At 73.2% G+C, this 223,070-nt stretch carries 219 protein-coding genes and 1 tRNA gene (2 of these 220 running past the window's edge); 109 read left to right on the top strand and 111 right to left on the bottom strand.

Annotated elements, in window-relative coordinates; genetic code table 11:
* Both ACZ43H_RS21505 and ACZ43H_RS21500 read right to left on the bottom strand, forming a co-directional pair.
* Positions 1 to 698, bottom strand: the 5' portion of a protein-coding gene (locus ACZ43H_RS21505; RefSeq protein WP_464586360.1) for an MFS transporter. The gene continues 550 nt to the left of window position 1, outside the view; the window shows 698 of its 1,248 coding nt (coding positions 1–698); it begins with the start codon at positions 696 to 698; the stop codon falls past the left edge of the window.
* On the bottom strand, positions 695 to 1,339 hold the full coding sequence (locus ACZ43H_RS21500; RefSeq protein WP_464586359.1) for an ArsR/SmtB family transcription factor: 645 nt from the start codon (positions 1,337 to 1,339) through the stop codon (positions 695 to 697). The genes ACZ43H_RS21505 and ACZ43H_RS21500 overlap by 4 nt, the downstream gene beginning before the upstream one ends.
* 144 nt (positions 1,340 to 1,483) lie before the next feature.
* Between ACZ43H_RS21500 and ACZ43H_RS21495 the strand changes: the two genes are divergently transcribed.
* The 3 genes from ACZ43H_RS21495 to ACZ43H_RS21485 are packed head-to-tail and all read left to right on the top strand — an operon-like array spanning position 1,484 to position 3,079.
* The gene (locus ACZ43H_RS21495) at positions 1,484 to 1,768 is read left to right on the top strand and encodes a hypothetical protein (protein ID WP_464586358.1); all 285 of its coding nucleotides are present in this window, start codon (positions 1,484 to 1,486) and stop codon (positions 1,766 to 1,768) included.
* Positions 1,765 to 2,646, top strand: coding sequence for a hypothetical protein (locus tag ACZ43H_RS21490; RefSeq protein ID WP_464586357.1), 882 nt, complete (start codon positions 1,765 to 1,767; stop codon positions 2,644 to 2,646). Before ACZ43H_RS21495 ends, ACZ43H_RS21490 begins: the two co-directional genes overlap by 4 nt.
* Positions 2,633 to 3,079, top strand: coding sequence for a hypothetical protein (locus ACZ43H_RS21485; protein WP_464586356.1), 447 nt, complete (start codon positions 2,633 to 2,635; stop codon positions 3,077 to 3,079). Before ACZ43H_RS21490 ends, ACZ43H_RS21485 begins: the two co-directional genes overlap by 14 nt.
* 12 nt (positions 3,080 to 3,091) lie before the next feature.
* Here ACZ43H_RS21485 and ACZ43H_RS21480 read toward each other — a convergent pair whose 3' ends face one another.
* On the bottom strand, positions 3,092 to 4,399 hold the full coding sequence (locus ACZ43H_RS21480; RefSeq protein ID WP_464586354.1) for an MFS transporter: 1,308 nt from the start codon (positions 4,397 to 4,399) through the stop codon (positions 3,092 to 3,094).
* Positions 4,400 to 4,458: 59 nt separating this feature from the next.
* Positions 4,459 to 5,844: a cytochrome P450 gene (locus ACZ43H_RS21475; RefSeq protein WP_464586352.1), complete on the bottom strand. Its 1,386-nt coding sequence runs from the start codon at positions 5,842 to 5,844 to the stop codon at positions 4,459 to 4,461.
* 73 nt (positions 5,845 to 5,917) lie between these two features.
* Here ACZ43H_RS21475 and ACZ43H_RS21470 point away from each other — a divergent pair, with 73 nt between their 5' ends.
* From ACZ43H_RS21470 to ACZ43H_RS21455, 4 genes are all read left to right on the top strand, one after another.
* Positions 5,918 to 8,080, top strand: coding sequence for a sensor histidine kinase (locus tag ACZ43H_RS21470; protein WP_464586350.1), 2,163 nt, complete (start codon positions 5,918 to 5,920; stop codon positions 8,078 to 8,080).
* The gene (locus tag ACZ43H_RS21465; protein ID WP_464586348.1) at positions 8,073 to 8,567 is read left to right on the top strand and encodes a pyruvoyl-dependent arginine decarboxylase; all 495 of its coding nucleotides are present in this window, start codon (positions 8,073 to 8,075) and stop codon (positions 8,565 to 8,567) included. The genes ACZ43H_RS21470 and ACZ43H_RS21465 overlap by 8 nt, the downstream gene beginning before the upstream one ends.
* On the top strand, positions 8,560 to 9,144 hold the full coding sequence (locus ACZ43H_RS21460) for a GNAT family N-acetyltransferase (RefSeq protein ID WP_464586346.1): 585 nt from the start codon (positions 8,560 to 8,562) through the stop codon (positions 9,142 to 9,144). The genes ACZ43H_RS21465 and ACZ43H_RS21460 overlap by 8 nt, the downstream gene beginning before the upstream one ends.
* A 73-nt stretch (positions 9,145 to 9,217) precedes the next feature.
* Positions 9,218 to 9,598, top strand: coding sequence for a response regulator (locus ACZ43H_RS21455; protein ID WP_464586344.1), 381 nt, complete (start codon positions 9,218 to 9,220; stop codon positions 9,596 to 9,598).
* Between the two features lie 52 nt (positions 9,599 to 9,650).
* Here the strand turns inward: ACZ43H_RS21455 and ACZ43H_RS21450 are convergent, their stop codons facing one another.
* Both ACZ43H_RS21450 and ACZ43H_RS21445 read right to left on the bottom strand, forming a co-directional pair.
* Complete coding sequence (locus ACZ43H_RS21450) at positions 9,651 to 12,197, bottom strand: ABC transporter permease (RefSeq protein ID WP_464586342.1); 2,547 nt, start codon at positions 12,195 to 12,197, stop codon at positions 9,651 to 9,653.
* Position 12,198: 1 nt separating this feature from the next.
* Positions 12,199 to 12,957 carry an ABC transporter ATP-binding protein gene (locus ACZ43H_RS21445; RefSeq protein ID WP_464586341.1) on the bottom strand — a complete coding sequence of 253 codons (759 nt, stop codon included), beginning with the start codon at positions 12,955 to 12,957 and terminating at the stop codon, positions 12,199 to 12,201.
* 205 nt (positions 12,958 to 13,162) lie between these two features.
* Between ACZ43H_RS21445 and ACZ43H_RS21440 the strand changes: the two genes are divergently transcribed.
* Both ACZ43H_RS21440 and ACZ43H_RS21435 read left to right on the top strand, forming a co-directional pair.
* Positions 13,163 to 14,491 carry a sensor histidine kinase gene (locus tag ACZ43H_RS21440; RefSeq protein ID WP_464586340.1) on the top strand — a complete coding sequence of 443 codons (1,329 nt, stop codon included), beginning with the start codon at positions 13,163 to 13,165 and terminating at the stop codon, positions 14,489 to 14,491.
* Complete coding sequence (locus ACZ43H_RS21435; RefSeq protein ID WP_464586339.1) at positions 14,484 to 16,532, top strand: hypothetical protein; 2,049 nt, start codon at positions 14,484 to 14,486, stop codon at positions 16,530 to 16,532. The genes ACZ43H_RS21440 and ACZ43H_RS21435 overlap by 8 nt, the downstream gene beginning before the upstream one ends.
* On the opposite strand, the gene ACZ43H_RS21430 is transcribed toward ACZ43H_RS21435, so the two are convergent.
* Together ACZ43H_RS21430 and ACZ43H_RS21425 are read right to left on the bottom strand one after the other, a co-directional pair.
* Positions 16,470 to 16,865 (bottom strand): response regulator, encoded by a 396-nt coding sequence (locus tag ACZ43H_RS21430; RefSeq protein WP_464586337.1) that lies wholly within the window; start codon positions 16,863 to 16,865, stop codon positions 16,470 to 16,472. The two genes, ACZ43H_RS21435 and ACZ43H_RS21430, sit on opposite strands and share 63 nt — an antisense overlap.
* 108 nt (positions 16,866 to 16,973) lie before the next feature.
* A complete protein-coding gene (locus tag ACZ43H_RS21425; protein WP_464586335.1) occupies positions 16,974 to 17,654 on the bottom strand; it encodes a response regulator in 681 nt (226 codons plus the stop codon).
* A 70-nt stretch (positions 17,655 to 17,724) separates the two neighbouring features.
* On the opposite strand from ACZ43H_RS21425, the gene ACZ43H_RS21420 reads away from it, so the two are divergent.
* Together ACZ43H_RS21420 and ACZ43H_RS21415 are read left to right on the top strand one after the other, a co-directional pair.
* Positions 17,725 to 18,603 carry a DMT family transporter gene (locus ACZ43H_RS21420; protein WP_464586333.1) on the top strand — a complete coding sequence of 293 codons (879 nt, stop codon included), beginning with the start codon at positions 17,725 to 17,727 and terminating at the stop codon, positions 18,601 to 18,603.
* 40 nt (positions 18,604 to 18,643) lie between these two features.
* Positions 18,644 to 19,939 (top strand): cytochrome P450, encoded by a 1,296-nt coding sequence (locus ACZ43H_RS21415; protein WP_464586331.1) that lies wholly within the window; start codon positions 18,644 to 18,646, stop codon positions 19,937 to 19,939.
* Here the strand turns inward: ACZ43H_RS21415 and ACZ43H_RS21410 are convergent.
* The 10 genes from ACZ43H_RS21410 to ACZ43H_RS21365 all read right to left on the bottom strand — a co-directional run bounded on the left by ACZ43H_RS21410 (position 19,905) and on the right by ACZ43H_RS21365 (position 31,426).
* A complete protein-coding gene (locus ACZ43H_RS21410) occupies positions 19,905 to 20,777 on the bottom strand; it encodes a hypothetical protein (protein ID WP_464586329.1) in 873 nt (290 codons plus the stop codon). The genes ACZ43H_RS21415 and ACZ43H_RS21410 overlap by 35 nt on opposite strands.
* Before the next feature lie 54 nt (positions 20,778 to 20,831).
* Positions 20,832 to 21,752 (bottom strand): sucrase ferredoxin, encoded by a 921-nt coding sequence (locus ACZ43H_RS21405; RefSeq protein WP_464586328.1) that lies wholly within the window; start codon positions 21,750 to 21,752, stop codon positions 20,832 to 20,834.
* Positions 21,749 to 22,906: a cupin domain-containing protein gene (locus tag ACZ43H_RS21400; protein ID WP_464586327.1), complete on the bottom strand. Its 1,158-nt coding sequence runs from the start codon at positions 22,904 to 22,906 to the stop codon at positions 21,749 to 21,751. Before ACZ43H_RS21400 ends, ACZ43H_RS21405 begins: the two co-directional genes overlap by 4 nt.
* 2 nt (positions 22,907 to 22,908) lie before the next feature.
* A complete protein-coding gene (locus ACZ43H_RS21395; protein ID WP_464586325.1) occupies positions 22,909 to 23,199 on the bottom strand; it encodes a hypothetical protein in 291 nt (96 codons plus the stop codon).
* 204 nt (positions 23,200 to 23,403) lie between these two features.
* Complete coding sequence (locus ACZ43H_RS21390; protein WP_464586323.1) at positions 23,404 to 24,282, bottom strand: sucrase ferredoxin; 879 nt, start codon at positions 24,280 to 24,282, stop codon at positions 23,404 to 23,406.
* A 57-nt stretch (positions 24,283 to 24,339) separates the two neighbouring features.
* The gene (locus tag ACZ43H_RS21385; protein ID WP_464586322.1) at positions 24,340 to 27,276 is read right to left on the bottom strand and encodes a helix-turn-helix transcriptional regulator; all 2,937 of its coding nucleotides are present in this window, start codon (positions 27,274 to 27,276) and stop codon (positions 24,340 to 24,342) included.
* Between the two features lie 60 nt (positions 27,277 to 27,336).
* Entirely contained in the window at positions 27,337 to 27,480 is a 144-nt protein-coding gene (locus ACZ43H_RS21380) for a hypothetical protein (protein ID WP_464586320.1), read from the bottom strand.
* Positions 27,481 to 27,666: 186 nt separating this feature from the next.
* Positions 27,667 to 28,836 (bottom strand): imidazolonepropionase, encoded by a 1,170-nt coding sequence (gene hutI / locus ACZ43H_RS21375; protein ID WP_464586318.1) that lies wholly within the window; start codon positions 28,834 to 28,836, stop codon positions 27,667 to 27,669.
* Entirely contained in the window at positions 28,833 to 30,215 is a 1,383-nt protein-coding gene (locus ACZ43H_RS21370) for a formimidoylglutamate deiminase (protein ID WP_464586317.1), read from the bottom strand. Before ACZ43H_RS21370 ends, hutI begins: the two co-directional genes overlap by 4 nt.
* Positions 30,212 to 31,426, bottom strand: coding sequence for an allantoate amidohydrolase (locus tag ACZ43H_RS21365; RefSeq protein ID WP_464586316.1), 1,215 nt, complete (start codon positions 31,424 to 31,426; stop codon positions 30,212 to 30,214). Before ACZ43H_RS21365 ends, ACZ43H_RS21370 begins: the two co-directional genes overlap by 4 nt.
* A gap of 10 nt (positions 31,427 to 31,436) precedes the next feature.
* Between ACZ43H_RS21365 and ACZ43H_RS21360 the strand changes: the two genes are divergently transcribed.
* The 4 genes from ACZ43H_RS21360 to ACZ43H_RS21345 all read left to right on the top strand — a co-directional run bounded on the left by ACZ43H_RS21360 (position 31,437) and on the right by ACZ43H_RS21345 (position 35,436).
* Complete coding sequence (locus ACZ43H_RS21360) at positions 31,437 to 32,078, top strand: nitroreductase family protein (RefSeq protein WP_464586314.1); 642 nt, start codon at positions 31,437 to 31,439, stop codon at positions 32,076 to 32,078.
* Between the two features lie 88 nt (positions 32,079 to 32,166).
* A complete protein-coding gene (locus tag ACZ43H_RS21355; protein ID WP_464586312.1) occupies positions 32,167 to 33,501 on the top strand; it encodes a M20 family peptidase in 1,335 nt (444 codons plus the stop codon).
* A 52-nt stretch (positions 33,502 to 33,553) separates the two neighbouring features.
* Positions 33,554 to 35,077 (top strand): MFS transporter, encoded by a 1,524-nt coding sequence (locus tag ACZ43H_RS21350; protein WP_464586310.1) that lies wholly within the window; start codon positions 33,554 to 33,556, stop codon positions 35,075 to 35,077.
* Between the two features lie 8 nt (positions 35,078 to 35,085).
* On the top strand, positions 35,086 to 35,436 hold the full coding sequence (locus ACZ43H_RS21345) for a hypothetical protein (RefSeq protein WP_464586308.1): 351 nt from the start codon (positions 35,086 to 35,088) through the stop codon (positions 35,434 to 35,436).
* A gap of 8 nt (positions 35,437 to 35,444) precedes the next feature.
* On the opposite strand, the gene ACZ43H_RS21340 is transcribed toward ACZ43H_RS21345, so the two are convergent.
* From ACZ43H_RS21340 to ACZ43H_RS21330, 3 genes are read right to left on the bottom strand one after another with little or no spacing between them, the layout of a single operon-like run.
* Complete coding sequence (locus tag ACZ43H_RS21340; RefSeq protein ID WP_464586306.1) at positions 35,445 to 35,831, bottom strand: hypothetical protein; 387 nt, start codon at positions 35,829 to 35,831, stop codon at positions 35,445 to 35,447.
* Positions 35,828 to 36,547, bottom strand: coding sequence for a hypothetical protein (locus tag ACZ43H_RS21335; protein ID WP_464586304.1), 720 nt, complete (start codon positions 36,545 to 36,547; stop codon positions 35,828 to 35,830). Before ACZ43H_RS21335 ends, ACZ43H_RS21340 begins: the two co-directional genes overlap by 4 nt.
* Positions 36,541 to 37,014 (bottom strand): type VII secretion target, encoded by a 474-nt coding sequence (locus ACZ43H_RS21330; protein ID WP_464586303.1) that lies wholly within the window; start codon positions 37,012 to 37,014, stop codon positions 36,541 to 36,543. Before ACZ43H_RS21330 ends, ACZ43H_RS21335 begins: the two co-directional genes overlap by 7 nt.
* An 89-nt stretch (positions 37,015 to 37,103) precedes the next feature.
* Between ACZ43H_RS21330 and ACZ43H_RS21325 the strand changes: the two genes are divergently transcribed.
* The 3 genes from ACZ43H_RS21325 to ACZ43H_RS21315 all read left to right on the top strand — a co-directional run bounded on the left by ACZ43H_RS21325 (position 37,104) and on the right by ACZ43H_RS21315 (position 39,686).
* Entirely contained in the window at positions 37,104 to 37,661 is a 558-nt protein-coding gene (locus ACZ43H_RS21325) for a DnaJ family domain-containing protein (RefSeq protein ID WP_464586301.1), read from the top strand.
* A 64-nt stretch (positions 37,662 to 37,725) separates the two neighbouring features.
* Complete coding sequence (locus ACZ43H_RS21320; RefSeq protein WP_464586299.1) at positions 37,726 to 38,817, top strand: HpcH/HpaI aldolase/citrate lyase family protein; 1,092 nt, start codon at positions 37,726 to 37,728, stop codon at positions 38,815 to 38,817.
* Positions 38,818 to 38,855: 38 nt separating this feature from the next.
* Positions 38,856 to 39,686 (top strand): HpcH/HpaI aldolase/citrate lyase family protein, encoded by an 831-nt coding sequence (locus ACZ43H_RS21315; protein WP_464590895.1) that lies wholly within the window; start codon positions 38,856 to 38,858, stop codon positions 39,684 to 39,686.
* A gap of 59 nt (positions 39,687 to 39,745) precedes the next feature.
* Here ACZ43H_RS21315 and ACZ43H_RS21310 read toward each other — a convergent pair whose 3' ends face one another.
* From ACZ43H_RS21310 to hutH, 4 genes are all read right to left on the bottom strand, one after another.
* On the bottom strand, positions 39,746 to 40,045 hold the full coding sequence (locus ACZ43H_RS21310; RefSeq protein ID WP_464586297.1) for a hypothetical protein: 300 nt from the start codon (positions 40,043 to 40,045) through the stop codon (positions 39,746 to 39,748).
* Positions 40,046 to 40,091: 46 nt separating this feature from the next.
* Positions 40,092 to 41,351, bottom strand: coding sequence for an MFS transporter (locus ACZ43H_RS21305; protein WP_464586296.1), 1,260 nt, complete (start codon positions 41,349 to 41,351; stop codon positions 40,092 to 40,094).
* A gap of 103 nt (positions 41,352 to 41,454) precedes the next feature.
* Positions 41,455 to 43,236 (bottom strand): urocanate hydratase, encoded by a 1,782-nt coding sequence (gene hutU, locus ACZ43H_RS21300; protein WP_464586294.1) that lies wholly within the window; start codon positions 43,234 to 43,236, stop codon positions 41,455 to 41,457.
* Positions 43,233 to 44,798, bottom strand: coding sequence for a histidine ammonia-lyase (gene hutH, locus ACZ43H_RS21295; protein ID WP_464586292.1), 1,566 nt, complete (start codon positions 44,796 to 44,798; stop codon positions 43,233 to 43,235). Before hutH ends, hutU begins: the two co-directional genes overlap by 4 nt.
* 253 nt (positions 44,799 to 45,051) lie before the next feature.
* On the opposite strand from hutH, the gene ACZ43H_RS21290 reads away from it, so the two are divergent.
* The 9 genes from ACZ43H_RS21290 (at position 45,052) to ACZ43H_RS21250 (ending at position 58,819) form a co-directional block, all read left to right on the top strand.
* Positions 45,052 to 46,326, top strand: a complete 1,275-nt coding sequence (locus ACZ43H_RS21290; RefSeq protein WP_464586290.1) for a choice-of-anchor P family protein — start codon at positions 45,052 to 45,054, stop codon at positions 46,324 to 46,326.
* Positions 46,327 to 46,486: 160 nt separating this feature from the next.
* Positions 46,487 to 47,674 carry an MFS transporter gene (locus ACZ43H_RS21285; RefSeq protein ID WP_464586288.1) on the top strand — a complete coding sequence of 396 codons (1,188 nt, stop codon included), beginning with the start codon at positions 46,487 to 46,489 and terminating at the stop codon, positions 47,672 to 47,674.
* 107 nt (positions 47,675 to 47,781) lie between these two features.
* Complete coding sequence (locus ACZ43H_RS21280; protein WP_464586286.1) at positions 47,782 to 48,120, top strand: hypothetical protein; 339 nt, start codon at positions 47,782 to 47,784, stop codon at positions 48,118 to 48,120.
* A 30-nt stretch (positions 48,121 to 48,150) separates the two neighbouring features.
* Positions 48,151 to 48,924, top strand: a complete 774-nt coding sequence (locus ACZ43H_RS21275) for an IclR family transcriptional regulator (protein ID WP_464586284.1) — start codon at positions 48,151 to 48,153, stop codon at positions 48,922 to 48,924.
* Between the two features lie 52 nt (positions 48,925 to 48,976).
* Positions 48,977 to 51,454 (top strand): hypothetical protein, encoded by a 2,478-nt coding sequence (locus ACZ43H_RS21270; protein WP_464586282.1) that lies wholly within the window; start codon positions 48,977 to 48,979, stop codon positions 51,452 to 51,454.
* Positions 51,455 to 51,617: 163 nt separating this feature from the next.
* On the top strand, positions 51,618 to 53,174 hold the full coding sequence (locus tag ACZ43H_RS21265; RefSeq protein WP_464586280.1) for a M4 family metallopeptidase: 1,557 nt from the start codon (positions 51,618 to 51,620) through the stop codon (positions 53,172 to 53,174).
* Between the two features lie 216 nt (positions 53,175 to 53,390).
* Positions 53,391 to 54,533, top strand: a complete 1,143-nt coding sequence (locus ACZ43H_RS21260; protein WP_464586278.1) for a hypothetical protein — start codon at positions 53,391 to 53,393, stop codon at positions 54,531 to 54,533.
* A gap of 6 nt (positions 54,534 to 54,539) precedes the next feature.
* Positions 54,540 to 57,041: a (Fe-S)-binding protein gene (locus tag ACZ43H_RS21255; RefSeq protein ID WP_464586276.1), complete on the top strand. Its 2,502-nt coding sequence runs from the start codon at positions 54,540 to 54,542 to the stop codon at positions 57,039 to 57,041.
* Between the two features lie 392 nt (positions 57,042 to 57,433).
* Positions 57,434 to 58,819, top strand: a complete 1,386-nt coding sequence (locus tag ACZ43H_RS21250; RefSeq protein WP_464586274.1) for an HNH endonuclease — start codon at positions 57,434 to 57,436, stop codon at positions 58,817 to 58,819.
* A gap of 343 nt (positions 58,820 to 59,162) precedes the next feature.
* Here the strand turns inward: ACZ43H_RS21250 and ACZ43H_RS21245 are convergent, their stop codons facing one another.
* Positions 59,163 to 59,447 carry a hypothetical protein gene (locus ACZ43H_RS21245; RefSeq protein WP_464586272.1) on the bottom strand — a complete coding sequence of 95 codons (285 nt, stop codon included), beginning with the start codon at positions 59,445 to 59,447 and terminating at the stop codon, positions 59,163 to 59,165.
* A gap of 10 nt (positions 59,448 to 59,457) precedes the next feature.
* Complete coding sequence (locus tag ACZ43H_RS21240; RefSeq protein ID WP_464586271.1) at positions 59,458 to 61,206, bottom strand: sodium:solute symporter family protein; 1,749 nt, start codon at positions 61,204 to 61,206, stop codon at positions 59,458 to 59,460.
* Positions 61,207 to 61,398: 192 nt separating this feature from the next.
* On the opposite strand from ACZ43H_RS21240, the gene ACZ43H_RS21235 reads away from it, so the two are divergent.
* From ACZ43H_RS21235 to ACZ43H_RS21225, 3 genes are all read left to right on the top strand, one after another.
* On the top strand, positions 61,399 to 61,944 hold the full coding sequence (locus ACZ43H_RS21235; RefSeq protein ID WP_464586269.1) for a toxin-antitoxin system HicB family antitoxin: 546 nt from the start codon (positions 61,399 to 61,401) through the stop codon (positions 61,942 to 61,944).
* Positions 61,945 to 62,112: 168 nt separating this feature from the next.
* Positions 62,113 to 62,937, top strand: coding sequence for a DUF4097 family beta strand repeat-containing protein (locus ACZ43H_RS21230; protein WP_464586267.1), 825 nt, complete (start codon positions 62,113 to 62,115; stop codon positions 62,935 to 62,937).
* A gap of 45 nt (positions 62,938 to 62,982) precedes the next feature.
* Positions 62,983 to 63,132 carry a hypothetical protein gene (locus tag ACZ43H_RS21225; RefSeq protein WP_464586266.1) on the top strand — a complete coding sequence of 50 codons (150 nt, stop codon included), beginning with the start codon at positions 62,983 to 62,985 and terminating at the stop codon, positions 63,130 to 63,132.
* A 74-nt stretch (positions 63,133 to 63,206) separates the two neighbouring features.
* Here the strand turns inward: ACZ43H_RS21225 and dcd are convergent, their stop codons facing one another.
* Positions 63,207 to 63,782 (bottom strand): dCTP deaminase, encoded by a 576-nt coding sequence (gene dcd, locus ACZ43H_RS21220; RefSeq protein ID WP_379179802.1) that lies wholly within the window; start codon positions 63,780 to 63,782, stop codon positions 63,207 to 63,209.
* Between the two features lie 110 nt (positions 63,783 to 63,892).
* Here dcd and ACZ43H_RS21215 point away from each other — a divergent pair, with 110 nt between their 5' ends.
* The 5 genes from ACZ43H_RS21215 (at position 63,893) to ACZ43H_RS21195 (ending at position 68,323) form a co-directional block, all read left to right on the top strand.
* Positions 63,893 to 64,699 carry an SGNH/GDSL hydrolase family protein gene (locus ACZ43H_RS21215; protein WP_464586263.1) on the top strand — a complete coding sequence of 269 codons (807 nt, stop codon included), beginning with the start codon at positions 63,893 to 63,895 and terminating at the stop codon, positions 64,697 to 64,699.
* 36 nt (positions 64,700 to 64,735) lie between these two features.
* Positions 64,736 to 64,811 (top strand) — tRNA-Gly (locus ACZ43H_RS21210).
* A gap of 192 nt (positions 64,812 to 65,003) precedes the next feature.
* Positions 65,004 to 66,326 (top strand): C39 family peptidase, encoded by a 1,323-nt coding sequence (locus ACZ43H_RS21205; RefSeq protein WP_464586261.1) that lies wholly within the window; start codon positions 65,004 to 65,006, stop codon positions 66,324 to 66,326.
* The gene (locus ACZ43H_RS21200; protein ID WP_464586259.1) at positions 66,326 to 67,516 is read left to right on the top strand and encodes a hypothetical protein; all 1,191 of its coding nucleotides are present in this window, start codon (positions 66,326 to 66,328) and stop codon (positions 67,514 to 67,516) included. Before ACZ43H_RS21205 ends, ACZ43H_RS21200 begins: the two co-directional genes overlap by 1 nt.
* A gap of 144 nt (positions 67,517 to 67,660) precedes the next feature.
* Positions 67,661 to 68,323, top strand: coding sequence for a DUF2461 domain-containing protein (locus tag ACZ43H_RS21195; RefSeq protein ID WP_464586257.1), 663 nt, complete (start codon positions 67,661 to 67,663; stop codon positions 68,321 to 68,323).
* A gap of 6 nt (positions 68,324 to 68,329) precedes the next feature.
* Here ACZ43H_RS21195 and ACZ43H_RS21190 read toward each other — a convergent pair whose 3' ends face one another.
* Both ACZ43H_RS21190 and ACZ43H_RS21185 read right to left on the bottom strand, forming a co-directional pair.
* Positions 68,330 to 69,160 carry a hypothetical protein gene (locus ACZ43H_RS21190; RefSeq protein ID WP_464586255.1) on the bottom strand — a complete coding sequence of 277 codons (831 nt, stop codon included), beginning with the start codon at positions 69,158 to 69,160 and terminating at the stop codon, positions 68,330 to 68,332.
* A gap of 7 nt (positions 69,161 to 69,167) precedes the next feature.
* The gene (locus tag ACZ43H_RS21185) at positions 69,168 to 69,674 is read right to left on the bottom strand and encodes a SigE family RNA polymerase sigma factor (protein WP_464586253.1); all 507 of its coding nucleotides are present in this window, start codon (positions 69,672 to 69,674) and stop codon (positions 69,168 to 69,170) included.
* A gap of 136 nt (positions 69,675 to 69,810) precedes the next feature.
* On the opposite strand from ACZ43H_RS21185, the gene ACZ43H_RS21180 reads away from it, so the two are divergent.
* Positions 69,811 to 70,905, top strand: coding sequence for a hypothetical protein (locus ACZ43H_RS21180; protein ID WP_464586251.1), 1,095 nt, complete (start codon positions 69,811 to 69,813; stop codon positions 70,903 to 70,905).
* A gap of 4 nt (positions 70,906 to 70,909) precedes the next feature.
* Here the strand turns inward: ACZ43H_RS21180 and ACZ43H_RS21175 are convergent, their stop codons facing one another.
* Together ACZ43H_RS21175 and ACZ43H_RS21170 are read right to left on the bottom strand one after the other, a co-directional pair.
* Complete coding sequence (locus ACZ43H_RS21175; protein WP_379179817.1) at positions 70,910 to 71,368, bottom strand: RrF2 family transcriptional regulator; 459 nt, start codon at positions 71,366 to 71,368, stop codon at positions 70,910 to 70,912.
* 41 nt (positions 71,369 to 71,409) lie between these two features.
* Positions 71,410 to 72,309 carry a sulfite exporter TauE/SafE family protein gene (locus ACZ43H_RS21170; protein WP_464586249.1) on the bottom strand — a complete coding sequence of 300 codons (900 nt, stop codon included), beginning with the start codon at positions 72,307 to 72,309 and terminating at the stop codon, positions 71,410 to 71,412.
* Between the two features lie 208 nt (positions 72,310 to 72,517).
* Here ACZ43H_RS21170 and ACZ43H_RS21165 point away from each other — a divergent pair, with 208 nt between their 5' ends.
* Positions 72,518 to 74,392 carry an acyl-CoA dehydrogenase gene (locus ACZ43H_RS21165; protein ID WP_464586248.1) on the top strand — a complete coding sequence of 625 codons (1,875 nt, stop codon included), beginning with the start codon at positions 72,518 to 72,520 and terminating at the stop codon, positions 74,390 to 74,392.
* A 9-nt stretch (positions 74,393 to 74,401) separates the two neighbouring features.
* Here ACZ43H_RS21165 and ACZ43H_RS21160 read toward each other — a convergent pair whose 3' ends face one another.
* Positions 74,402 to 77,170, bottom strand: a complete 2,769-nt coding sequence (locus ACZ43H_RS21160) for a cation-translocating P-type ATPase (protein ID WP_464586246.1) — start codon at positions 77,168 to 77,170, stop codon at positions 74,402 to 74,404.
* 177 nt (positions 77,171 to 77,347) lie between these two features.
* Between ACZ43H_RS21160 and ACZ43H_RS21155 the strand changes: the two genes are divergently transcribed.
* Positions 77,348 to 77,554, top strand: coding sequence for a DUF6458 family protein (locus tag ACZ43H_RS21155; protein ID WP_464586244.1), 207 nt, complete (start codon positions 77,348 to 77,350; stop codon positions 77,552 to 77,554).
* Between the two features lie 23 nt (positions 77,555 to 77,577).
* A complete protein-coding gene (locus ACZ43H_RS21150; RefSeq protein WP_464586242.1) occupies positions 77,578 to 78,180 on the top strand; it encodes a LysE/ArgO family amino acid transporter in 603 nt (200 codons plus the stop codon).
* A 38-nt stretch (positions 78,181 to 78,218) separates the two neighbouring features.
* Here ACZ43H_RS21150 and ACZ43H_RS21145 read toward each other — a convergent pair whose 3' ends face one another.
* Positions 78,219 to 80,012, bottom strand: coding sequence for an NHL domain-containing thioredoxin family protein (locus tag ACZ43H_RS21145; RefSeq protein ID WP_464586240.1), 1,794 nt, complete (start codon positions 80,010 to 80,012; stop codon positions 78,219 to 78,221).
* A 298-nt stretch (positions 80,013 to 80,310) separates the two neighbouring features.
* Between ACZ43H_RS21145 and ACZ43H_RS21140 the strand changes: the two genes are divergently transcribed.
* Positions 80,311 to 81,126: a maleylpyruvate isomerase family mycothiol-dependent enzyme gene (locus tag ACZ43H_RS21140; RefSeq protein ID WP_464586239.1), complete on the top strand. Its 816-nt coding sequence runs from the start codon at positions 80,311 to 80,313 to the stop codon at positions 81,124 to 81,126.
* Positions 81,123 to 82,067, top strand: coding sequence for an oxidoreductase (locus tag ACZ43H_RS21135; RefSeq protein ID WP_464586237.1), 945 nt, complete (start codon positions 81,123 to 81,125; stop codon positions 82,065 to 82,067). Before ACZ43H_RS21140 ends, ACZ43H_RS21135 begins: the two co-directional genes overlap by 4 nt.
* A 5-nt stretch (positions 82,068 to 82,072) precedes the next feature.
* Here the strand turns inward: ACZ43H_RS21135 and ACZ43H_RS21130 are convergent, their stop codons facing one another.
* The 8 genes from ACZ43H_RS21130 to ACZ43H_RS21095 all read right to left on the bottom strand — a co-directional run bounded on the left by ACZ43H_RS21130 (position 82,073) and on the right by ACZ43H_RS21095 (position 89,500).
* Positions 82,073 to 82,414, bottom strand: a complete 342-nt coding sequence (locus ACZ43H_RS21130; RefSeq protein WP_464586235.1) for a hypothetical protein — start codon at positions 82,412 to 82,414, stop codon at positions 82,073 to 82,075.
* 120 nt (positions 82,415 to 82,534) lie between these two features.
* Positions 82,535 to 84,106, bottom strand: coding sequence for a PQQ-binding-like beta-propeller repeat protein (locus ACZ43H_RS21125; RefSeq protein ID WP_464586233.1), 1,572 nt, complete (start codon positions 84,104 to 84,106; stop codon positions 82,535 to 82,537).
* A complete protein-coding gene (locus tag ACZ43H_RS21120) occupies positions 84,103 to 84,897 on the bottom strand; it encodes a crotonase/enoyl-CoA hydratase family protein (protein WP_464586231.1) in 795 nt (264 codons plus the stop codon). The genes ACZ43H_RS21125 and ACZ43H_RS21120 overlap by 4 nt, the downstream gene beginning before the upstream one ends.
* Before the next feature lie 79 nt (positions 84,898 to 84,976).
* Complete coding sequence (locus ACZ43H_RS21115) at positions 84,977 to 86,083, bottom strand: glycerophosphodiester phosphodiesterase (RefSeq protein WP_464586229.1); 1,107 nt, start codon at positions 86,081 to 86,083, stop codon at positions 84,977 to 84,979.
* Positions 86,084 to 86,216: 133 nt separating this feature from the next.
* Positions 86,217 to 87,818, bottom strand: coding sequence for a phospholipase D family protein (locus ACZ43H_RS21110; protein WP_464586227.1), 1,602 nt, complete (start codon positions 87,816 to 87,818; stop codon positions 86,217 to 86,219).
* 110 nt (positions 87,819 to 87,928) lie between these two features.
* Complete coding sequence (locus tag ACZ43H_RS21105; protein ID WP_464586225.1) at positions 87,929 to 88,675, bottom strand: ABC transporter permease; 747 nt, start codon at positions 88,673 to 88,675, stop codon at positions 87,929 to 87,931.
* 49 nt (positions 88,676 to 88,724) lie between these two features.
* Positions 88,725 to 89,114, bottom strand: coding sequence for a phage holin family protein (locus ACZ43H_RS21100; RefSeq protein ID WP_464586223.1), 390 nt, complete (start codon positions 89,112 to 89,114; stop codon positions 88,725 to 88,727).
* Between the two features lie 101 nt (positions 89,115 to 89,215).
* Positions 89,216 to 89,500, bottom strand: coding sequence for a DUF2218 domain-containing protein (locus ACZ43H_RS21095; protein ID WP_464586221.1), 285 nt, complete (start codon positions 89,498 to 89,500; stop codon positions 89,216 to 89,218).
* A 324-nt stretch (positions 89,501 to 89,824) separates the two neighbouring features.
* Here ACZ43H_RS21095 and ACZ43H_RS21090 point away from each other — a divergent pair, with 324 nt between their 5' ends.
* Positions 89,825 to 90,319, top strand: a complete 495-nt coding sequence (locus ACZ43H_RS21090) for a cupin domain-containing protein (protein ID WP_464586219.1) — start codon at positions 89,825 to 89,827, stop codon at positions 90,317 to 90,319.
* Positions 90,320 to 90,378: 59 nt separating this feature from the next.
* Positions 90,379 to 91,419 (top strand): PP2C family protein-serine/threonine phosphatase, encoded by a 1,041-nt coding sequence (locus tag ACZ43H_RS21085; protein ID WP_464586217.1) that lies wholly within the window; start codon positions 90,379 to 90,381, stop codon positions 91,417 to 91,419.
* 17 nt (positions 91,420 to 91,436) lie between these two features.
* Here ACZ43H_RS21085 and ACZ43H_RS21080 read toward each other — a convergent pair whose 3' ends face one another.
* The 10 genes from ACZ43H_RS21080 to ACZ43H_RS21035 all read right to left on the bottom strand — a co-directional run bounded on the left by ACZ43H_RS21080 (position 91,437) and on the right by ACZ43H_RS21035 (position 97,837).
* The gene (locus ACZ43H_RS21080) at positions 91,437 to 91,595 is read right to left on the bottom strand and encodes a hypothetical protein (protein ID WP_464586215.1); all 159 of its coding nucleotides are present in this window, start codon (positions 91,593 to 91,595) and stop codon (positions 91,437 to 91,439) included.
* A 146-nt stretch (positions 91,596 to 91,741) separates the two neighbouring features.
* Complete coding sequence (locus ACZ43H_RS21075) at positions 91,742 to 92,314, bottom strand: response regulator (RefSeq protein ID WP_464590893.1); 573 nt, start codon at positions 92,312 to 92,314, stop codon at positions 91,742 to 91,744.
* Between the two features lie 29 nt (positions 92,315 to 92,343).
* Positions 92,344 to 93,441 (bottom strand): sensor histidine kinase, encoded by a 1,098-nt coding sequence (locus tag ACZ43H_RS21070; protein ID WP_464586214.1) that lies wholly within the window; start codon positions 93,439 to 93,441, stop codon positions 92,344 to 92,346.
* Between the two features lie 10 nt (positions 93,442 to 93,451).
* Positions 93,452 to 93,886 (bottom strand): DUF6069 family protein, encoded by a 435-nt coding sequence (locus ACZ43H_RS21065; protein WP_464586212.1) that lies wholly within the window; start codon positions 93,884 to 93,886, stop codon positions 93,452 to 93,454.
* A 140-nt stretch (positions 93,887 to 94,026) separates the two neighbouring features.
* Positions 94,027 to 94,524, bottom strand: a complete 498-nt coding sequence (locus ACZ43H_RS21060; RefSeq protein WP_464586211.1) for a hypothetical protein — start codon at positions 94,522 to 94,524, stop codon at positions 94,027 to 94,029.
* Positions 94,525 to 94,569: 45 nt separating this feature from the next.
* Positions 94,570 to 95,559 carry a fumarylacetoacetate hydrolase family protein gene (locus tag ACZ43H_RS21055; RefSeq protein ID WP_464586209.1) on the bottom strand — a complete coding sequence of 330 codons (990 nt, stop codon included), beginning with the start codon at positions 95,557 to 95,559 and terminating at the stop codon, positions 94,570 to 94,572.
* Between the two features lie 162 nt (positions 95,560 to 95,721).
* Positions 95,722 to 96,162 (bottom strand): VOC family protein, encoded by a 441-nt coding sequence (locus tag ACZ43H_RS21050; protein ID WP_464586208.1) that lies wholly within the window; start codon positions 96,160 to 96,162, stop codon positions 95,722 to 95,724.
* A gap of 91 nt (positions 96,163 to 96,253) precedes the next feature.
* Positions 96,254 to 96,817, bottom strand: a complete 564-nt coding sequence (locus ACZ43H_RS21045; protein ID WP_464586206.1) for a hypothetical protein — start codon at positions 96,815 to 96,817, stop codon at positions 96,254 to 96,256.
* Positions 96,814 to 97,230, bottom strand: coding sequence for an SRPBCC domain-containing protein (locus ACZ43H_RS21040; RefSeq protein WP_464586204.1), 417 nt, complete (start codon positions 97,228 to 97,230; stop codon positions 96,814 to 96,816). Before ACZ43H_RS21040 ends, ACZ43H_RS21045 begins: the two co-directional genes overlap by 4 nt.
* Positions 97,199 to 97,837 (bottom strand): GNAT family N-acetyltransferase, encoded by a 639-nt coding sequence (locus ACZ43H_RS21035; RefSeq protein WP_464586202.1) that lies wholly within the window; start codon positions 97,835 to 97,837, stop codon positions 97,199 to 97,201. The genes ACZ43H_RS21040 and ACZ43H_RS21035 overlap by 32 nt, the downstream gene beginning before the upstream one ends.
* 80 nt (positions 97,838 to 97,917) lie before the next feature.
* On the opposite strand from ACZ43H_RS21035, the gene pgm reads away from it, so the two are divergent.
* A complete protein-coding gene (pgm, locus tag ACZ43H_RS21030; protein ID WP_464586200.1) occupies positions 97,918 to 99,570 on the top strand; it encodes a phosphoglucomutase (alpha-D-glucose-1,6-bisphosphate-dependent) in 1,653 nt (550 codons plus the stop codon).
* Here pgm and ACZ43H_RS21025 read toward each other — a convergent pair.
* Positions 99,551 to 100,120, bottom strand: a complete 570-nt coding sequence (locus ACZ43H_RS21025) for an SRPBCC family protein (RefSeq protein ID WP_464586198.1) — start codon at positions 100,118 to 100,120, stop codon at positions 99,551 to 99,553. The two genes, pgm and ACZ43H_RS21025, sit on opposite strands and share 20 nt — an antisense overlap.
* A 235-nt stretch (positions 100,121 to 100,355) precedes the next feature.
* Between ACZ43H_RS21025 and ACZ43H_RS21020 the strand changes: the two genes are divergently transcribed.
* Genes ACZ43H_RS21020 through ACZ43H_RS21005 form a run of 4 tightly spaced genes read left to right on the top strand, consistent with a single transcriptional unit; the run spans position 100,356 to position 103,840 of the window.
* On the top strand, positions 100,356 to 101,288 hold the full coding sequence (locus ACZ43H_RS21020; protein ID WP_464586196.1) for an ABC transporter ATP-binding protein: 933 nt from the start codon (positions 100,356 to 100,358) through the stop codon (positions 101,286 to 101,288).
* Complete coding sequence (locus tag ACZ43H_RS21015; protein WP_464586195.1) at positions 101,272 to 102,207, top strand: ABC transporter permease; 936 nt, start codon at positions 101,272 to 101,274, stop codon at positions 102,205 to 102,207. The genes ACZ43H_RS21020 and ACZ43H_RS21015 overlap by 17 nt, the downstream gene beginning before the upstream one ends.
* Complete coding sequence (locus tag ACZ43H_RS21010; protein ID WP_464586193.1) at positions 102,204 to 103,118, top strand: ABC transporter ATP-binding protein; 915 nt, start codon at positions 102,204 to 102,206, stop codon at positions 103,116 to 103,118. Before ACZ43H_RS21015 ends, ACZ43H_RS21010 begins: the two co-directional genes overlap by 4 nt.
* Complete coding sequence (locus tag ACZ43H_RS21005; RefSeq protein WP_464586191.1) at positions 103,115 to 103,840, top strand: ABC transporter permease subunit; 726 nt, start codon at positions 103,115 to 103,117, stop codon at positions 103,838 to 103,840. The genes ACZ43H_RS21010 and ACZ43H_RS21005 overlap by 4 nt, the downstream gene beginning before the upstream one ends.
* On the opposite strand, the gene nagA is transcribed toward ACZ43H_RS21005, so the two are convergent.
* The 3 genes from nagA to ACZ43H_RS20990 are packed head-to-tail and all read right to left on the bottom strand — an operon-like array spanning position 103,824 to position 107,004.
* Positions 103,824 to 104,960, bottom strand: a complete 1,137-nt coding sequence (nagA, locus tag ACZ43H_RS21000; RefSeq protein WP_464586190.1) for an N-acetylglucosamine-6-phosphate deacetylase — start codon at positions 104,958 to 104,960, stop codon at positions 103,824 to 103,826. The two genes, ACZ43H_RS21005 and nagA, sit on opposite strands and share 17 nt — an antisense overlap.
* 2 nt (positions 104,961 to 104,962) lie before the next feature.
* Positions 104,963 to 106,216, bottom strand: coding sequence for a PTS transporter subunit EIIC (locus ACZ43H_RS20995; RefSeq protein ID WP_464586188.1), 1,254 nt, complete (start codon positions 106,214 to 106,216; stop codon positions 104,963 to 104,965).
* Positions 106,213 to 107,004 carry a GntR family transcriptional regulator gene (locus tag ACZ43H_RS20990; protein ID WP_464586186.1) on the bottom strand — a complete coding sequence of 264 codons (792 nt, stop codon included), beginning with the start codon at positions 107,002 to 107,004 and terminating at the stop codon, positions 106,213 to 106,215. The genes ACZ43H_RS20995 and ACZ43H_RS20990 overlap by 4 nt, the downstream gene beginning before the upstream one ends.
* A gap of 107 nt (positions 107,005 to 107,111) precedes the next feature.
* Between ACZ43H_RS20990 and ACZ43H_RS20985 the strand changes: the two genes are divergently transcribed.
* From ACZ43H_RS20985 to ACZ43H_RS20970, 4 genes are read left to right on the top strand one after another with little or no spacing between them, the layout of a single operon-like run.
* A complete protein-coding gene (locus ACZ43H_RS20985) occupies positions 107,112 to 108,173 on the top strand; it encodes an SIS domain-containing protein (RefSeq protein ID WP_464586184.1) in 1,062 nt (353 codons plus the stop codon).
* Complete coding sequence (locus ACZ43H_RS20980) at positions 108,170 to 108,403, top strand: glucose PTS transporter subunit EIIB (protein ID WP_464586182.1); 234 nt, start codon at positions 108,170 to 108,172, stop codon at positions 108,401 to 108,403. Before ACZ43H_RS20985 ends, ACZ43H_RS20980 begins: the two co-directional genes overlap by 4 nt.
* 47 nt (positions 108,404 to 108,450) lie before the next feature.
* Positions 108,451 to 108,861 carry a PTS sugar transporter subunit IIA gene (locus tag ACZ43H_RS20975; protein WP_464590891.1) on the top strand — a complete coding sequence of 137 codons (411 nt, stop codon included), beginning with the start codon at positions 108,451 to 108,453 and terminating at the stop codon, positions 108,859 to 108,861.
* A complete protein-coding gene (locus ACZ43H_RS20970; protein WP_464586180.1) occupies positions 108,858 to 109,493 on the top strand; it encodes an HAD family hydrolase in 636 nt (211 codons plus the stop codon). The genes ACZ43H_RS20975 and ACZ43H_RS20970 overlap by 4 nt, the downstream gene beginning before the upstream one ends.
* A 10-nt stretch (positions 109,494 to 109,503) precedes the next feature.
* Here ACZ43H_RS20970 and ACZ43H_RS20965 read toward each other — a convergent pair whose 3' ends face one another.
* Positions 109,504 to 110,733 (bottom strand): fatty acid desaturase family protein, encoded by a 1,230-nt coding sequence (locus ACZ43H_RS20965; protein ID WP_464586178.1) that lies wholly within the window; start codon positions 110,731 to 110,733, stop codon positions 109,504 to 109,506.
* A gap of 41 nt (positions 110,734 to 110,774) precedes the next feature.
* Positions 110,775 to 111,938 carry a ferredoxin reductase gene (locus tag ACZ43H_RS20960; protein WP_464586177.1) on the bottom strand — a complete coding sequence of 388 codons (1,164 nt, stop codon included), beginning with the start codon at positions 111,936 to 111,938 and terminating at the stop codon, positions 110,775 to 110,777.
* Between the two features lie 98 nt (positions 111,939 to 112,036).
* Between ACZ43H_RS20960 and ACZ43H_RS20955 the strand changes: the two genes are divergently transcribed.
* The 4 genes from ACZ43H_RS20955 to ACZ43H_RS20940 all read left to right on the top strand — a co-directional run bounded on the left by ACZ43H_RS20955 (position 112,037) and on the right by ACZ43H_RS20940 (position 115,264).
* Entirely contained in the window at positions 112,037 to 113,215 is a 1,179-nt protein-coding gene (locus tag ACZ43H_RS20955; RefSeq protein WP_464586175.1) for a PucR family transcriptional regulator, read from the top strand.
* Between the two features lie 114 nt (positions 113,216 to 113,329).
* Complete coding sequence (locus ACZ43H_RS20950) at positions 113,330 to 113,875, top strand: RNA polymerase sigma factor (protein ID WP_464586173.1); 546 nt, start codon at positions 113,330 to 113,332, stop codon at positions 113,873 to 113,875.
* The gene (locus ACZ43H_RS20945; RefSeq protein WP_464586171.1) at positions 113,872 to 114,552 is read left to right on the top strand and encodes an anti-sigma factor; all 681 of its coding nucleotides are present in this window, start codon (positions 113,872 to 113,874) and stop codon (positions 114,550 to 114,552) included. The genes ACZ43H_RS20950 and ACZ43H_RS20945 overlap by 4 nt, the downstream gene beginning before the upstream one ends.
* A 31-nt stretch (positions 114,553 to 114,583) precedes the next feature.
* On the top strand, positions 114,584 to 115,264 hold the full coding sequence (locus ACZ43H_RS20940; protein ID WP_464586169.1) for a fasciclin domain-containing protein: 681 nt from the start codon (positions 114,584 to 114,586) through the stop codon (positions 115,262 to 115,264).
* A gap of 43 nt (positions 115,265 to 115,307) precedes the next feature.
* Here the strand turns inward: ACZ43H_RS20940 and ACZ43H_RS20935 are convergent, their stop codons facing one another.
* A complete protein-coding gene (locus ACZ43H_RS20935; protein WP_464586168.1) occupies positions 115,308 to 116,303 on the bottom strand; it encodes a cation diffusion facilitator family transporter in 996 nt (331 codons plus the stop codon).
* A gap of 96 nt (positions 116,304 to 116,399) precedes the next feature.
* Here ACZ43H_RS20935 and ACZ43H_RS20930 point away from each other — a divergent pair, with 96 nt between their 5' ends.
* Positions 116,400 to 117,344, top strand: a complete 945-nt coding sequence (locus tag ACZ43H_RS20930; RefSeq protein ID WP_464586166.1) for an SGNH/GDSL hydrolase family protein — start codon at positions 116,400 to 116,402, stop codon at positions 117,342 to 117,344.
* Positions 117,345 to 117,361: 17 nt separating this feature from the next.
* On the opposite strand, the gene ACZ43H_RS20925 is transcribed toward ACZ43H_RS20930, so the two are convergent.
* The gene (locus ACZ43H_RS20925; protein WP_464586165.1) at positions 117,362 to 118,546 is read right to left on the bottom strand and encodes an MFS transporter; all 1,185 of its coding nucleotides are present in this window, start codon (positions 118,544 to 118,546) and stop codon (positions 117,362 to 117,364) included.
* Between the two features lie 137 nt (positions 118,547 to 118,683).
* On the opposite strand from ACZ43H_RS20925, the gene ACZ43H_RS20920 reads away from it, so the two are divergent.
* The 3 genes from ACZ43H_RS20920 (at position 118,684) to ACZ43H_RS20910 (ending at position 120,172) form a co-directional block, all read left to right on the top strand.
* On the top strand, positions 118,684 to 119,118 hold the full coding sequence (locus ACZ43H_RS20920; protein WP_464586163.1) for a MarR family winged helix-turn-helix transcriptional regulator: 435 nt from the start codon (positions 118,684 to 118,686) through the stop codon (positions 119,116 to 119,118).
* 71 nt (positions 119,119 to 119,189) lie between these two features.
* Positions 119,190 to 119,330, top strand: a complete 141-nt coding sequence (locus tag ACZ43H_RS20915) for a hypothetical protein (protein WP_464586161.1) — start codon at positions 119,190 to 119,192, stop codon at positions 119,328 to 119,330.
* A 158-nt stretch (positions 119,331 to 119,488) separates the two neighbouring features.
* Entirely contained in the window at positions 119,489 to 120,172 is a 684-nt protein-coding gene (locus tag ACZ43H_RS20910) for a hypothetical protein (protein ID WP_464586159.1), read from the top strand.
* Between the two features lie 16 nt (positions 120,173 to 120,188).
* On the opposite strand, the gene ACZ43H_RS20905 is transcribed toward ACZ43H_RS20910, so the two are convergent.
* Positions 120,189 to 121,697, bottom strand: coding sequence for an amidohydrolase (locus ACZ43H_RS20905; protein WP_464586158.1), 1,509 nt, complete (start codon positions 121,695 to 121,697; stop codon positions 120,189 to 120,191).
* A gap of 180 nt (positions 121,698 to 121,877) precedes the next feature.
* On the opposite strand from ACZ43H_RS20905, the gene ACZ43H_RS20900 reads away from it, so the two are divergent.
* Positions 121,878 to 122,270 carry a YciI family protein gene (locus ACZ43H_RS20900; RefSeq protein WP_464586156.1) on the top strand — a complete coding sequence of 131 codons (393 nt, stop codon included), beginning with the start codon at positions 121,878 to 121,880 and terminating at the stop codon, positions 122,268 to 122,270.
* A gap of 138 nt (positions 122,271 to 122,408) precedes the next feature.
* Positions 122,409 to 123,050 (top strand): hypothetical protein, encoded by a 642-nt coding sequence (locus ACZ43H_RS20895; protein WP_464586154.1) that lies wholly within the window; start codon positions 122,409 to 122,411, stop codon positions 123,048 to 123,050.
* A 3-nt stretch (positions 123,051 to 123,053) separates the two neighbouring features.
* Here the strand turns inward: ACZ43H_RS20895 and ACZ43H_RS20890 are convergent, their stop codons facing one another.
* A complete protein-coding gene (locus ACZ43H_RS20890; RefSeq protein ID WP_464586152.1) occupies positions 123,054 to 124,538 on the bottom strand; it encodes a serine/threonine-protein kinase in 1,485 nt (494 codons plus the stop codon).
* 124 nt (positions 124,539 to 124,662) lie between these two features.
* Here ACZ43H_RS20890 and ACZ43H_RS20885 point away from each other — a divergent pair, with 124 nt between their 5' ends.
* From ACZ43H_RS20885 to ACZ43H_RS20865, 5 genes are all read left to right on the top strand, one after another.
* On the top strand, positions 124,663 to 125,562 hold the full coding sequence (locus tag ACZ43H_RS20885) for an ABC transporter ATP-binding protein (RefSeq protein ID WP_464586151.1): 900 nt from the start codon (positions 124,663 to 124,665) through the stop codon (positions 125,560 to 125,562).
* On the top strand, positions 125,559 to 126,395 hold the full coding sequence (locus tag ACZ43H_RS20880; RefSeq protein ID WP_464586149.1) for an ABC-2 transporter permease: 837 nt from the start codon (positions 125,559 to 125,561) through the stop codon (positions 126,393 to 126,395). The genes ACZ43H_RS20885 and ACZ43H_RS20880 overlap by 4 nt, the downstream gene beginning before the upstream one ends.
* Positions 126,396 to 126,483: 88 nt before the next feature.
* Positions 126,484 to 127,053, top strand: a complete 570-nt coding sequence (locus tag ACZ43H_RS20875; protein WP_464586147.1) for an RNA polymerase sigma factor — start codon at positions 126,484 to 126,486, stop codon at positions 127,051 to 127,053.
* Positions 127,053 to 128,537 (top strand): M1 family metallopeptidase, encoded by a 1,485-nt coding sequence (locus tag ACZ43H_RS20870; RefSeq protein ID WP_464586145.1) that lies wholly within the window; start codon positions 127,053 to 127,055, stop codon positions 128,535 to 128,537. Before ACZ43H_RS20875 ends, ACZ43H_RS20870 begins: the two co-directional genes overlap by 1 nt.
* 194 nt (positions 128,538 to 128,731) lie before the next feature.
* Entirely contained in the window at positions 128,732 to 129,742 is a 1,011-nt protein-coding gene (locus ACZ43H_RS20865; protein ID WP_464586143.1) for an NAD-dependent epimerase/dehydratase family protein, read from the top strand.
* Positions 129,743 to 129,748: 6 nt separating this feature from the next.
* On the opposite strand, the gene ACZ43H_RS20860 is transcribed toward ACZ43H_RS20865, so the two are convergent.
* Positions 129,749 to 130,354, bottom strand: coding sequence for a nitroreductase family protein (locus ACZ43H_RS20860; RefSeq protein ID WP_464586142.1), 606 nt, complete (start codon positions 130,352 to 130,354; stop codon positions 129,749 to 129,751).
* 148 nt (positions 130,355 to 130,502) lie between these two features.
* Between ACZ43H_RS20860 and ACZ43H_RS20855 the strand changes: the two genes are divergently transcribed.
* The gene (locus ACZ43H_RS20855; RefSeq protein WP_464586140.1) at positions 130,503 to 131,996 is read left to right on the top strand and encodes a carboxyl transferase domain-containing protein; all 1,494 of its coding nucleotides are present in this window, start codon (positions 130,503 to 130,505) and stop codon (positions 131,994 to 131,996) included.
* A gap of 227 nt (positions 131,997 to 132,223) precedes the next feature.
* Here ACZ43H_RS20855 and ACZ43H_RS20850 read toward each other — a convergent pair whose 3' ends face one another.
* The 3 genes from ACZ43H_RS20850 to pdhA (ACZ43H_RS20840) all read right to left on the bottom strand — a co-directional run bounded on the left by ACZ43H_RS20850 (position 132,224) and on the right by pdhA (ACZ43H_RS20840) (position 135,958).
* The gene (locus ACZ43H_RS20850; RefSeq protein WP_464586139.1) at positions 132,224 to 133,723 is read right to left on the bottom strand and encodes a dihydrolipoamide acetyltransferase family protein; all 1,500 of its coding nucleotides are present in this window, start codon (positions 133,721 to 133,723) and stop codon (positions 132,224 to 132,226) included.
* A 73-nt stretch (positions 133,724 to 133,796) separates the two neighbouring features.
* Positions 133,797 to 134,777, bottom strand: coding sequence for an alpha-ketoacid dehydrogenase subunit beta (locus ACZ43H_RS20845; RefSeq protein WP_464586137.1), 981 nt, complete (start codon positions 134,775 to 134,777; stop codon positions 133,797 to 133,799).
* Complete coding sequence (gene pdhA, locus ACZ43H_RS20840) at positions 134,777 to 135,958, bottom strand: pyruvate dehydrogenase (acetyl-transferring) E1 component subunit alpha (protein WP_464586136.1); 1,182 nt, start codon at positions 135,956 to 135,958, stop codon at positions 134,777 to 134,779. The genes ACZ43H_RS20845 and pdhA (ACZ43H_RS20840) overlap by 1 nt, the downstream gene beginning before the upstream one ends.
* Positions 135,959 to 136,158: 200 nt before the next feature.
* On the opposite strand from pdhA (ACZ43H_RS20840), the gene ACZ43H_RS20835 reads away from it, so the two are divergent.
* Both ACZ43H_RS20835 and ACZ43H_RS20830 read left to right on the top strand, forming a co-directional pair.
* The gene (locus tag ACZ43H_RS20835; protein ID WP_464586134.1) at positions 136,159 to 136,626 is read left to right on the top strand and encodes an SRPBCC family protein; all 468 of its coding nucleotides are present in this window, start codon (positions 136,159 to 136,161) and stop codon (positions 136,624 to 136,626) included.
* Positions 136,623 to 136,835 (top strand): hypervirulence associated TUDOR domain-containing protein, encoded by a 213-nt coding sequence (locus ACZ43H_RS20830; protein ID WP_464586133.1) that lies wholly within the window; start codon positions 136,623 to 136,625, stop codon positions 136,833 to 136,835. Before ACZ43H_RS20835 ends, ACZ43H_RS20830 begins: the two co-directional genes overlap by 4 nt.
* A gap of 7 nt (positions 136,836 to 136,842) precedes the next feature.
* Here ACZ43H_RS20830 and ACZ43H_RS20825 read toward each other — a convergent pair whose 3' ends face one another.
* Both ACZ43H_RS20825 and ACZ43H_RS20820 read right to left on the bottom strand, forming a co-directional pair.
* Complete coding sequence (locus ACZ43H_RS20825; RefSeq protein ID WP_464586131.1) at positions 136,843 to 137,277, bottom strand: nuclear transport factor 2 family protein; 435 nt, start codon at positions 137,275 to 137,277, stop codon at positions 136,843 to 136,845.
* A gap of 98 nt (positions 137,278 to 137,375) precedes the next feature.
* Positions 137,376 to 137,942 carry a DinB family protein gene (locus ACZ43H_RS20820; RefSeq protein ID WP_464586129.1) on the bottom strand — a complete coding sequence of 189 codons (567 nt, stop codon included), beginning with the start codon at positions 137,940 to 137,942 and terminating at the stop codon, positions 137,376 to 137,378.
* A 61-nt stretch (positions 137,943 to 138,003) separates the two neighbouring features.
* On the opposite strand from ACZ43H_RS20820, the gene ACZ43H_RS20815 reads away from it, so the two are divergent.
* Entirely contained in the window at positions 138,004 to 138,975 is a 972-nt protein-coding gene (locus ACZ43H_RS20815; RefSeq protein ID WP_464586127.1) for a helix-turn-helix transcriptional regulator, read from the top strand.
* Between the two features lie 74 nt (positions 138,976 to 139,049).
* On the opposite strand, the gene ACZ43H_RS20810 is transcribed toward ACZ43H_RS20815, so the two are convergent.
* A complete protein-coding gene (locus ACZ43H_RS20810; protein ID WP_464586125.1) occupies positions 139,050 to 140,048 on the bottom strand; it encodes a LacI family DNA-binding transcriptional regulator in 999 nt (332 codons plus the stop codon).
* 126 nt (positions 140,049 to 140,174) lie between these two features.
* Between ACZ43H_RS20810 and ACZ43H_RS20805 the strand changes: the two genes are divergently transcribed.
* From ACZ43H_RS20805 to ACZ43H_RS20795, 3 genes are read left to right on the top strand one after another with little or no spacing between them, the layout of a single operon-like run.
* Positions 140,175 to 141,566, top strand: coding sequence for an MFS transporter (locus ACZ43H_RS20805; protein WP_464586123.1), 1,392 nt, complete (start codon positions 140,175 to 140,177; stop codon positions 141,564 to 141,566).
* A complete protein-coding gene (locus tag ACZ43H_RS20800) occupies positions 141,563 to 142,456 on the top strand; it encodes a shikimate dehydrogenase (RefSeq protein WP_464586121.1) in 894 nt (297 codons plus the stop codon). Before ACZ43H_RS20805 ends, ACZ43H_RS20800 begins: the two co-directional genes overlap by 4 nt.
* A complete protein-coding gene (locus ACZ43H_RS20795; RefSeq protein ID WP_464586119.1) occupies positions 142,456 to 144,234 on the top strand; it encodes a TIM barrel protein in 1,779 nt (592 codons plus the stop codon). Before ACZ43H_RS20800 ends, ACZ43H_RS20795 begins: the two co-directional genes overlap by 1 nt.
* 106 nt (positions 144,235 to 144,340) lie before the next feature.
* On the opposite strand, the gene ACZ43H_RS20790 is transcribed toward ACZ43H_RS20795, so the two are convergent.
* Positions 144,341 to 145,255, bottom strand: coding sequence for a cation diffusion facilitator family transporter (locus ACZ43H_RS20790; RefSeq protein ID WP_464586117.1), 915 nt, complete (start codon positions 145,253 to 145,255; stop codon positions 144,341 to 144,343).
* Between the two features lie 117 nt (positions 145,256 to 145,372).
* Between ACZ43H_RS20790 and ACZ43H_RS20785 the strand changes: the two genes are divergently transcribed.
* The gene (locus ACZ43H_RS20785; RefSeq protein ID WP_464586115.1) at positions 145,373 to 145,558 is read left to right on the top strand and encodes a hypothetical protein; all 186 of its coding nucleotides are present in this window, start codon (positions 145,373 to 145,375) and stop codon (positions 145,556 to 145,558) included.
* Here ACZ43H_RS20785 and ACZ43H_RS20780 read toward each other — a convergent pair.
* Entirely contained in the window at positions 145,555 to 146,553 is a 999-nt protein-coding gene (locus ACZ43H_RS20780; protein WP_464586113.1) for a glutathione S-transferase family protein, read from the bottom strand. The two genes, ACZ43H_RS20785 and ACZ43H_RS20780, sit on opposite strands and share 4 nt — an antisense overlap.
* Before the next feature lie 70 nt (positions 146,554 to 146,623).
* On the opposite strand from ACZ43H_RS20780, the gene ACZ43H_RS20775 reads away from it, so the two are divergent.
* The 3 genes from ACZ43H_RS20775 to ACZ43H_RS20765 all read left to right on the top strand — a co-directional run bounded on the left by ACZ43H_RS20775 (position 146,624) and on the right by ACZ43H_RS20765 (position 149,398).
* Positions 146,624 to 147,355, top strand: a complete 732-nt coding sequence (locus tag ACZ43H_RS20775; RefSeq protein WP_464586111.1) for a hypothetical protein — start codon at positions 146,624 to 146,626, stop codon at positions 147,353 to 147,355.
* 115 nt (positions 147,356 to 147,470) lie between these two features.
* Complete coding sequence (locus ACZ43H_RS20770; RefSeq protein ID WP_464586109.1) at positions 147,471 to 148,052, top strand: ArsR/SmtB family transcription factor; 582 nt, start codon at positions 147,471 to 147,473, stop codon at positions 148,050 to 148,052.
* Positions 148,049 to 149,398: an MFS transporter gene (locus tag ACZ43H_RS20765; protein WP_464586108.1), complete on the top strand. Its 1,350-nt coding sequence runs from the start codon at positions 148,049 to 148,051 to the stop codon at positions 149,396 to 149,398. The genes ACZ43H_RS20770 and ACZ43H_RS20765 overlap by 4 nt, the downstream gene beginning before the upstream one ends.
* Before the next feature lie 116 nt (positions 149,399 to 149,514).
* On the opposite strand, the gene hisC is transcribed toward ACZ43H_RS20765, so the two are convergent.
* Positions 149,515 to 150,594 carry a histidinol-phosphate transaminase gene (gene hisC / locus ACZ43H_RS20760; protein ID WP_464586106.1) on the bottom strand — a complete coding sequence of 360 codons (1,080 nt, stop codon included), beginning with the start codon at positions 150,592 to 150,594 and terminating at the stop codon, positions 149,515 to 149,517.
* Positions 150,595 to 150,604: 10 nt separating this feature from the next.
* Positions 150,605 to 151,168, bottom strand: coding sequence for a VanZ family protein (locus ACZ43H_RS20755; protein WP_464586104.1), 564 nt, complete (start codon positions 151,166 to 151,168; stop codon positions 150,605 to 150,607).
* A 124-nt stretch (positions 151,169 to 151,292) separates the two neighbouring features.
* On the opposite strand from ACZ43H_RS20755, the gene ACZ43H_RS20750 reads away from it, so the two are divergent.
* The 14 genes from ACZ43H_RS20750 to ACZ43H_RS20685 all read left to right on the top strand — a co-directional run bounded on the left by ACZ43H_RS20750 (position 151,293) and on the right by ACZ43H_RS20685 (position 164,441).
* The gene (locus ACZ43H_RS20750; protein ID WP_464586102.1) at positions 151,293 to 151,964 is read left to right on the top strand and encodes a GntR family transcriptional regulator; all 672 of its coding nucleotides are present in this window, start codon (positions 151,293 to 151,295) and stop codon (positions 151,962 to 151,964) included.
* Between the two features lie 40 nt (positions 151,965 to 152,004).
* On the top strand, positions 152,005 to 152,391 hold the full coding sequence (locus ACZ43H_RS20745; RefSeq protein ID WP_464586101.1) for a phage holin family protein: 387 nt from the start codon (positions 152,005 to 152,007) through the stop codon (positions 152,389 to 152,391).
* Positions 152,391 to 152,927, top strand: a complete 537-nt coding sequence (locus ACZ43H_RS20740) for a low molecular weight protein-tyrosine-phosphatase (RefSeq protein ID WP_464586099.1) — start codon at positions 152,391 to 152,393, stop codon at positions 152,925 to 152,927. The genes ACZ43H_RS20745 and ACZ43H_RS20740 overlap by 1 nt, the downstream gene beginning before the upstream one ends.
* Positions 152,924 to 153,781: a fructosamine kinase family protein gene (locus ACZ43H_RS20735; RefSeq protein WP_464586097.1), complete on the top strand. Its 858-nt coding sequence runs from the start codon at positions 152,924 to 152,926 to the stop codon at positions 153,779 to 153,781. The genes ACZ43H_RS20740 and ACZ43H_RS20735 overlap by 4 nt, the downstream gene beginning before the upstream one ends.
* 46 nt (positions 153,782 to 153,827) lie before the next feature.
* Entirely contained in the window at positions 153,828 to 154,553 is a 726-nt protein-coding gene (locus ACZ43H_RS20730) for a response regulator transcription factor (RefSeq protein WP_464586095.1), read from the top strand.
* Positions 154,550 to 156,043 carry a sensor histidine kinase gene (locus ACZ43H_RS20725; RefSeq protein WP_464586094.1) on the top strand — a complete coding sequence of 498 codons (1,494 nt, stop codon included), beginning with the start codon at positions 154,550 to 154,552 and terminating at the stop codon, positions 156,041 to 156,043. Before ACZ43H_RS20730 ends, ACZ43H_RS20725 begins: the two co-directional genes overlap by 4 nt.
* 82 nt (positions 156,044 to 156,125) lie before the next feature.
* Positions 156,126 to 157,457, top strand: coding sequence for a phosphoribosyltransferase family protein (locus ACZ43H_RS20720; RefSeq protein ID WP_464586092.1), 1,332 nt, complete (start codon positions 156,126 to 156,128; stop codon positions 157,455 to 157,457).
* 160 nt (positions 157,458 to 157,617) lie between these two features.
* Entirely contained in the window at positions 157,618 to 159,348 is a 1,731-nt protein-coding gene (gene acsA / locus ACZ43H_RS20715) for an acetate--CoA ligase (protein WP_464586090.1), read from the top strand.
* Positions 159,345 to 160,358 (top strand): pyruvate dehydrogenase (acetyl-transferring) E1 component subunit alpha, encoded by a 1,014-nt coding sequence (gene pdhA / locus ACZ43H_RS20710; protein ID WP_464586088.1) that lies wholly within the window; start codon positions 159,345 to 159,347, stop codon positions 160,356 to 160,358. The genes acsA and pdhA (ACZ43H_RS20710) overlap by 4 nt, the downstream gene beginning before the upstream one ends.
* Position 160,359: 1 nt before the next feature.
* On the top strand, positions 160,360 to 161,358 hold the full coding sequence (locus ACZ43H_RS20705) for an alpha-ketoacid dehydrogenase subunit beta (protein ID WP_464586086.1): 999 nt from the start codon (positions 160,360 to 160,362) through the stop codon (positions 161,356 to 161,358).
* Positions 161,355 to 162,761 (top strand): 2-oxo acid dehydrogenase subunit E2, encoded by a 1,407-nt coding sequence (locus ACZ43H_RS20700; RefSeq protein ID WP_464586084.1) that lies wholly within the window; start codon positions 161,355 to 161,357, stop codon positions 162,759 to 162,761. The genes ACZ43H_RS20705 and ACZ43H_RS20700 overlap by 4 nt, the downstream gene beginning before the upstream one ends.
* Positions 162,758 to 163,012, top strand: a complete 255-nt coding sequence (locus ACZ43H_RS20695) for an acyl carrier protein (protein WP_464586082.1) — start codon at positions 162,758 to 162,760, stop codon at positions 163,010 to 163,012. Before ACZ43H_RS20700 ends, ACZ43H_RS20695 begins: the two co-directional genes overlap by 4 nt.
* 99 nt (positions 163,013 to 163,111) lie before the next feature.
* Positions 163,112 to 163,933, top strand: coding sequence for an alpha/beta fold hydrolase (locus tag ACZ43H_RS20690; protein ID WP_464586080.1), 822 nt, complete (start codon positions 163,112 to 163,114; stop codon positions 163,931 to 163,933).
* A gap of 22 nt (positions 163,934 to 163,955) precedes the next feature.
* Positions 163,956 to 164,441, top strand: coding sequence for a DUF2231 domain-containing protein (locus tag ACZ43H_RS20685; protein WP_464586079.1), 486 nt, complete (start codon positions 163,956 to 163,958; stop codon positions 164,439 to 164,441).
* On the opposite strand, the gene ACZ43H_RS20680 is transcribed toward ACZ43H_RS20685, so the two are convergent.
* The 9 genes from ACZ43H_RS20680 to ACZ43H_RS20640 form a co-directional block, all read right to left on the bottom strand.
* The gene (locus ACZ43H_RS20680; RefSeq protein WP_464586077.1) at positions 164,438 to 165,058 is read right to left on the bottom strand and encodes a CG0192-related protein; all 621 of its coding nucleotides are present in this window, start codon (positions 165,056 to 165,058) and stop codon (positions 164,438 to 164,440) included. The two genes, ACZ43H_RS20685 and ACZ43H_RS20680, sit on opposite strands and share 4 nt — an antisense overlap.
* A gap of 10 nt (positions 165,059 to 165,068) precedes the next feature.
* On the bottom strand, positions 165,069 to 165,455 hold the full coding sequence (locus ACZ43H_RS20675) for a spore germination protein GerW family protein (protein WP_464586076.1): 387 nt from the start codon (positions 165,453 to 165,455) through the stop codon (positions 165,069 to 165,071).
* A gap of 305 nt (positions 165,456 to 165,760) precedes the next feature.
* Complete coding sequence (locus tag ACZ43H_RS20670) at positions 165,761 to 167,110, bottom strand: anthranilate synthase component I family protein (RefSeq protein WP_464586074.1); 1,350 nt, start codon at positions 167,108 to 167,110, stop codon at positions 165,761 to 165,763.
* Complete coding sequence (locus ACZ43H_RS20665) at positions 167,107 to 167,688, bottom strand: anthranilate synthase component II (protein ID WP_464586072.1); 582 nt, start codon at positions 167,686 to 167,688, stop codon at positions 167,107 to 167,109. The genes ACZ43H_RS20670 and ACZ43H_RS20665 overlap by 4 nt, the downstream gene beginning before the upstream one ends.
* A gap of 22 nt (positions 167,689 to 167,710) precedes the next feature.
* Positions 167,711 to 169,654, bottom strand: coding sequence for an anthranilate synthase family protein (locus ACZ43H_RS20660; protein WP_464586071.1), 1,944 nt, complete (start codon positions 169,652 to 169,654; stop codon positions 167,711 to 167,713).
* A gap of 253 nt (positions 169,655 to 169,907) precedes the next feature.
* The gene (locus tag ACZ43H_RS20655) at positions 169,908 to 172,100 is read right to left on the bottom strand and encodes a HelD family protein (RefSeq protein WP_464586069.1); all 2,193 of its coding nucleotides are present in this window, start codon (positions 172,098 to 172,100) and stop codon (positions 169,908 to 169,910) included.
* Positions 172,101 to 172,227: 127 nt separating this feature from the next.
* On the bottom strand, positions 172,228 to 173,511 hold the full coding sequence (locus ACZ43H_RS20650; protein WP_464586067.1) for a hypothetical protein: 1,284 nt from the start codon (positions 173,509 to 173,511) through the stop codon (positions 172,228 to 172,230).
* Positions 173,508 to 174,020, bottom strand: coding sequence for a SigE family RNA polymerase sigma factor (locus tag ACZ43H_RS20645; protein ID WP_464586065.1), 513 nt, complete (start codon positions 174,018 to 174,020; stop codon positions 173,508 to 173,510). Before ACZ43H_RS20645 ends, ACZ43H_RS20650 begins: the two co-directional genes overlap by 4 nt.
* A gap of 145 nt (positions 174,021 to 174,165) precedes the next feature.
* On the bottom strand, positions 174,166 to 174,936 hold the full coding sequence (locus tag ACZ43H_RS20640) for an enoyl-CoA hydratase-related protein (RefSeq protein WP_464586063.1): 771 nt from the start codon (positions 174,934 to 174,936) through the stop codon (positions 174,166 to 174,168).
* Between the two features lie 55 nt (positions 174,937 to 174,991).
* Between ACZ43H_RS20640 and ACZ43H_RS20635 the strand changes: the two genes are divergently transcribed.
* Entirely contained in the window at positions 174,992 to 176,512 is a 1,521-nt protein-coding gene (locus ACZ43H_RS20635; RefSeq protein WP_464586061.1) for a molybdopterin-dependent oxidoreductase, read from the top strand.
* A gap of 38 nt (positions 176,513 to 176,550) precedes the next feature.
* Here ACZ43H_RS20635 and ACZ43H_RS20630 read toward each other — a convergent pair whose 3' ends face one another.
* Complete coding sequence (locus ACZ43H_RS20630) at positions 176,551 to 176,958, bottom strand: GYD domain-containing protein (RefSeq protein ID WP_464586059.1); 408 nt, start codon at positions 176,956 to 176,958, stop codon at positions 176,551 to 176,553.
* A gap of 226 nt (positions 176,959 to 177,184) precedes the next feature.
* Between ACZ43H_RS20630 and ACZ43H_RS20625 the strand changes: the two genes are divergently transcribed.
* The 8 genes from ACZ43H_RS20625 to ACZ43H_RS20590 are packed head-to-tail and all read left to right on the top strand — an operon-like array spanning position 177,185 to position 185,274.
* Entirely contained in the window at positions 177,185 to 177,826 is a 642-nt protein-coding gene (locus tag ACZ43H_RS20625; protein WP_464586057.1) for a fasciclin domain-containing protein, read from the top strand.
* 38 nt (positions 177,827 to 177,864) lie between these two features.
* Complete coding sequence (gene sigK / locus ACZ43H_RS20620) at positions 177,865 to 178,467, top strand: ECF RNA polymerase sigma factor SigK (protein ID WP_464586055.1); 603 nt, start codon at positions 177,865 to 177,867, stop codon at positions 178,465 to 178,467.
* Complete coding sequence (locus ACZ43H_RS20615) at positions 178,464 to 179,183, top strand: anti-sigma factor (RefSeq protein WP_464586053.1); 720 nt, start codon at positions 178,464 to 178,466, stop codon at positions 179,181 to 179,183. Before sigK ends, ACZ43H_RS20615 begins: the two co-directional genes overlap by 4 nt.
* Positions 179,183 to 181,228 carry a DUF1365 family protein gene (locus ACZ43H_RS20610; RefSeq protein ID WP_464586052.1) on the top strand — a complete coding sequence of 682 codons (2,046 nt, stop codon included), beginning with the start codon at positions 179,183 to 179,185 and terminating at the stop codon, positions 181,226 to 181,228. The genes ACZ43H_RS20615 and ACZ43H_RS20610 overlap by 1 nt, the downstream gene beginning before the upstream one ends.
* Before the next feature lie 3 nt (positions 181,229 to 181,231).
* Positions 181,232 to 182,563: a class I SAM-dependent methyltransferase gene (locus tag ACZ43H_RS20605; protein ID WP_464586050.1), complete on the top strand. Its 1,332-nt coding sequence runs from the start codon at positions 181,232 to 181,234 to the stop codon at positions 182,561 to 182,563.
* Positions 182,560 to 183,870: a class I SAM-dependent methyltransferase gene (locus ACZ43H_RS20600; protein WP_464586048.1), complete on the top strand. Its 1,311-nt coding sequence runs from the start codon at positions 182,560 to 182,562 to the stop codon at positions 183,868 to 183,870. Before ACZ43H_RS20605 ends, ACZ43H_RS20600 begins: the two co-directional genes overlap by 4 nt.
* A 1-nt stretch (position 183,871) precedes the next feature.
* Positions 183,872 to 184,690 (top strand): DUF1295 domain-containing protein, encoded by an 819-nt coding sequence (locus ACZ43H_RS20595; protein ID WP_464586047.1) that lies wholly within the window; start codon positions 183,872 to 183,874, stop codon positions 184,688 to 184,690.
* 23 nt (positions 184,691 to 184,713) lie between these two features.
* Positions 184,714 to 185,274, top strand: coding sequence for a protein-L-isoaspartate O-methyltransferase family protein (locus ACZ43H_RS20590; protein ID WP_464586045.1), 561 nt, complete (start codon positions 184,714 to 184,716; stop codon positions 185,272 to 185,274).
* A 7-nt stretch (positions 185,275 to 185,281) separates the two neighbouring features.
* Here the strand turns inward: ACZ43H_RS20590 and ACZ43H_RS20585 are convergent, their stop codons facing one another.
* Positions 185,282 to 186,379, bottom strand: coding sequence for a YihY/virulence factor BrkB family protein (locus ACZ43H_RS20585; RefSeq protein WP_464586043.1), 1,098 nt, complete (start codon positions 186,377 to 186,379; stop codon positions 185,282 to 185,284).
* Positions 186,380 to 186,404: 25 nt separating this feature from the next.
* Positions 186,405 to 186,836 (bottom strand): nuclear transport factor 2 family protein, encoded by a 432-nt coding sequence (locus ACZ43H_RS20580; RefSeq protein ID WP_464586041.1) that lies wholly within the window; start codon positions 186,834 to 186,836, stop codon positions 186,405 to 186,407.
* Positions 186,837 to 186,864: 28 nt separating this feature from the next.
* On the opposite strand from ACZ43H_RS20580, the gene ACZ43H_RS20575 reads away from it, so the two are divergent.
* Entirely contained in the window at positions 186,865 to 187,359 is a 495-nt protein-coding gene (locus ACZ43H_RS20575; protein WP_464586039.1) for a MarR family winged helix-turn-helix transcriptional regulator, read from the top strand.
* Here ACZ43H_RS20575 and ACZ43H_RS20570 read toward each other — a convergent pair.
* The 11 genes from ACZ43H_RS20570 to ACZ43H_RS20520 form a co-directional block, all read right to left on the bottom strand.
* Entirely contained in the window at positions 187,353 to 188,519 is a 1,167-nt protein-coding gene (locus ACZ43H_RS20570; RefSeq protein ID WP_464586037.1) for an acyl-CoA dehydrogenase family protein, read from the bottom strand. The two genes, ACZ43H_RS20575 and ACZ43H_RS20570, sit on opposite strands and share 7 nt — an antisense overlap.
* Positions 188,516 to 190,492 (bottom strand): acetyl/propionyl/methylcrotonyl-CoA carboxylase subunit alpha, encoded by a 1,977-nt coding sequence (locus ACZ43H_RS20565; RefSeq protein ID WP_464586036.1) that lies wholly within the window; start codon positions 190,490 to 190,492, stop codon positions 188,516 to 188,518. Before ACZ43H_RS20565 ends, ACZ43H_RS20570 begins: the two co-directional genes overlap by 4 nt.
* On the bottom strand, positions 190,489 to 192,063 hold the full coding sequence (locus ACZ43H_RS20560) for an acyl-CoA carboxylase subunit beta (RefSeq protein ID WP_464586034.1): 1,575 nt from the start codon (positions 192,061 to 192,063) through the stop codon (positions 190,489 to 190,491). The genes ACZ43H_RS20565 and ACZ43H_RS20560 overlap by 4 nt, the downstream gene beginning before the upstream one ends.
* On the bottom strand, positions 192,060 to 193,178 hold the full coding sequence (locus ACZ43H_RS20555) for an acyl-CoA dehydrogenase family protein (protein WP_464590889.1): 1,119 nt from the start codon (positions 193,176 to 193,178) through the stop codon (positions 192,060 to 192,062). Before ACZ43H_RS20555 ends, ACZ43H_RS20560 begins: the two co-directional genes overlap by 4 nt.
* A 125-nt stretch (positions 193,179 to 193,303) precedes the next feature.
* Positions 193,304 to 195,046: an acyclic terpene utilization AtuA family protein gene (locus tag ACZ43H_RS20550; protein ID WP_464586032.1), complete on the bottom strand. Its 1,743-nt coding sequence runs from the start codon at positions 195,044 to 195,046 to the stop codon at positions 193,304 to 193,306.
* Between the two features lie 60 nt (positions 195,047 to 195,106).
* A complete protein-coding gene (locus ACZ43H_RS20545) occupies positions 195,107 to 195,901 on the bottom strand; it encodes a TIGR03084 family metal-binding protein (protein ID WP_464586030.1) in 795 nt (264 codons plus the stop codon).
* Positions 195,898 to 196,563 (bottom strand): TetR/AcrR family transcriptional regulator, encoded by a 666-nt coding sequence (locus tag ACZ43H_RS20540; protein WP_464586028.1) that lies wholly within the window; start codon positions 196,561 to 196,563, stop codon positions 195,898 to 195,900. The genes ACZ43H_RS20545 and ACZ43H_RS20540 overlap by 4 nt, the downstream gene beginning before the upstream one ends.
* 70 nt (positions 196,564 to 196,633) lie before the next feature.
* Positions 196,634 to 199,291: an ABC transporter permease gene (locus ACZ43H_RS20535; RefSeq protein ID WP_464586026.1), complete on the bottom strand. Its 2,658-nt coding sequence runs from the start codon at positions 199,289 to 199,291 to the stop codon at positions 196,634 to 196,636.
* 20 nt (positions 199,292 to 199,311) lie between these two features.
* Positions 199,312 to 200,031, bottom strand: a complete 720-nt coding sequence (locus ACZ43H_RS20530) for an ABC transporter ATP-binding protein (RefSeq protein ID WP_464586024.1) — start codon at positions 200,029 to 200,031, stop codon at positions 199,312 to 199,314.
* A complete protein-coding gene (locus ACZ43H_RS20525) occupies positions 200,028 to 200,174 on the bottom strand; it encodes a hypothetical protein (protein ID WP_464586022.1) in 147 nt (48 codons plus the stop codon). Before ACZ43H_RS20525 ends, ACZ43H_RS20530 begins: the two co-directional genes overlap by 4 nt.
* The gene (locus ACZ43H_RS20520; protein ID WP_464586021.1) at positions 200,171 to 200,794 is read right to left on the bottom strand and encodes a PadR family transcriptional regulator; all 624 of its coding nucleotides are present in this window, start codon (positions 200,792 to 200,794) and stop codon (positions 200,171 to 200,173) included. Before ACZ43H_RS20520 ends, ACZ43H_RS20525 begins: the two co-directional genes overlap by 4 nt.
* Positions 200,795 to 200,985: 191 nt before the next feature.
* Between ACZ43H_RS20520 and ACZ43H_RS20515 the strand changes: the two genes are divergently transcribed.
* Positions 200,986 to 201,654, top strand: coding sequence for an RDD family protein (locus ACZ43H_RS20515; protein WP_464586019.1), 669 nt, complete (start codon positions 200,986 to 200,988; stop codon positions 201,652 to 201,654).
* A 100-nt stretch (positions 201,655 to 201,754) separates the two neighbouring features.
* Here the strand turns inward: ACZ43H_RS20515 and ACZ43H_RS20510 are convergent, their stop codons facing one another.
* The gene (locus ACZ43H_RS20510; RefSeq protein WP_464586017.1) at positions 201,755 to 203,098 is read right to left on the bottom strand and encodes a flavin-containing monooxygenase; all 1,344 of its coding nucleotides are present in this window, start codon (positions 203,096 to 203,098) and stop codon (positions 201,755 to 201,757) included.
* Positions 203,099 to 203,126: 28 nt separating this feature from the next.
* Between ACZ43H_RS20510 and ACZ43H_RS20505 the strand changes: the two genes are divergently transcribed.
* Complete coding sequence (locus ACZ43H_RS20505; RefSeq protein WP_464586015.1) at positions 203,127 to 203,900, top strand: SDR family oxidoreductase; 774 nt, start codon at positions 203,127 to 203,129, stop codon at positions 203,898 to 203,900.
* Here ACZ43H_RS20505 and ACZ43H_RS20500 read toward each other — a convergent pair.
* The 5 genes from ACZ43H_RS20500 to ACZ43H_RS20480 all read right to left on the bottom strand — a co-directional run bounded on the left by ACZ43H_RS20500 (position 203,884) and on the right by ACZ43H_RS20480 (position 208,514).
* Entirely contained in the window at positions 203,884 to 204,453 is a 570-nt protein-coding gene (locus ACZ43H_RS20500; RefSeq protein WP_464586013.1) for a TetR family transcriptional regulator, read from the bottom strand. The genes ACZ43H_RS20505 and ACZ43H_RS20500 overlap by 17 nt on opposite strands.
* Before the next feature lie 200 nt (positions 204,454 to 204,653).
* Positions 204,654 to 205,367 (bottom strand): histidine phosphatase family protein, encoded by a 714-nt coding sequence (locus ACZ43H_RS20495; protein ID WP_464586011.1) that lies wholly within the window; start codon positions 205,365 to 205,367, stop codon positions 204,654 to 204,656.
* Positions 205,367 to 206,470, bottom strand: a complete 1,104-nt coding sequence (locus tag ACZ43H_RS20490; protein ID WP_464586009.1) for a phosphotransferase family protein — start codon at positions 206,468 to 206,470, stop codon at positions 205,367 to 205,369. Before ACZ43H_RS20490 ends, ACZ43H_RS20495 begins: the two co-directional genes overlap by 1 nt.
* On the bottom strand, positions 206,470 to 207,246 hold the full coding sequence (locus ACZ43H_RS20485) for an SDR family NAD(P)-dependent oxidoreductase (RefSeq protein WP_464586008.1): 777 nt from the start codon (positions 207,244 to 207,246) through the stop codon (positions 206,470 to 206,472). The genes ACZ43H_RS20490 and ACZ43H_RS20485 overlap by 1 nt, the downstream gene beginning before the upstream one ends.
* Complete coding sequence (locus ACZ43H_RS20480) at positions 207,243 to 208,514, bottom strand: acyl-CoA dehydrogenase family protein (RefSeq protein ID WP_464586006.1); 1,272 nt, start codon at positions 208,512 to 208,514, stop codon at positions 207,243 to 207,245. The genes ACZ43H_RS20485 and ACZ43H_RS20480 overlap by 4 nt, the downstream gene beginning before the upstream one ends.
* Before the next feature lie 171 nt (positions 208,515 to 208,685).
* Between ACZ43H_RS20480 and ACZ43H_RS20475 the strand changes: the two genes are divergently transcribed.
* The 3 genes from ACZ43H_RS20475 (at position 208,686) to ACZ43H_RS20465 (ending at position 210,732) form a co-directional block, all read left to right on the top strand.
* Positions 208,686 to 209,279, top strand: a complete 594-nt coding sequence (locus ACZ43H_RS20475; protein ID WP_464586004.1) for a hypothetical protein — start codon at positions 208,686 to 208,688, stop codon at positions 209,277 to 209,279.
* Positions 209,280 to 209,363: 84 nt separating this feature from the next.
* A complete protein-coding gene (locus tag ACZ43H_RS20470) occupies positions 209,364 to 209,912 on the top strand; it encodes a SigE family RNA polymerase sigma factor (RefSeq protein ID WP_464586002.1) in 549 nt (182 codons plus the stop codon).
* Positions 209,905 to 210,732: a hypothetical protein gene (locus tag ACZ43H_RS20465; RefSeq protein WP_464586000.1), complete on the top strand. Its 828-nt coding sequence runs from the start codon at positions 209,905 to 209,907 to the stop codon at positions 210,730 to 210,732. The genes ACZ43H_RS20470 and ACZ43H_RS20465 overlap by 8 nt, the downstream gene beginning before the upstream one ends.
* Before the next feature lie 61 nt (positions 210,733 to 210,793).
* Here ACZ43H_RS20465 and ACZ43H_RS20460 read toward each other — a convergent pair whose 3' ends face one another.
* The gene (locus ACZ43H_RS20460) at positions 210,794 to 213,010 is read right to left on the bottom strand and encodes a 3-hydroxyacyl-CoA dehydrogenase NAD-binding domain-containing protein (protein ID WP_464585999.1); all 2,217 of its coding nucleotides are present in this window, start codon (positions 213,008 to 213,010) and stop codon (positions 210,794 to 210,796) included.
* A gap of 96 nt (positions 213,011 to 213,106) precedes the next feature.
* Positions 213,107 to 214,318, bottom strand: a complete 1,212-nt coding sequence (locus ACZ43H_RS20455; RefSeq protein ID WP_464585997.1) for an acetyl-CoA C-acetyltransferase — start codon at positions 214,316 to 214,318, stop codon at positions 213,107 to 213,109.
* A 99-nt stretch (positions 214,319 to 214,417) separates the two neighbouring features.
* Here ACZ43H_RS20455 and ACZ43H_RS20450 point away from each other — a divergent pair, with 99 nt between their 5' ends.
* Both ACZ43H_RS20450 and ACZ43H_RS20445 read left to right on the top strand, forming a co-directional pair.
* The gene (locus tag ACZ43H_RS20450) at positions 214,418 to 215,185 is read left to right on the top strand and encodes a MerR family transcriptional regulator (protein ID WP_464585995.1); all 768 of its coding nucleotides are present in this window, start codon (positions 214,418 to 214,420) and stop codon (positions 215,183 to 215,185) included.
* 22 nt (positions 215,186 to 215,207) lie between these two features.
* Positions 215,208 to 216,122: an NAD(P)H-binding protein gene (locus ACZ43H_RS20445; protein WP_464585993.1), complete on the top strand. Its 915-nt coding sequence runs from the start codon at positions 215,208 to 215,210 to the stop codon at positions 216,120 to 216,122.
* A 70-nt stretch (positions 216,123 to 216,192) separates the two neighbouring features.
* Here ACZ43H_RS20445 and ACZ43H_RS20440 read toward each other — a convergent pair whose 3' ends face one another.
* The 7 genes from ACZ43H_RS20440 to ACZ43H_RS20410 form a co-directional block, all read right to left on the bottom strand.
* Complete coding sequence (locus tag ACZ43H_RS20440; protein ID WP_464585991.1) at positions 216,193 to 216,879, bottom strand: CPBP family glutamic-type intramembrane protease; 687 nt, start codon at positions 216,877 to 216,879, stop codon at positions 216,193 to 216,195.
* Positions 216,880 to 216,935: 56 nt separating this feature from the next.
* On the bottom strand, positions 216,936 to 218,477 hold the full coding sequence (locus ACZ43H_RS20435; RefSeq protein WP_464585990.1) for a DEAD/DEAH box helicase: 1,542 nt from the start codon (positions 218,475 to 218,477) through the stop codon (positions 216,936 to 216,938).
* 221 nt (positions 218,478 to 218,698) lie between these two features.
* A complete protein-coding gene (locus ACZ43H_RS20430) occupies positions 218,699 to 218,893 on the bottom strand; it encodes a CsbD family protein (RefSeq protein ID WP_464585988.1) in 195 nt (64 codons plus the stop codon).
* Positions 218,894 to 218,960: 67 nt separating this feature from the next.
* Entirely contained in the window at positions 218,961 to 220,418 is a 1,458-nt protein-coding gene (locus tag ACZ43H_RS20425; RefSeq protein WP_464585986.1) for a flavin-containing monooxygenase, read from the bottom strand.
* 68 nt (positions 220,419 to 220,486) lie between these two features.
* Entirely contained in the window at positions 220,487 to 221,242 is a 756-nt protein-coding gene (locus tag ACZ43H_RS20420; RefSeq protein ID WP_464585984.1) for a hypothetical protein, read from the bottom strand.
* A 56-nt stretch (positions 221,243 to 221,298) separates the two neighbouring features.
* Complete coding sequence (locus ACZ43H_RS20415; protein WP_464585982.1) at positions 221,299 to 222,030, bottom strand: glutamine amidotransferase; 732 nt, start codon at positions 222,028 to 222,030, stop codon at positions 221,299 to 221,301.
* A gap of 22 nt (positions 222,031 to 222,052) precedes the next feature.
* Positions 222,053 to 223,070, bottom strand: the 3' portion of a protein-coding gene (locus ACZ43H_RS20410; RefSeq protein ID WP_464585980.1) for a CaiB/BaiF CoA transferase family protein. Its footprint extends 140 nt past the window's final position; only the last 1,018 of its 1,158 coding nucleotides appear in the window; its start codon lies off the right edge, out of view; the stop codon is at positions 222,053 to 222,055.

Below are 223,070 nucleotides of genomic sequence, written 5' to 3'. Positions count from 1 at the left end.
GCGCGCGGGTCGCGGCGCACGTAGCCGAGGCCCTCGACCAGCCCCTGGCGGACCGACCCGGTCGTCACCCGGGGCAGCTCGAGCCGTGGCCGCGCGACCAGCCAGAGCGTCACCCCGACGACCACGAACGTCAGGGCGTCCACGAGCATCGCGGCCCCGAAGCCGTACGCCGCCGCCAGCCAGCCGCCCACGCCGGCGCCGACGAACACCGAGAGCCTCCTGGCAACCTGCATCATGCCGGCCACCCGGCCGAGGTCCTCGGCGCGGACCAGCTGGCGCGGCAGGGTGGCGTTCGCCGGGTTGTGGATCGCGTCGGCCACCCCGAAGACCAGCGCCACGGCCATGAGCAGCGGGACCCGGGGCGCACCGCCCTGCCAGCCGGCCACCCCGCCGAGCAGCACCACCACGCGCACGGCGTTGCAGGCGACCAGGATCCGGCGGGTGTCCCACCGGTCCGCGAGCGCGCCCCCGAAGAGCAGGAACGCCGCTTGGGGCAGCATCACCGCGCCCACGAGGAAGCCGGCGAGAGCAGGCGGGGCCGCGTGGACCGCGGCCCAGGCGAAGCCGATCGTGAAGACGCTGTCCCCCGTCCAGGAGACCGCGCTGGCCGCCACCAGCGCGTGCACCCGCCGGTCGCGGCGCAGCGGAGGCAGGTCCTCGCCCGGGTGGACGGCCGCCAGCTGCCCGAGGTCGGTCATCGGACCACGGGGACGGCGTAGGCGAAGACGAAGACCGGCTCACGCTCGGCGTCCGGCCGGGCCTCGGCGTCCTCCCGGCAGGCGCGGGTCCACTCCGCCAGCAGGCCGGTGATCCCGGCCCGCAGCTCGTGCAGCTGCTCCCGGGTCGCGCGGGCCAGGCTCTCGGTGACCGTCGCGGCCTCCTCCCAGGCGGGATCGAGCCGGTCCCGGTGGGCGAACCACTCGACCGCGTGCTCGACGTGGTGGCGCAGGTTGGCCCGCTCCGCGGCAGTGGCGATCTCGCGCCCCGCCGGGCTGTCGTAGTCGAGCACCGACCAGCTCAGCCGGCGCGGCAGCGCGCGCCACCAGCTCTGACGGGTGTCGCGGGCGAGCTCCGGCGCCGGCTCGACGAAGCCCTGCGCGTGCAGGGGCTTCAGGTGGTGGCTGACGCTGCCCACGGCCACCCCGAGACGACTGGCCAGCACCCCGACGGGGGCCGGCCCCTCCAGCACCAGCAGCTCGAACAGCCGTCGGCGCAGCGGGTGGTGGAACGCGACGAGGGCGTCCACGGGTGCCGAGGTGTCACCGCGTTCGTGGACCTCGCGCACCTCGGGTGCGGGCGCGCTGTCACGGTGGCGTTCGTCTGCGGTCCTCCGGGGCATGGCCGTGACGCTAGAGCGCCAGCGCGACGACCGACAAGACTCCTTGTATGACTCCCCCTGCGGGGTCGGGAGCCTCCGCGGGTGGCTGTCCACAGATCGCCCGGACCCGGTTTCCGGCGCACCCTGCGCGCGCAGGCTCCGGGCATGACGATCTCGCTCGAGCCCCAGGTCCTGCAGCGCGCGTGCCGCGCGCTGGTCCACCACGGTCTGGCCATCCGCGACGCGGCCACGATCCCCGTCCCCGACACCGGGACCACCAGCGACGCCACCGCCGTGGGGCTCGCACACCTCACGGAGGAATCCCGGGGGCTGGCCGACCGGCTGACCCACCTCGCCGTGGCGGTGGAGCAGCTGCGGAAGGACGCGTTCGGCTTCGACGGCGAGGTCTCCGGGCTGTTCGACCAGCTCGCCGCCGGGAGCCTGCGATGAGCCTCGACCTGCGGGTGCCGGGCGACCCGGACGCCTGCGAGACCGCCTCGCGCGGCCTCCGGGCGCTCGGGGACGCGGTGGCGTCCGCCGCCGGGGCGCTGGGCCGCCAGGCCCACACCAGCGACGACGACTTCGGCGGACTCTCCGGCGACGCGTTCCGCGACCGGACCCGCTCCCTGATGTCGTCGGCCGACGACACCGCGGACCACTGCCACCGGCTGGCCGCGGCCCTCCAGGAGCTGGCCCTCGACCTCCGCGACGTACGCCGCACCATGGCCGTCGCCAGGCACCGGGCGCGACCGTGGTTGGTCGTCACCGAGGACGCGATCCACCCGCCCGGCCCGGAGCCGGGTGCCGGCGCGACGCCGTGGTCCGGGGCGGCGTGGCAGGCGTGGGACGACGCCGCCCGGCTCGTCGGCGACGCCCGGCAGGTCGAGCACCGGGCGCAGCGGGACTGGCGGGCGGCGCTGGCCCTCTTCGCGGACGTCGTCCCCCCGACCATCGACCTGCCCACGGCCCTCCTGCCCGGCGCCGCCGTGCCCCCGGCGCCTCCGGTGTACGACCCGGCACTGGGGTCGCACCTGCCGCCGTTGACCCAGCTCCTGCCCGACGCCCCCACGCCGCACACGGTCGCGGACACCGGCTCGGGGCAGACCCGGGAGGCGCTCCCCTCGACCACCGGCAGTGGAGCCACGGCCGGGCCCCAGCCCGCGGCGCAGAGCGCAGGAGCGGGGCACCTCGCAGCGGCACCGGCCGCGCCGGGCGAGTGGGGCTTCGGCCACGTGCCGTCTCCTGCGGCGGCACCCGAGAGCCCTCCGACCTGCGGGACGTCGCCGGTCGCATCCCCGGTCGGGGAGGTGTCCCGTGCGCCCCGCTGACCTCGGCATCGCGGTGCCACGGGGCTGGCGGCGCTCCGCCGACCCGGCACGCGGCCTGCTGCTCGCGGCCCGGGCGAGCATCCTGCCGGCCAGCGGGTTCCGGCCCACGCTCACCCTCCGGTGCGAGCCCGTCCCGGGCGCGCGGGCCGCGTGGCGCGACGCGGCCCTGCGCGAGGCCGCGGGAACCCTGCCGGCGTTCGAGGTCGAGGACGCGGACGAGTTCGACCTGTCCGGCCGGGACGTGAGCTACCGGCGCTACGCGCACGCCGCCGGCAGCGCCGACGTGGTCTGCGAGGAGTGGGCGTGGTCGCTCGACGGCCTCGGGGTGGTGCTCACCGGCGCCGTGGCGCGCGAGGACTACCCCGACTTCTGCGACCTGTTCGAGGCGGTCGCGGAGGCGTTCGACCCGGGTTCGGGGTCGGAGGTCGCCTGACCCGGGAGGCCTCTAGGCGGTCGTTCCCTCGACGTTCTCGCCGGCACGGCGGCGGGCCTCGCGCTCGGCCAAGGCGTACCGGTCGGTGCGGGAGTCGTAGGACCAGAAGTCGCGCAGCGCGAGGGCGGTCACGCCCACGCCGGCGACGCACGCGAAGCCGCCGCTGACGATCGCACCACGGACGGTCCACAGGTCGGCGGTCACGCCGGCCCGGACCTGGCCGCCCAGCGGGCCCAGGGAGTACGACAGCATCTCGATGCCGGCCAGCCGCCCCCGCATCCCCTCGGGGATCGTCTGGTTCCACACCGTCCCGCGGAACACGGCAGAGACCATGTCGGCGGCCCCCGACAGCATCAGGAAGACGGCCACCAGCCAGATGCTCGGCATCAGACCGGCCATCGCGACGCAGGCGCCGTACGCCGCCGCCGCGATGACGATCGCGCGGCCGTGGTGGTGGATCCGCGAGGTCCAGCCGCTGAGCGCGGTGGCCAGCAGGGCGCCGACCGTCTCCGCGGAGTAGAGCAGGCCGAGCAGCTCCGGACGACCGAAGACCTCCTCGGCCAGCGCCGGGAACAGCACCACCGGGAGCGCGAGCAGCATGGCCGCGATGTCCACGAGGTAGGTGCCGAGGAGGTCGCGCCGCGAGAACGCGTAGCGCAGCCCCTCCCCGATCCCGGCGAGGCTGGGCGGCGTGGTCTCCTCGCGGTGCGGGTAGGGCCGCATGGCCATGAAGAGCACGCTGGCCACCAGCAGGCCGCTGATGTCGACCAGGAAGCACCAGCCGATGCCGACGTACGCGACCAGCAGACCGCCGAGCGCCGGGCCCACGAGCACGCCGAGCTGCATGCCCAGGCTGGTCAGGTTGTTCGCCGCGGTGATCTGGTCGTGCCGGACCGTGCGCGGCATCAGGGCCTCGCGGGAGGGCCGCTGCAGCGAGGAGGACGACGCGAGCAGGCCCGAGACCACGAAGATCACCCAGATGCTCGGGTCGTCCCGGAACGCGTTGACCGCCAGCACCGCCGTGAACGCGGCCTGCGCCAGCCCCGTCCAGATCAGCAGCCGACGCCGGTCCACGTGGTCGGCCAGCGCGCCGCCGTACAGCCCGAAGACCACCAGCGGCACCAGCTCGACGAGGCCGATCGCGCCGACCGCGAAGTTGGAGCCCGTCAGCGTGTAGATCTGGTACGGGATGGCGACGTAGGACACCATCGCGCCGAAGTAGAAGACGGTGCCGGCGAGGAACAGCAGCCGGAAGTCGCGGGAGTCCCGCAGGGGCGTCACGTCCATCCGGACGGCACGCAGTCTCTCTCGCCAGCTCACGAAAGACGATCGTGGCACCGCGCGACCCTCCGCCGCACGGGCTTTTCGCGTGGACCGTCCTACCGGGTCACCCGGATCCGGGCACCCCGACGCGGGACGCTGGTGATGTTGCGGACCCGCGGCCGGTCGTCACCCACCGCGGTGACGTCGTACGCCGTGAGCACCTCGCGCAGCACGGCGACGCCCTCCATGAGGGAGAAGCCCGCCCCGATGCAGCGTCGGACGCCGCCACCGAACGGGATCCACGTGTTGGTGGGCGGGTTCTGGCCCAGGAACCGCTCGGGGCGGAACACCTCGGGGTCGGGGTGGTTGTCCGCGCGCGCGTGGGTCACCAGGATCGACGGCCCGACGGTGGTGCCGGCCGGCAGGTCCCACCCACCGATGGTGACCGGTTGCAGGAGCGTGCGGACCACCATCGGGATCACCGGGTGCAGGCGCATCGACTCCTTGAGCACCGCGTCCAGCCAGGCGTCGTCGCCGCTGCGGGCGGCCTCGCGCGACCGGGCCAGCAGCCCCGGGTCGCGGCCGAGCTCGTAGAGCGCCCAGGCGAGCGCGGTCGCAGTGGTCTCGTGGCCGGCGAGCAGCAGGGTGACCAGCTGGTCGCGCAGCTCGGTGTCGTCCAGCGCGTCCGTCCCGTCCTCGCCGTCGCGGACCAGGATCAGCCGGGACAGCACGTCGGTCCGGTCGGCGAGGTCCGGGGCGGCGCGGCGCTCCCGGATCTCGGCGTGGATGAGCCGGTCCAGCTCGTGCTGGTTCTGCACCGTGCGCCTCCAGGGGCCGAACCGCTGCAACCGGGGGTAGCCCCAGCCGAGCAGCACCACGGGACTGATGTCGACGGTGGCGTTCACCCGCGGGCGGAGCGCGGCGAGCCGGCGCTCGTCGGTGACGCCGAAGACCACGCGCAGGATCACCTCGAGGGTGAGCGCGTTCATCCGGTCCAGTGCCCGGAACTCCGAGCCGGGCGTCCAGCTCGCGACCTCGGCGCGGGCCACCTCGGTGACCAGCGACTCGTAGCCGCGCAGCGCGTGGCCGTTGAACGCCGGCATCAGCAGCTTGCGGGCCCGCTTGTGCTCACCGGAGTCCTGCAGGAGCAGGGAGTGCTCCCCCATGATCGGCCCCAGGATCGCGTTGGCCTTGCCGGCGTGGAAGACCTCCGGGTCGCCGGCGAAGATCTCCTTCGCGTGCTCGGGCCGGGTGAAGACGACCAGCGGTCGGCCGCCCGGGACCAGCCGCACCGTGAACACGTCGCCGTACCTGCGGTGCAGGTAGGGGTGGAACCAGTGCCGGAAGCGCAGCAGCCCCGCGCTCTGCACCAGCACCGGCCAGCGCGGCCCCGGCGGCAGGCCGGAGGGGTCGACGGGCGGCAGCGGGCCGCCCCCGACGAAGCTCATCCTGCGGAATCGTTCCTCGGTCAGCTCGTCGATGTCCCGGTCGATCGTGGCCATGCTCACATACTACGAGTACGTCAAGGGCCGGAAGCCCCTCGCGCAGGCGTGTCTGCTGGTAGCCTCGCGCCCCATGGGCAGCACGCCGTCGCTCGCGTCGCAGCGGCGGCGTTTCGCCGTCGCGGTGCCGATCGCCGCGCTGCTGACGGCGCTCTTCGCGATCCTCCTGCAGCCCGGCTTCAGCGAGGCCGTGCGCGAGTCGGCCAGCGGCCTGGGCCTGCTCACCGCCGGTGTCGTCACCGCGATCAGCTGCGGAGTGCGGGCGCGGCAGACCACGGGCCGCCGTCGCCGCTCCTGGCGGCTGCTCATGTGTGCGGGCACCGTGGCCGTCGCCGGCAACCTCTGGGTCGCCGCCAGCGGCGCCGACCCCGTGGACTCACCGAGCGCGATCAGCAACGGCAGCATCGCCATCGCGCTGCTGCTCTCGATCGCCGGCCTCCTCAGCTTCCCGAGCGTGCGTCGCCGCGGCCTCGACCAGCTGCTCATGTCCCTGGACGGCCTGATCGCCGGCAGCGCGGTCCTGGTGATCGCCTCGGTGCTCGTCTACTCCGAGCTGCTCGACTCCGTCACCGACGACTTCGCCTCCCGGTCCGCGGCACTGCTCTTCCCGGTCCTCGACGTCGTGCTCGCCACCGTCGCCCTGCTCCTGCTGCTGCGCACCAGCGGCCGCGACCGGCCCGCCCTCGCCCTGGTCACCGCCGGCTTCCTGATGTACGCCGTCGCGGACCTCGCGTTCGCGGTGCTCGTGTCGCAGGAGCGGTTCCACTTCGGCACGACCCTCGACCTCGGCTGGATCGTCGGCTACCTGCTCATCGGGCTGGCCGCGTGGTACCCGAGCGACCAGGCCGACGGCGTGCCCGAGCACGCGGAGAGCCACGGGTCCGACGCCCGCGGGACCGTGCTCGTGGTCACGGTCCTGCTGACCGCCGGTGTCGTCCAGGTGGGCTTCGGCAGCGGCGGTCGCCTGCCCGTCGCCCAGTCCGCCCTGTGGCTGGTGCTCATCCTCTCGGCGGGCCTGCGGCAGACGTTGCTCGCCTCCGACAACGCCGCGCTGCGCCGCGGCCTCGAGCGCCGGGTCCGGGAGCAGACCGCCGACCTGACCCGGCTGGCCCGGCAGACCGAGGTGCTGCTCACCTCCGTCGGTGACGGCATCTACGGCGTCGACCCCGACGGCAGGATCACCTTCATCAACCCCTCGGGCGCGGCCGCGCTCGGCTACGACCCCCAGGCACTGCACGGCCGGAGGGCCCACGACCACTTCCACGCGCCGGCCGAGGACGGCACGCCGTACCCCGCGCACGGCTGCTACATCGACGACGCCATCCGCAGGGGCATCGTGGCCAGCTCGGAGGAGGACGTCTACGTCCGCTCCGACGGCGCGACGTTCCCCGTCGAGATCACCGCCTCCCCCCTGATCGACGGCGAGGAGGTCAGGGGCGCGGTGGTGGCCTTCCGCGACGTGACCCAGCGCCGCGAGGTCGACCGGATGAAGAACGAGTTCCTCTCGGTCGTCAGCCACGAGCTGCGCACCCCGCTCACCTCGATCCGGGGGTCCCTGGGGCTGCTGGCCAGCGGCCGCCTGGGCGAGCTCCCGCCACGCGCGGACTCCCTGGTCGACAACGCGCTGCAGAGCAGCGAGCGGCTGACCCGGCTGATCAACGACCTCCTCGACATCGAGCGCATCGAGTCCGACTCGCGGCCGATGGAGATCGAGTCGCTCGAGGCCGCCCACCTGCTGGCGAACGCCGCCCAGGCCATGGAGGGGCTCGCCTCGTCGACGAAGGTCCGGATCGAGGTCGGCTCCTGCTCCGGGCGGGTGCTGGCCGACGAGGACCGGGTCATGCAGACCCTCACCAACCTGATCGGCAACGCGGTCAAGTACTCCGACCCGGGCAGCGTGGTCGTCCTCGAGGCCGACGACCGGGGCGACCTCGTCCAGTTCCGCGTGCGTGACTGCGGCCGTGGGATCCCCGAGGACAAGCTGGAGAGCATCTTCGAGCGCTTCGAGCAGGTCGACTCCTCGGACGCCCGGCTCAAGGGTGGGACCGGGCTCGGCCTCGCCATCAGTCGCGGTATCGTCGAGCGCCACGGCGGACGGATCTGGGCCGAGAGCGAGCTCGGGCTCGGCACCACGATCCACTTCACGCTGCCGGCTGCTCCGGCGCGGGCCACCGACACCACGGGTGCCGTCCAGCACGCCGGTGGCTCGACCACGAGAGGGACCCACGATGCGTGACCACGCCGGTCCGGACATCACGATCCGCACCGGGTCGGGGACGGGCCGCACCCTGCTCTCCGCCTTCGATGACGCGCTCTGGTTGGCCGGGGTCGCGAACTTCAACCTGATCACGCTCTCCTCGGTGATCCCGCCGCGCAGCCGGGTCCGGGTGGTCGCCGACGAGCCGCTGGCCGGCGGCCACGGCGACCGGCTCCACTGCGTGCTGTCCACGGCGTACGCCGACCACCCCGGCGAGATCGTCTGGGCCGGTCTCGGCTGGACCTTCGACGAGCACGCCGGGGGGCTGTTCGTCGAGCACCACGGCGGCAGCGAGGAGTCCCTGCTGGAGCAGATCGAGCTGAGCCTCGCCGACATGGGTGCACGACGTGGGGGTGCCTTCGGGCCGGTGCAGACCGTGACGACCTCGGCACACTGCGTGGACCGACCCGTGTGCGCGCTCGCGGTCGCCGCCTACGAGGTCACCCCGTGGGGGCCCGGTGCTTGACCGGTCACCGTCGAAGATCGACATCTCGGTCGAGACCGAGGTCGACGACGCCACCGCGGAGGCGTACTACCGGCTCTACCGGCAGACCTTCGGAGCGCTGGAGACCCGTGCCGTGGCCCGGCAGCTGCTGCACGAGCACGAGTTCCTCGAGGAGATGCGGGACCCGCGGGTGCACAAGTACGTCGCCTGGAACGACGACGGCGAGGTGATCGGGATGTCCACCCTGACCGCCGACCTCGAGACGGTGCCCTGGATCAGCCCGGCCTACTTCGCGCACCACTTCCCCGAGCACACGGCCCGGCGCGCGGTCTACTACCTCGGCTTCACCCTGGTGGACCGTCGGCTGCGCCAGACCCGGGTCTTCCGGGCGATGGTCGAGCGGATCGTCGAGCTCCTCGTCGCCGAGCGCGCGGTCTGTGCGTGGGACATCTGCGCCTACAACGACGACCTGATCGGGCTCAACGACAACATCGAGCGGATCCTGCGCGGCTGCGCGGAGGTGACCGTCGCGCCGATCGACCGGCAGACCTACTACGCCGGCACCTTCCACGGCCCGCTGCCCACCAGCGAGGCGTGACCTGCGGGTCCCGGGGACGCGGACCCGCCCGCACCCCTAGCATTGGAGTCTTCGGAGGTCGAGGAGGGCCGTGATGGGCGTCCCCACCGTTCTCGTCGTCGACGACGACGACTCGGTCCGCGAGATCACGCAGCTCGCGCTGGAGGTCGTCGCGGGGTGGCGCGTCGTCGCCGCCGACCGCGGGGCGACCGCCCTCGAGCTCGCCCGCTCCGAGCAGCCGGACGCGATCCTGCTCGACGTGATGATGCCGGAGATGGACGGTCCCACGACGTTCCGCCACCTGCAGGCCGACGAGGCCACCCGACACATCCCGGTCATCCTGCTCACCGCGAAGGTCCTCGCCGGTGAGCGCCAGCTCTGGGACGAGCTGGCGATCCGCGGGGTGATCCCGAAGCCGTTCGACCCGATGACGCTGCCCACCGAGGTCTCCCGGATGCTCGGCTGGGACGCCTGACGCCGCAACGGCCCGGCGGTGTCGGGGACACCACCGGGCCGCCACGTCCGTGTCAGTCCGTCACCACCGCCTTCAGCACGTCGACCCTGGCGGCCGACCGGGCCGGGCCGATCGCGGCGACGACGCCGGCGACCGCGGCCAGCCCGACGTACAGGAGGACCTGCACGACCGGGATCGAGACCGCCTTGATGCCCTCGTCCTTGAGCGCCTGCGACAGCGCCAGCCCGATCGCGATCCCCAGCCCGGCACCGCTCACGGCGCCGATCAGCGAGATCACCGCGGACTCCCACCGGACCATCGCCCGGACCTGGCCCCGGGTCATGCCGACCGCGCGGAGCAGCCCCAGCTCGCGGGTGCGCTCGAAGACCGACAGCGCGAGCGTGTTGACGATGCCCAGCAGCGCGATGACCACGGCCAGCAGCAGCATCACCGTCACGAGGGTGAGCAGCTGGTCGATGAACCCGCTGGCCTCCTTCTCGAAGCCCGCCCGGTCCAGGACCTTGGCGTCGGGGTGGTCGGCCAGCGCGTCCGAGATCGCCGCCTGCACCTCGCCCCGGTCGGCACCCGGCTGCAGCGTGAGGAACGCGCTGGAGACCAGCTGGGGACCGGAGAAGGCGTTCTGCTCGTCGATGCTCAGCACGAAGTCGTCACCGATCCAGCCCTTGCCGTCGTACACACCCACCACGTGCAACCGGTGCGCACCCGTCTGGGCGAACTCCGCGGTGATCGTGTCGCCGAGGTGCCAGCCGTTCTTCTCCGCGGCCGACCGGGCCACCAGGACGCCGTCCTTGCCCAGGTCCTCGACCGAGCCCCGGGAGATGTCGAGACCCATGATGTCTCCGGCCGTGGCCGGGTCCACCGACGAGAAGCTCGACGACTGGTGGTCGAACCGCGCCTCGCCCCAGCCGCTGGGCGACACCTCGGCCACGCCGTCGACGCCCTCGACGGCACCGAGCACCGAGGGGCTGAACCCGGGCGCCTGGGCGCTCGACGTCACGACGTACAGGTCGGCGTTGATGTCGTCGGCGACCACGTCACCGAAGGACGCCTTCAACGACGAGGCGAACACCCCCATGCTCACGACCAGCGTGAGCCCGATCATCAGGGCCGCCGCCGTGGCCGACGTGCGCCGCGGGTTGCGGACCGCGTTCTGCCTGGCCAGCTCGCCGGGCATCCCCCGCATCCGCAGCGGGGCTGCGATCGCCGCGGCCAGCGGGCGCACCAGGATCGGCAGCGCCACGATCAGCCCGACCATCGCCGCGAGCAGCCCGAGCCCGAAGACCAGGAAGCTCGCGTCACCGTAGAGGTTGGCCAGCATCCCGCCGGCACCGGCCCCGATGACGGCCAGGCCGGCCACGGCGCGCCGCTTCGACGGCTTCTCGGCGCCGGGGGTGGACTCGCGCAGGGCCTCGACCGGCAGCACCTTGGTGGCGCGGCGGGCCGGGACCAGCCCGGCGACCACGGTCACGAGGGTGCCGACCACGAAGGACAGCCAGATCGCGGTGGTGGGGACCTGGAGCGCGGTGAACGGCAGGGCGAGCCCCACGACGTCCATCAGCACCTTGAGCCCCTTCGCGACGGCCAGGCCGAGCCCGAGGCCGATGGCCGAGGCCGCGACCCCGAGGACGACCGCCTCGAGCAGCAGGCTGGTCATCACCTGGCGCCGGCGGGCGCCGATCGCCCGCAGCAGCGCGATCTCGCGGGACCGCTGCGTGACGGTCATCGTGAAGGTGTTCCAGATGATGAAGGACCCGACGAACAGGGCGATGCCCGCGAAGGCACCGAACACGAGGCCGACGATCCTGAAGTTGGCCTTGATCGCGTCCGCGTTCTCCTGGGCGACGGCATCGCCCGTGACGGCCTCGGTCCCCGCCGGCAGGACGGCCGAGATGCGGTCGGCCAGCTCGGCCTGGGAGACGCCCGGGTCGGCGCTCACGTCGATGCTGTCGAAGGTCCCGGGGGTGCCGAGGACCTTCTGGGCGGTCGCGGTGTCGAAGTACGCCGAGGTGGTGCCCCCGAGGTCCTTCACACCGTTGCCGTACCCGACGGTCCCGACGACGGTGAACTCCCGGGTCGAGTCCTGCAGGAGGACCTTGATGGTGGAGCCGACCGCGATGTCGTGGTCCTCGGCGCTGGTGGCGTCGATGGCGACCTCGTGGCCGTTGGTCGGGGCCGTGCCGGAGAGCAGCTCGACGTCGCCGCGGAGGTCCTCGTCGGCGGGCATGCTGTAGCCGTTGGTCGGGGCGCCGCCGTTGGTGGTGATGGCGCGGCCGTCGTTGTCGGTCAGCAGTGCGTAGCCGGTCACCGACCCCTCGGCCGCCCGGACGCCGTCGACCCGGCTGATCCGGTCGAGGACGGAGGCCTCGATGGGGCCGTGCTCGGTGCCGACGCCCTCGGTCGAGGTGTACGGCGCCTCGGTGCGGACGACCGCGTCGGTGCCGGACCCGATCTTGCCGAAGAGCTGCTCGAAGGCCAGGCCCATGGTGTTGGTCAGGATCAGCGTCCCGGCCAGGAGCGCGACGCCGAGGGCGATCGACGCCGCGGTGAGCACGAGTCGCAGCTTGTGCGCGACCATGCTCCTGAAGGTTGCGGTCAACATGTCAGCCTCCCAGGCGCTTCATGTAGTCGAGGACCTCGTCGGCCGAGGCGGCGTGCAGCTCGTCGACGATCCGGCCGTCGGCGAGGAAGATGACCCGGTCCGCGTAGCTCGCGGCGGTCGGGTCGTGGGTGACCATCACGACGGTCTGGCCGAGGTCGGTCACCGCGGTCCGCAGGAAGGCGAGCAGCTCGGCACCGGACGCGGAGTCCAGGGCGCCGGTCGGCTCGTCGGCGAAGACGATGTCCGGCCGGGACGCGAGCGCCCGGGCGGCGGCGACCCGCTGCTGCTGGCCGCCCGACAGCTCCGAGGGCCGGTGCGACAGCCGCTCGGTCAGGCCGACGGTGGCGACGATCGAGGCCACCCAGTGCGGGTCGGGCTTGCGGCCGGCGATCCGCATCGGGAGGAGGATGTTCTCCGCCGCGGTCATGGTCGGCAGCAGGTTGAACGACTGGAAGATGAACCCGATCCGGTCGCGGCGCAGCAGGGTGAGCGCCTTGTCCCCGAGCCGGGTGATCTCGGTGTCGCCGAGGTAGACCTCGCCGGACGTGGGCCGGTCGAGCCCGGCGAGCATGTGGAGCAGCGTCGACTTGCCGGAGCCCGAGGGCCCCATGATGGCGGTGAACTGGCCCTCCCCCAGGCCGACGCTGACGTTGTCGAGTGCCGCGACGGCGGCGTCGCCGCTGCCGTAGGACTTGCTGAGCCCCTCCGCCCTCGCCACGGCGGCGGTCGAGACGCGGGGGGTGCTGGTGAAGACGGTCATGGCTCTGGTTCTCCTGAGGTAGGGGCCCACGGATCGGGGCAGGTCACCAGCACACGCCGTTCCACGGGTCCCGGGCGATCGGGCTGGGCGCACTCCGCCAGGCGGTGGCCGCCCGGACCCGGACGGGCGATCGTGCGGCCAGCCCCACCCCGGGGGTGGGGGCTGGCACCTCCCGCAGCGGGCCGCGAGCGCGCACACTGCTGACATGACCTGGTGGGCGGGACGGCGCCGTCGGACACGACGGGAGCTGGCCGCGGACGCCCTCGAGCTGGCCGGCCTGGTCGCCTTCGCCGTCCTCGTGTACGTCGTCGTCGTCCTCGGCGGCGGTGCGCTGACCGGCCGCACGTCCGAGCCCGCCCTCTCCCTCTCGGTGCTCGCGACCGCCGTGCTCGCACTGGCCTTCGACCCCGTGCAGACGCGGCTGGCCCGGGCCGCGGCAGGGGTGGCCCACGGCGGCGCGCCCCCGCCGTACGACGTGCTCCGCCGCTTCACCGCGACCGCCACGGGGACCTACCCCGCCGAGGAGCTGCCGGCCCGGATGGCCCGGGTGCTGGCCGAGGGCACCGGGGCCGCGTGGTCGCAGGTCTGGCTCGTGGTCGACGACCGTCCGGCTCTCGCGGCCACCTGGCCGCCCGGCGCGGTCCCCGAGGGCAGCGGCGTGGACCCGCCCCCGTGGGACGCGGACGTCCCCGGCCGGCGCCGGCTGCCCGTCCGCCACGGCGACGAGCTGCTCGGCGTCCTCGTGGTCCAGGAGCGCGACCACGTGGCGCTGACCTCCGTGGAGGAACGCCTCTTCGCCGGCCTCGCCGCCCAGGCCGGTCTGGTCCTGCGCAGCGCCCGGCTGCGGGCCGAGCTCGAGGGGCGGCTGGCGGAGCTGTCCCGCCGGGCCGAGGAGCTGCGGGCCTCCCGCCAGCGGCTGGTGGACGTGCAGGACGAACGCCGCCGGACCCTCGAGCGCGACATCCACGACGGGGCGCAGCAGCACCTGGTCGCCCTGGCCGTGAACCTCCGGCTCGCCCACACCCTCCTGGTGCGCTCACCGGACCGGGCCCGGGAGCTGCTCGTGAGCCAGCGGCAGGCGGTCGCCGACGCGATCGACACGCTCGGCCAGCTCTCCCGCGGCATCTACCCGCCGCTGCTGGCGGCGAACGGGCTGCCGGCCGCCCTCGACGCCGCGGTGACGACCGGCGCGGTCCCCGTCACGGTGACCGCCCACGACGTCGGCAGGTACTCCCCCAATGTCGAGGCCGCGGCGTACTTCTCCTGCCTCGAGGCGGTCCAGAACGCCGCCAAGCACTCCGGCGCCTCGAGGATCGGGGTGACGCTCGTCGGCGGGCCGGCCACCCTGACGCTCACCGTCGAGGACGACGGCGGCGGCTTCGACCCGGCCACCACCCCCGAAGGTGCCGGGCTGGCGAACATCCGCGATCGCGTCGAGTCGGTCGGGGGGACCGTCCGCACGGAGTCCGGTCCGGGTCGCGGCACCTGCGTCCGGGCCGTGCTGCCGGCCTCCGAGACAGCCGTCGGTGGTTGAGGTGCTGCCCCGCCTGGCCTGGTCCTTCGCAGGTCTCACCCTCGCCCTGGTGGTCGCGGACGTGGTGGTGTCGGCACAGTCCGTGTCGCTCACGTCCCAGACCGCAGTGGCCGTGCACGGCTTCCCGTTCGTGCACGGCGCCGTGCTCGGCTCGGCGGTGCTGGGGGCGGTGATCGTCTCCCGCTACGAACGTCACCCGATCGGCTGGCTGCTGGGCCTGGTCGGTGTCACGAGCGCCGTGTCGCTGCTCACCGAGGCCTACGCCTACTGGGTGCAGGAGGCCGACGGCCCGGGACCGGGCGCGCTCGGCAGCCTCGCCGCGTGGGCGTCCTGGCTCTTCGGCGGCCAGCTGGCGATCGCCGGGATCGCGCTGATGTTCCTGCTCGCCCCCGACGGCCACCTCGTGTCGCGGCGCTGGCGGTCCGCCGTCTGGATCACCGGGCTCGGCGCCCTGCTGTGCCTGTGCGCCGTGCTGTCGATGGACCCGGTGACCTTCCGGCTCGAGACGCAGGAGGACCTCGTCGGTCCCGTCCGGCGCGCGATGCTCACCGTCGGGTTCCTGATGATCAGCGGCGGCCTCGTGGCCTCGCTCGTGTCGATGCTCGGCCGGTGGCGACGCAGCCGCGGCGAGCAGCGCCAGCAGCTCCGGCTGATCGCGATCGCGGCCGGGCTGGTCGCCCTGGGCATCCTCAACCTGCTCGTGGTGCAGCTGCTGAACGGCGGCCGGCAGACCTGGCTCGCCGGTGTCCCGCTGTTCGTCGCCTACTTCCTGATGCCGATCCTCTTCGCGGTGGCCGTGCTGCGCTACCGGCTCTACGACATCGACGTCGTCATCAACCGGACGGTCGTCATCGCCGCCGGGACCGCGTTCGCGGCCGTCGGCTACACCACCCTCGTGGTGACGGTGGGCCGGCTCGTCGACGAGCGGACCGGGGGGTTCTGGCTCTCCCTCCTGGCGACCGCGCTGGTGGCGGTGGCCTTCCAGCCGCTGCGCCGACGCGTGGTGCGGCTGGCGAACCGGCTCGCCTACGGGTCGCGGGCCCAGCCGTACGAGGAGCTGTCGGAGTTCAGCCGGCGGCTCGCCGAGACGCCGTCCGCCGACACGCTGCTCCCCACGGTCGCGGCCGCGGCCGGCGAGGCCCTGGCGGCCCGGTCGGCCACCGCGACGCTGGCGGTGCCCGGGACCGGACCCGTCCGCGCCACCTGGGGCCGGCCGTCCGCCGGGGCCACCGACACCCACGCGGTCCCGGTGGTCGGGGAGGACGGCGTCCTCGGCTCCGTCGAGGTGGCCATCCCCCGGGGGCGCCGGCTGCGCGCTGCGGACGAGCGGCTCCTCCGCAGCCTGGCCGACCAGGCCGCCGTGGCGTTCCGCAACGTGGCGATGCAGGCCCAGCTCGCCGGGCACGTGGCCGAGCTGGACCGGACCACCCAGGAGCTCTCCGGGTCCCGGACGCGCGTGATCGAGGCCGACGACGCGGCCCGGCGCGCGCTGGAGGAGGCGATCTCGCGCGACGTGCTGCCGCACCTCGTCGCGGTCGCCGACGGCCTGTCACCCGCCGCTGCGTCCGCCGACGGGGCCGCCGCGGCGGTCGAGGAGCTGGTCGGCTCGGTCAACGCCGCCCTGGAGGCCCTGCGGGACCTCACGCGCGGCGTCTTCCCCACCCAGCTGGTGCGTGCCGGCATCGAGCCGGCACTGCGCTCGTTCCTGGCCCGCACCGACGCGTCGACCGAGCTGATCGTCGACCCGGCGGTGACCGGGTCGCGCTTCCCCGGGCGGGTCGAGGCGGCGGTCTACTTCTGCGCCGCGCAGGCGGCGGCCTCGGACCCGCCGCCGGACTCGATCGAGCTGGCGCTCGACGGGAGCGACCTGCTGCTCACCGTCCGTGGCGTCGCGGTCGCGCAGGTCGACCTCCGGGGCATCGTCGACCGGGTGGAGGCGGCCGGCGGGTCGGTGACCGGGGCGGGGCGGGCGCTGGCGTTACGCGTCCCCGCCGGCGCCGGTCGGGCCGACCTGGTGGCGAGCGGCCGACCAGGCCTCTGAGAGCCGGTCGGGACCGAAGGTCGCCTTGGCGAGGTACGCCGCGGCGCCTGACCCGGTCAGGTCGAACTGGTCCTCGTCGTACGTCGAGAGCAGCACCACGACCGGTCCACCGGCGGCCGTCAGCCGCCGGCTCGCCTCGATGCCGTCCAGGCCGGGCAGGTGCACGTCCATCAGCACCAGGTCCGGCTCCAGCTCGTCGACCGCGAGCAGCGACTCCTCGCCGGACGCGACCGAGCCGACGACGACGAACCCGTCGGTCTCACCGACGACGGTCGCCATCGCCCGACGGAACGGCTCCTGGTCGTCGACGATCAGGACACGGACCTGGGGCATCGGACACCTCCTCGGACGCCATCGTCCCCCTGGCACGGTGTCCCCGGGGAGGGTGCTGCCCGCACCCCTGGCTGCGGTTTCCCCCTCACCGCCACCCGGCCGTCCCCCTCACCGCGGCGTCGGACCGCCGGTGGCCTCGAGATAGGCCAGCACCGCCATCACCCGCCGGTTCACCTCGGACTCGTTGACCAGGCCGAGCTTCTGGAAGACCGACCCGACGTGCTTCTCCACCGCGCGCTCGCTCATGAACAGCGCCTTGGCGGTCGCGGCGTTGCTGCGTCCGGTGGCCAGCTCCTGGAGCACCTCCCGCTCGCGCTCGGTGAGGCCGGCGAGCGGCGAGCTGGTCTCCCGGCTGCCGCGGTCCAGCAGCCCCTCCACGACCTTCGGGTCCAGCGCGGAGCCGCCGCGCGACACGTCGTACAACGCCCGGACCAGGTCGTCGACCTGCGAGACCCGCTCCTTGAGCAGGTAGCCGAGCCCGGCCACCCCCTCGGAGAGCAGCTCGAAGGCGTAGTCCTCCTCGACGTACTGGGACAGCACGACGACCCCCGTGTCGGGGTAGTCGGCGCGGATCCGCTTCGCGGCGTCGATGCCCTCGGTGGTGAACGTCGGCGGCATCCTGATGTCGGTCAGCACCGCGTCGGGGCGGTGCGTGGCCACGGCCGCGTGGAGCGCGGCGGGATCGGCCACCGTCGCGACCAGGTCGACCTCGGCAACCTCGGTGAGCAGCCCCGCGACGCCCTCACGCACCAGGTAGTTGTCGTCGGCGAAGACGACGCGCACCGCCATGGGCTCACTCTAGGCCGCGCGACCCACCCGTAGGGTCGAGACGGTTGCCCCGTCCCGGCAGGAGGCCCCCGTGACGCCCTCGCTGATCGCGCTCGCCGCCGCCTGCGGCTTCGCGGTCTCGACGTCGCTGCAGCACCGCGCGGCCAGCGGGGTCCCCGGCTCCGCCGGCGCCGTGCGTCTCGTGCTCCGCCTGCTGACCACGCCGCTGTGGCTCCTCGGGTCCGCGCTCGGGCTGGTCGCCTTCGCGCTGCACGCCCTCGCCCTGCACCTGGGAGCGCTCGCGCTCGTCCAGCCACTGATGCTGTGCGGCGTCGTGCTCGCCGTCCCGGTGCGGGCGGCGCTGGGCCGACGCCTGCCGCACCGGGGTGAGCTGGCGGCGGTCTCGCTCACGGTGCTCGGTCTGGCGCTGTTCCTGTCCGCCACCCGCCTGACGAAGGGGCAGGCCGACCCCTCGGCCGGCCGGGCTGCGGCCGCGTGCGCGGGGGTGCTCGCGGCGTTCCTGCTCCTGACCTGGCTCGCGGCCCGGCAGCGGATCGCGACCAGGCGGGCGGCGCTGCTCGGGGCGGCCTCGGGAGTCGTCTTCGGCGCGATGGCCGGCCTGATCAAGTTCGTCGCGCACGACGTGCAGGTCGCCGGAGCGGTGCCGGCGCTCGCGACGTGGCGACCGTGGGTCCTGTTGCTGGCCGGGCTGGCCGCGGTGACCACGAACCAGCGGGCCTTCCACGCCGCCCGGCTGGCCGCGTCGATGCCGATCCTCAACGTCGTGAACGTGCTGGTCGCGATGGCGTTCGGCTGGATCGTGTTCGACGAGGCCCCGGTCCGGGGGCCGTTCTCGCTGACGGTCCAGCTCGGCGCGGCGGTCCTGGTGGTCGTCGGCCTCACCTGGATCGCCCGGCTGGAACCCGCCGTTCCCGGGAGAACACCGGCTCCCTCTCGACCCGGGGGCTAGGCTCGTCACGTCAGCAACACCCGCCTCCTGGGAGGGCCGCATGGCACGCGTCGCGAGCTTGCTCCGGGCACACACCAGGCGTGGCGTCCTGGCCCTGGCCGGCCGTCGTGGCGGCGACGTGGCCGGACTCGACAGGGTCCCGTCTCGGCTGACCTGGCCGTTGCGACGTGACGGCCTCGACCCCGGGGCCCGGTTGTCCCGGCTGAGCACGGACGAGCCCGTGCACCTGTTGACGAGCTTCCTGGGCCTGAAGGTGTGGCTCGTGACGTCTCCCGCACACGCGCGGGCCGTGCTCACGAACGAGGGCGACTTCAGCAACGACATCCGCCCGCTCGTCGGCACCCGCGGCCCGGTCACCGGCGGCGACATCGGCGGCCTCGGCTTCACCGACCCGCCCGAGCACACCCGGCTGCGGCACCTGCTGACCCCGCAGTTCACCGTGCGTCGACTCGAGCGGCTCCGCCCGCTCGTCACGGGCATCGTCGAGCGACAGCTCGACGTCCTGGCGTCCGGGGGGCCGGTCGCCGACCTGGTTCCGGAGTTCGCGTTCCCGGTCCCGTTCTCGGTGATCTGCGAGCTGCTCGGCCTGCCCGACCAGGACCGGGAGATCTTCCGGCAGCTCGGGTCGGAGCGCTTCGACGTGCGCCACGGCGGGCTCGGGACGTTCGGTGCCGCGTCGCGCTCCCGCGAGTTCCTCCTGGAGGCGACGCGTCGGCAACGGGCGCAGCCGGGGGACGGACTCATCGGCGACATCATCCGTGACCACGGGGACGAGGTCAGCGACCTCGAGCTGGCGGGGCTGGCGGACGGTGTGTTCACCGGCGGGCTCGAGACCAGCGCCAGCATGCTCGCGCTGGGCACCGCCCTCCTGCTCGAGCACCCCGAGGACTACCGGGCGCTCGTGGAGCGGCCGGAGAGCGTCGAGCCGACGGTGGAGGAGCTGCTCCGCTACCTGTCGGTGGTCCAGGTCGCGTTCCCGCGGTTCGCCCGGCGTGACCTGGTGCTCGGTGGCCGGGAGGTCGCGGAGGGCGACGTGGTGGTCTGCCACCTCGCGGCCGCGAACCGCGCCGGCCAGGGGAGGGACGGGTACGACGCCGCGCGCAGCCACGGGTCCCACCTCGCCTTCGGCCACGGCTTCCACCGGTGCGTCGGTGCCGAGCTGGCCAGGATGGAGCTGCGTACGGCGTTCCCGGCTCTCGCCAGGCGGTTCCCCGACCTGGCGCTGGCGGTCCCCCCGGACCGGCTCGACCTGCGTCAGCTGTCCATCGTGTTCGGGCTCGGCTCCCTGCCGGTGCGACTCGTCAGCGACCGGAGCGGGCCCTCTCCAGCTGGCTGAGCCGGGCCAGGGACGCGTCGGTGGCGAGCTCGCCGCGGGCCTCGGGGTGGTCGAGGTAGAAGCGGGCGAGGTCGAGCACGGCGTAGGGATCGACCGCGAGGTCGCCCGCGTCCACCGAGGGGCCGGTGCTGCCCGACAGCAGCCGCAGCGGGTCCGGCTCGACGGAGGAGCCCTCGCGCAGCTCGAAGCTCAACCAGTTGTGGACCTGCTCGTCGACCGAGGTGAAGGCGCCACGGGTCCGGCGCCGCCAGTGGGCGTGCACCCGCGCGACGTCGGCCCAGGGCACGGTGATCGTCTCCCTCCCGAGCCGCGTCACGACCGCTGCCGGCGTGAGCAGGAGGCCGCGCTCGACCAGCCGCCGGCTGCGGATCCCCGCCCGGCTCCCGAGCAGCAGCAGGGCGCCCAGCAGCAGCGCGAGCAGCGAGCCGAACACCTGGCCGAGGTCCCCGGCCTGCGCGCCCTCGACCGTCATCCCTCCGCCGGAGACGACCAGCACCACGCCGATGACCGCACAGGCCACGACCGTGGTGAGCCGCATCGGGTGGACCGGCAGCAGCAGGCCGGCGCCGTCCGCGCCGTCGTGACGGCGCGCCGGCAGCCGCTTGCGGGGCAGGTCCATGGGGAGCAGGCCGAAGCAGACGCCGACCACGACGAGGAAGACCGCGGCGAGGTACTTGCCCTGCACCCCGGCGGCGATGCCGGGGCCGATGAAGATCGCCGCGCCGAGGAGGCCGGCCACCCGCAGGACGATGCGGCGTCGCGGCTTGAGGTGCCATCCCGTCCCGACGGTGTTGAACGCAAGGGGTGTCGCCTGCTCGGTCATCGGCTGCTCGGTCACGGGCGGGTCCTACCCACCCGGGGCTCGCGGCACACCCGCGCCACGGGCAGGGTCTCAGCGGCGCTCGATGCCCAGCAGCTCGTGGTGGGGCAGCGGGTTGTCCCGGCCCGCGCGGCAGGTCAGCCGCGCCCGGTCGGGGCCGCGGGTGGTCCGCACGCGCACGGCGTACGACGCCCCGCCGACGTCGAAGACGGCCTCGGTGACGCCGTCGGCCACGGACCGGGCGGTGAGCACGAGCGCGTCGAGCCGGGTCTCGCCCAGGTCGCGTCGCAGCGCGATCTCGGCGTGCTGGACCGGCATCGGCAGCCCCGACCGGCCGCGCAGGTGGTCGAGGTCGAGCTGGCCGGAGAGGTGCGCGCCGGCGACCGCGAGGCCGGACTGCGGCTCGAGGCGCCCGTAGTAGAGACCGTGCGGCAGCACCAGCACGTTGCCGGCGAACCGGTCGCCTCCGATGTGCGAGACCTCCCAGGTCTCGTCGGGGTGGGCCTGCGTCAGAGTCCGGGCCAGCGGACGGCCGCGCTCGGCGCAGCACGCGTCGTGCCGGCCGTGGGTGCACACGCACAGCAACGAGCCGTCGTACGCCGGCAGCCCGCTCGGGCGACCGGCCCGCAGGCCGGCGAGGTCGAGGTCGAGCGCCTCGCCCAGGTCGTCCACCCGGGCGCCCTCGAGGCGGGGCCGGTGGGGGTGGGCGAAGGCGGCGAAGACCCACGGCCGGGTGACCCCGGGGCGGGCGTCGGGTCGACGCACGAGCAGCACCCGGACCCCCGCCTCGGCGGCCGCCGCGCGCAGCCGCTCGCCGAGGCCGTCGGGGAGGCGGGCGTCGCGCAGCGCGTCCACGCCCCAGGGGCCGGGGTGCTCGAGCAGCAGGTAGGCGCGCACCGTCGAGGCGGTGCCGGCGACGGACTCGTCGCGCAGCAGGCTGGCGGCCGCGCACCGGAAGTCCGGGTCGCCGGAGGCCGGCGCGGCCAGGGTCACGCCGGGCCCTCGGGGACGATCTCGAGCAGCCCCTCACGGACCAGGCGGCGGCACAGCACGAGGCGGGACTGCGGGTCGAGCACGCCGGCGAGGTCCCCCGGGGTGAGCCGCGGCCGGGCGCGGACCTCCTCCAGGGCGGGCCGGATCCGGGCGGGCACGTCCATCGACCGGTCGCCGAGCAGCACCTCCACCCGGTCGCCGCGGTCGAGCAGGACGCAGGGGTGACCCGGCCGGCGGCGCAGCGACGTCGAGTCGTCGAGGTCGGCCACGGCCAGCACGTCGCGCAGCCCGCCGGACAGCCGCGGGCCGCGGCCGGTGAGGAAGCGGCGCACCTCCCGCTCGACCGCCGCCGGGGCGTCGAGGTTGCGGATGTCGGCGGCGACCGCCTCGAGCAGGCCACCGAGCTCGTCGGCCAGGGTGACCGGGTCGTCGAGGTAGCCGGCCGGGAGGTGCTCGTCGGTGACGCCGTCGAGAACGGTGCGAACGCTGCGCTCGACCAGGCCGCGCCAGGTCAGCTGGTTGATGCCGAGGGTGACGTGGAGCGACACCGTCTCCTGGGCGCGGGCGGCGTGGGGGGTGCCGGTGGGGAGGTACATCGACAGGCCCGGCTCGAGCCGCACCTCCTCGACGCCGTCGGGGGTGTGCACCTCCCACTGCTTGGACCCGGCGGTCTGGAAGACGAAGACGTCGTGGGAGTCGGAGTGGACGTCGAACCCCTGGGCCCCCGGGGGCGTGAGGTAGGCGTTGGCCTGGCAGGGGTGGCCGAGCTCGAGCTCCAGCTCGGCCACCAGGCGGGTCAGCGGCGGCCAGTAGCGGTGCAGCCCCTGGAAGACCACCGTCGCGCCGTCGGCGAAGAGCGCGAGCGCCTTGCGCGCGTCGACCAGGCCGGTGAGCGGCTTGCCGGCCAGCGTCGCCCCGCGGGTGTACGACGCCTCCGGCAGCACCGCTCCGTCCCTAGCCAGCCGGATGCTCGGGGTGCGGATCGCGCTCGAGGTGAGCAGCTGGTCGGCGTCCGCCAGCGAGAGCAGCCCGACCAGGCGCTCCGGGTCGGTGCGGTGCAGGTGCACGCGTGACGCCCAGACCTTCGCGAGGAAGGTCTGGGCGTCACCGCTGAGCAGGTCGAGCGCGGAGCCGAGCTCGGTGGGATCGGCCACGGTCAGGACGCGTCGCCGTCCGTGGTGTCCGTCGCGTCGCCGTCGGTGCCGTCGGAGTCGGTGCCGTCGGAGTCGGTGCCGTCGGAGTCGCTCGCGTCGCCGTCGGTCGTGTCGGTCGCGTCGCCGTCGGTGCCGTCGGAGTCGGTGCCGTCGGAGTCGCTCGCGTCGCCGTCGGTCGTGTCGGTGGCGTCCCCGTCGGTGCCGTCCGCGTCACCCAGGCCGAGCGCCGGGTCGCCGGCGGGAGCGGTGGTCATGTCGTCGTCGCTGAGCGGCTCTTCGGGCGTGGTCGTCATGCGTCCTCCTGGGTCGGTGGTCGATGGCCGGGCACGGCTCTCGCCGGTCGGCCCGTGGCCAGTCTGCTGTGCTGCCCGGTGCCGGACAAGGCCGGCGACGGGTCACCGTGGGACCGATGTGTGGGTCGCTCCGGGCCCGACTTCTCAGCCAGTTCATGACGTTCTCGGGCGTTGCAACGGCTGAGAACGTCAGGAGTCACCGGTTCACCGGCGACTCCTGCGTACCCACGACCCGACCCGGTACTCCCAGCCCGCCTTGGTCGTGAGGTCGGCGCAGCTCTGCCGGCGCGGCGCGGCCGGGGTGCGCTCGACCTCCACGACGAAGTCGTCACGACCGGTCCCGAGGACGACCCGCCCGCCGTCGACCGCCCGCAGGTCCAGCGCGTCCACGTCGTCGAGCCCGAGCTCGGCGCGCAGGTGCAGCTCGGCGACCTGTGCGGCGGCGGGGTGCCCGGCCCGCCCGCGCAGGGAGGAGCGAGGGACCCGGCCCGCCTCGAGCTCCTTGGCGGCCGCGACCGCGGTGTCGGGGTCGAGGCGACCGAGGGCCATGCCGGAGGGCAGCGCCAGCACGGTGCCGGAGAACCGGTGCCCGCCGAGGTGGGTGGTCTCCCAGGTGGCCTCGGGCCAGTGCGCGGCGAGCGCCGCGGCCACGGGCCGGCCCACCTCGGCGCAGCAGCGGTCCCGGCGCCCGTTCGTGCAGACCAGCCACAGCGGGCCGTCGTACGCCGGGAGGTCGGGCGTGCCGGCCCGCAACGCGGCCACGTCGAGGTCGAGCAGCTCGCGCACGTCGGCGAGGAGGGCCGACCAGACCCGGGGCGTCCCGGTCAGGTGCGCGGCGAGGACCCGCACCCCGTCCCTGGTGGCGTCGTCGCCGCCGTGTCGACGGACCAGCTGCACCCGGACGCCCTCGAGGCCGCCGAGGAAGTCACGCACGTCCGCGGGCAGGCGGCTCTCGGCGACCGCCTTGCGGCCCCAGGGCCCGGAGTGCTCCACGAACAGCCAGACGCCGTCCTCGGGCGCGCTGCCCGCCATCGGCTCGGCATCGGCCAGGCTGGCGGCGGCGCAGCGGAAGTCCTCGGTCACGCTGCGATTGTGCCCGGTCGACCCCACGCGGCAGCCGCGTCGGCCCGGGGACCTGGCCTAGGAGATGAGGCCCCGGCGGCGGGCGATGGCCGCGGCCTCGGTTCGTCCGGTCGCGCCGAGCTTGCCGAGGATGTTGGACACGTGCACGCTCACGGTCTTGGCGCTGATGAACAGCTGCTTGCCGATCTCACCGTTGGACCGCCCCTCCGCGACCAGCGCGAGGATCTCGCTCTCGCGGGCGGTCAGCGAGTCGGAGGTGGCGTCGCCGCGGGAGGGGGTGCTGCCGAGAGCGCGCAGCTCGGTGAGCAGCGGCTCGGCTCCGAGCCGGTGCGCGGTCTCGCGCGCCCGGTCACCGACCGCGCGGGCGCCCGCCGGGTCGCCGCTGGAGCGCAGCACGGTGGCGAGCACGACCCTGACCCTGGCCAGCTCGTGGACGTCACCGAACTCCTCGACCAGCGCCTCCGCCTCCCGCCACGTCGCGAGCAGGTCGTCCAGCGCCGGCGCGTCCACGCCCGCCAGCCAGCGGACCCGGAGCGTCTCGGCGTCCAGGCGCCTCATCCACGCCCGACCCTCCGGGCCCCAGTGACCCGACGGGTCGGAGTAGCGGTCCAGCACGACGTGCCCGTCGGCGTGCAGGCGCTCGACCTGCTCGGCGTACGCCGTCCGCTCGGCCGCCGCGAGGTGCGGCATCGTCTGGGCCACCGACCCGGCGGCCACCGCGGCCAGCCGGATCCGGGCACTGAACCACGGGTGCCAGATCTGGCTCAGCTCGGCGACGACGTCGTCGTACACACGCAGCGCCGCAGCCGGGTCGCCGCGGCGCCCGGCCTGGCGCATCTCGACGGCGGCCGAGTGGATCGCGACCGCCCCCTCCTTGCGCCAGTAGCGGCGCAGGGCCGCTGCCTCCGCGGCCACGTCGGCGCCGCGGGCGTCCTCGACGTAGAGCCGGATGCTGTCGAGCAGCGCCCGCGAGATCGCCGGCGGGGACTGGCCGGTGACGTCGCAGAGGGCGAACAGCTCGTCCCACTCGCCGTTCACGAGCTTGACCCAGGCGAGCTGGTGGCGGGACTCGAAGGCGTACGGCGCCCACGGCACCCCGGCCTCGACCGCCCGGTCGACGGCGCTGCGGAACCAGCGCTCGGTCTCGTCGAACTCCGCCCAGTCCTCGTAGGAGCGGCCGAGCAGGAACCGGCCGCGCAGCTCGGCGTGCAGCGCCCCGGTCTGCTCCGCGCGGGCGACGGCCTCGGCCAGCGCGGAGCGCAGCGCCTCCTTGGGACCCGCCTTCTTCAGGCCGCTGAGCGTCGTGATCGCCTCGGAGGCGAGCTCGGGCAGGTCCAGCCGCTCGGCGAGGCCGAGCGCCTCCAGCCCCTGCGCCTGGGCCTCCTCGAGGCGCCCGTAGCCGGCGAGGATCCGGGCGTGCACGGCCAGCACCTTGGCGCGGAGCCCGCTGGCGCCCTCGGGTGCGAGCTCCACGGCCTGCCGGGAGATCCCGAGCGCGTCCTCCTGGGACTCGGTGACCACGAGCGCGTTCGCCCGGGCGGACAGCATCCGGGACCGCTGCGCCGGTGGGGCGTCCTCCGGCAGCCGGTCGAGCTGCTCGCCGACCAGGGCCGCGGCGCGGATCGCGTGGCCGCCGGCCATCAACGCGTCGCAGGCCTTGGCGACCAGCTTGGACAGGTCGCCGTCGAGCTCGACGGCCCGCCGGGGGTCGGCCAGCAGCTCGAGCGCCTGCTGGTAGTGCTGCGCGGCCTCGTCGGGGCCACCCACCGCGCTCGCCTCGTCGCCGGCCCGCACCGAGGCCGTCAGCGCGGTCTGCAGGTCCATCGCGAGCCGGGCGTGCCGGGCCAGCTCGGCGGCGGTGCCGCGGGCCGCGCCGGTGCGCAGGGCCTCGGCGTACGCCGCGTGGAGGCGCACGCGCTCGCCGGGCAGCAGGTCGTCGTACACCGCCTCGCCGAGCAGCGCGTGCCGGAAGGAGTAGTGCCCCTGACCGGCGACCAGGATGTTCATCTCGACCGCACGACGCAGGCCCTCGTCCAGGTCGGTGGAAGGCAGCCCGGAGGCGGCGGTGAGCATCTCGTGGGAGACCTTGCGGCCGGCCACGCTCGCCACGCGCACGACCTGGCGAGCGGCGTCGTCGAGCCGGTCGAGCCGGACCAGCAGCACGTCGGCCAGGTCGTCCGGCACCCAGCGGCCCGGGCCGGACACGGCGCCGACGAGCTCCTCGACGAAGAAGGCGTTGCCCTCCGCGCGGTCGACGATGTCGGCGATCTCGCACTCGTCGAGACCGTCGGCGTGCAGCTCGGCGATGAGCGCGCGGACGTCGGGGGCGGGGAGGGGACCGAGCTGGACGCGCTCGACCCCACGGATGCGGGACCACTCCGCGACCTGGCGGCGCAGGGGGTGGCGGCGGTGCAGGTCGTCGGAGCGGTAGGACGCCACGAGGGCGACCGGGCCGAGGAAGGGCCGGGAGAAGAGGAAGCTGAGCATGTCGCGCGTCGACTGGTCGGCCCAGTGGACGTCCTCGATGACGAGCAGCAGGGGAGCCTTGGCGGCGGCCGCCTCGAGCAGCGCGTGGACCGCCTCGAAGAGGTCGGCGCGGTCGAGGGCGGCGGACTCGGTGCCGGCGGTGCCGTCGGGAGCACCCAGCACGCGGCGGCCGGGCTGGAGCCGGGCCAGGGAGGAGTGCACGGTCGCGACGGTCTCGACCACGTCGGGGAGGTCGGCCGCGAGCCGGCCGAGGACCTCGGAGAACGGCAGGTAGGGCAGGGCGCTGTCGCCGAAGTCGAGACAGTGGCCGGCGAAGACCTGCCAGCCCTCGGTGAACGCGAGGTCGCGCAGCTCGGTGAGCAGCCGGGTCTTGCCGACGCCGGCGTCACCGGAGAGCAGGACCGCCGAGCGCTCCTGCCCGGGCACAGGACGGACGCCGAGCAACGAAGCGATCTCCGTCAGCTCGGCGTCTCGTCCCACCAGGACCTGGCTCGTCTGTGTCGCCACGTGGTCCATGATCCCGTGCGCGTCCACCGGATTCATCACCGTCGGGCCGTTTCCGGCGGATCAGCGGGGCTGGTGGCCGGTCACCGGCGCCCGGCGTCCCCGGACGAGGCGGGCCCGGCGCTGCCGGCCGCCGCGGGCGGACGAGATCTGCTCGGTGCGGTAGGCGATCTCGGCCTGGGCGAAGGAAAGGTTCGACTCGTACATGGTGGGCTCCTCAGCTCCTCGTTGGTGAGACGAGATTCGTCCACTGAGGTAGGCCCGCACATCGGGCAACTGCCTTATCGGTGGGCTGAGGTGGGGCCGGGTGCCTTAGGCGGCGGCCGCTTGTAACGCTCCGTTAGGGGCTCTGGTGCCCCGCCACAGAGGCGCACCAGAGCCCCTAACGGAGCGTTACAAGTTCGAGGTGACCGGCCGGCCCGCCTGCCAGACGCCGCGCACGAGGGGTACGCCGGGCCGGTAGGCCAGGTGCACGTGGGTCGGCGCGTCGAGCACCATCAGGTCGGCCCGGCGACCGGGGACCAGCGCGCCCACGTCGTCCCGGTCCAGCGCAGCGGCCCCCGTGGCGGTCGCCGCGTGGACGGCCTCGGCCGGGGTCATCCCCATCTCGCGGACGGCCAGCGCGATGCACAGCGGCAGCGAGCTGGTGAAGCAGGAGCCGGGGTTGCAGTCGCTGGCGATCGCGACCCGGACGCCGGCGTCGAGGAGCCGCCGGGCGTCGGGGTAGGGCTGCCGGGTCGAGAACTCCACCCCCGGCAGCAGCGTCGCGATCGTGCCCGAGTCGCGCAGGGCGTCGACGTCGGCGTCCTCGAGGTAGGTGCAGTGGTCCACCGCGACCAGGCCGAGCTCGGCGGCGAGGCGTACGCCGGGGCCCGGGCCGAGCTGGTTGGCGTGCAGGCGGCCACGGAGCCCCCGCGCGGAGCCGGCCGCGAGGACGGTCCGGGCCTGGTCGCCGTCGAAGGCGCCCCGCTCGCAGAACACGTCGATCCAGCGGGCGTGCGGCGCCGCGGCGTCCAGCATCGGGCCGGTGACCAGCTCGACGTACTGCTCCGGCGTCGTGCCCTGCGGCACCACGTGCGCGCCGAGGAAGGTCGTCTCCTCGGTGAACTGGCGGGCCACGGCGAGGCTGCGTGCCTCGTCGCGGACGCTCAGGCCGTAGCCGCTCTTGATCTCGACCGTGGTGGTCCCCTGCGCCCGCATCTCCTCGACCAGCCGGGCGACGTGGCTGGTCAGCTGCTCGTCGGTGGCGGCGCGGGTCGCGGCGACCGTCGTACGGATCCCGCCCGCGGCGTAGCTCTCCCCCGCCATCCGGGCCGCGAACTCCTGGGCGCGGTCGCCGGCGAAGACGAGGTGGCTGTGGCTGTCGACGAACCCGGGCAGCACCGCCCGGCCGCCGACGTCGACGCGCGCGTCCGCGTCCGGCGCCGCCGAGGCCGGCCCCACCCAGGCCACGTGGGCGCCCTCGAGGACCAGGGCGGCGTCCTGGACGACACCGAGCAGGTCGTCGGCGGCCGGGTCGTTGGTGACCAGCTCGCCGATGTTCGTGATGAGCGTGGAGGTCACGCCAGCCCCTTCCAGATCGCGTCGATCGCTGCGTCGAGCTCGCGCCCGATGTCGGCCCGGTCGCCCTGGCTGGCCACGACCCGACCGTCGACCATCACCCGGGTGACGTCCGCGGCCGCGGCCGCGAACACGGCGGTGCCCTCGTCGGCGCCGGTCCCGGCGGTCCGCACGCTCCTCGTGTCGAGCGTGACGAGGTCGGCGCGCATCCCGGTCCGGATCCCACCCGCGGCACCGAACCCGAGGCTGCGGTGGCCGGTCACGGTGGCCGCCTCGAGGAGCTCGGCGGCCCGCCAGTGGCCGCGCTGGCGGGTGGCGAGCCGCTCATCGAGCTCGACGGCCCGCATCTCCTCGAACAGGTCGACGACCGCCTGGCTGTCGCTGCCCAGGGTGAGCGGGCTGCCCGCGTCGTGCAGGGCCCGGCTCGGGCCGATCCCGTCACCGAGGTCCCGCTCGGTGGTCGGGCAGAAGCAGGCATGGGTGCGGCTCTCCCCCAGCAGCCGCACGTCCTCGTCGGCGAGGTGCGTGGCGTGCACCGCGGAGGTGGTGGGGCCGAGCACGCCGTGGTCCGCGAGGAGACGGGTGGGCGTGACGCCGTACGCCGCGAGGCAGGCGTCGTTCTCGGCGACCTGCTCGGACAGATGGACGTGCAGTGGCCGCCCCTGCTCACGGGCCGCCCAACCGGCGACGACCGGCAGCTGCTCGCGGGGCACCGCGCGCACCGAGTGGATCGCCGCGCCGACCACCACGTCGTCGGCCCCGGCCAGGCCGTCGACCCGTCGCGCCCACGCGTCCGCGTCGCCGTCGGAGTAGCGCACCTGGACGCCCTCGACCGGCTTGCCGAACCCGGAGCTGAGATAGCACGTGTCGAGCAGCGCGATCCGGATGCCTGCCTCACGCGCCGCCTCGACCAGAGCGTGGCCCATGACGTTCGGGTCGTCGTACGGCGTGCCGTCGGGCTGGTGATGGAGGTAGTGGAACTCGCCCACCGCGGTGATCCCCGCGGCCACCATCTCCCGGTAGGTCGCCCGGGCGAGGGTGAAGTACGTGTCCGGGTCGAGGGTCGCCGCGACGGCGTACATCTGCTCGCGCCAGGTCCAGAACGTGCCCCGGTCGCGCTGGGTGCGCCCCCGCAGTGCCCGGTGGAAGGCGTGGCTGTGGCAGTTCGCGAGGCCGGGGAGGGTGAGGCCGGGGACCCGGACGGAGTCACCGGCTGGCCGGGTACTCCTGTGGTTGTCGACCGTTGCACCGGCCGACAAGCGAGAGGAATGGTCGACAACCTCCACCGAGGTGAAGATCCCGTCCTCGATCTCGACGAGCACGTCGTCACGCACGGCCCCGTCGACCCACGCCCGCTCCAGGAGGTACGACGTGGCGCTCACCGCGCGAGCCTCTCCAGCGTGTCGGCGAGGGCGGAGACACCCACCAGGCAGTCGGGCATCGAGGCGTGCTCCTCGGGCGAGTGGGAGATCCCGGTGGGGTTGCGGACGAACAGCATCGCGGTCGGCACCCCCGCGGCCGAGAGGATCCCGGCGTCGTGGCCGGCCTGGGTCGGGATCACCGGCCAGTCACCGGACTCGTGGTCGGCGGCGACGAGCCGCGCCAGGTCGGGGTCGAAGGCCACGGCCGACGACACGGACTCGGCGGTCATCCGCACCGAGGTGCCGTCCCGTTCGGCGCGCTCGGTCGCCTGCCGCTCGACCGTCCCCACGAGGGACGCGAGCTCGTCGTCGTCCGAGCACCGCGCGTCCAGCCACGCGGTCACCCGCGACGGGATCGCGTTGGTGCCGTTCGGCACGACCTCGAGCCGGCCGAAGGTGGCGCGCTGGCCGGCCAGCCGCGCCTGCTTGTTCGCGGCCAGCGCCGTCATCGCGTAGGTCAGCATCGGGTCGGCCCGGTCCTCCATCCGGGTGGTGCCCGCGTGGTTGGCGGCACCGGTGATGTCGAAGCGGTAGCGACCGTGCGGCCAGATCCCGCTGGCCACCCCGACCGCCTCGCCGCGATCGACCAGGTCGCGCCCCTGCTCGACGTGCAGCTCCACGAAGCACGAGACCTTCGCCGCCAGGTCCCACGGCTCGTACGACGCGGCGCCGAGACCGGACCCGGCCAGCGCGTCCTCGAACGAGACACCGTCCCGGTCCCGCAGCCCGAGCGCGTCGCGCCACGCGACCGTCCCCGCGGCGAGCCGGGAGCCGAGGCAGGCCAGGCCGAAGCGCGACCCCTCCTCCTCGACGAAGACCGACACCCCGACCGGCCGCGCCGGCACGAAGCCGCGGGACCGCAGCACGTCGACCGCCTCGAGCGCCGAGACCACGCCGAGCGGGCCGTCGTACGCACCGCCGTCGAGCACCGAGTCGAGGTGCGATCCGGTGAGCACGCCCGGCCCGGTGACGCCCGCGGGCTCCCACCAGGCGACGAGGTTGCCGACCGGATCGGACTCGAGCCGCAGCCCCCGCGCGGTCGCCTGCTCGACGAACCAGGCGCGGAGCTCGGTCTCGGCGGCGCCGTACGGCTGGCGGAAGTAGCCGCCCGACCGCGCCGACCGCCCGACCGGCGCGAGGTCGGCCCACATCCGTTCGAAGTCGTCAGGCATGCTGCGCCCCATGGAGTTCCAGGACGTCGTACGCCGTCGCCGGATGGTCCGCAGCTACGCCGAGACCCCCGTCGACCCCGCGGTCGTGGACCGGGCGCTGGCCAACGCCACCCGCGCCCCGAGCGCCGGGTTCAGCCAGGGCTGGGCGTTCCTGGTCCTCGACACCCCCGAGGACGTGCGCCGCTGGTGGACGACCACCTCCGACGACGTCGAGCACCCCGACGCCTGGCTGGCCGGGATGATGCGGGCGCCGGTCGTGATCGTCCCTTGCTCCAGCAAGGCCGCCTACCTGGGCCGGTACGCCGAGCCGGACAAGGGCTGGACCGACCGGGACGAGGCGCGCTGGCCGATGCCGTTCTGGCACATGGATGCGGCGATGGCGAGCCTGCTCATCCTGCAGACCGCGGTCGACGAGGGCCTGGGCTCCTGCTTCTTCGGCATCCCGCCGGACCGCGACGCCGCGGTGCGCCGCGAGTTCGGCATCCCGGACACCTTCGACCCGGTCGGCGTGATCACTCTCGGCCACCCCGGCGACGAGGCGTCGGGGGCGAAGGGCTCCCCGTCGCGACGCCGGCGCAAGCCGCTGGCAGAGGTCGTCCACCGTGGCCGGTGGGGGCAGGAGCGGGGGCACGCCTCCAGTCCATCGGCGTAGGCGGTCGCGGTCAACGAGCCACCCCGCACGTCGGTCTCACATCCGAGACATCCGGCGCCGGACGCGCAACCCGGATAGCGTCGGCCCCATGGGGACCAGCGACACCCGCGCGGTGGCGAAGCTGCAGGCGCTGGTGCGCATCCCGACCGTGTCGCACCGGGATCCCGACCGGGTCGACACGGCCGAGTTCGACCGGTTGCTCACCGAGCTGGAGCGCCAGTTCCCCCTCCTGCACGAGCACCTCGAGATGACCCGGGTCCACACCCACGGACTGCTGCTCCACTGGCGCGGCACCGGCGACGCGGCCCCGGCCGTGCTCATGGCGCACCTCGACGTCGTCCCGGTGGACGAGGACGCCCCCTGGCAGCACCCGCCCTTCGGCGCCGAGATCGTCGACGGCCACGTCTGGGGCCGGGGCACCCTCGACGACAAGGGCTCCCTCGTGGCGATCTGCGAGGCGGTCGAGACCCTGCTGGAGCGCGGCTTCCGGCCCGCCCGCGACGTGTGGCTCTCCTTCGGCTGCGACGAGGAGGTGATGGGGCAGGCCGCCCCGCTCGCCGTCGCAGAGCTGGTACGCCGCGGGGTGCGCCCCTGGTTCGTCCTCGACGAGGGCGGCGCCGTGGCGCACGAGGCGTTCCCCGGGGTGCACGCACCCGTCGGTGTCATCGGCGTGACCGAGAAGGGCACCACCTCGCTCGAGCTGCGGGTCGAGGGCCGCGGCGGCCACGCCTCCACCCCGGCGAGGATGGGGCCCACCGCCCGGCTCGCCCGCGCCATCGTGCGGCTCGACCGGAGCCCCATGCCGGCCAGCACCCCCGAACCCACCCTCGAGCTGTTCCGGCGGATCGCGCCGCACGCGCCGCTGCCGCTGCGCCCGCTGATGGCCAACGCCGCCCGGCTCCGCCCGGTCCTCACGCGCGCCCTGCTCGCAGCCGGCCCCGAGACCGCCGCGATGACCCGCACGACCTTCGCGGTCACCACGCTCTCGGGCTCGCCCGCGCTCAACGTGATCGCGTCCACCGCCCGGGCCGGCGTGAACATCCGGATCATGGTCGGCGACACGGTCGCCGGGGTGGTCGAGCACGTCCGCAGGGCGATCGGCGACGACCAGGTCCACATCGACGTCGTCGAGCACGGTGAGCCGAGCCCGGTCTCCCCCGTCGACGACGTCGCGTTCCGGCTGCTCGAGTCGACGATCGCCGAGGTCTTCCCCGACGCGGTCCCCGCGCCCTACGTCATGATGGCCGCCACCGACTCCCGCGCCTTCACCCAGATCTGCGAGCGCGTCTACCGGTTCGCGCCGTTCCGGATGACCAAGGCGCAGCGCGAGTCGATCCACTCCTACGACGAGCACCTCGGCGTCGACGACCTCCTCGACGGCGTGCGGTGGTACCGCCGCCTCCTCGAGGAGCTGCCCGGATGAGCCGCGGCCCGCAACGCACGACCGGTGACCGCCCGACGACAGGACTCCCCCGATGACGGGCCTCGACCAGCTCGACCAGCGCCCCGACGGCTCCGACGGCTCCGACCGCTCCGACGGCGCCGTCCGCGCGGGGGCGCGCAGCCTCGTCGCGGTCGTGGGGTTCCTGGTCTGCGTCGAGATCGCCAGCGGCGTCCTGCAGGGCTACTACACGCCGATCTGGAAGGACGTCGCCGGCCACCTCTCGATGCGCGACGCCGACGTCAACTGGTTCGAGGCCGCCCAGCTGGTGGTGTCCGCCCTGGTGGTGCCGTTCCTGGCCCGGCTCGGCGACCTGGTGGGCCACAAGAAGGTGCTGCTGCTCTCGACGGCGGTGACCGCGCTCGGCTCCTGGATCCTCGCGTTCGCGCCCTCCTTCACCACGTTCCTGATCGGCTTCGCGATCCAGGGCGCGTACGTCGTGTGGCTGCCCATGGAGATCGCGATCATCCACCGGCGCACCGCCGGCACCGGCCGCCAGGACCTGCTGACGAGACGGGCCGCCGCGGTGTTGGTGTGCGCCCTGGAGCTGGCCGTCATCGTCGGTGCGCTGACCAGCGGCAGCCTGGTCGAGAGCACGTCGATGACCGTGCTGCTCATGCTGCCGGCGATCGTGGTCACCTTCGTGCTCGTGCTGGTGTGGGCCGGGGTCGAGGACCGGCCCGGTGTGTCCACCGGCGGCCTGGACCTGACCGGCCTGGGGCTGGTCACGCTCGCGCTGGGCCTGGTCATGGCGGGCCTGATCGTCGTCCGGCTGGAGGGTCCGGGCAGCCCCGTCGCCTGGGGGCTGGTCGCGCTCGGGCTGGCCACGACGGTGCCGTTCGTGCGCTACGAGGCCGCCCACGACGACCCGGTGGTCGACGTGCGCCTCCTGGCCCGGCGGGGGCAGTGGCCGGTCCAGCTCACGGCGTTCCTCTTCGGCATGTCCGTGCTGGGCGCCCAGATCCCGCTGTCGACCTTCGCCCGCACCGACCCCGAGGTCGCCGGCTACGGCCTGGGGGCCGACGCCGGTTTCGTCTCGACGCTGATCGGCCTCTACGTCGTCTGCCTCGCGGTCGGCGCGTTCACGCTGCCGCTGACGGCGCGCGTGCTCGGGCCGCGCGGAGCGCTGGTGCTCTCCTCGCTCCTGGTCGCCCTCGGCTACGCGCTGTGGCTGCCCTTCCACGACACCACCTCCCAGGCGCTGGTCAACATGGCGGTCGCCGGCATCGGCTCGGGGGCCCTGGTCGCGGCCCTGCCCGCCACCGCGGCCGCCGCCGCCCCGCCGGAGCGCACGGGATTCGCGACCGGGATGACCAACGCGACCAAGACGGTCGGTGGTGCCATCGCCTCGTCGGTCTTCGCGATCGCGCTCGCGTCCACCGGTTCCCTGGACGAGCCGACCGAGGGGCACGCCCCGCTCGCGGGCTACCTCACCGTCTGGACGGTGTGCGCGGTCGCCGCACTGCTCGCCGCGGCCGTGCTGCTGCTGATGCCGCGCGACCCGTCCACGGAGGCGGCGGCGGTGCCGGAGGAGTGGGCGCGCGACGGCTGGGCATGATGACCGCCATGTCGTCCCCCCACCGCGACCAGTCCCCGGCCGAGCGCGCCCGCCAGCGGCGCGACCGCAACACCGGGGTGAGCAACCAGGTCAGCACGCTGAGGTACGTCGCCATCGCCGTGCCCCTCGTCGTCATCGGGCTCGCCGCCACCACCGCGAGCCTCGTCCTCGGTCCGGAGGCGAGCAAGGTCGCCGGCGGTGTGCTGCTCATCGTCGCCGGAGCGCTGACGCTGCAGGCGAGCAGGCTGCACAACGCCGCCATGGTCCGCGACGGCGTGCCGTCGTACGGTCGCGAGCTGGTCTGGTTCGTCGCCGCGTTCGCGGCTGCGGTCGCCGGCTTCTACCTGATCGGCCACTGACCCCGGGACTAGGCGTCGCGGCGTGGTGGCGGGTCCGCGGGACGGAACTCCACCTCGGCCTCGGGCTCCGGGGCGGGCGGCAGGCCCAGCTCCGTGCGCAGGGCCTCGTCCTGCCGCTGCGCCTCGCGGGTGAGGGCGAGCTTCTCGTCCTCGGACATCTCCTCGTAGCGGCGGCCGAAGGTCCCCATCCCCCGGGCCAGGACGCTCGCGAACGCGGGATCGCGCACCAGCTCGCGCAGGCTGGTGCGGCCGTCGAGCACGCGCCGGATCTCGCCGGCCACCCGCGGGTCGTCGACGTGGTCGCGCAGGACCACCAGGCTGCGCCGCAGCTGCTCGGCCGCGACCGGGTCGCCCTTGGCGAACGCCAGCACCGAGTCCGGCACCTGCTCGCTCACGCGACCCCCGGGTTGTCGTAGGCACCGGGCAGCTCCAGACCGTCCCCGGTGTCGAGCGCGCCGAGGTAGCCGGCGGTGGTCCCGACGACGGCGTCGGCGATGGTGACGGCCAGCTCGTAGGCGGCCTGGGCGTCGCGCCACATGTCGAGGACCTTCTTCGCGTCGCTGATCGCCCACGCCCCGGCGATCAGCGAGCCGACGACCGTCTCGCTGAGCGCGACGGCCGCGGCGGCCTTGATGCCCATCTCGATGAGCTTGTCCTCCATGTCGTGCATGATGTTGCCGACCGCCTCGGCCATCTCGAGCATGCCGGCGGCGACCGTCTGGTAGTCCTTGGCGAGGCCGTGCAGCGGCTGGTTGAGCTGGTCGACCGCGATGGCGAGGTTCTCGAAGTACGCCGTCGCCGACGACGCCGCGTGCCCCTTCCAGTCCAGCATCATCTCGGCGGACTCGTCGTGGATCGCGCGACCGAGCGCCTGGGTGTACTCCGCGAGCTGGGTGAGCGCCGACGACGCGACGCTCATGCCCTGCCAGTCGCCGGCCACCCACTCGCCCACGATCTCGCCCGGGTTGAAGTGGAAGACGAACTCGATGCCCTTGCGGAGGTACTCGCTCGGGGTCAGCCAGCTGGTGACGTCGAGGATCTCGTTGAGGGCGCTGGGGATGGGCTCGACCGGGTAGGGATACCCCAGGACGCCGCTCGGCTGGCTCACCACGACCCGCCACCTCCTCCGCCGCCGCCGTTGCCGGTCGACGGGGGCGGCGAGGACTCCGGCCCGGGCTCCGGGTGGGACGGCGGCTCGTAGTCGTCGGGCCTGGTCGGCGTCGTGTCGTCGAAGTCGTCCTTGACGTCGTCGTAGGTGCTCCCGGCGGGGAGCGGACCGACCTCGGCGAGCTTGCGGTCCATCGCCACGGCGACGCCGTGGTCGGTGGTGTCGTACATCCGCGCGGTCGCCCGCAGCTCGGCGGCCGACCCGTGCCCGACCTCCTCGAGCCGCTTGAACAGGTCCTGGAGGTGACCGCGGACGGCGCTGTTCACATGGCTGATCTGCACGAACATCCCGGTGTCGGTGACGACGAGGTGCTGGTCGGCGTAGCTCGCGGCGGTCGCCACGTCGTCGGCGTTGGCGGACAGGCGGTTCGCGCACGCACGCAGCGTCGAGGTGTGCACGGAGAGGTCCATGCGTGCAGGGTGCCACCGACGCCTGCGGCGCAAACCCCGTCGGCGTTCGCCGCCCACCGACTATCCTCGAGGCCCTGGGGGTGAGACACGTGCCCGAGAACGACGAGCGGCCCCACGCGCCGCAGGAGGCCGACCGGAAGCCGGCCCGGGACGCCCGGACGGGCCGCAGCGCGGCCGCCGCCCGGATGCAGAGCCAGGCGAGCTGGGTCGACCAGCAGGTCCGGGTGGCGATGGCCAAGGGAGAGTTCGACAACCTGCCCGGCGCCGGCAAGCCGATCAAGGACCTCGGCCGCCAGCACGACCCGGACTGGTGGCTGAAGAAGCTGGTCGAGCGCGAGCAGATCGCGCTGCTGCCGCCGTCGGTGCAGCTGCGCAAGGAGGACGCCGAGCTCGACGCCCGGCTCGACACCCTCAACGTCGAGGCCGAGGTGCGCCGCGAGGTCGAGGAGTTCAACGCCCGCGTCATCGCCGCCCGCTACCGGCCACCGGAGGGCCCGCCGCTGATCACGATGCCGCGCGACGTCGACACCGAGGTCGAGCGGTGGCGCGAGCGGCGTACGGCGCTGCGGGCCCGCCAGGCCGAGGCGGTCCGCACCAGCACCCCGGCACCCACCCCGCCGCGCAGGCGCCGGTGGTGGCGGCGCTGACGTGCGCGTCCACTGTTGAATCGGTCATACCGGCCGGTAACAGTCCGCTGCTAGTTTCCGCGACATGCCCAGCTCATCTCGCAGCGCCAAGGACTTCTTCCGCCCCCTCGCGGTGGGCGCCCCGACCCCCCTGACCGAGATCCCCGCCCGGCCCAGCAGGGCGATCCACTTCTTCGACCCCAGCAACGAGAAGATGGCCGCCAAGATCCCGCAGATGGTCGGCACCGTCGACGTGCTGCTGGGCAACCTCGAGGACGCGATCAAGGCCGACAACAAGGTCGCCGCGCGCGAGGGCCTGGTCCGGATCGCGCAGGAAACAGAGTTCGGGCCCACCCAGCTGTGGACCCGCATCAACGCGCTCGACAGCCCCTGGGCGCTCGACGACCTCACCACGCTGGTCCCCGCGATCGGCGACAAGCTCGACGTCATCATGGTGCCGAAGGTGCAGGGCGCCGAGGACATCCACTACGTCGACCGGCTGCTCGCCCAGCTCGAGGCGAAGGCCGGCCTGGACCGGCCGATCCTCGTGCACGCGATCCTCGAGACCGCGCGCGGCGTCGCCAACGTCGAGGAGATCTGCGGCGCCTCCCCGCGGATGCAGGGCCTCTCCCTCGGTCCGGCCGACCTCGCCGCCGACCGCCGGATGAAGACCACCCGCGTCGGCGGCGGCCACCCCGGCTACCTGGTCCGCGAGGACCCGCCGCGCATCGACGGCGTCGCCAACCTCGAGGCGAGCCGGGCGACGTTCCAGCAGGACCTGTGGCACTACACGATCGCCCGCATGGTCGACGCCTGCGCCATGCACGGGATCTACCCCTACTACGGGCCGTTCGGCGACATCGCCGACGTCGTGGCCTGCGAGGACCAGTTCCGCAACGCCTTCCTGCTCGGCTGCGTCGGCACGTGGAGCCTGCACCCGAAGCAGATCGCGATCGCCAACAAGGTCTTCAGTCCCGGCGTCGAGGACATCCGGCACGCCCGCCGCGTGGTCGCGGCCATGGGTGACGGCACCGGCGCGGTCATGCTGGACGGCAAGATGGAGGACGACGCCTCCCTCAAGCAGTGCCTCGTGCTGGTCGAGCTGGCCGAGCAGCTGGCCGCGATCGACCCCGAGCTGAAGAAGCAGTACGACGCGATCGAGGTGGAGGGCCGGTGACCGACCAGGACTTCCGCCCCCGCCGCTCCGTCCTCTACATGCCCGGCTCCAACGACCGGGCCCTGGAGAAGGCGAAGACCATCCCGTGCGACGGGCTGATCCTCGACCTCGAGGACGCCGTCGCCCCCGACGCGAAGCCCGAGGCCCGCGAGAAGGCCTGCGCCGCGGTCCGCTCCGGCGAGTACGGCAAGCGCGAGCTGACCATCCGGGTCAACGGCGCCGACACCGAGTGGCACGCCGACGACCTCGCCGCCGCGTGCGCGGCCGGCCCGGACGCGATCGTCGTCCCCAAGGTCAACAGCGCCGATGCGGTGCTCCAGCTGGTCGAGGCGATGGCCGGTCACGGCGCGCCCGAGCGCACCAGGCTGTGGGCGATGCTCGAGACGCCGTACGCCATGCTGCACGCCGAGGAGATCGCCGGCGCCTCCGACCGGCTGAGCGTGCTGGTGCTGGGCACCAACGACCTGGTCAAGGAGCTGTACGCCGAGCACGTGCCGGGCCGCCAGCCGGTGCTGGCCGGTCTCGGGCTGGCCCTGCTCGCCGCGAGGGCCACCGGCAAGGTGATCCTCGACGGGGTCTACAACGACGTCCGGAACACCGACGGCTTCCTGGCCGAGTGCCGGCAGGGCCGCGAGATGGGCTTCGACGGCAAGACCCTGATCCACCCGGGCCAGGTCGACGGCGCCAACGAGGCGTTCGCTCCGAGCGGGCAGGCCGTCGAGGACGCCCGCGGCATCCTGCAGGCGTGGGAGGACGGCGCCGGCTCGGGCGTCGTCACCTACAACGGCCGGATGATCGAGAACCTCCACGTCGAGTCCGCGCGACGCACGCTGAGCATCCACGACGCGATCCGCGCCCTAGACGCCTGAGACTGTTCGGCGCCCACGCCCCGGTGCACAGCTCGGTGCACGCGACGACCCCCGGACCCTCAGGTCCGGGGGTCATCGTGCGTCGGGTCGTCGAGCGGGGTGAAGCGGGCCAGGAAGTCCACCACCCGCTCGGCCGGCATCTCGCAGGGCCGCAGTGCCGGCTCATCGGCCGGGCCGACCAGGTAGAGGTTCGCGCTCACCACGCCGGTGCCCCCGAGCTCCTCGGCGTACACCCGCTGGCTGCGCCCGCCCACCTGCTCCGCACGGGTCACCCGCCACCGCTTGCCGTCGTGCTCCACGACACTGTGGCCCAGCGGCACCCGCGCGAACAGCGCGACCAGGTCCTCCTGGGGACTCATCCGCCGAGCATGGCACGACGGTCGGAGGCGGATCGAGCCAGCGTGACTACCGGGTGCGCAGCGCCCAGCGGCAGACCGGGACCTGCAGCGCCCCGGCGCCCAGCACCAGCGCGCCCATCACCCACCAGCCGGGACGTCCCCACTCGATGCAGAGCAGCGTGATCAGCGTGGGTGCGATGACGTTGGAGACCGAGAACCCCAGGCTGGCGAAGCCCTGGTACTGCCCCTGCCGCTCCATCGGCGCCAACCCCATGGAGATGCCCCACTGGCCGCCGCTGGAGATCATCTCGCCGACCACGTGCACGCCTGCCCCCGCGACCAGCAGGACGACCGCGGCGGCCGCGCCCACCCCGCTGCTGAACGACACGATCACGAAACCGGCCGCGATCCAGGCGCAGCCGACGACCATGGCCCGGACCGAGGACGGCACGTCGTCGACGCCGCGGGTCATCCGGACCTGGAACACGGCGACGACCACCGTGTTGAGCACCAGGAGCACCGCCACCATGGACGTCGGGGCGTCGGTGTGGGCGGCGATCCACAGCGGGATCGCCAGCTCCATGACCACGAAGTGCATGGCGACCAGGCCGTTGAGCAGGGTGACCGCCACGAACGCCCGGTCGCGGAGCACCGCCAGCCGCGGCTCCCCTGCGGCCCGGGCGGGTGCGGGCTCGAGGTGCGGCAGCCGGGTGCAGAGCAGCCCGGTCGTGACGGTGAGGACCGCGTCGAGCGCGAACACCGCCAGGTAGGCCCAGGTCCGGTCGACGAGCAGCGCCAGGCCGCCCAGCATCGCGCCCAGGCTCATGGCGACGTTGGTGACCGCGCGCAGGTAGGCCTTGAACTGCACGCCCCGGCCACCCGTGGCGACCCGCGCGATGTAGCCGTTGCGGACCGCTCCGTTGCCGAACACCAGCACGTTGGAGACCGCCATCACCAGCATCAGCGCCGGGACGGAGCGGGCCACCAGCAGGCCGAGCAGCACGACACCCGCCGCGACGGTGAGGGCCCGCATGACCTCGCGCGGTCCGCGGGTGTCGCCGAGGTGGCCCAGCGGCACCTGGCCGAGCATCGCGAGGAAGGTCGCGACCGACAGGACCAGCCCGACGTCGGTGGCCGCGAGGCCGACCTCCTGGGTGAAGAACAGCGCGAAGGTCGTGGTCGTGGCCCCGGTGCCGGCCCGGTTGACGAACGTCCCGAGCGCGAGGACCCGCAGGCTCGGATCGGTCGGGATCCCCCGCCGGGTCAGCCGGGGCGGGACCGCCGCCGGTGGTCTGATCTCCTCTGCACCCACAGCCCCCTCGGTCACCGGAGCATTGTGGACCACACCGCCGTCATTCGGGATCTCGAGACGGGTCGCGCAGCCCGTCGCCGGCGCGGCGGACCCCGCCGACTCTCCTCGATCTCCTCGGCTAGCGCGCCGCTCTCGCAGGCTCGGTCGGTGCGGCCTCGGACATCGGGATACGCACTCCTCGCTCGGCCGCCACCTCCGCGGCGCGGTCGTAGCCCGCGTCGACGTGCCGGATGACTCCCATGCCGGGGTCGTTGGTGAGGACGCGCTCGATCTTCTGCGCGGCCAGCTCGGTGCCGTCGGCCACGCACACCTGGCCGGCGTGGATCGAGCGGCCCATGCCGACGCCGCCGCCGTGGTGGATGGAGACCCACGAGGCGCCCGAGGCGGTGTTGACCAGCGCGTTGAGAAGCGCCCAGTCGGCGATGGCGTCGGAGCCGTCGAGCATGCTCTCGGTCTCGCGGTACGGCGAGGCGACCGACCCGCAGTCGAGGTGGTCGCGACCGATCACGATCGGGGCCTTCAGCTCACCGGAGGCGACCATCTCGTTGAACTTCAGGCCGGCGAGGTGGCGCTCGCCGTACCCCAGCCAGCAGATCCGCGCCGGCAGGCCCTGGTAGTGCACGCGCTCCCCGGCCATGGTGATCCACTTCCGCAGCCGCTCGTTGTCGGGGAAGAGCTCGAGGATCGCCCGGTCGGTGGCGGCGATGTCGGCGGGGTCGCCGGACAGGGCCGCCCAGCGGAAGGGGCCCTTGCCCTCACAGAAGAGCGGTCGGATGTACGCCGGGACGAAGCCGGGGAACTCGAAGGCCCGGTCGTAGCCGCCCTTGCGCGCCTCGTCGCGGATCGAGTTGCCGTAGTCGAACACCTCGGCGCCGCGGTCCTGGAACTCCACCATCGCGCGCACGTGCACGGCCATCGACTCCCGCGCCCGCTTGGTGAAACCGACCGGGTCCTCGGTGCGCTCGCGCTCCCAGTCCTCGAAGGCGGTGCCGACCGGCAGGTAGAACAGCGGGTCGTGGGCGGAGGTCTGGTCGGTCACGATGTCGATCGGCGCGCCCGCCTCCAGCAGCGCGGGCACCATCTCGGCGGCATTGCCCAGCACCCCGATGGAGAGCGGTCGGCGCTCGTCGCGCGCGGCGACCGCCATCGTCACCGCCTCCTCCAGCGAGCCGGCCTGCACGTCGAGGTAGGCGTGGTCGATGCGGCGCTGGATCCGCGACTGGTCGCACTCGATGCAGATGGCGACGCCGTCGTTCATGGTGACGGCGAGCGGCTGGGCGCCGCCCATGCCCCCCAGCCCGGCCGTCAGGGTGATCGTCCCGGCCAGCGTCCCGCCGTGTTTCGAGACGCCGCTCGTCCCTCGCGGCTCCTCAACAACCGGGCGCGCCCCCCGGGCGGAGAGCTTGTCGGCCACCGCCGCGAAGGTCTCGAACGTGCCCTGCAGGATCCCCTGGGTGCCGATGTAGATCCACGACCCGGCCGTCATCTGGCCGTACATCGTCAGCCCGAGGTCCTCGAGCCGCCGGAACTCCTCCCAGTTGGCCCAGTCACCGACCAGGTTGGAGTTGGCGATGAGCACGCGCGGCGCCCACGCGTGGGTCTTCATCACACCCACGGGCTTGCCGGACTGGACGAGCATGGTCTCGTCGTCCTCGAGCGTGCGCAGCGTGCGGACCAGGGCGTCGTACGCCTCCCAGCTGCGGGCGGCCCGGCCGGTGCCGCCGTAGACGACGAGCTCCGCGGGGTTCTCGGCGACCTCGGGGTCGAGGTTGTTCATCAGCATCCGCAGGGGAGCCTCGGTCTGCCAGGACTTCGCGGTCAGCTCGGTGCCGGTGGCAGCGTGGATGGGCAGCCTGGGATTCTGGGGCTGGGAGTTCTGGGGCTGGGGGTTCTCGGTCATGACAGTTCTCCGATCACTTCTTCGACGCTCGCGAGGACGGCGCCCGACCGGACCAGCTCGACGGCGGCCTCGATCTCGGGCGAGAGGTGGCGGTCGGGGCCGGGTCCCTCGATGCCGGCGGCCCGCAGGAGGCGGACGACGGCCCCGGTCGCGGGCGAGGGCTCCAGCGGGCGCCGCAGGTCGAGCGCTCGCGCCGCGGTGAGCACCTCGATCGCGACCACCCGGGTGAGGCCGTCGACCGACCGGCGCAGCTTGCGGGCTGCCGACCAGCCCATGGACACGTGGTCCTCCTGCATCGCGCTGGAGGGGATCGAGTCGACCGAGGCGGGGACCGCGAGCCGCTTGAGCTCCGAGACGATCGCGGCCTGGGTGTACTGGGCGATCATGTGGCCGCTGTCCACGCCCGGGTCGTGGGCGAGGAACGGTGGCAGGCCGTGGTTGCGGGCCTTGTCCAGGAAGCGGTCGGTACGCCGCTCGCTGATCGAGGCCACGTCGGCCGCCACGATGGCGAGGAAGTCGAGCACGTAGGCGACCGGTGCGCCGTGGAAGTTGCCGTTGGACTCGACCCGGCCCTCGTCCGCGAGCACCACCGGGTTGTCGACGGCCGAGGCCAGCTCGCGGCCCGCGACCGTGGCGGCGTGCTCCACGGTGTCGCGGGCGGCCCCGTGCACCTGGGGCGAGCAGCGCAGGGAGTAGGCGTCCTGCACCCGGTTGCAGTCCGGGCCGCGGTGCGAGGCGACCACGCCGGAGTCCGCGAGCACCCGGGTGAGGTTGGCGGCCGAGAGCGCCTGGCCGGGGTGCGGCCGGATCGCCTGGAGCTCGGGGGCGAAGACCCGGTCGGTGCCGAGCTGGCCCTCGACGGACATCGCCGCCGCGACGTCGGCGGTCCGCAGGAGCATCCGCAGGTCCGCGACCGCCATGAGGAGCATGCCGAGCATCCCGTCGGTGCCGTTGATCAGCGCCAGCCCCTCCTTGGCGGCCAGCTCGACCGGCACCAGGCCCGCGGCTGCCAGGGCGTCCGCGGCCGGCAGCAGCGTCCCGGCCGCGTCGCGCACCTCCCCCTCGCCCATCAGCGCGAGCGCGCAGTGCGAGAGCGGCGCCAGGTCACCGGAGCACCCGAGCGAGCCGTACTCCCGCACCACGGGCGTGATGCCGTGGGTGAGCAGCGCGGCCATCAGCTGCGCCGTCTCGAGGCGTACGCCGGTGTGCCCGGTCGCCAGCGTGGACAGCCGCAGCAGCATCAGCGCCCGGACCACCTCGCGCTCGACCTCCGGACCGGAGCCGGCGGCGTGGGAACGGACCAGCGAACGCTGCAGCTGGGCCCGCATCTCGGTCGGGATGTGGCGGGTCGCGAGGGCGCCGAACCCGGTCGAGATGCCGTACGCGGGAGTGCTCGCCGAGGCCAGCTCCTCCACGACGTCGCGGGCCCGGCCGATCGCCGCCACCGCGTCGGGCGCCAGCTCGACGGCGGCCCCGTGGCGGGCGACCGCCAGCAGGTCCTCGGGGGTGACGGGCCCGGTCCCGAGGGAGACGGTGCCGGTGAGGGTGGGGGTCTGCTGCATGTCTCCATCCAACGACGCCGTCCGGGGCCGCACCATCGCCCGGGCCGGACACCCGTCTCGGATCCCAGACTCCGTGAGCCGCACCACATAACACCCACGTCAGAATTTGTCAGATCGAGCGTCTGAACATCATCGGAACTGGGTAGTAACCACGTCGATGGCCGGGGGACCATTCGGGCTGCCGGGTCACGAGTCCGCACCGCAAGGCCCGGGGCGCAGCTAGGTCTCGGGCTCTCCAGGGAGAAGAGAGCTCATGCGCAAACTCATCGCGACATCCACCATGCTGGCGCTCGCCTCAGCAGGCGCCGTCGTCCTCGCCCCACCGGGCACCGCGGTCGACAGCTCCACGGCGGCCCGGACCCAGCCGACGGCATTCGCCCTCCAGACCTCCGGCTTTGGCACCCGGGTCCGCGGCGGCCAGGTGCCCGCCGGGTCCGACGACACGGCGTACACCGTCATCGCCTGCACCAACAAGGCCGGGCTCACCCGCCAGAACCACGTCACCGAGGAGACCCTTCCGGGCGTCGGCAAGGCCTCCGAGATCACCACCAAGGTCTGGACCGAGCAGAACAAGAAGGGCGTCGTCACCTCGCGGTCGCGCAACAGCGTGGCGCGGGTCGTGCTCGCCGACTCACCGCTCGGCTCGCTGTCCATCGACGGCCTGAGGTCGGTGTCGAAGGCGTGGCACGACAGCACGGGCTACCACTCCTCGACCAGGACCAGCATCGGCTCCATCACCCTGACCCCGGCGGCCGGCGACCCGCAGCAGCTCGACCTGCCCACCCCCGACCAGCCCGTGGAGGTCCCGGGCCTCGCCACCATCTCGCTGGGCAAGTCGCACAAGTCCTCCGGCAACGGCGGCGCCCGGGCCACCGCGGAGGTGCTGCGGATCGACGTCGTGGCCTCCGGCAGCCGGGCCCGGATCGGGCACACCTTCGCCGAGATCGACGGCGGCGTGAAGAGCGGCATCTTCGGGGGCTTCGCCTCGGGGCTGCGCGCGAACGCCGCGGACAGCAACATCACCACCGGACGCACCCCCTACCAGCCGATGCCCTGCCAGGGCACCGACGGTGAGGTGGAGGTCCGCAACACCGCCGGCGTGGACCTCGGCGGCCAGATCGTGGTCGGCGCCGTCGAGAGCCGACAGCGCGCCGGGCAGACCGCGAAGAAGGCGGGTGGCTTCGAGCAGGGCCGGGTCGCCAGCATCGACATCGGCGACGGGGCGCTGGTCGTCAAGGGCATCGTCGGCCGGGTCAACGTGCACCGCGAGGGCGACCACCTGCAGAAGCTGGTCCGCAACATCAAGGGCACCACGATCGGCTCCATCACGGCCAACGGCGAGCCCCAGACCTTCCCCGACACCGGCGTCCTCGAGATCCCGGGCGTCGCGAAGCTGGAGCCCAGCGTCAAGCACAAGATCAAGGGCGGCATGTCCGTCACCGCGCTCCGGATCACCCTGCTCGACGGCACCGGCGCCGTGATCAACCTCGGCCAGGCCAAGCTCTTCGTCAGGCCGAGCGGCCGCTGACCCCGGTCCGCAGCCACACCGACGACGCCGGACGCGGGCAGCCGCGTCCGGCGTCGTTCGCGCTGGCGCCCCGGACCCGCGCGGGAGCGCGACGTACCTCACCGGCCACGTGGCAAGACGTGCACCCGTCACGTGGCGCAGCGGGCGTTGACTGGCCGTCGTGACCACGACCGCCGACCTCGACCCCGGCACCCTGCGCCGCTGGTCGATGCTGGGCGCGAGCACCCTGGCGCAGGCCGCGGCGGCGATCATGATGCACGGGCCGGCCTTCCTGATCCCGGCCCTGCACGCGGGCGGGCTCAGCCTCGCCGAGGCGGGGCTGGTCGCCGCGGCGCCCACGGTCGGCGTGATGCTCGCGCTGGTCGCCTGGGGCGCGGTCTCCGACCGGTACGGCGAGCGCCGCACCCTGGTCTCGGGGCTGGCGGCGACCACCGTCCTCGGTGCCGTCGCCGCCCTCACCGAAGGCACCCTCACCCTGGCGGTGACGTTGCTGCTGGCCGGGGCCGCCGCCGCGAGCACCAACGCGGCCAGCGGCCGGGTGGTGGTCGGCTGGTTCCCGCCGGCACGCCGCGGGCTGGCGATGGGCATCCGGCAGATGGCGCAACCGGTCGGTGTCGGCGTCGCTGCGGTGAGCATCGCCGTCGTCGCCGACCGGCACGGGGTGCAGGCGGCGCTCTGGGTGCCGACCCTCGCCTGCGCGGTCGGCCTGCTCGTCGTGGCCCTGGTCGTCCTCGACCCGCCCCGGCCCGACCCGCGTGGGGGCGAGTCGGCCAACCCCTACCGACGGGACCGCTTCCTGGTCCGGGTCCACGGTGTCTCGGTGCTGCTGGTCGTGCCGCAGTTCCTGGTGTGGACGTTCGCCCTCGTGTGGCTGGTGCAGGACCGCGACTGGTCGCCCGCGGCGGCCGGCAGCCTGGTCGCGGGGGCCCAGGTCGCGGGAGCCCTGGGCCGGATCGGCGTCGGGCACCTCTCGGACGTGGTCGGCAACCGGATGCGACCGGTGCGGGGGGTGGCGGTGGCCGCAGCGGCCGTGATGGCGCTGCTCGGGCTCGCCGCGGGCCACGGCTGGTCGGTGGCGGTCGCCCTGCTGGTGGTGGCCACCGTGCTCACGGTGGCCGACAACGGGCTGGCCTTCACCGCCGTCGCCGAACGGGCCGGGCCGCACTGGTCGGGCCGGGCGCTCGGCGTGCAGAACACCGCGCAGTTCCTGTCCGCCTCCGCGGTGCCGCCGCTCGCGGGCCTCGCGATCACCCACCTCGGCTTCGCCGCGGCGTTCGCGCTCGGCGCGCTCTTCCCGGTGCTCGCGGCACCGCTGGTGCCGGTCGCCGGGGAGCGCGAGCTGAGCTGAGACAGGGTCGGCGCTGCCCGGTGAGGCGTAGCCCACAGCCGGACGGGGTACCAGTGGTCCACCACGAGTTCCGGGGGCGTCCCGGGACCGCTGCGTTGGGAGGAACCATGCCCGGAGGAGCCATCGGCTGGATCGTCGTCCTCGTCGTCATCCTGCTGCTGCTCGGCGCCGTCGTCGCCGTCATGATGAACAAGAGGAAGACCGAGCAGCGCCGGGCGCACGCCGCCCAGCTGCGCACCGACGCCGCCGCCCGGTCCGACGACATCGCACAGGCCGACCGCGAGGCCAAGCTCGCCGAGGCCGACGCGGCGGCCGCCCGAGCGGAGGCGGAGCGGGCCGAGCGTCGGGCCGCCGAGGCGCGCCAGGGCGTCCGGATGGACCAGGCGATGCAGGAGGACCGGATCCGCGAGGCACAGCGGGTCGACCCCGACGACAAGCGCGTCTGAGCACCCGGCCCCGGCGATAGGGTCCGGGGCATGAGCCAGGTCCCGTCGGCGACGCGCACCCTGCGCGTGCTCCGGTTCCTGGCCAGTCAGCCCGACCCGGTCCCGCTGGACCGGATCATGCGGGCCTGCGACCTGCCGCGCAGCACGGCCTACCACCTCCTGCGCGCGATGGTGGACGAGGGCTTCGTGGTGCACCTCCCCGAGGAGCACCGCTTCGGCCTCGGGGTCGCCGCGTTCGAGGTGGGCAGCGGCTACTCCCGGCAGGAGCCGCTGCAGCGGATCGCCCGGCGACCGCTCGCGGCCCTGGTCGACCGGGTCGGCCAGAGCGCGCACCTCGCCGTCCTGCACGGGCGCGACGTCCTCTACGTCGTGGAGGAGCGCGCCCCCGGGCGGCCGCCGCTGGTCACCGACGTGGGCGTGCGACTCCCGGCCCACCTCACGGCCAGCGGCCGGGCCATCCTGGCGGGGCTGCCGCCGGCGCAGGTCCGGGCGCTGTACCCCGGCCCCACGGCTTTCGTGGACCGGCACGGCCTCGGGCCGCGCACCCTCAGTGCGCTGCGCACGGTCCTCGCCGAGACCCGGCAGCGCGGCTACGCCACCGAGGAGGGCGAGGTCACGCCGGGCCTGGCCAGCGTCGCGGCGGCCGTGCTCGACCACAACGGCCACCCCGTCGCCGGTGTCGCGGTCACCTACCCCGAGGGCGACGCGGTCACGATCGCCAGGCAGGTGCGTCGTACGGCGGACGCGCTGACCCGCCGCCTCGGAGGCACCCCCACGTCGGCAGGCGCCCGCGCACAGGAGTGACGTCGCGCCGTCCCGCTCGTTGACGGAGCGAGCCCACGACGGAGGAACGCCCGTGCCCGATCGCAACCGAGGTCCTGTCCGCCGCCTGCTGTGGTCGGGGACGCTGGCCGCCGCCCTCGTCGCCACGGCCGTGGCCATCCCGTCCTACGGGAGCCGCGACGGCAACCTGCTCGCCCGCTACGACGCCACCAAGGTCGCCGTGCTCGAGGCGCTCCCCCACGTCGACCCGCCCGGCGTCGCGCCGCACGACCACAACGACCCGGCCACGAAGAACTCCTTGTCCCGCGCCGGGGAGACCGGTGGCGACACCGCGGACCCGACCACCGCCGCCGAGAAGCAGGCCAGCGCCGGCTACGTCGCCACGGAGCGCACGCTGCGCGACCCCCGGTTGACGACGGTGCCGGTGACCGGTCCCCGGCTGCGGCACCCGCAGGACCGCTACGCCCTCGCGGGCGGCTGCTACTCGCTCACCCCGGGCGACGAGCCGATCTTCTTCCAGGCCACCGACCTCGGCAGCTACCTCCTCTACGACGCCGGGCGCCGCTTCGTCAGCGCGGGGGGCGACAGGGCCGCCCGGCCCGGCCCCGACACCGAGTGGACCGCCCGGATGCGCGACGGGCGCCTGACCTTCCGCAGCGGCGACACGACGCTGCGCAGCGGCGGCACCACGTCCTTCCGGCCGACCCGGACGACCGGGTGCGCGGCGTACCCCGAGGCCCAGATCGACGTCTCCGGCGACCCGCACGCCGGCGTCACGCCGTACCAGGAGGTGCGCGGCTACGTCGACGCCCACACCCACGGGATGGCCTTCGAGTTCCTCGGCGGCGACGTCCACTGCGGCAAGCCCTGGGACCGGTACGGCGCGCCGTACGCCCTGGTCGACTGCCCCGACCACGCGGCCGGCACCAGCCCGCTCGAGGCCGTCCTCTCGGGCGAGCCCCACCACGACCCGGTCGGCTGGCCGACGTTCAAGGACTGGCCGGCGCCGGAGTCGCTGACCCACGAGGGCACCTACTACCGCTGGCTGGAGCGGTCCTGGCGCGGTGGACAGCGGATCTTCGTGAACCTGCTGGTCGAGAACAACCAGCTGTGCCAGCTCTACCCGATCAAGCACAACTCCTGCGACGACATGGACTCCATCCGCCTCCAGGCCAGGGACATGTACGCGATGCAGGACTACATCGACGCCCAGTTCGGCGGCCCCGGCAAGGGCTTCTACCGGATCGTCCGGAACCCCTTCCAGGCCCGCAAGGTGATCAACGCCGGGAAGATGGCGGTGATCATGGGCATCGAGACCAGCGTGCCCTTCGGCTGCACGTTCAAGGCGCTGCCCGGCGGCGACCGGCCTGCGGCCGAGTGCACGCAGGAGAACATCGACCGGCAGCTCGACCAGGTGCACCGGATGGGCGTGCGCCAGATGGAGCTGGTCAACAAGTTCGACAACGCGCTGTCCGGCATCGCCGGAGACAACGGCGAGACCGGCGTCGCGGTCAACGCCGCGAACTTCCTCGAGACCGGCAGCTTCTGGGACATGCGGCACTGCGAGCCGGCCGACCCCGAGGCGCACGACAAGAACCAGGTCGCCGCACCCGAGATCTCGGCGGAGCAGCAGGATGCGCTGTTCGGTGCGATCGGCCAGCTCTACGACACCGCCAACCTGCCGGCGCTGCCTCTCTACGGACCGCCGGACCACTGCAACGCCCGCGGTCTCACCTCGCTCGGGCAGCACACGATCGACGCACTGGCGCAGCGGCACATGATCTTCGACCCCGACCACATGAGCGTCGAGGCACGCGACTCCGCCCTCGACCAGGTCGAGGACATGCACTACCCGGGAGTCGTGTCCTCCCACTCGTGGTCGACCCCCGACGCCTACCCGCGGATCTACCGGCTCGGCGGCTTCATCACGCCGTACGCCGGCGACTCCACCGGCTTCGTCGAGAAGTGGCGTGCCCATGTCGGCTGGGCGGACCGGCGCTACTACTGGGGCATCGGCTACGGCGCCGACATGAACGGCCTCGGGGCGCAGGGCGACCCGCGCGGCAGCGACGTCACCAACCCGGTGACCTACCCGTTCCGGGGACTGAACGGCGTCACGATCCGCAAGCAGCACGCCGGGCAGCGGGTCTACGACATCAACGCCGACGGCGTCGCGCAGTACGGCCTCTACCCGGACTGGATCGAGGACCTGCGGAAGGTGGCCGACACCGAGCACGCCGGCGACGGGGCAGAGATCGCCGACGACATGGCCCGCGGCGCGGAGGCCTACCTGCAGATGTGGGAGCGGGCCGAGGGCATCGCCCCCGACTCCTGCCGCAACCCCGAGCGGCGGGTGACCGTCTCGCGAGCGCGGGACCTGGTGCGTCCCGGCATGTCCACGCGACAGGTGATGACGGCCGTCGGGCAGCCCTACGAACGGCTCGGCGACCACTACACCTTCTGCGCCCGCACGGCGTCCGTGCCGGAGGTCCGGATGCAGGTCGACTTCGGTGACGACGGCCGGGTGACGGGGCTGCGGCGGCTGGGCTGAAGGGCTGCTGCCTCACCCGTTCGGGTCCCCCTGCATCTTCGTGCACCGCACGTTTGTGCACGGCAGATCTCTTGTCGGACGTGGAGGACGCGGGATGGAATCCGCTCACCGGTCCGTCCCACCGGACCGGCCTCCACCCCCACCACCCCCGAGGAGCTCGTGCATGAAGCCCATGCTGGCTTCTGCCCTTGCGCTGGGCTGCGTATCCGCAGCCATGGTCGCCACGGCAGGAAACTCTCAGGCAGCCCCCTCCCACCAGGACCGCGGCGCGGCGAGCATCAGCGCCGCCCGAGCCAATGCCGAGCGGCACGCCGGCGTCGGCGCCGGTCAGGGCCTGGTGGTGCGCGACACCGTGCTGGACGCAAGCGGCGCCAGCCACGTCCGTTTCGAGCGCACCTTCCACGGCCTCGAGGTGGTGGGTGGTGACTTCGTGGTCCACCAGGCCAAGGGCGGGGCGTTCCGCTCGGTCACCGGCCGCACCATGAAGCCGTTCTCCGTCCCCACCACGGCGTCGGTCAAGGCACAGGAGGCCACCCGCAAGGCCGCCGCCACGGTCGACTTCGCCAAGACCAAGGCCGCTCCCGAGCTGGTCGTGCTGGCCGAGCACCGCGCCCCCACGCTCGCCTGGCGGGTCGACGTGACCGGTCGCAACGCCGACGGCTCGCCCGCGGGCGAGTACGTCTTCGTCGGCGCCCGCTCCGGGAAGGTTCTCGACAACTGGGCCTCGACCCTCGAGGACACCGGCTCCGGCACCGGCGTCGTCGACGGCACGGTCTCCCTCGACACCACGCTGTCCGGCTCGACCTACCGGATGGTCGACCCGGTGCGCGGTGGGAACGCGACGTACAACGGCCCGCTGAGCAACACCTCCACGCCGATCTTCACCGACGCCGACAACGTGTGGGGCAACGGCTCCACCAGCGACCCCGCCTCGGCCGGCGTCGACGCCCACTACGGCATCGCGAAGACCTGGGACTTCTACAAGAACACCTACGGCCGCAACGGCATCGCCAACGACGGCAAGGGCGCCCGCTCGTTCGTGCACGACGGCGCCTACGTCAACGCCTCGTGGAGCGACTCCTGCTTCTGCATGCGGTACGGCGATGGCGACTCCACCACGCTGCCGCTGGTCGCCCTCGACGTGGCCGGCCACGAGATGAGCCACGGCGTCACCAGCCGCACCGCCAACCTCACCTACCGGGGCGAGTCCGGCGGCCTGAACGAGGCCAACTCCGACATCTTCGGGACGATGGTCGAGTGGTACGCCAACAACGCCAACGACGTCCCTGACTACGTCATCGGCGAGGAGATCTACCGCTCCTACAACCCGGCCACCAACTACATCCGCCGGATGGACAAGCCGTCGCTCGACGGCGGCAGCCTGGACTGCTACTCCACCCGCGCGAAGTCCGTCGACGTCCACTACTCCTCGGGCATCGCGAACCACTACTTCTACCTGCTGTCCGAGGGCAGCGGCGCGAAGACGATCAACGGCATCTCCTACAACAGCCCGACCTGCAACGGCCTCGCCGTGACCGGCATCGGCCGGGACGCGGCCGCCAAGATCTGGTACCGCGCGCTGACGGTCTACATGACCTCCAGCACCAACTACGCCGGTGCCCGCGTCGCCAACGTCAACGCGGCCACCGACCTGTACGGCGCCAGCTCGGCGCAGGTCGCGGCCGTGAAGGCTGCTTGGACGGCCGTCGCGGTGAAGTGACGCGCTGATCCGCATCGACGAACGGCGGCCGGTCCTCGGGGACCGGCCGCCGTTCGTCGTACCACCCGGCGTACACCTGTCCACCGCGAAGTTACCTGCGGGTAGGATCCGTCTCACAGCCTTCGGGGACTGACGTGGGCGAGCCCGCCGCCCTAGGCTCGCGAAACGCGTCCCGAACCGATGACGTTCAGCCGCCTCGACGAGGAGCAGTAGTCCATGCAGATCTTCGCCATCGTTGTCTCACTCGCGATCGCCGCGGTTGGCATCGCCCTGTTCGTCAGGGCCATCCGCGAGATGATCGCGGTGATCAAGGTGGGAACGCCGACCAGCCGCAGCGACAACCCCGGCAGCCGGACCGTCACGCTCCTCAAGGAGTCGCTCGGCCACACGCGGATGCTCCAGTGGACCCTCGTGGGCGCGGCCCACTGGTTCGTCTTCATCGGGTTCGGGCTGCTGTTCTTCACCCTCGTCACGGCGTTCGGCCAGCTCTTCGACGCGCACTTCGCGCTGCCGCTGATCGGCCACTTCTTCCTGTGGGAGTGGGTCTCGGAGATCGTCACCGGGATCATGATCGTGGCGATCATCGGCTTCATCGCCTACCGCGCCAGCCGGCCCAGGGAGCGCGAGCGCGGCCCGCGCGGCCGACTCTGGGGCTCCACCATGTGGCAGGGCTTCTTCGTCGAGGGCGTGATCCTCGGCGTCGGCCTCTGCATCGTGCTGCTGCGCGGTCTCGAGTACGCCCTGCTCTCGCACGGCGGCGAGCACGCCGACAACGCCTCCGCGTTCCACTTCCCGCTGACCTTCTGGCTCGGCGAGGCGTTCTCCGGGATGTCGGTGTCGACCACCGAGAACCTCATCTACCTGATCGCGATGCTCAAGATCGTCATCTCGTTCGCGTGGATGATCACCATCTCGCTGAACCTCACCATGGGCGTGGCCTGGCACCGCTTCCTGGCGTTCTTCAACATCTGGTTCAAGCGCGAGTCCTCCGGCCGTACGGCGCTGGGCGCGGTCAAGCCGCTCACGTCCGACGGCAAGGCGATCACCCTCGACGACATCGACGACCTCGACGAGGACTCGGTGCTCGGTGTCGGGTCGATCGAGGACTTCAGCTGGAAGGGCATCCTCGACTTCACCTCGTGCACCGAGTGCGGCCGCTGCCAGTCGCAGTGCCCCGCCTGGAACACCGACAAGCCGCTGTCGCCCAAGCTCCTGATCACCGCGCTGCGCGACCACGCGTACGCGAAGGCGCCGTACCTCCAGGCCTCCGAGGAGGAGCGTCCGGCGCTGCTCGAGGGCAGCGACACCCTGACCCGCGAGGCCGAGCGGCCGCTGATCGGGGAGACCGGCGACGACTGATTCTACATGCCCGAGGACGGCTCGGCGGTCATCGACCCCGACGTGCTGTGGTCCTGCACCTCCTGCGGCGCCTGCGTCCAGCAGTGCCCCGTCGACATCGAGCACGTCGACCACATCGTCGACATGCGCCGTTACGCGATCCTGGTGGAGTCCAACTTCCCGGCCGAGCTCAACGGGCTCTTCAAGGGCCTGGAGAACAAGGGCAACCCGTGGAACATGTCGCCGAACGCGCGGATGGACTGGGCCAAGGGTCTCGACTTCGAGGTCAAGGTCGTCGGGGAGACCATCGAGTCGCTCGACGAGGTCGAGTGGCTGTTCTGGGTCGGCTGCGCCGGCGCCTACGAGGACCGTGCGAAGAAGACCACGCGCGCCGTCGCCGAGCTGCTCGACATGGCCGGCGTGAGCTTCGGCGTGCTGGGCAACGGCGAGACCTGCACCGGTGACCCGGCCCGCCGCGCCGGCAACGAGTTCGTGTTCCAGGGCCTGGCCCAGCAGAACGTCGAGACGCTGAAGGAGGCGAAGGTCAAGAAGGTCGTCTCGACCTGCGCCCACTGCTTCAACACGCTCAAGAACGAGTACAAGGACTTCGGCATCGAGCTCGAGGTCGTGCACCACACGCAGCTGCTCAACCGTCTCGTCCGCGAGGGCCGGCTGACCCCGGTGAAGGACGGCGCCGGCGCCGCCAAGCGCTCCATCACCTACCACGACCCCTGCTACATCGGCCGCCACAACGGCGTCTACACCCCGCCGCGCGAGCTTCTCCAGGTCCTGCCCGGCGCCGAGTTCGTCGAGATGGAGCGCAACTCCGAGCGCTCGTTCTGCTGCGGCGCCGGCGGTGCCCGGATGTGGATGGAGGAGAACCTCGGCGAGCGGATCAACGTCAACCGCACCAAGGAGGCCGTCGGCACCGGCGCGGACCAGATCGCGGTCGGCTGCCCCTTCTGCCGGGTGATGCTCTCCGACGGGCTCACCGCCGAGCAGGCCAAGGGCGAGGCCCGCGAGGAGGTCGAGGTCCTCGACGTCGCGCAGATGCTGCTCGCCTCGGTGAAGGGCGAGAGCGCGACCAAGCTCCAGCCGGGTGCCGCCGCGGCAGCCGGTGCGGGTGCCGGTGCCGGTGCTGCGGCAGAGGCCCGGTCGGTGGAGACCAAGGCCGAGCCCGAGGCCGGCGACGAGACCCGGACCGAGGAGACCGTCACCGCGACCGAGGACGCCGGGCCGGCCGCGAAGGCCAGCGGCGGGTCCTCGCTCTTCGACGAGCCCGAGACCAAGGAGGAGCCGGCGAAGACGGCCGCACCCGACGCCTCGGTCGAGCAGGAGGCCAAGGCCGCCGCTTCCTCGGGTGGGTCGCTCTTCGACCTCGGTGGGGACGAGCCCGCGGCCGAGACTGCTCAGGCGGAGCCTGCCCAGGAGGAGCCCGCCAAGGCCGAGCCCACCAAGGCGGAGCCCAGCAAGGCTGCCTCCGAGCCGGACCTCGGCTCGGGTGGTTCGCTCTTCGACCTCGGGGGTGATGAGCCGGAGGCGAAGACCAAGGCCGAGCCCGAGACCAAGGCCGAGCCGGCTGCAGAGCCGGAGCCCGAGCCTGCCCCGGAGCTCGCGGCCGAGACCTCGGCGAGGGCCACTCCGGCCAGCGAGATCCCCTCCGGCGGGTCGCTCTTCGACATCGAGGCCCCCGAGCCTGCGGCGGCGGCCACCAAGGCCGAGCCGGCGGAGCAGCCGGCGGCCGAGACCGAGCCGGCAGATGCCGAGGCCCCGGCCTCGGCCTCGGAGGCGGCGTCGACCGGGGACGAGCCGAAGGCCGCGCAGCCAGCTGCGAGCTCGGCACCGGCCACCGACATTCCCGAGAGCGGCTCGCTCTTCGACATCGAGGCACCCGAGCCCGCCGCTGCGCCCGCTGCCCAGGCAGCGCCCGAGCCTGCTGCAGAGCCGGAGCCCGAAGCCGAGCCGGAGGCCGCGAAGCCTGAGGCCGAGCCTGCCGCCGAGGAGGCCAAGCCCGCGGAGCAGCCGAAGACGACGCGTCCGGCCGCGAGCGCCGCACCAGCCGCTGAGATCCCCGAAGGCGGTTCGCTGTTCGACATCGAGGCGCCCGAGCCGGTGGCGACCCAGGCCGAGGCTGCGCCCCCGGCCGAAGCGGAGCCCGAGGCCCCGACCGCCGAGCCCGAGGGCCAGGGGGCGTCCGAGGCCGACACCTCCGACGAGGACTCCCCGGCCGAGGGACTCAGCGCCGGTGCCGCCATCAGCGCGGCGGCCACGGCTGCGGCCAGCTCGGCGGGCGACGAGGAGCCTGCCGGCCAGGCGCAGGACTCGAGCACCGAGGAGGAGCCCGAGACCGCACCCGAGCCGGAGGCCGCCGCTTCGACGGAGAAGGCGGAGCCGGCCGAGGCACCGGCCGAGGCACCGGCCGAGAAGGCTGCGGAGGAGAAGAAGCCCGCGCCGTCCAGCAACGGCGAGGCTCACCAGCCGAAGACCGACGTCGACATCAACGAGTCCGGCTCGCTCTTCGATCTCTGATCGATCCCCCACCCGATGGCGGTGGTTCCTGGTCACCTGGTGGCCGGGAGCCACCGCCATCTGGATTTCTGGGGAGGTCGGCTTCGGTCTGCGCTGACTGCCGGCTCTACGGCTGCTTTGGGTTGCGGCCCTGGCTGGCTACCGGCGAGGTCCGCTTCGGTCGGCGCCGGCTCCCGGGTTCGGGGTGTGCGGTTTGGTCACCAACCGCATCGAATCTGGCCGATCCGGTGGAGTCTGTGACCATTCGGCGAGGGTCCCTGCGGCTGCCCCCAAGAGCGCCGCCAAGACGTTCAACCTGCTCCTCGAAACTTTCTTCGGAAAGCATCTCGCTGGACGAGATATCCACAGGTCAGGAGCCCGGGACTGTCGGCGCCTACTGGTTGAGTCAAGTCATGGAGCAGCAGCCGACCGACACGACGACCAGCCCCGCCGGGGTGGCCACCGCCGCGGCCGCGCTGCTCACCCAGCTCGGCGAAGTGCTGTGGGCCGCCAAGACCAGCGACGAGCTGGTCGACGTGGTCGCCGCGCTGGAGCAGGTCCGCTCCAAGGTCGCGGCCGTGCAGGCGCCGGTGCTGGCCGAGATCGACGCCCGCGGGGTCGCCAAGACCCAGCTGGCGTGGGGGTCGACCGCGGCGTGGTTCACCCACCTCGCCGGCCTGCACCACGCCGAGGGCCACCGCACCGTCCGCCAGGCCAACGCGTTGGTCTCGGACTACCCGGACACGCACGCGGCCCTCGCCGCGGGACATGTGTCGCCGGAGCAGGCGTCGGTCATCGTGACCGCGGTCGACAGGCTCCCCCTCAACCCGACCGTCCGGGCCGCGGGCGAGGCCGCGTTGCTGGCCGAGGCGGGCCGGTTGAACGCCACCGACCTGGCCACCGTCGGCAAACGCCTCGACGTCCTGGTGGACCCGGACAAGGCCGAACGGAAGCTCGAGGCCGCGCTGGACCGGGAGGACCGGGCCGCGCACCACCACCGGTACCTCGCCATCACCGAGGACGGCGCCGGCGGCATCCGGCTCCGCGGCCGCGGCACCGTCGAGGACGCCGCCCTGATCAAGGCCGCCCTCCTCCCCTTGACCAAGCCGGAGCCGGCCAAGGATGTCGAGGACCCGGACTGCCAGGTCGAGAGGGATCCCCGTGACCACGGCGCCCGGCTGTGGGACGCCCTGGTGCAGACCGCCCGGCACGCCCTGACCACCGACCTCCCACCCGACTGCCACGGCGCCCGCCCCCGGGTCGCGGTCACCGTCACCCTCGAGACCCTCCGGGGGCAGATCGACTGGGCCACCCTCGGCACCACCACCGACACCACACTCGACGCCACCACCCTGGACGCCGCCACCCCGTTCGGTGGGGTGACCGACGACGGCCTGGAGCTCACCCCGGCCGTGGTGAGGCGGCTGGCCTGCGACGCCGACATCATCCCCATCGCCCTCGGGGGCAGGGGCGAGGTCCTCGACGTCGGACGGGCACATCGACTGGTGACCCCGGCCCTGTGGCGGGCCCTGATCTGCCGCGACCGACACTGCGCCTTCCCCGGCTGCACCCGACCACCCGTGATGGGCCACGCTCACCACATCACCCCGTGGTCCGAGGGCGGCGACACCAAGCTCGGCAACCTCGTGCTCCTGTGCGGCCACCACCACCGCACCGTCCACCACACCCCCTGGGAAGTGCGGATCAGCAGCCACGACGGCAGGCCGGAGTTCCTCCCACCCCCCAAGCCCGGCCACCCACCCGACCAGTGGACCAGATCAAGACCCCGACGCGAGTAGGCCAACCGTGCACCCGGGGCAGCGGCAGCAGTGGACGACACCGAGCTCGAGCACGCTCAGGGACCGACAACCACCTCAGTAGAAAAGGGGCGAAGGAGAGGCAGCCGGCCAGGCGTGGCCCGCAGCCGCGAACCGCGCGCGAGGAGCGTAAAAGCGAGCGAAGGCGCCGAAATGGAGCCCAACCCCAGCGGCGAGGGACCGGCGCCGCAGCGAAGCAAGCGACGGCGCACGGTCCGCGGCGGAGGGCCACACGAAGCCAGCAGGGAGCCACAGCAACAAGAGGGCCCGGCCACCGCCGGAGATCGACAGTGACCGGGCCCAAGAATCAGCTCAGACCAGAGCGTCAGTGCGCATCCATGTGCCCCGGACCGGGATCGGCCGCAGCATCCTCCGGCACGACGACCGGCCGCAGCTTGGCCCAGGTCATGAAGATCGCGGCGGCGACGAGAAGGGCGATGCCCGTCCAGAGGTTGGCGTTGACGCCACCGGTCTTCTCGTCCTGCGGGTCGGCGAAGACGCCGAGCAGGAACAGGATCACGCCGTAGATCCCGAGCAGGCCGCCGATGATGTTGCGGATGTCCAGCAGACCGGCGTTGTGGCCGCTGCGGGCGGTGGAGTGGGTCGACATGTCGTCCTCCTCAGAAGGCGGCGTTCAGGGCGATGACCATGACCAGCGCGAGTCCGGCCAGCGGCAGGGTCCGGCGGTACCACGGGTACGACGCCTCGTTGGCGTCCACGAGGTCCTCCCGGGGGGTCTCGGAGTAGACCAGGCCCTTCAGCTCGGCGGAGGGCTTCGGCTTGGTGACCAGCGAGACGACGATGCTGAGCACGATGTCCACGACGAACGCCACGCCTGCGGCGAGGAACGCCGCGCCCTGGCCGCCGACGGGGATGACGCCGGTGCTGGCCGAGCCGAAGGCGTCCTCGCTGAGGAACGCGATCGCGACGGCGGAGAGCGTGCCGGAGACCAGACCCACCCAGCCCGCGGTGGAGGTCATCCGCTTCCAGAACATGCCGAGGATGAACGTCGCGAACAGCGGGGCGTTGAAGAACCCGAAGAGGGTCTGCAGGTAGGTCATGATGTTGCTGAAGTTGGCGGCGATCCCGGCGGTGAAGATCGCGATGATCGTGGCGCCGACGGTGGCGATCCGGCCGACCCGCAGGTAGTAGGTGTCGTCACGCCCCTTGACCAGGTAGTCGCCCCACAGGTCGTAGCTGAAGACCGTGTTGAACGCCGAGATGTTCGCGGCCATGCCGGCCATGAACGCGGCCAGCAGGCCGGCGATGGCGAGCCCGAGCAGGCCATTGGGGAGCACGTCGCGCATCAGCAGCAGCAGCGAGTCGTTGTAGGTGACTCCCTCGCCCGACGAGCCGCCCGGGACCGTGCCACCGGCCTTGACCTTGGCGATCTCGGTGACCAGCACCGCGGCGATCATGCCGGGCAGGATCGTGATGAACGGGATGAACATCTTCGGGAAGGAACCGATGATGGGTGTCTTGCGCGCTGAGGAGATCGAGTCGGACGCCATCGCCCGCTGGACCTCGACGAAGTTGGTGGTCCAGTAGCCGAAGGAGAGCACGAAGCCCAGGCCGAAGACGATGCCGATCACCGACAGCAGCGAGGAGTCGAAGCCGGAGAGCGCCTGACCGGGCCAGGAGTTGAGCTGGTCCGCGGCGGAGGGCGCGCCACCCTTCCCGGCGGCGTCGGTGAGCTTGTCCTTCAGCCCGTCCCAACCGCCGACCCGGTGCAGCCCGAGCAGCGTCAGCGGCAGCAGGGCCGCGACGATGACGAAGAACTGCAGCACCTCGTTGTAGATCGCGGCCTTGAGCCCACCGAGGGTGATGTAGGAGAGGACGACCACCGCGGCGACGATGAGCGCGATCCACAGCGGCCAGCCGAGCATCGCGTGCACGATGCTGCCGAGCAGGTAGAGGTTGATGCCCGCGATCAGCAGCTGCGCGATCGCGAAGGACAGCGAGTTGACCAGGTGTGCGCCGGGCCCGAAACGACGGAGCATGAACTCGGGGACCGAGCGCACCTTCGAGCCGTAGTAGAACGGCATCATCACCACGCCCAGGAAGAGCATGGCCGGGATGGCGCCCACCCAGAAGTAGTGGACCGTCGGGATCCCGAACTCGGCGCCCGAGGCCGACATGCCCATGATCTCGACCGCGCCGAGGTTGGCAGAGATGAACGCCAGCCCGGTCACCCAGGCGGGCATCGACCGACCGGACAGGAAGAAGTCGAGGGACTCGGAGACCTGCCGGCCGGCCATGAGACCGATGCCGACGACGAAGCCGAAGTAGATGACGAGGATGAGGTAGTCCACGGCGTTCGCCTGGATGAGCGTGTCGCTCGCGAGAACCGTGATGCCCGAGTCAGCCAATGCGCTGCCTTCCGTGCGTGTTCGGGGTCTTGACGCGCCCCACACCGTAGACCCGAGCGGGGGAACTCGTCCCCCTCTGGTACCCCGATCCGTGACGGCTGACACCATCGCGCACCACGTGACGTCACCGGATGTCAAAGATGACGTCATGAACACTTGACATGACGTCATTATGGCGTCAAAGTGATGCACATGGACATCACGCCGTACATCGACAGCCTCCGACGGGACCTGGTCGCGGCCGCCGAGGCCGCCGGCCCGGAGACCAGGCAGGCGGCCGAGCGCCTCACCTTCGCCCTCGACCCGGCCGCGCGGCTGGCGCTGATGGAGGCCGTCTCGCAGGCCGCGGCCGAGATCACCGCCGAGATGCCCGCCGGCGGCGTGGACGTCCGGCTCAGCGGGCGGGAGCTGGACTTCGTCGTCCACGCGGCTCCCCCGATGCCGCCGACCCCGCCGGCGCCGCCGGCACCTCCCGCCGGAGAAGAGGCCGAGGAGGACGGGACCATCGCCCGGATCACCCTCCGGATGCCCGAGTCGGTCAAGGCCCGGGCCGAGGAGCTCGCCGCCCGGTCCGGCCACTCGCTGAACACCTGGCTGGTCAACATCGTCCGCGCCGCCACCCGCGAGAACGTCGTCGACGTCGACCTCGACCTGTCCAGCATCCCGTTCCTCGGCGGCGACCCGTTCGGCGGCAAGGGCCCGGGCCGCGGCAACCGGAGGATGACCGGCTGGGTCTGAGCACCCGACCCCCGAGCCACCCACCGTCAGCTCCACCGACGGGACCAGCAGCAGGCTGGTCCCGCGGACAGACACACCCTCGAGCAGCACCCCAGCACCCCAGCACCCCAGCACCACCCCAGCAGCACCGACACCCACAGCACGACCGACACCCACAGGGGAGAACAGATGTCCGAGTACCACTTCGAGACCCACCGTCCGGTCAGCCTCCTTGTCGAGATCGGCAAGGGCAGCGTCAAGGTCCTCGCGGCCGACACCACCGAGTCGTACGTCGAGGTCACCGGCCGCGACGCCGAGTCGGTGCGGGTCGAGCAGACGGGTGACCAGATCAGCGTCGTCGCACCCAAGATCCGCTCCGGCTTCCTGGCCGGCGACAGCCGCCTCGACGTGACCGTCACCGTCCCCACCGACAGCGAGCTCGTGGTGCGCACCGGCAGCGCCGACATCACCGTCGACGGCGCCGTGAGCACCAGCCAGCTGCGCAGCGGCTCGGGCGCCGTCCACGTCGACACCTTCGACGGCCCCTCCGTGGTGGAGACCGGCTCGGGCGACATCCGGATCGACGAGGCGCACGGCGAGCTGCGCGTGAAGAGCGGCTCGGGCGACGTCAACATCGGCAGCACCGGCGCCAGCACCGCGGTCTCGACCGGGTCCGGCGACGTCGAGATCGGCACCAGTGTCGGCCCGACGGTCGTGAAGACGGGTTCCGGGGACCTCCGGGTCGTCGACTCCCGCAGCGACGTCTCGCTGACCACCGGCAGCGGCGACCTGCAGATCGGCGCGGCCCGGCGCGGCCGCGTCACCGCCAAGGGAGCCTCCGGCGACGTACGTCTCGGCATCCCCGCGGGCGTGCCGGTGTGGACCGACATCTCCACCGTGTCGGGCGCCATCCGCAGCAACCTGCAGGGCGCCGGCCAGCCGGAGGAGGGCGCCGACCACGTCGAGGTCCGCGCCAAGACCGTCAGCGGCGACATCGTCCTCACCGAGGTCTGAAGCCCACCCCCGACCCCGCACACCCCACCAGCAGAGGAGCCCACGATGAGCACCCACTACCTCGTCGAGACCGACGCCCGTCAGCAGATCGCGGAGCGGATCGCGCGGGCGTCGGCCCCGCGGATGCCGCACGTGCCCCAGCGGCACCGCGTCGCCCAGCGCCTTCGCCGCGTCGCCGACCGGATCGACACCTGACCGGTCACCGGTGGACCGTCCGCCATCCCGAGACGCCGGTGCCCGACCGTCTCAGGCCGCCAGGCGCGGTGGCGTCAGATGTCGGTGCGGTGGAAGTTCTGGAACGACCGCGACGGGGTCGGGCCCCGCTGGCCCTGGTAGCGCGAGCCGTACTTCGCCGAGCCGTACGGGTGCTCGGAGGGCGAGGAGAGGCGGAAGAAGCAGAACTGCCCGATCTTCATGCCCGGGTAGAGCTTGATCGGCAGCGTCGCGACGTTGGCCAGCTCCAGGGTGACGTGCCCCGAGAAGCCAGGGTCCACGAAGCCCGCGGTGGCGTGGGTGAGCAGCCCCAGGCGACCCAGCGACGACTTGCCCTCGACCCGGGCCGCGATGTCGTCGGGCAGCGAGACCACCTCGTAGGTCGAGCCGAGCACGAACTCACCCGGGTGCAGGATGAACGGCTCGTCGCCCTCCGGCTCGACCTGGCGGGTCAGGTCGGACTGGTCCGCCGCGGGGTCGATGTGGGGGTAGCGGTGGTTCTCGAACACCCGGAAGTACCGGTCGAGGCGCACGTCGATCGACGACGGCTGCATCATCTCGGGTTGCCACGGGTCCATGGTGATCCGGCCGGAGTCGATCTCGGCCAGGATGTCGCGGTCTGACAGCAGCACGTGGGCACCCTACCGGCGTCGGCACCGCGACGGTGGCCGAGATCACCGGCCGGAGACCTGACCCGCCCCCGGATCGGATCGCCCTTGTCGCGACCGACGAAGATGGCGCCATGTCGTTCCACCGGTACGTCGCCGTCGGCGACTCGTTCACCGAAGGCGTCGGCGACCCCGACCCCACCCGTCCCAACGGCCTGCGCGGCTGGGCCGACCGGGTCGCGGAGGTCCTCGACCAGCAGGCCGGCGACGCCGGCTTCGGCTACGCCAACCTCGCGATCCGCGGGCGCAAGCTGCACGCGATCATCGCCGAGCAGCTCGACGCGGCGATCGCGCTCGAGCCGGACCTCGTCACCGTGTACGCCGGCGCCAACGACATCCTGCGGCCGCGGGTCGACCTCGACGCCCTCGTCGCGGACTACGACCGCGCCCTCGAGCGGCTCGCCGGCACCGGCGCCCGCGTGCTCGTGTGGACCGCCTTCGATCCCGGCGGCTCGGCGATCTACCGGCCGGTCCGCGGCCGGTTCGCCCTCTACAACGAGCTGGTCCGGGAGAGCGCCGACCGGCACGGCGCGACCGTCGTCGACTTCTGGCGGCTCAAGGAGTACCGCGACTGGCGCTACTGGGACGAGGACCGGATGCACATGGGCCCGGCCGGCCACCAGCGGATGGCCATCGAGGTGCTCGACGCGCTCGGCGTGGACCACGGTCTCGAGCCCCTCCCCCTGCGCGACCTCGACGCCCCGTCCCGGCGCGAGCAGCTGCGCGAGAACCTCGACTGGGCCCGCGAGGCGGCACTGCCCTGGGTGCACCGCCGCCTCACCGGGCGCTCGTCCGGTGACACCGTCAGCCCCAGGTACCCGACGCTCGCGCGACTCGCCGTACCCCTCTCCTCCCGGCCCGTGTCCCCGGGCGGCGAGTGATGAACTAGCATGTGCGCCGACCGGTCCGCCGGTCGTGCGGATGTAGCTCAGTTGGTAGAGCGCGACCTTCCCAAGGTCGATGTCGCGAGTTCGAGTCTCGTCATCCGCTCCACGAGCAGCTCCTGGGGAGCGCGAACCGGAAGCCGCAGGTCCAGCCAGATCGGAACCTGCGGCTTCTGGCATTTCCTCTCGACACCGGTGGACGACGCCTCCGTGAGTGCTGTGACTCGTGGGTCACTTGACGTCTTGCGTGACCAACGGGGACAGTGGTACGTCAAGTCGTCGACGTGTCTCGAGGATCCCGATGTCCCGCCCCCGCCCCCGCACCCTCGCCATCGGCGCCCTCGCGCTGCTCCTCGCCGCCGCCCCGTTCGTGCCGCGCGGCGGTGACGACGACGGCGCCCTGCTGCCCTCGGGCGACCAGGAGCAGCGCGCCCTCGCGCCGGCCGACACCGCTCCCCTGGGCGCGGTGACCCCCGAGAACCAGGCCGAGATCGACCGCGTGCTCGCGCAGGGTCGGGCTGCCGCCCGGACCCTGGGCCGGGTGCCGGTGGCCCAGGAGCCCGACCGGCTCGCCGACGCCCTGGTCCGCTGCGCGGACTTCGACGGCCAGCGCTACTGCCTGCACTCCGGCTGGACCGAGGACTCCGAGACCGAGGTCCAGGCCCGGATGGCGACCGCCGCCCGCGCGGTGGCGTCCCGCCCGCAGAGCACGACCACGACCGGCGACCTCGACGAGCTGGCCACCCTGCGGCGGCTGGCCCGGATGAACCCGACCGCCCGCGAGGCCCAGGAGCGTTCCGAGCTCACCCTCGCCGCCCGGTCCGTGGCCAAGGTGTGGCTGCTGCGCCACGAGATCGAGGGCGTGCCGATCCCGGCGGAGTTCCTGGCCGCCCACCCCGAGGCCACCACCGCGGCCTCCACCGCGACCACCGCCCCGGCGACCGCCGAGCCCGCGGCGCGCACCGCGTCCGCGTCGCCGACCGCGAGCTCCTCGCCCACGGCGAGCGCCACGCCGACCAGCGACCCGAACAGCCAGCAGCGCAAGCACCGTCGGGACTACCCGCGGCGCTCGGTGGTGCTCGACCCCCAGCAGGTGGCCGAGCAGCAGCGCACCTACTGGTGCGGCCCCACCACCATGCAGATGATCGCCTGGGGCTGGAAGGACAAGGACCTCGGCCAGGCCCACTGGGCCGACAAGCTCGGCACGACGACCGGCGGCACCGCGATCACCGACATGGTCAGGGTCGTCAACGCCAGCACCGGCTGGGACCGCGCGGACCACGCCGGCGCCTACATCACCCTCGACATCGGCAACTACACCTTCGGGAAGTGGCAGCTGCTGCTCTTCCGCCACATCCACGACTACCGTGCCCCGGTGGTCCTGCACCCGATCCTGCTGAAGAAGTACTACCCCTACCTCGACGACGACGCGTCCGGGCACTTCCAGGCCGGCCGCGGCTACGACAAGCGCGGCAAGAAGCCCAACCAGATCGGCTACTTCGAGCCCTGGAACCAGCAGCGGTTCGACCCGTCCGAGCCCTACATCGCCCGCGTGCAGTGGCGGTCGGCGTACCGGAGCTACCGCGCCAACCTCGCCCACTTCCAGCACAACATCGGCGTCTGATGCCGGTGGCCCTGCGCCGGTACGCCGTTCCCGCGGCGGCCCTGCTCGCCGGTCCCCTGCTGATGCTCTCGGCGTGCTCCGACGGCGAGGGCGACACGACGGGCGCCACCCCGGCGACCTCGTCCGCGTCGTCCACCCCGTCCGGGAGCACCAGCCCCTCCCAGGACACCAGCCCGTCGACGAGCGGCAGCCCGTCCGCAAGCTCCGACGGCTCCGTCGTGCCGCCGGGCGGGACCGCAGAGAAGCCCGCCGTCCTCGGTGCTGCGACCCGGCTCCTCGACTGGAAGCGGCTGCCGGGCTCGGTCGACGACACGGTCACCCGGAGCGGTGACTGGACCCTGACCGTGGACGAGGCGAGCAAGGAGGCCCGCATCGAGGGGCCCGGGTCCGGCTCCGGGATCGCCGCCGGCCCGCGACAGACCATCTCCGACGCCCTGATCGACCGGGACTACGCCGTCGTCGTGCTCCAGGACAAGCAGGAGACCCGGCCGAGCAGCGCGCAGGTCGTCGACCTCCGCAGCGGCAAGAGCTTCACCGTCGACGGCGGTTCCGACGTGCCGACCACCAACGGTGGCACCTGGGCGCTCGGGGACGGCACCCTGGTGCACGCCACCATCCACCGGGGCTCCTACTGCGCCGCCACGGTCGACCTCGCGACGAAGCGGTCGACACTGGGCTGGTGCGCTCCCGCACGCCACGGCTTCAACAGCGCCCGGATCACCCCGGCGGGCACCTCGCTGCTGACCTTCGACGACTCCCAGCCGGCCTGCCGCACCGTCGTCGAGCTCGACGGCACCGACGTCACGCCGTTCGAGGGGGTCCCGGACTGCAAGGGCTGGGACGGCCTGGTCGTCGACGGCGGGGCGGTCTGGTCGGTCATCCCGCGCGAGCGCGAGATCGAGACCGCGCACGTCTACGCCCGCACCGGCGACGGCTACTACGACCTCGGCCCGGCCACGTCGGGGTCGCTGACCTGGTGCGGCGACGCGGCGTACTTCTCCCGTGACCCGCAGCGCGACGCCGACCCGGCCCGGCTGATGCGCTGGAACGCCGAGGACGGGCTCGAGGTCGTCTACGAGTCCGCCGGCGGGCGCGCGTTCCTGAGCACCCCACGCTGTGGCGGCGACTCCATCAGCATCACCGCCCTCGCCGAGTCCGGTGACGAGCAGGTCGGCGCGCAGATCGACTGACGCGGGCCGCGTCATGGACCGCGGCCCCGCCCGTTCCACCCGTGTCGGAGCGATCCGGCACCCGGACGCGGGGTGGTGGCGTCTCAGCGGCACGCCATCATCCCGCCCCGCGGCCCCTGCCCGCCCGGACCGTAGGGTGGCCGGGTGAGCCCAGCAGCCGAGCCCGCCTTCACCGGCATCCCGGTGGCTGCCCTGGACTTCTACGACGACCTCGAGGTCGACAACACGAGGTCGTTCTGGGAGAAGCACAAGGCCGTCTACGACGAGTCCGTGAAGGCGCCGATGACCGCCCTGTGCGCCGCGCTGGAGCCGGAGTTCGGCCCCGCGAAGGTGTTCCGCCCCTACCGCGACGTGCGCTTCGCCAAGGACAAGACGCCGTACAAGACCCACCAGGGTGCGTTCGTCGCAGCCGGGCCCGCGACGGGTTGGTACGTCGAGGTGTCCGCACGCGGGGTCCGCACGGGCGCCGGCTTCTACGAGGCCAGCTCGCCGCGGCTGGCCGCGATCCGGTCGTCGATCGACGACGAGCGCCGCGGCACCGACCTCCAGCGCATCCTCGACGCGCTGGCCGCCGCCGGCTGGGACGTCGGCGGCGACCGGCTCAAGACGACGCCCCGGGGCTACGGCGCCGACCACCCGCGGATCGAGCTGCTCCGGCACCGCTCGCTGACGGTCGGGCGGTCGCACGGCTTCGAGCCGTTCATCCACACCCCGGAGCTGCTCGACGTCGTCCGCGACGACTGGCGCGCGCTGCGGCCGCTCGTGGAGTGGGTGGCCGAGAACGCCGAGCCGCGTGCGAGCGCCTGACCCGGATCAGGAGAACCAGGCGTCACTGCCGGCCACGCTCGCCAGGTCGTCGAACGACAGCGGAGGGGCATCCATGAGCGGCGCGGTGTCCTTGCCGTCGGCAGCGTTGTAGGACAGCACCGACACCTGGAAGCCGTTCTGCCACACGGTCGCGCCCTGCGCGGTCACCTGGTCCGCCGTGGTCGGCCCCCACGTGAGCAGCGGGTCCCCGTCCGCGTCGGTCGAGCACGTCGTGCCCTTCCCCCCGGCCCGGCAGGCCTGCTGCGGGTTCGCTCCGGCCCGCTCGATGACCACGGTGGTCAGGGTGCCCTGCCAGCTGAAGTGCGCGACCAGATCGTCCGGCCCGGACGCCGAGGAGTACGGCGCCGCGGTCCTCAGCTCGCCCGCGCCGTCCCGGCCGAGGATCTCCGCCACGGTGGCCGGCACGTCCCGGGCAGTGACCGTGATGGTGCCGCTCAAGGTCGGCGGAGGCATCGACACCGACGCGGACGGCGGCGTCGAGATCGAGGCCGAGGGCGGCGTGGACACCGACGGCTCCGAGGTCGGCGTGGGGAGAGGTGTCGACGACGGGGGCGCCGACGGGGTGGGCGAGGGCGTGGGGTCGCTCGCCACCGACGTCGAGCCGGCGGGGTCCCCACCCCCGAGAGGTACGACGACCGCCCCGACGCCGATGACGCCGAAGACGGCGAGCGCGGCGGCCGCCGTACCGGCTCGCTGGCGGCGGCGCAGGGCGCGGCCGCGGGTGATGCCCGCTGCGACGAGGCGCTGCGGGTCGGAGGGAGACGGCGGCGAGCCCTGCACGAGGAGCTGGCCGATGTGCTCGTCCTGGTGGTCCATGACTGTCCTATCGGTGGTGGAGGAGGTCGACGAGCGAGGGTCCGAACACGGCACGCAGCCGCTCCAGGGCTCGCAGGGTCCGGCTGCGCACCGCTCCCTGGCTGCACCCGAGGACCTCGGCCACCTCGGCGACCGGCCGGTCGTCGAGGTAGCGCAGCACCAGCACCGCACGGTCCAGCGGCTGCAGCTCCCCGAGCGCCCCTGCCAGCGCGACCCGCAGGTCGGTGTCGTCACCCCGGGCCGCGAGCTCGACGGGCGCCTCGATCGGACGCTCGTGCGTGCTCGAGCGCCGCTGCGCGCTGATGAAGACCCGCACCAGGCAGGTCTGCGCGTACGCAGCCGGGTTCTCGATCGGGCGCCCGAGCTTGCGGTGCCAGCGCACGTAGACCTTCGCCAGGGTCTCCTGGACCAGGTCCTCGGCACGATGCGCGTCACCGCACAGCAGCCAGGCCGAACGGTGGAGCTGCGGGATCCGCGCGAGCGCGAACTCCTCGAACTCCTGGTCCTTCGTCATCTCTCTCCTCAAGGCTGGCGTCACTCCGTACGACGCCGTCCGCCCGGGAAACGTCACAGCGAAATGTCACACGGTCCGGACCGGGCCGTCACGCCGTGTTCACCGGCGCGGTGCCGAGGACTGTGAGCGTGGGGCCATGGCACGACGCACCGTCCACCTCCACGTCGGACTGCCCGGGACCGGCGGGGACACCGTCCCCGCTGCCCTCGCCAGGCACACCGAGGCCCTGCGCGCCCAGGGCATCTGCGCCCCCGCCGGGGCCGACGAGATGCTCCGGGCCGCGCTGGAGATCACGCGCCGGCACCGGACCCACGGCCTCCGACGCAGGGACGTCGAGGGCAGCTGGGCAGCGATCTGCCGCCGCGCGCACCGCGAGAAGGGCCCGGTGGTGCTCGGCCACGAGCTGCTCGCCGCCGCCACCCCCGAGCAGGTGGCCCTGCTGCTCGACGGGCTCGCCGGGTTCGACGTGCACGTCCTCGTCACCGCGACCGACCCCGCGTCGCAGCTGGCCTCCGGGTGGCGTCGCGTCCTCGCGGCGGGCGGCACGACGTCGTACGCCCGGTTCCGGCGCCGGGTGCTCGACCCTGCCCGCGACCACCCGCAGGCGCGGGAGTTCTGGGCGACGGCCGACCTGACGGCGGTGGCCGCGCGCTGGGCCGCCGCCCTCGGCGACCCACGCCGCGTGCACGTCGTCGTCCCCCCGGCCGGGGCCCACGACCCGCGGCCGGCGATCTGGCAGACCCTGGGCGAGCTGGTCGGCTTCGAGCCGCTCGCCCTGCCCCACGACGAGATGTCGCTCGACGACGTCGCCGCCGCGGTCGCCCGCGGGCTCAACGACGCCCTCGACGGCCGGCTCGGGCCGGTGGAGCACCGGGAGGCGGTCGCCCACTACCTGGGGGACGCCGCCTGGAGCGGGCCACGCGCCGTCCCGCCGGCCACGGCGTACGCCGAGCTGCGGGCGATCGCCCTCCTCTGGAGCCGCCAGGTGACGGCCAGCGGGTACGCCGTCATCGGGGACCTCGCCGACCTCGCCCCGGCCGAGCCGGTCGCGGACGGCCCCGAGGGCGGGCCGGCGCTGGAGGACGTGCTGGCCCGGACGACCGACGCCCTCGCGGACCTGGTGGTCGAGACCACCCGGCTGCGTCAGCGCGCCGCCGAGCTCGAGGCCCGCAACCGGTCCCTGGAGACGCGGCGGCTGCGGCTCGCACCGCGACTGACCCGAGCCTCCTGACGGCTCAGTGCGGCTGCCAGGCGTCCTCATCGGCGGTCCGGGTGGTGACCGCGCGGGGAAGCTTGCCGTCGGCGAGCTGCTGGATCGAGACCTGCTCGAACACGTCGCGCAGCGAGCGCCGGGCGGCGATCCACACGTGCTGGAGGACCTGCGCGGACTCGTTGTAGCTGACCGCCTCCGGGCGCAGGCCGTAGACGGAGACCAGCGGCCCGTCGACGGCCCGGATCACGTCGGCGACGGAGACCGTCTCGGGGTCACGACCCATCCGCCAGCCGCCGGACTGGCCGCGCTGGGAGATCACGATGCCGGCCTTGCGCAGGTCCGCGAGGATGGCCTGGAGGAAGCCGTGCGGGATCTCCTGGAGCCGGCCGAGCTCCTCGGCGCTGACCGCGCGACCGTCCTGGCGTGCTGCCATCTCGATGAGTGCGCGCAGCGCGTAGTCGGACTTGGCTGAAACCCGCATGGGTGCAGTCTGTCAGATTTGTCGATCCAGACACTCGACCATCAGGCGGTGGCGTGCGTCGGACTCCTCCGGGCGACGCGTTCGGCGTCCGCCTGCTCGAGCTTGACCGCCCACGCCACCCACAGCACCCACAGGGTGAAGACGACGGCGGCCAGCAGGCCGCGGGTGACGCCCGAGGCGTCGAACCAGGCGCCCAGGGTGGTCAGGTTGGTCAGCACGATCAGGCCGCCGGCGCTGACGCCGAGCACCCGGGCCGGGAGGTAGCGCACCACCAGCGCCGCCACCGGCGCGGCGAGGCAGCCGCCGACGAGCAGCGCGCCGACGAAGGCCCAGTCGACCCCCTGGCGACCGAGGGCGACCAGGAACCCGAGGGACCCGCCGACGGACACGACGAACTCGGCGGTGTCGACGGAGCCGATGACCTTGCGCGGCTCCAGCCGCCCCGACGACAGCAGCGTGGTGGTGCCGACCGGCCCCCAGCCGCCGCCACCGATGGCGTCGAGGGCGCCGGCGAGCAGCCCGACCGGCGCCAGCAACCGGGCACCGGGGCGGCCCCGGAACCGCAGCCGCCCCGGACCCACCGACAGGAAGCGCCAGGTGACGTAGCCGCCGAGGACGAGCAGCAGCGCGGCCACGACGGGCACCGCGACGTCGGCGTCCAGGCTGACCAGGAAGGTGGCGCCGACGAACGCACCCACGAAGCCGGGCACCGCGAGGATCCCGACGACCCGCCAGTCGGTGTTGCCCAACGTGAGGTGCGAGATGCCCGAGACGAGCGACGTGCCGATCTCGGAGAAGTGGACCGCAGCGGACGCGGCCGCCGGGCTCAGGCCGCCCGCGAGCAGCAGGGTCGAGGAGGTGACGCCGTACCCCATGCCGAGCGCGCCGTCGACCAGCTGCGCCACCAGCCCGGTGAGGGCGAGGACGACGAGCGTGCGCACGACACACCTCCGGATTAGATACTTTGTCGTTCTAATTAGTAGACAATTCGCGATCCCTGTCAACGGTGGGCGCCGCCGGCGCCCCTCGCTGCGACCCGGAGACGCGGGTCACCCCGCCTTGCTTCGCCCGAAACGCGCTTCTATCATTGAAGTTACCGGCCAGTAGAACTGGTGCTGACCGGCTCCCCGACATCGAGAAGGTGGATCCGTGAGCCACTACAAGAGCAACCTCCGCGACATCGAGTTCAACCTCTTCGAGGTGCTCGGTCGCGACGACGTGCTGGGCACCGGCCCGTTCGCGGAGGTCGACGGCGCAACCGCGCGCGAGGTGCTGGCCGAGGTCGACCGGCTCTCTCGCGAGGACCTCGCCGCGTCGTACGAGGACAGCGACCGCAACCCGCCGGTGTTCGACCCGAAGACCAACGAGGCCCCGATCCCGGAGTCCTTCAAGAAGAGCTACCAGGCCTGGATGGACGCCGAGTTCTGGCGCCTGCAGATCAACGAGGAGCTCGGCGGCACGCCCGCCCCGTCCAGCCTGGTCTGGGCGATCGGCGAGATGGTGCTCGGCGCCAACGCGCCGGTGTGGATGTACGCCGCAGGTCCGGCGTTCGCGGGCGTCGTGCACCGCAACGGCAACGACCGTGACAAGCGCATCGCCCAGCACATCGTGGACCGCGGCTGGAACACCTCCATGGTGCTGACCGAGCCCGACGCCGGCTCCGACGTGGGCGCCGGCCGCACCAAGGCCACGCCGAACGACGACGGCTCGTGGAACATCGAGGGCGTCAAGCGCTTCATCACCTCGGCCGAGTCCGACCTGTGCGAGAACATCATCCACCTCGTCCTCGCCCGCCCGGTGGGCGTCGAGGGCGCCGGCGGCCCGGGCACCAAGGGCCTCTCGCTGTTCATCGTCCCGAAGATCCACTTCGACCACGAGACCGGCGAGCTGACCGGCGAGCGCAACGGCGTCTACGTCACCAACGTCGAGCACAAGATGGGCATCAAGGTGTCCAACACCTGCGAGCTGACCTTCGGCGACAGCGCCGTGGGCGGCGGCGAGCCGGCCCGGGGCTGGCTGCTCGGCGAGGTGCACGACGGCATCGCGCAGATGTTCCAGGTCATCGAGAACGCCCGGATGATGGTCGGCACGAAGGCGATCGCCACCCTGTCGACCGGCTACCTCAACGCGCTGGACTTCGCCAAGGAGCGCGTGCAGGGCGCCGACCTCACCCAGGCGGCCGACAAGACCGCGCCTCGCGTCACCATCACCCACCACCCGGACGTGCGTCGCTCGCTGATGACGCAGAAGTCGTTCGCGGAGGCCATGCGCGCGCTGGTGCTCTACACCGCCTCGTGGCAGGACAAGGTGATGCTGGCCGAGCACGCCGGTGAGCGCGACGAGCTGGCCGAGAAGGTCAACGACCTGCTGCTCCCGATCGTCAAGGGCTACGGCTCGGAGCGCTCGTGGGTGCTGCTGGGCACCGAGTCGCTGCAGACCTTCGGTGGCTCGGGCTTCCTGCAGGAGTACCCGCTCGAGCAGTACGTCCGCGACGCGAAGATCGACACGCTCTACGAGGGCACCACCGCCATCCAGGGCCAGGACTTCTTCTTCCGCAAGATCGTCAAGGACCAGGGCAAGGCGCTGGGCCACCTGGCCGGCGAGATCCAGTCGTTCATCGCCAGCGAGGCGGGCAACGGTCGGCTCAAGGTCGAGCGGGCGCTGCTCGCGACCGCCCTCGAGGACGCCAACGCCATCGTGGGCGCGATGATCAACGACCTGATGTCGGCCGACGCCAGCGCCGAGGGCGGCGACCTGCGCAACATCTACAAGGTCGGGCTCAACACCACCCGCCTGCTGATGGTGCTCGGCGACGTCGTCTGCGCCTGGCTGCTGCTGCGCCAGGCCGAGGTCGCGCTGGAGAAGCTCGGTGGGGACCCGGGCAAGGACAAGACGTTCTACGAGGGCAAGGTCGCGGCCGCGCAGTTCTTCGCGCGCACCAACCTGCCGCGCCTCACCGCCGAGCGCGCCATCGCCGAGGCGACCGACCTGTCGCTGATGGACCTCGACGAGTCCGCGTTCTGACCTGACGCCTCACGCCTCGACCCGCTCGCGTCCCACGGACCGGGCGGGTCGAGTCGTGTCCGGGGCGGGACGCCGACGGGACCGACGCCAGAGCTCGTCGGCGCCCCACACCAGGACCGGCAGCGGCAGCAGCGCGACGACCTGCCACGCCTGCGGGGCGGTGGTGCCGAAGATCGGCTGCAGCCACGGCACCAGGACCACGCAGGCGGCGAAGGCCACCTCGAAGGCGATGCCCCACAGCAGCAGGGGGTTGCTGAACAGCCCGATCTGCCACAGGGACGCGTGCTCGGTGCGGGAGGCGACGGCCGTCCCGATCTGGCAGGCCACGATCCCGAGGAAGCTCATCGTCGTGGCCTGGACCCACACGTGGTGCAGCGACGACCCCGACGAGACGTCGTCGCCGAGGCTCCACCCGCCCTGCACGAGGGTGGACAGGAACAGCAGCAGCACCAGGGCGGCCGAGACCCCGCCCATCAGGCCCCACGCACGGAACAGCATCGGGCCGTCGATGACCCCTTGGCCGCGGCGTCGCGGAGGACGCTGCATGATGCCCGGCTCCGCCGGCTCCCGGCCCAGGGCCAGCGCGGGGAGCGTCTCGGTGCCGAGGTCGATCGCGAGGATCTGCATCACGGTGAGCGGCAGCGGGACCTGCCCTCCCGAGAGGGCATAGACCAGGAAGGGCACGGCCTCCGGGGTGGCGTGCGCGAAGATGTAGACGATGAACTTGCGGACGTTGTCGTAGACCCGGCGCCCCGCCTCGACCGCGGTCACGATCGTCGCGAAGTTGTCGTCGGTGAGCACCATGGTCGCGGCCTCGCGGGCCACGTCGGTGCCCGACCGGCCCATGGCCACCCCGATGCCGGCCTTGCGCAGCGCCGGCGCGTCGTTCACGCCGTCACCGGTCATCGCCACCACGTGGCCCTGGTGCTGCAGGGCGTCGGCGATCCGCAGCTTCGCCTCCGGGGAGCTCCGGGCGAAGACCAGCTCGCGGTTCTCGGCCAGCAGCGTGTCGAGGTCGGCCTCGGGCATCACCTCGAGCTCCGCACCGGTGACCACCCGGGTGTGCTCGTCACCGATGCCGACCTGCTGCGCGATCGCCCTCGCGGTGAGGCCGTGGTCGCCGGTGACGACCAGCAACCGGATGCCGGCGGTGTGGCAGCGCGCCACGGCGTCGCGCACCTCCTTGCGCGGCGGGTCGACCATGGCGACCAGGCCCAGCAGCGTCAACCCGGACTCGGCCTCCTCGCGGGACAGGCCGGAGGCGTCCGTGCCCGGGAGCGTCCGCTCGGCCAGGGTCAGCACGCGCAGGCCGTGCTCGGCCCAGCGGTCGGTCAGCGCGGCCACCTCGCGTCGGCGCGCCTCGTCGAGCCCGGTGTCCCCGGTCCCGGTCTCCCCGGTCCCGGTCGCCACCCGCGTGCACCGCGGCAGCAGCTCCTCGGGGGCGCCCTTGGCCCGCAGCAGCAGCCGACCGTCGACGAGGTCGACGGTCGACATCCGCCGCAGCACGGGGTCGAAGTGGAACTGGGCGCGCCGGGTGGGGTGGTCGACGGTCGACGGCACGCCCACGTCGGTGGCGAGGTAGAGCAGGGCCAGCTCGGTCGGGTCCCCCTGCTTCCGCTCCGGGTCGGCGGGGTCCCAGCGGGCGTTGTTGCAGACGCTGCCAGCGGTCGCGAGCCGACGCAGCAGCTCGGACGGGGTGGTGGAGTGCCGGCCGAGGAGGTCGAGCTCGCCCCCGGCCGTCCAGACCCGCACGGTCCGCATGCTGTTGAGCGTCAGCGTGCCGGTCTTGTCGGTGCAGATCACGCTGGTCGAGCCGAGGGTCTCCACCGCGGAGATCCGCTTGACCAGCGCCCCTTCCCGGGCGAGCACCCGGACGCCGAGCGCGAGTGCCAGGGTGATCGTGGGCAGCAGGCCCTCGGGCACGTTGGCCACGAGCAGGCCGATCGCGAAGTTCACGGCGTCCTGGAGGCTGAGGCCGGCCAGCAGCGTCCCGAGGGGGATGAACCCCAGCCCCAGGCCGAGGGCGACCAGGGCGATCAGGCGGGCGACCCGCTTCACCTGCTTCTCGAGCGGGCTCTCCTGGTACTCGCTGCGCTGGGACAGCGCAGCGATCCGCCCGAGCTCGGTGCTCATGCCGGTGGCGAAGACGACCGCGGTCGCCTCCCCCTGCGTGCAGTTCGTCCCGCTGAAGACGATGTCCGCGGCCTCCAGCAACGGGCCGTGGTGGAACCCGGTCAGCGGGGCGCGCAGCACCGGCATCGACTCCCCGGTCAGGGTGGAGATGTCCATCTCCACGGATCCCGACAGCAGCCGGGCGTCGGCCGACACCCGGTCGCCCTCGACCACCACGATGACGTCGCCCGGCACCAGGTCGCGCGCGTCGACCGTGCGCACCTCGCCGTCGCGGCGCACGGTCGCCTGGGGCGGCAGGTACGCCGTCAGCGCCTCGACCGCCTGCTCGGCGTGCCGCTCCTGCACGAAGGCGAAGAGCGCGTTGATCACCACCACGAACACGATGGCCAGCGCCAGCGGCGGCGTGCCGCCGACCCAGGCGAGGACCGCCGCCACCCACAGCAGCAGTGCCAGCGGATGCACCAGCTGACGGCCCAGCTGCCCTGGCCAGGTCCGCCCGCGCCGGCGTACCAGCTCGTTGGGTCCGCTCACCTCGAGGCGACGGGCGGCCTCGCGACCGGTCAGGCCCTCGCGGTGGCTGCGCAGGTCGCGCAGCAGCCGGTCGAGGGCCTCCTCGGGGTCGATCCGGTGCGGCGTCTCGCTCACCCGGTCCCCTCTCCACGTCGGTGGCTCCCAGCAGAACCGGTCGCGGGGTGCCGGGGCAGGGTCGAAGGTCAGCGGGGCGCGTGCGGGCGCCGGTCGCGTTTCCCGGTGCCGGGACGCGGGCAGACTCCGGCCACGGTGGCCGCACCCCCGTCGGCCGTCAGAACCAGGGAGTCAGTCATGGGTTTCGGAGCCGGCATCATCCTGCTCGTCGTCGGGCTCGTCCTCGTCACCGGAGCCGTCGACCTGCCCCGTGCGGTCGACGACGTCGTCGCCACCACCACCGTGGGCTGGATCTGCGTCGTGGTCGGGATCCTCGGGCTGCTGCTGCCGCTGGTCGCGCAGCGCCGGTCCCGGACCCACGTCGAGGAGCGCAACTACAGCTGAGGCAGAGGCCCTAGCGTGGGCTGGTGCTCGACGCGACCCTGACCGGACTGCTCACCGGCCTGTCCCTGATCGTCGCGATCGGCGCGCAGAACGCCTACGTGCTGCGCCAGGGGCTGGCCCGCGAGCACGTCGGCGTGGTCGTGCTCGTCTGCACCGTCTCGGACGTGGTGCTGATCGTCGCCGGCGTGGCCGGGATCGGCAGGATCGTGGAGCAGGCGCCGTGGGCGATCACGGTCGTGCGCTGGCTCGGCGTGGCGTTCCTGGGGTGGTACGGCGTGGGCTCGCTGTTGCGGGCGCGGCACACCGAGTCGCTGCGCGCCTCCGGAGCCGGCACCACCTCGCGGCGTGGCGCCCTCGGCCGCGCCTTCGCGCTCACCTGGCTCAACCCGCACGTCTACCTCGACACCGTGCTGCTGCTCGGCTCGATCGCCAACCACGAGGGGGCGACGGGCCGGTGGTGGTTCGCGCTCGGCGCCTGCGTGGCGAGCGCGGCGTGGTTCACCGGGCTGGGGTACGGCGCCCGGCTCGCCTCGCGGCTGCTGGCCCGGCCGCGGGCCTGGCAGGTGCTCGACGTCGCGATCGGGCTGGTGATGCTCGCGATCGCCGTACGCCTCGCTCTCGGCTGACCGGGCCACCGTGTCTCTTCTTGCGCCGGCTCGGCGGGTCAGCCGGCGCCGCCGAGCGGGAGGACCAGCTCGGCCTCGCCGTCGGCGCCGATCCGCACCGGCACGCCCCAGTCCTGCTGGTGCATCCGGCAGGCCGCGCCCTCACCGCCGTCCTCGTCGCAGGAGGCGGCGCGGGCGGCGATGTGGAGGACGCCCTCGCCGACGCCCGGGTCGAGGGTGATCGTGCGGGTCAGGTCGGTGCCGCGGCCGGCGCCCTCGCGGATCAGCGCCGGGGGTGTGGCCTCGACGACCAGCTGCGAGGGCGGGCCGAACCGGTCGTCGACCTTCTGCCCCGGCGGCGGCTCGAACGACACCACCAGCTCGAAGGCAGCCGCGACCTCGGTGACCGGCCGCTGGGTCGTGTGCGCGAAGCCGTCGGTCGTGGTGGCCACGGCACCCAGCGCGACCCGGGTCAGCCGGTGGGCTCCCGACTCGACGACCACGAGGTGCTCGCCGGCCACGAACGCACCGCTGGGCTCGGCCAGCCCGGTCGCGAGCGTGGACATGGTGCCGGTCGCGGGGTCGAAACGGCGGACCGCGCCGTTGTAGGTGTCGCAGACCGCGACGCTGCCGTCGGGCAGCACGGTCACGCCGAGCGGGTGCTGCAGCAGCGCCTGGTCGGCGGCGCCGTCGCGGAACCCGAACTCGAAGAGCCCGGACCCGACCGCGGTGCGGATCTCGACCGGGCCGACCGACGACGAGCCGTCGACCCACCGCAGCGACGAGGTCTCGCTGTCCGCGATCCAGAGCCGGTCGCCGTCCGGCGCCAGGCCGGAGGTCTGCGCGAACCACGCCTCGGGGGCCGGGCCGTCGAGCAGGCCCTCGTTGGTGGTGCCGGCCGCGACCTCGACCTCGCCGGTGCGCGGGTCGAAGGTCCAGAGCTGGTGGATGCCGGCCATCGCGACCCAGACCCGGTCCTGCCACCAGGCGACGTCCCACGGGCTGGAGAGCCGGTCGGTGCCGTCGCCCACGGGCATCCCTGGGGTCGAGGAGCCGAGGGACGAGGCGTCTCGAAACCACTGGGTCCCGTCCCCGGCGAGCACGGTCACCTCACCGGACTCCAGGGCGATGCCGCGCAGCTGGTGGTGGACGGTGTCGGCGACCACGACGTCGTACCCCACCTCGGCGGCGACGTCGGCGGGCAGCAGGCACAGGCCGTTCGGCTCGCGGAAGCCGGCGAACCGGCGCAGCACGCGGTCCTCTGCGTCGAGCTCGACCACCTCGTCGTGGCCGGCGTCGGCGACGAGCACACGGCCGTCGTCGAGGCGGACCGCCTTGGCCGGGAAGCGCAGGTCCGTGGGCTCCACCGTGGGCGGGACGTACGGCGAGTCGCCCGGCTGGAGCGTCCCCTTGGCGCGGTGCTCCTCGACCAGGTCGGCCAGCAGCGCGTCGATCGCGTGTGCGTGGCCCTCGCCGGCGTACTGCGCGACGACGTACCCCTCCGGGTCGACGAGCACGAGGGTCGGCCAGGCACGGGCGGTGTAGGCCTGCCAGGTGACCAGCTCGGGGTCGTCGAGGACGGGGTGGTGCACGCCGTAGCGCTCGACGGCCTGGGCGAGCGCGACCGGGTCGGCCTCGTGGACGAACTTCGGGGAGTGCACGCCGATGACGACCAGCTCGTCGGCGTACTTCTCCTCCACGGGGCGCAGCTCGTCGAGGACGTGCAGGCAGTTGATGCAGCAGAACGTCCAGAAGTCGAGCAGCACGAAGCGCCCGCGCAGGTCGGTCAGGGACAGGGATCCGTCGGTGTTCAGCCAGCCGCGGCCGGCGAGCTCGGGGGCACGTACACGCACCCCTCCATTGTCGCGCGTCGGACAGCTCGCGGTGCGGCCCGGGCGCACCCGTGGACACCCGGCCCCACAGGCACCCCTCTGGGCTGCCGCGGGCGCATCCTCCACGGAGGACGAGGCGGGACCGGTGCGCGTCGGCAAGGCTGTCGAGATGAAGGCCCTCATCATCATCGTCGCCATCGTCGCGTTGCTCTCCTTCGTCCTGGTGACCCTGGCGAAGAAGAGCGGGCGCGAGTAGCCGAACGCACCCGCGGCCTGACCGCGACCGGCCGGCTCACCGGCGCCGTCTAGGCTGCCGCCCATGACCGATCGGGAACGACTGGCCGGGTACGTCGACGTGTGGTGGCAGGCGGTCAACGACTTCCTCGACCTGCTCGAGCAGGTCCCCGCCGAGCAGTGGCACGCACCCACCGACCTCGCCGGGTGGGACGTGCACGCCGTGGCCGCGCACATCGCCCACCTCGAGGCCGTCCTGGCCGGCGCGCCGGAGGAGACGGTCGAGGTCGGCGAGCCCGAGCACGTGACCGGCCTGATGGGGCTCTACACCGAGCAGGGTGTGGTCGCCCGCCGCGACCGCACCCCCGACGAGTTGATCAACGAGATCCGGGAGGCCGCCACCGCGCGGCACACCGCGCTGCTGGCCGACCCGCCGACCGACGCGGCCGCGAAACCCGAGCGGATCTTCGGCGGCGTGCCGTGGGACTGGGAGCGGCTGCTGCGCAACCGGCCGCTCGACCTGTGGATGCACGAGCAGGACATCCGCCGCGCCGTCGACCTGCCCGGCGGCATGGACTCCGCGGGCGCCCGGCACACCGCGGCGTACCTCGCCGAGAGCCTGGGCTTCGTGCTGGCCAAGCGGGCCGGGGCGCCGGCCGGCACCACCGCCGTGCTGGAGGTGGGCGGCCAGGAGCCGGTCGCGTACGCCGTCGACGACGCCGGGCGTGGCGCGCCGCTGCCGAGCATCCCGGCGGACCCGACCGTGCGGCTGCGGCTGGAGCGCGAGGCGTTCGTCGTGCTGGCCGGGGGCCGCTGCGCCCCCGACCCGGACTCGGTCGAGGTGACCGGGGACCAGGAGCTCGGCCGGCGGGTCCTCGACGCGTTCGCGGTCACCCCGTGACCCGGGCGGCCGCCGACCTCTGGCGCATCGAGGACATCCCCGACCAGGCCGGGCGAACGGTGCTGGTGACCGGCACGACCCTGGGCGGGCTGGGCCACCGCACCGCGCTCGAGCTGGCCCGCCGGGGCGCGCGCGTCGTGCTCGCCGGGCGGACGCCGGAGCGGCTCTCGGAGACCGAGAAGGCGATCCGGGAGGAGGTCCACACCGCCGAGCTCGCCCAGCTGCAGGTCGACCTCGCCGACCTCTCGTCGGTGCGCCGGGCCGCCGACGAGGCCGCCGGGCTCGGTCCCATCGACGTCCTGGTCAACAACGCCGGCGTGATGGCCACGCCGTACCACCGCACCGTCGACGGCCTCGAGCTGCAGATGGCGACCAACCACTTCGGGCCGTTCCTGCTGACCGGACTCCTGCTGCCGCAGCTGGTCGCGAGCGAGGCGGCCACGGTGGTGACCGTCAGCTCGCTGATGCACCGGACCGCCCGGTCGGCGCCGCTGGGGGACCCGCGGCAGCGCGACGGCTCCCGCTACTCGCGCTGGCCGACGTACGGCCGGTCCAAGCTGGCCAACCTGCTGTTCACCTACGAGCTGGACCGGCGTGCGCGCCGCGCCGAGCTCCCCGTCAAGGCGCTGGCCGCACACCCCGGGTTCGCGGGCACGCACCTGGTCGTGAACGGCCGGTACGGCCGGACCGGCGGCGGGGTCGCCTCCATCCTCGACGCGGCCGTCCGGGCCGTCGCCCAGCCGGCCGAGATGGGCGCCTGGCCGACGCTGATGGCGGCCACCGCCGACCTGCCGGGCTCGACGTACTGCGGACCCAGCGGGTGGGCCGAGCAGCGGGGCCTGCCGACCGTGGTGGCCAGCACGAAGCTCGCCCGCGACGAGGCGGCCCAGCGCCGGCTGTGGGACATCAGCGAGGAGACGACGGGGATCCGCTACCCCTGAACCGCTCACGGGCAGAAGGCGTGCAGCACGCCGGGCTTGCCCTCGAGCCAGATGTCGAACCCGACCCGGGCCGGCACGATCCGAGCCCTCTCACCCGGCCGGGTCACCACGGCCCGGCTCGGGACGACGCCGTCGGGCGCCTCGCCCGTCCAGCAGTCGTGCCGCTCGACGAGCACCTCCGCCCGCGTGGGCCGGTCGAGGTCGGGTCGCGTGGCACCGGCCGCGGTCTGGTCGCCCGCGGTGACCGCGACGGACCAGGCCCCCAGGCCCAGCGCGGCCACCGCGAGGTTGCCCACCGTGCGCCGTACCAGCAGTGACCGCAGGCTCCGCGTCGGCTCCGCACCCATGACGTCCTCCTCGGCTCCGCCGACCCCGGTCGGGGTGGCAGGACGAGGTCATCACCGGGCGCATGGAGACGGCATGGAGCCGGGATGGCGTCGGCTTGGAACGGACTTGGGAGGGCAGGGTCAGGAGCGGTCGCGGACCCGGACCAGCCCCCCGAGCGTGCCGACGTAGGCCGAGCCGTCGCGGGTGAGCGTGATCGTGGCGTGGTCGTTGTTGCGGAGCATGCCCAGCCCGGTGCGCACGGCGAACACCCGACGGCCGGTGCGGACGTCGAGGGCGGTGAGGTACCACGCGTCCGCGCCCCACCAGCTGTGCGGCTTGGTCCAGGTGTAGAGCAGCCCGGTGGCCAGCGACAGCTTCGGGCCCGAGGACGGGGCGACCTGGTCGGAGGTCCAGCGCACCGAGCACTTCCCCCCGCCGACGTCGACCCGGGCGAGCCCGCCGTCGCTGGTCCGGCCGAGCACGGTGCTCAGCGGCCCGGCGTACCCGTGGTTGTTCTCGACCACCACGCCGGTGCCGACCGAGACCAGCGAGCTGCCGGTGGCGCTCTCGTCGTCGTCGAAGACGGGCTCCTCGCACACCAGGTCGCCCGAGCCGGTGTCGTAGAACTGCACGTGCATCCGCGGGTCGGCGTTGTCGGTGATCGCGACCAGCCCGCCGGGCAGCAGCGTCGGTGAGGTGCCGCTGCCCTGGCTGGGCTGCCCGGACTTGTGCTCGCCGCCCCGGTCGTACGCCGTCTGCCAGGCCACCCGGGGACGCCCGGAGTCGTCCGCACCCAGCCGGTAGAGCGCCTCGTCGGTGACCACGAAGGCGCCCGAGCGGTCGACGGCGAAGGGGCGGGTGATCCGCTGCCCCAGGTCGAGCACGCGGGTGCGTCCGGACCTCGGGTCGAGGGTGCCGACCCGGCCCTTCGTGGTCGCCCACCAGAGCGAGCCGTCCCAGTCCGGCAGCAGGGCGACCACGCAGTCGTCGTCGGGTACCCGGTCGGAGAGGTCGTAGCTCGCCTCGGTGGTGAGGTCGGGGTCCCCGTCGGCGTCGGCGGTCGCGACGACCAGCACCCGCCGGTCCCGGGTCGCGAGCACCACCCGGTCGTCCTCGTCGAGGTGGAAGTCGCGGGCACAACGATCGTCGGGCGCCTTCCCGGCCGGCAGCTGCTTGGTGGCGACCGGGTTCATCGAGTCGGGGTCGATCACCTGCAGCACCGGCCCGCTCCGGTCGCTGCAGAGCGCGACGAGCCGGTCGTGGGAGTCCGCCGTGAGGCCCGGGCACTCCTCGAGCCCGAGCCACGAGGTGTCGACCTCCGGCGACTCCCCCAGCGGCCCCGCCCACGGGTAGGTGTCGCTGGCGCCGCCGTCGCCGCGCGCCGAGCCCCGGCCGACGGGCGCGAGGTGGGGATGCTGCGGGACGTCCACCTGCAGCGGACGGACGGCGGCCGGCCGCCCGACGTAGCCCGGCGTCACCAGCGCGCCGGGCCCCGGCGGCATCGGCAGCCAGCCGTCCGGCACCAGCACCACCAGCCCGGTCAGGGCGAGCACGCCGGCCGTGACGGACGCGGCGACCCGCCAGGTGGGGCGCAGCCACGCGCGCACGCGCGGGACGAGCAGGGCCGCCAGCGCGGCCGGCACCACCCACGGCCCGATCGCGAGCCAGAGGAGGCCCACCCCGAGCAGGGCGAGCGTGCGCTGGAACCTCATCGACCCCTGGGCCCGAACTCCGGCGTGAGCTTGCGGAACGCCGCTTCGCGGGCGACCTTGGTGTTGCGGGCGACCAGGAGGCGGGCCTGCTCGACGCGCTCGCGGGCGAAGGTACGCCGCGGGCTCGCCGTCCAGGTGTCGTCGAAGAGCCGCTTGGCGGCCGCGAGCTGGTCCGGCGAGCGCTCCCGCAACCGGTCGACCAGCTCGGCCGCGGCCGCCAGCGGGTCGTCGGCGAGCCCGGTGACCAGTCCCAGCTCCGCCGCCTGCTCCCCGGTGATCGTCTCGGCGGTCATGGTGAGCCGCTTGGCGGTGTCGATGCCGACCAGCTGGGCCAGGCTGCGGATGCCCGACATGTCCGGGATGATCCCCCACCTGCCCTCGAGCACCGACCAGCGCGAGTCGGGGGTGGCGAACCGGAAGTCGGCGGCGAGCGCGATCTGCAGGCCGCCGCCCAGGCAGTGGCCGTGCACCGCCGCGACGACCGGGACCGGCAGCCTCCGCCAGGCCCAGCAGGCCTCCTGGAACGTGTTGGTCCCACGCCAGGGCCGCGGCACGAAGCTGGTCACGATGCGCGCGGGCTCCTTGAGCACCGTGGCGAAGTCGAGGCCGGCGCAGAACGCGTCGCCCTCCCCCGCGACCACGACCGCGCGCAGCGTGCGGTCCCGACGCAACCGGTGGGCCGTGGCGACCAGGTCGTCGAGGGTGTCGAGGGTCAGCGCGTTGAGCTTGTCGGGCCGGGCCAGCCGGACCTGCGCGACGCCGTCCTCCACCGTGCAGGTCACCGTGCTCATGGCAGAAGCGTAAGAGGGTCGTGTGCCCCACGCCGCGGTATGACGCGTTCTGGGGCACACGACCCGGTCACACCGTCGGTCAGGAGAGCCAGGCGTCCCGTGCGTCCACCGCCGAGTCGGTGTAGTCGGCGAACAGCCCGTCCACGCCGGCGTCGAGGAACGCGGTGATCTCGGCGCGGATGTCGCCCTTGGCGTTCGGGTCGGTGCCCCGGCGGAAGTTGGTGGCCATGAACTGGTTCTCGTCGCGCAGCGTGTAGATGACCACCTCCAGCCCCGCGTCATGCGCGTCGTCGACGAGGGCGCTGGGCTCCCCGGTGGCGCCGGTCGCCGGGTCGCGCGGGAGCACCTGGTCCTTGTTCGGACCGACCCAGTCGGCGTAGGTCGAGATCTGCTTCAGGCCCGCCGGGGTGACCATGTCGGCGTACGTCGTGCCCGGCTGGTCGGCCGGGCCGCCGGTGGCATCGGTGAGCTGCTCGAGCGGCAGGTCGGTCATCGCGTCCAGCTGCTCGAGGTTGCCGACCTCGAAGGACTGGATGAGCACCTCGTCGTTGCGGTTGTCGAGGTGGAAGCGCTTCAGCGTGCGCAGCATCGGCTCCTCGAGCGACAGGCCGATCGAGTCGAAGTACGACGGGTGCTTGGTCTCCGGGGCGACCCCGATCGTGCGGCCGGTGCGCTTCTCCTCGCGCTTCACCAGGGCGAGGACCTCGGCGAAGGTGGGCACCTCGTAGCGGCCGTCGTACCTGGTGTTGCCGGGACGCACCTGGGGCAGCCGCTCCTTGGCGCGCAGGGTCTTGAGCTCGGCGAGGGTGAAGTCCTCGCTGAACCAGCCGGTGACCTGCTTGCCGTCGATGGTCTTCGTCGTCCTGCGGTCGGCGAACTCGGGGTGGTCGGCCACGTCGGTGGTGCCGGTCAGGTCGTTCTCGTGCCGCGCGACGAGGACGCCGTCCTTCGTGGAGACCAGGTCCGGCTCGATGTAGTCGGCGCCGAGGTCGATCGCCAGCCGGTAGGCGGCCAGGGTGTGCTCGGGGCGGTAGCCGGATGCACCACGGTGGGCCACCACGATCGGCGTGGTCACCTCGCGGGCGTGCGCCTTCGGGGACTCGGCGTGGGCGGTTCCGGTCAGGGAGAGGGGGAGGCCGGCGGCGAGCAGGCCGGCGAGGACAGGGGCGATGGTCCGAGATGTCATGCCCCGACCCCACCGGGGCCAGATGACCCGGAGGGGAGGGGTGCGTGAACCCCGGATGTCTCCGCGGCGAGCGTCGTGCGGCCCAGGGTGCGCCCCGGCGCACTGCGCCCCGACGCACCCGGGGCCGCGCGGGTCAGAAGGCGTCGCGACGGCGCAGCGAGCGGGGCCGGCCGTCGGGGTCGTGCACGGTGAGGTAGACCGGCAGCGCCAGCGCCCGGGTCAGCCGTCCGAGCTCCGGCGGCTCGAGCCGGCGCAGCCGACCGGGCGGCCGCGGGCCGACCCGGCCGCCCTCGTGCCAGGCGTCGAGCGCGGCCGCGGTCTCGGCGTACGCCGCGAAGAACCCCTCGGGCGAGACACAGTCGTCCAGCACGTCGAGCAGCTCCTCGTCCGAGTCCACCTGCCGGTCGAGGTGCTCGGCGGCCAGCGTCAGCCGCAACCGGCGGGCGTAGGCGTGCGGGTCCTCGCCCTGGTCGACCACGACCGCGGACAGCTCGGAGTCGTGGGTCCACGAGCGCCGGTTGAAGTTGTCCGAGCCGATGGTCGCCCAGGTGTCGTCGACCAGGCAGCACTTGGCGTGGACGTAGACCGGGGTGCCGGCGTGGTTCTCGATCCCGTAGACCGCGACCCGGTCGGGCGCCGCCGCCATCATCTGGAGCATCGCCCGGCGCCGGCCCAGCAGCTGCGGGGTGCGGGTGACCGCGCCGTCCCGGTCGGGGTGCTGCGGGACGACCGCGACGACGTGCAGGTCCGGGTGGTCGCGGAGCGCTTGGGTGAAGACGTCACCCACGTGGTGGCCCCAGAGGTACTGGTCCTCGACGTAGACCAGCCGTCGGGCCCGCGACAGCGCCTTGGTGTAGCCGCGCGCCACGCTGCGCTCCCCACCGTTGGCGAACGGGTAGTCGCGGTCCAGGCGCAGGTCGGGGTAGGTCCGCAGCAGCTGGACGGCGTGGGTCCCACCCTCGACCGGGGGCGGCGGGGGCGCCTGCTCCGGCAGCGGGTCCGGGTCGAGGTCCATCCCGCCCACCCGGTCCTTGAGGTAGCGCAGCGGGCTGCGGCTCAGCGGGGTCGGGTCCAGCCAACGCTCCCGGAAGACCGTCTCCACGTCGTGCACGGCCGGCCCGCTGACGGCGGCCTGGATGTCGTGCCAGGGCGGGGTGTCGCCGTACTCCTCCGCGAGGTCCATCGCCTGCGGGTCGCCGTGGTGGTCGGCGTCGTCGCGACGCGAGTGGCACAGGTCGATGCCCCCCACGTAGGCGACGTCGCGGGAGCGGTCGTCGCGGTGCCTGATCACCAGCATCTTCTGGTGGTGGGACCCGCCCAGGCGCACGCGCATGTCCAGCAGCGCCTCCGCGCCCCGCCGTTGCAGCCGGCGACCGAGCAGCCGGTTCTGCCCGGACGTGAAGCCGAACGCCTCCGCGTGCGAGCGCCACACCAGGCCCCGCACGTCCACGCCGCGCTCGTCGGCGCGCGCCAGCACCTCGACGACCTCGCTGCCCGGCTCGCCGGTCAGTCGCTCGTCGGCGTCGCCCTGCCAGTCGGTGAAGAAGATGAGGTCGCCCGCCCGGGTGGCCTCGATCCGCTCGAACAGCTCGGCGAAGTAGGTCGCCCCGTGGACGAGCGGGCGGACCAGGTTGCCCTCCGACCACGCCCGGTCCCCCGGGTGCTGGTCGTCCAGGCTGGTCAGGGGGTTGCCGCGCTCGGACTGCGTGAGCAGCCAGGCGGTGGGGTCCTGCACGGGTTCCTGCGTCACTTCTCGGGGGTCCGGCACCCACCCACCCTGCCCGACGACCCCCGCGCCCACACCTCCGGCCCCGAACCAGGCGGCCCCGAACCAGGCGGCCGTGCTCAACCGCCGGCGACGACGTACGGCGTGCGCCCGGCGAGGCGGGTGACCACCACGCCGGTGACGGTCATCGTCAGCGCGATGCCGGCCAGGACGACCAGCTGGAACTGGGCCGCGGTCGCGGGGCTCGCGCCGCCGAACAGGGCGCCCACGAAGGCGCCCGGCAGCGTGACCAGGCCGGTGGACCGGGTCTGGTCGAGCGTCGGGAGCAGCGACTCGCGCACCGCCTCGCGCCCGATCGCCTCGTGGGCCTGCGCCGGGGTGGCCCCGAGGGAGAGCCAGGCCTCGATCTCGTCGCGCCGGGCGCGGGAGCCCCGCAGGAAGTTGCGGCCGGCGAGGGTGGCCGCGGTCATCGAGTTCCCGATGATGATGCCGCCCACCGCCACCAGGTAGCGGACCTGGAGGTCCACGAGCCGCAGGCCGAAGACCACGACCAGGGTGAGCAGCGCGCCCGTCAGCACGCCGAGGAGCGCCGTACGACGCCCGTGCCAGAGGTCGCGGAGCCGGCCGGCCGCGGTCCACGAGGCGGTGCTGAGCATCAGCAGGACGAACCCTGCCACCGTCCACGGGACGCTGAGGATGCCGCGGAGCAGCAGGGCGATCACGGTGAGCTGGACCGTGGCGCGAGCGATCGCGGAGAGCGGGAGGAGCCCGAGGCCGACCCCGGCCCAGCGGGCGACGCCCAGCGTCAGGCCGGTCATCGCGAGCAGCCCGGCGCCGAACCAGGCGTAGTCGGCGACGGAGCTCACCGGGGCATTGTGCCCCTCGCCGGCGCCGGTGGGTCCTCGGCGGGGTGCCCTACGCCGCCCGGCGGTTGTCGACGGTCTTCTTGACCAGGAACACGGGCAGGATCAGCGCGGCGAGCAGGGCCGCGAGCCACACGATCAGGGTGGCGAGGATCCAGGTCGTGGTCCCGCTGATGGAGAGTCCGTCGGAGACGGCCGCGGTGATCACCAGCCCCACGAAGGTCGTGACCAGCGCGACGCCGCCGCGGAGCGCCGGGACGCTGGTGAGGGCGATCTTGGTGAGCAGTGGGTCGGCGACCACCTCGACGACCGTGAAGATCAGCACCGCGACGACGAACGCCGCGCCGGTGATCGTCATGTCGTCGAGCACGACCGCCGCGACGACGAGCCCGACGGCGTTGGCGAGCAGCCTGATGCCCGCGCCGATGAGCAGCCTGATCATGTCCGGAACCTAGGAGCCCGGGACGGCGGTGAACAGTGCCCAAGGTCCTGGTGTGGCTGGTGATCACCCGGCAGCGGAGACCGCCGGTGGCGACCGGCGTCTCAGAGGTGCCAGACGACGTTGAGCTCCTCGCGCTGGCCGAACCGCTCGAGGTGGTCCTTGACGACCTGGGCGAACCGCGCGGCGTCGTCGCCGTCGGGGACGCTGAGCTCGACCTCGAGGGCGCCGTCGACCGGCGTGAGGACGAGCACCTGCCCGGTGTTCCAGCGCTGGACGGTGGCGCCGGACTCGGTCGACACCGGCCCGCGCTCGGACCAGTGGCTGACGAGCTGCTTGGCGTAGCGCTCGGGCCGGTCGGTCGCCATGCTCCCGTTGACGGTCGTCATCTGGTGCCCCCTCATGTGCCGTCGATCTGTACCCACCGGCGCGACCCGTATGCCGTCCGCGCTCCGGTGTGAGCACGAATCATGCACCGCGGCGGCGCCGAGCAACAGGGCCCGGGGACCGTGGTGCCCGACGGGTGAGCCGGACCTCCTCGGCGGCCCGGACGCGGTCGTCGACCGTGTGCCGCGCGTAGGTGATGGCGAGGGACGGGTTTGCTGAGAAAGGATTCATGACCCCCACGCTCCCCCTAAGACGGCCCCGGGACATCGGGCAATTGCCCCATCCGGGTCAGGTCCACCCCCTCAGGTACGCCGTACCGTCCTCCCATGTCCTACCCCGACCCCCGGTACCTCGGCGACGGCGGCGAGGTCAGCGCCCGGTTCCGTCCCGTCGGCACCCCCGCCGAGCTGCCGCGCCCCGGAGGCGGTGCCGCCCACTACCTCGCGACCGGCGCGTCGACCGGGGGCCGGTTCGGCCTCTACCGCTGGGACATGGGGCCGCAGCCCGGGGGCGCCGACGCCCACTTCCACCGCACGATCAGCGAGTCGTTCTTCGTGCTGTCGGGGACCGTGAAGCTGTACGACGGCACCAGCTGGGTCGACTCGCACCCGGGCGACTTCGCCTACGTCCCCGAGGGCGGCCTGCACGGCTTCCGCAACGAGTCCGGGGAGCCGGCGTCCCTGCTCATCCTGTTCGCACCCGGCGCGCCCCGCGAGGCGTACTTCGAGGGGCTGGTCGAGCTGGCCGAGGGCCGGTGGCAGCCGAGCCAGGAGAAGCTGCAGGCGTTCTTCGAGGAGCACGACAACCACTACGTCTCCTGACGGCTAGGCTCGGGGCGACCGCTCTCCACCGGGCGCGACCCCGACCGAGGAGACCAGGCATGAGCGCAGGCGAGCGGCAGCAGAACGCCGCGCTCGTGGGCGCCCTGCTGGTGCTCGTGCTCCTGCTCAGCCTCGACATCGCCCTGCCCGGGACGGTGCTGAGCGGGTCCTACGCGCTCGCCGCGCTCGTCACCGGAGCCGTGACGACCGTGCGACGCACCGCGGCCGTGGCGGTGCTCGCGCTGCTCCTCTCGAGCATCTCGTGGATCTGGAACGACAACTTCGCCAGCCTCGACTGGGACATCCGGCTGGTGCTGACGTTCATCCTGGGGGCCCTCGCCGTCACCATCGCCACCATCCGGGTCCGCCGGGAGCGCGACCTGCGCCGGATGACCGTGATCGCCGAGACCGCGCAGCGGGCCGTGCTCCGGGCCATGCCCACCGCGGTCGGCTCGCTCGGCTTCGCCGCGCGCTACGTCTCCGCGACCCGGGAGGCGCTGGTCGGCGGCGACCTCTACGAGGTGGCCGAGAGCCCGCACGGCGTCCGCGTCATCGTCGGCGACGTGCGCGGCAAGGGGCTCGATGCCGTCCAGCTGGCCGGCACCGTGCTGGGCGCCTTCCGGCGCTCGGCGTTCACCCGGGAGGCGCTCGCGGACATCGCGAGCGACCTCGACTCCGTCGTGCAGGCGGTGGCCGGCGACGAGGACTTCGTGACCGCCGTGCTCGCGGAGTTCCACGACGACCACACGGTGACGATGGTCAACTGCGGTCACCACCCGCCGCTGCTGGTGACCGGTGACGCAGAGGCCGAGCTGGTGCCGACCGGCACTCCCGAGCCGCCGCTGGGCCTGGGCCCCGAGCCGACCTCGGTCACGTCCGGCTGGCCGGACGGCTCCCGGATGCTCATCTACACCGACGGCCTGGTCGAGGCGCGCGACCGGCGCGGCACCTTCTTCCCGCTCGGCGAGAACGCTCCGCTGCTGCGCGCCGGCACCCTGGACGAGGCGCTCGACCGGCTCCTGGACCGGCTGGTCGCGCACGCCGGCCGGCAGATCGCCGACGACCTCGCGCTGGTGCTCGTCGAGCACCGCGCCACCTGAGGCCGGCGGTCCGGCCGTCAGCCGGTGGTGTGCTCCGTGCTCCCCGGCACCTTCACCGGCGCCAGCGCCTCACCCTCGCAGCAGTTCGCCTTGAACTTGCAGTGCGGGCAGAACCAGCGGGTCGCGATGGGGTCGAACTCGTACCCGCACGCCATGCACGAGTAGTACCCGGACATCCGTCGTCCTCCCTGTCGAGCCTCGAGCTCCGACCTTCTCACGCGCGCGCCGTCGGGCGGCGTACGACGCGGCGAGCCGGGGCCGCCGCGCTGCTGGACGGCCCCGGCACCAAGCACTTCGGAGCCGGGGCCGGCGCCGGATTGGTCTACAGCCAGCCACGCTGCCGCGCCAGCAGGGCGGCCTCGGTCTTGTTGCGGGTGCCGGTCTTGCCGATCGCCGCCGAGAGGTAGTTGCGCACGGTGGACTCGGAGAGGAACAGCCGCGCCGCGATGTCGGCGACCGTCGAGCCGTCCTCGGCCGACGCCAGCACGTCCCGCTCGCGCCCGGTGAGCGGACACGCGGCCACCCGCAGCGCGGCACCGGCCAGCTCGGGGTCGATCACGGTCGCCCCGGCCATCACCCGGCGGATCGCGTCGGCGAGCCCCTCGGCCGGGCCGTCCTTGACCAGGAACCCGCGGACCCCGGCCGCCATCGCCCGCTGCAGGTAGCCGGGCCGCGCGAACGTGGTGACGATCAGCACCCGGCAGCCGGGCAGCTCCCGGGCCAGCTGCTCGGCCGCGTCGAGCCCGCTGACGTGCGGCATCTCGATGTCCAGCAGGGCCACGTCGGGACGCAGCTCCAGGGCGCGGGCGACCACGTCCGCGCCGTCGTCGACCTGGGCGACGACCTCCAGGTCGTCCTCGAGGTCCAGCAGCACCGCCAGCGCGCCGCGCATCATCGTCTGGTCCTCGGCCAGCAGGATCCGGATCACCGGGCCACCACCGACGTGGGGACCCGCGCGGTGAGCCGGAAGCCGTCGGCGTGCGGCTCGACGTCGAGGTGACCGCCGGCCGCGACCAGCCGGCGCCGCAGCCCGTCGAGACCGCCCTGCCGGTCCCGCGGGGCTGCCGGCCCACCGGTCCCGTCGTCGGCGACGGTGAGCACGATCTGGTCGTCCCGGCTGCTGACCTCGAGCCGGCACCGGGCGGCGCCGGAGTGCCGCAGCACGTTGGTCACCCCCTCGCGCACCACCCAGGCGAGCGCCTGGTCGGCCCCGGGGGGCACGGGGCCGTCGTACGCCGTGATCTCCGCGCGGATCCCCGCCGCGTCCAGCGCCATCCGGGCCCCCTGCAGCTCCTCGGCCAGCACGGGCACGCGCATCTCGTCGAGGGCCCGGCGCACGTCGGCGAGGGCCTCACGACCGACCCGCTCGATGTCGGCGGCGTGCGCGGCCGCGGCCTCCGGGTCCCGCGCGGCCAGCCGGCGGACCGCCTCGGCCTTCACCACCATCACCGACAGCGTGTGGCCGAGCAGGTCGTGCAGGTCGCGGGAGAACCGCTCCCGCTCGTCGGCCACCGCCCGGCGGGCCAGCTCCTCCCGGGTCCGGCGCAGCTCCGCGATCGTCTCGACCAGACGGGTGACGGCCGTGTTGGCGACGCCGGCGAGCAGCACCACGAAGCCCTCCGCCCACACGCGCCCGGCCGACAGCGGGTCGACCGTCGAGGCGGCCCACATGGAGGCGGCCACCACGAGCGGCAGCGTCCCGGCGAGCCACCACCCGCGCAGCACGGCGGTCAGGGTCAGCGCCAGCAGGATCCAGGTCGGCAGCCACTCGCTGCCGTGGTTGGCGCCCGCGAAGGTGGCGGCGACCAGCGTCGACAGCGCGACGTACGGCGTTGCGCTCCGGGGGCCGGACAGCACCGCCACGGACGCGCAGGTGGCCATCACCACGACCAGGGCGGCCTCGAACCACGGCAGGTCGGCGTCCCCGAGGGAGAGCACCGGCCCGAGCAGCAGCACCGGGGTCCACAGGAGCACCGAGGCGTTGCGCTGCCAGGCGCAGCCCGCCGAGATCGAGGCCCTCACCGGCCGCACGCTACGCCGTCCGGCGGCCGTGGAGGCGGCGTACGCCGAACACCACGACCGCCCCCACGACGAGGTGGAGGCAGGCCAGGCCCGCGCCGGCCGCTGCGGTGGTGGCCCCCAACGGCCCGGCCACCGACAGTGCCCAGACGACGGAGGCGACCACCGTCCACCAGCGCAGGCCGCGCTCGCCGCGTGCGAGGACGCGGGCGAGCAGGACCCCCGCCAGCGCGACGACCAGCGCGGTCGCCGCGACGGCCGCACCCCCCACCTCCCGCGACCCGTCGCCCGCCTCGGCCCGGAGCTCGACCCCCGCCACCGGACCTACCACCGCCCAGGTCACCAGCGCCGCGACCACCGCCAGCACGACGACCGCTGCGTCGCCGGCGAGGCCGCCGGTCCGCCGGGTCGCGGTCTGTTCCTCGAGCACCTGCTGTGGATCCGTCATCACGTTCCTCCGTCACCGCCGCCCCCCGCGGGCGACGTGACCACGCTAGGAATCGGCGCGGTCCGCAGGCAGATGAGGATGTGGGGAGACCGCCGGGACATTTGTCCTGTCCCGGCGCCGTGCACGACCGGGCAGCGGGATCAGCAGTCGGCGACCGTCGAGCTCCACTCGCCGCCGACCGCGGGCCCGTCCCGGGCCACCGACTGCAGGAAGGCCGCCTCGGCGTCCAGCCCGTCGACGCAGGCGTCCCGCTGCTCGCGCAGCGAGCCGTGCAGCCACACCACGTCGACGTCGGCGCAGCGACGGCGGGCCGGGGCCAGACGTCGCCCCGCCCGGGCGGCGGCCTCGCTGATCGCGTCCTGCACCGAGGGTTCGACGCGCGCCGACGACCCGCCGTCGGGAACAGGGCGGACGTAGACCGCCAGGGTGTGCAGGGGCGTGAGCGCCTCGTCGACGGCGCGCCGGGCCGCCACCGTGCAGGCGGCGAGGTCGCGTCGCTCGCGGTCCCGCAGCTCCCGGTCGACCACCATCACCCCGGCGGCCGCGACCGTGAGGGCGACGGCGGCCACCACCCAGCGCCGGCGCGCCGGCGGACGGCCCTCCACCTCGAGGACCTCGGCCGGTCCGGGATCGTCCATGCGTCCCAGTGTCGCCCGGACTCCTGAGCCCCGGTGCCGGTGACCTCAGCGGTGCGTCGACGAGTGCCCAGACCGCGCCTGCTCGGCGGAGCGGCGGCGTACGCCGGGCAGCGCCGGCGCGGCCTCGGCCACGGCCACGGTGCTGGTGATCGATCCGATGCCCTGCACGGTCACGGTCACGACGTCGCCGGGCTGGAGCGGCGGCGGGTCCTGGTCACCTCGCCGGCCCCAGAGCTCGGCGAGGCAGCCGCCGTTGCCCGTGGTGCCGGAGCCGAGCACGTCGCCGGGCAGCACCCTGCTGTCCCGCGAGGCGTAGGCGATCATCGCCTCGAACGTCCAGCCCATGTTGGAGAGCAGGTCGTGGCCGATCTCGACGTCGTTGACCGAGACCGTGCACCACAGGTCCAGGAACCCGTCGGCGTCCCGGTGGGGCTCGAGCTCGTCGCGGGTGACGATCCAGGGGCCGAGGGTGTTGGCGAAGTCCTTGCCCTTGGCCGGCCCGAGGCCGACCTGCATCTCGCGCCGCTGCAGGTCCCGCGCCGACCAGTCGTTGAGGATGGTGTAGCCGAAGACGTGGTCCGCGGCCTCCTCGACCGACAGCGACCGTCCCTCGCGGCCGACCACGACCGCGACCTCGAGCTCGAAGTCCCGTGCCAGGCAGGTGGCGGGGAAGGGCACCTCGTCGTCCGGGCCGAGCACGGTGTGCGGGTTGGTGAAGTAGAAGGTGGGCGCGTCGTACCACGCCTCCGCGACTCCTCCCACGCCGTCGATGCTGCGGCGCACGCCCTCGACGTGCTCCTCGAAGGCGACGAAGTCGCGCATCGTGGTCGGCGCGAGCGGCGCCAGGAGCCGCACCGACGAGAGCGGCACGCCCTCGGACCCCAGGGCGACGGCGCCGAGCGCCCGTGCCTCGTCGAGACCTCGACCGACGACGTCCCGCATCGTCAGGCCGTCGGCGAGGGGGTGCACCAGGTGGTGCCCGACCACGCCGACGTGCGTCACGCCGGCGCGGTCGAGGTAGGTGGCGAGCTTCATGCGGCGACCTCCGCGTGGCGTCCGAGAGCGGTCATCGTCGCGTCCTCCACGGTCGGTGCCGGCGCACGCTGACGCCGCTGGGACGACCAGCATGTGGCCCCGACCGCGGCCGGGGAACCCCGGCGTGGCGATGCCCGGCATCGGACACGTCGATGCCCGCGCTCAGCCGATCCGCTCGGCGAGCGAGACGACGATCCCCTCCGGGCCGCGGACGTAGGCCATCAGCCAGGCGTCCTCGTGCCGGCCGACGCCGCCGACCAGCCCGTACCCGTCCGCGGCCAGGTCGTCGACCAGCTCCTGCAGGCCGACGACCTCGAAGCAGACGTTGCGCAACCCCTGCTCGTTCGCCATCGCGGCGGGCGACCCGGGCACGACGTCGGGCCTGACGAAGCTCGAGAGCTCGACCCCGGTGCCACCGTCCGGCGGCCGCAGCACCACGATCTCCGACCGCGAGCCCGGGATCCCGGTGACGGTGTCGACGAACTCGCCCTCCAGGAAGGTGCGGCCCTCGATCGCGAGACCCAGCCCGACGAAGAACGCCGTCACCTCGTCGAGGTCGGCGACGGTGATCCCCACGTGGTCGAAACGTCTGATGCTCGGCATGGCTGTCATCCTCCAGGGCTCGTGCGACTGGTCCTGCCGCGGGGACGGTGCCGCCGCGACGATCTCGACATCCGTGCTGCCATCTCGTCCCCTAGGGCTGCAGCGCGGCCAGCCACGTGTCGAACGACCGCACGAAGCGGTCGTGAGCGGCGACCATGGCCGCCGGGTCGCCGGGGACCCGCAGGACGTGGTCGCCGGACACGACCACGCGTTCACCCGGGAGCGCGTCGAGCACGTCCTGGTCGAAGTAGGGGTCGCCGCCGCCGATGACGACGAGCTGCGCTGCGGGGTAGGTCAGCAGCGGCTCGGCGAGTTCCGGCTCGGCGAGGAGCGGGGTGAGCCACGCCGCGTCGTACCCGCGGGCGGCGGCGACGGGGGCCGCCAGCGTGCCCAGGGACTTGGCGACGACGAGGACGCGGCCGTCGTAGCCGTCGACCGCCGCCTCCAGCTGGGAGCCGACCCAGGCGACCTCGTCGGCGTCGCTGCTGAGCTGCGGCACCTCCCACCAGGCCTGGCGCACGTCCCACCCCCGACCGAGCGCGACCTGGGCGGCGAAGAAGAGGAGCGGGCCGTCGGGCGTGTACCTGCTGCCGGGGAGGACGATGCACCGGCCGACCGATGGCCCATCGGCAGCGTGGTCGACGTAGCGGGTCATGGCGTCACGTGGTTCGCGAGGTTGGCCAGGGACGACGCCAGCCCGACCGCATGGTCCTCCGCGGAGATCCCCGCGGGGACATCGTCGGCACGCACCTCCACCCGGGTGCCCGCCCCGTCGGCCGCGAGGGACCAGGTCATGGTCATCGTGCCCGCGAAGGCAGGGTCGTCCGACTCGAAGTCGACAGCCTGCACGACGCGCTCGCCGGGGACGAGCTCCACGAAGCGCGCCTCGACGACGTCGGTGTCCGAGCCGGCCTTGCCGGGCGCACCTGAAGCATCGGCGTAGGTGAGCACGAGGCGGAAGCCACCCCCGGGCCGGAGCTCGAACCACTCGAACCGGCCGCTCATCCCCGCCGGCGGAAGCCACCGGACCAGGGCGTCAGGATCGACGAGCGCCTCGTAGACGGTCATCGGGGAGGCGGTCACGAGGTGCGATGCCGAGTCTGTCCGCGTCATGCGCTCCATCATCCCCGGACCGCGTGGTCGCCCTGGGCTCTCGCACGGTCAGCAGGCTGTCGCCGTGGACGGCGTCCGGCTCCACCCGGCCCGTCTCGCGGAACCCGAGCTTCTCGAGGACCCGCCGCGACGGCACGTTCCAGTCGCGGACCGTGGCCCACAGCCGCTGGTGGCCCGCCTCGTCCGCCCAGGCGACCACGGCCCGTCCGGCCTCGGTCGCGTAGCCGCGCCCGTGGGTCGCGCGCAGCAGCTCGAAGGCCAGCTCGGGCTCGTCGGGGGCCCCGTTCCCGTGGAGGACCAGCCCGCAGTAGCCGATCACGTCGCCGGAGGCCCTCCGCTCCACCGCCAGGATCCGCGGCCCCGGCTCGTCGCGCTCCGCGCGGATCTGCGCGGCGATGTCCGCCACGGTGGGGCGGCCCTCACGATCGATCCGCCGGTGCGGCGGCACGCGTGAGTCCCGCTCGGTCCAGAGTGCGCGGAGGACGGCGGCATCGTCCGCCCTGCGACGCCGGAGCACGAGCCGATCGGTCTCCAGGGTGTCCAGGACGGGAGCCGGCGACATGGTCGCAGTGTGCCAGCGGCCGCCTCCGCGGCCGGGCGAGAGCCGTGACGCCCGTTGACCGGGGCGGCATGATGACCTCCATGGCCGACCCCCGCGCAGGACAGCCCGCCGAGCCCTCGGACCTCGTCGACGTCGCCCACCTGGTGACGGCGTACTACACCGGCGTCCCCGACCCCGACGACGTCGACCAGCAGGTCGCGTTCGGCACCAGCGGCCACCGCGGCACGTCGCTGCGGACCGCGTTCAACGAGACGCACATCCTCGCCACCACGCAGGCGATCTGCGACTACCGCCGCGAGCAGGGGTACGACGGCCCGCTGTTCATCGGGCGCGACACCCACGGCCTCTCCGAGCCGGCGTGGGCGACCGCGCTCGAGGTGCTCGTCGCCAACGACGTGACCGTGCTCGTCGACGACCGCGACGGCTACACGCCGACCCCGGCGGTCTCGCACGCGATCCTGCGCGCCAACCGCGGGGTCTCGACAGGCTCGACCACCGGAAGGGGACTCGCCGACGGCATCGTGGTCACCCCCTCGCACAACCCGCCCTCCGACGGCGGGTTCAAGTACAACCCGCCCCACGGCGGCCCCGCCGACACCGACGCGACGTCGGTCATCGCGGCGCGCGCCAACGAGCTGATCAGGGCCGGGCTCGGCGAGGTGAAGCGGGTCCCGTTCGCGCGGGCGCGGGCCGCGGCGTCGTCGTACGACTTCCTCGGGACCTACGTCGACGACCTGCCGGACGTCCTCGACATCGACGCGATCCGCGACGCCGGCGTCCGGATCGGCGCCGACCCGCTGGGCGGTGCGAGCGTGGCGTACTGGGGCGAGATCGCCGAGCGCCTCGGCCTGGACCTGACGGTGGTGAACCCGTTGGTCGACCCGACGTGGCGGTTCATGACGCTGGACTGGGACGGCAAGATCCGGATGGACTGCTCCTCCCCCAACGCGATGGCCTCGCTGATCGGGCGGAAGTCGGAGTACGACCTCGCGACCGGCAACGACGCCGACGCCGACCGGCACGGCATCGTCACCCCCGACGCCGGACTGATGAACCCCAACCACTTCCTCGCGGTCGCGATCGACTACCTCTTCGGCGGGGCGCGTCCCGGCTGGCCGGACTCCGCCCGGATCGGCAAGACGCTGGTCTCCTCCTCGATGATCGACCGGGTCGCCTCCTCGCTCGGCAAGCCGATGGTCGAGGTGCCGGTCGGGTTCAAGTGGTTCGTGCCCGGCCTGATCGACGGGTCGTTCGGGTTCGGCGGCGAGGAGTCCGCGGGCGCGTCGTTCCTGCGCAAGGACGGCACCACCTGGACCACCGACAAGGACGGGATCCTGCTGGCCCTGCTGGCGTCCGAGATCCTCGCGACCACCGGGAAGACCCCCTCGCAGCACTACGCCGCCCTCGTGGAGCAGCACGGCGACCCGGCGTACGCCCGCATCGACGCGCCCGCCGACCGCGAGCAGAAGGCGAAGCTCGGCGCCCTTTCGCCCGACGACGTGAAGGCGACGTCGCTGGCGGGCGAGGAGATCACCGCCAAGCTCACCGAGGCGCCCGGCAACGGCGCGAAGATCGGCGGGCTGAAGGTGGTCACCGAGTCGGCGTGGTTCGCCGCCCGGCCGTCGGGCACCGAGGACGTCTACAAGATCTACGCCGAGTCGTTCCGCGGCCCCGACCACCTCGCCGAGGTGCAGGCCGAGGCGCGCGAGGTGGTCAGCGCGGCGCTCGGCTGACCCGCGCCCGGCGCTCCGGCGCCGGGCCGACCCGCTCGCGCAGCCCGGCCGCGAGTGCCGCGACCGTGACCGCGTCGACGAGGCCACCGAGCGTGCGCGCGAGCCACGGCCGCCGCACCCCGGACATCCGGAGCCGGAGCTGGACCCGCGTGCCGGGCGGCACCTCGTGCAGCACGATCGCCCAGGACAGGTCGACCCGACCCCGGCGCGAGGTGTGCACGAGCACCCGCGGTGGCTCGAGGCGCGCCACGGTGAAGATCGCGTCCCGGCCGCCCCAGTCGGCGATGACGTCGCCGACGCCGAGGAGCTGCAGGGCGGGATCGATCCGCCGGATCGCGCGTCGCCCCGCCGGCACGGCCCGCTCGACCCGACGCGGGGCGTACCAGCCCGCTCGCCCCTTGCCGAGCTGCACGAACCACGGCCAGACCCGGGCCACCGGCGCCCCGAGCGTGAAGGCGCGGTCCATCACCACGGCCGCGCCGGGCACCAGCTCGTCGCCGGGCAGCGGCCGCGCGACCTCGTCGTACGTCGCGGCGACGGAGCGGAACACGCTGCCGACCGTACGCCGGCTCGCGCAGCGTCCGTGCCGACCTGCCCGGACCGACGAGGGGGAGAGCCGTCTGCATGAGCAGTGACGCGACGGCCGTCTCCGGGCTCACGGTGGGTGTCCACCTGTTCCGCAACACCGATCCGACGGGATAGTCCGGCACGTTTCTGTCGTCACCGGCGGCGCCCCGAGGTCGAAACGTGCCGGACTATCCGTCGAGGGCGGCTACCTTGACTCCGTGGGCGTCATCGAGACCGTGGGTCTGACCAAGCAGTACCCCCGGGTGACCGCGCTGGACTCGCTCGACGTGAGCATCGGGCACGGAGTCACCGGGCTGGTCGGCGCGAACGGGGCCGGCAAGTCGACGCTGATCAAGATCCTGCTCGGCCTGCTGCCGGCGACCAGCGGGAGCGCCAGCGTGCTGGGGTACGACGTCGCCACCGAGGGCGGGCAGATCCGGGCGCTGGTGGGCTACATGCCCGAGCACGACTGCCTGCCGGCCGACGTCTCCGCGAGCGACCTGGTCGTCCACCTCGGCCAGATGTCCGGCCTGCCCTACCCGGCCGCCCGCGAGCGCGCGTCCGACGTGCTGCGCCACGTCGGGCTGGCCGAGGAGCGCTACCGGCCCATCGGCGGCTACTCCACCGGCATGAAGCAGCGCGCCAAGCTGGCCCAGGCACTCGTCCACGACCCGCGGCTGGTGCTCCTCGACGAGCCGACCAACGGCCTGGACCCGTCCTCGCGCGACGACATGCTGGCGCTGGTGCGCCGCATCGGCACCGAGTTCGGCATCGCCGTCCTGGTCACCTCCCACCTGCTCGGCGAGCTGGAGCGGGTCAGCGACCACGTGGTCGTGCTCGACAGCGGCCGGCTGCTCCGCTCCTCGGCGACCACGGACTTCCTGAACACCACCGGCAACCTGCTGGTCGAGGTGCAGGGCCGGCCCGACGCGGACCGGCTGCTCGGCCAGGCGCTCGTCGACGCCGGCCTGCGCGCCTGGCCCTCCGACGGACGCATGGTCGAGGTCGAGGCGCGCGACGAGACCACGCGGGACGTCGTCCGCGACCTGACCGTCGAGCTCGGGCTGGGCCTGGTCCGGATGCAGGAACGCCACCACCGCATCGAGGACGTGTTCCGGGACGGGGGTGCCGGAAGTGTCCAGCCCGTCTGAGTTCACCGGGGCGGCCGACCCCGCGCCCACCGCGGCGCCGACCGCCGTCATCCACGACCTCGGCTACCGCTCCTACACCGGCCCCCGGCTCGGGGAGCGCGAGGTCGCGTGGGCGCTCCTGGTCACCGGCCTGCGCAACTGCTTCGGCCTCGGCCGCTCCGGCCGCTCGAAGGTGCTGCCGATGATCCTGCTCGGGCTGATGCTGCTGCCCGCGCTGATCCTGGTCGGCGTCCTGGTGCAGGCCAAGGGGCTGCTCGGGCTCGACGAGCAGATCGTCGCCTACAGCACCTACCCGCTCACCACCCAGCTGCTCATCTCGGTCTTCGTGGCCTCCCAGGCCCCCGCCCTGGTCTCGCGCGACCTGCGGTTCCGCACCATCACCCTCTACCTCGCCCGCCCGTTGCGGCGCACGACGTACGTCCTGGTGCGGCTGGCCTCGCTGACGGCAGCGACGTTCGTGCTGATCGGGGCGCCGCTGGTGCTGATGTACGTCGGCGGCCTGCTCGCCGAGCTGCCGCCGGGCCGGGAGACGGGCCGGGTCCTCGGCGCGCTGGTCGGGGCGCTGCTGCTCGCCGCGTGCCTGTCCGGGCTGGCCGCCCTCGTCTCCGCGCTGACGATCCGGCGCGGACTGGCGGTCGCGGCGGTCATCGTGGTGCTGCTGGTCAGCTACACCGTGGTCGCCACCATCCAGGGGATCTCGCTCGAGGCGCACCACCCGCGGGTCGGCGAGGTCGCCGGCATGTTCTCGCCGTACACGCTGGTCAACGGCGTCCAGGTCTTCCTCTTCGGCTCCCCCGAGGCCACGCCGACGCCGCCCACGGGCACCGGCATGGGCGTGCTCTACCTGGTCGTCACGGCGCTCGTCGTGCTCGGCTGCGTCGGCGCGATGCTGCGCCGCTACCGCGAGGTTCCCGTATGAGCACCATCGAGCTCGACCACGTGTCGCGGTGGTACCGCAACGTCGTCGCCGTCAACGACGTCTCGATGACGATCGGCCCGGGCGTCACCGGCCTGCTCGGGCCCAACGGCGCCGGCAAGTCCACGCTGATCGCGATGATGTCGGGCTTCCTCGCGCCCTCGACGGGCTCGGTGACGCTGGACGGTGAGCCGCTGTGGCGCAACGAGCAGGTCTACCGCAAGATCGGGCTCGTGCCCGAGCGCGAGGCGCTGTTCGAGTACCTCACCGGGCGGCAGTTCGTGCTGGCCAACGCCGAGCTGCACGGGCTCCCCGACCCGAAGGCAGCCGCCCAGCGGGCGCTCGCCACGGTCGAGATGAGCGACGCGCAGGACCGCGTCATCTCGACGTACTCCAAGGGGATGCGGCAGCGGGTCAAGATGGCCTCCGCGCTGGTGCACGACCCGGCCGTGCTGCTGCTCGACGAGCCGTTCAACGGCATGGACCCCCGGCAGCGGATCCACCTGATGGAGCTGCTGCGCACCATGGGCGCCGAGGGCCGCACGGTGCTGTTCAGCTCCCACATCCTCGAGGAGGTCGAGCAGGTGGCCCGGCAGATCGAGGTGGTCGTCGCCGGCCGGCACGCCGCCTCCGGTGACTTCGGCGCGATCCGGCGGCTGATGACCGACCGGCCCAACCGGTTCGTGCTGCGCACCTCCGACGACCGGACGATGGCGTCGATCCTGCTGGCCGACCCGTCGGTGCGCGGGGCCCGGCTCCGCTCCGAGGGCGGCATCGAGCTCGAGGCGTCCGACTTCGGCCGGTTCAGCGAGGTGCTGCCCCGACTGGCGCGCGACCACGCGGTCCGGCTGCTCGAGGTCACGCCGACCGACGAGTCGCTCGAGAGCGTCTTCGCCTACCTGGTGTCGTCATGAGCGCGGTCTGGTCGCCGACGATCGCGCGGCTCGGCTACCGCAGCGTCTTCGGCCGGCGCCGGGGCATCCTGCTCTTCGTGCTGCCGGTGGTGCTCGTCGGGCTGGCCGTGCTGGTCCGGGTCCTCGTCGGCTCGGACGAGACCGGGGCGCGGCACACTCTCTACGGGCTGGGCCTGGTCGTGGTCGTCCCGCTCGTCGCGCTGCTCTCGACCACCGGCCTGCTCGCTCCCGAGATCGACGACGGGTCGATCGCCTACCTGCTGGCCAAACCGATCTCGCGGCACACCATCGTGCTGAGCAAGCTCGCGGTCGCGGCGTCCTGCGTGGTGGCCTTCGCGGTCCTGCCCGTCCTGGTGGCGGGCCTGGTGCTCCGCCCCGGCGACCCGGGCTTCGGGGGCGGGCTCGCCCTCGGGGCGCTGGCGGGCGGGCTGGCCTACTGCTCGCTCTTCGCGCTGCTGTCGGTGCTGACCCGGCACGCCGTGGTGGTCGGCCTGATCTACCTGCTGATCTGGGAGAGCCTGCTGGGCGGCCTGCTCGACGGCATCCGCTGGCTCAGCATCAGCCGCTGGTCGGGCGCGATCGCCGAACCGGTCGCCGGCGTGACCCTCGTGACCGACCTCGGGACGTCGTACGCCCTCGTCGCCACGCTGGTCGTGATCGTCCTCGGCGTCTGGCTCACCGGCCGGCGGCTCCGCGGCTTCAACCTCACCGGGGACGAGTAGCCCCGACCCAGGTCCCCTTCCGCATCACCCGCTGCACGGCCAGGTCGTCGTCGAGCACCACGAGGTCGGCGTCGAAGCCGGGGCGCAGGGCGCCGACCCGGTCCAGGCCGAGGAGGGCCGCCGGAGAGGCGGTGGCGGCGCGCACGACGTCCTCGATGGGCAGGCCGGCGACCCGGACGGCGTACCGGACCGCGGCAGCCATCGTCAGCGTGGAGCCGGCGATCGCGCCGGTGCCCGCCAGCCGCGCCACCCCGTCGCGCACCGTCACCGTGAGGCGCCCGAGCCGGTAGTCCCCGTCGGCGGCGGTCGCGGCCGCCATCGCGTCGGTGACCAGCACGGTCAGGTGCGGCTTGGCCCGGGCCGCGAGCCGCAGCGCGGCCGGGTGGACGTGCACGCCGTCGGCGACCAGCTCCACGTAGGCGTCCGGGTGCTCGAGCAGCGCCGCCACCGGGCCGGGCTCGCGGTGGTGCAGCCCGCGCATCGCGTTGAAGAGGTGGGTGCCCACGCCGGCCCCCGCGTCGAGCGCGGAGCGCGCGACGTCGTACGTCGCGTCCGTGTGCCCGATCGCGGCCACGACGCCGGCGGCGGTCAGCTGCCTGATCGCGTCCAGCCCGCCGGCCAGCTCCGGCGCCAGCGTCACCATCCGCACGTGTCCGCGCCCGGCCTCGAGCAGCGCGTCGACCTGGGCCGGCTTCGGGTCGGTGAGCAGCTCGGGGTCGTGGGCGCCGGCGTACCTCGGGCTCAGCCACGGACCCTCGAGATGGATCCCGGCCAGCAGCCCGTCGTCGGCGAGGTCGGACAGCCGGCGCACCGAGTCGAGCAGCGACGGCCCGCTCGCGGTCACCAGGCTCGCGACCATCGTGGTGGTGCCGTGGGCGAGGTGGGCGCGCACCGCGGCCGCGCCCACCTCCGGGTCGCCGCCGTCGAACGACGCTCCCCCGCCCCCGTGGACGTGGGTGTCGACGAACCCCGGGACGACCGTGGCGGCGGGCAGCTCGACGTCGGCGGGCCGCGGTGGCGACCCGGGACCGACCTCGGCGATCCGCCCATCCACGACGTGCAGCCACCCCGGCGCGAAGACCCGCGCCGGGGTGACCACCCGACCAGCAGAGAGCAGCATCCTCAGGCGCTCGTGTCGGCCTCGACGGCGGACTCGGCGTCCTCCTCCTCGCGGCCGGGCGTGCGCAGGTTCCACCTGCGGATCACGGCCCGGAAGAGGAAGTAGTAGACGACCGCGTAGCCGATCCCGATCGGGACCAGCAGCCACGGCTTCGTCGCGATGTTCCAGTTCAGCAGGAAGTCGAACAGGCCGGCGGAGAAGCCGAAGCCGTCCTTGATCCCGAGCGCGTTGACCAGCGCCAGCGAGGTGCCGGTGAGCACGGCGTGGATCACGTAGAGCGGCCACGCGACGAACATGAACGCGAACTCCAGCGGCTCGGTGACGCCGGTGAGGAACGAGGTCAGCGCGGCGGACAGCATGATGCCGCCGACGGCCTTCTTGTGCTGGGGGCGCGCCTCGTGCCAGATCGCGAGCGCCGCAGCCGGGAGCGCGAACATCATGATCGGGAAGAAGCCGGTCATGAAGGCGCCGGCTGTCGGGTCGCCGGCGAGGAAGCGCGGGATGTCCCCGTGCACGACCCCGGCCGAGCTGTCGTAGGAGCCGAAGACGAACCACGGCGGGTTGTTCAGGATGTGGTGCAGGCCCAGCGGGATCAGCAGCCGGTTCAGCGTGCCGTAGACGAAGCCTCCCGTGACGTCGTTCTCGGTGACCCATTCACCGAGGTTGGTGATCCCGGAGTTGAACGCCGGGTAGACCACGCTCATGAGCACCGAGACCACGAGCATCACGACCGCCGTGACGATCGGGACGAAGCGGCGGCCACCGAAGAACGCGAGGTACGGCGGCAGCTTGATGCGGTGGTACCGCTGCCACAGCCAGGCCGCCGCCAGGCCGGAGACGATGCCCCCGAGGACGCCGTAGTTGATCAGCTCCTGGGTCCCGCCCTCGTCGGGGGTCCCCAGCACGAACGGCGAGACCGCGTCCCCGACCGCCTTGAAGACGAGGTAGCCGACGACGGCTGCGAGGGCGGTCGAGCCGTCGGACTTCTTCGCCATGCCGATCGCGACACCCACGGCGAAGAGCAGGGGCAGGTTCGCGAAGAGCGCGTTGCCGGCCGCTCCGACCACCGCCGAGACGTGCTCCCAGCCGAGCCCGTCGGCGCCGAGGAGGTCGGCCTGGCCGAGCCGCAGCAGCAGCGCTGCGGCCGGGAGGGCCGCGATCGGCAGCATCAGGCTCCGACCGAACTTCTGGACCGGCGCCAGGTTGAGCCGGCGCCGCTCCGTGGTGGCGCCCGAGGACGCGTCTGTGGTGGTCACTGCTTCTTCCCTTCGGTGGTCCCCTTCCGGGGTGCTGGGCTGGCGCCGAGGTCGTCCCGGCCCAGGGACATGTGCAGCTGGTAGCGGTCGCCCCGGTAGCGCGACACGACGTACTCCAGCGGGCGGCCGGCGGCGTACGACACGCGCCGGAAGACGAGGAGCGGGGTGTTGACCGGTGCGTCGAGCCGGCGCGCCGTGGCCGCGTCCGCGGTCTCGCCCCACAGGGTCTGCTCGGCGCCGTCGATGCTCAGGTCGTAGACGTCCGCGAGCAGCTCGTAGAGCGAGCCACCGAGGTCGTGGCGGTCCAGGCCGGGCAGCAGGTGGTGGGGGTACCACCCGTTCTCGAGCGCGATCGGCTGCCCGTCCGCGAGGCGCACTCGGTCCAGTCGCCAGGCGGCCCCGTCCGTGCTCAGGTCGAGCGCCTTCGCGACGTCGGCGGGCGGCTCGTCCAGCTCGACGCTCAGCAGCCGCGTGGACGGGGTCAGCCCGCGGCGGCGCATGTCCTGGCTGAACGACGCGAGGTGCAGCCGGCTCTCGAGCCGGGGCCGGGCGACGAACGTGCCCTTGCCGTGGATCCGGTGCAGCAGCCCGTCGGCGACCAGGCTGTCGATCGCCTTGCGGACCGTCGCGCGGGAGACGTCGTACGTCGTCATCAGCTCGCGCTCGGAGGGGATCGCGGCGTCGGGCCCGAGCTCGTGCACGGCGAGGTCGGCCAGCGCGTCGCTCAGCTGCGCGTGCTTGGGCCGGGGGCCGTCGGTGATGACCCGGGCGGAACGGGTACGGGACAAGGGTCGGACCTCTCGACGGTGCTGGTGACCACTGGTACGGTCTGGTCCGTACCAGTTGTGAGGATGGTCACGCTCACGACGGATGTCAAGGGCCCGGAGGAGATCGCGTGAGCAGCCGGATGGCCGCCGAGGTGGCCGAGCAGCCGCAGGCCGTGCGCCGCACCCTCGACGCGCTGCTGCCCCTGCGTGCGGACGTGCGCCGGCTCGCGCAGGGGCGTCGACAGGTGCTCTTCGCGGCCCGCGGCTCCAGCGACAACGCGGCCGTCTACGGGCGCTACCTCCTCGAGACCCGCGCGGGGGTGCTCGGCAGCCTGCTCTCCCCCAGCGTCGCCACCCACTACCGCGCACAGCTCGACCTCTCCGACGCCCTCGTGGTGTGCGTGTCGCAGTCCGGCGCCACGACGGAGATCGTCGAGACCCAGACCTGGGCGCAGGGCAACGGCGCCGCGACGCTGGCCGTCACCAACGTCGAGGGCTCGCCCCTCGCGGAGTACGCCGACCTGGCCCTGGTCACGCAGGCCGGCCCCGAGCTCGCGGTGCCGGCGACCAAGACCTACCTCACCCAGCTCGTCGCGATGACCGTCCTCGGCACCGCGCTCGCCCCCGACCCGCACGCCCTCGATGCCGAGCTGGCCCGGGTCCCCCACGAGGTGGAGCGGCTCGTGCACGAGCCGACCGGTGTGCCGGCCGCGGTCGAGGCGCTGCGCGACGCGGCGTACGCCGTCGTCTCCGGGCGCGGCCTGATGATGGGCACGGCGCTGGAGACCGCGCTGAAGCTCGAGGAGACCTGCCTGCGGCCGGTGCGCGGCTACTCGTACGCCGACCTGCGGCACGGTCCGATCTCGGTGGTGACCGAGGGGATGACCGCCGTGCTGGTCGCCGCCCCCGACGGGCCGCTGCTCGCGCCGATGGCCGAGCTCGCCGACGACCTCGCGGCGCGGGGCGCCACGGTGGTGGGCATCGGCGGCGACCCCGCGTTCGCCCGGTCCTGCGCGGTGCACGTGCCCGGCCCCGAGCTCCCTGAGGCGCTGGCGCCGCTGGGGGCGATCGTGCCGGCCCAGCTGCTCGTCGAGGCGCTGGCCCGCGAGCTCGGGCTCGACCCGGACAACCCCCGCGGCCTGGCCAAGGTGACCACCACCGACCCACCCACCCCGAAGGAGAATCCATGAGCAGCAAGGCCGAGCAGATCCTCGCCGGACTCGGCGGCGCCGGGAACATCGTCGAGATCGAGCCCTGCATCACCCGGCTGCGCACCGAGGTGAACGACGGCGCGCTGGTCGACGAGAAGGCACTCAAGTCAGCGGGTGCGCACGGCGTGGTGAGGTCCGGCAACGTCGTCCAGGTGGTCGTCGGGCCCGAGGCCGACACCCTGGCCGAGGACATCGAGGACCTGATGTGACCGGACCGCTGGAGGTCCTGGTCCCCTGCCCCGGTCGGCTGGTGCCGATGTCGGAGGTGCCCGACCCCGTGTTCTCCTCGGAGATGGTCGGGCCGGGCGTCGCCATCGACCCCGACCCGGGCGAGGTGACCGTGGTGTCCCCCATCGCCGGCACGGTGGTCAAGGTGCACCCGCACGCGTTCGTGGTGCTCGGCGCCGAAGGCGTCGGCGTCCTCGTGCACCTCGGCATCAACACCGTGCGCCTGGAGGGCAAGGGCTTCGAGGTCCTCGCCGAGCAGGGCTCGACGGTCGCGGCCGGCGACCCGATGGTGCGCTGGGACCCCGCGAGCGTCACCGGCGAGGACCTCTCCACGATCGTCCCGGTGGTGGCGATGGACCGGCCCAAGGGGTCGGTGCCGGCGCCCGCGGACGGCGCGGTCGCGAAGGTCGGCGACGTGCTGTTCAGGGTGGGCCCGTGAAGCCGGCGGCGCTGCTGCTCGACCTCGACGGCACCCTGGTCGACTCCGAGCCGGTGCACCGGGCGGCGTACGACGCCTTCCTGGCCGACCGCGGGTGGTCGGTCGCCGACCTCGGCATGTTCACCGGGCGCCGGGCCGAGGACGTCTTCGCGGTCGAGGCGGGACCATGGGCGGGACACGACCCCCACGAGCTCGCCGCCGAGGTGCGCGGACACATCCCGGACGGCGCGACCCCGAACCCGGTCGCCGGCGCGCGGGCGGCCGTCCACTCGGCCGTGGGCGCCGGGATCCCGCTCGCGATCGTCACCTCGGCGCGCCCGCCCTGGGTCTCGCGCGCCCTGGGCGACGGCCTCGGCGTGCTCGAGCACATCGAGGTGGTCGTGACCGCCCACGACGTCGCCGAGGGCAAGCCGCACCCAGCGGGATTCCTGCTCGCCTGCGCACGCCTCGGCGTCTCCCCCGCCGACTGCCTCGCCGCCGAGGACTCGCCCGCGGGTGTCGGGGCGGCCGTCGCGGCCGGCGTCGGCCGGGTCGTCGGCGTGACCACCACCTGGTCCGGGGCCGAGCTCACCGAGGCCGGCGCGCACGTCGTGCTCCCGGACCTGCAGGGCCTCGGCGACCTCCTCCGTTGAGACGGGCGGGTCAGGCGGCGGCAGCCACCTTGCGGGCCTGCTGGTTGAGGCGGGCCTGGGCGGCGCGACGGACCTTGGGGCCGCCGGTCGTCATCTTGTAGAGCATCTTGAGCTGCGGCACGAGGTTCCTGGTGTTGGTGGTGGCCAGCCAGCCGTTGGGCAGCGACAGCCGGATCACCTTGTGCCAGGCGCTCGCGACCTGCTGCGGCAGCGGGGCGGCGTGGTATTTGAGGTCGTACTTCTCGAAGAGGTCCTTGACCCTCGGTGCGATCTCGGCGTACCGGTTGCTGGGCAGGTCCGGGAACAGGTGGTGCTCGATCTGGTGCGACAGGTTGCCGCTCATGATGTGCATCGCCTTGGAGCCGGAGATGTTGGCCGAGCCGAGCATCTGGCGGACGTACCACTCGCCGCGGGTCTCGCCCTCGATCGAGCGGCGCTCGAACGTCTCGACACCCTCCGGGAAGTGGCCGCACATGATGATCGAGTGGCTCCACAGGTTGCGGACCACGTTGGCGGTGAAGTTCGCGGCCAGGGTCGGCAGGAACGATCCGGTGGGCAGGGACAGCAGCGGGTGCACCGCGTAGTCCTTGGTGGCCTGGTTGCGGATCTTCTTGAACACGCCCTTGAGGCGGCGCTGGAAGTCGGGGTCCTTGGTCTGCTTCTTCTTGATGGTGGCGCCGAGCTCGAGGTCGTACGCCGCGATGCCGTACTCGAAGAAGCAGGCGTTGATGAAGTTCCACAGCGGCTGCACCAGGAAGAACGGGTGCCAGGGCTGGTCCTCGTCGACGCGCATGATGCCGTAGCCGAGGTCGTTGTCCTTGCCGATCACGTTCGTGTAGGTGTGGTGCAGCTCGTTGTGCGAGTGCTTCCACTGCTCGGCCGGCGTGGCCATGTCCCACTCCCAGGTCGTGGAGTGGATCTTGGGGTCGCGCATCCAGTCCCACTGGCCGTGCAGGATGTTGTGGCCGATCTCCATGTTCTCGAGGATCTTGGCGACCGACAGGCCGGCGGTGCCGACCACCCATGCCGGCGGGAAGGCGGAGGCGAGGAGCACCGCGCGCGAGCCGAGCTCGAGCTTGCGCTGCACGCCGATGACCTTGCGGATGTACTTCGCGTCGCTCTCGCCGCGGGCGTCGAGGACGTCCTGGCGGATGGCGTCGAGCTCGTGGCCGAGCTGCTCGATGTCCTCGGGGGTGAGGTGCGCGATCGGGTTGTCGGCCTTCTTCTGCAGTGCGGTCATGGTGTCGCTCCTTCTCGGGGGATCGAGCGGGTGGGGAAAGGTCAGTGGTCGATGTCGCAGGCGCCGGCGGCTGCGCTGATGCAGGTCTGGATGATCACGCCGTCGCCGGGGGCGGCGACGGTCAGCTGGCCGTTGCGGAGGTCGCGGACGGCGCCCTCCCGCAGCGGCAGCACGCAGCCGAAGCAGACGCCCATCCGGCAGCCGCTGGGCATCAGCACGCCCGCGGCCTCGGCGGCGTCGAGGATCGGCGTGGAGCCGTCGGCCTCCAGGGTGGTGCCGGACTTCGCGAACGAGACCGTGCCGCCGCTCTGCCCATCCTCGGCGGTGACGACGACCGAGGTGCGGAACCGCTCGATGTGCAGCGGCAGGTCGCGCTCGGTGTGGTGCGCCTCGAGCGCGTCGAGCAGGCCGACCGGGCCACAGGCGTACGTCGTGCGCTCGGCGATGTCGGGGACGATCGTGTCGAGGTCGTGCACGTCGAGCATGCCGTGGGTGTCGGTGTGCAGCTCGACCAGGCGCAGCCGGCCCGCGGCGGCGTACCGGCGCAGCTCCTCGCCGAAGATGACCTCCGAGCGGGAGAGCGCGGAGTGCAGCAGCACGATGTCGGCCTCGAACGGCACGGCCCGCGAGAACAGGTTGCGCAGCATGCCGATCACCGGCGTGATGCCCGAGCCGGCGGTGACGAGCAGCAGCTTGGTGGGCATCGGGTCCGGGAGCACGAAGTCGCCGTCGGCCTGGCCGAGGTGGATCATCTGGCCGGGGCGGACCTTGCGGACCAGGTGGTTGGACACGACGCCGTCGGGGATCGCCTTGACCGTGATGCTGATGCAGCGGTCGGGGCGGGGGCCGTGGGTCAGCGAGTAGGTGCGCCACAGGCGGACGCCGTCGACGTCGACGCCCACGCGGAGGTACTGGCCGGGCACGTGGCCGGCCCAGTCCTTGCCGGGCTTGATGACGATGGTGGCGGCGTCGGCGGTCTCGGGGGTGACCGAGACGATCCGGCCGCGCAGGTCGGCGCCCTTGCGCAGCGGGTGGAAGACGTCCAGCACGTCGTCGAGCTCGAGCGGGGTCACCGCCGCCTCGGCGAAGCGGCGCAGGCCGTCGCGCAGGCTGCGGCGAGGGGCCGGCGGCAGGGCCGACGGGGTGGCGCTGTCAGGGGACGCGGAGGTCGCTCCGGAGACGCGAGGAGTGACATCGATGCTCATGACACCCACTGTCCTTCATCGGAGGGCGTAAAGTCCTGTCCGTCGAGCGTGAAGACGCAGGTCACATTTGTTCGCAGGTGACAACAAGGAGTCCCACCATGGCCCGCCCCACCCGTCGTACCGCCGGGCACCGGCTCCAGCTGCCCGCCGAGGCGGTCGGCGAGATGCGCTCGAGGCTGCCCGCGGTGGCCGAGGAGACGGTCACCGCGATCATCGCGGAGGTGCCCAGCTACGAGGGCGCGCTGACCGGCCCGATGGGCGAGAACATCCGCAACGCCGTCCAGCTCGCACTCGGCGGCTTCCTCTCCCTGGCCAGCGGCCGGCGCGGCGCCGACCCGCGTACGCCGACCGCCCCGGCCGTCGAGGGTGCCTACCAGCTCGGGCGCGGCGAGGCCCGTAGCGGCCGCAGCACCGAGGCGCTGCTCGCGGCCTACCGCGTCGGCGCCCGGGTCTCCTGGCGCCAGATGTCGACGACGGCCGTCGCCAGCGGGATCCCGGCCGAGACGCTGGTCGACTTCGCCGAGCTGGTCTTCGCCTACATCGACGAGCTGTCCGCGGCGAGCGTGGCCGGCCACACCGACGAGCTCGCCACGAGCGGCCGGGTCCGGCAGCGGCTCCTCGAGCGGATCGCCCGGCACCTCCTGTCCGGGGCCTCGACCGAGACCGTCGTCGCCGCCGCCGAGCGGGCCGGGTGGGAGCCCCCGACCACGCTCACCGCGGTCGTGGTCCCCGAGGCCCAGGTGCGCCCGGTGCTGGCGGCGGTCGCCTCCCGCACGCTGGTCGCGGCCGATCTCCCCGACCTCGAGGACCACGCGCTGCTGCTGGTGCCGGACGTGCACGGGCACCGGCGGCCGGTGCTGCTGCGGGCGCTGCGCGGCCGCGGCGCGATCGCGGGGCCGGCGCGCCCGTGGCTGGAGGTGCGCGCGTCCTACGAGCGCGCGATCCGGGCCCGGACCCTGGGCATCACCGAGGACACCGAGGCCCACCTCACCCAGCTGGTGCTCGGCGCCGACGCCGAGGCCCTCGCCGACCTGCGCGCGCAGGTGCTCGCCCCGCTGGAGGGACTGCGCGCGGGCTCCGCGGAGAAGCTCGCCGACACGCTGCGCTCCTGGCTGCTCCACCACGGCCGCCGGGAGGACGTCGCCGAGGAGCTGTTCGTCCACCCGCAGACCGTCCGCTACCGCATGGGACAGCTGCGCGAGCTGTACGGCGACCGGCTCGACGACCCGGCCACGGTGCTCGCGCTGACGATCGCCCTGGGGGCCGAAGGGCCCTGAGACGTCCGGTCCGCGAGGGCCGAAAGACTCTGACCCCGCTCGGGACCGACCACCAATTGTCGGTATATCCCTGAACACGGCAACCATCCGCCCGGCCTGACCGAATCACCTCACATGGAGAGCGGTCAGGCCATCGGGCTACGCCTCGCGCGGCGCGACGAGTCCGCCCTCGAGGAGGCCTACGCGGCGTACGGCGGCAGCCTGCTCTCCTACCTGCGCCGCTACGTCGGGCCGGACGAGGCCGAGGACGTCCTCCAGCGGACCTTCCTCGACGTGTGGCGGCACGCCGGGCGCTACCAGCCCAGCCAGCGGTTCAGCACCTGGCTGTTCACGATCGCGCACCGGCGGGCCGTGGACGCCCTGCGCGCCCGCCGCCACCAGGTGGTCGACGTGGAGGCCGCGCGCGACCTCGTCGGGGAGGACGGCCGGGAGACCGCCGAGCGCTTCGCCGAGGCGGCCGACGTCCGGGCCGCGCTGTCCCGGCTGCCCGAGCACGAGCGGCAGGCGCTGGAGCTGACCTACTACGCGGGCCTGACCCAGCGGGAGATCGCCGAGCGGCTGGACGTGCCGATCGGGACCGTCAAGGCCCGGGCCTCCCGCGCGACCCGTCGCCTCGGGGCCCTCATGCGCGACCAGCTGCGGGAAGGAGGAGCCGCGTGAACGACCACCCCGACCTGCTCGGCCTGCTGCGCGCCGAGCTGACCAACCAGGACGTCGCCCATGCCGGGGAGCACCTCGACAGCTGCCAGGACTGCCGCGGCGACCTCGCCGAGCTCGCCACCGGGCACGCGATGCTCACCCGCTCGGCCCGGACCCTGGAGGAGCCTGCCGGCGAGGCGGCCCCGCTGCCCGCGCTGCGCCGGCCCTCGCGCGGCGCCGGCTGGCGGCCCCGGCTGCTCATCGCCGCGGCGGCCGTGGTCGCGGTCATCGGCGCCGGCCTCACCGCGGTCCTCCTCGACCGCGGGGACGGGGCACCTGCCCCCGTGCGGGAGCAGCTGAGCGCCACCCTCGACCCGGTCGTGGGCTCGGCCCGCGGCCAGCTGCTGATGTCCGTGGGTCCGGACAGCGCCCGGATGTCCATCACCACCCGGGACCTGCCCCGGGCCCGCAGCGGCCAGTTCTACGAGGCCTGGCTGCTCGACCCGGCCACCCAGAAGATGCTCCCCCTCGGCCAGCTCGGCCCCACCGGGCAGGCGTCGTTCGAGATCGACGACCGGCTGCTCGGCCGCTACACCGCGGTCGACGTCAGCCTCGAGGTCGACGACGGGAACCCCCAGCACTCCGTGACCTCGGTCCTGCGCGCGTCGTACGACGCCCCACCCCCCACTGCTTCGTGACGTCTCACCCAACCCACCGGAAGGAACAACCATGAAGATCCGCTACACAGCTGCCGCGCTGGCGACCGTCCTGGTCGCGGGCACGGCGGCCGCCACCCCGGCCCAGGCCCAGGCACCCGGCGCGGACCGCAAGCTCGGGCACAGGAGCCTGGCGAAGGTCCTGGCCGTCGACGGCAACAAGTTCGACCAGAACTGGAGCGACTTCGACATCGTGGACAAGGCCGTGCACGCCGTGCTGAAGGCCAAGCCCGACAGCCCGGTCGCCGTGCTTGCCCACGGTCGGAAGCGGGTGACGGCGTTCCTGCCCACCGACAAGGCGTTCCGCAAGCTGGTCAAGGCCGCGACGGGCACGGCGCCGGCCACCGAGAAGGAGGCGTACAAGACGCTCGTCGCGCTCGCTGGCCAGATCTCGCCCTCCGACCCGGTGGCACTGATCGAGAACATCCTGCTCTACCACGTGGTGCCGGGCGCGACCATCACCTACCGGCAGGCCCGCAAGGCCGACGGGGTCAAGCTCCAGACCGCCTTCCCCGGAGGCCTGACCCTCAGGGTCGACGTCCAGGGCAAGAAGGTCTTCCTCAAGGACAAGGACCCGAATGACAAGAACGCGCACGTGATCCGGCCCCGCAACATCAACAAGGGCAACCGGCAGATCGCGCACGCGGTCAACCTGATCCTGCGTCCGTTCGACCTCGAGCCGCCGCCGGCCTGAGAACCGACCGGCCCACCGCACGGACGAGCTCCTCGCGGGCGCCTCAGGGTGTCAGCGAGGGCTCGTCCGGGTGGGCGAGGGTGAGGACGGCGTCCTCGATGAGGTCGTTCTCCTCGATCTCGCGCTCCACGTCGCGGATCCGCCGCGCCAGGTCGGGCTCGGCGTCGTCACCGGTCAGGTCGACGGCCGCGACGACGAACAGCCGGCTGGGGCCGACGTACTCCACGTGGAGGTAGGTGATCCGGTCGATGGCCGGGTGCTCGAGCAGGCCCGCGAGCACCCGCTTGCGCATCTCCGCGGAGCCCTCGCCCAGCAGGTAGTCCATGTTGCGGCGCATCAGGAAGACCGCGACGAACGCGAGCAGCACCCCGACCGCGATGGAGCCGACCGCGTCCCAGTAGGCGTCGCCGGTGAGCTGGTGCAGCCCGATGCCGGCACCGGCGAAGAGGATGCCGAGCAGCGCCGAGAAGTCCTCGAAGAAGACCGCGCGCAGCGTGGGGTTCGAGGTGCGCTCGACGAAGCGCAGCGGGTGCATCCCCCAGCGTCGGGAGGCGCCGTGCACCTGGCGTGACGCCTGCACGAAGGACGTGCCCTCGAGCACGAAGGCGATCGCGAGGATCACGTAGTTGATCGTGTAGCTCGGCGTCTCGGGCTCGGCGAACAGCTCGCTGACGCCGTGCCAGATCGAGACCACCGCGCCGGCCGAGAACAGGCCGAAGGCGGCCACCAGGGACCAGACGTACGTCGCCCGGCCGTAGCCACGCGGATGGGACTCGTCGCGGGGCTTCCGGCCCTGCCGCTCCGCGATCAGCAGGAACACCTCGTTGCCGGTGTCGGCCCACGAGTGGGCCGCCTCGGCCATCATCGAGGCCGATCCGGTCACGAACCCCGCGAAGGTCTTCGCGGCCGCGAGCAGGCCGTTCGCGACCAGCGCGATGATGACGGTGAGCGCCGAGTCGCCACCCTTGGACTGGTCGTCGGGCACCTCGACCGACACGGGGGTGTCGTCGCCGGTCTGCTGCGCGTCTTGGGTGGTCACTCCTCAGTACTACCCCTTCCGGGACGGTCCAGTCTCCCGGGGGCGGCGGCGCAAGGCTGGGTGCACACCCGTACCGTCTCCGGGCAGGAGGTGCGCATGCCCCGAACGTCCCACCCCGCACGAACCCTGGCCGCTGCCCTGCCCGCGCTGGCCGTGCTGCTGACCCTGGCCGCGACCGGCTGCTCCGGGAGTGACGCGGTCGAGGCCGGCACTCCCGAGGCGTCCGCTCCGACTCCCTCGGCGAGCGTGACCGACGCCTCCGGCCCCGCGACGTACGCGCGCTACGTCGCCCTCGGCGACTCCTACACCGCCGCCCCGCTGGTGCCGGACACCGACGTCACCAACGGTTGCCTGCGCTCCACCAACAACTACCCCGCGCTGGTCGCCGCGGACCTGTCCGGCACGCAGCTGGTCGACGTCAGCTGCAGCGGGGCCGACAGCAGCTCCATGGTCGGCGTGCAGCAGACCGGCAACCAGGCCCAGCCGCCGCAGTTCGACGCGCTGACCCGGGACACCGACCTGGTCACGGTCGGCATCGGCGGCAACGACTTCGACCTGTTCGCCACCCTCGTGGGCACCTGCGCGAAGCTGCGCTCCGCCGACCCGGAGGGTGCGCCGTGCGAGAAGCGCTTCACCTCCGGCGGCTCCGACCGGCTGGCCCGTGAGCTGGGCCAGATCCGCGGACACGTCGCAGCCATCGTCGCCGGCATCCACGACCGGGCACCCAAGGCCCGGGTGGTGGTCGTCGGCTACCCCCAGATCCTGCCGCCGAGCGGGACCTGCCCGGACCTGCTGCCCTTGGCCACCGGTGACTACGACTACGCCCGCCGGATCAACGAGGGGCTCGCGAAGGCGGTCGAGCAGGGCGCTCGCCAGGCCGACGCGTTCGTCGACGTCTTCGACGCCAGCGCCGGCCACGACATCTGCTCCGACGACCCGTGGATCAACGGGCGCGAGACCGACACCAGCCGCGCCCTGGCCTTCCACCCCTTCGCCGAGGAGCAGGAGGCCGTGGCCCGGCTGGTGCTGGCGGAGCTCTAGGTCGCTGCCCGGGTCGATCAGGCCGTCACGAGCTCCTCGGACCGCTCCCGTCGCACCGACGTACGACGGGCCGCACGCTCGGCGAGCACTAGCACCACCAGGGCCGCGAACGCCAGGGCCGCACCGACCCACAGCGGGGAGGTGAACCCGAGGCCGGCGGTGATCGCGACACCACCCAGCCACGCACCGAGGGCGTTGCCCACGTTGAAGGCGGCGATGTTGGCGCCGCTCGCGAGCGTCGGCGCCTCGCCGGCGTAGGTCATGATCCGCATCTGGAGGCCGGGCACGGTGGCGAAGCCGAAGGCGCCCATGAGCACCAGGGCGACCACGGTCGCCACCTGCGAGCCGGCCGTCAGGGCGAAGAGCACCATCACCACGGTGAGGCCGGCGAGCACCACGAGCAGCGTGCGGGGCACGTCGACGTTGGCGGCGCGGCCGCCGAGCAGGTTGCCGACGAACAGGCCGGCCCCGAAGAGCACCAGCAGCCACGGCACCGCGCCGGACGCGAAGCCAGTCACCTCGGTGAGGGTGTAGGCGATGTAGGTGAAGGCGCCGAACATTCCGCCGAAGCCGAGCACCGTCATCGCCAGCGACAGCCAGACCTGGGGGTGCCGGAAGGCGCGGACCTCGTGCCGCAGGCTGCCCGCGTCCTCGGCCCGGCTGCCCGGGACCAGCAGGGCGATGGCGACGAAGGCGGCGACGCCGATCGCGGTGATCGCCCAGAAGGTCGAGCGCCAGCCGAGCTGCTGGCCGAGCAGGGTGCCGAGCGGGACGCCCAGCACGTTGGCGATGGTCAGGCCGCCGAACATGAGCGCGATCGCGCCCGCCTTCTTCGCCGGCTCCACCAGGCTGGCCGCGACCACCGACCCGATCCCGAAGAACGCGCCGTGGCAGAGGGCGGCGACGACGCGACCGGCCAGCATCACGGCGTACGTCCCCGCGACGGCGGAGAGCAGGTTGCCGGCGATGAAGAGCACCATCAGGCCGAGCAGCACCTGCTTGCGCGGCAGCCGGGTCACGCCGGCGGTCAGGCCGATGGCCCCGACCGCGACGCTGAGGGCGTAGCCGGAGATCAGCCAGCCGGCCGTGGCCTCCGACACCGCGAAGTCAGCCGCCACCTCGGGCAGCAGCCCGGCGATGACGAACTCGGTCAGCCCGATGCCGAACCCGCCGACGGCGAGTGCGAGAAGTCCGGGTTTCATGCTCACCTCCAGATCGTGCGCGGGGCGTTATCCCGCGTCTGCAACAATGTGCTTGAGGACGACGTTAGTTGCACACGCCGTCTATTGCAAACAGTTGGTACAGTGGGGTCCGTCACCGCAGCACCGAGGAGGCAGACGTGGGAATCAGCGACGAGGCCGTGGAGGTCCGCGCCCAGGGATGGCGCCGGCTCGCCGCCCTGCACCAGCTCATCGAGAGCCGCCTCGAGAAGGCGCTGCAGGCCGAGCACGAGCTGTCGGTCGTCGAGTTCACGGTGATGGACGCGTTGTCGCGGCAGGACGGCTGGCACATGCGGATGGCCCAGCTCGGCCGCGCCGCCGGCCTCTCCCCCAGCGCCTCGACCCGGCTGGTCAACCGGCTCGAGGACCGCGGCCTCCTCACCCGGATCCTGTGCGCGGACGACCGCCGCGGGATCTACACCGAGCTGACCCCCGACGGACGCACCGCCCTCGACCGCGCGCGACCGGTGCACGACGCCACCCTCGAGGCCGCGCTCACCGAGGCCGAGAACACCCCCGAGCTGGCCGACCTGGTCAAGGCCGTCACGGGCTGATCCCGGCCCGGTTCACCGCTCTGTTCGCGGGCCCAGTTCATGGCTCGTCCGCCGACGGGTACGACCCCGGCATGACCGTTCCCACCGATCCCGCACCCGACCCCGACGTCGTCCCGAGCGGCGACCCGCACGGCATCCCGACCCCGGAGCCGACGCCCGGCGAGGACCCGGGGACGACCCCCGACGTGGAGCCCGCGCCCGACCCGTTCTGATCCCGGGAGCCGACATCGAGGTCCTGGAGGTCTTCACCGAGCCCAAGAGCGCGACCCGGCCGAACGAGGACGACTTCGTCGTCACGGCACAGCTGGTCGCCGTCATCGACGGCGCCACGGACAAGTCGGGCATCCGTTACCGACTCGGGCAGGAGGAGGTGTCCTCGGGGCGATTCGGCACCCGGGTGGTCGCCGACGCGCTGAAGGCCGTGGACACGTCGCTCGGCGCCGGCGAGGCCATCTCGTTCGTCACCGCACGCCTCGACGCGGCCATCCGCGCCCGACGGCCCGAGATCGGTCGCCACCAGCGACCCGCGTGTGCGCTGGTGGTGTACTCCCGCCCCCGTCACGAGGTGTGGCGGTTGGGCGACTGCTCGTGGTCGTTCGGCGGGACCGGGCACCCGGGTGCGTTGCGCATCGACGAGGTCACGTCCCGACTGCGGCGCGCGGTGACCGAGGCCCACCTGGCCGAGGGCTGGACGGTCGAGGAGCTGGCCGCCGCCGATCCCGGACGTCGGGCGATCCAGGGCCTCCTCGAGGTCCAGGGACTCTTCGCCAACCGGGTCCACGACCTCGGCTACGGCGCCGTCAACGGCACTCATGTCCCCGCGGAGCACCTGGAGGTGACGCCGCTGGCCGGCCGCGGCACCCTGGTCCTCACCTCGGACGGCTACCCGGAGATCCTCGACACCCGGGAGGCGAGCGATCGGAGGCTCCTCGACCTCGTGCGTGAGGATCCCTTGTGCATCGGTCCGTTGCGCGGCACCAAGGGGGTGGCTCCCGGGGCCACGGCGTACGACGACCGTACGTGGGTCAGCGTGCGCGTGGGCGACCCGGCCTGACCTGCTCGATCGGCCCCTACCGCACGTCGTGCACGACGGCACCGCCGACGAACGTCGCCGCGACCGGCATGGTGCGCAGCAGCTCACCCGTCGCCGCCGAGTCGCCGCTCCCCTCGAGGGGGTCGCGGTCCAGCAGCACGAGGTCGCCCACCGAGCCGACGCCGACGGTCGGCTGCCCGTCGACCGACGCGGCCAGCGCCTCGGCCGGGGTGAGCGCCTGCTCGGGGTGCCACGGTGCGCGCTCGTCGGCGCTGCGGTGCACGGCGGCCGCGATCGCCAGCCAGGGGTCCAGCGGCGAGACCGGTGCGTCCGAGCCCATCGCCAGCTCGACGCCCTCGTCGAGCATCCAGCGGAAGGCGAAGCACCGCTCCGAGCGCTCTCCCCAGATCTTCTCGGTCAGGTCGCGGTCGTCGAGCAGGTGCGCGGGCTGGATGCTGGCGCGGATGCCGAGCCCGGCCATCCGCGCGATGTCCGCGCGCCGGGCCATCTGCGCGTGCTCGATCGAGCCGCGCGCACCCGTGCTCGCGTAGGCGTCGAGGGCGGCCCCGACGGCCGCGTCGCCGATCGCGTGGGTGGCCACCTCCAGCCCGTGCGCGTGGGCGCGGGCGAGGAGGTCGCGCAGCTCGTCGGTCGACAGGTTGGGCTGGCCGGAGGGGTACTCCAGGCGGTGGGCGTCGGCGTACGGCTCGCAGCACCAGGCCGTGCGGGTGTTGAGCGAGCCGTCGCTGATGATCTTCAACGGCCCCATCACCGCCCGGGAGTCGCAGCCGGGCAGCGGGTCGCCGGTGCGCAGCCCGGCCGAGATGACGTCGTCCAGCGTGTCGGCGTACGTCGCCATCCGGATCCGCAGCAGGTCCGCCCCGGCCGCCCAGCGCTCGGCCCACTCGCGGGCCCCGCCGCTGAACTCGAAGTCCACGATGCCGACGATCCCCATCGACTCCGCGTGCTCGAGGGTGCGCCGGTAGGCCTCGGCCGAGGTGCCGTCGTCGCCGACGAGGGTGGAGAGCCGCGCGTACGCCGCGAACCACTCGGCCTCCCGCACCACCGAGTCACGGACCGGCATCGCGAGGTGCATGAGCGCGGTCGTGTTCAGCCACGCGTGGTGCCCGTCGCCCGAGATCAGCACCACCGGGGTGTCCCCGGAGACCGCGTCGAGCTCGGAGACCGTGACGTCGCGGTCCCAGCCGCCGGAGCGGTGCCCCCAGCCGATCACCGGGTGGTCGGGCCACTCGGCGATCCTCTCGGCCACCTGCCGGGTCGCGTCCTCCGGCGACCGGGCCGAGGCCAGGTCGAGCCGCTGGCTGGCCAGCGTCCACTGCCCGAGGTGGACGTGCTGGTCCCACAGGCCCGGGATCGCCCAACGACCCTCCGCGTCCGACTCCGGTACGCCGGTCGGCCGGTCGAGGCCGGGACCCACGGCGGTGACCCGGCCGTCCTCCACCAGGACGTCGAGGGGTCGGTCGGGGGCGTCCTCACCCGGCGAGAGCGGGACGAGGCGGGCGTTGCGGATCAGGTGGCTCGTCACGATCGGCACGCTAACGGCCGCTGCCGGGCGGGCCGGCGACGGGTCGTCACCCTGAGACGTGTCCGGCCGCTCCGCACCGGCAGCGGCAGAACACGCCGGCTATGGGTGTCGTATCGGCCCACTGCTGTTCGTAGCGTGGGTAGCGGCGGGCATCGGGTCCGCCCGAGCAAGGGAGCAGAGATGCCTCACTACCTCATCTACTTCAACCAGCAGTGGGTCGGCGACCACGACGAGGAGTGGTTCGAGGGCCGCATCGAGCCGTCCACGGCCGTCGTCCGCGACATGCAGGACCAAGGAGTCCTGGTCTACGCCGGCGGGCTGGTCGAGGAGCTCGAGGAGGCGGCGAGCGCGGACGCCACGAGCGGGGAGCTGCTCGTCACCGACGGGCCCTTCGCGGAGACCAAGGAGTGGCTCGGCGGGCTGACCATCGTGGACGTGCCCGACGACGCATCCGCCCGCATGTGGGCGGGGAGGGTGGCCGAGGGGTGCGGCTGGCCCCAGGAGGTGCGCCGCTTCAAGGCCGGCTCGTTGCAGGCGCTCGTGCTCGGGGGTGAGGCCGTGGGCCGGCGCTGAGCGGCAGCGGCACGCGACGCACCTGCCATCTGCCTGATGCCCGACGACCTCCTCGGGCAGCACGCCCACCCGGTCCGTGTCGTGGCGAGACGGGAACCTGCGACGGGTCGGCGTCCGGCTGCGGCTACGGTTGACGCCATGGGCGTGCGGGGACTCGGGGCGGTGCTCGCGCTCGCCCTGCTCGGCGCTGCCGGCGGGTTCGCCACCGGTCACGTGCTGCGGGACACCCCCGTGGCGGCCGCCGAGGCCGCGCCGGTCCCGGCGTCGGACCCCTCGATCCCGGTCGACCCGGTGCGCGACTACGCCCCCGACATCGACTACCCGCCGCTCGAGGCCAGCCTGGGCTACCGCCGGCACACGCTCGGCGACGCGCCGTACGAGTGGGTCTATGCCGCCCCGAAGGGCTGGGTCCCGACGACGGAGGCGCTCGACGAGGTGCGCTGGCGCCCCGCCGACGAGCCGACCGTCGGCGGCTTCAGCCTGCGGGTGAAGCTCTCGACCGAGCACAAGACCAAGGCCGCGATGGTCGCGCAGAAGCTCACCGCGATGCAGGCCGGCTACGACGACGTCGAGGTCCTCGGCCAGACCCAGGACCTGCTGTCGTTCAGCTACCGCGACCCGGACACCGACCGGCTGCGCTTCAACACCTTCCAGTGGTTCAGCGTCGCCGGCTCGGAGGAGGCGACCTTCGAGATGTCGGTGGTGGGACGCGAGGTCGACCGGACCGGGCTCGACGACCTGATGGCCGAGGTCTCCCGGAGCATCGCCAAGGTGCAGTAGGCGCTAGATCCCGTGCGTCTGCACGGCGTCGAGCACCTGGTTGGCCGTCGCCCGGTCGGCGCTGCGCACCTGCACCCAGAGCAGCCGGTTCTCGGCGACCTGCACCACCCGCTCGACCGTCACGCCGCCCGGGCACGCGGAGTAGACGACGGTGACCGAGTCGTTGCCGTCGACGGTGTCGTCCACCGGGTCCTGCGCGTCGCCGCACTCGGGGTGCCGCGGCACCTGCGTGGGCAGCTCGCTGCCCGGGAGGATGCCGACGAACACCCCCTGGCCGGCGCCGTCCGCCGCGGTCCAGTGCGTGGAGGTGCCGACCGACAGCGCCGGGAAGACCGTCTTGTCGCCGGGCGGCGTCCAGCCGTCCTCGGCGACCGCACGGTCCCACCCCTCGGGCACGCTCACCGACAGGTAGCCCTGCGCGTCGCTCAGCGTGGCCTCCCGGCCCATCCGCTGCTCGACCAGGTAGCCGGCCGCGCCGCCGACGACCAGCGCGGCGAGACCCGCGCCCACGGCGATCGCCCGCCGTCGCCCACGGCGCGGGGGCGACGGGGGTGCCAGGTCGTCCGCGGCCGGTCGCGGCGTCGGGGCCGCCCCAGGCTGGGTCAGCTGCGGGTCGACCGGCAGCCAGGGCTCGGACACGGCAGGCCCCTGCGGGGCGGCGCCGACCGGACCGAGGGCGGCGGCGAGCGCCGAGACGAAGGCCGCCACGTCCGGCCAGCGGTCCTCGCGGTCCGGTGCCAGCCCACGGGCGACCACGGCGTCCACGTCCGGCGGGAACACCCGATCGGGCGTGGAGAGCGGGGGCGGCGGCCCCGGGTCGGCGGCCGCAGCCAGCGAGGCGTGGGAGTACGGCGCCCGCCCGCTGAGCAGCTGGTGGGTCAGGGACGCGAGGGAGTACTGGTCGGCCCGGGCGTCCAGGCCCTCGCCCTGCGCCTGCTCGGGGGCGACGTACGACGGGGTGCCGGCGATCATCGTCAGCCGCGAGGACATGTCCAGCGCCTTGCCGAGGCCGAGGTCGCCCACCATCGCGCGCACCTCGGTCTCGCCGGGTCGCGGACCCTCGACGGTGCGGAACAGCACGTTCGCGGGCTTCACGTCGCGGTGCAGGATGCCGCGCTGGTGCAGCGCCTGCAGTCCGGCGCCCACCTGGCGGACCACCTCGAGCGCCTGCGCCGGGGTGAGCCCCTCGACCTCGAGCCGGTCCGCGAGCGTCCCCTGGTCGGCGTACGACATCACCAGGTAGGGACGGCCGTCGTCGAGCTCGCCCGCGTCGTAGACGGCGACGACGTGCGGCGACTCGACCTTGCGCAGGTAGCGGCCCTCCTCGAGGAACCGTTGCCGGACGTGGTGGTCCTCGGTCCAGTTGTCCGCGAGCACCTTCACGGCGACCGGGGAGTCGAGCTGCTCGTCGTAGGCGAGCCAGACGGTCGCGAACCCGCCGGACCCGATGCGCCGGCGCACGGCGTAGCGACCGAGTCGGGAGGGCATGGACACCCCAGCATTATGGGGGCTCTCGGGGTCGACCCCGAGAAGGGTCAGGGGTGGGTCCCGGGGTCGGGTTCAGCGGCTTCCCCGATGTGCGCACTCGCCCCGGCGCGCGAGTCTCTTCCGCATGATCACTGTCCAGAGCCTCACCAGGAAGTACGGCGACTTCACCGCGGTCGACGACGTCACCTTCACCGCACGTCCCGGCCGCGTGACCGGGTTCCTCGGCCCCAACGGCGCCGGCAAGTCCACGACGATGCGCGTCCTGGTCGGGCTCACGCCCCCCACGTCCGGCACCGCCGAGGTGTGCGGGCGCCGGTTCGCCGACCTGCCCAACCCCGGTCTCGAGGTCGGCGTCCTGCTCGACGCGTCGGCCCAGCACGCGGGCCGCACCGGCCGCGAGATCCTCACGGTCGCCGCCCGGACCATGGGCCTGCCCGCCAAGCGGGTCGACGAGATCCTGGAGCTGGTCAGCCTGACCCCGGAGGAGGCCGGGCGCCGGGTGCGCCACTACTCCCTGGGCATGCGCCAGCGCCTCGGGATCGCCACCGCGCTGCTCGGCGAGCCGGAGGTGCTGATCCTCGACGAGCCCGCCAACGGCCTCGACCCGGCGGGCATCCGGTGGATGCGCGACCTGCTGCGGGGGTACGCCGACCGCGGCGCCACCGTGCTGCTCTCCTCCCACCTGCTGCACGAGATCGAGGTCGTCGCCGACGACCTGGTCGTCATCGGCCAGGGCCGGATCGTGGCCCAGGGCACCAAGGCCGAGCTGCTGGCCGCCGCCGGCACCCTCGTCCGCACCGGCAACCCCGCCGACCTGGCCCGGGCCCTCACCGCCTCGGGCATCACCCACACCACCACCGCCGACGACACCCTGCGCACCGACGCCGACCCCGAGCTGGTCGGCAAGGTCGCGCTCCAGGCCGGGATCGCCCTGCGCGAGCTGCGCCCGGCCGACGGCGCCGGCCTCGAGGAGATGTTCCTCGAGCTCACCGCCGACACCCAACGAGAAGGAGCGGTCGCATGACCACCACGAGCCTGCCCACGCGCGACCCCGCCCGCGACCCCGCCCGCGACCCCGCCCACGACCTGGCCCGACGTACGCCGCCGCGCCCGATCCCGCTGTCCCGGATCGTCGCGGTCGAGGCGCGCAAGAGCTTCGACACCCGGTCCGGGTTCTGGATGCTCGCGAGCATCGGCATCACCGCCCTGCTGGCCACCGCCGCCGTGATCCTGTGGGCGCCGGACAGCAGCCTGACCTACGACTCGTTCGCCGCCGCGATCGGCGTGCCGATGACGATCATCCTGCCGATGATCGCGATCCTCTCGGTCACCGGCGAGTGGAGCCAGCGCAGCGGTCTGACGACGTTCACGCTGGTGCCGAACCGCGGGCGGACGATCCTCGCCAAGGGCATCGTCGCCGTGGCGGTCGGGGTGGCGTCGATCCTGGTGGCGTTCGCGATCGGCGCACTCGGCAACGTCGTCGGCGCGGCCCTGGCCGGCGTCGACACCACGTGGGACCTCGGGCTCGACAACCTGCTGTACATCATCCTCGCCAACGTGCTGGGGCTGCTGATCGGCTTCATGCTCGGTGTGGTGATCCGCAACTCGCCCGGCGCGATCGTGTCCTACTTCGTCTACTCGTTCGTGCTGCCGACCCTCGCGATGGTGCTCGCGGCGAACCAGCAGTGGTTCCAGGACCTGCAGCCGTGGGTGGACTTCAACTACACGCAGAGCACCCTCTTCGACGGCGGCCTGACCGGCGAGCAGTGGCTGCAGCTCGGGATCACGGGACTGGCCTGGCTGGTCGTCCCGCTGGCCGTCGGCGTCCGGATGGTGCTGCGGTCCGAGGTGAAATGACCCGACGCCCTGCCCCGCTGCCTCCGTGTCGTCCGGCTCCATGAGTTCCGGCTACATGAATTGGAGGGAGCGGGGCAGGATGTTCGACATGCCAGGGGACACGACGCACGACGCCTTCACCGCAGACGAGATCGACGACCTCGCCCGCCGGGCCCGCGACGGCGACCGCGACGCGCTCGAGTCGCTGCTCGCCGCCGTCCGGCCGCGGGCGCTCAACGTGTGCCGGGGGGTGCTGCCCTACTCGCCGGACGCAGAGGACGCCTGCCAGGAGGCGCTGATCAATATCGCCAACAAGATCGGCACCTGGGGCGGCCGGGGCCGCTTCACCACCTGGATGCACGTGGTGGCGGTGAACTCCGCGCGGACGACGTACCGCCGGATGAAGAACCAGGCGGTCGCCAGCGACGTGCTCCCGCTCGAGAAGCCCGACCCGCGCACCACCAGCGTGATCGCCGGCACCCGGCTGGACCTGCTCGAGGCGATGGAGAGCATCGAGCGCGACCACCCCCAGTTCGTCGAGCCGTTGCTGCTGCGCGACGTCTACGGCATGTCCTACGAGGAGATCGCCGAGCAGGTCGGCGCCCCGCTCGGCACCGTCAAGGCGCAGATCCACCACGGCCGCAAGCTGGCCCGCCCGCTGCTGCGGGCGCGCGACTGATGGGCCGGATCGGGGCCGGCCTCCCGATCGGTCTCGCGGCGGCCCTCCTCGCGTCGGGTCTGGCCGCCGGCTGCTCGGCCGACGACCCGGGCCCGGGGAGCACCGAGCGCTCCGCGACCCCCTCGAGCCCTGCGGCCGCCCACGACAGGACGCCGGCCACCGACGACCCGGCGCTGGACGTCGCGCTGAGCACGCCCGTGGAGGACGACATCTACCCCGACGTGGGCGACCCCGGCGTCGACGCGCTGCACTACGGGCTCGACCTCACCTGGTCGCCCGGGGCGACCAGGCTCACGGGTGTCGAGACGCTGGTCTTCCGCGCGACCCGGGACGCCCGACGGTTCCAGCTCGACCTCGAGCAGGCGCTCGAGGTCACGTCGGTCCACATGGACGGCGAGGACGTCGACTTCGACCACCCGGGCAAGGACCTGGTCGTGCACGCCCCCGTGTCGAAGGACGGGCGGCACACGCTCGTCGTGGAGTACTCCGGCACCCCCGAACCCGTGGCCGCGCCCACCACCCGCTCCGACTTCGACAGCGTCGGCTGGACCACCACCGCCGACGGCAGCGTGTGGACCATGCAGGAGCCCTTCGGCGCCTACTCGTGGTACGCCGTCAACGACCAGCCCTCCGACAAGGCGCTCTACGACTTCACGATCTCCGCGCCGTCCCCGATGGTCGGCGTCGCCAACGGCACCCTCGAGTCCCGCGAGGAGGTCGACGGCGACACGGTCACCCGCTGGCACCTCGACGAACCCGCGGCGTCCTACCTGACCACGATCGCGATCGGCGACTACCTCGAGGTGCGCGACCGCTCCGACAGCGGCGTCCCGGTGTCCTACTGGGTGCCGACCGACCGGCCCGACCTCACCGCCGGGCTGCGCTCCGCGGCCGACGAGCTGGACTGGATCGAGGCGAAGCTGGGGCCCTACCCCTTCTCCTCGCTCGGGATCGTCCTGGTCGACTCGCGCAGCGGCATGGAGACCCAGACCATGCTCACCCTCGGCGAGACCGACTACGCCACCTCCCCCGAGGTGCTCGTGCACGAGATGGTCCATCAGTGGTACGGCGACGTGGTCACCCCCGCCAGCTGGAGCGGCGTGTGGATGAGCGAGGGCATGGCGATGTACCTCCAGGGTCTGTGGCAGGCCGAGAACACCGGCGTCCCGCTCGAGCAGGTGCTGCAGGGCTGGGCCGCCCAGGAGCCCGTGATGCGCCGCGAGTCCGGCCCGCCGGCCGACTTCGACCCGGCGACCTTCGGCGAGGGCAACGTCTACTACGGCCCCGCCCTGATGTGGGACGCGCTGCGCCGCAGGGTCGGCGACGAGGCGTTCTGGTCCGGCGTGCGCGCCTGGCCGGAGGCCCACGAGGACGGGAACGCGACCTACGACGACATCGTGTCGTTCTGGTCCGAACGCACCGGGCAGGACCTCGAACCCCTCTTCGACGCCTGGCTGCTGGGGAAGACCTCCCCGCGCTCCTGACACCGACCTGTCGCAGCTTCACCGCGTACGACGCCGACCCGTCGCAGCTTCACCGCGTACGACGCCGACCTGTCGCAGCTTCACCGCGTACGACGCCGACCCGTCGCAGCTTCACGCCGTACGACGCCGACCCGTCGCTTCTGCCCAGAGCGGAAACCGTTGCCCCCGGGCGGCCGGCACGGTTCGGTGGGGCCATGCGACTCCTGGTGCTCGGTGGTTCGGTGTTCCTGTCCCGCGCGGTGGCCGAGGAGGCGGTCCGCCGCGGTCACGACGTGACCTGCGCGTGCCGCGGCTCCTCCGGGTCCCTGCCCGAGGGGGTGCGGCACCTCGCGACCGACCGGTCCGCGGGGCTGCCCGACGAGCTCACCGACGAGTACGACGCGGTCGTCGACGTGGCCCGGCTCCCCTCGTGGGTGCGCGCCGCGGTCACGCGGACCCCCAGCGCCCACTGGGTGTTCGTCTCCACCATCAACGTCTATGCCGACGACTCGATCCCCGGCGGCGGCCCGGGCACGCTCCCGCTGCGCGACCCGGTCCACGACGACGTGGACCTGAAGGAGGACCCCGAGGCCTACGGCCCGATGAAGGTCTCCTGCGAGCAGGCCGTCACCGAGGGCGCCGCGTCGGCCACCGTCATCCGTCCCGGACTCATCGTCGGCCCCGGCGACCCCTCGGGACGCTTCGCCTACTGGCCCGCGCGGCTGGCCGACACCGCCGACCACCCCGAGGTGCTGGTCCCCGGCTCGCCCGACGACCCGGTGCAGGTCATCGACGTGCGCGACCTCGCAGCCTGGATCGTGACCTGCTCCGAGGACCGCCGCACGGGCACCTTCGACGGCACCGGCCGGGCCACGACCCGGGCGGCGTTCACCGACGCGGTCGCGGCAGCCGCGCGGGAGCTCGGTCTGCACGACCCGACGTCGACGACGTTCACGGCCGTCGACCAGGACTTCCTGGTCGAGCACGAGGTGACCCCGTGGATGGGGCCGGCCTCGGTCCCGGTGTGGCTGCCACTGCCGGAGTACGCCGGTCTGATGGCCCACGACGTGTCGGCGTCGTACGACGCCGGGCTGACCACCCGACCGCTGTCGGAGACCGCGCGCGACACCCTGCTCTGGCTGCGCGGGACGCCGGACGCGGCGGTCACCGGCTGGTCGCGCGAGGCGGAGGAGAAGGTGCTGCGCGCCTGGCAGGAGCGCGGCTGAGCCCGGTCAGTGCAGGTCGAGGCCCTCGCCGAACGTCGCGCCGTAGGCCACCTCGGTCAGCGGCTTGCGCGTGCGCGGGCGCCCGTCGCGCTCGCGGGCGAGCGGGTCGCCCGGCTCGTCCCCCGCGAGCGCGCGGCCCAGCGCCACCCCGGTGGTGACCTGCCAGTGCCGTGGCACCCGCGCCACCTCGGCCAGCCGCTCGTGGTCGAACCCGGCGAACTGGTGGACCACGAGGCCGAGGGCGAGCGCCTGCACGCTGAGCTGGGCGACCGCCTGCCCGAGGTCGTAGGCGGCGTAGTCGGAGTAGACGAACGCGTCGTCCTCCGGCCCGGTGGCCACCTGGTGGAGGGTGAAGAGCAGGGCGCTGGCCCGCGGCGCCCAGGACAGGTTGCCCCGGGACAGCAGCGGCACGAACGCCTGATGGGCGGCGTCCCCCCGCCGGGCGACGAGGAACGCCCACGGCTGGGAGTTGCCGGCCGAGGGCGCCCACCGCGCCGCCTCGAGGAGCGCCCGGAGCTCGTCGTCGTCCAGCACGTGGGTGTCGTCGTACGACCGGACGCTGCGGCGGTCGCGCAGCAGCGGGAGCAGGGCGGACGAGGCGTCGAGGGTCACGAGGGGCGAACGGGCCGTCGAGGCCGGGTGTTCCCGACCCGCGCCGCTCGCGGCGGAGGTCGAGCCCGACGTCGTACGAAACTGTCGCCCCAGCGACGGCAACCTATGACGTCCTCCGGCGGCCGGTGCGCGCACTAGCCTTCCGGAGGTGACGAACTCACCGCGCCCCTCGCGTCTCTCCGCCGCCGACCTCATCGACCTGGTCCTCGACGAGGGGTCGTGGACGTCGTGGGACGAGCCGCCGGTGCGCGGCGACATCTCCGAGGAGTACGCCGCCGAGCTCGCCGCCGCGGCCCAGAAGAGCGGTGTCGACGAGTCCGTGCTCAGCGGCGAGGGGCTGATGCACGGTCGCCGGGTCGCGGTCGTGATGGGCGAGTTCGCGTTCCTCGCCGGCTCCATCGGCCGGGCGTCCGCCGACCGGCTGGTCGCGGCGATCGAGCGGTCCACCCGCGAGGGCCTGCCGCTGCTCGCGGGGCCGGTCAGCGGCGGGACCCGGATGCAGGAGGGCACGCCGGCGTTCGTGCAGATGGTGCGGATCTCCGAGGCGGTGGCGGCGCACAAGGCGGCCGGGCTCCCCTACCTCGTCTACCTGCGCCACCCCACCACCGGCGGCGTGATGGCCTCGTGGGGGTCGCTGGGCCACGTGACCGTCGCGGAGCCGGGCGCCCTGGTCGGGTTCCTCGGGCCGCGGGTCTACGAGGCGCTCTACGGCAAGGCGTTCCCCGAGGGCGTGCAGACCTCGGAGAACCTCTATGCGCACGGCATCATCGACGCGGTCGTCGCGCCGGAGGAGATCGCCGGGATCCTCGACCGGGCGCTCACCATCCTGCTCGCCCCGCGGCACGGCATCGAGCCGGTGCCGGCCCCGATCCCGCTCACCCCGCTGCCGGACGTCGAGACCTGGGACGCCGTCACCCGGTCGCGCCGGCCGGACCGGCCCGGCGTACGCCGGCTGCTCAAGTACGCCGCCAGCGACGTCATCCCGCTCAACGGAACCGGTCAGGGCGAGCACGACCCGGGCCTGCTGCTCGCGCTGGTCCGCTTCGGTGAGGCGCCCTGCGTGTTCCTCGGCCAGGACCGGCGGGGCCAGACCGCGGACCACCCGATGGGGCCCGAGGCGCTGCGCGAGGCCCGCCGCGGCATGCGGCTGGCCTCGGAGCTCGGGCTGCCGCTGGTCACGGTGATCGACACGCAGGGTGCCGCGCTGTCCGCCGACGCCGAGAACGGCGGGCTGGCCGGCGAGATCGCCCGCTGCCTGGCCGACCTGGTCACGCTGGACGCGCCGACCCTGTGCCTGATGCTGGGCGAGGGCAACGGCGGCGGCGCCCTCGCGTTCCTGCCCGCGGACCGGGTGGTGGCCGCCCAGCACGCGTGGCTCTCCCCGTTGCCGCCCGAGGGCGCGAGCGCGATCGTCCACCGCGATCTCGACCACGCCCCAGAGATGGCCAGGTCGCAGCGGGTGCGTGCCCTCGACCTGCGCGACCTGGGGATCGTGGACAGGATCGTGGCCGAGATGCCCGACGCCGCCGACGAGCCCGAGGCGTTCTGCCAGCGGGTCGGCGCGGTGCTCGAGCACGAGCTGGCCGCGCTCCTGGACTCCGGTCCGGGCTCCCCCGCGGAGCGGGCTCGCCGCTACGTGTGAGCGCTCCGCCGCTTGTAACGCTCCGTTAGGGGTTCTGGGGCGCCGTTGTGGCGGAGCACCAGAGTCCCTAACGGAGCGTTACAAGTGTTGGCGGCGGATCAGGCCGGGCAGTTGGACGTCGCCCCGGTGAGCGCGCCCTTGCGGCGCCGGTCCCCCGAAGCACCCCGAGTCGGCGCTCGTTGACCACGTGGGGCGTCAACCAGCGCCGACTCGGCGTGGGGAGTGACTCAGAAGAGCAGGGCCGTGGCCGGGTCCTCGAGGATGCCGGCGACGTCGGCGAGGAAGCGGGAGCCCTTCTCGCCGTCGATGTGCCGGTGGTCGAAGGAGAGCGCCAGCGTGGTGATCTGGCGGATCGCCAGCTCGTCCTCGCCGTCCGCCCCGGTGACCACCCACGGCTGCTTGCGGACCGCGCCGAAGCAGAGGATCGCCGACTCGCCCGGGTTGATGATGGGCGTGCCGGCGTCGACGCCGAAGACGCCGACGTTGGTGATCGTGAACGTCCCGCCGCTCATCTCGGCCGGCTGGGTCTTCCCCTCGCGCGCGGTGGCGGTGAGCTGGTTGAGCGCACCGGCGAGCTCGAGCAGGGACAGCGAGTCGGCGTCCTTGACGTTGGGCACGACCAGCCCGCGCGGGGTCGCCGCGGCGATGCCGAGGTTGACGTACCCCTTGAGGACGACCTCCTGCGCCGCCTCGTCCCAGAACGAGTTGATCTCCGGGGTGCGCTTCATCGCCAGCATCACCGCGCGGGAGAGCACCAGCAGCGGCGAGACCTTGACGTCGCGGAACTCGCGGCGCGCCTTGAGCCGCTCGACGAGCTCCATCGTGCGGGTCACGTCGACGGTGATCCACTCGGTGACGTGCGGGGCGGTGAAGGCGGACTGGCTCATCGCCTGCGCCATCATCTTGCGCACGCCCTTGATCGGCTCGCGGGTCTCGCGCTGGCCGGCCGGGACGTCGTACGACGTGGTCGCCGGGGCAGCCGGCTCGTATGACGTCGCGCCCGAGCCGGAGGCCGCGGACTCGACGTCGGTCCGGGTGACGGTGCCGTTCGGGCCGGTCGGGGTGACCCGGGTGATGTCGATGCCGAGGTCCTTGGCCAGCTTGCGCACCGGCGGCTTGGCCAGCGCGCGGGCGGCGGTCGGCGAGGTCACCGCATCGGGCACCAGCGCGGTCGCCTGCTGACGCCCCCCGGCCGGGATGGCCGAGGTGGCGGGCACGGCGGGCTCGTCGGCGGCCTCGACCACCGGCGCGGGACCGGGCTCGAACGCGCCCTGGGTCTGCTGGTGCGCGGCCGCGGCCCCGACGGCCACGCCCGCGGTCGGCGCGCCCTTGCGGGCCCGGCGTACGGCGCCGCGCTCGACCTTGTTGCGACCGACCAGGCTCTCGCCCTCGCCGCCGCCGGAGGCGCGCGGGTTGGACAGGTCGATCTCCATCTCGGGCTGGGCCGGAGCGGCCGGTGCCGCCGCCGCGGCGGGCTGGGCCGGCGCCGCGTTGGCGTCGCCGATCGAGATGATCGGCGTGCCGACGGGGACGGTCTCACCCTCGGGCACCATCAGGTCGAGCACGGTGCCGGCGAACGGCGACGGCAGCTCGACCAGGGACTTGGCGGTCTCGATCTCGACGATGATGTCGTTGATCGCGACGACGTCGCCGACCTTGACCTTCCAGGCCACGATCTCGGCCTCGGTCAGGCCCTCGCCGACGTCGGGAAGCTTGAACTCGGACATGCGTACGGTTTCCTTTCAGGTCACCGGGTTTCGAGGCTCAGGCGCGGGGCGCCCTCGCACCTCAACCCAAGCCTCAGAAGCTCAGCGAGCGGTCGACGGCGTCCAGCACCCGGTCGAGGTCGGGGAGGAAGTCCTCCTCGATCCGCGAGGCGGGGTACGGCGTGTCGAAGCCGCCCACGCGCAGGACCGGGGCCTCGAGCGAGTAGAAGCACTCCTCGGTGATCCGCGCCGACACCTCCGCACCCATGCCGAGGTTGACGTGCGCCTCGTGGGTGATGACCGCGCGGCCGGTGCGGCGCACCGAGTCCAGCACCGGGCCCATATCGAGCGGGGAGAGGGTGCGCAGGTCGATGACCTCGAGCGACTTGCCCTCCACGGCGGCCGCCTCGGCCGCCTTCATCGCGGTCTTGACGGTGGGGCCGTAGGCCAGCACGGTCACGTCGGTGCCCTGGCGGACCACCCGCGAGGTGAACAGCGGCTCGGGCTGGGCGCTCTCGTCGAGCTCGGCCTTGTCGGCGTGGTACTGCCGCTTCGGCTCGAGGAAGATGACCGGGTCGTCGCACGCGATGGCCTGCTGGATCATCCAGTAGCCGTCGACCGGGTTGGAGCAGGCGACCACCTTGAGGCCGGGCGTGTGCGCGAACTGCGCCTCCGGCGACTCGCTGTGGTGCTCGACCGCGCCGATGCCGCCACCGAAGGGGATCCGGATGACCATCGGCATCTTGCTCTTGCCCTTGGACCGGTAGTGCATCTTCGCGACCTGGCAGACGATCTGGTCGTAGGCCGGGTAGACGAAGCCGTCGAACTGGATCTCCACGACGGGCCGGTAGCCGCGCAGCGCCATGCCGACCGCGGTGCCGACGATGCCGGACTCCGCGAGCGGGCTGTCGATGACGCGGTCCTCGCCGAAGTCCTTCTGCAGGCCGTCGGTGATCCGGAAGACGCCGCCGAGCTTGCCGACGTCCTCACCCATGACGAGGACCTTGGGGTCGTCCTCCATCGCCTTGCGCAGGCCCATGTTGAGGCCCTTGGCGAGCGTGATCTTGGTGCTCATCAGGAGTGGCTCCCCTCGAACGACTCGAGGTACGCCGCGTAGCCCTCGCGCTCGGCGCGCAGCTCGTCGGTCTCCTCGGCGTAGACGTGGTCGAACATGCTCATCGGCTGCGGGTCGGGCAGCGCCTTGCAGCCCTCGCGCAGGTGGTGGCCGAGGTCGTCGGCCTCCTGCTTGACCTCGTCGAAGAACGCGTCGTCGGCCAGCCCGTTGCGCTTGAGGTAGACCTCGACGCGGGCGATCGGGTCCTTGAGCTTCCAGTGCTCGACGTCGTCGGAGAGCCGGTAGCGGGTCGGGTCGTCGGTGGTGGTGTGGGCACCCATCCGGTAGGTGTACGCCTCGACGAACGTCGGGCCCTGGCCGTCCCGGGCGCGCTGCAGCGCGGCCTGCGTGACGGCGTACGTCGCCAGCACGTCGTTGCCGTCGACGCGGACGCCGGGGAAGCCGAAACCGAGCGCGCGCTGGTAGAGCGGGATGCGGGTCTGGCGCTCGATGGGCTCGGAGATGGCCCACTGGTTGTTCTGGCAGAAGAAGACGACCGGCGCGTTGTACGACGCGGCGAAGATGAACGCCTCGTTGACGTCGCCCTGGCTGCTGGCACCGTCGCCGAAGTGAGCGATCACGGCGGCGTCGCGGTCAGGGTCGCCGGTGCCGACGACGCCGTCGCGCTGCATGCCCATCGCGTAGCCGGTGGCGTGCAGGGTCTGGGCGCCGATGACGATCGTGTAGAGCCCGAAGTTGTTCTCGTTCGGGTCCCAGGCGCCGTGGTCGACCCCGCGGAAGAGGCCGAGGAGGTTCAGCGGGTCGACGCCGCGGCAGTAGGCCACGCCGTGCTCGCGGTAGGTCGGGAAGACGTAGTCCTGCGGGCGCAGCGCGCGGCCGGCGCCGATCTGCGCGGCCTCCTGGCCGAGCAGCTGGGCCCAGATGCCGAGCTCGCCGTGGCGCTGGAGGGCGGTGGCCTCGGTGTCGATGCGACGGGTCAGGACCATGTCGCGGTAGAAGCCACGGACCATCTCGGCCTCGTCGTCGGCGGACATGCCGGCGCCGAAGCTGAACTCGGGGTGCTCGACGCGCTCGCCCTCGGGGGTGAGCAGCTGGACGAGCTCGGGGCCACCGTCTGACTGCGACGGTCCGAAGACCTCCACCAGATCGGGGCCGAAGCCAGGACTTCCGGACTGGGTCACGTGCACTCCTTCGAGGTCATCGGCTCCGCGGGGTCTCCGCATGCCGATCGGCGGGATCCGACCAGCGGCGCGGGGGTGGTGCGCTCTGTGATCGGGACCACAACGGGCTCGCGGACAACTTACCGGGGTGCTGCGGGCCGGGGCCAATCCGCCGGGTCGACAGCCGGGGCGGTTCGGGGCCTGCGCCTACTGTCGGTCCCATGAGCTCACGCATCGTCTCCGCCAGCACCACGGTCGCGGCGCCGCCGGACGTCGTCTTCGCGATCCTCGCCGACCCGCGCCAGCACCCGCGCATCGACGGGTCCGGCACGCTGCAGGGCACCGTCTCGGGCCCCGAGCGGCTCTCGAAGGGCGCCCAGTTCGGGATGGACATGAAGATGTACGGCCTGCCGTACAAGATCCGGAACCGGGTCGTGGAGTTCGAGGAGGACCGCCGCATCGCCTGGCGGCACTTCGGCGGCCACCGCTGGCGCTACGAGCTCGAGCCGGTCGAGGGCGGCACCCGGGTGACCGAGTCCTTCGACTACTCGCGCTACAACCGGCTCTGGTCGACCTTCATCGAGGTCACCGGATTCCCGGGGCGGAACCGGCGCGGCATCGAGGAGACGCTGGTCCGGCTGTCCGCGGCCGCCGAGGAGGACGCCGCACGCGCGGGTGAGGGCGCATGAGCATCCGCACGGGCAGCGAGGTCAGCTGGTCCTGGGGCAACGGGACCGCCACCGGGAAGGTCGTCGAGATCCACCGCGACAAGGTGACCCGGACCCTCCAGGGCAGCGAGATCACCCGCGACGGCAGCGACGACGACCCGGCGTACGTCATCGAGCAGTCCGACGGCGCGCGGGTGCTCAAGCTGCGCAGCGAGGTGGAGAAGGCCTGAGGTCGCCTCACGCACCGGCCGCGCCGGGCGCACCGGTCGCGCCGGGCGGCCGGGAGAGCTGCTCGACGGCGGCCGCGATGTCCTCGCCATTCAGCTCCACGGGCTCCACGTAGAGGCGGGCCTCGGCGATCAGGTCGGCGCGCACGGTCGCGATGATGACGCCGCGCATCGCGAAGGGCGTGCCGTCGGTGTGTCGACCGCGCCAGTCGAGCTCGCCCCACTCGACGTCTCCATCCCGGACGCAGGCCAGCAGCTCGGCCCGGAAGTCCGGCACCCCCGCGAACATCGCGGTCCAGTTCTCCAGCACCTGGGCGCGGCCGGTGAACACGCGGCCGGGATGGACGGGCTGGTCGCTCCGGTAGCCCTCCGCGAAGTGGGAGGCCATGAGCTCGGCGTCGTGGGTGTTCTGCGCCTCGGTGAGGCGCTCCAGCATGCTCCTCATGTCGCCGAACCTAGCCCCGCGACCGCCGCGGCGGTCACGGCCAGAGGTCACCAGTGACGGCCCCTCCTGCCGCGACCCGCCGTCGACGGCCGGTCTCCTCAGGGGCGCCAGTCGGCCGGCGGGTCCTCGCCGGTCCGCCCGTCGACGGCCTCGCGGATCAGGTCGGCGTGACCGGTGTGCCGGCCGTACTCCTCGAGCAGGTCGCACAGCATCCGGCGCAGGCTGGCCTGCCGCCCGTCGGGCCACGAGAGGTCGATGGACCGGTCGAGCCCGCCCTCGGCGAGCGCCGCGTCCAGCTTCGCGCGCGACGTCGCGACCGCGCCGTCCCACAGCGCGTAGAGCTCCTCGGGGGTGTCGTCGGCCGCCGAGGACCAGTCCCAGCCGGGGTTGGCCTCCCAGTCGACGCTCTCCCAGGGGTCGCCGGGCGACTCCTGGGCCAGCTTGAGCCGGAAGTAGTACGCCTCAACGAACGCGAGGTGCTTGAGCAGGCCGCCGAGGGTCATCGTGGAGGCGCCGATGCTGGTCTGCAGCCCGGCCGCGTCGAGGTCCGCGGCCTTCCAGCGGAAGGTGGTCCGCTGGCGGTCGAGGGCGCCGACGAGGTGCTCGACCTCGGTGCCGGCGACCGGGGGCTCCCAGGGTGGTGGGGTGTGGGTCTCAGTCGTCATGGCGACACCCTAGGGATCAAAGCGGACGGATCGTTTCCGCTTTGGGTGCGACGATGAAGGCGTGGACGAGACCAACCCGACCGCCCGCGCGCTCGTCTGCCTCGAGCTCCTGCAGGCCAACCCGGGCATCACCGCTGAGCGGCTCGGCGAGCGGCTCGGGGTGTCCGGCCGGGCCGCGCGCCGGTACGTCGCGGTCCTGCGCGAGGCGGGCGTACCGGTCGAGTCCGAGCGGGGACGGTACGGCGGCTACCGCGTCGGACGCGGGCACCGGCTGCCCCCGCTGATGTTCACCACCACCGAGGCCCTGGCGCTGGTCATGGCCGTCCTGGAGGGCGACCACGCGGCCGGGGACACGACCGACCCGGTGGGCAGCGCGCTCGGCAAGCTGATCCGGGCGCTCCCGGCCCCGGTCGCCGAGCCGGCCGACGCCGTACGCCGGATCGGCGCCGCCCGCCGGACGCACGAGGACACGACCCCCGACCCGCAGACGACCGTGCAGGTCGTGGAGGCCTGCGCCGCGGGGCGCCGGCTGCGGCTCGGCTACCGCACGGGAGCCGGTCACGACCGGGAGATGGACGTCGACCCGTGGGGCGTGGTGACCCGGCACGGCCGGTGGTACCTCCTCTGCTGGTCCCACACGAGCGACGGACGGCGGGTGCTCCGCCTTGACCGGGTCGCGCGCGTCGAGCCGCTCGAGCAGACCTTCGTCCCGCCCGCGGACCTCGACCCGCTCAGCGCGGTCGAGGAGCACCTCTCCGACGGCTGGACCCACCAGGTCGAGGTCGTCGTGGACGCACCTGCGGCCCGCGTCGCCACCTGGATCCCGCGCAGCCTCGGTCGCCTCGAGCCGCTGGACGACGACCGCACCCGACTGGTCGGCTCGACCGACGAGCCGCTCTGGTACGCCCAGCAGCTCGCGCTGCTGCAGACGTCGTTCCGCGTCCTCGGCCCGCTCGAGGTGCAGGAGGCGGTGCGGTTCATCGGGCGGAACCTGGTGCGGGCGGGCCTGTCGGAATCACCGGTGGACCGGTGACTCCTGCACTTCTCAGCCGGTGCAACGGCTGAGAACGTCATGAATCGCCGGTGCACCGGTGATTCATGCAGGCCTCAACCCGGCGCCGGGCCGGTCGAGGCGCGCACCACCAGCTGGGTCGGGAGCACCCGCGCCGAGGGCTCGGCGACCCCGGCGTACGCCTGCTGCGCGAGGACCTCGACCGCGCGGGCCCCGGCGTCCTCCGTGCGCTCGGCGAGCGTGGTCAGCGGCGGGGCGCAGAAGTCGGCGCCGAAGATGTCGTCGAAGCCCACGACACTGACCTGGCCGGGCACGTCGACACCGCGTTCGGCGAGGCGCCGCAGCACACCGATCGCCAGCATGTCGTTGTGCGCGACCACCGCGGTGGCCCGCGCGGCGAGCACGGCGTCGGCCGCGGCCGGACCGCCCGCCAGGGTCGGCGTGTAGGGACCGAACCGGGTCGCGCTCATGCCGTGGGCCTGGGCCGCGGCCCGCAGCCCCGCCCAGCGCCGGGCGCCCGACCAGGACTCCGCGGGGCCGCCGAGGAACACGAAGGACCGGTGCCCGTGGGAGGCGAGGTGGTCGACGATCTGGCGGGTGCCGTTGTCGTAGTCGGCCACGACGCAGCTCACCCCCGGGGTCGCCCGGTTGACCAGGGTCAGCGGGTTGATCTCGGCGGCCTCGCGCAGCCGGGCGTCGGGCATCCGCGAGGCGCTGAGCACGAAGCCGTCCACGGCCGGCCCGAGCCGGCGTACGAGCTCCTCCTCGGCGGCCGGGTTCTCCTGGGTGTCGCCGAGCACCAGCGTCAGCCCGGCCGCGGCGGCGGCCCGCTCGGCACCCTTGATCACGCCGGCGAAGTAGGGGTTGGTGATGTCGGGGACCAGCAGCGCCAGCGTGCTGCTCCGCCCGGACTCCAGCGCCCGGGCGGTCGGGTTCGGCGCGTAGCCGAGCTGCTCGGCGACGGCGAGCACGTGCTCGCGGGTGTGCGTGTTGACCCGGCCGGGGCGGCTGAAGGCCCGGGAGACCGTCGAGGGCGCGACGCCGGCGGCCGCCGCGACGTCGGTGATGGTCGCGCGACGCCGACGCTCAGGCATGGCGCTCCAGGGTGATCACGGCTCCAGTATGGCAAGAAATGGCAAACGATTGCCATGTGACGGCCGCCACTTCCACACTCGACGACGAGCCCCTGGACCAGCAGGGTGAGACGTGAGGACCGAGAGATGACCCAGTCACCGACCAGCCGGGACACCGCCCGACGCACACCGAAGAAGGCCGCCGTCGCCGCCTGGAGCGGCAGCGCCCTGGAGTACTACGACCTGGCCATCTACGGCACCGCCGCGGCCCTGGTCTTCCCCGACGTCTTCTTCCCCGCGGGCAACGAGTCGGCCGCGACGATCGCGTCGCTGGCCACGTTCGGGGTCGCGTACGTCGCCCGCCCGATCGGCTCGTTCCTCATGGGTCACATCGGTGACCGGCTCGGCCGCAAGAAGGTCATGGTCGGCACGCTGCTGCTGATGGGCATCTCGACCTTCCTGGTCGGCTGCCTGCCGACGTACTCCCAGGTGGGCCTGCTGGCCCCCGCGATGCTCGTGCTGCTGCGCCTGCTCCAGGGCCTCTCGGCCGCCGGCGAGCAGGCCGGCGCGAACTCGATGTCCTTCGAGCATGCGCCCGACGACCGGCGCGGCTTCTTCACCAGCTTCACGCTCAGCGGCACCCAGGGCGGCCAGGTGCTCGCCCCGGCGGTGTTCCTGCCGCTCGCCGCGATCCTCCCCGACGACCAGCTGCAGTCGTGGGGCTGGCGGGTGCCGTTCTGGCTCAGCGCGCTGGTCGTGGTCATCGGCTTCCTGATCCGCCGCACCCTCGACGAGACCCCGGAGTTCGAGGCCCAGGAGCTGGCCAACAAGTCGGACATGACGACCGCCGCGTCCCACACGCCGCTGGGCCTGCTCTTCCGCCACCACTGGCGGGGCGTGCTGCGCGTCTTCTTCGCCGCGTTCATCGCCATGGTGAACACGACCTTCCAGGTGTTTGCGCTGAACTTCGCCACCTCCGACGACTACGGCGTCGGGATCAGCTCCACCACGATGCTCTGGCTGGCCATCGTCGCCAACCTCGTCGCGATCGCGACCATCCCGTTCTGGGCCCGCCTCTCCGACCGCGTCGGCCGCAAGCCCGTCTTCGTCTCCGGCCTGCTCGGCAGCGCCGTCCTCGTCGTGGGGTTCCTGGGCGCGATCTCCACCGGGAACGCCGCGCTCACCTTCGTGCTCGGCGTCGCCCTGGCCGGCGTCGTCTACTCGATGCCCAACGCCGTGTGGCCCGCGACGTACGCCGAGTACTTCCCGACCAGCGTCCGCCTCTCCGGCATGGCCGTCGGCACCCAGTTCGGCTTCGCCCTCGCCGGGTTCACGCCGACCATCGCCGGCTGGATCATGGGCGGCGACGCCGACAACTGGTGGAAGGTCGCGGCCTTCGCCGCCGGCGCCTGCCTCGTCTCCGCGGTCGCCGTCCTCACCGGCCCCTCGAACACCCACCGGCTGGCCACCCGCGACGTGGGTGTCCGCCGCGAGACCCGCGTCGAGGACCGCGCCGTCACGGTCGGGGTGGCGTCGTGAGCGAGCCGGTCACCGCAGCGGGCGTCGAGAAGACGTCGTACCTCCTCGGCCTGGTGGGCGCCGGCATCGGCGCCTCCCTCACCCCGGCCATGCAGGAGCGGGAGGGCCGCGAGTCCGGGCTGCTGCTGAGCTACCGGATCATCGACGCCGAGAAGACCGGCCTGACGGTCGAGGACCTCCCCGAGGTGCTCGCCTGGGCGCGGCGGCTCGGCTTCGACGGGCTCAACATCACCCACCCGTTCAAGCAGGCGGTCGTGCCGCTCCTCGACGAGCTCTCCGACGACGCCCACGACCTCGGCGCGGTCAACACCGTCGTCTTCCGTGACGGCCGGATGCTGGGCCGCAACACCGACTGGTCCGGCTACGGTCGGGCGTTCCGCCAGACCCTCCCCGACGCCGTCGAGGACCGGGTCGTCCTGGTCGGCGCCGGCGGTGCCGGGGTCGCGGTCGGCTACGGCCTCCTCGAGCAAGGGGCCGAGCACGTCGCCGTGCTCGATGCCGACCGGGACCGCGCCGACGCGTGCGCCGTCCGGCTCGCCAAGCGGTTCGGCGACCACCGGGTCACCGCCGTCGACGACCTCGAGCGGGCCTTGGCCGACGCACGCGGCCTGGTCAACGCCACCCCGATCGGCATGCTCGGACACCCGGGCATGGCGGTCCCGGGCCGGCTGGTCACCGACCGGCTGTGGGTCTCCGACGTCGTCTACTTCCCGCTCGAGACCGAGCTGGTCCGGCTGGCCCGCTCCCGTGGCTGCCGCGTCGTCCCCGGGGGCGGGATGGCGGTGCACCAGGCGGTCGGCGCGTTCGAGTACTTCACCGGCCGGGTCCCCGACGCGGACCGGATGGCGCGGCACTTCGGCCGGCTGACGTCGGGGGAGCTGACCGCCTGATGCGCACGGGCATCGCCACCGTCTCCCTGAGCGGGCTGCTCGCCGACAAGCTGGCCGCGGTCGCCGCGGCCGGCTTCGACGGCATCGAGCTGTTCGACAACGACCTGGTCGCGAGCCCGCTGAGCCCGCGCGAGGTCGCGCAGCGGTGCGCCGACCTCGGCCTGTCCATCGACCTGTTCCAGCCGGTCCGCGACGTCGAGGGGGTCGACCCGGAGCGGTTGGACGCGGTGCTGCACCGGGTGCGCACCAAGCTCGAGGTGATGGCCGAGCTCGGCGCCCCGACGTTCCTGGCCTGCTCGAACGTCGGCGCGGACACGGTCGACGACCGCGACCTGTCCGCCGAGCAGCTGCACCGGGTCGGCGAGCTGGCGGCGTCGTACGGCGTGACGATGGCCTTCGAGGCGCTCGCGTGGGGCCGGCACCTGAACCGGGTCGGCGACGCGTGGGACGTCGTACGCCGTGCCGACCACCCGGCGGTCACGCTGGCGGTCGACACCTTCCACCTGCTCGCGCGCGGCGACGACGGGTCCGCGCTCGACGGCGTGCCGGGTGACCGGATCGGCTTCCTGCAGGTGGCCGACGCGCCGGTGCTGGACATGAACGTGCTCGAGTGGAGCCGGCACTTCCGGTGCTTCCCCGGCCAGGGGACGCTGGACGTCGCGGGCGTGGTGGCCGCGACGCTGCGCGCCGGGTACCGCGGGCCGCTGTCGCTGGAGGTGTTCAGCGACGCCGTCCGCGAGGCCGACCCCGCCGAGACCGCCCAGGACGCAATGCGCTCGCTGCTCTTCCTCGAGGACCAGTTGGCCGCGGTCGTCGACGGGCCGGTGACCGCCGCGCCACCGCCACCGGCGCGGGTCGACGGGGCGTTCGTCGAGGTCAGCGGGACGGCCGGCCTGCCCGACCTGCTGACGTCGCTCGGCTTCACGGTCGCCGGGCGGCACCGCACCAAGCCGGTGACCTGGTGGCGCAACGGCGCAGCGAGCCTCGTCGTCAACGACGCCCCACCGGTCGGCCCCGTCCCCCACGCGCTCGGCGTCGCCGCCCCCGCGTTCGAGACGGTCGCGGACCGGGCCAAGGCGCTGCTGTGGCCGGCGGTCGACCGCACCCGCGGCGCCGGCGAGGCGCTGCTGCCGGGCGTCACGTCGCCCTCGGGGCTGCACGTGTTCGTCAGTGCCGAGCCCGGTGCCGCCGACGACTGGCAGCGCGACTTCTCGGGACCCTCCGGTCCCGGCGAGGGCTGGCTCGGGATCGACCACGTCGCGGTCGCCGTGCCCCCCGAGCACTTCGACCAGCAGGTCGCCTTCTTCCGGACCCTGTTCGACCTCGCGCCCGGCCCCGTGGAGGAGTTCATCGAGCCGCACGGCCGGCTGCGCAGCCGCGCGCTGCGGCCCGCGGCCGGGGACCTGCGCGTGGTGCTCAACGTCGAGGACGTCCGGCCGGGCAGCCCGAGGCGCTCGGGGATCACCCAGGTCGCGTTCGCGTGCACCGACGTGGTGGCGCAGGTGCGCGCCCTGCGCGACCGGGGCGTGCCGCTGATGCGCGTGCCCGACAACTACTACGTGGACCTCGATGCCCGGTTCGCTCTGGACCCCGAGCTGCTCGACCGGCTGCGCGAGCACCAGCTGCTCTACGACCGGGTGGGCGACGGCGAGCTGCTGCACGCGTTCACGCTGCCGCTCGCCACCGGGTTCCACGTGGAGCTGCTCGAGCGGCGGGGCGGGTACGACGGCTACGGCGCCGCCGGCACGCACGTGCGGCTGGCTGCGCAGGCGAGATAGCGCGGTGGATGAATCGCCGGTGGACCGGTGATTCCTGACGTTCTCGGGCGTTGCACCGGCTGAGAACGTCAGGAGTCACCGGTGAACCGGTGACTCCTGCATGCCCTCAGTGCGCCTCGCCGAGGTCCTCGTGCTCGCGGTGGCTCACCGGCTCGACCTGGAACGTCGCGTGCCGCACCCCGAAGTCCTCGGTCGTGCAGACGCACAGCTGGTCGAGGATCCCGCCCACCCCGTGCTCGGCCAGCGCCTCGTCGGTCACCGTCACGTGCGCCGACAGGCTGGGGATCCCGCTGGTGATCGTCCACGCGTGCAGGTCGTGCACGTCGACCACGCCGGGCAGGTCGTGCAGGTGGCGCTGGACCTCGGCGAGGTCCAGGTCGTGCGGCGCGATCTCCAGCAGCACCGCCGCCGAGTCGCGCAGCAGCAGGAACGACCGGGGCAGGATCAGCAGCGCGATCAGCAGCGAGGCGACCGCGTCGGCCTGCTGCCAGCCCGTCGTCAGGATGACGACGCCCGCCGCGACCGTGAGCACCGAGCCGACCAGGTCGCCGAACACCTCGGTGGCCGCACCCCGCAGGTTGAGGGACCCGGTCTCGGAACGCGACAGCACGGTCATCGAGACGCCGTTGGCGACCAGCCCCACCGCCGCGAACGCGATCATCGGGCCGGCGTCGACGTCCGCCGGCGAGAACAGCCGGCCGATCCCGGCGTACAGCAGGTAGCCGCACACCCCCAGCAGCACCAGCGCGTTGAGCAGCGCGGCCAGGATCTCGGCCCGGTGGTAGCCGAACGTCGAGCGCGGGCCGCCCGGCAGGGTCGCGACGTACGACGCCCCGAGCGCCAGCACGATCGCGGCGACGTCGGTCGCCATGTGCCCGGCGTCGGCCAGCAGTGCCAGGGAGCCGGCCACCCACGCACCGACGAGCTCGACGACCAGCACGGTGGCCGTGACCGCGAGCACCAGCCGCAGCCGTCCGCGGTCCTCCGCCCGCCCGGAGGCGTGGCCGTGGTCATGACCCATGGGGCCTCCTGTCCTCGCTGACGATCACGTCATTGTGGCAAGGGCCGTGCGACGTGCCTCGCCCGACCGCACCGGCGGGCGTACAGTCACAGCCCTCATCGCAGACAGGGGGACCAGATGTTCTGGTGGGTGGTACTGGCGGTCGTGCTCGTGGGCGTCGCGCTGGCCTGGTGGAGCAGCGGGCGGGCCAAGCGGGGCGTGGACGCCGATTCCATGCGGAGGTCCAAGGCGATGTCCGAGAGCGACGCCGCCCCTCACAGCCAAGGCAACCTGCCCGGCGGGCACGGCCTCGGCGGCTTCTAGCCCCCCACCGGTCCACCCTGCACGGCCCCCCGTCCGTGCGGGGTCGCCCAGACCGAGCGGTCCGGCCCCTTCGGCACGATCTGCGACGGGTTGATGTCGCGCTGCACGACGTAGTAGTGCGCCTGGATCTGGTCGAAGTCGATCGTCTCGCCGAAGCCCGGGGTCTGGAACAGGTCGCGCGCGTAGCCCCACAGCGCCGGCATCTCGCTGAGCTTCTGCCGGTTGCACTTGAAGTGTGAGTGGTAGACCGCGTCGAAACGGGCCAGCGTCGTGAACAGCCGGACGTCGGCCTCGGTGAGCCGGTCCCCCATCAGGTAGCGCTGACCCGTGAGCCGCTCCTCGAGCCAGTCCAGCGCCGCCCACAGCCGGTCGTACGCACGGTCGTAGGCCGCCTGGGACCCCGCGAAGCCGCAGCTGTAGACCCCGTTGTCGACCTCGGTGAAGACCCGCTCCATCACCTCGTCCATCTCCTCGCGGAGGTCCTCGGGCCACAGGTCGGGGGCGTCGGGACGGTGGAAGTCGCGCCACTCGTGGAAGAGGTCGTGGGTGATCCACGGGAAGTCGTTGGTGACGACCTGACCGGTCGGGATGTCGACGATCGCGGGCACGGTGATGCCCCGTGGGTAGTCGGGGACGCGGGCGAAGAACGCCTCCTGCAGCCGGTGGATCCCGAGCACCGGGTCCACGCCACCGGGGTCGTTGCCGAAGTTCCAGCTCTCCTCGCCGTGCGTGGGCGCCGGCCGGCCGACCGAGATCACGTCCTCGAGACCGAGCAGGCGGTGCACGATCAGCGACCGGTTGGCCCACGGGCACGCCGGCGCCGCGATCAACCGGTAGCGGCCGGGCTCGACCGGCCACAGGTCGCCCTCGACCGGGCCGTGGTCGGGCTTGCGTGCCTCCCAGGTGATGCGGTCCGGGATGTAGTCCATGTCCCGGTCGAAGTCCTCGCCGGCCTTGACGAAGGTGGCTCCGGCCCGGTCGCTGGTGTCGTCCATGCCAGTGGTGTACCCACATCGGGGACGTCCGACCCTGCCGTCCGCCGGGCCCAGCGCCGAGCGTCGGGGCATGACGACGAAGCCGACCCCGTTCGGGGCAGTCCGGGCGCTCACGGTGGTCTCGGGCGGTCCGTTGCTGCTGGCGCTGGGCGCGGTCACGGCGCCGCTGTCCGCCGTACGCCGCTGGCCCGACCGGGCCCGCGGACCGACGGCACGGCGTACGGCGTGGGCGGTGACCGCCGCCGGGCTCGCGCTCCCCTGGGTGTACGCCGGCGCGGTCCGGCCGCGGCTGCGGCACTGGGGAGCCACCGAGGAGGAGCGGCGGCGTCGCTACCCGAGCGACGGCGAGCGGCCGCCGCTCTCGACCAGCACCCGCGCCGTCACGGTCCGGGCGCCGGCGCACGAGGTCTGGCCGTGGCTGGTGCAGATCGGGCAGGACAAGGGCGGCTTCTACTCCTACGACTGGCTGGAGAACCTCGCCGGCTGCCGGCTCCACACGGCCGACGAGATCCACGCCGAGTGGCAGGACCTCGAGCCCGGCGACCCCCTCGTCCTCGCTCCGGGGTTCGCGACCCGGGTCACCGAGGTCGACCCCCCGCACGCCCTGGTCATCGAGGGCTGGGGCGGCTACGTCGTGGAGCCGGACTGGGACGGCGGCTGCCGCCTGATCGCCCGCTCCCACGTCGACCGCGGCCTCGCCGCCCTGCCCTACTACCTCCTCCTCGAGCTGCCCCACGCGGTGATGGAGCGCCGGATGCTGCTGGGCATCAAGAAGCGCGCCGAGGCCGCTCACGTCGGATAGTCCGGCACGTTTCTGACCCGACCTCGCGGGGTGTCGCCTACAAGACGTGCCGGACTAGGCAAAAGAATTGCAAAGATGTCTTTGCAAATGAATCTTTGCGGTCTACGCTCCCGTCATGGACATCACCTCGATCACCCCATCCCCGGCCGGGCTGAAGGCGCTCGCGCACCCCGTCCGGCTGAGGATGCTGGGGATGCTGCGCATCGACGGCCCAGCGACGGCCACCATGTTGGCGACTCGGCTCGGGCTGAACACCGGCTCGACGTCCTACCACCTGCGTCAGCTCGCGCAGCACGGCTTCGTCGAGGAGGACCCTGAGCGCGGGAACGCCCGCGACCGCTGGTGGCGGGCCGCGCACCAATCGACCACCACCGATACCGCCGCCCCGGCCGACCCCGACGAGCGCGAGACCCTCGAGGCCTACCTGCAGTCCGTCGTGGTCGTGATGACCCAGACGCTGCAGCGCTCGGTCGAGGAGCTGTCCCTGCTGCCGAAGGAGTGGGGCGAAGCGACGACGTACAGCGACTGGATGATCCGGCTGACGCCGCAGCGGGCGCTCGCGCTCGTCGAGCGGCTGATGGCGATCATCAAGGAGGTCCAGGACGAGGCGGGCGAGGAGGGCGAGGACGCCGAGCAGTACGTCGTGCAGCTCAACGGCTTCCCGTACCCCGGCAAGGTCGGACGGGGCCTCGAGTGAGCACGCGGCGTCCCCTCTACGGCTGGCTGACCTCGGAGGCGGTGTCCCTCACCGGCACCCGGGTGTCCATGCTCGCCCTGCCCTTCTTCGTCTACTCGACCACCGGCAGTGCCACCCGCACCGGCCTGGTGGCGGTCGCCGAGATGCTGCCGCTGGTCCTGCTCAAGGTCCTCGGCGGGCCCGTCATCGACCGGCTCGGCGCGCGGCGGGTCAGCATCGGCTGCGACCTCGGCAGCCTGGTGGCGGTCGGCGCGATCCCGGCCCTGCACCTGCTCGACCTGCTGACCTTCCCGGTCTTCCTGGCGCTGGTCGCGGTCGCCGGTGCGCTGCGCGGCCCGGGGGACAGTGCCAAGCAGTCGCTGGTCCCCACCCTGGTCACGCACGCCGACGTGCCCATGGAGCGGGCGACCGGCCTGTACGGCATGGTCGAGCGCTCCGCGTCGATGCTCGGGTGGGCCTTCGCCGGCGGCCTGGTGGCGGCGGTCGGGCCGACGAACGCACTGCTGGTGGATGCCGCGAGCTTCGGGCTGTCCGCGGCCGTGCTCGCGTGGTCGACCCACGGGTTCGGGACCGGCGCGAGCGCCGAGCCGGCGCCGGTCGCCACGACCGGGGACTCACCGGGCTACGTCGCCGAGCTGCGCGAGGGCTGGGCGTTCCTGCGCGGCGACCGGGTGCTCGCGGCGATGACCGCCATGGTCGCGCTGACCAACCTGATCGACCTGGCGTTCAGCTCGGTCCTGGTGCCGGTCTGGGCGGTGGAGTCCGGCGGTGGCGCGACGGCCATCGGCCTGCTCTTCGGGGTCTTCAGCGGGTCCGCCGCGCTCGGCTCGGTCGTGGCCGCCGCCTGGGCGGACCGGCTGCCCCGCTACCGGACCTACCTCTTCGCCTTCCTGGTCTGCGGGCTGCCGCGGTACGCCGTCCTCGCGCTCGACGCCCCGCTGTGGGCCGTGCTAGCGGTGGCGGTTGCCGGCGGGTTCGCCTCCGGATTCCTCAACCCGGTGCTGGGTGCGGTCACCTTCGAGCGGATCCCCGCACCCCTCGTCGGCCGGGTCACCTCGCTCACGTCGGCACTCTGCTTCGCCCTGATGCCCCTCGGCGGCCTGCTCGGCGGCGGGCTGACCAGTGCCTTCGGGCTGTCGACCGCGATGCTGGTCTGCGGTGGCGCCTACTTCCTGGTCACGATGCTGCCGGCGGTCGACCCGCGCTGGCGCGAGATCGACCACCGACCTGTCGCGGCTTCACGTCCTGAAGGCGCCGACCCGTCGCTCGTTGACGACCAGGCCGCACTGACCCGTCGCCCGTCGACGACCGACCGCCCCGAAGCCGCGACGGGTCAGCACGCCTGACGCGTGAAGCTGCGACAGGTCGACGCGCTCTCACGTCAAGCTGCGACAGGTCGACGTGGTCTCGCGTGAAGCTGCGACAGGTCGACGCGCTCTTGCGTGAAGCCGCGACGGGTCGGTCAGCGCGGGAACTCCTGGGCGAGCTTGATCAGCCGGTCGTTGGCCTCGTCCTCGCCGATGGAGACCCGGGCGCCCTCGCCGGCGAACGGGCGCACCACGATGCCGAGCTCGTCGGCCGCGGCCGCGAAGTCGGCGGTGCGGTCGCCGAGCTCGAACCACACGAAGTTGCCCTGCGCCTCGGGGACGTCCCAGCCGGCCGCGCGCAGACCCTCGACCACGCGGGTGCGCTCGGCGACCAGCGCCTCGACCCGCTCGAGCAGCTCCGGCTCCCGCTCCAGCGACGCGATGGCCGCCGCCTGGGCCACGGTCGACACCCCGAAGGGCAGCGACACCGCACGCAGGGCCGCGGCGACGGGGGCGGGCGCCACGGCGTACCCGACCCGGAAGCCGGCCAGCCCGTAGGCCTTGGAGAAGGTGCGGGTGAGCACGACGTTCTGGTGGGCGCGGTAGGTCGCGATCCCGTCGACCGGGTCGGACATCCGCACGAACTCGACGTACGCCTCGTCCACCACGACCAGCACGTGCGGCGGCACCTTCGCCAGGAACGCGTCGAGCTCGGCCTGCGTCACCGCCGGGCCGGTGGGGTTGTTGGGCGTGCAGACCAGCACGACCCTGGTCCGGTCGGTGATCGCCGCCGCCATCGCGTCGAGGTCGTGGCGTCCGTCGGCCAGCACCGGCACCCGGACCGCCGTGGCGGCCGCGGCGGTGACCGCGATCGGGTAGGCCTCGAAGGAGCGCCAAGCGAAGAGCACCTCGTCGCCGGGCTCGCAGAACGCCTGCACCAGCTGGTAGATCAGGCCGACCGACCCCGTCGCGAGCGACAGGTCCTCGGCCGGGACGCCCAGCTTCTCCGCCAGCGCGGCGTACAACGCGGTGGACCCCATGTCGGGGTAGCGGTTCATCGAGGCGACCGCCTCCTGCACCGCCTCGACCACGCCGGGCAGCGGCGGGTAGGGGTTCTCGTTCGAGGACAGCTTGTACGACGTCATCCCCGGGCGGACCGTCGGCGGCTTGCCCGCGACGTACGGCGGGATCGCGCCGATGTTGGGCCGGGGACGAGGAGCGTCGGTGCTGGTCATGCGGCCGAGATTAGTGGTAGCGCCGGCTGCGCCCTCGCCACGGTCGCAGCACCGGCACCAGCAGGATCCCGATCGCCACCCCGAGGGCCGCCCCGGTGACGTTGTCGACGACGTCGGTCACGTCGCAGGCGCGGTCGATCCGGGCCAGCGCGAGCTGGGTCGCCTCGATCGCCGCGGAGTACGCCGCCAGCCCGACCAGGCCCAGCGGCACCAGCACCCACCCCGCCCGCCAGCGGGCCACCGTGAGGACGAGCAGCACCCCGGACGGCACGAACAGCACGGTGTTGAGCAGCCGCTGCCCGCTCTGGAAGATCCAGAAGCCCTCGGGGGCCGGCCCGCCGATGTCCCACGAGCAGCTGGTCAGCCGGTCCTCGGCGTACACCACCCCCGGCGCGCCCTGCGCGGGGATCAGCGTCACGCAGGCGATCACGACCAGGGACCAGAGCAGCCCCGCGAAGGCGAAGGCGGAGACCGCGCCGAGCCGGCGGCGGGTCGCGAGGGCGAGCAGCAGGCACAGCGCGCCCGACGTCACGACACCGAGCAGCATCACGCCCACTCCACCGACCGGAAACACGGAGCGAGGCTACCCAGAGGACCTGTACGACCGCGCCGGCTGCCCGCCCAGCCTGCCGGGCGACACCGGGGGCGACAATGGGTACGACGGGGTCGAGCGCCGCCTCCGCCGGGAGGAGAGATCCGTGGGCCAGCAGTTCGGGACCCTGAGCCTGGAGCACTCCACGACCGTCGACCGGGCGGCTCGGGAGCTGCGCCGGGCCGTGTTCGACGGCGAGCTGGGGTCGGGGACGCCGCTGCGCGAGGTGGCCCTGGCCGACTCCCTCGGGGTCTCCCGGCCGACGGTGCGCGAGGCGCTCTCGGCGCTGGTCTCGGAGGGGCTGGCCGTCCGCGAGCCGAACCGCGGGGTCGCCGTGGCCACGCCGGACCCGGACTCGGTCCGCGACGTCTGCCGGGCCCGCGCGGTCCTCGAGGTCGCAGGGGTGCGCCGCTGGCCCGAGGCCGACGAGCAGCTGCGCGAGGAGGTCCGCGCGGGACTGGCCGGCTACGCCGCCGCGGTCCGCGCGGGAGCGCCGTACACCGACCTCAACGAGCACCACCTCGCCTTCCACGTCTCGCTCGTGGGGCTGACCGGCTCCGCGCGGCTGGTCCGCACGGCGCACGCGCTCGTCGCGGAGCTCCGGCTGGCGCTGGCCCAGGTGGACCGGTCCCGCCGCAACGCCCACGACCAGGCCGACTCCCACACCCACCTGGTGCTCCTGCTCGAGCGCGGGGACGTCGACGGCGCCGCGGCGTACCTCGCCCAGCATCTCGCCGACGCCGAGACCTCGATCCTGGACGCGCTCGACCTCCGTTGAGCTGGGTCGGGCCCACGGGCGATCCCCCTAGGATCGCTGCGTGCGTTTCCTCACCTGGCTCATCGGCACCGCGATCTCGCTGTCGGTCGCGACCTGGCTCTTCGAGGGCATCTGGTTCGAGCCCCGACACGGCGACGTCTCCGAGAAGGTCGTCCCGCTGCTGCTGGTCGCGCTGATCCTCGGCGTGGTCTCGGCGTTCGTGAAGCCGGTCCTGCAGATCCTGTCGATCCCGTTCATCATCGTGACGCTGGGCCTGTTCCTGCTCGTGATCAACGCGGCGATGCTGATGCTCACCAGCTGGCTGGCCGACCAGCTCGACATCGGCTTCCACGTCGACGGGTTCTGGACCGCCGTCGGCGGCGCCATCGTCATCACGGTCGTGGACTGGGTCGTCGACGGCGTGCTCGGCTCGGAGCGGGACCGCTGATGACCCTGCCGCCACCGCGCACCGAGGGCCGCTACGCGATCGCGCTGGTCTGCCTCGGCAACATCTGCCGCTCGCCGATGGCCGACGTGGTGCTCGGCGCGCGCATCGAGGAGGCCGGCCTGGCCGAGCTGGTCACGGTCGCGAGCTCCGGCACCGGCGGCTGGCACGTCGGCGACCCGATGGACCGACGTGCGGCGGCGACCCTGACCGCAGCGGGGTACGACGCCAGCCGGCACCGCGCCCGCCGGTTCACGCCCGCCTGGCTCGAGGAGTACGACCTGGTGCTGGCCATGGACGGGCAGAACCTCGCCGACATCGGCGGCGAGACCACCCGCGTGCGGCTGTTCCGCGACTTCGATCCGCTCGTTCCGGGTGGGGAGGTGCCGGACCCGTACTACGGTGGGGCCGACGGCTTCGAGGAGGTGCTCACCATGGTGGAGCGCACCGCGGCGACCATCGTCGCCCACCTGGAGACAGCCCTGCGCCCGAGGACACAGCACCCGGACCGGCCGCACGAGGAGCACCCCGCGCCGTGACCCGACAGCCGCTGGTCGCCAGGCGCGCCGAGGACCTCCTCGGCGCCGCCGTGGTGGCCACGGCCCCGGTCGCCGGAGGCGACATCGCGACCGCGACGCGGCTGCGGCTCAGCAACGGCACGACCGCCCTGATGAAGACCCTGCCGCACGCCCCGGCCGACTTCTTCGAGAGCGAGGCCCACGGCCTGCGCTGGCTCGCCGAGAGCGGCGGCGTCGCCGTCCCCGAGGTGCTCGCGGTGGACCACGAGTGCCTGATCGTGGCGTGGGTCGAGCCGGGCAAGGTCACCGCCGACGCGGCGGCCGGGTTCGGCCGGGCCCTGGCCGCCACCCACGGCGCCGGCTCGGCGTCGTACGGCCTGGACCGCGACGGTTACATCGGCAAGCTGCCGCTGCCGAACCGGACGGCCGGCACCTGGGCGGAGTTCTTCGCGACCCGCCGGGTGCTGCCCTACCTGAAGCTGGCGCGCGACCGGGGCGCGATCACCGACCACGACGCCGCCGCGGTCGAGGCGGTCGTCGCCCGGCTGCCCGCGCTGGTGCCCGAGGAGCCGCCGGCCCGACTGCACGGCGACCTCTGGAACGGCAACGTGCTGTGGGGTCTCGACGGCCGCGCCCACGTCATCGACCCCGCGGCGCACGGCGGCCACCGCGAGACCGACCTCGCGATGCTCGCGCTCTTCGGGCTGCCGCACCTGGCCCGCGTCCTGGACGCCTACGCCGAGGCCAGCCCGCTCGCCGACGGCTGGGAGGACCGGGTCGGCGTGCACCAGCTCTTCCCGCTGCTGGTCCACGCCTGCCTGTTCGGGGGCGGGTACGGCGCCCGCGCCGCCCAGACCGCCCGGGGCTACCTGTAGCGCCGACTCTCAGTCACGACTCAGGCTCGGCTGGCACAGTAGGTCCGTGACCGTCTCGCCTCCCGGGGGCCAGCCCCGGCCCCGTGTGCTCGTCGTCGACGACGACAAGGCCGTGCGCGAGTCGCTGCGCCGCTCGCTCGAGTTCAACGGGTACGCCGTCAGCCTGGCCGCCGACGGCGCCGAGGCGCTCGCGGGGCTGAGCTCGCCGGGGGCCGGAGCCGCGCCGGACGTCGTGGTGATGGACGTGATGATGCCGCGCCTCGACGGCATCGAGACCACCAAGGCGCTGCGGGCGGCCGGTAACGACGTGCCGATCCTCGTGCTCACCGCCCGCGACGCCGTCGGTGACCGGGTCGAGGGCCTCGACGCCGGCGCCGACGACTACCTGACCAAGCCGTTCGCGCTCCAGGAGCTGCTGGCCCGGCTGCGGGCGCTGCTGCGCCGCGCGGTCCCCCGTGACGACGAGGCCGAGGACAAGCTCACCTTCTCCGACCTCTCGATGGACGTGGCGAGCCGCGAGGTGCGCCGCGGCGAGCGGCTGGTGGAGCTGACCCGGACCGAGTTCACGCTGCTCGAGATGTTCCTGCGCCGCCCCCGCCGGGTGCTGGAGCGCTCGTTCATCCTCGAGGAGGTCTGGGGCTACGACTTCCCGACCACGGCGAACTCGCTGGAGGTCTACGTCGGCTACCTGCGCCGCAAGACCGAGGCCGAGGGCGAGCCGCGCCTGATCCACACCGTCCGCGGGGTCGGCTACGTGCTGAAGGAGACATGAGCACGCTCACCCCGCCCCCCTCGCCACCCCGGCCCACTCCCCCGGCCGCACCCCCGGCCGCACCCGCGCCGGTGGTCCCGACGGGCGAGGACCGACGCTGGCACTACCGGAGGTCGCTGGCCAGCCGGGTGACGCTGCTGACCACGATCGCCGTCGGCCTCGCGGTCGCGTTCGTGGCCGCCGGTGCGTTCCTGACCGTCAAGATGCAGCTGCAGTCCACGCTCGACCAGTCGCTGCTCGACCGGGCGCACGCGGCGGCCAAGTCCGACGCGCTGTCCCGGATCACCGACAACTACAAGCTGCCCTCGTGGGCGCTGGGCGCCTCCGACGTACGCATCGCCTTCATCTACGACGACGGCAGCGGCGTCGTGCTCGACAACGGACCCGACCTCCCGCTGGGCAACCCCGAGTTCCAGGTGTCCGCGGGTCGTTCCGAGTCCAGCACCCGCACCGTCTCGGTGGAGGGGACCCGCTACCGCGTGGTGGCCGTGCCGACCACCAGCCGCGGCCAGGCGCTGGTCATCGCCCAGTCCCTCGACGGCCAGGAGCGGGTGCTGGCCCGGCTCGGCGTCGTGATGCTGCTCTTCGGGCTCGCGGGCGTGATCGCCGCCGCGATGGCCGGCTGGGGGGTGGCCCGCAACGGCCTGCGGCCGGTGCGCCGCCTGACCACCGCGGTCGAGCACATCGCCCGCACCGAGGACCTCACCCCGCTGCCCGTCGAGGGCGACGACGAGATCGCCCGGCTGGCCACGGCGTTCAACCAGATGCTCACCGCGCTCTCGGCCTCCCGCGACCGGCAGCGCCAGCTGGTCGCCGACGCCGGCCACGAGCTGCGTACGCCGCTGACGTCGCTGCGCACCAACCTCGACCTGCTGGCCCAGGCCGACGGGCCGGACGCGGTCGGGGGGCTGCCGCCCGAGGCGCGCGCCGAGCTGCTCGAGGACGTGCGCGCCCAGATCGAGGAGCTCACCACGCTGATCGGCGACCTGGTCGAGCTGGCCCGCGACGAGCCGCTCACCCACGTCGTGGAGTCGGTGGACCTCGCGGAGGTCGCCGACCGGGCCGTCGCCCGCGTGCGGCGCCGGGCCCCGGGTGTCTCGTTCGAGGTGGCCACCGGGTCCTGGTGGGTCACCGGCGAGCCCGCCGCCCTGGAGCGGGCCATCACCAACCTCCTCGACAACGCCGCGAAGTGGAGCCCGCCGGGCGGCACCGTGCAGGTCCGGCTCGACGACGGCGTGCTGACGGTGGACGACCAGGGCCCCGGCATCGCGCCGGACGACCTGCCGCACGTCTTCGACCGCTTCTACCGCTCCCAGGAGTCGCGCTCGATGCCCGGCTCCGGGCTGGGACTCTCGATCGTGCGCCAGGTCGCCTCCCGGCACTCCGGCAGCGTGGTGGCGGACGGCTCACCGGCCGGGGGCGCGCGCCTGACCCTGGAGCTGCCGGGTGCCCCGGTCCCGCCCGCGGAGGTCGAGGCCTTCACCTCCTGACCGGAGATGGTCCAACGCCCCTACCGGGCGGGACCCGCGGGGCAGAGCGTGGAGGCGTTCGACCTGTGCGGGAGGTGACTCCATGATGTTCGAGGACCGTGCCGATGCCGGACGGAGGCTGGCGCGCGCGCTCGCCGACTACCGCACCGCGAACCCGGTCGTGCTCGGGCTGCCCCGGGGCGGGGTGCCGGTGGCCTTCGAGGTGGCCAGGGCGCTCCAGGCCCCGCTCGACGTGCTCTGCGTGCGCAAGCTCGGGCTGCCCTCGCAGCCGGAGCTGGCCGTGGGGGCCGTCGGCGAGGACGGCGTGCTCGTCGTGAACCAGGACGTGCTGGCCGCCAGCGGACTGAGCCCGAACGCCCTGCGCGCGCTCGAGGAGACCGGCCGCGCCGAGCTCGCCGACCGGGTCCGACGGCTGCGGGGCGACGGTCGCCGGCTGGCGCTGGGCGACCGGGTCGCGCTCGTGGTGGACGACGGGATCGCGACCGGCGCCACCGCCCGGGCCGCCTGCCAGGTCGCCCGGGCGCACGGCGCCCGAGCGGTCGTGCTCGCCGTCCCCGCCGCCTCCAGCCGTGCCGTGGCGGAGCTGGGGCGCGAGGTGGACGACCTGGTCTGCCTGGACCAGCCGCACCCGTTCTGGGCCGTCGGGCAGGTCTACCGCGACTTCGGCCAGGTCGACGACGCCGGGGTGCTGTCGCTGCTCGCGCGGGCCACGTGGTCGCAGCAGGCGCCGACGGTCGAGGCCGACCCGCGCGCCCCGCGCGAGGTCCTCGTCCCCGTCCCGGGCGCCGAGGCACCGCTGGCCGGCATCCTCGACGTACCGCCCCGCCCCCTCGGCCTGGTCGTGTTCGCGCACGGCAGCGGCAGCAGCCGGCTCAGCCCGCGCAACCGGCGGGTGGCCGGGGTCCTGTCCCGGGCCGGTCTCGGCACGCTGCTGCTCGACCTGATGACCGTCGGCGAGGAGGGCGACCGGGAGCTGGTGTTCGACATCGCCTTCCTGACCGAGCGCCTGGTCGGCGCCTGCTCCTGGCTGCTCCAGCAGCCCGGCTGCCGGCACCTGCCGCTCGGGCTGTTCGGCGCGAGCACCGGCGCCGCCGCCGCCCTGTCCGCCGCGGCGGACCCCCGGGTCGACGTGGCCGCGGTCGTCGCGCGCGGCGGCCGGCCCGACCTCGCGACGGCCGACCTCGCCAAGGTCCGCACCCCGACCCTGCTCGTCGTCGGCGGCAACGATCCCCAGGTGCTGCAGCTCAACCGCCGGGCCCAGGACCGGCTCCCCGACGCCAGCCTGGTCGTGGTCCCCGGGGCCACCCACCTGTTCGAGGAGCCCGGCACCCTGGACCGGGTCGCGCAGCTGGCCCGCGACTGGTTCCTCGGGCACCTGGTGCACGGTCACGGCGTCGCCACGCCCACCGGCTGACCTCAGTCCGGACGGGCCCGGCCCATGGCCTGCACCGTTCGCCTGCACCGTTGGCCCTGCACCGTTGGCCCTGCACCGTTGGCCCTGCACCGTGCCGACCTTCGGCCCTGCACCGCGGGCCGGCCGGGCGATGGACTGGCGGGACCGGAAGGAGCAGCCCGTGCCCCACCAGACCCTGCCGTCGTACGACGAGCTCCGCCGCGACTTCACCTGGGAGCGGGCGCGCGCCGAGCTGGCCGGGCTGCCCGGGGGACGCGGCCTCAACATCGCCCACGAGGCCGTCGACCGGCACGTCGACGCCGGGGCGGGCGACCTCGAGGCGCTGCGCTGCGTGGCCGAGGACCGCTCCACGCGCAGCCTCACCTACGAGCAGCTGCGCCGCGAGACCAACCGGTTCGCGAATGCGCTGGCCGAGCTGGGCATCACCCGCGGCGACCGGGTGATGACGCTGCTCGGGCGGCAGGAGGAGCAGTACGTCGCCGCACTCGGCACGCTCAAGCTGGGGGCCGTGCTCTCGCCGCTCTTCTCCTCCTTCGGCCCCGAGCCGATCCGCCAGCGGCTGCTGATCAGCGGCGCGCGGGTGCTGGTCACGACCGCGGCCCTGTACCGCCGCAAGGTCGCCGGCCTGCTCGACGACGTGCCGACGCTGGAGCACGTGCTGGTCGTGGGTGAGCCGCCGGACCAGCGCACCACCAGCCTGACCGCGCTGCTGGCCGACGCCTCCGAGGACTTCGAGATCCCGGCCACGCGGCCCGACGAGCCGGCGCTGCTGCACTTCACCAGCGGCACGACCGGCACCCCCAAGGGCGCGGTGCACGTGCACGAGGCGGTGGTCGCCCACCACGCGACCTCGCGGTTCGCGCTCGACCTGCGCGAGGGCGACGTCTTCTGGTGCACCGCCGACCCGGGCTGGGTGACCGGCACGTCGTACGGCATCATCGCGCCGCTCACCCATCGGGCGACCGTGGTGACCTACGCCGGGGAGTTCGACGCCCGGGAGTGGTACCGGCTGCTCGAGGAGCAGCGGGTCGACGTCTGGTACACCGCGCCGACCGCGCTGCGGATGCTGATGAAGTACGGCGCCGACGCGGCCCGGACCCACGACCCGTCCGCCCTGCGGCACATCGCCAGCGTCGGCGAGGCGCTCAACCCCGAGGTGGTCACCTGGGGCACGGCGGCCTACGGCCGGCCGATCCACGACAACTGGTGGCAGACCGAGACCGGCGCGATCATGGTGAGCAACTACCCCGGCATGGAGATCAGGCCCGGCTCCATGGGCCGCCCGGTGCCGGGGGTCGAGGCGGCGGTGCTGGTCCGCGGCGAGAACGGGCGGGCGCTCGTCGAGGACGGGCACGCCCGGGTCGCCCGGCCGGGCACCACCGGCGAGCTCGCGCTGCGGCCCGGCTGGCCCTCGATGTTCCGCGGTTATCTCGGCGAGGAGGAGCGCTACCGCTCCTGCTTCGGCGGCGGGTGGTACCTCAGCGGCGACCTGGCCCGCACCGACGAGGACGGCTACTTCTGGTTCGTCGGCCGGGCCGACGACGTCATCAAGTCGGCCGGCCACCTGATCGGGCCGTTCGAGGTCGAGACCGCGCTGATGGAGCACCCGGCCGTGGTGGAGGCCGGCGTGATCGGCAAGCCCGACCCGGTCGCCGGCGAGCTGGTGAAGGCGTTCGTGACCCTGCGCCCCGGCTACGAGGCGTCCGAGGAGCTGCGCCGCGAGCTGCTGGCGTTCGGGCGCCGCGGGCTCGGCGGCCTGGCGCCCAAGGAGATCGACTTCGACCAGCACCTCCCGCACACCAGCAGCGGCAAGGTGATGCGCCGGCTGCTCAAGGCCCGTGAGCTCGGGCTCCCCGAGGGCGACGTCTCGACCCTGGAGCACACACCATGAGCCTCCTCGACGAGCAGGGCGCGCCCCGGCCGGGCGCCGACACCGGGCACCGCACCGGGCTGCTGCGCACGATGCTGCTGATCCGCCGGTTCGAGGAGCAGTGCGCGGAGCTCTACAGCGCCACCCGGATCCGCGGGTTCCTGCACCTCTACGTCGGCGAGGAGGCGGTCGCGACCGGGGTGATGGCCGCGCTGGGGCCCGAGGACGCCGTCGTCTCGACCTACCGGGAGCACGGGCACGCGCTGGCCCGCGGCGTCCCGGTGGAGTCGCTGATGGCCGAGATGTTCGGCCGGGTGACCGGCTGCAGCCGCGGTCGCGGCGGCTCCATGCACCTGTTCGACAAGGCCACCCGGTTCGTCGGCGGCAACGCGGTGGTCGCCGGCGGGATCCCGCTGGCCGTCGGGCTCGCGCTCGCCGACCACATGCAGCACCGGGACCGGGTCACCGCCTGCTTCTTCGGCGACGGGGCCGTCGCCGAGGGCGAGTTCCACGAGGCGATGAACCTGGCCGCGCTGTGGCGGCTGCCGGTGCTGTTCTGCTGCGAGAACAACCGCTACGCCATGGGCACCTCGATCGCCAAGGAGCACGCCCAGACCGACCTGGCGCTGCGCGCGTCGTCGTACGGCATGGCGGCCTGGCCGGTGGACGGCATGGACGTGCTGGCCGTCGAGGAGGCCGCCACCCGGGCCGTGGAGGAGATCCGCGGCGGCGGCGCCCCGGTGTTCCTGGAGCTGCGGACCTACCGGTTCCGCGCGCACTCGATGTACGACCCGGACCGCTACCGCACCAAGGAGGAGGTCGCGGCCTGGCGGGGACACGACCCGCTGGCCGCCCTCGAGGCGCTGATGCGGGCCGAGGGCCAGCTCGACGACGCCGGCCTCGCCGCCCTCGAGGACGAGGTCGCCGGGCTGCTGGCCCGCGCGGTCCAGGCCGCCGACGCCGCGCCCGAGGAGCCGGTCGAGGACCTCACCCGCTTCGTGACCAGCCCCGCCTCGGGTGGGGGTGGTTGAGGTGACCACCACTGAGACCACCCGGACCACGACGTACCGCGAAGCCATGCGGGAGGCGATGCGCGAGGCGATGCGCGCCGACGAGCGGGTGTTCCTGATGGGCGAGGACGTCGGCAGCTACGGCGGCTGCTTCGCGGTCAGCCTGGGCCTGCTGGAGGAGTTCGGTCCCGACCGGATCCGGGACACGCCGCTGTCGGAGTCGGGGTTCGTCGGCGCCGGCATCGGCGCCGCGATCGGCGGGATGCGTCCGATCGTCGAGATCATGACGGTCAACTTCAGCCTGCTGGCGCTCGACCAGATCCTCAACAACGCGGCGTCCCTGCTGCACATGTCCGGCGGCCAGTTCAACGTGCCGCTGGTGATCCGGATGACCACCGGCGCGGGGCGCCAGCTGGCCGCGCAGCACTCGCACAGCCTCGAGGGGTGGTACGCCCACATCCCCGGCCTGCGGGTGCTCGCGCCCGCCACGGTCGAGGACGCACGCGGCATGCTGGCCCCGGCGCTCGCCGACCCCGACCCGGTGCTGATCTTCGAGCACGGCTCGCTCTACAACCTCGCCGGCGAGCTGGCCGAGGACGCGGGCCCGGTCGACCTCGACCACGCCGCGGTGCGTCGTGCCGGCGACGACGTCACGATCGTGGCGTACGGCGGCACGCTGCCCAAGGCCATGGCCGCCGCCGACCTGCTCGCCACCGAGGGCCGCTCGGCCGAGGTCGTCGACCTGCGCACGCTGCGCCCGCTCGACGACGCCACCATCCTCGCGTCGGTCCGGCGCACCCACCGGGTCGTGGTGGTCGACGAGGGCTGGCGCACCGGCAGCCTGGCCGCCGAGGTCAGCGCCCGGATCACCGAGCAGGCGTTCTACGACCTCGACGCGCCCGTGGAGCGGGTGTGCACCGCGGAGGTGCCGCTGCCCTACCCGCGCCACCTCGAGGAGGCCGCCCTCCCCCAGCCCGCGACGATCGCGGAGGCCGCCCGGCGTGCCCTGGGGCCGGGATGAGCGACTTCACGATGCCCTCGCTGGGCGCGGACATGGACGAGGGGACGCTGCTGGAGTGGCTGGTGAAGCCCGGCGACGCCGTGCACAAGGGCGACATCCTGGCCGTGGTGGACACCTCCAAGGCGGCCGTCGAGGTCGAGAGCTTCGCCGACGGGGTGGTCGACCGGCTCGTCGTCGAGCCGGGCACGAAGGTCCCGGTCGGTGCGGTCCTCGCCACCCTCGCCCCCACCGCCGAGTCGGCGCGAACTCGTCGCGAAGAGCCGTCGAGTCGGCGCAACGTCGTCGCGGAGGAGGTGCCGCGCCGGCGCGACGGCGCCGCACAGCCGCACGTCTCCTCCCCGCTGGTGCGCCGCGAGGCCGACCAGCTGGGCCTCGACCTCGGCTCCCTCACCGGCACCGGGCGCGGCGGGATGATCACCCGCGCCGACGTACGCCGCGCCGCGGCCGCCGCGGCGCCACCCACGCCCGCACCCACCGCCGCAGGGACCGGGGCGAGCGCACCGGCCACCGGCGCGCACGTGCGGATCACGCCGTACGCCCGACGGCTCGCAGAGGAGCTCGGCGTCGACCTGGGCCGGTTCCCCGCGGGCGACGGGCGGCCGGTGCGGGCCGCGGACGTGCGGGCCGAGGCCACCGGCACGTCGACCGGGCGACCTGCCACGCTGGCGGCGGAGGCACCTCCCGAGCCCGCAGTGTCGGCAGAGGCCCCGACGCCCCCGGTCGGCTCGCAGGCGGCCCGCCGCGCGGAGATGCGCCGCACCATCGCGTCGGTGATGGCCCGCTCGAAGCGGGAGATCCCGCACTACTACCTGGCCCAGACGATCGACCTCGACCGGGCACTGGGCTGGATGCGCGAGCGCAACCGGGACCTGCCGGTCACCGAGCGGTTGCTGCCGGCGGCCCTGCTCCTCAAGGCCGCCGCGCTCGCAGCGGCGCAGGTGCCGGCCCTGAACGGGTTCTGGGTCGATGACGGGTTCCGGGCCGGCAGCGGGGTGCACCTCGGCGTGGCCGTCTCGCTGCGGGGCGGCGGACTGGTCGCGCCCGCACTCCACGACGCCGACCGGTTGCCCGTCGGGGACCTGATGGCCCGGATGCGCGACCTGGTGACCCGGGCCCGTGCGGGGCGGCTGCAGCGCGCCGAGCTCAGCGACCCCACGATCACCGTCACCAACCTCGGCGAGCAGGGCGTCGAGTCGGTGCACGGCGTGATCTACCCGCCGCAGGTGGCCCTGGTGGGCTTCGGCCGCGTCACCGAGCGGCCGTGGGCCGTCGACGGGCTGCTCGGCGTACGCCCCCTGACCGTGGCCACGCTGGCGGCCGACCACCGCGCCACCGACGGCTTCACAGGCGGCCGCTTCCTGGCCGCCGTCGACGAACGGCTCCAGCACCCGGAGGACCTATGAGCGACCCCACCGCCCTCACCGAGGACCAGGCCCGCGCCGCCGTCACCGACGCCCTGCTGAGGATCGTCCCGGACGCCGATCTCGAGGAGGTCGGCGACGACGGCTCGCTGCGCTCGGAGCTGGAGCTCGACTCGCTGGACTTCCTCGGCTTCGTCGAGCAGCTGAGCACCACCACGGGCGTGCGGATCGCCGAGGACGACTATCCCGCGCTGCGCACCATGCGCTCCAGCATCGCCTTCCTCACCCGTTGACTCGGGTCCACCGGACCCCGGGTTCGGGACCTCCGGACCCACTCCCGCGCGCCCGCATCGCGGACACTCGGCTCAGGAGGTGCCGCGATGAGGGCACACATGACCTGGCGCACGATGCTCGTGGACGGGCGTACGACGTCGTACGGCGTCGCGGGTGACGGCCCGCCGGTGGTCTTCCTGCACGGCTGGGGCCTCTCGCACCGCACCTACCGGCACGGCCTCGAGCGCGTCGTGGGGCGCGGGGTGCGGGTGCTCGCCCCGGCGCTGCCCGGCTTCGGGGGCACGGCCACGCTGCCGTCGAGGTCGTTCTCGCTGGCGGGGTACGCCGACTGGGTCGCCGCGTTCCTCACCGAGCTCGGCGTCGACGAGCCGGTCACCCTGGTCGGTCACTCGTTCGGCGGCGGGGTCGCGCTGCGCACCGCGCACGACCACCCCGAGCTGGTGGCCCAGCTGGTGCTGGTCAACTCCATCGGCGGGTCGGTGTGGGCCAACCGCGACGAGCTGCCGGTCCTGATGGCCGAGCGGCCGGTGTGGGACTGGGGGCTGCACATCGCGGCGCACGCGCTCTCGGTGCGCTCCTTCACCCGCGTCGCGCCCGTGATCGCGGCCGACGCCGTGCCCAACTTCCTCCTGCACCCGACCACGCTGTGGAAGGTCGGTCGCCTGGCACGGGACGCCAACCTGTCCACCGAGCTCGAGGAGCTCAAGCGTCGCCGGCTGCCCATCGTGATCGTCTGGGGTCGCGACGACACGGTCATCCCGTGGGCGTGCGCGGAGTCGCTCGCCGTCGCGCTCGGAGGCCCCGAGGTCGTCACGGTGCCGGGCAACCACAGCTGGCTGCTCGCGGACCCGAGCCGGTTCGCCGAGGTGATCACCAACATCATCGGGATCGCCCCCGACGAGGACGAGCAGGCCTCGTAGCCGACGGAAGGACCGACCCGGCATGGACAACATCTTCGGCATCCCCGCCCACCCGCTGATCGTCCACGCGGTGGTCGTGCTCGTCCCGCTCGCGGCTCTGGGCGCCGTCCTGGTCGCCCTGTCGCCCTGGGTGCGCGCCCGGGTCGGCTGGCTCGTGGCCGCGACCGCCGTCCTCGACGTGGTCCTCGTTCCCCTGGCGACCGGGAGCGGGGAGTCGCTCGAGGAGCGGGTCAACGAGACCGCCCTGCTGGAGAAGCACACCGAGATGGGTGGACAGCTGACGCCGTGGGTGATCGGGCTGGCGATCGGCATCGTGGCCTTCATGGTGCTGGCCCGCCTCGTCGCCCGCAGCCAGCCGGGCTCCCGTCCCGCCTGGGCAGCGCCGTGGGTGACCTGGGCAGTGGCCGCGATCACGATCGTCGCGGCGTCCGGGGCCATGGTCCAGGTGGTGCGCATCGGCCACAGCGGCGCCGAGGCCTCCTGGTCGGACGTGGGGTCCGGCGGCTAGACCCGGCGCAACCCGGCCAGGACCGCGGCCCGCCCGTCGTCCCACCGACCGGTGAGCGTGTGGTCGGCCGTGACGTCCGCGCCGACGCGGCGGACGACGACCAGCTCGACCCCGCCGGCACGCACCACCGTCGTGGGGCCCTCGTCGTGGCAGTCGACCGAGTCGATCGCCGGGACGGGGGTGCCGGGTGCCCCGCTGCCCTGCACCACGACGCCGGGTGCACGCGTCTCCCGGCGACCGTCGACCTCGAAGTACTCCTCCGCCTGGGTCCCCCCGGTGAGCACGACGGTCGCCAGCGCCGTCGCCCAGACCGGGTCGCCGCACGCGTCGTACACCCAGCGCCGGCCCAGCACGGAGTGCTCGGTGGTGCCGACGAGGTGCTCCTCGGCGCCTGCGAGAGGCGCCGCGCGGTAGGTCAGCGGCAGGTGCAGCACCGGCCCGGCGTCGTCACCGAGCAGGAAGCCCTCGATGCCCACCTCGCCCGCCGGGTCGTCGAACCGGTAGGCGCCCACCGGCCGCAGGTCACTCGCTCCCCCGGACCAGCCGCGGCCCGGCAGCCAGGCATCCATCAGCTCGCGCTTGGTCGGGGTGAGGGTCGCCTTGTGCAGGAGGGCCATGCGCCCAACCCTAGGCGGCGGAGCGGGCCCTCCAGCGCTCCGCCAGCATCCGCCACTTCGCGGCGGCGGCGCGGGCCCGCACCATGCGCGGGCGGCTGATCAGGTAGGCGATGACGACGAGGCCGACGATCGTGACGATCCGGTTCGGGTCCACCGCCGGGCGCCAGCTGACCTGGCCGTCCTGGATGACGTAGGCACCCGCCGGACGGCCGCTGACGCCGAAGCCGCCACCCTCGCCCTCCTGGCCCTTCTCGTCGTGACCGGTGCCGCCGCCGGCACCCCCGGAGACCACGGCCGCCGGGATCACGGTGAGCCCGTCCTCCACGTACGGCTCGCCGTAGACCCGCCTGACCGTGATGACGTCCTTCGCACTGCTGACCATGTCGGTGACCTTCATGCGTTCCAGCCTCTGGTCGGGTCACCGACGCGGACAGGGCTGAAGGTCCTGTGCGAGCCAGCGGCGAATCGGCCGGGCGATTCGTCCGATGCCCCGTTCCTGCACGCCCGGACCGATCGCAAGGCTGGGCGGGGGCCGCATTGGGGCTGGGCGGTGAGTGAGCCACCGTTTCCTGCGCGCGAACGGTGGTCCGCTCACCGCCCGGACGCGGGCCCTGGGGCCGGCGGTGAGCCAGCCACCGTTTCCTGCCCGCCAACGGTGGTCAGCTCACCGGCGGCCTGAGCTGCCCGCCCGCGTCCGAAGACCTACGCCTCGTCGAACACCCGCAGCAACCGCTCGGCCTTCCAGCGCGACTCCGCGTACTCCTCCCCGACGTCCGACCGCACCGTGATCCCACCGCCCGTGCCCAGCTGCCAGGTGCCGTCGCCGGCCGTGGTCAGCGACCGGATGACCACGCCCAGGTCGGCGCGCCCGTCTGCGGCCAGCCATCCGAACGCACCGGCGTAGACGCCGCGCGGGGAGGACTCCACCTCCTCGATCACGGCCATCGTGCGCAGCTTCGGCGCCCCGGTCATCGAGCCCGCCGGGAAGAGCGCGCGCAGCGCCTGCACGGTCGAGACGTCCTCACGCAGCCGGCCGCGCACCGAGGAGACCAGCTGGTGCACGGTGGGGTACGACTCCACCTCCATCAGCTGCGGCACCACGACCGTGCCGGGCTCGCAGACCATCGACAGGTCGTTGCGGAGCAGGTCGAGGACCATCAGGTTCTCGCTGCGGAACTTCGGCTCGGTGCGCAGCCGCTCCCGCAGCTCCTCGTCCTCGGCCGGCGTCGTGCCGCGCGGGGTGGTGCCCTTGATCGGCTTGGTCTCCAGGTGCCGGTCCGCGGTCACCAGCGCGTAGCGCTCGGGCGAGGAGCTCAGCAGCCAGGCGCGGTGCCCCGGGACGTCGTGCTGCAGGAATCCGGCGTACGGCGCGGGGTTGAGCTCGCGCAGCCGGAGGTACGCCGTGACGGGGTCGACGTCGCTGCGACGGGTGAGCCGGTAGGTCAAGTTCGCCTCGTAGGTGTTGCCGGCGTGCAGGTGCTCCTGGACCCGCGCGAATGCGGCGGCGTACTCCGCAGGGACCTCAGACGGCGCCGGGGAGGAGTCGCACGGTCCAGGAGCGTCCGGTGGTCGAGGAGCGTTCGACGGTCGAAGAGCGTCCGACGGTCGAAGAGCGTCCGGTGGTTGAGGAGCGAGCGCAGCGAGCGTCTCGAAACCACCCCCACGGACGTGGGCGTGCTCGAACAGCCGGACCTGACGCGGCCGCATCCACACGGCGTCCGGCAGCCCGCCGGGGTCGACGAGGGCGGGCAGGTCGGGTCGGGAGGCGTAGCCGAGATAGCCGAACCACTGGTCGCCGGCGTCCCCGGACGCAAGCTCGTGCTCGAGCGCCGCGAACACGTCACGACCCACGACCTCGGCCCGGCCGCCGCGGTGCCGGACGACCTCCTGGCGGGCGGCGTGCCAGGTCAGGGACACGTCGTCCTCGTCGAGCCAGCCGATGATCGACCGCTGCCCCGACCACTCCCGGGCGCCGCCGCCATCGAGCCAGAAGCAGCGTGGGTGGGCGGCGGCCACCTCCCGGAACCACGAGACCGGGTCGGGCCCGGTCATCGCAGCCCCAGGAAGCCCGCGACCAGCTCCGCGCCGTGCGCGGACAGGATCGACTCGGGGTGGAACTGCACGCCCTCGAGGGGCAGGGAGCGGTGCCGCACCCCCATCACGACCTGCCCGCCGTCCTCGGCGACGCAGGTGGCGCTCACCTCGAGGCAGTCAGGCACCGCGACGGCGGCGAGCGAGTGGTACCGCACCACGTCGAAGCCCTGCGGCAGGCCGCGGAAGACACCGGCACCGTCGTGGCGCACGGTCACCACGTCGCCGTGCGCGGGCAGCACCCGGGCGACGGTGCCGCCGTACGCCGTGACCAGCCCCTGCATCCCCAGGCAGACGCCGAGCACCGGGCGCGCGGCGCTCAGCAGCACCTCGCGACCGACCGCGAAGTCGGCGGGGTCGTCGGGGTGCCCCGGTCCCGGGGACAGCAGCACGTGGGAGTGGCGCAGGACGGCGGCCGCGGAGACCTCGTCGTGCTGCACCACCGTCGGCAGCACCCCGGTCACGCCGGCGACGAGGTGGACGAGGTTCCACGTGTAGGAGTCGTGGTGGTCCACGACGACCACGTCCGGTGCGGCCACCCCGCCAACGTAGCGGGCCGGGCTAGTGGTCGGACGCCGCGGGTGCCTCCAGCAGCAGGTCGCTGACGAAGTCGTGCACCAGGTCGTAGCCGCGCTCGGTGAGGATCGACTCGGCGTGGAACTGGATGCCCCGGTAGTGCGGGCCACGCAGCGCGTGGATGTCGCCGGACCCGGGGTCGGCCTCGACGCTCACGCCCCCGGGCAGCGCGTCGCTCCCGTCGGTCGAGCCTGTCGGGACCCGGCCCACGAACGTGTTGTAGAAGCCCACCCGCTCGGCCCGGCCGTCGATCGTCACCTGCGACTGGGTGCCCTGGAAGACGATGTCCTTGTAGGCCAGCGGGATCCCGAGCTGGTGGCACAGCGCCTGGTGGCCCAGGCACACGGCGAGGAACGGCTGGCGCCGCTCGAGCAGGCGCGCCACGGCTGCGCGCAGCGCCGCCATCTTGGGGTCGGCGTCGTCGCGCGGGTCACCCGGGCCGGGACCGACGATCACCAGGTCGAAGCCGTCCAGCGCCCCGTCGACGTAGTCCTCGTGACGCACCACGGTGCTGGTCATGCCGAGCACACCCAGCAGGTGGCGCAGCATGTTCACGAAGTCGTCCTCGCCGTCGAGGATGACCGCGCTCCTCCCGGCCAGCCGCGGGTCGGGGGCGGAGCCACCCTGGTCGGTGAGCCAGAAGCTGGAGAGCCTGCGGTTGCGAGAGTTCAGCGCGACCAGCACGTCCTCGTCGTTCACCAGCTCGGCGACGTTCGCCCGCGGCGCGGGCGCCGGCGGCACCAGCCCGAACGCGCTGAGGATGCCGCCCGCCTTCGCGTGCGTCTCGGCGACCTCGTACGCCGGGTCCGAGTCACGCACCAGCGTGGCGCCCGCGGTGACCTTGAGCCGGCCCTCGAGGTCGACGTCGGCGGTGCGGATGACGATCGGGCTGTCGACGACCGGCCCACCGACCGCGTCCCGGCCCAGGATCGCCAGCGCGGCGCCGTAGTAGCCCCGGCCCTCGGCCTCGTACTGCTTGATCAGACGGCACGCGTTCTCGACCGGGGACCCGGTGACGGTCGCGGCGTACATCGTGTCGCGCAGGACCTCGCGCGGGTCGCGGCTGGTGCGGCCGGCGAGGAGGTACTCGGTGTGGACGAGGTGGCTCATCGGCTTGAGGAACGGGCCGAGCACCTGGCCGCCCTCGTTGCAGACGTCGCACATCATCTTCAGCTCCTCGTCGACGACCATGAAGAGCTCGTAGATCTCCTTCTCGTCGCGCAGGAAGTCGAGGAGCGCCGCGTGCACGTCGGAGCCGTCGCGCGGGATCCGGAAGGTGCCACTGATCGGGTTCATCCGCACGTCGCCACCGTGGATGGAGACGTGCCGCTCGGGGCTGGCGCCGATCAGGTAGCGGTCGCCGGTGAAGAACAGGAAGGTCCAGTAGGCGCCGCGCTCGCGCTCGAGCAGCCGCTTGAGGACGGTGAGCGCCTTGTCGGCGCCCCAGTCGGCGACGGTCGCACGGTAGTGGCGGCCGATGACGAGGTTGGCGCCCTCGCCCTGCCCGATCTCGTCGTCGATGATCGACTCGACGAGCTTGGCGTAGTCCTCGTCGTCGGTCTCGAAGCCGCCGCGGTCGGAGAGCTCGATGCCGGTGTCGTCGATCGCGGCGACCACCTCGGCGACGGAGAACTCGAGCTCGGTCTCCACGTCGACGACGACCAGCGGGGTGCCGTCGTCGTGCGCCTCGAAGCCGCGCTCTCGCACCTGCCGGAACGGCACCGCGAGCAGCCGGTCGGCGATGTGCCCGTCTTCCGGCACGCCCTCCTCGAGGGGTACGTCGAGCAGCGACTCGACCACCCGGCGCCGGCCACCCACCAGGCCGACCGTGTCGCGGTCACCGGCCCGGGTCGAGCGCCGGATGATCGCCCACGCCTCGTGCCCCTGGAGCGCCTCGATCGCGGTCCGGGCATCGGTCGTGGCAGCCATGCCCAGAACTCTAGTCACCGCCGAGTCGGCGCAGACGCGGGTCCCAAACCCGTCGAGTCGGCGCAAACGCAGCTCGGGATCCCGTCGAGTCGGCGCAAACGCAGCTCGGGATCCCGTCGAGTCGGCGCATGCTCGGCGAGCTTGCGCCGACTCGACCTGTTTTCAAGACGAGCTTGCGCCGACTCGACCTGTCTTCAAGACGAGCTTGCGCCGACTCGACCCATTTTCGCGACGAGCTTGCGCCGACTCGACCTCAGGAGATGGTGGTGAGCAGCTGGGTCGCTCGGGTCAGGACGACGTACAGGGTGGCCCGGCCGGTGGCCGACTCGTCCTCGATCTCCTGGGGCCGCACGACCACGATGCCGTCGAACTCCAGGCCCTTGGTGTCGAGGCCGGTGAGCACGACGATCCGGTCGTCGCCGGACGGCGTGACCGAGGAGTCGACCGCGGCGCGGGCGCCGGCGGCGTCGTCGGCGAACTCCGGCCAGGACGCCAGCCAGGCGTTGACCTCCGAGCGGCGGGCCACCGGCACGACGATCCCGACCGTGCCGCCCACCTGGCCGGCGATCTCCGCGACCGCCTGCCGGGTCGTCCCCTCGAGGTCGGGGACCCCGGTGAGCACGACCGGCTCCACGCCGGTGGAGCGGACCGCGGTCGGGAGGTCGGCGCCCAGGCCGACCCGCTCGGCGTACGCCGCGGCGTGGGCGTAGATCTCCGAGGAGTTGCGGTAGTTCGTGGACAGGTGGAACTCGTGGACGTCCTTGCCCTCGAGCGCGGCGGCCCGGGCGGCCGCGGACTCCGCGGGTACCGGCCACGACGACTGGGCGGGGTCGCCCACGATCGTCCAGGAGGCGGTGCGACCGCGCCGACCGACCATCCGCCACTGCATCGGGGTGAGGTCCTGCGCCTCGTCGACGAGCACGTGGGCGAACCCGTCGTCCTCGATCCGGTGGGTGGGCGGCGCCCAGGCCCGTCCGGTGGGGGCGTACTCGCGGTCCGCGGCCGTGAACAGCTCCTGCATGTCCACCCCGCCCTCGAGCAGCGAGGTGTCGTCGAGGTCGCGCTCGTCATCGGTGCGGGCCGGGACGTCGCCCAGCGCGTAGCGCAGCTCGTCGAGCAGCGGCACGTCCTCGACCGAGAGCGAGCCGTCGCCGCTCCACGACTTGGTCAGCAGCCGCTGCTCCTCCGGGCCGAGCACGCCCTCGGCGACCCGGGAGAGGAACTCGGGCTCGCGCAGCCAGGCCAGCACCTGTGGGGCGTCCAGCGGCGGCCACCAGGCCACCGCGAAGTCCACGAACGCCTGGTGGGACAGCATCTCGTCGTTGAACGCCTCGCGGCCCCGCTCGCGACCCCGCTCTCCACGCACCTGGCGCCACATGGCGTCGAGCAGCGTGTGGGCGACGCGCGGGAGCTGCCGGTTGCGTCGGCCCTGCGACATCAGCTGGCGACGGAGCCGGCCGAGCAGCCCCCGGTCGAGCACGATCGTGTCGTCACGCCAGAACACCCGGAACTCCTGCGGGCTCCCCGGCGCCTGCTGCCGGGCGGTGCGCCGCAGCAGCTCGGCCATCCGCTCCGAGCCCTTCACGTCGGCGACGGCCGGCTCGTCGTGGCGGGTGGCGCGGACGCCGTCGACGACCTCGCCGAGGCTGCGCAGCGCGACCGCCGTCTCGCCCAGCGACGGGAGGACACGCTCGATGTAGCGCATGAACACGCCGCTCGGTCCGACGATCAGCACGCCGCCGCCCTCGTAGCGCCGGCGGTCGGTGTAGAGGAGGTACGCCGCGCGGTGCAGCGCGACGACGGTCTTGCCGGTGCCTGGGCCACCGGAGATCGCGACGACGCCCTTGCCCGGCGCCCGGATGGCCTTGTCCTGCTCGGCCTGGATGGTCGCGACGATCGAGTGCATGGACCGGTCGCGGGCGCGGGACAGCTGCGCCATCAGCGCACCCTCGCCGACGATCGGCAGCTCGACGCCGGAGCGCTCGAGCTCCTCGGCGTCGAGCAGCTCGTCCTCGACCCCGACGACCTTCGGGCCGGTGCAGCGCAGCACCCGGCGGCGTACGACGCCGTGGGGCTCGGCCGCGGTGGCCTGGTAGAAGACCGCGGCCGCGGGCGCCCGCCAGTCGATCAGCAGCGAGTCGCGGTTCTCGTCGCGCAGGCCGATCCGGCCGATGTAGCGCGGCTCGGGGTCGAGGTCCTGCGACAGGTCGAGCCGCCCGAACACCAGGCCCTCGTGGGCGGCGTCGAGCTGCGCGATCCGCTTCGCGGCCTGGAACACCATGGCGTCGCGTTCCACCAGGCCACCCTCGTGGCCCAGCCGGCCGCGGCCGTGACCTTCGCGGGCAAGCTCCTGTGCAGCCTTCGCCGACGTGGCGAGCTGGACGTAGACCTTGTCGACGAAGGCCTGCTCGCGGGCGACCTCGTTCTCGACGAGCTCTTCAGACAACGACCGAATCCCCTCAGACCCTGACACATCCCCCGTCGCCGGTCCCGTGCGTGGACTGGCGAGTCGACAAGCCTACCTGCTGGGAGACGCCGCGGCCGCCGGACGGGCTGGTTCGGGCCCCGGGGACTCAGTCGGCCCGGACGTAGCGCGCCACGCCCAGCTCGACGTCGGGGCGGATCCCGTCGCCGGTCGCCCTCAGCCCGGCGGAGTGGTCGCCCGCGGGGATGAGCGCCTGGGTCGACCCGGCGCCACCGGCCGCGAACGTCGACTCGCCCGACGCACCGTCCTGGAGCGTGCGGATGATCCCGCTGCCGGTGCGGGCGAAGCTCATCACCACGACGGTGTCCCGGCCCCGGACCCCGGACACCTCCAGCTCCCGCGCTCCCGGGTCGTTGGACACGGTGTCCACGAGCCGCCACAGGTGCCCGTCGTACTCCACGACCTCCGTGACCGCCGTGCCCGCCAGCCGCCCGGACGTCGCCGCCGGGGCGTACGCCGCCACGCCGATGCGCAGGTCGGGGTCCTCGACGAGGGGGCCGTGCTCCCCGTCGGTCACCCACATCCGCAGGTTCACGTCCCTGGCCTCCGACGCACTCAGCGGGGTGCTGAAGCCGCCTCCGCCCGCGGGGTCGAAGAGCGGGTCGTCGCAACCGCCGCCCTGCAGGATGCCGCCACCGTTGACCGAGACGTGGATCCACGCACCCTTCGGACCCCCCGAGCACACGTAGGAGACGGGCAACTGCCCGGCGGCGAGGTCCGCCGTGAGGTCCACGTCGGCGTCGCCCGGGTCGCCGATGACGTCCGCGACCAGCCGCTTCCCGGCGACGTCGTCGCGGAACGTCACCCCCGCGTGCGTGTCCCCGGCCACCTCGGCGTCGGTGAGCTCGTACGCCGCGAGGGCGACCTCGCCGGTGCCGCTGAGCGTGACCGTGCCGCCCTGGCCCGGGCTGACGTAGGTGAAGTCGCCGAAGTCGCCGGCGTCGAGGGTCCGCGGTGCCTCTCCCTCAGTCCGCAGGGTGACCCGGTCGTCGTCGCCGGCCGTCGCCCAGCTCAGGAGCGTCGGGCCCTCGGACGGGTCAAGGTGCAGCCGCACCCTGCCGTCCCCGGTGGCGCCGGTCCGGAACGCGTAGGTGTAGCCCAGCGACGTCATCGTGGCCGGCGCCACGTGCCCGGCGAGCTCCCGGTGCGGGCTCGCCGGCTGGGGGGCGGCGTCGCGACCTCCCAGCGACACGGTGAGCGCGGTGGCCGCCACCACGACCACCGCCGCGGCGGCGCCGGCCACGCCCCGGCGGCGACGGCGTACGACGCGGATCCGCTCGCGCACCGCGACCGGGCGGACGTGGAGGGCGTGGTCGGTGAGGTCGGCGGCGTGCCGCTCGAGGGTGCCGCGCAGGTCGTCCGTCGTGTTCATCGCAGGTCCTCCCTCGGGCCGGCGACCAGCGCCGGGTCGATGCGCAGCTTGGCCAGCGCCTTGCTGGTCTGGCTCTTCACCGTGCCGACCGAGCAGCCGAGGAGCCGGGCGGTCTCGGCCTCGGTGAGGTCCTCGAAGTAGCGCAGCACCACCACGGCCCGCATCCGCCGCGGCAGCCGCTCCATCGCGGTCCACAGGTCCCGGCCGGCGTCGGCCCGGTCGGCGTCGTCGGTGCTGGCGGCGCTGGAGGGCTCGGGCAGCTCGTCGGTCGCCAGCTCGCCGTTCCAGCGGCGGCGCCACCACGAGGCGTAGGTGTTGACCAGGATCCGGCGCACGTAGGGCTCCGGGTGCCCGTCGATCCGCCCCCAGGCGAACCACGCCTTGGTCAGCGCCGTCTGGAGCAGGTCCTCGGCGAGGGCGTGGTCGTGGGTGAGGAGGTACGCCGTGCGGAGCAGGCCGCTGGACCGTGCCGCGACGAAGTCGTCGAAGTCGACGGTCGTCCCGCTCACCGGTCCCCCCGAGCTCGTCGCGGTCCCCCGCGTGCTGGCCAGTGCTGTCATGCCCGGTAGTACCGGGCAGGACTCCCGAAAGGTTGCCCGGCTTCTTCCGGGCCTGCTTGCGCCCCCTACTTCTTGCGCCCCTACTTCTTGCGCCCTACTTCTTGCGACTGAGGAACGCGGTCATCGCCTCGCGTGCCGCGTCGGAGGCGAACAGCCGGGCGCTGAGCTCGGCCATCTCGTCGCCGAGGGCGTCGATCCGGGCGATCAGGTCGCGGTTCAGGATCCGCTTGGACTCCCGCAGCCCCTGCGGCGCGCCGGTCGCCAGCGACGCGCAGACCCGCTCGACCTCGGCGTCGAGGTCGGCGGCGGGGACGGCGCTGGTCACCAGGCCGTACGCCGCCGCGTCCCGCCCGGTGAACACCTCGCCGCCCAGCGTGGTCAGGGCGGAGGCGCGCGGGTTCATCCGGTGGTGGACGGTCAGCGAGATGATCGCGGCGGCCAGGCCGAGCTTGACCTCGGTGAGCGCGAAGGTCGCGTCCTCGGCCGCGATCGCGATGTCGGAGGCGGCCACGATCCCGATCCCGCCGGCCCGCACCGCGCCGTGCAGCCGGGTGACGACCGGCTTGTCCATCGACGCGATCAGCCGCTGCAGCTCGACGATCCGCCGGGCACCCTCCTCCATGCCGCCGGCGCTGGCCTCGGCCAGGTCGGCGCCGGAGCAGAACACGCGGCCCTCCGCGCGGACGAGCACGACGCGGACGTCGTCGTCGGCCTCGGCCCGCCGGAGGCCGGCGAACAGCTCGGTGACCAGCTGGCGCGAGAGCGCGTTGCGGTTGTGCTGCGAGTCCAGGGTCAGGGTGGCCACCGCGCCGGCGACGCCGTAGTGGACCAGCTCGGCCGGGGGCTCCTGCGATGCGTCGGACATGGCGCACATCCTGCCGCACGACCATCCGCGCAGCCCGCCGCTCCGAACACCCACCATGACGAGACGACTCCTCCATGCCTGGTTCGGCGTGCTCGCGACGATCGTCGGCGTGGCGGCCGGACACCTGGTCGCGGCCCTGACCGAGCCGGCCGCGTCCCCCGTGCTGGCGGTCGGATCCACCGTCATCGACCTGACCCCGACACCCCTCAAGGAGTGGGCGATCGCCCACTTCGGCACCCACGACAAGACCGTCCTGGTCGGCTCGGTGCTGGTGGGCGTGCTGCTGCTGGCCGCGGTGGCGGGGCTGCTGACGCTGCGGCGCTTCGTCTATGGCGCGGCACTGCTCGTGGTCCTGGTGGCGGTCGCCGCCGGGGCCGCCCTGACCCGCCCCACGGCCGGGCTCGCCGACCTGGTCCCCAGCATCGCGGCCGCCGTCGCCGGTGTCGCGTCGCTGGCCTGGCTGGTGCGCGCCGCACCCGACCGCCCGACGGTCGACGGCTCCACCGGTCGCGGCACCAGCCGCCGCGGCCTGCTGGTCGCCGGTGGGGTCCTCGCCGCCGCGGCCGCGGTGATGGGCGGTGCGGGTCGCTGGATCACCTCCTACCGCACCCGCCCGGAGAACATCGACCTCCCCGCTGCCAGCGACCCGGCGCCGGCGTTCCCCGCAGGCCTGGACGAGAAGGTCCCCGGCATCACGCCGTTCCGGACGCCGGCAGGCGACTTCTACCGGGTCGACACCCGGCTCACCCTGCCCGTCGTGAGCGTCGACGACTGGTCGCTGACCATCGACGGCGACGTCGACCGGGAGGTCACCTTCTCCTTCGACGACCTCGCCTCGATGCGGCTCGTCGAGCGGGACATCACGCTCACCTGCGTCTCCAACGACGTGGGCGGCAAGTACGTCGGCTCGGCCCGGTGGCTCGGCGTACCCCTGAAGGACCTGCTCGACCGGGCCGGCATCGACGGCACCGGGGCCGACCAGATCCTCAGCACCGACGTCGACGGGATGACCATCAGCACCCCCCTCGACCTCGCCACCGACGGCCGCGACGCGATGATCGCGATCGGCATGAACGGCGCCGCTCTGCCGCGCGAGCACGGCTTCCCGGCGCGGATGGTGGTTCCCGGGCTCTACGGCTTCGTCAGCGCCTGCAAGTGGATCACCCGGATGACGCTGACCACCTATGCCGAGCAGGACGCCTACTGGACCCAGCGGGACTGGGCCACCGACGCCCCCATCAAGATCGCGAGCCGGATCGACACCCCCAAGCCGCTGTCCTCCATCGACGCCGGCCGCACCGTCATCGGCGGGGTGGCCTGGGCCCAGCACCAGGGCGGCATCGACAAGGTCGAGGTCCGCATCGACGGCGGCGGCTGGCAGGAGGCGCGCCTGGGTCCCTCGGCCGGCGCCGACTACTGGCGCCAGTGGTACCTGCCCTGGACCGCGGAGAAGGGCCAGCACACGCTCGCGGTCCGCGCCGTCAGCGGCGAGGACGAGGAGCAGACGGCCGTGCGCGCCACCCCGTTCCCGGACGGCTCGAGCGGCATCCAGCAGATCGTCGTCACGGTCGCCTGATCCCCTCGGCGACCGCGACGGCAGGCCTGACGCGCGGCCTAGGCCTGGTGTGTCGCAGGCGTGTCGATCGGGGGCCGGTAGAGCTTGGCGGACTCGTTCGCGCGGGCCATCGCCGTGAGGCCCTGGTCGATCGTCAGGAGGGGCGTCGTCCGGAACGACTTCACGGCGCCGCCCGCGGTCGCAGCCAGCGAGAACGCTGCTGCCCCCTCGGGGGTCGAGAAGTCCGCGATGCCGACGAGGTCGTAGTCCCCGAACGCGTAGAAGAGGCTGTCGATGCGTCCGCCGCACGACTCGACCAGGGGCTCGATCCGGTCGAGCACGTTGCCCTGGTCGCGGACCTGCTTGGCCCAGGAATCTGCGGTGTAGGCGACTTCCAGAAGGTACTGCGCCATCTCGGCCTCCTCGATGTTGGTCATGGCGGTGTTGGTCATGGCTGCGTTGGTCATGGCTGCGGAGCCGGGTCGTCGGTGAGCTCCGCCCCTGCGACGCTTCGCCGATCCGTCGCGCCGGGCCAGAGGCGAAGTGCCGCCGCCTCCCGGGACCTCTGGGCGAACCGCGCACGGGTGGACCACGGACCGGACGAGACCACGAAATTTCTTCGATCCGGGGCAATCCGCCCGACCCCCGGCCCCGAACACCGGGTGTAAGTCACCACTACGGAAGGTCTTCCTCATGAAGCGCACCACCATCCACCGGGCAAGCGGCATCGCAGCAGTGGCGCTCACCATGTCGTTCGGCCTCGCCGCATGCGGCAGCGACGACTCCAGCGAGGCCGCCTCGGACACCAAGAGCTCGTCGACCCCGTCCCAGGCCGAGTCCTCCGACAGCGGTGCCATGGACGCCGGCGCCCAGACCTTCGGCCCCGGCTGCGCGGCCATCCCGACCTCGGGTGACGGCTCCTTCGACGGCATGGCCACCGAGCCGGTCGCCACCGCCGCCAGCGCCAACCCGCTGCTCAAGACGCTGGTCACCGCGGTCGGCAAGGCCGGCCTGGTCGACACGCTGAACTCGGCCGACGCGCTGACCGTGTTCGCCCCGACCGACGACGCCTTCGCCAAGATCCCCGCCAAGGACCTCAACGCGGTGCTCGCGGACAAGGCGACGCTGACCAAGGTCCTCACCCACCACGTGCTCGCCGGCCAGATGGCCCCCGACGCGATCGTGGGCAAGCAGGACACCCTCGCCAAGGACACCGTCACGGTCGAGGGCGACGAGAACGGCATGACGGTCGACGGCGCCAAGGTGCTCTGCGGCAACATCCCGACCGCGAACGCCACGGTCTACGTCATCGACTCCGTGCTGATGCCCTCCTGAGTCGTTCACCTTTCAGGTAGATAGGCAAGGATCACCCTGTGGACCAGATCCGGCCCGTGAGCCCCGGCGCCCCCTCTCCGGAGGGGGCCCCGGGGGTTCCCGAGCTCGGGGAGCTGCTCAGGCTCTCCAGCCGCGGGGACCAGGGCGCCTTCGCAGCGTTGTACGACGCCACCTCCCGCCGTGCCTTCGGGCTCGCGCTGCGCGTGGTGCGGGACCCGGCCCAGGCCGAGGAGGTGACCCAGGAGGCCTACCTCGAGGTCTGGCGGACCGCCACCCGGTTCGACCCGGCCCGGGGCAGCGCGCTGGCCTGGCTGCTCACGATCGTCCACCGCAAGGCGGTCGACCGGGTGCGCTCGGCCGAGGCCTCCACGCGCCGGGACACGGCGTACCACCAGCAGAACCAGCCGGTCGCGCACGACGCGACCGCCGAGGCCGCCGAGGCCTCGCTCGAGGCCCGTCGGGTCCGGGGCGCACTGGACCACCTCACCGAGGTGCAGCGCGAGGCCCTGGAGCTGGCGTACTTCGGGGGATACACACACACGGAGGTGGCGACCATGCTGGACCTTCCGGTCGGCACCGCCAAGACCCGGATCCGGGACGGACTGATCAGACTTCGAGACGCGATGGGAGTAGGGCGATGACCAGCGACATCCACGCACTGTCGGGCGCCTACGCCGTCGACGCCCTCGACGACATCGAGCGCGCGCAGTTCGAGCGCCACCTCGCCGAGTGCAGCGAGTGCCGGGCCGAGGTCGACAGCCTCCGCGAGGCCGCCGCACTGCTCCCGGAGACCGCCGCCGCCGAGCCCCCGACCGCCCTGCGCGACCGGCTCCTCGCCGAGGTCGCCACCGTCCGCCCGCTCCCCCCGTTGACGCCCGCCGCACCGACGCGCACCGGTGGCCGACGTCGCTGGCTCGCCCCGCTGGCCGCCGCGGCCGCCGTCGTGGTCACCCTCGGTGCCGGCGGCGTGGTCTGGCACCCGTGGACCGACGAGACGAGCCAGCGCCAGCCGAGCGCCATCGAGCGTGTCCTGGACGCGCCCGACGCCGAGCGGGTCACCCAGCACCTCGGCGACGACGTTCAGGCCACCCTCGTACGCTCCGTCTCGAGGAACCAGGCCGTCCTGCTCACCGAGAACATGCCGGCTCCCCCGGACGGGAAGGTCTACGAGATGTGGCTGCAGGACCCCGACAAGGGGATGGTCCCGGCCGGGCTGATGCCCGACGGCGCCACCACCGTCCTCCTCTCCGGTGACGCCGCGGACGCGGTGGGCGCGGGGATCACCGTGGAGCCCGCCGGCGGGTCGCACGTGCCGACCACCGACCCCGTCCTGCTGTTCGAGTTCGAGAACGCCTGATGCGGACCGCTCCTCCCCGCCGGGTCGCCGTCATCGGGTCCGGGGTCGCCGGGCTGACCGCTGCCCACGTGGCGACCCGCGCCGGCGCCCACGTCACCCTCTACGAGGCCGACGACCGGCTCGGCGGGCACGCCGACACCCACCTGGTCGACGACCCCCGCGGGGCGCTGGCCATCGACACCGGCTTCATCGTGCACAACGAGCGGACGTACCCGACCCTGCTGCGCCTGTTCGCCGAGCTCGGCGTGCAGACCCAGGAGTCGGAGATGTCGATGTCGATCCGCGACGACGGCACCGGCCTGGAGTGGGCCGGCGCGCTGGGCCGCAAGGGCATCTTCCCGAGCGCCGACAACCTGCGCCGGCCCGCCTACCTGCGGATGCTGACCGAGATCCCGCGCTTCCACCGGCGCGCACGCAGGCTGCTGGCCGAGAGCCGGACCGACGCCGGTGACGACACCACGCTGCGGGAGTTCCTGCGCGCGGGCGGCTTCACGGCGTACTTCGCCCGGCACTTCATGGAGCCCGTCGTGGCCGCCGTGTGGTCGTGCGACCCGGAGGTCTCGCTGGACTACCCGGCCCGCTACCTGTTCGCCTTCCTCGAGCACCACGGGATGCTGTCGGTCTACGGCTCGCCCACCTGGCGCACCGTGACCGGAGGCTCGCGGACCTACGTCGAGCGGGTCGCGGCCGGCCTGCAGGAGATCCGCACCGGCACCAAGGTCACCTCGGTCCTCGAGACCCTTACCGGCGTCGAGGTCACCGACGGCAACGGCGGCACCACGTCGTACGACGCCGTCGTGGTCGCGACCCACCCGGGCCACGCCCTGACCATGCTGGCCGAGCCGACCCCGGCCCAGGCCGAGGTGCTGGGCGCGATGCCCTACTCCCCCAACACCGCGCTGCTGCACACCGACACGTCCCTGCTGCCCACGGCGCGCAACGCCTGGGCGTCGTGGAACTTCCTGCGCCCCGCGACGGCGGCCGAGGGCGTCACGGTGACCTACGACCTGACCCGGCTGCAGCGGCTCGACACCGACACCCACTACCTGGTCACGCTCGGCGGCGAGCACCTCGTCGACCCGGCCACCGTGATCCACCGGATGGAGTACGAGCACCCGCTCTACAACCCCACCTCCGTCGCCGCCCAGCGGCGGCTCCCCGGGATCGGCACCGACCGGCTCGTGTTCGCCGGCGCCTACCACGGGTGGGGGTTCCACGAGGACGGCGCGCGCTCGGGGCTCGAGGCGGCCGAGCGGCTCGGGCTGGAGTGGGGCCCTGCGCAGGTTCCCGGGGTTTCGAGGCTCGGCGCCGGGGCGCCTCGCACCTCAACCACCGACGTGGCCGGGGTCTACGCGACGACCATCCGGCACACCCGCCGCCGGCCGTTCCAGCGCACCTTCGAGCACCGCTCGCACACCTGGGTGGTCGACCTCGACGACCTGCCCGACCACGGCCGGCTGTCGTGGCTGCTGGGCCGGTTCGAGGCCCGCGACCACCTCGGCGACCCCTCGCGCACCCTCCGCGCCAACGTCGAGGCGTTCCTCGCCGACCACGGCGTCGACCTCGACGGGGGGCGGGTGCTGATGGCCGCTCACCCGCGGGCCCTGGGCCACTGCTTCAACCCGATCAGCGTGTTCTGGTGCTTCGACCGCGCCGGTGACCCCGCTGCCACCGTCGTGGAGGTCCACAACACCTACGGCGACCGGCATGCCTACCTCGTCCACCCCGACGAGCAGGGCCGGGCGACCACCGACAAGGCGATGTACGTCTCGCCCTTCCACGGCGTCGACGGGACCTACGACCTCGCGGTGCCGCTCCCCGGTGAGCGGCTGCGGGTCGCCGTCAGCCTGCGCACCGACGACGGTGCGGTCTTCAGCGCGTCCCTCGACGGGACCCGCACCCCGACCTCGAGCCGCCGCTCGGCGTGGCTCGCCGCCCCCGCGGCCCTGCGGGGCTCGTTCCTCATCCGCGCCCACGGCATCTGGCTGTGGGCCCGCCGGCTGCCGGTCAGACCACGGCCGCAGCACCACCAGGAAGGTGTCTGAACGATGACCCTCACCCCTTCCCGCCCGGCCATCGACAACTGGCCCGACCTCGGCACGATCCCGTCCGGCCCCCGCGCCGCGGTCTCGGCGCAGGTCGCGAGGAAGCTGTTCCTGGGCGCGATGCGCCGGCTCCCGGTGACCGTCGTGGTCGCGACCGGGTCGACCACCGGTGACGCCGCCGACGGCCACCTCGCGACGTACGGCAAGGGCGGGCCGGTCATGACCGTGCACCGCCCCGACGAGTTCTTCGCCCGGGTCGGCCGGCAGGGCCTGATCGGCTTCGGCGAGTCCTACCTGACCGGCGCCTGGGACGCCGAGGACCTCGCGGGGTTCCTCACCGTCCTCGCCGCCGAGATCCAGCACCTCGTGCCCGAGTCGCTGCAGCGGCTGCGTGCCGTCGTGGTCCCGCGCACCCCGCGCCGGCACCGCAACACCGAGCGCAACACCCGCGGCAACATCGCGCACCACTACGACCTGTCCAACGACCTGTTCCAGCTGTTCCTGGACCCGTCGCTGAGCTACTCATCGGCGCTGTTCGCCTCCGACGTCGCCGACCGGGGCGACCACCACGAGGCCACGGCTCCGTACGCCGCCGGCAACGACGACCTGCTCGAGGCGCAGGCCCGCAAGATCGAGCGGCTGCTCGACCGGGCCGAGGTCGGCGAGGGCACCCGGGTGCTCGAGATCGGGTCCGGGTGGGGGGAGCTGGCGATCCGCGCCGCCCGCCGCGGCGCGCGGGTCGTCACCATCACCCTCTCCACCGAGCAGAAGGCGCTCGCCGAGGAGCGGATCGCCGCCGCCGGGCTGAGCGGCCTCGTCGACGTCGAGCTGTGCGACTACCGCGCGGTCGAGGGCAGCTACGACGCCGTGCTCTCGGTGGAGATGATCGAGGCGGTCGGCCACCAGTACTGGACGACCTACTTCGAGACGATCGACCGGGTGCTCGCCCCCGGCGGCCGGGTCGCGATCCAGGCGATCACCATGCCGCACGACCGGATGCTGGCGACCCGCAACACCTACACGTGGATCAACAAGTACATCTTCCCCGGCGGCTTCCTGCCCTCGGTGGAGGTGATCGGCCAGATCACCCGCCGGCACACCACGTTGCGGATCAGTGACCGGCTCTCGATGGGCCAGCACTACGCCGAGACGCTGCGCCAGTGGGACGAGGCGTTCCTCGACGCCTCGCAGCAGGTGCTGTCGCTGGGCTTCGACGACACCTTCCTGCGGATGTGGCACTTCTACCTGGAGTACTCCCGCGCGGGCTTCGCCTCCGGCTACATCGACGTCAACCAGCTCACCTTCACCCGCCCCGGCGAGGAGACCACCCGATGACCGCGACCGACGTCTCGACCTCGTCCCGACCCACCGTCACCGACGGGGTGGCCCAGCGCCTGGCGGAGGCGCTCCGCCCGTTCGTGGGCGGTGACCTGCCGGTCCGGCTGCGCGCCTGGGACGGCTCCGAGGCCGGCCCGGCGGACGCGCCGCTGGTCGAGCTGCGGTCGGTGGACGCCGTACGCCGCCTGCTCTGGCACCCGGGCGAGCTCGGCGCCGCGCAGGCCTACGTCACCGGCGAGCTCGACGTCCCCGAGGTGGACGGCTGGGACCTCGACTCCGCGCTCACCCATGCGTTCTCGGTCGCCCGCGACCGGGGACTGAGCGGCGGACGGCCCTCCGCGGCGGCCCTCGCGCAGGCAGTGCGTGCGGCCGTCGGCATCGGTGCACTGGGTCGTCCGCCCGCTCCCCCGGCCTCGCAGGCCCGGATCCGGGGCCGGCTGCACAGCGCGCTGCGCGACCGGAGGGCGATCAGCCACCACTACGACCTCTCGAACGAGTTCTACTCGCTCATCCTCGAGGAGTCGATGGCCTACTCCTGCGGCTACCACGCCACCCCGGACGTCAGCCTCGAGGAGGCGCAGCGGGCCAAGCTGTCGCTGGTCTGCACCAAGCTGGGGCTCGAGCCGGAGATGAGGCTGCTCGACGTCGGCTGCGGCTGGGGCTCGCTCTCGCTGCACGCCGCCGAGCACTTCGGCGCCCAGGTCACCGGCGTCACCATCGCCGCGGAGCAGAAGAGGTTCATCGACGCCCGGATCAGGGAGCGCGGCCTCGAGGACCGGGTCGAGATCCGGCTCCAGGACTACCGCGAGGTGCCCGAGCGCGACCACTTCGACGCGGTCTCCTCGATCGAGATGGGCGAGCACGTCGGCGAGAAGAACTACCCGACGTACGCCGAGGTGCTGCGCCGCTCGGTCCGCCCCGGGGGCCGGGTGCTGGTCCAGCAGATGTCCCGCACCGGCCGGTGGCCCGGCGGCGGGCCGTTCATCGAGTCCTTCATCGCCCCGGACATGTACATGCGACCCGTCGGCGAGACCGTCGCCTACCTCGAGCGCGGGGGGCTCGAGGTCCGCGACGTGCACGGCCTCCGGGAGCACTACGTGCTGACCGTCGCCGGCTGGCTGGAGCAGTTCGAGGCCAACGTGGAGCGGCTGACCGAGCTCGTCGGCGAGGAGGTCGTGCGCGTGTGGCGGCTCTACCTCGTCGGCGGCGCCATGGCCTTCCGCGACGGCCGGATGGGCGTCGACCAGATCCTGATGGTGCGGCCCGGCGCTGCGCACACGCTGCCTGCGGTCCGCGGGTTCTGAGATGAGCACCGGCGCGGCGCTGGCGGTCGCCCTCCTGGCGGCGTTCGCGTGCGCGGCGCTGACGATGGCCGCAGCCGCGCTGCGGGCCCGACAGCTCGGCGTGGTGGCCGTCGTGGACGTCGCCTGGGGGCTGGGCTTCGTGCTGGTCGCCGTGGTCAGCGCCGCGGTCGCGACCGCGGCCGAAGGCGCCGACACCCGTCGCTGGCTGGTCGCCGTCCTCGTCGCCGTCTGGGGGCTGCGCCTGTCCTGGCACGTGCGCAGCCGCGCCGTCGACGCCGGGGGTCACGAGGACCCGCGCTACCAGAGCATGCTCGGCGGTCCGCTGCGCGAGGTCTGCATGGTCGCCGCCGTACGCCGCGTCTTCCTCGTCCAGGGGGTGGCGCAGTGGTTCGTCGCGCTGCCGGTGGCGGTGGGTGCAGTGCTGGCCACGCAGTGGTGGTGGGCGGCGGTCCTCGGCGTCGTCGTGTGGGCGGTCGGCCTCGCCTTCGAAGCGGTCGGCGACCGGCAGCTGAAGGACTACAAGGCCCGGCCGCGTGACCAGCGCCCGGCGGTGATGGACCAGGGGCTGTGGGCCTGGACCCGGCACCCGAACTACTTCGGCGACGCGTGCGTGTGGTGGGGCCTGTGGCTGGTCTCCGCCCTGGCCGCCGGCTGGCTCCCCGGCCTCCTGACCGTGCTCTGCCCGGTCGCGATGACCGTGTTCCTGCGCAACGTCACGGGCGCGAAGCTGCTGGAGCAGACGATGAGCCGGCGTGACGGCTGGGCGGAGTACGCCGCCCGCACTCCGATGTTCTTCCCGCGTCCACCCCGAAAGCACTGACGGCTCGTGCTTGACTCGGCGGCATGGATGCCGTCGACGCCGCATTCCGTGCTGTGCCGCGCTCCGGCTTCCTGCCGCGCGGCCTGCGCCGCCGTGCGTCGTACGACGGACCGCTGATGATCGGGCACGGCCAGACCTGCTCTCAGCCGCGCACCCTCGCGGACATGCTGCGGCTGCTCGACGTCCGGTCCCGTCAGCGGGTCCTGGACGTCGGCTCCGGCTCGGGCTGGTCGACGGCGCTGCTGGCCGAGCTGGTCGGACCGCTCGGCGAGGTCGTCGGTGTCGAGCTCGAGCCCGACCTGGTGGAGTTCGGCTCCGCCAACCTGGCCCGGATCGCCGCGCCCTGGGCGCGGATCGTGCCGGCCACCCCCGGCGTGCTCGGGGTCCCCGAGCACGCGCCGTACGACCGGATCCTGGTCTCCGCGGCGGCCGGGCACCTGCCCGGCGAGCTCGTCGACCAGCTGGCGCCCGGCGGCCGGATGGTGGTCCCCGTGGGCGGGTCGCTGGACCTGGTCACCAAGAACGCCGACGGCGAGGTCGCGGAGAGCCACCACGGCTCGTACCTGTTCGTGCCCCTGCGCTGAGTCGGCACTAGCCCGGCTGCGTACCCGGCTCCTCGGCTGAGCGCTGCACGGGCTGGGTCGGGGGCTGCTCGGAGGGCTCCTCGGCAGTCGTCTCCGTCAGGGCCGCCGGCTCCTCGGGCTCGCGCACGGCCGGCAGGTCGTCGAACGTGACCTCCACCGTCTCGAAGCCCTTGTGCCGCTGCGCCTGCGCGTAGGCGCGGTAGGCCCTGCGGTCCGCGTCGGTCAGGTCGACCGCGTCGGTGAACGGCGTGAGCAGCGCCCGGGGCCAGAGCCGCCGGGCCAGCACCACGTTGACCTCGATGCCGATCATGCCCATCACGGAGGCCACGTAGAGCAGGGCGACCAGACCGAGGACCAGCGCGAAGGTCTTGTTCATCGAGCTGGTCTCGGCGAGGACGTGGGTGACGTACCACGCGCCGAGGTACTGCAGCAGCTGCCACAGCACGGCCAGGGTGATCGCGCCCGGCGCGGCGCTGCGCCAGCTGTGCCGCCGCGCGGCCGCGACCCGGAAGAGCAGCGTCAGCATCAGCGCGATCAGCGCGACGGTGAGCAGCTGGATCAGCCACTTCAGCCAGCCGTTCACGGCCCCGTCGAAGACCTGGGTGTTGCTCGCCAGCGTGGACAGCACGGTGACCGTGACGACCGCCAGCCCGGCGGTGATCACCAGCAGCAGGCTCTTGAGCCGCAGCAGGATCGGGTTGGGGCGGCTGTTGCGCGGCACCGACCAGGCGACGTTCATGGCGTTCTGGATGGCGGTGCCGAGGCCCATTGAGCCGTAGAGCGCCGCCAGGGCACCCACGACCACGCCGGCCGTCGACCCCTGCAGGCCCTCGGGCCGGCCGAGCTGGTCGCCGATGATCGGGAACTGGCTCAGCGTCGAGCTGAGCACCTCCTGCTGCAGCTCGGGCCGTCCCTGCAGCACGAAGCCGAAGATGCTGGAGGCGAGCAGCAGCAGCGGGAAGATCGCGATGAACGCGTAGTAGGTCAGGATCGCGGCCAGGTAGTTGCCCTGGTCGTCGAAGTACTTGTAGACGACGGCGATCGGCACGGCCACCGGGGGAAACCGCCGCTGCCCGTGGTCCAGGCCGTCGACGATCCTCCCCACGGCACCACGCTACCGGGCGACCCCCTCAGACCCGGCCGCTCGACCCGCCGAACGGGTGGTAGCAGTCGAAGGTCTCGTGCTCGAGGACGCGTCCGTCGCGGACGGTGAGCAGGCCGGCCATCTCGGCCACCAGCTCGGTCCCCGCCGTGAACGGCCCGGCGTCGACGCCGACCCGCCCGCGCCAGGTCCCACGGATCGCGGCCCGCTCGCCCACCACGAGCACCTCGTGGAGGTCGAAGGCCTGCTCGCGGAGCAGGGCCTTGCCGGCCGCGAAGCCGGCCAGGGTCTCCTCGACGTCGCGCGTCGCGCCCGCGGGGACGATGGGGTTGGGGTGCTCGACGAAGCGCGCCTGCGGGTCGACCACGCTCTCGAGGTCGGCGGGCGTGGAGGTCAGGTCGCCGACGACCGCGAAGTAGCGGCGCACGACGGACTCGGTGTCACGGGCCTGGCTTGTCATGCGATCAAATATACACAACTATGGTTGTGTGTCCGATCTCGATCTCGACCTCCCCACCGCGCTGTCGCTCGCCGGGAGCGCCGTGGACGGCCGGGTCGTGCGTGCGCTGGAGCGTGCCGGGCTCCCCGGGCTGCGGCCCCGGCACGGGTACGTCGTCCAGCGGTTGCTGGCCGGGCCCGCGACGGCCACGGAGATCGCGCTGGCGCTCGGCGTGAGCCAGCAGGCGATGTCCAAGACCGTGAAGGAGATGCTGGCGCTGGGCTACGTCCGGCAGGTGGCCGACCCGGCCGACCGGCGACGCCGACCGGTCGAGCTCAGCGAACGCGGCCGGGAGGCCGTCGCCGTCGCTCGTCGGACCCGGTCGTCGCTGGCCCAAGAGCTCGGGGCCCGGGTCGGCGAGGAACGGATGGCCCTTGCCCACGACGTGGTCACCGAGCTCCTCGGGCTGCTCGAGCTCGACGAGCCCGTCCGGCGCCGGGCGGTGCCGCCGCCAGACGAGCTCCGCGACCCCGCCGGTCAGTAGGACTTGGGCAGCCCCAGCGAGTGCATGGCCACGAAGTTGAGGATCATCTCCCGGCTGACGGGGGCGATCCGGCCCGCCCGGGTGGCGACCAGCAGGCCGGCCATGCCGTACTCCTGGGTGATGCCGTTGCCACCGTGCGTCTGCACGGCCCGGTCGGCGGCGTCGCAGGCGGCCTCGGCGGCGGCGTACTTCGCCATGTTCGCGGCCTCGCCCGCGCCCATGTCGTCGCCCGCGTCGTAGAGCGCCGCCGCCTTCTGGGTCATCAGCCGGGCCAGCTCGATCTCGATGTGCGACTGCGCCAGCGGGTGCGCGACCGCCTGGTGGGAGCCGATGGCGTCCTTGAAGACGGTGCGCTCCTTGGCGTACGCCGCCGCCCTGCCCAGCGCGAAGCGGGCCAGCCCGGTGGAGAACGAGGCGGCCATGATCCGCTCCGGGTTGAGGCCGGCGAAGAGCTGCACCAGTCCGCCGTCCTCGTCGCCGACGAGGGCATCGGCGGGCAGCCGGACGTCGTCGATGAACACCTGGAACTGCAGCTCGGGGCTGACGATCTCCATCGGGATGGGCTTCGCCTCGAAGCCCTCGGCGTCGGTCGGCACGACGAACAGGCAGGGCTTGAGCTTGCCGGTCCGTTCGTCTTCGGTGCGCGCGACCACCAGCACGTTGTCGGCCTCGTCGACGCCGGAGATGTAGATCTTCCGCCCGTTGAGCACCCAGCCGTCGCCGTCCTTGCGGGCGGTGGTGGTGATGTTGTGGGAGTTCGTGCCGGCGTCCGGCTCGGTGATCGCGAACGCCATCGTGCCCGTGCCGTCGCAGATGCCGGGGAGCCAGCGCTGCTTCTGCTCCTCGGTGCCGTAACGGCTGATGATGGTGCCGCAGATCGCGGGGCTGACGACCATCAGCAGCAGCGGGCAGCCCTGGGCGGCCAGCTCCTCGCAGACGGCCGCGATGTCGCCGATGCCGCCGCCGCCACCGCCGTACTCCTCGGGGATGTTGATGCCGAGGTAGCCGTTCTTGCCGATCTCCAGCCAGAGCTCGGTGGTCTTCTCCCCGGCACGGGCCTTCTCGGTGAACCACTCGCGGCCGTACTTGCTCGCCAGCTTCGCCACCGCCTTGCGCAGCTCCTGGCGCTCCTCGGACTCGGTGAACGCGATCTGGGTCATGCTTCCTCCACTACGGCCAGGACCTCCCCGGCGGCGACCTGCGCACCGGGCTTCACGTCGATCTCGGTGACCGTGCCGGCGTGCGGCGCGCTCACGGTGTGCTGCATCTTCATCGCCTCCAGGACGAGCACCGGCGCTCCGGCCTCGACATGAGCGCCCACCTCGACCGCGACCCGGACGACGGTGCCGGGCATCGGCGCCAGTAGGCTCCCGCTCGCGACCGCGTCCGCCGGGTCGGTGAAGCGCGGCACCCGCGTCAGGCGGACGTGGCCCCGGGGAGAGTCGACGTCCACGACGTCGCCGTTGACCGCCACGGCGTACGTCGTGCGCACGCCGTCGGCCTCCAGGGTCACCGACACCGGGCTCGCCGCGACGACGACGACCCCGTCCACCAGGTAGCCGTCCCGCCCGCCGAACCACTCGACGCGGGCCTCGTCGCCGTCGTGCTCGAAGCGGGTCACCTGGGGCTGGGAGGTCACGTTGCGCCAGCCGACGGGGATGCCGACCTGGACGGTTCGCGACTCCCGGGCCCGCTCTGCGAGCGCGAGGGCCGCGGCCGTGGCGGCGGCCCGACGAGAGAGGTCGTCCCCGGGTTGAACGAACGTTCGATCAACCAGGAAGGAGGTGCTCACCTGCCCGGACAGGAAGGCCTCGTCGCGCAGGACGGACACGAGCAGGTCGCGGTTGGTGACGACCCCGTGCAGCCGGGCCCGCGCCAGGGCGCTGGCGAGCCGCCGCGCGGCCTGGCCACGGGTCGGAGCCCAGGCGATCACCTTGGCGAGCATCGCGTCGTAGTGCGTGGACACCTGACTACCGGTCTCGAAGCCGGCGTCGACCCGGATGCCGTCCTCGAGCGGGATCTCGAAGGTGGTGAGCTGGCCCGACTGGGGCTGGTAGTCCGCGGCCGGGTCCTCGGCGTACAACCGGACCTCGATGGCGTGACCGTGGGGGCGGGCGGTCCCGTGGTCCGGCGAGGTGTCCTCGGTACGCCGCTCGATCTCGCTGAGCACGAGGTCGCTGAACCCGTGGCCCTCGGCGACGTCGAGCTGCATCTCGACGAGGTCCACCCCGAAGACCGCCTCGGTGACGGGGTGCTCGACCTGGAGCCGCGTGTTCATCTCCAGGAAGTAGAAGCGCTCGTTCTCCTCGTCGAGGAGGAACTCGACGGTCCCCGCACCCCAGTACTCGATCGCCTCCGCGGCCCGGCGCGCCGCGTCGAGCATCTGCTCCTCGAGGGCGCTGCCGGGCAGGGCCGGGGCCGGCGCCTCCTCGACCACCTTCTGGTGACGCCGTTGGATGGAGCAGTCACGGGTCCCGAGGACGAGGACGCCGTCGCGGGTCCCGACCACCTGCACCTCGACGTGCCGCCCGCGCTCGATGTACGGCTCGACGAACACCGTCCCGTCGCCGAACGCCGACTCCGCCTCGGCACCCGCCTTCTCGATCTCGCCGGACAGGTCCGCGAGCGAGCGCACGATCCGCATGCCGCGGCCACCACCGCCCGCGGATGCCTTCACGATCAGGGGCAGGTCGGCCCCTGTCGGCGGCTCCGGTGCCTCGAGCAGCGGCACGCCGGCCTCGCGCATCAGCTGCTTCGCCCCGATCTTGGACCCCATGGCCTCGATCGACTCGGGTCGCGGCCCGATCCACACCAGCCCCGCGTCGAGCACGGCCCGGGCGAAGTCGGCGCTCTCGGAGAGGAATCCGTAGCCCGGGTGGACCGAGTCGGCGCCGCTCCGCTTCGCGGCCTCGATCAGCAGGTCGATGCGGAGGTAGGTCTCCTGCGGGGCACTGCCGGGCAGCAGGACGGCCTGGTCGGCCTCTCTCACGAACGGCAGGTCGGCGTCGGCGTCGGAGTGGACGGCCACGGTCTCGATGCCGAGCTTGCGACAGGTGCGGAAGACGCGACTGGCGATCTCGCCCCGGTTGGCGACGAGCACCCGCCGCAGGGGGCGGGTTCCGATGGTCGTCATGGGCGGAACACCCCGAATCGGTCGGTGCCGGCGTACGCCTTGTTCTCGATCACGGACAGGCAGATGCCCAGGACGGTGCGGGTGTCGCGCGGGTCGATGACCCCGTCGTCGTAGAGCATCCCGGACAGGAAGAAGGGCAGGCTCTGCTCCTCCACGGACGCCTCGACGAACTCGCGCATCCCCTTGTCGGCCGCCTCGTCGTACTCCTTGCCCCGCGACTCCGCGGCCGCGCGGGCCACGATCGACAGCACGCCGGCGAGCTGCGCCGGCCCCATCACCGCGGACTTGGCGCTGGGCCAGGTGAACAGGAAGCGGGGATCGTAGGCGCGGCCGTTCATGCCGTAGTTCCCGGCGCCGTAGGAGGCGCCCATGATGATCGAGATGTGCGGCACGGTGCTGTTGGAGACCGCGTTGATCATCATCGCGCCGTGCTTGATGATGCCGCCCTGCTCGTACTCCTTGCCGACCATGTAGCCGGTGGTGTTGTGCAGGAACAACAGCGGCACGTCGACCTGGTTGGCGAGCTGGATGAACTGCGTGGCCTTCTGTGCCTCCTCGGAGAACAGCACACCTTGGGCGTTGGCGAGGATGCCGATCTGGCGGCCGTGGATCCGCGCCCACCCGGTGACCAGGCTCGGGCCGTAGAGCGGCTTGAACTCGTCGAACACCTGCCCGTTGGTGGCGCTCACGCCGTCCGCGATCCGGGCGATCACCTCGCGCGGGTCGAACGGCTCCCTCAGGTCGGTCGGGATCAGGTCGAGCAGTCCCTCCGGGTCCCGGTCCGGCTCCGCGTACGCCGAGTCGGCGCTCGGGGTGGCCTTGCGCCAGTTGAGCCGGGCCACGATCCGCCGCCCGATCCGGATCGCGTCGTGCTCGTCCTCGGCGAGGTAGTCGGCCAGGCCGCTGGTCCGCGCGTGCATCTCGGCGCCGCCCAGCGACTCGTCGTCGGACTCCTCACCGGTGGCCATCTTCACCAGCGGCGGGCCACCGAGGAAGACCTTGGCCTGCTCGCGGACCATCACGGTGTAGTCGCTCATGCCGGGCACGTAGGCGCCGCCGGCCGTGGAGTTGCCGAACACCAGCGCCACGGTGGGCTGCTTGGCCGCGCTGGACCGCGTGATGTCGCGGAACAGCTTGCCGCCGGGGATGAAGATCTCCTTCTGCGTCGGCAGGTCCGCGCCGCCGGACTCGACCAACGCGACGGTCGGGAGGCCGTTCTCCTCGGCGATCTGGGAGGCGCGGAAGATCTTCTTGACCGTCCAGGGGTTGCTCGCGCCGCCCTTCACCGACGGGTCGTTCGCGGTGATCATGCACTCGACGCCCTCGATCACCCCGATGCCGGTGACGACGCTGGCGCCCACCGTGAAGTCCGAGCCCCAGCCGGCGAGCGGGCTCAGCTCGAGGAACGCGCTGCCCTCGTCGATGAGCAGCTCGATCCGCTCACGGGGCATCAGCTTGCCGCGCGCGTGATGGCGGTCGACGTACTTCTCGCCGCCGCCGGCCACCGCCTTCGCGTGCTCCGCGTCGAGCTCGGCGATCTTCTCGAGCATCGCGGTCCGGTTGTCGCTCATGCGGTGTAGCCCAGCAGCTTGGCGGCCAGATCCGTCAGCACCTCGGTCGCTCCTCCTCCGATCGGCAGGATCCGGGCGTCGCGGTAGTGCCGCTCCACCTCGGTCCCGTGCATGTACCCCGTCCCGCCGTGCAGCTGGACGGCCTCGTGGCAGACGTACGTCGCGGCGTCGCACGCCGTCTGCTTGGCCAGGCAGGCCTCGGCGATCACGCCCTCCCCAGCACCCTGTCGATGGGAGACGTGACGGCGGGCGACCTCGCGGGTGTAGGTGCGCGCGACCTCGACCTGCCGGTGCATCTCGACGAGCTTGTGCCGCACCACCTGGTTGGCCACCAGCGGCCTGCCGAAGGTCTCGCGCTCCCGGCAGTACGCCGCGGTCAGCGCGAGCGAGCGCGCGGCGATGCCGTAGGCGTGCACCGCGAGGGCGATCCGCTCCACGACGAACTGCTCGGCGATGTAGTAGAAGCCCGCGTTCTCCTCGCCGACCAGGTTGGCGGCGGAGACCCGCACGTCGGTGAAGGACAGCTCGGCGGTGTCGGAGCAGTGCCAGCCCATCTTGGCCAGCGCGCGGTCGACGGTGAAGCCGGGCGTGCCCTTCTCGATCACGAGCAGGCTCACGCCGTTGTGTCCCGTCCCGCCCGTGCGCACCGCGGTGGTCACGAAGTCGGCGCGCACTCCGCTGGTGATGAAGGTCTTGGCGCCGTTGACGACGTAGACGTCCCCGTCACGGACGGCCGTGGTGCGGATGCCGGCCACGTCGGACCCGCCGCCGGGCTCGGTGATCGCGAGGGACCCGATCTTCTCGCCGGCGAGCGTCGGTCGGACGAAGCGGTCGACGAGCTCGGGCGTGCCGTTGGCCGCGAGGTGCGGCAGAGCGATCCCGGCGGTGAACAGCCCGGCCATCAGCCCGCTCGACGCCCCTGCCTCGAACATCGCCTCGGCGAGCGCCACCGAGTCGAGCAGGTCGCCGCCCTCGCCGCCGACCGACTCCGGGAACGAGATGCCGAGCAGGCCCTGCCTGGCCGCGGCGAGGTGCAGCTCGCGCGGGATCGACCCGGCGTCCTCCCACTCCTGGAGGTGCGGGGCGACCTCGCGGCGGACGAACTCGCGGGCCACGTCCTTGAGGGCCTCGCGATCCTCTGGTTTCGACTCGCCCGTCGCGACCTCGTCCCTCGATCGCGGGGCTTGCTCAACCTGCCCTCGCGACGCAGCGAGCTCGTTCCTCGCGCGCTTCTGCTCGGTCACAGCAGTGCCTCCTGGATGTGCACGGTCCGCGAGCGCACCCACTCGCCGAGGCCCTTGGCCTGCGGGTCGAACCTCGTGGACGCAGCGACGCCGCGTCCGAGCAGCCCGCGGATCAGCACGTTGACGGCGCCGAGGTTGGGCAGCACGTAGACCTCGACCTCCAGGTCGGCCGCCTCCGGGATCAGCTCGCGGACCTTCCTGGGCGTGATCAGCTTGGTGAGCCAGGTGACCCGGGCGTCGTACTTCTCCGAGCCGTCGTGGACCACCCACAGGCCGAGGTTCGCGTCGCCGCCCTTGTCGCCGGAGCGCGCGTGCACGAACGAGCCCAGCGGCGCCCGTCGGTTGAGCGCGTCGGCAGGAGCCGGGTACGGCGACGGGCGGCGACCGGCGTCCGGGGTCACCACGCCGAACGCGTCGGGCTCGGGGACCACCTCGCGCCGGCCGTCGGCGTGCACGACCGAGTGGGTGACCCGGTCGCGGTCGACGTACTCCGCGCGGTAGACGCCGTACGGCGTGGGCGCCCCGGGCGGGGCGGTCATCGTGAACCCGGGGTACGACGCGAGCGCGAGCTCGACCGCGGGGCCGGTGAAGGCCTTGGCGCAGGGGTCCGGCGAGGGGTCCATGACCGTGCACCGGAGCAGGCAGGACGCGCCTTCCTCGGTGTCGGCGTCCGGCGGCGGCGTGGCCGTCCGGGTCCAGGAGACCGTCGAGGCGGTGAGGCTCGGGGCGAGCTGACGGCGCACCCACGCCGCCTTCTCCTCGACGTCGAGCCCGGTGAGCACGAACTCCACCGAGTTGCGGAAGCCACCGAGCTCGTTGACGCAGACCTTGAGCCGTGCCGGCGGCGCCGAGCCGCGCACGCCGCTGATCGCCACCCGGTCGGGCCCCTGCTGCTCGAGCCGCACCGAGTCCAGCTCGGTGACGACGTCGGGGTTGAGGTAGTGGCTGGTCTGGATCTCGTAGACCAGCTGGGCGGTCACCGTGTCGACCGTGACCGCGCCACCGGTGCCGTCGTGCTTGGTGATGACGCTGGACCCGTCGGCGGCCAGCTCGGCCACCGGGAAGCCCAGCGGCCGGCCGTCCCGGGGCAGGGTGAGGAAGCCGGAGAAGTTGCCGCCGGTCGCCTGGGTCCCGCACTCCAGCACGTGGCCGGCGACCACGGCGCCGGCCAGCGCGTCGTACGCCGTGGGCTCCCAGCCGAAGTGCGCGACCGCCGGGCCGACGACCAGCGAGGCGTCGGTGACCCGGCCGGTGACGACCACGTCGGCGCCGTCGCGCAGGGCGGCCGCGATGCCGAAGCCGCCGAGGTAGGCGTTCGCGGTCAGCGCCCCCTCCCAGCCGAGCTCCCCGGCGAGCGGACGCAGGTCGTCGCCCTCGACGTGGGCGATCCCGGCGTCGAGGCCGAGCCCCTTCGCGACCTCGCGCAGCCGGTCGGCGAGCCCGGCGGGGTTGAGCCCGCCGGCGTTGGCCACGATCCGCACGCCGCGCTCGAGCGCCAGCCCGAGGCAGTCCTCGGCCTGCCGCACGAACGTGCGCGCATAGCCCAGCGACGCGTCCTTCATCGTGTCCTTGCCGAGGATCAGCATGGTCAGCTCGGCGAGGTAGTCGCCGGTCAGCACGTCGAGCGGACCACCCTCGAGCATCTCGCGCATCGCGGAGAGGCGGTCGCCGTAGAAGCCGGAGCAGTTGCCGACGACCAGTCCGGGTTTCGAGGCTCGCTGCGCTCGCACCTCAACCACCGGTGCCTCCTCGCTGCGCTCGCACCTCAACCACCGGCGCCTCCTCGCTGCGCTCGCACCTCAACCACCGAGACCTCCGGGCCTGCGCCCCTCGCCGGGCGGACCGGCGAACGCCTGCGCGATGCCCAGCCACCTCTCGGCGTCCTCGCCGGCGGCGACCAGGTCGGTGTCGTCGCGGTGCGTACGCTGCGTCACCAGCAGGCAGAAGTCGTACGCCGAGCCGGTCACCGACTGTGCCGCGCCCTCCGGCCCCCACACCCACGTCTCCCCGGACGGCGCCTTGAGCTCGATCCGGAACTCCTCGGCGGGTGCGTCGAGGCCGTGGACGGAGAAGGCGAAGTCGCGGGTCCTCACCCCGAGGTGGGCGACGTGCCGGATCCGGTCGCTCTTCTCGGGCTCGAGCCTGAGCGCGGCGTACACGTCGAGCGAGTGCGCCCACGTCTCCATGAAGCGGGCGGTGGCCATCGACGCCGCAGACATCGGCGGGCCGAACCAGGGCATCTTCTCGCCGGCCGGGAGGTCCCGCAGGGCGGCCGCGAGCGACTCGCGGGCCTTGCCCCAGCGCGCCAGCAGCGCCTGGGGTGCGAGCCGGGCCACCTGGTGGGCCTCGGCGTCGACGAACCCGGTCGGGTCCTCGATCACGCGGAGGACCAGGGCGTCCCAGGCCTCCTTGTCGCTCGCGGCCGCGGTGGCGGCCTCGTCGGTCCACAGCAGGTGCGCGACCTGGGTGGCGACGTCCCAGCCGGCGGCCGGGGTGGGGGTGTGCCAGCCCTCGGCGTCCAGCCCGAGGACGGCGTCGCGGAGCAGGTCGCCCTCGGTGCGCAGGTCGTCGAGGAGCTCGTCGAGCAGGGTCATGCGCTCTCCCGGGTGGTGGGTCGGGTGGTCGGCTCGAGGCCGGGGGCGAGGGCGGCGTCGAGGGTGGCCGCCCACTGATCGAGGATCCGGCGGCGGCGCCGGGCGTCGTCGGTGATGGTGTTGGCCAGGCCCAGGCCGCGCACCAGGTCGAGGGTGGCCTGCACGAGCTCGCGGACCCCGGGCCGGGACTCGTCGGCGCCGAGCAGGTCGACGGTCAGCCGGTGGGTCTCGCGCCCGACGCGCTGCTCCAGCGGGGCGACCGCGGCCAGCAGCGTCTCGTCGGTGCGCGCGGCCACCCACAGCTCGAGCGCGGCGGTGAAGACCGGCGAGGTGAAGTGGTCGGCGAGCATCTGCAGCACCGCGCGCGTCCGACGCGGACCCGTGGGGAGGGCGCGGGAGGCGGTCTCGAGCTCGGCGCCGCGGACCTCGGTGAGGTGCTCGACGGCGGCCACGACGAGGTCGTTCTTGGTCGGGAAGTGGTGCAGCTGCGCCCCCCGGCTGACGCCCGCCCGCTCGGAGACGAGGGTGGTGGAGGTGCCGCTGAATCCCCGCTCGACCAGGCACTCGACCGTCGCGTCGAGCAGCCGCGCCCGCATCGCGCGAGTGCGCTCCTCCTGCGGGACCCTGGTCGCCCCACGGGTCGCCGCTGCCTGGCTGGTCACCCACCCAGCATGCTCACCTCATCAACAAACAGTCAAGACTGACTTTAAATGGTGGATGGTCCGGTTCAGCTCAGTCGAGGCGGGCGATGAGGGGCAGCCGGGAGCGGGTGGCCAGCCCCACGACGAGGGCGGTGAGCAGGGGCAGCACCACCACGAGGGCACCGATGAGCAGCCACGGGACGTCGAGGAAGTGGTCGGGCAGCGCCGTCCCGTCCGCGGCCGTGGTCATCCACTGGTTGCCGGTCAGCGGGTAGGTGATCGCCACGCCCGGGATGAACCCGACCACCGTCCCGAGCGCGGCACCGACCACGCCGACGACGAGGGCGTACGCCGCGGCCACGCCCCGGCGGGTCCGCGGCGAGGCGCCCACCGCCGCGAGGGTGGCCAGGTCCGGCCGCGCGTCGGAGAGGGCGAGGAACGTCGCGGTGAGCGTGCCGCCGAGCATCAGGACCGCTCCGAGGGCGCCGAGGACGAGCAGCAGGACCACCGTCTCGTCGGGCGTCTGGTAGCCGCGCTCGACGTAGAACCCTGCGTCGCCGGAGATCCCCGCGACCGCCTCGTCGACGTCGGCCTGCTGCTGCTCGGAGATCTCCGTGCCGCTGACCATCAGCCCGACGGTCCTGGGGGTGACGACCGGCGACCCGAACGCCTCGGGCACCGACGACGGGACCACCGCCTGCAGCGTGCCCCGCCCCTCGGCCACGGGCACGAAGACCGCCGGCACGTGGACCTTGCCCAGGGTCCTGGCCCGCCCACCGTTCAGGGGGTAGGTGCTCCCGATCAGGGTGACCTCGTCGCTCGTCACGTCAGCAGTGGTGAACACGACGGCCTTGCCGGACCGCAACGCCTCGTCGGCGCCGGCCAGGTCCGCCTCGTCGACACCCGGCACGGGGGTCGGCAGGCCGTCGTCGCTGACCAGCACCGACGAGCCCAGGGTGCCGCCCCACGTGTCGAGCAGCTCGGCGTTGCGGCCGGCCCGCAGCGTGATGTCGACCTGGCGCCCGTCGGCCGTGCTCGACGGGATGCCGCGCACCTCGGCGATGTCGGCGTCGGGCACGTACCGCACGATCGTGGCGCGCAGCGCCGGCCACTCCCCCTGGTCACCCCACTGCGTGAGCGAGGCCTGGCCCGGCTCGAGCTGCGGGGTGTACTGCGCCCGGTTCTGGGCGTCGTCGCTGGTGTTGGCGATCCCCAGGGCGACGACGCCGGCCACCGTGGCCGCCACCGCGGCGACCGCCGGGACGGTGCGGGTCCGGTGCCGGGCGGCGTCGCGCACGGCGTACCGGGCCGTCAGCGGCAGCTTCCTCGAGAGTCTCGCCACGGCGACGACGACGATCGGGACGAGCAGGATCATGCCGAGCACGGCGAGGATCGCGGAGCCGGCGATGAGGTACTCGCCGTTCTGGGTCGAGCTCGCGCCGTACGTCGCGCCCGCGACGCCCAGCCCGAGCAGCACCACGCCCAGCACCGGCGACCGTCGGCTCGCCGCGCGGTCACCCCGCCTGCCGGCGAGCACCGCCACCACGTCCTGGCGCGAGGCGATCCAGGCCGGCACCACCGCGGCCAGCAGGGCACTGACCAGGCCGAACGCCGCGATCCCGAGCAGGTGCGGCCACGGGACGTCGAACGGGCCGAACCACGTGTTGGAGTACCCCTGCACGAGGGGCATCGCCAGCCACGCGGCGCCGATGCCGAGCACGACCCCGAGCACGGCCGCGACCCCGCCGAGCACGACCCCGCCGGCCAGCACGACCCGCCGGGCCTGCTGCGGCGTGCCCCCGGTCGCCGCCATCAGGGCGAGCGACCGCGACTGCCGGCGCGCGCCGACCGCGAACGCCGGGCCGGCCAGCAGCACGACCTCGATCAGCGCCATCACCACGATCAGCACCGTCACCGCGATCACGGCGTCGTCGGTGCCGGTCGACCAGCTGCGGATCTGCGCCGGGATCTCGGAGTCCGGCGGCGGGTCGAGCATCACCGCACGGGACAGCACCAGGCCACCCACCGCGTTGATCTGCTCCACCTCGTCCCACGAGACGTCGCCGCCTCCGACCAGCCAGGTCTGGCTGCCCCCACCGGCGGCGGCGAGGTCGCGGGAGTCGCCGACGAGCGCGGGGTAGTCGCGGTACGTCGTCGACTCGCCGACGCCGACGACGGTGTACGAGCCACCCCCCTGCACCTCGAGCCGGTCGCCGCGGGCGAAGCCGTGCTCGGCCAGCGCCGTGTTGACCACCACCTCGTCGGTCCCGCGCGGCACGCGCCCGCTGGTCACGTCGAAGAGCCCGCGGGCGAGCGGGTCGCCCAGGTCGACGCCGGTGACGTCGGCGTAGACCGCACCCCGGTCGGTCTCGACGCTGACGCCCCCGGTGCGCAGCCGGATCCCGTGCGCGTCCGGCCCGAGGACCGAGCGCACCCGCGCCAGCCCGGACGCCGGGAGGCCCTGGTCCCCGCCGCCGGTGCCCGTCGAGGCCTCGTCGGGGTCGAAGGCCTGCTGGACCTTCCCCTGACCGTGCTGGAACGTCACCCGGGCGTCGGCCGCGCCGAGCCGCCGGCCGAGGGACTCGGCACCCGAGACGTCGGAGGTCTGCATCACCACGTCGGCGGCGGTGACCGCGAGCACCGGCAGCGCGATCATCACCAGCACCAGGATGCTGCGGGCCTTCGAGCGCAGCGCGTCGCGCCGGGCCAGCCGCAGCGCGAGCCGCCAGCCCGCCAGCCAAGGACCCACCCGGCGATCCCGCCGGCCGCTCACCGGGCGCCCGCGTCGAGCAGCGCCTCGACCGGCGTCGACCCGGACTCGTCGACCACGGTCCCGTCGCGCAGGAAGACCACGCGGTCGGCCCACGCGGCGTGCCGAGCCTCGTGGGTGACCAGGACGCCGGCGGCGCCGGCGTCGCAGCGGGCGCGCAGGATCCGCAGCACCTCCTCGCCGGTCTCGGTGTCCAGCGCCCCGGTGGGCTCGTCGGCCAGGATCAGCCGGCGGTCGCCGACGATCGCCCGCGCGATCGCGACGCGCTGCTGCTGGCCGCCGGACATCTCGTCGGGGAACCGGTCCGCGAGGTCCGGGATGCCGACCTCCTCGAGCGCGGCGAGGGCGGCGCGACGCGCGGCGCGCGTGCGCTCGCCGTCGAGCTCGCGCGGCAGCGCGACGTTCTCCGCGGCGGTGAGCGCCGGGATCAGGTTGAAGTCCTGGAAGACGTAGCCGATGGACGTACGACGCATCCGCGCGCGCCCCTTGTTCCCCAGCGACGCGAGGTCGACGCCCTCCACCGAGACGGTGCCGTGCGTCGGCTGGTCCAGCCCGCCGGAGAGGGTGAGCAGGGTGGACTTGCCGGATCCGGACGGGCCCATGACGGCGACGAGCTCGCCGGCGTACGCCGCGAACGAGACACCGCGCAGCGCGCGCACCTCGGTCGCACCCTCGCCGTGGACCCGGGTGACGGCCTCGAGCTGCAGCACGGCGTTCATCGGGCGACCTCCTTCGTCTCCTGCTGGCGGACGCGGCCACGCTCCGTGCCGGCCTGGCGCAGCCGGGCCGCGCACTGGTCGAGCCAGCGGGTCTCGGCCCGGACGATCCGTGCGGCCTGCTCCTGGTGGATGGCCCCGCTCATCGCCGGGTCTCCCGGGTCTCGACAGGCTCGACCGACGACAAGGAGGGGTCGACCGACGAGGCTGGCTCGGCCGAGGAGGGGCGGCGCTCGGCAGCCGCCCGGCGCAGCCGCGCCTCGCAGTGGTCCAGCCAGCGGATCTCGGCCTCGGCGGCGAAGACCAGGGAGTCGAGCACCAGGCTCCACGCCATGTCGGCCCGGTCCTCCGGCGCCGCGGCGCGACCGCCGCGCTTGAGCCGGGTGTAGTCCTGCAGCGCCGCCATGGTGGCCGAGCGCTGCTGCTGGATCACGCGACCGACGTCGACGCCGGGCACGGTGACCGCGATGGCCAGCTTGATCGCCAGCTCGTCGCGGGGCGGCTGGGTGCGGGCCACCGGTGTGGTGAACCAGGCCGCGACCTCGGTGCGACCCTCCGGGGTGACGCGGTAGATGACGTGGCCCTCGTCGTCGGCCCCCGTGCCTTCGACGAGCCCGTCACGTTCCAGCCGGGTCAGGGTGGTGTAGACCTGCCCGACGTTGAGCGGCCAGGTCGACCCCGTCCGCTGCTCGAACTCGGCCCGGAGCTGGTAGCCGTACATCGGCCCCTGCTCCAACAGGGCCAGCAGTGCCTGCCTGACCGACATCCGCGCCTCCCGGAGGGTCGTCCACCGGCCCCCGTGACCGATGGATACCGGGTATGTATACCACGTATGCAGTCGCCCGGAACAGAACTCGTGGCCGCGACACGTTTGGCGCGTCGACGCGAGGGCATCACCCGTGCGGCAACACATCACTACGCTGACGGCACCTTTGATGCCGCCCTGAAGGGGGAGCAATGTCCGACTCCGGGAACTACCCGCCGCAGGACCCCAACACGCAGAACCAGTACGGGCAGCAGCCCGACCCGTACGCCCAGCAGCAGTCCGGCCAGCAGTACGGACAGCAGCAGCAGTACGGGCAGGCCAACCCCTACGGCCAGCAGCCGGCGTACGGGCAGCAGCCCGGGTACGGACAGCCCGGGTACGGCACGGTCGCCCCCGACTACTCGAACTGGTTCAAGCGCGTCGGCGCCTACCTGATCGACGGGCTGCTCACCAGCGTCGCGGGCTTCCCGCTCTGGATCGGCTACGGCATGCTCATCGCCTCCGCCGAGACGACCACCAACGCCGACGGCACCACCACCACCTCCATGGACGGTGGGGGCGCCTCGCTGATCCTGATCCTGATCGGCGTGCTCACCTCGCTGGCGTTCTTCGTCTGGAACACCTGCATGAAGCAGGGCCGCACGGGCTACTCGATCGGCAAGGGCGTCCTCGGGATGAAGCTGATCAGCGAGAAGACCGGTCAGCCGATCGGCGCCGGCATGGCGTTCGTGCGCTACCTGTGCCACATCGTCGACAGCATCTGCTACATCGGCTACCTGTGGCCGCTGTGGGACTCCAAGCGCCAGACGTTCTCGGACAAGATCATGAGCACCATCGTGGTCAACGAGCCCCAGCGCTGACGACCCAGCACTGATCAACCCAGCGCTGACGACACAGCGCTGACGACACAGCGCTCGCACGAGAGGCGCCCCGGCCGCGGCCGGGGCGCCTCTCGCCGTGTCAGGCCCGGCGCTGCCGGCGCTCGCGCTGCAGCTCGCTGCGGTACGCGTGCGCGTCGACCTGGATCGTGTGCCGCTTCGAGGCGACGTACCGCCGGCGGAGCGCGGCGTCGTACGCCCTGATCTGCGCGCGCATCTCGGAGGCCGCCGGCAGCGTCACCTCGCCGGTGATCAGCTCGGCCACCCAGTGCGCCTGCTCCTCGGCGAGCGGCATCACCGCGCCGAGCGGCTGGATGAGCCCGATGAAGTACAACCCCGGGCGGGCGGGGTCGACCACCCGGCGGTAGAGGTCGACGTGGTTGCCCTCCGCGCGGACCACCCGATCGTCGAGGAACGGGAAGCTCACGCGGTACCCGGTGCAGTAGACGACCACGTCGGCCTCGACCGCGCTGCCGTCGGTGAAGAAGACCTTCGCGCCCTCGAAGCGGTCGATGTTCGGCTTGACCGTGATGTCGCCGTGCCCGAGCCGGGTCAGCAGGTCGTCGCTGATCGTCGGGTGCGCCTCGAGGACGTCGTGGTCGGGCTCGGGCAGGCCGTAGTCGGTCATCCGGCCGACCGCGAGCCGCAGCATCGCCTTCATGCCGAGCTTCTGCAGCGGGAAGGGCCCGCGCGCCAGGGGCGAGCTGGTGAGGTGGTCGGTCGGCACGCCGAAGAGGTACTTCGGCAGCACGTGCGCGCCGCGCCGCATCGCCAGGTAGGTCTCGTCGGCCACCCGCGAGGACTCGACCGCGATGTCGGTGGCGGAGTTGCCGATGCCGAGCACCACCACCCGCCTGCCCTCGAACACGTCCGGGGTGCGGTAGTAGTGCGCGTGCAGCTGCGTCCCCGGGAACGCCTCGCTGCCGGGGAACGACGGCTCCGGCCAGCGGGGGTCCCAGTGATGGCCGTTGGCGACCAGCACGTGGGCGTAGTGCCGGGTCTCCGCCTCGCGCAGGTCGTCCAGCGGGCGCACGGTGACGTCGTACCCGCCTCCAAGCGCCGGCGCCACCTTGACCACCTCGGTGCGGAAGGTGATCCGCTGACGCAGCCCGAAGTGGTCGACGAACTCGTCGAAGTAGTCCGCGATCTGCCAGTGGCTGGGGTAGTCGGGCAGCGTCTCCGGCATCGGGTGGGCGGCGAACTCCATCGCCGAGCGCGACGTGTTGATGTGCAGCGACCGGTAGGCCGAGCTCACCCCGTTGTCGTTGCCGTAGCGCCAGTTGCCACCGACGCCCGAGCCCATCTCGAAGCAGTCGAAGTCGATGCCCTTCGCCGCGAGGACCTGGGCCGCGGTGATGCCCGAGGAGCCCGCACCGATGATGCAGGCACGCCCGCCCGTCTCGACGTCGTCCGCCCGTGCGCCCATGCAGCGACAGTACGCGAGACTCTGGGCCATGAGCAGAGCCTCGAGGAAGACCATCCTTATCACCGGAGCCTCGTCCGGGCTGGGCGCCGAGATGGCCCGCCAGTTCGCCGCGGGCGGGCACGACCTGGCGCTGTGCGCCCGCCGTCTCGACCGGCTCGAGGAGCTGCGCGACGAGATCGTCGCGGCCGTCCCCGGCTGCCGCGTGGCGGTCCGCGCACTCGACGTCAACGACGCCGACCAGGTGTTCGAGGTGTTCCGCGGCTTCCGTGACGACGCCGCCCGGGACGGGCGCACCATCGACCGGGTCGTCGTCAACGCCGGCCTCGGGAAGGGCGCGCCGCTGGGCACCGGCCGGTACGCCGCCAACCGCGAGACCGCGATGACGAACTTCGTCGGGGCGCTGACCCAGTCCGAGGCGGCGATGGAGATCTTCCGCGAGCAGGACGCGGGTCACTTCGTGATGATCTCGTCGATGTCGGCCATGCGCGGGCTGCCGAAGTCGATGACGACGTACGCCGCCACCAAGGCCGGCGTCGCCCACCTGGCCGAGGGGCTGCGCAACGAGCTCCACGGCAAGCCGATCAAGGTGACCGTGATCTACCCCGGCTACATCGCTTCGGAGATGAACGAGCACGTCGCCCAGCGCACCCCGCTGATGGTCAGCACCGAGAAGGGGGTGCGGGCGATCGTCGACGCGATCGAGAAGGAGAAGCCGCACGCCTGCGTGCCGCCGCTGCCCTGGGCGCCCCTGTCGGTCCTGATGAAGCACGCGCCGCTGCCGGTGTTCAAGAAGCTGATGTGACGTCCCGCTCGACCCCGGGAAGTCCGAGCGCCCGCGCGCACGTGTCCACGACGGCCGTGGCCCGCTCCCAGCTGACCGGGTCCGTCCGGTTGAACATCGCCGAGACGACCCCGTCCAGGGCCGCGTGCAGGGCGTCGAGGTCGACCTCACCGGCCGCTGGTCGCGACAGCCACCCGAGCAGGTCCCGCTCCTCGCCCCGGATCGAGGCGACGACCTCGCCCACGGTGTCGTGGCTGCGGCCCAGCTCGACGAAGGCGTACCAGGTGCGCGCGAGCGTGCGCTCCTCCTCGGTGACCGGCACGAACGCCCTCACCCCGTCACGGCGCACCCGGTAGGCGACGGACCGGCAGCGGCTCTCGCCCACCCGTGCCGCCGACACCGTGAACAACCGCGCGCGGTCGGAGAACTGGTGCAGCAGTGTCGAGGGGCTGAGCTCGATCTCCGCAGCGACCGCTCGCAGCGACAGACCGTCCAGCCCCTGGCGGACGACGACGCGACAGACCGCCTCGACCACGAGGTCGGCGCGGTCTCCGTAGTCCAGTCGTCGAGGCACCCGCTCACTCCACCACAAAGTCGGGTCTCGTCTCCGTCCTCGTCCACAGGCCCCCGTCACCAGCCCCCCGTCACCAGCGCGCCAGGCGCGTGGTCTGTCGGACACCCCTGTCTCCGGGTTGATCGAACGTTCGATCAACCCGGAGACAGGGGTCTGGGAGGCTGAGGGGCGCGACACGACGCAGCCTGGCTCGGGAGGCCTCAGCGGTAGGTCAGGTGCTCGCCCTCGAGGTGCGGGTGCTCGTTGAACGTGAGCAGCCGTGGGCCGGTGGATCCCACGACCACGCGGGTCACCGAGGCGTTCACGGTGACCGTGTTGAACCGGCCCCACAGCCGGGCCAGCGTGGCTGGGTCCTGGGCGGCCGGGTCCTGGGCGGTCGGGTCGACGAGCGCGGCGCAGGCGGCGGCGATCGGTCCTCCCGAGCTCACCGCGACCGCGGTCCCGCCGGGGCCGACCGCCGCGCAGGCACGCTCCAGCGCACCGCGCACCCGGGCGACGAAGCTCGCCCACGACTCCGGGTAGTCGGCGTCGTGCTCACCGGCGGTCCACCGGGCGGTCGCCTCCTCGAACAGACGCTGGAACTCGCGCCGGTCGACCCCCTGCATGCCCGCGGCTCCGGGAGGTACGTCGCTCCGCGAGGCCAGCAGCGCCTCGACGACGCCGAGGTGGTCGAACTCGTTCCAGCCGGGGTCGACCTCGATCGGCGCGCCCCACCCGGCACCGGCGAGCATGCCCTCGGCCGTCTCCCGGTGCCGGCGCATGTCCCCGCGCCAGACCACGTCCGGCACGACCTTGCGCTCGGCCAGCCAGGCGCCCAGGAGCCGGCTCTGCTCCCAGCCGGTCTCGGAGAGGACGTCGTAGTCGTCGGCGCCGAACGAGGCCTGGCCGTGCCGGACCAGCAGCACGACCCCCATCAGGAGCCGTCCTCGTCGTCGGTCGGGCCCGTCGAGACCAGCCGGCGGCACCGCTTCTCGAGGTAGCCCACGGCCGGGCCGAACACGGCGTACGCCTCGTTGGTCGTCTGCCGGTGGAAGTAGCGGTACCAGATCTGCTGGGCGATCACCGCCAGCCGGAACAGCCCGAAGACCTCGTAGAAGCGCCACCGCTCGGGCGTCATCTCGCCGATCCTCTCCTGGCCGATCCGGTCGCAGTAGTGCTCGACGACGCGGGCCCGGGTCCACATGCCCGGCTCGGTGGTGGGCTGGCGACGGAACATCTGGAAGAACTCGTCGTCGCCGGCCTCGACCCAGTAGGCGAGCATCCCGCCGAGGTCCATCAACGGGTCACCGACGGTCGCCATCTCCCAGTCGAGCACCCCCACGACGTGCAGCCCCTCGTCGAGCACCATGTTGTCGAAGCGGAAGTCGTTGTGGATCAGGCACTGCGCCACGTCGGCGGGCTGGTGCTGCTCGATCCACGCGACGATGTCGGACCAGTCCCCGGTGTCGTCGGTGCGGGCCTTGCCGAAGCGGTCGATCCAGCCGGAGACCTGGCGGCCGACGTACCCCTCGCCGCGACCCAGCCGAGCCAGCTCCGGGTGCGCCGCCACGTCGACGGAGTGCAGGTCGACGAGCACGTCGAGCGCGCGCTCGCACAGCGCGGACGCCTCGTCCTCGGTCAGCGGTCGGGGCAGGTCCCGGCGCAGGATCGTGCCCTCGAGCTTCTCCATCACGTAGAACTCCGAGCCGATCACCGACTCGTCGGTGCAGTGGCCGACCATGCGTGGCACGTAGGGGAAGACCGGCGCCAGGGCGGACTGGATGCGGAACTCCCGGCCCATGTCGTGGGCGCTGGCCGCCTTCACCCCGGCCGGCGGCCGGCGCAGGATCAGGTCGAGGCCCGGCCAGGACAGCTGGTAGGTGAGGTTGGAGGCGCCCCCGGGGAACTGCCGCACCGCGGGCAGGCCGGCCACCCCCTCCCGCGCCCAGGCGGCCGCATGCTCCTCGAGCCAGCCGACCACCGCCTCGACGTCGAAGGCGTCCTCGTCCCTGACCGGCTGGGCCGGGTTGCCGTCCATCAGCTCTCCTCCAGCTTGGCCGCCTGCGCGCGCATGACGGTGTCGTACGCCGGCCGGTTGCCCTGCTTGAGCGCCCAGGCGTCACGGGCCGGCTGGTCGGGCACGATCACCTCGTCGCCGCGGTCCAGCCCCTCGAGCACCGCCGCCGCGATGTCGTCGGCGGTGAGCGGGGACCGCTCCACCAGCCTCGACATCACCGCGCCGAGCGCGGCGTCCTCACCGCGCAGGGAGGACATCAGGTTGGTGCGGAAGTACGACGGGCAGACGACGTGGGCGGTCACGCCGTACGCCGCGAGCTCGTGGCCGGCGGTCTCGGTGAGCGCGACGACGGCGGCCTTCACGGCGTTGTACGACGCCATCCCCGCGGGGTGGACGAGACCGGCCAGCGAGGCCACGTTGACGATCGTGCCCGAGCGCTGGCGCTTGAGCAGCGGCACGAAGGTGCGCAGCCCGCGGACCGCGCCGAACAGGTTGATGTCGGTGATCCACTCCCACTCGGCGATGGTGGCCACGTCGAGGCGCCCACCCCCGGCGACGCCCGCGTTGTTCACGAGGACATCCAGGCCGCCCCAGGTGTCCTCGACGTGCGCGAGCGCGGCGGCCCAGTCCTCCTCGGAGGTGATGTCGAGCCGCAGGTCCATCTCGGGGGTCGAGCCCGCCGGGACCATGTCGGTGCGCAGCACCTCGTCGCCACGCGCCTCGAAGGCGTTCGCGAGCGCGGCGCCGAGGCCGGACGCGGCACCGGTGACCAGGACCCTGTTGCCCCCGGGCCTCATCGGGCGGCGCCGTACTTGCCGAGCTCGAGCCGGGCGATGACACCGCGGTGCACCTCGTCCGGCCCGTCGGCCAGCCGCAGGGCGCGAGCGGCGGTCCAGGCGCCGGCGAGCGGGAAGTCCGAGGACAGGCCGCCGCCGCCGTGCAGCTGCATCGCCATGTCGATGACGCGCTGCGCCATGGTGGGCACCGCCACCTTGATCTGCGCGACCTCGGAGAGCGCGTTCAGCGGCCCGCCCACGTCGAGCTTCCACGCGGCGTCGAGGACCAGCAGGCGCGCGGAGCTGATGGCGATCCGGGCCTCCGCGATCCGCTCGCGGTTGCCGCCCAGGTTGGCCAGCGGCTTGCCGAAGGCGGTTCGCTCCAGCGACCGCCGGCAGGCCAGCTCCAGCGCCATCTCGGCGAGGCCGATCAGCCGCATGCAGTGGTGGACCCGTCCTGGACCGAGGCGGCCCTGGGCGATCGCGAACGCCTCTCCCGGACCGCTGATCACGTTGGCCAGCGGGAGGCGTACGTCGGTGAAGCTCACCTCGCCGTGGCCCAGGGGTTCGTCCTCGATCCCCATCGTGTCGAGCATCCGCACCACCTCGACGCCCGGGGCGTCGCGCGGGACCAGCACCATCGAGTGCCGGTGGTGGCGGTCCGCACCCTGCTGGTTCTCCGGGCGATCGGTCAGCCCCATGAACACCAGGACCTTGCAGTCCGGGTGTCCGATGCCGGTCGACCACCACTTGCGGCCGTTGACGACCACCTCGTCGCCGTCGACGACGGCGGTCGCCTCCATGTTGGTGGCGTCGGAGGAGGCCACGTCGGGCTCGGTCATCGTGAACGCGGAGCGGATCCGGCCGTCAAGCAGCGGCTCGAGCCACTCCCGCTTCTGGTCGTCCGACCCGTACCGCAGCAGCACTTCCATGTTGCCGGTGTCCGGAGCGTTGCAGTTGAACACCAGGGGTGCGATCGCCGAGCGCCCCATCGCCTCGGCCACCGGGGCGTAGTCGACGTTGGTCAGCCCCTCGCCGCCGTCGGTGCCGAACCGGGCGGCGTACTCGCCGGCGTGCTCCTTCGGCAGGAAGAGGTTCCACAGCCCCTGCGCGCGGGCCTTCGCCTTGAGCTCCTCGAGCACGGGCAGCGGCTGCCAGGGGTCCCCGGAGCGGCGCTGCTCGGCGAGGTCGCGGTGGTAGCCGGGCTCGACCGGAGCGATCTCCTCGGCGATGAACGCGGTCACGCGGGCGGTCAGGTCGGCGGCCCGTGCGGACGGAGCGAAGTCCATGCCGGGCACCCTAGCCGGGCTCGTACGGCGCTCCGCGGCCCGTCCGGCCACCGGCGGAGCCGCGCATTTCCCCTGAACGCGTCATGGACGCGGGTGCAGGGCCGACCTAGCGTCGAAGGCGGACTCGGGTCGTCTCAACCCGGGGGCGGCCCGCCGAGAGGAGGTCCCGCCGTGTTCATCCAGATCATCCAGGGCAGGTGCACGAAGCCCGACGAGCTGCGGGCGATGGCGCAGCAGTGGGCCGACGAGCTCGGCCCGACCGCCGACGGCTGGCTCGGCGGCACCTACGGCTTCACCGACGACGACATGTTCATCGGCGTCGTGCGCTTCGAGTCCCGTGAGGCCGCGATGCGCAACTCCGAACGGCCCGAGCAGACCGCCTGGTCGGAGCGGATGACCCGGCTGATGGACGGCCCGGTCGAGTTCCACGACTGCGACGACGTGACGCTGATGATGGACGGCGGATCGGACACCGCGGGGTTCGTGCAGGTGATCCGCGGCAAGGTCTCCGACCCGGACCGGCTGAAGGCGATGATGGCCGACACGACGCAGCTGCACGAGATGCGCCCGGAGATCATCGGCGGCACGCTCGCGGTCGAGCCGGACGGCACCTTCACCGAGACGATCGCGTTCACCGACGAGGCCAGCGCCCGCGCCGGCGAGCAGGTCCCGCCGCCCCCGGAGGTGATGGCCGAGCTCGAGTACGCCATGCAGGGCGCGACCTTCTACGACCTGCACCACCCCTGGTTCCAGTCCCACCGCTGACCCGTTCGGACCCGAAGGCTCCCGTGGAACCCGCGGGGGCCTTCGCGGGTCGTCTGCAGTGACAGGCGACCGAGGAGGTCCGCGATGGCAGAGAAGGAAACGCTGGCCCAGGGCCGCGAGGTGTCGGCCGGCTCGCTGCGGCCAGGTCTCGCCGAGGTCTTCACGCTGTCCTACCGGCGGCTGGTGGTCCAGCTCTACGGCGTGGTCGGCAACCTCCCCGAGGCCGAGGACCTCGTCCAGGAGGCGTTCGTCCGGGCATCGGCCGCCGGCGCGCGGTTCGGCCGGGTCGACAACCCCGAGGCCTGGCTGCGGCGTACGGCGATCAACCTGCACCGCAACCGGTGGCGCAAGCTGCGCAACTTCGGCCGGGTCCGCCCGCGCCTCGAGGTGCCTCCTGCGGACCCACCGGGTCTCGAGGAGCACGTCGCGGTCATCGAGGCGCTGCGCAGGCTGCCCGAGGGCCAGCGCGAGGTGCTTGCCCTGCACTACCTCGCCGACCAGTCGGTGAGTGACGTGGCCGAGCTGCTCGGGGTGGCCGAGGGGACGGTCAAGACACGGCTGATGCGCGGACGGGAGGCGCTGGCCACGCTGCTGTCGGTGGACCGCTCTCAGAGGAGGATGGGCGATGAATGAGCTGCAGCTGAGGGAGTTCGCCTCCCGCGCCGAGGAGCTCGTGAGCCTCCCGGACTTCGCCGACCTCGATCGGCACGGCCATGCGCTTCGGCGCCGACGTCGGGCAACGGTGGCCGCGCTGGCCGCCTGCGCGCTCGCGGTCGTCGGCATCGTCGCGGTGCGCCAGGACTCGCCCAGGGACGTCGCACCCATCCAGCGCCCGGACAACTCCGGCGAGGTGCGGTCCTACCCCGGCAGCGTGATGCAGGACCTCGACCGCGGCACCTACGAGCTGGACATCTCGGACGCCTCGGGGGTCCCGGACGTCCGGTTCACCCTGCCGGACGGCTGGAACGCGTGGGAGGGGCCGAACCGCTTCGACGGCCACGCTCGTGGCCGCAGCAACGACGAGGCCGTGGGCCACATGACCTGGTACGCCGGTGTCGTGTACCTCGACCTGGTCGGCGTGGCGTCCGAGCCGTGCGGACAGCCCCACCAGGTGCCCTCGACGGTCGGCGCCGTCACGCGAGCCGTGGCCGGCCTGCCCGGGCACCGGGTCACCCGGGACCCGGAGCCGGTCCGGGCGTTCGGGCACCGGGCGACCCACTTCGAGATCCGCCCCACGGCGGGCCTGGACGGCTGCACCGACGCGGACCTGTACCTCTCGGGGCGTCAGGGCATCGGCATCCAGCCCTACGACGGTCCTTCCGACGTGTGGGTCGTCGACGTCGACGGCCACCCGGTCGTGGTGCTCGCTGCCCACTCGACGAACCTGCCGCCCCGGATCCGCCGCGAGCAGGAGGACGTCCTGGCCTCCACGGAGTTCGTCGCTCCCCGGTGAGCGGCGCGACGGCCCGCCGAGCGTGCTCGGCGGGCCGTCGCTCGCTGCTGCTGCGCCCGGGTCAGGCGGGGAAGGACTCGCCCTTCTCGGCCATGGACCGCAGGTACGCCGTCGGCCGGAACCGGTCGCCGTACCTCTCCGCCAGCTCGTCGGCCCGGGCCACGAACGCCGCGAGCCCGATCGGGGCGGTGCTGTCCTCGGGGTCCTGGTAGCCGGTCATGAACTGCGCCGCGCCACCGGTGTTCGGCGGGAAGCCGATGCCCATGATCGAGCCGATGTTCGCCGCCGCGGCGGACTCCAGGACGCCCTCCTCGAAGCACTTCGCGGTCTCGAGCGCCTCGGCGAACAGCATCCGATCCTTGACGTCGCGGAACGGCACCGCCTCGGGGTCGACCGGGAACGTGTCGGCCAGCCCCTTCCAGAGCCCGAGCCGCTTGCCGGACTCGTCGTACTCGTAGAAGCCCGCGCCCTTGAGCCGCGAGGGCCGGCCGAGGTCGATCATCGTGTCGATCACCTTCTCCGCCGGGTGCTCGGCGTAGGTGCCGCCCGCGGCCTCGACGGCGTTGCGGGTCGCGGTGCTGATCTTCTTGAACAGCTCCATGTTCAGCTCGTCGCTGAGCTGCAGCACGCCCACCGGGTAGCCGTCCTGGGTCGTCGCCCGCTCCAGCGACACCGGGTGCACGCCCTCGGCGAGCATGGCGAGGCCCTCGTTGACCATCGTGCCGATCACCCGCGAGGTGTAGAAGCCGCGGCTGTCGTTGACCACGATCGGGGTCTTGCGGATCTGCTGGACGACGTCGTACGCCTTGGCCAGCGCCTCGTCGGAGGTCTCCTCGCCGCGGATGATCTCGACCAGCGGCATCTTGTCGACCGGGCTGAAGAAGTGCAGGCCGATGAAGTCAGCCGGGCGGTCGACACCGGTGGCCAGCTCGGTGATCGGCAGCGTCGAGGTGTTGGAGCACAGCAGCGCGTCGGGGTTCACGTGCCCGGCGATCTCGGCGAACACCTTGGCCTTGAGCGTCGGGTCCTCGAAGACCGCCTCGATCACCAGGTCGCAGCCGGCGAGGTCGGCCGGGTCGGCGGTCGGGGTGATGCGTGCCAGCAGCTCGGCCTTCTTCTCCTCGGTCGAGCGACCTCGGGCGATCGCCTTGTCCAGCAGCTTCTCGCTGTACGCCTTGCCCTTCTCGGCGTTGGCGACCTCGACGTCCTTGAGGACGACCTCCATGCCCGCCCGGGCGCAGGAGTAGGCGATGCCGGCACCCATCATCCCGGCGCCGAGCACCCCGACCTTGACGGCCTTGTACGGCGGGATCCCGTCCGGTCGCAGCGAGCCGGAGTTGATCGCCTGCAGGTCGAAGAAGAACGCCTGGATCATGTTCTTCGAGCCCTGGTTGACGACCAGGTTGGTCAGGTAGCGCGACTCGATCCGCGAGGCGGTGTCGAAGTCGACCTGGGCGCCCTCGACGGCCGCGGACAGGATCGCCCGCTGGGCGGGGTAGACGGCGCCCTTGGTCTGCTGGCGCAGCAGCGCCGGGAACGCCGGCAGGAAGGCGGCCAGCTTGGGGTTGCTGGGCGTGCCGCCCGGCATCTTGTAGCCCGGCTGGTCCCAGGGGTTCAGCGCAGCGTCGGGGTTGGCCCTGATCCACGCCTTCGCGGCGGGCACCAGCTCCTCGCGGGTGGCGACCAGCTCGTCGACGAGGCCCTTCTCCTTCGCCTGCGCGGGCTTGAAGCGGGTGCCCTGCAGCAGCACGTCCATGAGCGCGGACTGGATGCCGAGCATCCGGACCGTGCGGGTCACCCCGCCACCGCCCGGCAGCAGGCCGAGCGTGGCCTCCGGCAGGCCGAGCAAAGCCTTGTCATCGTCGACGACGATGCGGTGGTTGGCGGCCAGGCAGATCTCCAGCCCGCCGCCGAGCGCGGCGCCGTTGACCGCCGCGACGACCGGTCGGGGGAACAGCTCGAGGCGGCGCAGCGCGGCCTTGACGCTCTCCCCGGCCGCGAACACGTCGGCCGCGTCGTCCGGGGTCGCCCGGACCATGCTCTTGAGGTTGCCGCCGGCGAAGAAGGTCTTCTTCGCGCTGGCGATCACGACGCCGGTGACGCTCTTCTCGTCGGCGGCCAGCTCATCGTGCAGCCGGTCGACGGCGGCCTTCATCGACGAGATGTAGAGCTCGTTCATGGTGTTGGCGCTGGCGGTGGGGTCGTCGAGGGTGAGCGTGACGATGCCGTCGGCGTCCTTGTCGTAGCGCACCGCGCTCTGCTGCTGGGTAGTGCTCATGGGGTTCCTGTCTGTGGAAGTGTCCCGGTGGTTGAGGTGCGAGGCCGCCCGCGGCCGAGCCTCGACCACCGATGGGCTGGGCTGACGGCTCCGCCGTCAGACCAGCTCGACGATCGTGGCGATGCCCATGCCGCCGCCGACGCAGAGCGTGGCGAGGCCGCGGCGCAGGTCGCGCCGCTGGAGCTCGTCGACCAGGGTGCCGAGGATCATCGCGCCGGTCGCGCCGAGCGGGTGGCCCATCGCGATCGCGCCGCCGTTGACGTTGGTGATCTCGTGGCTGATGCCCATGTCCTGCATGAACCGCATCGCCACCGCGGCGAAGGCCTCGTTGATCTCGAACAGGTCGATGTCCTCGACCTCGAGCCCCGCCCGGGCGAGCGCCTTGCGGGCGGCCGGGGCCGGGCCGGTGAGCATGATCGTCGGGTCGGCGCCGGAGACGGCGGTCGCGAGGATCCGCGCGCGCGGGGTCAGACCGAGGTCCGTGCCGACCTGCTCGGTGCCGATCGCCATGATCGCGGCGCCGTCGACGATGCCCGAGGAGTTGCCGGCGTGGTGGACGTGGTCGATCCGCTCCACCCAGTGGTACTTCTCCAGCGCCACGTCGTCGAAGCCCGCCTGGGCGCCGATGTCGGCGAACGACGGCTTGAGAGCCGCCAGGCCCTCGGGGCTGGTGTCGGGGCGGACCAGCTCGTCGTGGTCGAGCACGGTGAGGCCGTTGAGGTCCTTGACCGGCACGATCGAGTTGGCGAAGTAGCCGTTGGCCCAGGCCTTCGCGGCCCGGTGGTGGGACTCGGCGGCGTACGCGTCGACGTCACCGCGGCTCCAGCCACCGAGCGTGGCGATCAGGTCGGCGCCGATGCCCTGCGGCACGAAGCCGGTCTTCAGCGCGGTGTCGGGGTCCATCGCCCAGGCGCCGCCGTCGGAGCCCATCGGCACCCGGCTCATCGACTCGACACCGCCGGCGAGGATGAGGTCCTCGAAGCCGCCGCGGACCCGGGAGGCGGCCTGGTTGACGGCCTCGAGCCCGGAGGCGCAGAAACGGTTCAGCTGCACACCGGCCACGGTCTCGGGGTAGCCCGCCTTCAGCGCCGCGGTCTTGGCGATGTCGCCGCCCTGGTCGCCCACCGGGGAGACCACGCCGAGCACGACGTCGTCGATCCGCTCGGGGTCGAGCCCGGGGTTGCGCACCTTGACCTCGTCGAGGAGCCCGACCACGAGGTCGACCGGCTTGACCTCGTGCAGCGAGCCGACCTTCTTGCCCTTGCCGCGCGGCGTACGAACGTGGTCGTACACGAATGCTTCTGCCATGACCGTCCTTGTCATTCGATGAGACCTCGATTGTGACACTATTGCTGTCATGGTCAAGGCGGCCCGGAATGTGGCCCGGCTCACCGACGAAGGAGCAGCATGACCGACACCCTCGACTCCGCACGGGACACCGCACGCGAGCTGCTGACCCTCGACGAGCTGACCAGCCGGGTCGGCATGAGCGTGCGCAACGTGCGCTTCTACACGACCAAGGGGCTGGTGCCGCCGCCGATCCGGCGCGGCCGCTCCGGCTACTACAACGCCGACCACGTCGCCCGGCTCGAGCTGGTCCAGGAGCTGCAGAGCCACGGGTTCACGCTCTCGGCCATCGAGAAGTACGTCGCCAACATCCCCCGCGACGCCACGCCCGAGGACATCGCGCTGCAACGCACGATGCTGGCCCCGTGGCAGCACGAGTCCCCCATCGAGATGACCAGGGCCGACCTGGACAAGCGGGCCGGGCGCTCACTGACCGACGAGGACCTGACCACGCTCGCAGCGCTGGGCGTCGTGTTCCCCGGCAAGCGAGGCAAGCACCAGGTGGCGGTCTCGCAGCTCTCGGTGGGGCTGGGCCTGCTGGACCTGGGCTTCCCGACCGAGGCGGCGCTCGCGGCCGCCGACGTGTACGCCAAGCACGGCCGGCAGATCGCGGAGGAGCTCTACGAGGTCTTCCGCACCAAGGCGTGGCCGGTCTACAAGGAGTCCGGCACCTCGCCGGAGCGGGTCCGCGAGGTGGTCGAGCGGCTCAAGCCGCTGTCGATCGCCAGCCTGGTCCAGGCCTACGAGAGCGCCATGGACGAGACCAAGCGCGAGGGCATCGCCCAGCGGGCGCGCCGTGCCCCTGCCGCGTCACGGGACCGTTCCTAGGACCTGTTCCTAGGGTGGGGTCATGAACGCACCCCTGGAGCACCCGACCGTCCTGGTCACCGGAGCGACCGGCTTCATCGGCAGGCGGCTGGTGCCGGAGCTGGTCGGGCGCGGGCTGGACGTGCGGGCGATGACCCGACGGCCCCAGGAGTACGACGGTCCGGGGCAGGCCGTCGGCGCGGACGTGGAGGACCGCGCCTCGCTCAGCGACGCGCTCGAGGGCGCCGACGTCGCCGTCTACCTCGTGCACTCCCTGGACCACCCCGACTTCGAGCGCAAGGACGCCGAGGCCGCCCGCACGTTCGGCCGGGCCGCCGCGGCGGCCGGCGTGCAGCAGATCGTCTACATGGGCGGCCTGGGCGCCGAGGACGGCGACCTCTCGGCCCACCTGCGCTCGCGTCGCGAGGTGGAGAAGCTGCTCGGCGAGGCGGGCGTGCCGGTGACGGTGCTGCGGGCCGCCATCGTGGTCGGCGCCGGCGGGATCTCGTGGGAGCTGACCCGCCAGCTGGTGAAGAACCTCCCGGCGATGGTCGTGCCGAAGTGGGTCTCCACCCGCACCCAGCCGGTCGCCCTCGACGACGTGATCCGCTACCTCGCCGGCGTCATCGGCCGCCCCGAGGCCTACGGCCGGGTGTTCGAGATCGGCGGGCCGGAGGAGATGACCTACCTCGAGATGCTGCAGGTCGCCGCGGAGATCTCGGCCGGGCACCGGGTCCCGATCGTCCGGGTGCCGGTGTTGACGCCCAAGCTGTCGTCGTACTGGCTCTCGTTCGTCACCGACGTCGACGTGACCACGGCGCGCAACCTCATCGACTCGATGGGCACCGAGGTGGTCGTCACCGACCACTCGATCCGCGACGTGGTGCCCGGCGAGCCGATCCCGTACGCCGAGGCGGTGCGCCGCGCGATCGAGGAGCGCGGCCGCAACGGGGAGTGACGCCACCGGGACGTCATGCGCATCGTGGCCTCTAGCCCACGATTCGCATGACGTCGTGGGCTTGCCGGCGTCAGCCGAAGAGCCAGGGGAGCAGGAACAGCATCGACACCGACCAGGTGACGTGGGTCAGGATCGGCCCGAGGATGCCGCCGCTCGCGCGGCGCTGCAGCCCGACCAGGACCCCGAGCAGCACCGCCGCGAAGGCCAGCATCACGTTGCCGGTCGCGAGCGTGGCCAGGGTGTACGCCGCCGTGGTGACCGGCACCGGGTAGCGGGGCGTCGCCGCGTAGGCCGCGCCCCGGAAGAAGAGCTCCTCCGCGATCCCGTTCACCGCGGTGATCAGCACCAGCAGCGGCCAGGCGCCCTCGTTGGCGTGGTCGAGGACCGAGCGCACCTGTTCGTCGAGGAAGGACACCTGCCGGACGAGCAGGCCGCCCACGAGGAAGACGCCGACCAGCACCAGCCCCAGCAGGACCGGGGTGATCACGGGTCGTCGGAGCCCGGTCGAGTGCGAGATCCGGCCCAGGTGGAGCGGCCCCGAGGCGAACGCCCCCACCGTCCACACCCCGGCCAGCACCAGCGTCGCGGGGTAGAACCACGGGCTCCCGGGCTCGATGCGCAGCGAGAACCCCAGCACCAGGCCCCCGAGGACCACGAAGGCGATGGTCACCACCTGGCGACGCCGCAGGGCCTGCGGCGTCTCCCAGTGGTCACGCGGGACGACGTCCCACAGCGCTCGCTGCAACCAGGTCCGCACGGCTCACCCCTTCCGCCGCGACTGTACGGGGGCGGGTGAGACGGCGGACCGGTCGGTCAGCGTCGCCCGGTGCTGAAGGAGGCCGCGCTGTGGCGGGACTGGCCGCCCGAGGACGGGCCTCCCGACCGGCGGCGCGAGCCGCCCGAGCCGCCGGCGGCGCCGCCACCGGAGCCCTGCTTGGCACCCTGCTTCGGGCCCTGCTTGGCGCCCTGGCCGGACCGCTGGCCCGTGCCGGACGACTGCGGGGACGACCCGGCGCCGCGCGAGCCCTGGCCACCGCGGCTCCGGCGCGAGCGGTTGCGGCCACCGCCGGAGCGGGCGCCGCTCCCGGTGCCACCGCCGTTGCCACTGCCGTTGGACCGGCCGCCGCCCTGCGACGGGGCCGCCACCTCGACGACGAGGCCGCCGGGCACGGTCACGCGCTCACCGGGGGCCAGCTCGGCGAGCACCGGGTGGGTGGCGCCGTTGATCCTGGTGGTGGTGGGCTTGATGCCGGCCGCGCGGGTGAGGTCGCGGACGTCGCGCACCTGGTCGTCGGTCATCAGCGTGATGACGGTGCCCGCGGCGCCGGCCCGCGCCGTACGCCCCGAGCGGTGCAGGTAGGCCTTGTGCTCGACCGGCGGGTCGGCGTGGACGACCAGCGCCACGTCGTCGACGTGGATGCCGCGGGCCGCGATGTCGGTCGCGACCAGCGTGGTGGCCTTGCCGGAGTGGAACGCGTCCATGTTGCGGGTGCGGGCGTTCTGGCTCAGGTTGCCGTGCAGCTCGACGGTCGGCACACCGCTCTTGTTCAGCTGGCGGGTCAGCGCCTTGGCGCCGTGCTTGGTGCGCGTGAAGACCACGGTCCGGCCCGGGGCGCTGGTCAGGTCGACCAGGACCGGCACCCGGTGCTCGCGGGCGAGGTGGAGGACGTGGTGGTCCATCGCGGCGACCGGCGACTGTGCCGAGTCGGCCTCGTGGGTGACCGGCGAGGTCAGGAACCGCTTCACCAGCACGTCGATCGCCTTGTCCAGCGTGGCCGAGAACAGCAGCCGCTGGCCCTGCTGGGGGGTCTGGTCAAGCAACCGGCGCACGGCCGGCAGGAAGCCGAGGTCGGCCATGTGGTCGGCCTCGTCGAGCACGGTGATCTCGACCGAGCCGAGGGTGCAGTGACCCTGGCCGATCAGGTCCTCGAGGCGGCCGGGGCAGGCGATGACGATGTCGACGCCGCGGCGCAGGCCCTGGACCTGCGGGTTCTGGCCGACGCCGCCGAAGACGGTGCGGGTGGTCAGGCCGGCGGCCGCGGCCAGGGGCTCCAGCGACTCCTGGATCTGGCCGACCAGCTCACGGGTCGGCGCCAGGATCAGGGCGCGCGGGGCCTTGGCGCGGGCCGGGCGGCCGGAGGCGACCAGGCGGGCCACCATCGGCAGCAGGAACGCGTAGGTCTTGCCCGAGCCCGTGCGGCCGCGGCCCAGCACGTCGCGGCCCGCGAGGGAGTCCGGGAGCGTGGCCGACTGGATGGGGGTCGGGGTGGTGATGCCGCGCTCGGTGAGGACCGCGACGAGGTTGCTGGGAACGCCCAGCTCGGAGAAGGACAGGGTGGACTGCTGAGAAGACAAGAGGGGGTTCACTCACTGTTGGCGTGTCTCGCCAAGCTGCTCTCGTCGGCGACGGGAGCGAAGTAGCAGGCCTCACGAGGAGGGGCGCGGCGCCTGCGTCCACGAGTGGAGCGGGTCGGCCGGCGCGGAAGCCCGAGGCAAGACGGAACGGGCTGCTGACCCCAGTCTAGGTCAGCAGCCCGTGGCCACCTATTCGCGGCGCGTCGCCGCGCAGGTGGGTGCTACTTGGTCAGGCCGTCCTTGACGTCCTTCGCGGCGTCCTTGACGTGCTCGCCCGCCTGCTTGACCGACGCGCTGGTCTGGTCGGCCTTGCCCTCGGCCTCGAGGCTCTCGTCGTTCGTGGCCTTGCCGGTGGCCTCCTTGGCCTTGCCGCCGAGGTCCTCGGTCTTGTTGCCCACCTTGTCGCTGAAGCTCATGTGTTCCTCCGTCACGAGTCGCGCGGCCGATGCCGCGCGTGGCACCCGGTCCGTGCCCAGCGGTGGCTCACTCAAACCTGAGGACGCCGTCGTCGAGGGCCGCGTGGCGCAGCGACCGGACGTCGTACAGGTAGTTCTGGCGGAGCTTCCACGGCTCGCGGTCGCCCTGCTTGGGGAGCCGGTCCAGCGCGCGCAGCACGTAGCCGGAGCTGAACGTCAGCAGCCGCTCCTCGCCGACCTCCGGGTCCCGGGGCGCCACGACGGTGCGGCGGCCCGTGCGGTCGAGGTGGGCCAGCAGGCGGCACACGTAGTCGGCGACGAGGTCGGCCTTCAGCGTCCACGAGTTGTTGGTGTAGCCGATCGTGAAGGCGAAGTTCGGCACGTCACTGAGCATCAGCGTGCGGTAGGTCATGGTCTCGGCGACGTCGACCTTGCGGCCGTCGACCTCGAGGTCGATCCCGCCCATCGGCCGCAGGTTCAGCCCGGTGGCGGTGACGACGATGTCGGCCTCGAGCTCCTCGCCGGACCGCAGCCGGATGCCCTTCTCGGTGAACGTCTCGATGTGGTCGGTCACCACCGAGGCGGTGCCGTTGCGCAACGCCTTGAAGAGGTCGCCGTCGGGCACGAAGCAGAGCCGCTGGTCCCAGGGGTTGTACGCCGGGTTGAAGTGCACGTCGACGTCGACACCGGGCGGGAGCTGCTCGGCGGTCGCCTTGCGCACCAGCCTCCTGGCGAGGTCGGGCCGGCGCTGGGCGACGGTGAAGCTCAGCACCGCCAGCAGGATCGCCTTCCAGCGCACGACCGGGAAGGTCAACCGGGTGGGCAGCTTCTCCAGCCTGCGGGCGAGCGGGTCCCGGGCCGGCCGGGAGAGGATGTACGACGGGGAGCGCTGCAGCATGGTGACGTGCTCGGCCTCCGCGGCCATCGCCGGCACCAGCGTGACCGCGGTGGCACCGCTGCCGATCACGACGACCCTCTTGCCGGTGTGGTCGAGGTCCTCGGGCCAGGCCTGCGGGTGCACGATCTCGCCGGTGAACCACTCCGCACCGGGGAACTCCGGGGAGTAGCCGCCCTCGTAGTCGTAGTAGCCCGCGCAGGCGTACAGGAAACCCGTGGTCAGGGTGGTCGGACCCTCCTCGGTGTCGACGTCGACGGTCCACCGGGCGGTCGCGGAGTCCCAGGAGGCCCGCCGCACGGTGTGGTGGTACCGGACCAGCTCGTCGACGGCGTACTCCTCGGCCACCGTGCGGACGTACTCCAGGATCGAGGCCCCGTCGGCCAGCGCGCGGTCGCCGGGCCAGGGGCGCCAGCGGTAGCCGAAGGTGAACATGTCGGAGTCGGAGCGGATGCCGGGATAGCGGAAGAGGTCCCAGGTGCCGCCGCTGGCGCCGCGGCCCTCGAGGATCGCGACGCTGCGGCCCGGGTGCTCGGTGCGCAGCCGGCAGGCCGCGCCGATGCCGGACAGGCCGGCGCCGACGACCAGCACGTCCACGTGCTCCGGGGTCCCGCTCTCCTGCGTGCTCATGGCACGCAACCTACTGGGGCGTCACCAGCCCGGCACGGCTGTTCTCACGGCTGGGCTCACGGCTGTGCTCACCGCTGTGCTCCCGGTTGGGCCGCCACCACGGCGGCCACCCGCTCCCGGAACACCCGCCACCGGCGCTCGTTGCCGTGGACCAGCTCCGCGGAGTCGCTGAGCAGGTCCGCCGCGTGGTCGACCATCTCGGCGGCGGAGTACAGCAGCCCGACCGACACCCTCCCCGCGGCGAGGTCGGCGCGCAGCGCCGGGGCCGAGAAGTCGACGCGGTCCAGGATGTCGGCGGCCCGCGCGAGCACCCGACCCGCGAGCGCGCTCATCTCGGCCGCCTGCCAGTCGTTGGCGATGATCCGGTGCCGCTCGCCCAGCACGTCGGCGAGGCCGGCGACCCCGAGCACGGTCGAGGCGATGTCCCACGACGCCCCCATCGCGGTGGCCAGCCACTCCCCGATCTCGCGCTGGTCCTGCGCCGCGGTGCGCAGGTCGCGGACCAGGTGGGCGATCTCGGCCGGCGGGGCGCCACCCTCCATGAAGAGCACGCCGTCGAGCTGCAGGGCGCCGTCGCTGTTGAGCTCCTCGACGCCCTCGTAGGGGCTCAGCGCCGGCCGACGGGGAAGCGCCCCCGGCAGTGACGCTGCTGCCCACGTGTCCGCGAGCGCCTGGAGGCTGCGTGCGTGCCGCTGGAGCACCACGGCGAACTCCCGGGGCGACGACCCGTAGAACTTCTCGTGCTCGCGGTGGTACTTCGTCAGGTTCAGCATCGCCTCGAGGAGCTGGACGTCCACGTTCCCCGGAGCCTCGGTGTCATCCATCCCTCCACCCTGCGTCCGCTCCCAGGGCGGGGTCAGGGTCCAAGGGCCCCCGGGCGTCAGCGGGCGTGGCGCTCCACGAAGCGGGCGATCAGCCGCGGCGGCTCGGTGATCACCGCGGTGCGGGCCCGGGCCATCAGCTCCTCGGCCTGCGGCGGGTCGAAGTACCCGTGGTGGCGGTAGGCGTCGATGCGCAGGCAGAGGCCCTCGACGTCGAGCTCGGGGTGGAACTGCGTGGCGTAGACGTTGTCACCCAGGCGGAACGCCTGGACGGGGCAGGTGGCCGAGGAGGCGAGGAGGACCGCGTCCTCCGGCAGGCGGGTCACCGCCTCCTTGTGCCCGAGGTAGGCCGGGAACGAGCCGGGCAGCCCCTCGAACAGCGGGTCCAGCCGGCCGGCCTCGGTCAGGGCGATCTCCACCGCGCCGATCGGCTCGCCGTAGGTCCGGTCGACCAGCCCGCCGCGCAGGGAGCCGAGGGTGCCGACGCCGTAGCAGGCGCCGAGGAAGGGGAAGTCCTCCTCGACGACCCGCAGGGCCAGGGCCCGGAGCTCGGCCTCGACCCGGTGCTGGGTGGCGGACTTGGCCTCCGGCGGGTCGCTGATGTTGAACGGTCCCCCGCCCAGCACGATCCCGGACCAGTCGTCGAGCTCCACCCGGCCGAGCTCGTCACGCTCCAGCCGCACCCGTCGTACGTCGTGCTCGTCGAGGCCCGCGCACGCCAGCACCGCGGCGTACTCGTTGTCGGCGACGTCGTCCTCGGCGCGGGTGCCGAGGAAGAGGAACGGCTTCACCGTCCCATTGTCGGCCGTCGGCTCAGGCCTGGACGGCGGCACCCTGCTCGATGAGACCGTCGACGTCCTCGACGCCCCATGCGGTCAGAGCGGCCCGGGTGTCGCAGCCGGCCTCGCGTGTGGGAGGCGTCGTGAGCGTGGCCCGGGTGCGCGAGAAGCGCGGCGCAGGGGACGGCTGGAGCAGCCCGTCGCGGACGACGTACGTCTCCCGCGCCTTCAGGTGCGGGTGCTCGGCGGCCTCGCTGATCGGGATGATGCCGGCGACGCAGGCGTCGGTGCCCTCGAACAGCGCGACCCACTCGGCCTGGGTGCGGGTGCGGAACCGGGCGGCGATCAGGGCGCGGAGCTCCTCGGTCCGCCCGGGGTCGAAGCGGTCGGGCGCGTCGTCCTTGATGCCGAGCAGCTCGACGAAGAGGTCGTAGAACTGCGGCTCGAGCGCGCCCACGGACATGTGCCGGCCGTCGGCGGTCTCGTAGAGGTCGTAGTACGGCGCGCCGCCGTCGAGGAGGTTGGCGGCCCGCTCCTCCTTGAAGGTGCCGGCCGCGAGGAAGGCGGCGGTCATCGCGTTGAGGTGGGCGGTGCCGTCCACGATCGCCGCGTCGACCACCTGCCCCTGGCCGCTGACGCGCGCCTCGAGGAGGGCGGCGAGCAGGCCGATGACGAGGTACGTCGAGCCGCCGCCGAAGTCGCCCACGAGGTTGGTCGGGAAGTGCGGCCGGCTCCTGTCCTGGCCCAGGCCGTGCAGGGCGCCGGCGACCGAGATGTAGTTCATGTCGTGGCCTGCCGCCTGCGCCAGCGGACCGTCCTGGCCCCACCCGGTCATCCGGCCGTAGACCAGCCGCGGGTTGACGGCGTGGCAGTCCACCGGTCCGAGACCGAGCCGCTCCGCGACACCGGGCCGCATCCCCTCGACCAGCAGGTCGGCGTCCCTCACCAGCTCGAGCACCGTGGCGATCGCCTCGGGCCGCTTGAGGTCCAGGGCGACGCTGGGCCGGCCCCGGTTGAGCAGGTTGTGCGGACCGCCCGCCAGGAACTGCCCG

This window comes from Nocardioides sp. DN36, from assembly GCF_055380375.1.
This window is presented reverse-complemented; position numbering and strand designations above follow the sequence as displayed.

Bases quoted from the DNA above. Each gene is read 5' to 3' on its own strand.
- ACZ43H_RS21500 (WP_464586359.1), bottom strand. From the start codon at position 1,339: ATGCCCCGGAGGACCGCAGACGAACGCCACCGTGACAGCGCGCCCGCA.
- ACZ43H_RS21495 (WP_464586358.1), top strand. From the start codon at position 1,484: ATGACGATCTCGCTCGAGCCCCAGGTCCTGCAGCGCGCGTGCCGCGCG.
- ACZ43H_RS21490 (WP_464586357.1), top strand. From the start codon at position 1,765: ATGAGCCTCGACCTGCGGGTGCCGGGCGACCCGGACGCCTGCGAGACC.
- ACZ43H_RS21475 (WP_464586352.1), bottom strand. From the start codon at position 5,844: ATGGCCACGATCGACCGGGACATCGACGAGCTGACCGAGGAACGATTC.
- ACZ43H_RS21470 (WP_464586350.1), top strand. From the start codon at position 5,918: ATGGGCAGCACGCCGTCGCTCGCGTCGCAGCGGCGGCGTTTCGCCGTC.
- ACZ43H_RS21465 (WP_464586348.1), top strand. From the start codon at position 8,073: ATGCGTGACCACGCCGGTCCGGACATCACGATCCGCACCGGGTCGGGG.
- ACZ43H_RS21455 (WP_464586344.1), top strand. From the start codon at position 9,218: ATGGGCGTCCCCACCGTTCTCGTCGTCGACGACGACGACTCGGTCCGC.
- ACZ43H_RS21450 (WP_464586342.1), bottom strand. From the start codon at position 12,197: ATGTTGACCGCAACCTTCAGGAGCATGGTCGCGCACAAGCTGCGACTC.
- ACZ43H_RS21445 (WP_464586341.1), bottom strand. From the start codon at position 12,957: ATGACCGTCTTCACCAGCACCCCCCGCGTCTCGACCGCCGCCGTGGCG.
- ACZ43H_RS21440 (WP_464586340.1), top strand. From the start codon at position 13,163: ATGACCTGGTGGGCGGGACGGCGCCGTCGGACACGACGGGAGCTGGCC.
- ACZ43H_RS21430 (WP_464586337.1), bottom strand. From the start codon at position 16,865: ATGCCCCAGGTCCGTGTCCTGATCGTCGACGACCAGGAGCCGTTCCGT.
- ACZ43H_RS21425 (WP_464586335.1), bottom strand. From the start codon at position 17,654: ATGGCGGTGCGCGTCGTCTTCGCCGACGACAACTACCTGGTGCGTGAG.
- ACZ43H_RS21415 (WP_464586331.1), top strand. From the start codon at position 18,644: ATGGCACGCGTCGCGAGCTTGCTCCGGGCACACACCAGGCGTGGCGTC.
- ACZ43H_RS21395 (WP_464586325.1), bottom strand. From the start codon at position 23,199: ATGACGACCACGCCCGAAGAGCCGCTCAGCGACGACGACATGACCACC.
- ACZ43H_RS21380 (WP_464586320.1), bottom strand. From the start codon at position 27,480: ATGTACGAGTCGAACCTTTCCTTCGCCCAGGCCGAGATCGCCTACCGC.
- ACZ43H_RS21365 (WP_464586316.1), bottom strand. From the start codon at position 31,426: ATGCCTGACGACTTCGAACGGATGTGGGCCGACCTCGCGCCGGTCGGG.
- ACZ43H_RS21360 (WP_464586314.1), top strand. From the start codon at position 31,437: ATGGAGTTCCAGGACGTCGTACGCCGTCGCCGGATGGTCCGCAGCTAC.
- ACZ43H_RS21355 (WP_464586312.1), top strand. From the start codon at position 32,167: ATGGGGACCAGCGACACCCGCGCGGTGGCGAAGCTGCAGGCGCTGGTG.
- ACZ43H_RS21350 (WP_464586310.1), top strand. From the start codon at position 33,554: ATGACGGGCCTCGACCAGCTCGACCAGCGCCCCGACGGCTCCGACGGC.
- ACZ43H_RS21345 (WP_464586308.1), top strand. From the start codon at position 35,086: ATGTCGTCCCCCCACCGCGACCAGTCCCCGGCCGAGCGCGCCCGCCAG.
- ACZ43H_RS21330 (WP_464586303.1), bottom strand. From the start codon at position 37,014: ATGGACCTCTCCGTGCACACCTCGACGCTGCGTGCGTGCGCGAACCGC.
- ACZ43H_RS21320 (WP_464586299.1), top strand. From the start codon at position 37,726: ATGCCCAGCTCATCTCGCAGCGCCAAGGACTTCTTCCGCCCCCTCGCG.
- ACZ43H_RS21315 (WP_464590895.1), top strand. From the start codon at position 38,856: ATGCCCGGCTCCAACGACCGGGCCCTGGAGAAGGCGAAGACCATCCCG.
- ACZ43H_RS21310 (WP_464586297.1), bottom strand. From the start codon at position 40,045: ATGAGTCCCCAGGAGGACCTGGTCGCGCTGTTCGCGCGGGTGCCGCTG.
- hutU (WP_464586294.1), bottom strand. From the start codon at position 43,236: ATGACCGAGAACCCCCAGCCCCAGAACTCCCAGCCCCAGAATCCCAGG.
- hutH (WP_464586292.1), bottom strand. From the start codon at position 44,798: ATGCAGCAGACCCCCACCCTCACCGGCACCGTCTCCCTCGGGACCGGG.
- ACZ43H_RS21290 (WP_464586290.1), top strand. From the start codon at position 45,052: ATGCGCAAACTCATCGCGACATCCACCATGCTGGCGCTCGCCTCAGCA.
- ACZ43H_RS21280 (WP_464586286.1), top strand. From the start codon at position 47,782: ATGCCCGGAGGAGCCATCGGCTGGATCGTCGTCCTCGTCGTCATCCTG.
- ACZ43H_RS21275 (WP_464586284.1), top strand. From the start codon at position 48,151: ATGAGCCAGGTCCCGTCGGCGACGCGCACCCTGCGCGTGCTCCGGTTC.
- ACZ43H_RS21265 (WP_464586280.1), top strand. From the start codon at position 51,618: ATGAAGCCCATGCTGGCTTCTGCCCTTGCGCTGGGCTGCGTATCCGCA.
- ACZ43H_RS21260 (WP_464586278.1), top strand. From the start codon at position 53,391: ATGCAGATCTTCGCCATCGTTGTCTCACTCGCGATCGCCGCGGTTGGC.
- ACZ43H_RS21255 (WP_464586276.1), top strand. From the start codon at position 54,540: ATGCCCGAGGACGGCTCGGCGGTCATCGACCCCGACGTGCTGTGGTCC.
- ACZ43H_RS21250 (WP_464586274.1), top strand. From the start codon at position 57,434: ATGGAGCAGCAGCCGACCGACACGACGACCAGCCCCGCCGGGGTGGCC.
- ACZ43H_RS21245 (WP_464586272.1), bottom strand. From the start codon at position 59,447: ATGTCGACCCACTCCACCGCCCGCAGCGGCCACAACGCCGGTCTGCTG.
- ACZ43H_RS21235 (WP_464586269.1), top strand. From the start codon at position 61,399: ATGGACATCACGCCGTACATCGACAGCCTCCGACGGGACCTGGTCGCG.
- ACZ43H_RS21230 (WP_464586267.1), top strand. From the start codon at position 62,113: ATGTCCGAGTACCACTTCGAGACCCACCGTCCGGTCAGCCTCCTTGTC.
- ACZ43H_RS21225 (WP_464586266.1), top strand. From the start codon at position 62,983: ATGAGCACCCACTACCTCGTCGAGACCGACGCCCGTCAGCAGATCGCG.
- ACZ43H_RS21215 (WP_464586263.1), top strand. From the start codon at position 63,893: ATGTCGTTCCACCGGTACGTCGCCGTCGGCGACTCGTTCACCGAAGGC.
- ACZ43H_RS21205 (WP_464586261.1), top strand. From the start codon at position 65,004: ATGTCCCGCCCCCGCCCCCGCACCCTCGCCATCGGCGCCCTCGCGCTG.
- ACZ43H_RS21200 (WP_464586259.1), top strand. From the start codon at position 66,326: ATGCCGGTGGCCCTGCGCCGGTACGCCGTTCCCGCGGCGGCCCTGCTC.
- ACZ43H_RS21190 (WP_464586255.1), bottom strand. From the start codon at position 69,160: ATGGACCACCAGGACGAGCACATCGGCCAGCTCCTCGTGCAGGGCTCG.
- ACZ43H_RS21185 (WP_464586253.1), bottom strand. From the start codon at position 69,674: ATGACGAAGGACCAGGAGTTCGAGGAGTTCGCGCTCGCGCGGATCCCG.
- ACZ43H_RS21180 (WP_464586251.1), top strand. From the start codon at position 69,811: ATGGCACGACGCACCGTCCACCTCCACGTCGGACTGCCCGGGACCGGC.
- ACZ43H_RS21175 (WP_379179817.1), bottom strand. From the start codon at position 71,368: ATGCGGGTTTCAGCCAAGTCCGACTACGCGCTGCGCGCACTCATCGAG.
- ACZ43H_RS21155 (WP_464586244.1), top strand. From the start codon at position 77,348: ATGGGTTTCGGAGCCGGCATCATCCTGCTCGTCGTCGGGCTCGTCCTC.
- ACZ43H_RS21140 (WP_464586239.1), top strand. From the start codon at position 80,311: ATGACCGATCGGGAACGACTGGCCGGGTACGTCGACGTGTGGTGGCAG.
- ACZ43H_RS21130 (WP_464586235.1), bottom strand. From the start codon at position 82,414: ATGGGTGCGGAGCCGACGCGGAGCCTGCGGTCACTGCTGGTACGGCGC.
- ACZ43H_RS21125 (WP_464586233.1), bottom strand. From the start codon at position 84,106: ATGAGGTTCCAGCGCACGCTCGCCCTGCTCGGGGTGGGCCTCCTCTGG.
- ACZ43H_RS21120 (WP_464586231.1), bottom strand. From the start codon at position 84,897: ATGAGCACGGTGACCTGCACGGTGGAGGACGGCGTCGCGCAGGTCCGG.
- ACZ43H_RS21115 (WP_464586229.1), bottom strand. From the start codon at position 86,083: ATGACATCTCGGACCATCGCCCCTGTCCTCGCCGGCCTGCTCGCCGCC.
- ACZ43H_RS21100 (WP_464586223.1), bottom strand. From the start codon at position 89,114: ATGATCAGGCTGCTCATCGGCGCGGGCATCAGGCTGCTCGCCAACGCC.
- ACZ43H_RS21095 (WP_464586221.1), bottom strand. From the start codon at position 89,500: ATGACGACCGTCAACGGGAGCATGGCGACCGACCGGCCCGAGCGCTAC.
- ACZ43H_RS21090 (WP_464586219.1), top strand. From the start codon at position 89,825: ATGTCCTACCCCGACCCCCGGTACCTCGGCGACGGCGGCGAGGTCAGC.
- ACZ43H_RS21085 (WP_464586217.1), top strand. From the start codon at position 90,379: ATGAGCGCAGGCGAGCGGCAGCAGAACGCCGCGCTCGTGGGCGCCCTG.
- ACZ43H_RS21080 (WP_464586215.1), bottom strand. From the start codon at position 91,595: ATGTCCGGGTACTACTCGTGCATGGCGTGCGGGTACGAGTTCGACCCC.
- ACZ43H_RS21075 (WP_464590893.1), bottom strand. From the start codon at position 92,314: ATGATGCGCGGCGCGCTGGCGGTGCTGCTGGACCTCGAGGACGACCTG.
- ACZ43H_RS21065 (WP_464586212.1), bottom strand. From the start codon at position 93,886: ATGACGGATCCACAGCAGGTGCTCGAGGAACAGACCGCGACCCGGCGG.
- ACZ43H_RS21060 (WP_464586211.1), bottom strand. From the start codon at position 94,524: ATGGACGATCCCGGACCGGCCGAGGTCCTCGAGGTGGAGGGCCGTCCG.
- ACZ43H_RS21055 (WP_464586209.1), bottom strand. From the start codon at position 95,559: ATGAAGCTCGCCACCTACCTCGACCGCGCCGGCGTGACGCACGTCGGC.
- ACZ43H_RS21050 (WP_464586208.1), bottom strand. From the start codon at position 96,162: ATGCCGAGCATCAGACGTTTCGACCACGTGGGGATCACCGTCGCCGAC.
- ACZ43H_RS21045 (WP_464586206.1), bottom strand. From the start codon at position 96,817: ATGACCCGCTACGTCGACCACGCTGCCGATGGGCCATCGGTCGGCCGG.
- ACZ43H_RS21040 (WP_464586204.1), bottom strand. From the start codon at position 97,230: ATGACCGTCTACGAGGCGCTCGTCGATCCTGACGCCCTGGTCCGGTGG.
- ACZ43H_RS21035 (WP_464586202.1), bottom strand. From the start codon at position 97,837: ATGTCGCCGGCTCCCGTCCTGGACACCCTGGAGACCGATCGGCTCGTG.
- pgm (WP_464586200.1), top strand. From the start codon at position 97,918: ATGGCCGACCCCCGCGCAGGACAGCCCGCCGAGCCCTCGGACCTCGTC.
- ACZ43H_RS21010 (WP_464586193.1), top strand. From the start codon at position 102,204: ATGAGCACCATCGAGCTCGACCACGTGTCGCGGTGGTACCGCAACGTC.
- ACZ43H_RS21005 (WP_464586191.1), top strand. From the start codon at position 103,115: ATGAGCGCGGTCTGGTCGCCGACGATCGCGCGGCTCGGCTACCGCAGC.
- nagA (WP_464586190.1), bottom strand. From the start codon at position 104,960: ATGCTGCTCTCTGCTGGTCGGGTGGTCACCCCGGCGCGGGTCTTCGCG.
- ACZ43H_RS20980 (WP_464586182.1), top strand. From the start codon at position 108,170: ATGAGCAGCAAGGCCGAGCAGATCCTCGCCGGACTCGGCGGCGCCGGG.
- ACZ43H_RS20975 (WP_464590891.1), top strand. From the start codon at position 108,451: ATGTCGGAGGTGCCCGACCCCGTGTTCTCCTCGGAGATGGTCGGGCCG.
- ACZ43H_RS20965 (WP_464586178.1), bottom strand. From the start codon at position 110,733: ATGACCGCACTGCAGAAGAAGGCCGACAACCCGATCGCGCACCTCACC.
- ACZ43H_RS20960 (WP_464586177.1), bottom strand. From the start codon at position 111,938: ATGAGCATCGATGTCACTCCTCGCGTCTCCGGAGCGACCTCCGCGTCC.
- ACZ43H_RS20955 (WP_464586175.1), top strand. From the start codon at position 112,037: ATGGCCCGCCCCACCCGTCGTACCGCCGGGCACCGGCTCCAGCTGCCC.
- ACZ43H_RS20950 (WP_464586173.1), top strand. From the start codon at position 113,330: ATGGAGAGCGGTCAGGCCATCGGGCTACGCCTCGCGCGGCGCGACGAG.
- ACZ43H_RS20940 (WP_464586169.1), top strand. From the start codon at position 114,584: ATGAAGATCCGCTACACAGCTGCCGCGCTGGCGACCGTCCTGGTCGCG.
- ACZ43H_RS20930 (WP_464586166.1), top strand. From the start codon at position 116,400: ATGCCCCGAACGTCCCACCCCGCACGAACCCTGGCCGCTGCCCTGCCC.
- ACZ43H_RS20925 (WP_464586165.1), bottom strand. From the start codon at position 118,546: ATGAAACCCGGACTTCTCGCACTCGCCGTCGGCGGGTTCGGCATCGGG.
- ACZ43H_RS20915 (WP_464586161.1), top strand. From the start codon at position 119,190: ATGACCGTTCCCACCGATCCCGCACCCGACCCCGACGTCGTCCCGAGC.
- ACZ43H_RS20900 (WP_464586156.1), top strand. From the start codon at position 121,878: ATGCCTCACTACCTCATCTACTTCAACCAGCAGTGGGTCGGCGACCAC.
- ACZ43H_RS20895 (WP_464586154.1), top strand. From the start codon at position 122,409: ATGGGCGTGCGGGGACTCGGGGCGGTGCTCGCGCTCGCCCTGCTCGGC.
- ACZ43H_RS20890 (WP_464586152.1), bottom strand. From the start codon at position 124,538: ATGCCCTCCCGACTCGGTCGCTACGCCGTGCGCCGGCGCATCGGGTCC.
- ACZ43H_RS20885 (WP_464586151.1), top strand. From the start codon at position 124,663: ATGATCACTGTCCAGAGCCTCACCAGGAAGTACGGCGACTTCACCGCG.
- ACZ43H_RS20880 (WP_464586149.1), top strand. From the start codon at position 125,559: ATGACCACCACGAGCCTGCCCACGCGCGACCCCGCCCGCGACCCCGCC.
- ACZ43H_RS20875 (WP_464586147.1), top strand. From the start codon at position 126,484: ATGCCAGGGGACACGACGCACGACGCCTTCACCGCAGACGAGATCGAC.
- ACZ43H_RS20870 (WP_464586145.1), top strand. From the start codon at position 127,053: ATGGGCCGGATCGGGGCCGGCCTCCCGATCGGTCTCGCGGCGGCCCTC.
- ACZ43H_RS20865 (WP_464586143.1), top strand. From the start codon at position 128,732: ATGCGACTCCTGGTGCTCGGTGGTTCGGTGTTCCTGTCCCGCGCGGTG.
- ACZ43H_RS20850 (WP_464586139.1), bottom strand. From the start codon at position 133,723: ATGTCCGAGTTCAAGCTTCCCGACGTCGGCGAGGGCCTGACCGAGGCC.
- ACZ43H_RS20845 (WP_464586137.1), bottom strand. From the start codon at position 134,777: ATGAGCACCAAGATCACGCTCGCCAAGGGCCTCAACATGGGCCTGCGC.
- ACZ43H_RS20835 (WP_464586134.1), top strand. From the start codon at position 136,159: ATGAGCTCACGCATCGTCTCCGCCAGCACCACGGTCGCGGCGCCGCCG.
- ACZ43H_RS20830 (WP_464586133.1), top strand. From the start codon at position 136,623: ATGAGCATCCGCACGGGCAGCGAGGTCAGCTGGTCCTGGGGCAACGGG.
- ACZ43H_RS20825 (WP_464586131.1), bottom strand. From the start codon at position 137,277: ATGAGGAGCATGCTGGAGCGCCTCACCGAGGCGCAGAACACCCACGAC.
- ACZ43H_RS20820 (WP_464586129.1), bottom strand. From the start codon at position 137,942: ATGACGACTGAGACCCACACCCCACCACCCTGGGAGCCCCCGGTCGCC.
- ACZ43H_RS20810 (WP_464586125.1), bottom strand. From the start codon at position 140,048: ATGCCTGAGCGTCGGCGTCGCGCGACCATCACCGACGTCGCGGCGGCC.
- ACZ43H_RS20805 (WP_464586123.1), top strand. From the start codon at position 140,175: ATGACCCAGTCACCGACCAGCCGGGACACCGCCCGACGCACACCGAAG.
- ACZ43H_RS20795 (WP_464586119.1), top strand. From the start codon at position 142,456: ATGCGCACGGGCATCGCCACCGTCTCCCTGAGCGGGCTGCTCGCCGAC.
- ACZ43H_RS20790 (WP_464586117.1), bottom strand. From the start codon at position 145,255: ATGGGTCATGACCACGGCCACGCCTCCGGGCGGGCGGAGGACCGCGGA.
- ACZ43H_RS20785 (WP_464586115.1), top strand. From the start codon at position 145,373: ATGTTCTGGTGGGTGGTACTGGCGGTCGTGCTCGTGGGCGTCGCGCTG.
- ACZ43H_RS20780 (WP_464586113.1), bottom strand. From the start codon at position 146,553: ATGGACGACACCAGCGACCGGGCCGGAGCCACCTTCGTCAAGGCCGGC.
- ACZ43H_RS20775 (WP_464586111.1), top strand. From the start codon at position 146,624: ATGACGACGAAGCCGACCCCGTTCGGGGCAGTCCGGGCGCTCACGGTG.
- ACZ43H_RS20770 (WP_464586109.1), top strand. From the start codon at position 147,471: ATGGACATCACCTCGATCACCCCATCCCCGGCCGGGCTGAAGGCGCTC.
- hisC (WP_464586106.1), bottom strand. From the start codon at position 150,594: ATGACCAGCACCGACGCTCCTCGTCCCCGGCCCAACATCGGCGCGATC.
- ACZ43H_RS20740 (WP_464586099.1), top strand. From the start codon at position 152,391: ATGACCCTGCCGCCACCGCGCACCGAGGGCCGCTACGCGATCGCGCTG.
- ACZ43H_RS20725 (WP_464586094.1), top strand. From the start codon at position 154,550: ATGAGCACGCTCACCCCGCCCCCCTCGCCACCCCGGCCCACTCCCCCG.
- ACZ43H_RS20720 (WP_464586092.1), top strand. From the start codon at position 156,126: ATGATGTTCGAGGACCGTGCCGATGCCGGACGGAGGCTGGCGCGCGCG.
- pdhA (WP_464586088.1), top strand. From the start codon at position 159,345: ATGAGCCTCCTCGACGAGCAGGGCGCGCCCCGGCCGGGCGCCGACACC.
- ACZ43H_RS20700 (WP_464586084.1), top strand. From the start codon at position 161,355: ATGAGCGACTTCACGATGCCCTCGCTGGGCGCGGACATGGACGAGGGG.
- ACZ43H_RS20695 (WP_464586082.1), top strand. From the start codon at position 162,758: ATGAGCGACCCCACCGCCCTCACCGAGGACCAGGCCCGCGCCGCCGTC.
- ACZ43H_RS20690 (WP_464586080.1), top strand. From the start codon at position 163,112: ATGACCTGGCGCACGATGCTCGTGGACGGGCGTACGACGTCGTACGGC.
- ACZ43H_RS20685 (WP_464586079.1), top strand. From the start codon at position 163,956: ATGGACAACATCTTCGGCATCCCCGCCCACCCGCTGATCGTCCACGCG.
- ACZ43H_RS20680 (WP_464586077.1), bottom strand. From the start codon at position 165,058: ATGGCCCTCCTGCACAAGGCGACCCTCACCCCGACCAAGCGCGAGCTG.
- ACZ43H_RS20675 (WP_464586076.1), bottom strand. From the start codon at position 165,455: ATGAAGGTCACCGACATGGTCAGCAGTGCGAAGGACGTCATCACGGTC.
- ACZ43H_RS20670 (WP_464586074.1), bottom strand. From the start codon at position 167,110: ATGACCGGGCCCGACCCGGTCTCGTGGTTCCGGGAGGTGGCCGCCGCC.
- ACZ43H_RS20660 (WP_464586071.1), bottom strand. From the start codon at position 169,654: ATGGCTGCCACGACCGATGCCCGGACCGCGATCGAGGCGCTCCAGGGG.
- ACZ43H_RS20650 (WP_464586067.1), bottom strand. From the start codon at position 173,511: ATGAACACGACGGACGACCTGCGCGGCACCCTCGAGCGGCACGCCGCC.
- ACZ43H_RS20640 (WP_464586063.1), bottom strand. From the start codon at position 174,936: ATGTCCGACGCATCGCAGGAGCCCCCGGCCGAGCTGGTCCACTACGGC.
- ACZ43H_RS20635 (WP_464586061.1), top strand. From the start codon at position 174,992: ATGACGAGACGACTCCTCCATGCCTGGTTCGGCGTGCTCGCGACGATC.
- ACZ43H_RS20630 (WP_464586059.1), bottom strand. From the start codon at position 176,958: ATGACCAACGCAGCCATGACCAACACCGCCATGACCAACATCGAGGAG.
- ACZ43H_RS20625 (WP_464586057.1), top strand. From the start codon at position 177,185: ATGAAGCGCACCACCATCCACCGGGCAAGCGGCATCGCAGCAGTGGCG.
- ACZ43H_RS20615 (WP_464586053.1), top strand. From the start codon at position 178,464: ATGACCAGCGACATCCACGCACTGTCGGGCGCCTACGCCGTCGACGCC.
- ACZ43H_RS20610 (WP_464586052.1), top strand. From the start codon at position 179,183: ATGCGGACCGCTCCTCCCCGCCGGGTCGCCGTCATCGGGTCCGGGGTC.
- ACZ43H_RS20605 (WP_464586050.1), top strand. From the start codon at position 181,232: ATGACCCTCACCCCTTCCCGCCCGGCCATCGACAACTGGCCCGACCTC.
- ACZ43H_RS20600 (WP_464586048.1), top strand. From the start codon at position 182,560: ATGACCGCGACCGACGTCTCGACCTCGTCCCGACCCACCGTCACCGAC.
- ACZ43H_RS20595 (WP_464586047.1), top strand. From the start codon at position 183,872: ATGAGCACCGGCGCGGCGCTGGCGGTCGCCCTCCTGGCGGCGTTCGCG.
- ACZ43H_RS20590 (WP_464586045.1), top strand. From the start codon at position 184,714: ATGGATGCCGTCGACGCCGCATTCCGTGCTGTGCCGCGCTCCGGCTTC.
- ACZ43H_RS20580 (WP_464586041.1), bottom strand. From the start codon at position 186,836: ATGACAAGCCAGGCCCGTGACACCGAGTCCGTCGTGCGCCGCTACTTC.
- ACZ43H_RS20570 (WP_464586037.1), bottom strand. From the start codon at position 188,519: ATGACCCAGATCGCGTTCACCGAGTCCGAGGAGCGCCAGGAGCTGCGC.
- ACZ43H_RS20565 (WP_464586036.1), bottom strand. From the start codon at position 190,492: ATGACGACCATCGGAACCCGCCCCCTGCGGCGGGTGCTCGTCGCCAAC.
- ACZ43H_RS20560 (WP_464586034.1), bottom strand. From the start codon at position 192,063: ATGAGCGACAACCGGACCGCGATGCTCGAGAAGATCGCCGAGCTCGAC.
- ACZ43H_RS20545 (WP_464586030.1), bottom strand. From the start codon at position 195,901: ATGACCCTGCTCGACGAGCTCCTCGACGACCTGCGCACCGAGGGCGAC.
- ACZ43H_RS20530 (WP_464586024.1), bottom strand. From the start codon at position 200,031: ATGAACGCCGTGCTGCAGCTCGAGGCCGTCACCCGGGTCCACGGCGAG.
- ACZ43H_RS20525 (WP_464586022.1), bottom strand. From the start codon at position 200,174: ATGAGCGGGGCCATCCACCAGGAGCAGGCCGCACGGATCGTCCGGGCC.
- ACZ43H_RS20520 (WP_464586021.1), bottom strand. From the start codon at position 200,794: ATGTCGGTCAGGCAGGCACTGCTGGCCCTGTTGGAGCAGGGGCCGATG.
- ACZ43H_RS20515 (WP_464586019.1), top strand. From the start codon at position 200,986: ATGTCCGACTCCGGGAACTACCCGCCGCAGGACCCCAACACGCAGAAC.
- ACZ43H_RS20510 (WP_464586017.1), bottom strand. From the start codon at position 203,098: ATGGGCGCACGGGCGGACGACGTCGAGACGGGCGGGCGTGCCTGCATC.
- ACZ43H_RS20505 (WP_464586015.1), top strand. From the start codon at position 203,127: ATGAGCAGAGCCTCGAGGAAGACCATCCTTATCACCGGAGCCTCGTCC.
- ACZ43H_RS20495 (WP_464586011.1), bottom strand. From the start codon at position 205,367: ATGGGGGTCGTGCTGCTGGTCCGGCACGGCCAGGCCTCGTTCGGCGCC.
- ACZ43H_RS20490 (WP_464586009.1), bottom strand. From the start codon at position 206,470: ATGGACGGCAACCCGGCCCAGCCGGTCAGGGACGAGGACGCCTTCGAC.
- ACZ43H_RS20485 (WP_464586008.1), bottom strand. From the start codon at position 207,246: ATGAGGCCCGGGGGCAACAGGGTCCTGGTCACCGGTGCCGCGTCCGGC.
- ACZ43H_RS20480 (WP_464586006.1), bottom strand. From the start codon at position 208,514: ATGGACTTCGCTCCGTCCGCACGGGCCGCCGACCTGACCGCCCGCGTG.
- ACZ43H_RS20470 (WP_464586002.1), top strand. From the start codon at position 209,364: ATGGCAGAGAAGGAAACGCTGGCCCAGGGCCGCGAGGTGTCGGCCGGC.
- ACZ43H_RS20465 (WP_464586000.1), top strand. From the start codon at position 209,905: ATGAATGAGCTGCAGCTGAGGGAGTTCGCCTCCCGCGCCGAGGAGCTC.
- ACZ43H_RS20460 (WP_464585999.1), bottom strand. From the start codon at position 213,010: ATGAGCACTACCCAGCAGCAGAGCGCGGTGCGCTACGACAAGGACGCC.
- ACZ43H_RS20455 (WP_464585997.1), bottom strand. From the start codon at position 214,318: ATGGCAGAAGCATTCGTGTACGACCACGTTCGTACGCCGCGCGGCAAG.
- ACZ43H_RS20450 (WP_464585995.1), top strand. From the start codon at position 214,418: ATGACCGACACCCTCGACTCCGCACGGGACACCGCACGCGAGCTGCTG.
- ACZ43H_RS20445 (WP_464585993.1), top strand. From the start codon at position 215,208: ATGAACGCACCCCTGGAGCACCCGACCGTCCTGGTCACCGGAGCGACC.
- ACZ43H_RS20430 (WP_464585988.1), bottom strand. From the start codon at position 218,893: ATGAGCTTCAGCGACAAGGTGGGCAACAAGACCGAGGACCTCGGCGGC.
- ACZ43H_RS20425 (WP_464585986.1), bottom strand. From the start codon at position 220,418: ATGAGCACGCAGGAGAGCGGGACCCCGGAGCACGTGGACGTGCTGGTC.
- ACZ43H_RS20420 (WP_464585984.1), bottom strand. From the start codon at position 221,242: ATGGATGACACCGAGGCTCCGGGGAACGTGGACGTCCAGCTCCTCGAG.